240 protein-coding genes, 1 tRNA gene and 1 pseudogene (2 of these 242 cut by a window edge) are annotated in these 220,910 nt (G+C 62.0%); 130 read left to right on the top strand and 112 right to left on the bottom strand.

From position 1 onward, the window contains the following. From sucC to ACP154_RS06270, 5 genes are all read right to left on the bottom strand, one after another. Positions 1–508, bottom strand: the start of a protein-coding gene (gene sucC / locus ACP154_RS06290) for an ADP-forming succinate--CoA ligase subunit beta (protein WP_421860772.1). 689 nt of this gene lie to the left of the window's left edge; 508 of the gene's 1,197 nt are visible here — the first part of the coding sequence; the start codon lies at positions 506–508; its stop codon lies off the left edge, out of view. A gap of 115 nt (positions 509–623) precedes the next feature. Further along, positions 624–965, bottom strand: coding sequence for a hypothetical protein (locus tag ACP154_RS06285; RefSeq protein ID WP_421860775.1), 342 nt, complete (start codon positions 963–965; stop codon positions 624–626). Continuing rightward, a complete protein-coding gene (locus ACP154_RS06280) occupies positions 965–2,209 on the bottom strand; it encodes an MFS transporter (protein WP_421860778.1) in 1,245 nt (414 codons plus the stop codon). The genes ACP154_RS06285 and ACP154_RS06280 overlap by 1 nt, the downstream gene beginning before the upstream one ends. A gap of 103 nt (positions 2,210–2,312) precedes the next feature. Beyond that, positions 2,313–2,855, bottom strand: coding sequence for a hypothetical protein (locus ACP154_RS06275; RefSeq protein ID WP_421860781.1), 543 nt, complete (start codon positions 2,853–2,855; stop codon positions 2,313–2,315). Positions 2,856–2,958: 103 nt separating this feature from the next. Continuing rightward, positions 2,959–4,161: an alkaline phosphatase D family protein gene (locus ACP154_RS06270; protein WP_421860783.1), complete on the bottom strand. Its 1,203-nt coding sequence runs from the start codon at positions 4,159–4,161 to the stop codon at positions 2,959–2,961. A gap of 185 nt (positions 4,162–4,346) precedes the next feature. Here ACP154_RS06270 and ACP154_RS06265 point away from each other — a divergent pair, with 185 nt between their 5' ends. Next, complete coding sequence (locus ACP154_RS06265; protein WP_421860786.1) at positions 4,347–5,525, top strand: FG-GAP repeat domain-containing protein; 1,179 nt, start codon at positions 4,347–4,349, stop codon at positions 5,523–5,525. A gap of 30 nt (positions 5,526–5,555) precedes the next feature. Here the strand turns inward: ACP154_RS06265 and ACP154_RS06260 are convergent, their stop codons facing one another. Next, complete coding sequence (locus ACP154_RS06260; RefSeq protein ID WP_421860789.1) at positions 5,556–5,948, bottom strand: DUF2306 domain-containing protein; 393 nt, start codon at positions 5,946–5,948, stop codon at positions 5,556–5,558. Next, a complete protein-coding gene (locus ACP154_RS06255) occupies positions 5,945–6,415 on the bottom strand; it encodes a DUF2141 domain-containing protein (protein ID WP_421860792.1) in 471 nt (156 codons plus the stop codon). Before ACP154_RS06255 ends, ACP154_RS06260 begins: the two co-directional genes overlap by 4 nt. 184 nt (positions 6,416–6,599) lie before the next feature. Here ACP154_RS06255 and ACP154_RS06250 point away from each other — a divergent pair, with 184 nt between their 5' ends. Then, on the top strand, positions 6,600–7,352 hold the full coding sequence (locus tag ACP154_RS06250) for a LytTR family transcriptional regulator DNA-binding domain-containing protein (protein ID WP_424993771.1): 753 nt from the start codon (positions 6,600–6,602) through the stop codon (positions 7,350–7,352). Here ACP154_RS06250 and ACP154_RS06245 read toward each other — a convergent pair. Together ACP154_RS06245 and ACP154_RS06240 are read right to left on the bottom strand one after the other, a co-directional pair. Continuing rightward, the gene (locus tag ACP154_RS06245) at positions 7,349–7,897 is read right to left on the bottom strand and encodes a GNAT family N-acetyltransferase (protein ID WP_421860798.1); all 549 of its coding nucleotides are present in this window, start codon (positions 7,895–7,897) and stop codon (positions 7,349–7,351) included. The two genes, ACP154_RS06250 and ACP154_RS06245, sit on opposite strands and share 4 nt — an antisense overlap. A gap of 55 nt (positions 7,898–7,952) precedes the next feature. Continuing rightward, on the bottom strand, positions 7,953–8,564 hold the full coding sequence (locus ACP154_RS06240; RefSeq protein ID WP_421860801.1) for a peroxiredoxin family protein: 612 nt from the start codon (positions 8,562–8,564) through the stop codon (positions 7,953–7,955). Positions 8,565–8,778: 214 nt separating this feature from the next. On the opposite strand from ACP154_RS06240, the gene ACP154_RS06235 reads away from it, so the two are divergent. Beyond that, complete coding sequence (locus ACP154_RS06235) at positions 8,779–9,279, top strand: TspO/MBR family protein (RefSeq protein WP_421860804.1); 501 nt, start codon at positions 8,779–8,781, stop codon at positions 9,277–9,279. Here the strand turns inward: ACP154_RS06235 and ACP154_RS06230 are convergent. Next, positions 9,269–9,565, bottom strand: coding sequence for a hypothetical protein (locus ACP154_RS06230; protein WP_421860807.1), 297 nt, complete (start codon positions 9,563–9,565; stop codon positions 9,269–9,271). The two genes, ACP154_RS06235 and ACP154_RS06230, sit on opposite strands and share 11 nt — an antisense overlap. A gap of 247 nt (positions 9,566–9,812) precedes the next feature. On the opposite strand from ACP154_RS06230, the gene ACP154_RS06225 reads away from it, so the two are divergent. After that, positions 9,813–10,025 (top strand): cold-shock protein, encoded by a 213-nt coding sequence (locus ACP154_RS06225; RefSeq protein ID WP_107712163.1) that lies wholly within the window; start codon positions 9,813–9,815, stop codon positions 10,023–10,025. Positions 10,026–10,104: 79 nt separating this feature from the next. On the opposite strand, the gene ACP154_RS06220 is transcribed toward ACP154_RS06225, so the two are convergent. Further along, positions 10,105–11,238, bottom strand: coding sequence for a serine hydrolase domain-containing protein (locus tag ACP154_RS06220; RefSeq protein ID WP_421860810.1), 1,134 nt, complete (start codon positions 11,236–11,238; stop codon positions 10,105–10,107). Between the two features lie 42 nt (positions 11,239–11,280). Beyond that, positions 11,281–12,855, bottom strand: coding sequence for a PfkB family carbohydrate kinase (locus ACP154_RS06215; protein WP_421860812.1), 1,575 nt, complete (start codon positions 12,853–12,855; stop codon positions 11,281–11,283). A gap of 24 nt (positions 12,856–12,879) precedes the next feature. Between ACP154_RS06215 and ACP154_RS06210 the strand changes: the two genes are divergently transcribed. The 3 genes from ACP154_RS06210 (at position 12,880) to ACP154_RS06200 (ending at position 15,944) form a co-directional block, all read left to right on the top strand. Next, entirely contained in the window at positions 12,880–13,767 is an 888-nt protein-coding gene (locus ACP154_RS06210) for an HpcH/HpaI aldolase/citrate lyase family protein (RefSeq protein WP_421860815.1), read from the top strand. Positions 13,768–13,778: 11 nt separating this feature from the next. Beyond that, positions 13,779–14,120: an arsenate reductase (glutaredoxin) gene (arsC, locus tag ACP154_RS06205; protein ID WP_421860818.1), complete on the top strand. Its 342-nt coding sequence runs from the start codon at positions 13,779–13,781 to the stop codon at positions 14,118–14,120. A gap of 78 nt (positions 14,121–14,198) precedes the next feature. Next, positions 14,199–15,944 carry an ATP-binding protein gene (locus ACP154_RS06200; RefSeq protein ID WP_421860820.1) on the top strand — a complete coding sequence of 582 codons (1,746 nt, stop codon included), beginning with the start codon at positions 14,199–14,201 and terminating at the stop codon, positions 15,942–15,944. Here the strand turns inward: ACP154_RS06200 and ACP154_RS06195 are convergent. Then, positions 15,941–16,477 carry an NUDIX domain-containing protein gene (locus ACP154_RS06195; RefSeq protein WP_421860823.1) on the bottom strand — a complete coding sequence of 179 codons (537 nt, stop codon included), beginning with the start codon at positions 16,475–16,477 and terminating at the stop codon, positions 15,941–15,943. The two genes, ACP154_RS06200 and ACP154_RS06195, sit on opposite strands and share 4 nt — an antisense overlap. 118 nt (positions 16,478–16,595) lie before the next feature. On the opposite strand from ACP154_RS06195, the gene ACP154_RS06190 reads away from it, so the two are divergent. Continuing rightward, entirely contained in the window at positions 16,596–17,156 is a 561-nt protein-coding gene (locus ACP154_RS06190) for a MarR family transcriptional regulator (protein WP_133724556.1), read from the top strand. A 37-nt stretch (positions 17,157–17,193) separates the two neighbouring features. Here ACP154_RS06190 and ACP154_RS06185 read toward each other — a convergent pair whose 3' ends face one another. From ACP154_RS06185 to ccmA, 5 genes are all read right to left on the bottom strand, one after another. Continuing rightward, positions 17,194–17,751: a DsbE family thiol:disulfide interchange protein gene (locus ACP154_RS06185; RefSeq protein WP_421860826.1), complete on the bottom strand. Its 558-nt coding sequence runs from the start codon at positions 17,749–17,751 to the stop codon at positions 17,194–17,196. Next, positions 17,748–17,960: a heme exporter protein CcmD gene (gene ccmD, locus ACP154_RS06180; RefSeq protein WP_421860829.1), complete on the bottom strand. Its 213-nt coding sequence runs from the start codon at positions 17,958–17,960 to the stop codon at positions 17,748–17,750. Before ccmD ends, ACP154_RS06185 begins: the two co-directional genes overlap by 4 nt. Then, positions 17,957–18,700: a heme ABC transporter permease gene (locus ACP154_RS06175; protein ID WP_107712153.1), complete on the bottom strand. Its 744-nt coding sequence runs from the start codon at positions 18,698–18,700 to the stop codon at positions 17,957–17,959. Before ACP154_RS06175 ends, ccmD begins: the two co-directional genes overlap by 4 nt. Positions 18,701–18,766: 66 nt before the next feature. Then, positions 18,767–19,435, bottom strand: coding sequence for a heme exporter protein CcmB (locus ACP154_RS06170; RefSeq protein WP_421860832.1), 669 nt, complete (start codon positions 19,433–19,435; stop codon positions 18,767–18,769). Beyond that, positions 19,432–20,061 carry a heme ABC exporter ATP-binding protein CcmA gene (gene ccmA / locus ACP154_RS06165; protein ID WP_421860833.1) on the bottom strand — a complete coding sequence of 210 codons (630 nt, stop codon included), beginning with the start codon at positions 20,059–20,061 and terminating at the stop codon, positions 19,432–19,434. Before ccmA ends, ACP154_RS06170 begins: the two co-directional genes overlap by 4 nt. A 283-nt stretch (positions 20,062–20,344) precedes the next feature. Here ccmA and acnA point away from each other — a divergent pair, with 283 nt between their 5' ends. Both acnA and ACP154_RS06155 read left to right on the top strand, forming a co-directional pair. Further along, positions 20,345–23,023 (top strand): aconitate hydratase AcnA, encoded by a 2,679-nt coding sequence (acnA, locus tag ACP154_RS06160; protein WP_421860836.1) that lies wholly within the window; start codon positions 20,345–20,347, stop codon positions 23,021–23,023. Positions 23,024–23,124: 101 nt separating this feature from the next. Next, entirely contained in the window at positions 23,125–23,607 is a 483-nt protein-coding gene (locus ACP154_RS06155) for a hypothetical protein (RefSeq protein WP_421860839.1), read from the top strand. Between the two features lie 11 nt (positions 23,608–23,618). Here ACP154_RS06155 and ACP154_RS06150 read toward each other — a convergent pair whose 3' ends face one another. Then, positions 23,619–24,791 carry a hypothetical protein gene (locus ACP154_RS06150; RefSeq protein ID WP_421860841.1) on the bottom strand — a complete coding sequence of 391 codons (1,173 nt, stop codon included), beginning with the start codon at positions 24,789–24,791 and terminating at the stop codon, positions 23,619–23,621. A gap of 155 nt (positions 24,792–24,946) precedes the next feature. Here ACP154_RS06150 and ACP154_RS06145 point away from each other — a divergent pair, with 155 nt between their 5' ends. Next, on the top strand, positions 24,947–26,521 hold the full coding sequence (locus ACP154_RS06145) for a hypothetical protein (RefSeq protein WP_421860844.1): 1,575 nt from the start codon (positions 24,947–24,949) through the stop codon (positions 26,519–26,521). A 35-nt stretch (positions 26,522–26,556) separates the two neighbouring features. Here the strand turns inward: ACP154_RS06145 and ACP154_RS06140 are convergent, their stop codons facing one another. Then, the gene (locus tag ACP154_RS06140; RefSeq protein WP_421860847.1) at positions 26,557–28,299 is read right to left on the bottom strand and encodes a DUF885 domain-containing protein; all 1,743 of its coding nucleotides are present in this window, start codon (positions 28,297–28,299) and stop codon (positions 26,557–26,559) included. Between the two features lie 51 nt (positions 28,300–28,350). Next, the gene (locus ACP154_RS06135) at positions 28,351–29,211 is read right to left on the bottom strand and encodes an SDR family oxidoreductase (protein WP_421860850.1); all 861 of its coding nucleotides are present in this window, start codon (positions 29,209–29,211) and stop codon (positions 28,351–28,353) included. A 191-nt stretch (positions 29,212–29,402) separates the two neighbouring features. On the opposite strand from ACP154_RS06135, the gene sdhC reads away from it, so the two are divergent. The 4 genes from sdhC to ACP154_RS06115 are packed head-to-tail and all read left to right on the top strand — an operon-like array spanning position 29,403 to position 32,818. Continuing rightward, positions 29,403–29,807, top strand: coding sequence for a succinate dehydrogenase, cytochrome b556 subunit (gene sdhC / locus ACP154_RS06130; RefSeq protein WP_107712146.1), 405 nt, complete (start codon positions 29,403–29,405; stop codon positions 29,805–29,807). Beyond that, complete coding sequence (gene sdhD, locus ACP154_RS06125) at positions 29,807–30,184, top strand: succinate dehydrogenase, hydrophobic membrane anchor protein (protein ID WP_421860853.1); 378 nt, start codon at positions 29,807–29,809, stop codon at positions 30,182–30,184. Before sdhC ends, sdhD begins: the two co-directional genes overlap by 1 nt. A 15-nt stretch (positions 30,185–30,199) precedes the next feature. Then, positions 30,200–31,987 carry a succinate dehydrogenase flavoprotein subunit gene (gene sdhA, locus ACP154_RS06120; protein ID WP_421860856.1) on the top strand — a complete coding sequence of 596 codons (1,788 nt, stop codon included), beginning with the start codon at positions 30,200–30,202 and terminating at the stop codon, positions 31,985–31,987. Positions 31,988–32,032: 45 nt separating this feature from the next. Further along, positions 32,033–32,818 carry a succinate dehydrogenase iron-sulfur subunit gene (locus tag ACP154_RS06115; protein ID WP_107712143.1) on the top strand — a complete coding sequence of 262 codons (786 nt, stop codon included), beginning with the start codon at positions 32,033–32,035 and terminating at the stop codon, positions 32,816–32,818. Between the two features lie 58 nt (positions 32,819–32,876). Here ACP154_RS06115 and ACP154_RS06110 read toward each other — a convergent pair whose 3' ends face one another. The 4 genes from ACP154_RS06110 to ACP154_RS06095 are packed head-to-tail and all read right to left on the bottom strand — an operon-like array spanning position 32,877 to position 36,003. Next, complete coding sequence (locus tag ACP154_RS06110) at positions 32,877–33,614, bottom strand: GDYXXLXY domain-containing protein (RefSeq protein ID WP_421860860.1); 738 nt, start codon at positions 33,612–33,614, stop codon at positions 32,877–32,879. Beyond that, positions 33,611–34,735: a DUF2157 domain-containing protein gene (locus ACP154_RS06105; protein ID WP_421860862.1), complete on the bottom strand. Its 1,125-nt coding sequence runs from the start codon at positions 34,733–34,735 to the stop codon at positions 33,611–33,613. The genes ACP154_RS06110 and ACP154_RS06105 overlap by 4 nt, the downstream gene beginning before the upstream one ends. A 56-nt stretch (positions 34,736–34,791) precedes the next feature. Next, a complete protein-coding gene (locus ACP154_RS06100) occupies positions 34,792–35,628 on the bottom strand; it encodes a 1-acyl-sn-glycerol-3-phosphate acyltransferase (protein ID WP_421860864.1) in 837 nt (278 codons plus the stop codon). Positions 35,629–35,643: 15 nt separating this feature from the next. Next, positions 35,644–36,003: a metalloregulator ArsR/SmtB family transcription factor gene (locus ACP154_RS06095; RefSeq protein WP_133724541.1), complete on the bottom strand. Its 360-nt coding sequence runs from the start codon at positions 36,001–36,003 to the stop codon at positions 35,644–35,646. 74 nt (positions 36,004–36,077) lie between these two features. Here ACP154_RS06095 and ACP154_RS06090 point away from each other — a divergent pair, with 74 nt between their 5' ends. The 4 genes from ACP154_RS06090 (at position 36,078) to ACP154_RS06075 (ending at position 39,733) form a co-directional block, all read left to right on the top strand. Further along, positions 36,078–36,563 carry an arsenate reductase ArsC gene (locus ACP154_RS06090; RefSeq protein WP_421860866.1) on the top strand — a complete coding sequence of 162 codons (486 nt, stop codon included), beginning with the start codon at positions 36,078–36,080 and terminating at the stop codon, positions 36,561–36,563. After that, positions 36,560–37,639 carry an ACR3 family arsenite efflux transporter gene (arsB, locus tag ACP154_RS06085; RefSeq protein WP_421860868.1) on the top strand — a complete coding sequence of 360 codons (1,080 nt, stop codon included), beginning with the start codon at positions 36,560–36,562 and terminating at the stop codon, positions 37,637–37,639. Before ACP154_RS06090 ends, arsB begins: the two co-directional genes overlap by 4 nt. 122 nt (positions 37,640–37,761) lie before the next feature. Then, positions 37,762–38,112: a hypothetical protein gene (locus ACP154_RS06080; protein ID WP_421860871.1), complete on the top strand. Its 351-nt coding sequence runs from the start codon at positions 37,762–37,764 to the stop codon at positions 38,110–38,112. A 115-nt stretch (positions 38,113–38,227) separates the two neighbouring features. Then, complete coding sequence (locus ACP154_RS06075; RefSeq protein ID WP_421860874.1) at positions 38,228–39,733, top strand: CoA-acylating methylmalonate-semialdehyde dehydrogenase; 1,506 nt, start codon at positions 38,228–38,230, stop codon at positions 39,731–39,733. Between the two features lie 402 nt (positions 39,734–40,135). On the opposite strand, the gene ACP154_RS06070 is transcribed toward ACP154_RS06075, so the two are convergent. Continuing rightward, entirely contained in the window at positions 40,136–41,248 is a 1,113-nt protein-coding gene (locus ACP154_RS06070) for a phenylalanine 4-monooxygenase (protein ID WP_133724534.1), read from the bottom strand. A gap of 151 nt (positions 41,249–41,399) precedes the next feature. On the opposite strand from ACP154_RS06070, the gene ACP154_RS06065 reads away from it, so the two are divergent. Further along, positions 41,400–42,542, top strand: coding sequence for an iron-containing alcohol dehydrogenase (locus tag ACP154_RS06065; RefSeq protein ID WP_421860876.1), 1,143 nt, complete (start codon positions 41,400–41,402; stop codon positions 42,540–42,542). A 26-nt stretch (positions 42,543–42,568) separates the two neighbouring features. On the opposite strand, the gene ACP154_RS06060 is transcribed toward ACP154_RS06065, so the two are convergent. Then, the gene (locus ACP154_RS06060) at positions 42,569–42,988 is read right to left on the bottom strand and encodes a hypothetical protein (RefSeq protein ID WP_421860879.1); all 420 of its coding nucleotides are present in this window, start codon (positions 42,986–42,988) and stop codon (positions 42,569–42,571) included. A gap of 93 nt (positions 42,989–43,081) precedes the next feature. Between ACP154_RS06060 and ACP154_RS06055 the strand changes: the two genes are divergently transcribed. From ACP154_RS06055 to ACP154_RS06020, 8 genes are all read left to right on the top strand, one after another. Next, positions 43,082–43,516: an acyl-CoA thioesterase gene (locus ACP154_RS06055; protein WP_107713633.1), complete on the top strand. Its 435-nt coding sequence runs from the start codon at positions 43,082–43,084 to the stop codon at positions 43,514–43,516. A gap of 57 nt (positions 43,517–43,573) precedes the next feature. Further along, complete coding sequence (locus tag ACP154_RS06050; RefSeq protein ID WP_158267850.1) at positions 43,574–43,717, top strand: hypothetical protein; 144 nt, start codon at positions 43,574–43,576, stop codon at positions 43,715–43,717. A 3-nt stretch (positions 43,718–43,720) separates the two neighbouring features. Beyond that, positions 43,721–44,824 carry a cell division protein ZapE gene (gene zapE / locus ACP154_RS06045; protein WP_421860883.1) on the top strand — a complete coding sequence of 368 codons (1,104 nt, stop codon included), beginning with the start codon at positions 43,721–43,723 and terminating at the stop codon, positions 44,822–44,824. A 52-nt stretch (positions 44,825–44,876) separates the two neighbouring features. Beyond that, positions 44,877–45,446: a hypothetical protein gene (locus ACP154_RS06040; protein WP_421860885.1), complete on the top strand. Its 570-nt coding sequence runs from the start codon at positions 44,877–44,879 to the stop codon at positions 45,444–45,446. 127 nt (positions 45,447–45,573) lie between these two features. Continuing rightward, a complete protein-coding gene (gene mdh, locus ACP154_RS06035) occupies positions 45,574–46,542 on the top strand; it encodes a malate dehydrogenase (RefSeq protein WP_421860886.1) in 969 nt (322 codons plus the stop codon). Between the two features lie 248 nt (positions 46,543–46,790). After that, complete coding sequence (locus ACP154_RS06030) at positions 46,791–47,816, top strand: aspartate-semialdehyde dehydrogenase (RefSeq protein ID WP_421860888.1); 1,026 nt, start codon at positions 46,791–46,793, stop codon at positions 47,814–47,816. 3 nt (positions 47,817–47,819) lie between these two features. Further along, complete coding sequence (locus tag ACP154_RS06025) at positions 47,820–48,221, top strand: GFA family protein (protein ID WP_421860890.1); 402 nt, start codon at positions 47,820–47,822, stop codon at positions 48,219–48,221. A 107-nt stretch (positions 48,222–48,328) separates the two neighbouring features. After that, positions 48,329–48,988, top strand: a complete 660-nt coding sequence (locus ACP154_RS06020; RefSeq protein WP_421860892.1) for an alternative oxidase — start codon at positions 48,329–48,331, stop codon at positions 48,986–48,988. 167 nt (positions 48,989–49,155) lie between these two features. On the opposite strand, the gene ACP154_RS06015 is transcribed toward ACP154_RS06020, so the two are convergent. Together ACP154_RS06015 and gshB are read right to left on the bottom strand one after the other, a co-directional pair. Further along, the gene (locus tag ACP154_RS06015) at positions 49,156–49,908 is read right to left on the bottom strand and encodes a hypothetical protein (RefSeq protein ID WP_421860895.1); all 753 of its coding nucleotides are present in this window, start codon (positions 49,906–49,908) and stop codon (positions 49,156–49,158) included. Positions 49,909–50,032: 124 nt separating this feature from the next. Then, positions 50,033–50,977, bottom strand: a complete 945-nt coding sequence (gene gshB / locus ACP154_RS06010) for a glutathione synthase (RefSeq protein WP_421860897.1) — start codon at positions 50,975–50,977, stop codon at positions 50,033–50,035. A gap of 117 nt (positions 50,978–51,094) precedes the next feature. On the opposite strand from gshB, the gene ACP154_RS06005 reads away from it, so the two are divergent. Together ACP154_RS06005 and ACP154_RS06000 are read left to right on the top strand one after the other, a co-directional pair. After that, on the top strand, positions 51,095–51,601 hold the full coding sequence (locus ACP154_RS06005) for a hypothetical protein (protein WP_421860899.1): 507 nt from the start codon (positions 51,095–51,097) through the stop codon (positions 51,599–51,601). A 21-nt stretch (positions 51,602–51,622) separates the two neighbouring features. Then, on the top strand, positions 51,623–52,129 hold the full coding sequence (locus ACP154_RS06000; RefSeq protein WP_107712124.1) for a hypothetical protein: 507 nt from the start codon (positions 51,623–51,625) through the stop codon (positions 52,127–52,129). Here the strand turns inward: ACP154_RS06000 and ACP154_RS05995 are convergent. After that, on the bottom strand, positions 52,126–52,737 hold the full coding sequence (locus tag ACP154_RS05995; RefSeq protein WP_146160049.1) for a hypothetical protein: 612 nt from the start codon (positions 52,735–52,737) through the stop codon (positions 52,126–52,128). The genes ACP154_RS06000 and ACP154_RS05995 overlap by 4 nt on opposite strands. 298 nt (positions 52,738–53,035) lie before the next feature. Here ACP154_RS05995 and ffh point away from each other — a divergent pair, with 298 nt between their 5' ends. The 10 genes from ffh (at position 53,036) to rplS (ending at position 60,517) form a co-directional block, all read left to right on the top strand. Continuing rightward, complete coding sequence (gene ffh, locus ACP154_RS05990; protein ID WP_421860902.1) at positions 53,036–54,583, top strand: signal recognition particle protein; 1,548 nt, start codon at positions 53,036–53,038, stop codon at positions 54,581–54,583. A gap of 18 nt (positions 54,584–54,601) precedes the next feature. After that, entirely contained in the window at positions 54,602–55,054 is a 453-nt protein-coding gene (gene rpsP / locus ACP154_RS05985; RefSeq protein ID WP_421860904.1) for a 30S ribosomal protein S16, read from the top strand. A 167-nt stretch (positions 55,055–55,221) separates the two neighbouring features. After that, positions 55,222–56,469 (top strand): Y-family DNA polymerase, encoded by a 1,248-nt coding sequence (locus tag ACP154_RS05980; protein WP_421860906.1) that lies wholly within the window; start codon positions 55,222–55,224, stop codon positions 56,467–56,469. Beyond that, positions 56,469–56,720, top strand: a complete 252-nt coding sequence (locus ACP154_RS05975; RefSeq protein ID WP_107712119.1) for a hypothetical protein — start codon at positions 56,469–56,471, stop codon at positions 56,718–56,720. The genes ACP154_RS05980 and ACP154_RS05975 overlap by 1 nt, the downstream gene beginning before the upstream one ends. Positions 56,721–56,794: 74 nt before the next feature. Next, positions 56,795–57,325, top strand: coding sequence for a ribosome maturation factor RimM (gene rimM, locus ACP154_RS05970; protein ID WP_107712118.1), 531 nt, complete (start codon positions 56,795–56,797; stop codon positions 57,323–57,325). A gap of 64 nt (positions 57,326–57,389) precedes the next feature. Further along, a complete protein-coding gene (locus ACP154_RS05965; protein ID WP_421860909.1) occupies positions 57,390–57,998 on the top strand; it encodes a hypothetical protein in 609 nt (202 codons plus the stop codon). After that, a complete protein-coding gene (locus tag ACP154_RS05960) occupies positions 57,986–58,687 on the top strand; it encodes a hypothetical protein (RefSeq protein WP_421860912.1) in 702 nt (233 codons plus the stop codon). The genes ACP154_RS05965 and ACP154_RS05960 overlap by 13 nt, the downstream gene beginning before the upstream one ends. Before the next feature lie 35 nt (positions 58,688–58,722). Further along, entirely contained in the window at positions 58,723–59,367 is a 645-nt protein-coding gene (locus ACP154_RS05955; protein WP_421860915.1) for a hypothetical protein, read from the top strand. Between the two features lie 50 nt (positions 59,368–59,417). After that, positions 59,418–60,122 (top strand): tRNA (guanosine(37)-N1)-methyltransferase TrmD, encoded by a 705-nt coding sequence (gene trmD, locus ACP154_RS05950; protein WP_133724512.1) that lies wholly within the window; start codon positions 59,418–59,420, stop codon positions 60,120–60,122. After that, positions 60,119–60,517, top strand: coding sequence for a 50S ribosomal protein L19 (gene rplS, locus ACP154_RS05945; RefSeq protein WP_107712113.1), 399 nt, complete (start codon positions 60,119–60,121; stop codon positions 60,515–60,517). Before trmD ends, rplS begins: the two co-directional genes overlap by 4 nt. A gap of 315 nt (positions 60,518–60,832) precedes the next feature. Here the strand turns inward: rplS and ACP154_RS05940 are convergent, their stop codons facing one another. Continuing rightward, entirely contained in the window at positions 60,833–61,855 is a 1,023-nt protein-coding gene (locus ACP154_RS05940; protein WP_421860919.1) for a glycerophosphodiester phosphodiesterase family protein, read from the bottom strand. 83 nt (positions 61,856–61,938) lie between these two features. Then, positions 61,939–62,148: a hypothetical protein gene (locus ACP154_RS05935; RefSeq protein WP_107712111.1), complete on the bottom strand. Its 210-nt coding sequence runs from the start codon at positions 62,146–62,148 to the stop codon at positions 61,939–61,941. A 150-nt stretch (positions 62,149–62,298) separates the two neighbouring features. Here ACP154_RS05935 and ACP154_RS05930 point away from each other — a divergent pair, with 150 nt between their 5' ends. Beyond that, positions 62,299–64,284 carry a transglycosylase domain-containing protein gene (locus ACP154_RS05930; protein ID WP_421860922.1) on the top strand — a complete coding sequence of 662 codons (1,986 nt, stop codon included), beginning with the start codon at positions 62,299–62,301 and terminating at the stop codon, positions 64,282–64,284. 95 nt (positions 64,285–64,379) lie between these two features. Next, positions 64,380–65,909, top strand: coding sequence for a hypothetical protein (locus tag ACP154_RS05925; protein WP_421860925.1), 1,530 nt, complete (start codon positions 64,380–64,382; stop codon positions 65,907–65,909). Between the two features lie 21 nt (positions 65,910–65,930). Here the strand turns inward: ACP154_RS05925 and ACP154_RS05920 are convergent, their stop codons facing one another. Both ACP154_RS05920 and ACP154_RS05915 read right to left on the bottom strand, forming a co-directional pair. Further along, complete coding sequence (locus ACP154_RS05920) at positions 65,931–67,193, bottom strand: polyhydroxyalkanoate depolymerase (protein WP_421860928.1); 1,263 nt, start codon at positions 67,191–67,193, stop codon at positions 65,931–65,933. Positions 67,194–67,252: 59 nt separating this feature from the next. Then, on the bottom strand, positions 67,253–67,909 hold the full coding sequence (locus ACP154_RS05915) for an SCO family protein (RefSeq protein ID WP_107712107.1): 657 nt from the start codon (positions 67,907–67,909) through the stop codon (positions 67,253–67,255). 246 nt (positions 67,910–68,155) lie between these two features. Here ACP154_RS05915 and ACP154_RS05910 point away from each other — a divergent pair, with 246 nt between their 5' ends. From ACP154_RS05910 to ACP154_RS05900, 3 genes are all read left to right on the top strand, one after another. Next, the gene (locus tag ACP154_RS05910) at positions 68,156–69,514 is read left to right on the top strand and encodes an ActS/PrrB/RegB family redox-sensitive histidine kinase (protein ID WP_421860931.1); all 1,359 of its coding nucleotides are present in this window, start codon (positions 68,156–68,158) and stop codon (positions 69,512–69,514) included. Positions 69,515–69,624: 110 nt separating this feature from the next. Continuing rightward, a complete protein-coding gene (locus ACP154_RS05905) occupies positions 69,625–70,182 on the top strand; it encodes an ActR/PrrA/RegA family redox response regulator transcription factor (RefSeq protein WP_107712105.1) in 558 nt (185 codons plus the stop codon). A gap of 19 nt (positions 70,183–70,201) precedes the next feature. Then, the gene (locus tag ACP154_RS05900) at positions 70,202–70,882 is read left to right on the top strand and encodes a DJ-1/PfpI family protein (RefSeq protein WP_421860934.1); all 681 of its coding nucleotides are present in this window, start codon (positions 70,202–70,204) and stop codon (positions 70,880–70,882) included. On the opposite strand, the gene ACP154_RS05895 is transcribed toward ACP154_RS05900, so the two are convergent. Next, positions 70,842–71,549, bottom strand: a complete 708-nt coding sequence (locus tag ACP154_RS05895; protein WP_421860937.1) for a hypothetical protein — start codon at positions 71,547–71,549, stop codon at positions 70,842–70,844. The genes ACP154_RS05900 and ACP154_RS05895 overlap by 41 nt on opposite strands. Before the next feature lie 63 nt (positions 71,550–71,612). Further along, positions 71,613–72,068 (bottom strand): DNA repair putative endonuclease MmcB, encoded by a 456-nt coding sequence (gene mmcB, locus ACP154_RS05890; protein WP_421860941.1) that lies wholly within the window; start codon positions 72,066–72,068, stop codon positions 71,613–71,615. Between the two features lie 83 nt (positions 72,069–72,151). On the opposite strand from mmcB, the gene ACP154_RS05885 reads away from it, so the two are divergent. The 4 genes from ACP154_RS05885 to ACP154_RS05870 all read left to right on the top strand — a co-directional run bounded on the left by ACP154_RS05885 (position 72,152) and on the right by ACP154_RS05870 (position 74,980). After that, positions 72,152–72,568: a metallopeptidase family protein gene (locus ACP154_RS05885; protein ID WP_107712101.1), complete on the top strand. Its 417-nt coding sequence runs from the start codon at positions 72,152–72,154 to the stop codon at positions 72,566–72,568. A 21-nt stretch (positions 72,569–72,589) separates the two neighbouring features. Continuing rightward, positions 72,590–73,438: an EamA family transporter gene (locus ACP154_RS05880; RefSeq protein WP_421861391.1), complete on the top strand. Its 849-nt coding sequence runs from the start codon at positions 72,590–72,592 to the stop codon at positions 73,436–73,438. Positions 73,439–73,514: 76 nt separating this feature from the next. Further along, positions 73,515–74,204, top strand: a complete 690-nt coding sequence (locus ACP154_RS05875; protein WP_107712099.1) for a septation protein IspZ — start codon at positions 73,515–73,517, stop codon at positions 74,202–74,204. Positions 74,205–74,263: 59 nt separating this feature from the next. Then, positions 74,264–74,980, top strand: coding sequence for a DUF1223 domain-containing protein (locus ACP154_RS05870; RefSeq protein ID WP_421860945.1), 717 nt, complete (start codon positions 74,264–74,266; stop codon positions 74,978–74,980). A gap of 3 nt (positions 74,981–74,983) precedes the next feature. Here ACP154_RS05870 and ACP154_RS05865 read toward each other — a convergent pair whose 3' ends face one another. From ACP154_RS05865 to ACP154_RS05845, 5 genes are all read right to left on the bottom strand, one after another. Beyond that, positions 74,984–75,547, bottom strand: a complete 564-nt coding sequence (locus ACP154_RS05865; protein WP_421860948.1) for a DUF1579 family protein — start codon at positions 75,545–75,547, stop codon at positions 74,984–74,986. Positions 75,548–75,617: 70 nt separating this feature from the next. Then, a complete protein-coding gene (locus ACP154_RS05860) occupies positions 75,618–76,649 on the bottom strand; it encodes a DUF4340 domain-containing protein (RefSeq protein WP_421860951.1) in 1,032 nt (343 codons plus the stop codon). After that, positions 76,646–78,493 (bottom strand): Gldg family protein, encoded by a 1,848-nt coding sequence (locus tag ACP154_RS05855; RefSeq protein ID WP_421860953.1) that lies wholly within the window; start codon positions 78,491–78,493, stop codon positions 76,646–76,648. Before ACP154_RS05855 ends, ACP154_RS05860 begins: the two co-directional genes overlap by 4 nt. Then, positions 78,490–79,230, bottom strand: coding sequence for an ABC transporter permease (locus ACP154_RS05850; protein ID WP_421860955.1), 741 nt, complete (start codon positions 79,228–79,230; stop codon positions 78,490–78,492). Before ACP154_RS05850 ends, ACP154_RS05855 begins: the two co-directional genes overlap by 4 nt. Further along, on the bottom strand, positions 79,227–79,979 hold the full coding sequence (locus tag ACP154_RS05845; protein WP_421860958.1) for an ABC transporter ATP-binding protein: 753 nt from the start codon (positions 79,977–79,979) through the stop codon (positions 79,227–79,229). Before ACP154_RS05845 ends, ACP154_RS05850 begins: the two co-directional genes overlap by 4 nt. A 330-nt stretch (positions 79,980–80,309) precedes the next feature. Here ACP154_RS05845 and ACP154_RS05840 point away from each other — a divergent pair, with 330 nt between their 5' ends. Next, the gene (locus tag ACP154_RS05840; protein WP_107712093.1) at positions 80,310–80,657 is read left to right on the top strand and encodes a DUF2794 domain-containing protein; all 348 of its coding nucleotides are present in this window, start codon (positions 80,310–80,312) and stop codon (positions 80,655–80,657) included. Positions 80,658–80,713: 56 nt separating this feature from the next. On the opposite strand, the gene ACP154_RS05835 is transcribed toward ACP154_RS05840, so the two are convergent. Then, the gene (locus tag ACP154_RS05835; RefSeq protein WP_107713630.1) at positions 80,714–81,475 is read right to left on the bottom strand and encodes a Bax inhibitor-1/YccA family protein; all 762 of its coding nucleotides are present in this window, start codon (positions 81,473–81,475) and stop codon (positions 80,714–80,716) included. Between the two features lie 176 nt (positions 81,476–81,651). Between ACP154_RS05835 and thpR the strand changes: the two genes are divergently transcribed. Beyond that, positions 81,652–82,215: an RNA 2',3'-cyclic phosphodiesterase gene (gene thpR, locus ACP154_RS05830; RefSeq protein ID WP_421860961.1), complete on the top strand. Its 564-nt coding sequence runs from the start codon at positions 81,652–81,654 to the stop codon at positions 82,213–82,215. A gap of 87 nt (positions 82,216–82,302) precedes the next feature. Here the strand turns inward: thpR and recF are convergent, their stop codons facing one another. The 7 genes from recF to mutM all read right to left on the bottom strand — a co-directional run bounded on the left by recF (position 82,303) and on the right by mutM (position 89,765). Next, positions 82,303–83,469 (bottom strand): DNA replication/repair protein RecF, encoded by a 1,167-nt coding sequence (gene recF / locus ACP154_RS05825; protein WP_421860964.1) that lies wholly within the window; start codon positions 83,467–83,469, stop codon positions 82,303–82,305. Beyond that, positions 83,466–84,584 carry a DNA polymerase III subunit beta gene (gene dnaN, locus ACP154_RS05820; RefSeq protein ID WP_107712090.1) on the bottom strand — a complete coding sequence of 373 codons (1,119 nt, stop codon included), beginning with the start codon at positions 84,582–84,584 and terminating at the stop codon, positions 83,466–83,468. Before dnaN ends, recF begins: the two co-directional genes overlap by 4 nt. A gap of 123 nt (positions 84,585–84,707) precedes the next feature. After that, a complete protein-coding gene (gene dnaA / locus ACP154_RS05815; RefSeq protein ID WP_421860968.1) occupies positions 84,708–86,150 on the bottom strand; it encodes a chromosomal replication initiator protein DnaA in 1,443 nt (480 codons plus the stop codon). Between the two features lie 456 nt (positions 86,151–86,606). Next, positions 86,607–86,876 carry a 30S ribosomal protein S20 gene (gene rpsT / locus ACP154_RS05810; protein WP_107712088.1) on the bottom strand — a complete coding sequence of 90 codons (270 nt, stop codon included), beginning with the start codon at positions 86,874–86,876 and terminating at the stop codon, positions 86,607–86,609. A gap of 120 nt (positions 86,877–86,996) precedes the next feature. Continuing rightward, positions 86,997–87,773, bottom strand: coding sequence for an enoyl-CoA hydratase (locus ACP154_RS05805; RefSeq protein WP_424993770.1), 777 nt, complete (start codon positions 87,771–87,773; stop codon positions 86,997–86,999). Between the two features lie 106 nt (positions 87,774–87,879). Next, the gene (locus ACP154_RS05800) at positions 87,880–88,794 is read right to left on the bottom strand and encodes a TraB/GumN family protein (RefSeq protein WP_421860975.1); all 915 of its coding nucleotides are present in this window, start codon (positions 88,792–88,794) and stop codon (positions 87,880–87,882) included. A 110-nt stretch (positions 88,795–88,904) separates the two neighbouring features. Then, the gene (gene mutM / locus ACP154_RS05795; RefSeq protein WP_421860978.1) at positions 88,905–89,765 is read right to left on the bottom strand and encodes a bifunctional DNA-formamidopyrimidine glycosylase/DNA-(apurinic or apyrimidinic site) lyase; all 861 of its coding nucleotides are present in this window, start codon (positions 89,763–89,765) and stop codon (positions 88,905–88,907) included. 44 nt (positions 89,766–89,809) lie between these two features. Here mutM and ACP154_RS05790 point away from each other — a divergent pair, with 44 nt between their 5' ends. The 12 genes and pseudogenes from ACP154_RS05790 (at position 89,810) to dut (ending at position 98,420) form a co-directional block, all read left to right on the top strand. Continuing rightward, positions 89,810–90,454 carry a hypothetical protein gene (locus ACP154_RS05790; protein ID WP_421860980.1) on the top strand — a complete coding sequence of 215 codons (645 nt, stop codon included), beginning with the start codon at positions 89,810–89,812 and terminating at the stop codon, positions 90,452–90,454. Positions 90,455–90,515: 61 nt separating this feature from the next. Further along, positions 90,516–91,289, top strand: a complete 774-nt coding sequence (locus tag ACP154_RS05785) for a class I SAM-dependent methyltransferase (RefSeq protein ID WP_421860983.1) — start codon at positions 90,516–90,518, stop codon at positions 91,287–91,289. Between the two features lie 106 nt (positions 91,290–91,395). Beyond that, a complete protein-coding gene (locus tag ACP154_RS05780) occupies positions 91,396–91,761 on the top strand; it encodes a YciI family protein (protein WP_421860985.1) in 366 nt (121 codons plus the stop codon). Beyond that, positions 91,758–92,102, top strand: coding sequence for a YciI family protein (locus ACP154_RS05775; protein ID WP_421860988.1), 345 nt, complete (start codon positions 91,758–91,760; stop codon positions 92,100–92,102). Before ACP154_RS05780 ends, ACP154_RS05775 begins: the two co-directional genes overlap by 4 nt. Further along, the gene (locus tag ACP154_RS05770) at positions 92,089–93,330 is read left to right on the top strand and encodes an RNA polymerase sigma factor (RefSeq protein WP_421860991.1); all 1,242 of its coding nucleotides are present in this window, start codon (positions 92,089–92,091) and stop codon (positions 93,328–93,330) included. Before ACP154_RS05775 ends, ACP154_RS05770 begins: the two co-directional genes overlap by 14 nt. A gap of 63 nt (positions 93,331–93,393) precedes the next feature. Continuing rightward, the gene (gene ubiB, locus ACP154_RS05765) at positions 93,394–94,923 is read left to right on the top strand and encodes a 2-polyprenylphenol 6-hydroxylase (protein WP_421860994.1); all 1,530 of its coding nucleotides are present in this window, start codon (positions 93,394–93,396) and stop codon (positions 94,921–94,923) included. A gap of 58 nt (positions 94,924–94,981) precedes the next feature. Then, positions 94,982–95,209, top strand: a complete 228-nt coding sequence (locus tag ACP154_RS05760; RefSeq protein WP_421860997.1) for an AbrB/MazE/SpoVT family DNA-binding domain-containing protein — start codon at positions 94,982–94,984, stop codon at positions 95,207–95,209. Between the two features lie 35 nt (positions 95,210–95,244). After that, a complete protein-coding gene (locus tag ACP154_RS05755; RefSeq protein ID WP_421861000.1) occupies positions 95,245–95,601 on the top strand; it encodes a type II toxin-antitoxin system death-on-curing family toxin in 357 nt (118 codons plus the stop codon). Beyond that, positions 95,583–96,775, top strand: a pseudogene (gene coaBC, locus ACP154_RS05750) (bifunctional phosphopantothenoylcysteine decarboxylase/phosphopantothenate--cysteine ligase CoaBC). The gene ACP154_RS05755 and the pseudogene coaBC overlap by 19 nt, the downstream one beginning before the upstream one ends. Before the next feature lie 61 nt (positions 96,776–96,836). After that, positions 96,837–97,331 carry a hypothetical protein gene (locus ACP154_RS05745; protein WP_107712076.1) on the top strand — a complete coding sequence of 165 codons (495 nt, stop codon included), beginning with the start codon at positions 96,837–96,839 and terminating at the stop codon, positions 97,329–97,331. A 125-nt stretch (positions 97,332–97,456) separates the two neighbouring features. Further along, on the top strand, positions 97,457–97,951 hold the full coding sequence (locus tag ACP154_RS05740) for a hypothetical protein (protein WP_421861002.1): 495 nt from the start codon (positions 97,457–97,459) through the stop codon (positions 97,949–97,951). Positions 97,952–97,973: 22 nt separating this feature from the next. Continuing rightward, positions 97,974–98,420 carry a dUTP diphosphatase gene (gene dut, locus ACP154_RS05735; RefSeq protein ID WP_107712074.1) on the top strand — a complete coding sequence of 149 codons (447 nt, stop codon included), beginning with the start codon at positions 97,974–97,976 and terminating at the stop codon, positions 98,418–98,420. Here the strand turns inward: dut and ACP154_RS05730 are convergent. The 4 genes from ACP154_RS05730 to ACP154_RS05715 form a co-directional block, all read right to left on the bottom strand. Next, a complete protein-coding gene (locus tag ACP154_RS05730; RefSeq protein ID WP_421861005.1) occupies positions 98,417–99,226 on the bottom strand; it encodes a PIN domain-containing protein in 810 nt (269 codons plus the stop codon). The genes dut and ACP154_RS05730 overlap by 4 nt on opposite strands. Further along, the gene (locus ACP154_RS05725; protein WP_421861009.1) at positions 99,223–100,527 is read right to left on the bottom strand and encodes an ATP-dependent DNA helicase; all 1,305 of its coding nucleotides are present in this window, start codon (positions 100,525–100,527) and stop codon (positions 99,223–99,225) included. Before ACP154_RS05725 ends, ACP154_RS05730 begins: the two co-directional genes overlap by 4 nt. A gap of 64 nt (positions 100,528–100,591) precedes the next feature. Continuing rightward, positions 100,592–101,086: a hypothetical protein gene (locus tag ACP154_RS05720; RefSeq protein WP_421861012.1), complete on the bottom strand. Its 495-nt coding sequence runs from the start codon at positions 101,084–101,086 to the stop codon at positions 100,592–100,594. 86 nt (positions 101,087–101,172) lie between these two features. Next, entirely contained in the window at positions 101,173–101,592 is a 420-nt protein-coding gene (locus tag ACP154_RS05715; RefSeq protein WP_107712070.1) for a hypothetical protein, read from the bottom strand. 100 nt (positions 101,593–101,692) lie between these two features. Between ACP154_RS05715 and ACP154_RS05710 the strand changes: the two genes are divergently transcribed. Continuing rightward, positions 101,693–102,469 carry a HesA/MoeB/ThiF family protein gene (locus tag ACP154_RS05710; RefSeq protein WP_421861014.1) on the top strand — a complete coding sequence of 259 codons (777 nt, stop codon included), beginning with the start codon at positions 101,693–101,695 and terminating at the stop codon, positions 102,467–102,469. A 243-nt stretch (positions 102,470–102,712) separates the two neighbouring features. Here the strand turns inward: ACP154_RS05710 and ACP154_RS05705 are convergent, their stop codons facing one another. Both ACP154_RS05705 and ACP154_RS05700 read right to left on the bottom strand, forming a co-directional pair. Next, the gene (locus ACP154_RS05705; RefSeq protein ID WP_421861016.1) at positions 102,713–102,952 is read right to left on the bottom strand and encodes a hypothetical protein; all 240 of its coding nucleotides are present in this window, start codon (positions 102,950–102,952) and stop codon (positions 102,713–102,715) included. Further along, positions 102,939–103,838, bottom strand: a complete 900-nt coding sequence (locus ACP154_RS05700; RefSeq protein WP_421861019.1) for an MBL fold metallo-hydrolase — start codon at positions 103,836–103,838, stop codon at positions 102,939–102,941. Before ACP154_RS05700 ends, ACP154_RS05705 begins: the two co-directional genes overlap by 14 nt. A gap of 137 nt (positions 103,839–103,975) precedes the next feature. Between ACP154_RS05700 and ACP154_RS05695 the strand changes: the two genes are divergently transcribed. The 3 genes from ACP154_RS05695 (at position 103,976) to fabB (ending at position 106,428) form a co-directional block, all read left to right on the top strand. Then, positions 103,976–104,566, top strand: a complete 591-nt coding sequence (locus tag ACP154_RS05695) for an SH3 domain-containing protein (RefSeq protein ID WP_421861022.1) — start codon at positions 103,976–103,978, stop codon at positions 104,564–104,566. 114 nt (positions 104,567–104,680) lie between these two features. After that, positions 104,681–105,217: a 3-hydroxyacyl-[acyl-carrier-protein] dehydratase FabA gene (fabA, locus tag ACP154_RS05690; RefSeq protein ID WP_107712067.1), complete on the top strand. Its 537-nt coding sequence runs from the start codon at positions 104,681–104,683 to the stop codon at positions 105,215–105,217. Further along, positions 105,214–106,428 (top strand): beta-ketoacyl-ACP synthase I, encoded by a 1,215-nt coding sequence (gene fabB, locus ACP154_RS05685; RefSeq protein WP_133724468.1) that lies wholly within the window; start codon positions 105,214–105,216, stop codon positions 106,426–106,428. Before fabA ends, fabB begins: the two co-directional genes overlap by 4 nt. Positions 106,429–106,610: 182 nt before the next feature. Here the strand turns inward: fabB and ACP154_RS05680 are convergent, their stop codons facing one another. Together ACP154_RS05680 and katG are read right to left on the bottom strand one after the other, a co-directional pair. After that, positions 106,611–107,525 carry a hydrogen peroxide-inducible genes activator gene (locus ACP154_RS05680; RefSeq protein WP_107712065.1) on the bottom strand — a complete coding sequence of 305 codons (915 nt, stop codon included), beginning with the start codon at positions 107,523–107,525 and terminating at the stop codon, positions 106,611–106,613. Positions 107,526–107,602: 77 nt separating this feature from the next. Further along, the gene (gene katG / locus ACP154_RS05675) at positions 107,603–109,777 is read right to left on the bottom strand and encodes a catalase/peroxidase HPI (RefSeq protein ID WP_421861026.1); all 2,175 of its coding nucleotides are present in this window, start codon (positions 109,775–109,777) and stop codon (positions 107,603–107,605) included. Positions 109,778–110,138: 361 nt separating this feature from the next. Here katG and ACP154_RS05670 point away from each other — a divergent pair, with 361 nt between their 5' ends. From ACP154_RS05670 to ACP154_RS05635, 8 genes are all read left to right on the top strand, one after another. Continuing rightward, the gene (locus tag ACP154_RS05670) at positions 110,139–110,690 is read left to right on the top strand and encodes a peroxiredoxin (protein WP_107712064.1); all 552 of its coding nucleotides are present in this window, start codon (positions 110,139–110,141) and stop codon (positions 110,688–110,690) included. 195 nt (positions 110,691–110,885) lie between these two features. Beyond that, the gene (locus tag ACP154_RS05665) at positions 110,886–111,416 is read left to right on the top strand and encodes a carboxymuconolactone decarboxylase family protein (protein ID WP_107712063.1); all 531 of its coding nucleotides are present in this window, start codon (positions 110,886–110,888) and stop codon (positions 111,414–111,416) included. A 128-nt stretch (positions 111,417–111,544) separates the two neighbouring features. Then, on the top strand, positions 111,545–111,850 hold the full coding sequence (locus ACP154_RS05660) for a hypothetical protein (protein ID WP_421861029.1): 306 nt from the start codon (positions 111,545–111,547) through the stop codon (positions 111,848–111,850). A 99-nt stretch (positions 111,851–111,949) separates the two neighbouring features. Continuing rightward, on the top strand, positions 111,950–113,272 hold the full coding sequence (locus tag ACP154_RS05655; RefSeq protein ID WP_421861032.1) for a dicarboxylate/amino acid:cation symporter: 1,323 nt from the start codon (positions 111,950–111,952) through the stop codon (positions 113,270–113,272). A gap of 186 nt (positions 113,273–113,458) precedes the next feature. Continuing rightward, a complete protein-coding gene (locus ACP154_RS05650; RefSeq protein WP_421861036.1) occupies positions 113,459–113,779 on the top strand; it encodes a hypothetical protein in 321 nt (106 codons plus the stop codon). 57 nt (positions 113,780–113,836) lie between these two features. Beyond that, positions 113,837–114,769: an EamA family transporter RarD gene (gene rarD, locus ACP154_RS05645; protein WP_421861039.1), complete on the top strand. Its 933-nt coding sequence runs from the start codon at positions 113,837–113,839 to the stop codon at positions 114,767–114,769. Positions 114,770–114,786: 17 nt separating this feature from the next. Continuing rightward, a complete protein-coding gene (locus ACP154_RS05640) occupies positions 114,787–115,764 on the top strand; it encodes an alpha/beta fold hydrolase (RefSeq protein WP_421861042.1) in 978 nt (325 codons plus the stop codon). Positions 115,765–115,771: 7 nt separating this feature from the next. Continuing rightward, entirely contained in the window at positions 115,772–116,482 is a 711-nt protein-coding gene (locus tag ACP154_RS05635; protein WP_421861045.1) for an NAD-dependent deacylase, read from the top strand. Positions 116,483–116,714: 232 nt separating this feature from the next. Here the strand turns inward: ACP154_RS05635 and ftsY are convergent, their stop codons facing one another. The 3 genes from ftsY to dapF form a co-directional block, all read right to left on the bottom strand. Then, positions 116,715–118,043: a signal recognition particle-docking protein FtsY gene (gene ftsY / locus ACP154_RS05630; RefSeq protein ID WP_421861048.1), complete on the bottom strand. Its 1,329-nt coding sequence runs from the start codon at positions 118,041–118,043 to the stop codon at positions 116,715–116,717. Beyond that, positions 118,040–119,353 carry a tRNA (N(6)-L-threonylcarbamoyladenosine(37)-C(2))-methylthiotransferase MtaB gene (gene mtaB, locus ACP154_RS05625; protein WP_421861051.1) on the bottom strand — a complete coding sequence of 438 codons (1,314 nt, stop codon included), beginning with the start codon at positions 119,351–119,353 and terminating at the stop codon, positions 118,040–118,042. Before mtaB ends, ftsY begins: the two co-directional genes overlap by 4 nt. A 317-nt stretch (positions 119,354–119,670) precedes the next feature. Beyond that, positions 119,671–120,492, bottom strand: coding sequence for a diaminopimelate epimerase (gene dapF, locus ACP154_RS05620; RefSeq protein ID WP_421861054.1), 822 nt, complete (start codon positions 120,490–120,492; stop codon positions 119,671–119,673). A 120-nt stretch (positions 120,493–120,612) separates the two neighbouring features. Here dapF and ACP154_RS05615 point away from each other — a divergent pair, with 120 nt between their 5' ends. Together ACP154_RS05615 and ACP154_RS05610 are read left to right on the top strand one after the other, a co-directional pair. Continuing rightward, positions 120,613–122,835 carry a prolyl oligopeptidase family serine peptidase gene (locus ACP154_RS05615; RefSeq protein WP_421861056.1) on the top strand — a complete coding sequence of 741 codons (2,223 nt, stop codon included), beginning with the start codon at positions 120,613–120,615 and terminating at the stop codon, positions 122,833–122,835. A 164-nt stretch (positions 122,836–122,999) separates the two neighbouring features. Continuing rightward, positions 123,000–124,085, top strand: coding sequence for a hypothetical protein (locus ACP154_RS05610; RefSeq protein ID WP_421861060.1), 1,086 nt, complete (start codon positions 123,000–123,002; stop codon positions 124,083–124,085). Positions 124,086–124,157: 72 nt separating this feature from the next. Here ACP154_RS05610 and pheT read toward each other — a convergent pair whose 3' ends face one another. From pheT to ACP154_RS05555, 11 genes are all read right to left on the bottom strand, one after another. Beyond that, positions 124,158–126,548, bottom strand: coding sequence for a phenylalanine--tRNA ligase subunit beta (pheT, locus tag ACP154_RS05605; RefSeq protein WP_421861063.1), 2,391 nt, complete (start codon positions 126,546–126,548; stop codon positions 124,158–124,160). A gap of 25 nt (positions 126,549–126,573) precedes the next feature. Then, positions 126,574–127,131 (bottom strand): hypothetical protein, encoded by a 558-nt coding sequence (locus tag ACP154_RS05600; RefSeq protein WP_107712052.1) that lies wholly within the window; start codon positions 127,129–127,131, stop codon positions 126,574–126,576. 10 nt (positions 127,132–127,141) lie between these two features. After that, the gene (gene pheS, locus ACP154_RS05595) at positions 127,142–128,224 is read right to left on the bottom strand and encodes a phenylalanine--tRNA ligase subunit alpha (RefSeq protein WP_421861066.1); all 1,083 of its coding nucleotides are present in this window, start codon (positions 128,222–128,224) and stop codon (positions 127,142–127,144) included. A 139-nt stretch (positions 128,225–128,363) separates the two neighbouring features. After that, entirely contained in the window at positions 128,364–128,723 is a 360-nt protein-coding gene (gene rplT / locus ACP154_RS05590) for a 50S ribosomal protein L20 (protein ID WP_022700890.1), read from the bottom strand. A gap of 49 nt (positions 128,724–128,772) precedes the next feature. Beyond that, positions 128,773–128,976: a 50S ribosomal protein L35 gene (gene rpmI / locus ACP154_RS05585; RefSeq protein WP_028284624.1), complete on the bottom strand. Its 204-nt coding sequence runs from the start codon at positions 128,974–128,976 to the stop codon at positions 128,773–128,775. 188 nt (positions 128,977–129,164) lie between these two features. Then, positions 129,165–130,934: a hypothetical protein gene (locus tag ACP154_RS05580; RefSeq protein WP_421861069.1), complete on the bottom strand. Its 1,770-nt coding sequence runs from the start codon at positions 130,932–130,934 to the stop codon at positions 129,165–129,167. A 126-nt stretch (positions 130,935–131,060) separates the two neighbouring features. Next, positions 131,061–131,522, bottom strand: coding sequence for a peptidase S1 (locus ACP154_RS05575; RefSeq protein ID WP_421861072.1), 462 nt, complete (start codon positions 131,520–131,522; stop codon positions 131,061–131,063). A gap of 101 nt (positions 131,523–131,623) precedes the next feature. Further along, a complete protein-coding gene (locus ACP154_RS05570) occupies positions 131,624–132,568 on the bottom strand; it encodes a peptidase (RefSeq protein WP_421861074.1) in 945 nt (314 codons plus the stop codon). A gap of 222 nt (positions 132,569–132,790) precedes the next feature. Next, positions 132,791–133,330 carry a translation initiation factor IF-3 gene (gene infC, locus ACP154_RS05565; RefSeq protein WP_107713625.1) on the bottom strand — a complete coding sequence of 180 codons (540 nt, stop codon included), beginning with the start codon at positions 133,328–133,330 and terminating at the stop codon, positions 132,791–132,793. A 100-nt stretch (positions 133,331–133,430) separates the two neighbouring features. Beyond that, a complete protein-coding gene (locus tag ACP154_RS05560) occupies positions 133,431–134,417 on the bottom strand; it encodes a glycosyltransferase family 9 protein (RefSeq protein WP_133724450.1) in 987 nt (328 codons plus the stop codon). A gap of 4 nt (positions 134,418–134,421) precedes the next feature. Next, positions 134,422–135,540, bottom strand: a complete 1,119-nt coding sequence (locus ACP154_RS05555; protein WP_421861077.1) for a glycosyltransferase family 4 protein — start codon at positions 135,538–135,540, stop codon at positions 134,422–134,424. A 107-nt stretch (positions 135,541–135,647) separates the two neighbouring features. Between ACP154_RS05555 and ACP154_RS05550 the strand changes: the two genes are divergently transcribed. After that, complete coding sequence (locus ACP154_RS05550) at positions 135,648–136,391, top strand: alpha/beta hydrolase family protein (RefSeq protein ID WP_421861080.1); 744 nt, start codon at positions 135,648–135,650, stop codon at positions 136,389–136,391. On the opposite strand, the gene ACP154_RS05545 is transcribed toward ACP154_RS05550, so the two are convergent. After that, complete coding sequence (locus ACP154_RS05545) at positions 136,388–137,239, bottom strand: SDR family NAD(P)-dependent oxidoreductase (protein ID WP_421861083.1); 852 nt, start codon at positions 137,237–137,239, stop codon at positions 136,388–136,390. The two genes, ACP154_RS05550 and ACP154_RS05545, sit on opposite strands and share 4 nt — an antisense overlap. Positions 137,240–137,301: 62 nt before the next feature. Here ACP154_RS05545 and ACP154_RS05540 point away from each other — a divergent pair, with 62 nt between their 5' ends. Beyond that, positions 137,302–137,934 carry a tetratricopeptide repeat protein gene (locus ACP154_RS05540; protein WP_421861085.1) on the top strand — a complete coding sequence of 211 codons (633 nt, stop codon included), beginning with the start codon at positions 137,302–137,304 and terminating at the stop codon, positions 137,932–137,934. A gap of 316 nt (positions 137,935–138,250) precedes the next feature. After that, positions 138,251–138,769, top strand: a complete 519-nt coding sequence (locus ACP154_RS05535; RefSeq protein ID WP_107712045.1) for a CC0125/CC1285 family lipoprotein — start codon at positions 138,251–138,253, stop codon at positions 138,767–138,769. 75 nt (positions 138,770–138,844) lie between these two features. Here ACP154_RS05535 and ACP154_RS05530 read toward each other — a convergent pair whose 3' ends face one another. Together ACP154_RS05530 and ACP154_RS05525 are read right to left on the bottom strand one after the other, a co-directional pair. Continuing rightward, positions 138,845–139,618: an SDR family NAD(P)-dependent oxidoreductase gene (locus ACP154_RS05530; RefSeq protein ID WP_421861088.1), complete on the bottom strand. Its 774-nt coding sequence runs from the start codon at positions 139,616–139,618 to the stop codon at positions 138,845–138,847. Positions 139,619–139,762: 144 nt separating this feature from the next. Further along, positions 139,763–140,263, bottom strand: coding sequence for an Hsp20/alpha crystallin family protein (locus tag ACP154_RS05525; protein ID WP_421861091.1), 501 nt, complete (start codon positions 140,261–140,263; stop codon positions 139,763–139,765). Between the two features lie 176 nt (positions 140,264–140,439). Between ACP154_RS05525 and ACP154_RS05520 the strand changes: the two genes are divergently transcribed. Further along, entirely contained in the window at positions 140,440–141,300 is an 861-nt protein-coding gene (locus ACP154_RS05520; protein ID WP_421861095.1) for an isoaspartyl peptidase/L-asparaginase family protein, read from the top strand. 66 nt (positions 141,301–141,366) lie between these two features. Here the strand turns inward: ACP154_RS05520 and ptsN are convergent, their stop codons facing one another. The 7 genes from ptsN to ACP154_RS05485 form a co-directional block, all read right to left on the bottom strand. Then, on the bottom strand, positions 141,367–141,831 hold the full coding sequence (ptsN, locus tag ACP154_RS05515; RefSeq protein ID WP_421861099.1) for a PTS IIA-like nitrogen regulatory protein PtsN: 465 nt from the start codon (positions 141,829–141,831) through the stop codon (positions 141,367–141,369). Positions 141,832–141,874: 43 nt separating this feature from the next. Next, positions 141,875–142,513: a ribosome hibernation-promoting factor, HPF/YfiA family gene (gene hpf, locus ACP154_RS05510; RefSeq protein ID WP_133724444.1), complete on the bottom strand. Its 639-nt coding sequence runs from the start codon at positions 142,511–142,513 to the stop codon at positions 141,875–141,877. A gap of 206 nt (positions 142,514–142,719) precedes the next feature. Then, positions 142,720–144,231 carry an RNA polymerase factor sigma-54 gene (rpoN, locus tag ACP154_RS05505; RefSeq protein ID WP_421861101.1) on the bottom strand — a complete coding sequence of 504 codons (1,512 nt, stop codon included), beginning with the start codon at positions 144,229–144,231 and terminating at the stop codon, positions 142,720–142,722. A gap of 12 nt (positions 144,232–144,243) precedes the next feature. Beyond that, positions 144,244–145,002, bottom strand: a complete 759-nt coding sequence (gene lptB / locus ACP154_RS05500; protein ID WP_421861394.1) for an LPS export ABC transporter ATP-binding protein — start codon at positions 145,000–145,002, stop codon at positions 144,244–144,246. A gap of 64 nt (positions 145,003–145,066) precedes the next feature. Next, positions 145,067–145,648, bottom strand: coding sequence for an LptA/OstA family protein (locus ACP154_RS05495; RefSeq protein WP_421861104.1), 582 nt, complete (start codon positions 145,646–145,648; stop codon positions 145,067–145,069). Beyond that, positions 145,645–146,361: an LPS export ABC transporter periplasmic protein LptC gene (gene lptC, locus ACP154_RS05490; protein WP_421861107.1), complete on the bottom strand. Its 717-nt coding sequence runs from the start codon at positions 146,359–146,361 to the stop codon at positions 145,645–145,647. Before lptC ends, ACP154_RS05495 begins: the two co-directional genes overlap by 4 nt. A gap of 71 nt (positions 146,362–146,432) precedes the next feature. Further along, positions 146,433–147,047 carry a ribonuclease D gene (locus ACP154_RS05485; RefSeq protein ID WP_421861110.1) on the bottom strand — a complete coding sequence of 205 codons (615 nt, stop codon included), beginning with the start codon at positions 147,045–147,047 and terminating at the stop codon, positions 146,433–146,435. Positions 147,048–147,244: 197 nt separating this feature from the next. Between ACP154_RS05485 and ACP154_RS05480 the strand changes: the two genes are divergently transcribed. Both ACP154_RS05480 and ACP154_RS05475 read left to right on the top strand, forming a co-directional pair. Then, entirely contained in the window at positions 147,245–147,523 is a 279-nt protein-coding gene (locus tag ACP154_RS05480; RefSeq protein ID WP_421861112.1) for a hypothetical protein, read from the top strand. A gap of 2 nt (positions 147,524–147,525) precedes the next feature. Continuing rightward, a complete protein-coding gene (locus ACP154_RS05475; RefSeq protein WP_421861115.1) occupies positions 147,526–149,277 on the top strand; it encodes a YadA-like family protein in 1,752 nt (583 codons plus the stop codon). 35 nt (positions 149,278–149,312) lie between these two features. On the opposite strand, the gene ACP154_RS05470 is transcribed toward ACP154_RS05475, so the two are convergent. Continuing rightward, complete coding sequence (locus ACP154_RS05470; RefSeq protein WP_421861118.1) at positions 149,313–149,732, bottom strand: organic hydroperoxide resistance protein; 420 nt, start codon at positions 149,730–149,732, stop codon at positions 149,313–149,315. Positions 149,733–149,843: 111 nt separating this feature from the next. On the opposite strand from ACP154_RS05470, the gene ACP154_RS05465 reads away from it, so the two are divergent. Next, positions 149,844–150,314 carry a MarR family winged helix-turn-helix transcriptional regulator gene (locus tag ACP154_RS05465; RefSeq protein ID WP_421861120.1) on the top strand — a complete coding sequence of 157 codons (471 nt, stop codon included), beginning with the start codon at positions 149,844–149,846 and terminating at the stop codon, positions 150,312–150,314. 174 nt (positions 150,315–150,488) lie between these two features. On the opposite strand, the gene ACP154_RS05460 is transcribed toward ACP154_RS05465, so the two are convergent. Next, positions 150,489–150,575: transfer RNA gene (locus tag ACP154_RS05460), tRNA-Leu, on the bottom strand. 228 nt (positions 150,576–150,803) lie between these two features. Here ACP154_RS05460 and ACP154_RS05455 point away from each other — a divergent pair. Together ACP154_RS05455 and hslV are read left to right on the top strand one after the other, a co-directional pair. After that, positions 150,804–151,793: a complex I NDUFA9 subunit family protein gene (locus tag ACP154_RS05455; RefSeq protein ID WP_421861122.1), complete on the top strand. Its 990-nt coding sequence runs from the start codon at positions 150,804–150,806 to the stop codon at positions 151,791–151,793. A 1-nt stretch (position 151,794) separates the two neighbouring features. After that, entirely contained in the window at positions 151,795–152,349 is a 555-nt protein-coding gene (gene hslV / locus ACP154_RS05450) for an ATP-dependent protease subunit HslV (RefSeq protein WP_107712020.1), read from the top strand. Positions 152,350–152,605: 256 nt separating this feature from the next. Here the strand turns inward: hslV and ACP154_RS05445 are convergent, their stop codons facing one another. Both ACP154_RS05445 and ACP154_RS05440 read right to left on the bottom strand, forming a co-directional pair. Beyond that, on the bottom strand, positions 152,606–153,778 hold the full coding sequence (locus ACP154_RS05445; protein WP_421861124.1) for a saccharopine dehydrogenase family protein: 1,173 nt from the start codon (positions 153,776–153,778) through the stop codon (positions 152,606–152,608). A gap of 85 nt (positions 153,779–153,863) precedes the next feature. Beyond that, entirely contained in the window at positions 153,864–154,295 is a 432-nt protein-coding gene (locus ACP154_RS05440; protein WP_421861126.1) for a VOC family protein, read from the bottom strand. 110 nt (positions 154,296–154,405) lie between these two features. On the opposite strand from ACP154_RS05440, the gene hslU reads away from it, so the two are divergent. Then, entirely contained in the window at positions 154,406–155,710 is a 1,305-nt protein-coding gene (gene hslU / locus ACP154_RS05435) for an ATP-dependent protease ATPase subunit HslU (RefSeq protein WP_421861128.1), read from the top strand. A 259-nt stretch (positions 155,711–155,969) separates the two neighbouring features. On the opposite strand, the gene ACP154_RS05430 is transcribed toward hslU, so the two are convergent. The 3 genes from ACP154_RS05430 to ACP154_RS05420 all read right to left on the bottom strand — a co-directional run bounded on the left by ACP154_RS05430 (position 155,970) and on the right by ACP154_RS05420 (position 158,447). Continuing rightward, positions 155,970–156,572: a Smr/MutS family protein gene (locus ACP154_RS05430; RefSeq protein WP_421861131.1), complete on the bottom strand. Its 603-nt coding sequence runs from the start codon at positions 156,570–156,572 to the stop codon at positions 155,970–155,972. Further along, complete coding sequence (locus ACP154_RS05425) at positions 156,572–157,612, bottom strand: murein transglycosylase A (protein WP_421861134.1); 1,041 nt, start codon at positions 157,610–157,612, stop codon at positions 156,572–156,574. The genes ACP154_RS05430 and ACP154_RS05425 overlap by 1 nt, the downstream gene beginning before the upstream one ends. A 175-nt stretch (positions 157,613–157,787) precedes the next feature. Further along, complete coding sequence (locus ACP154_RS05420; protein WP_421861136.1) at positions 157,788–158,447, bottom strand: Tim44/TimA family putative adaptor protein; 660 nt, start codon at positions 158,445–158,447, stop codon at positions 157,788–157,790. Between the two features lie 183 nt (positions 158,448–158,630). On the opposite strand from ACP154_RS05420, the gene secB reads away from it, so the two are divergent. Next, positions 158,631–159,134: a protein-export chaperone SecB gene (gene secB, locus ACP154_RS05415; protein ID WP_421861139.1), complete on the top strand. Its 504-nt coding sequence runs from the start codon at positions 158,631–158,633 to the stop codon at positions 159,132–159,134. 9 nt (positions 159,135–159,143) lie between these two features. On the opposite strand, the gene dnaQ is transcribed toward secB, so the two are convergent. The 5 genes from dnaQ to ACP154_RS05390 are packed head-to-tail and all read right to left on the bottom strand — an operon-like array spanning position 159,144 to position 162,708. Then, on the bottom strand, positions 159,144–159,857 hold the full coding sequence (gene dnaQ, locus ACP154_RS05410) for a DNA polymerase III subunit epsilon (RefSeq protein ID WP_421861142.1): 714 nt from the start codon (positions 159,855–159,857) through the stop codon (positions 159,144–159,146). Next, on the bottom strand, positions 159,854–160,459 hold the full coding sequence (gene coaE / locus ACP154_RS05405; protein WP_421861145.1) for a dephospho-CoA kinase: 606 nt from the start codon (positions 160,457–160,459) through the stop codon (positions 159,854–159,856). The genes dnaQ and coaE overlap by 4 nt, the downstream gene beginning before the upstream one ends. Beyond that, positions 160,456–161,280 (bottom strand): shikimate dehydrogenase, encoded by an 825-nt coding sequence (gene aroE, locus ACP154_RS05400; protein WP_421861147.1) that lies wholly within the window; start codon positions 161,278–161,280, stop codon positions 160,456–160,458. Before aroE ends, coaE begins: the two co-directional genes overlap by 4 nt. Continuing rightward, positions 161,280–161,864, bottom strand: a complete 585-nt coding sequence (locus ACP154_RS05395) for a Maf family protein (protein ID WP_421861149.1) — start codon at positions 161,862–161,864, stop codon at positions 161,280–161,282. Before ACP154_RS05395 ends, aroE begins: the two co-directional genes overlap by 1 nt. Positions 161,865–161,874: 10 nt before the next feature. Continuing rightward, positions 161,875–162,708 carry a pyruvate, water dikinase regulatory protein gene (locus ACP154_RS05390; RefSeq protein ID WP_107713621.1) on the bottom strand — a complete coding sequence of 278 codons (834 nt, stop codon included), beginning with the start codon at positions 162,706–162,708 and terminating at the stop codon, positions 161,875–161,877. Between the two features lie 492 nt (positions 162,709–163,200). On the opposite strand from ACP154_RS05390, the gene hemE reads away from it, so the two are divergent. From hemE to ACP154_RS05365, 5 genes are all read left to right on the top strand, one after another. Next, positions 163,201–164,238, top strand: coding sequence for a uroporphyrinogen decarboxylase (hemE, locus tag ACP154_RS05385; protein WP_421861152.1), 1,038 nt, complete (start codon positions 163,201–163,203; stop codon positions 164,236–164,238). Between the two features lie 39 nt (positions 164,239–164,277). Next, on the top strand, positions 164,278–165,336 hold the full coding sequence (hemH, locus tag ACP154_RS05380) for a ferrochelatase (RefSeq protein ID WP_421861154.1): 1,059 nt from the start codon (positions 164,278–164,280) through the stop codon (positions 165,334–165,336). Then, positions 165,336–165,788 (top strand): protoporphyrinogen oxidase HemJ, encoded by a 453-nt coding sequence (hemJ, locus tag ACP154_RS05375; RefSeq protein ID WP_133724410.1) that lies wholly within the window; start codon positions 165,336–165,338, stop codon positions 165,786–165,788. Before hemH ends, hemJ begins: the two co-directional genes overlap by 1 nt. 295 nt (positions 165,789–166,083) lie before the next feature. Continuing rightward, positions 166,084–167,340 (top strand): transcription termination factor Rho, encoded by a 1,257-nt coding sequence (gene rho / locus ACP154_RS05370; protein WP_107713620.1) that lies wholly within the window; start codon positions 166,084–166,086, stop codon positions 167,338–167,340. 122 nt (positions 167,341–167,462) lie between these two features. Beyond that, complete coding sequence (locus ACP154_RS05365; protein WP_421861157.1) at positions 167,463–168,104, top strand: glutathione S-transferase family protein; 642 nt, start codon at positions 167,463–167,465, stop codon at positions 168,102–168,104. Between the two features lie 63 nt (positions 168,105–168,167). On the opposite strand, the gene ACP154_RS05360 is transcribed toward ACP154_RS05365, so the two are convergent. Both ACP154_RS05360 and ACP154_RS05355 read right to left on the bottom strand, forming a co-directional pair. After that, the gene (locus ACP154_RS05360; RefSeq protein ID WP_421861159.1) at positions 168,168–169,127 is read right to left on the bottom strand and encodes a glycerophosphodiester phosphodiesterase family protein; all 960 of its coding nucleotides are present in this window, start codon (positions 169,125–169,127) and stop codon (positions 168,168–168,170) included. A 10-nt stretch (positions 169,128–169,137) separates the two neighbouring features. Next, positions 169,138–169,818, bottom strand: coding sequence for a dienelactone hydrolase family protein (locus ACP154_RS05355; RefSeq protein ID WP_421861162.1), 681 nt, complete (start codon positions 169,816–169,818; stop codon positions 169,138–169,140). A gap of 124 nt (positions 169,819–169,942) precedes the next feature. On the opposite strand from ACP154_RS05355, the gene ACP154_RS05350 reads away from it, so the two are divergent. The 6 genes from ACP154_RS05350 to ACP154_RS05325 all read left to right on the top strand — a co-directional run bounded on the left by ACP154_RS05350 (position 169,943) and on the right by ACP154_RS05325 (position 175,929). Then, positions 169,943–170,194 carry a DUF6489 family protein gene (locus tag ACP154_RS05350; RefSeq protein WP_107712002.1) on the top strand — a complete coding sequence of 84 codons (252 nt, stop codon included), beginning with the start codon at positions 169,943–169,945 and terminating at the stop codon, positions 170,192–170,194. An 8-nt stretch (positions 170,195–170,202) separates the two neighbouring features. Continuing rightward, on the top strand, positions 170,203–171,534 hold the full coding sequence (gene mnmE / locus ACP154_RS05345; RefSeq protein WP_421861164.1) for a tRNA uridine-5-carboxymethylaminomethyl(34) synthesis GTPase MnmE: 1,332 nt from the start codon (positions 170,203–170,205) through the stop codon (positions 171,532–171,534). 109 nt (positions 171,535–171,643) lie between these two features. Beyond that, the gene (gene mnmG, locus ACP154_RS05340; RefSeq protein WP_421861167.1) at positions 171,644–173,536 is read left to right on the top strand and encodes a tRNA uridine-5-carboxymethylaminomethyl(34) synthesis enzyme MnmG; all 1,893 of its coding nucleotides are present in this window, start codon (positions 171,644–171,646) and stop codon (positions 173,534–173,536) included. Further along, positions 173,533–174,171 carry a 16S rRNA (guanine(527)-N(7))-methyltransferase RsmG gene (locus ACP154_RS05335; RefSeq protein WP_421861170.1) on the top strand — a complete coding sequence of 213 codons (639 nt, stop codon included), beginning with the start codon at positions 173,533–173,535 and terminating at the stop codon, positions 174,169–174,171. Before mnmG ends, ACP154_RS05335 begins: the two co-directional genes overlap by 4 nt. Continuing rightward, positions 174,164–175,000 carry a ParA family protein gene (locus ACP154_RS05330; protein WP_107711998.1) on the top strand — a complete coding sequence of 279 codons (837 nt, stop codon included), beginning with the start codon at positions 174,164–174,166 and terminating at the stop codon, positions 174,998–175,000. Before ACP154_RS05335 ends, ACP154_RS05330 begins: the two co-directional genes overlap by 8 nt. Then, entirely contained in the window at positions 174,997–175,929 is a 933-nt protein-coding gene (locus ACP154_RS05325; protein WP_421861173.1) for a ParB/RepB/Spo0J family partition protein, read from the top strand. Before ACP154_RS05330 ends, ACP154_RS05325 begins: the two co-directional genes overlap by 4 nt. A gap of 108 nt (positions 175,930–176,037) precedes the next feature. Here ACP154_RS05325 and holA read toward each other — a convergent pair whose 3' ends face one another. Genes holA through ACP154_RS05310 form a run of 3 tightly spaced genes read right to left on the bottom strand, consistent with a single transcriptional unit; the run spans position 176,038 to position 178,073 of the window. Next, complete coding sequence (holA, locus tag ACP154_RS05320; protein WP_421861176.1) at positions 176,038–177,084, bottom strand: DNA polymerase III subunit delta; 1,047 nt, start codon at positions 177,082–177,084, stop codon at positions 176,038–176,040. Then, a complete protein-coding gene (gene lptE, locus ACP154_RS05315; RefSeq protein WP_133724401.1) occupies positions 177,081–177,584 on the bottom strand; it encodes an LPS assembly lipoprotein LptE in 504 nt (167 codons plus the stop codon). Before lptE ends, holA begins: the two co-directional genes overlap by 4 nt. 9 nt (positions 177,585–177,593) lie before the next feature. Continuing rightward, positions 177,594–178,073 (bottom strand): DUF3576 domain-containing protein, encoded by a 480-nt coding sequence (locus tag ACP154_RS05310; RefSeq protein WP_421861179.1) that lies wholly within the window; start codon positions 178,071–178,073, stop codon positions 177,594–177,596. A 251-nt stretch (positions 178,074–178,324) separates the two neighbouring features. On the opposite strand from ACP154_RS05310, the gene ACP154_RS05305 reads away from it, so the two are divergent. Next, a complete protein-coding gene (locus ACP154_RS05305; RefSeq protein WP_421861181.1) occupies positions 178,325–179,509 on the top strand; it encodes a porin in 1,185 nt (394 codons plus the stop codon). A 98-nt stretch (positions 179,510–179,607) separates the two neighbouring features. Further along, entirely contained in the window at positions 179,608–180,174 is a 567-nt protein-coding gene (locus tag ACP154_RS05300; RefSeq protein WP_146160046.1) for an NtrZ family periplasmic regulatory protein, read from the top strand. Positions 180,175–180,184: 10 nt separating this feature from the next. Here the strand turns inward: ACP154_RS05300 and ACP154_RS05295 are convergent, their stop codons facing one another. Next, complete coding sequence (locus tag ACP154_RS05295) at positions 180,185–180,802, bottom strand: thiamine phosphate synthase (protein ID WP_421861184.1); 618 nt, start codon at positions 180,800–180,802, stop codon at positions 180,185–180,187. Between ACP154_RS05295 and ACP154_RS05290 the strand changes: the two genes are divergently transcribed. Beyond that, positions 180,801–181,496 (top strand): YggS family pyridoxal phosphate-dependent enzyme, encoded by a 696-nt coding sequence (locus ACP154_RS05290; protein ID WP_421861186.1) that lies wholly within the window; start codon positions 180,801–180,803, stop codon positions 181,494–181,496. The genes ACP154_RS05295 and ACP154_RS05290 overlap by 2 nt on opposite strands. On the opposite strand, the gene ACP154_RS05285 is transcribed toward ACP154_RS05290, so the two are convergent. Then, the gene (locus tag ACP154_RS05285; protein WP_421861189.1) at positions 181,493–182,002 is read right to left on the bottom strand and encodes a L,D-transpeptidase family protein; all 510 of its coding nucleotides are present in this window, start codon (positions 182,000–182,002) and stop codon (positions 181,493–181,495) included. The two genes, ACP154_RS05290 and ACP154_RS05285, sit on opposite strands and share 4 nt — an antisense overlap. Before the next feature lie 641 nt (positions 182,003–182,643). Between ACP154_RS05285 and ACP154_RS05280 the strand changes: the two genes are divergently transcribed. The 3 genes from ACP154_RS05280 (at position 182,644) to ACP154_RS05270 (ending at position 186,146) form a co-directional block, all read left to right on the top strand. Continuing rightward, complete coding sequence (locus ACP154_RS05280) at positions 182,644–184,164, top strand: serine hydrolase domain-containing protein (protein WP_421861192.1); 1,521 nt, start codon at positions 182,644–182,646, stop codon at positions 184,162–184,164. Between the two features lie 452 nt (positions 184,165–184,616). Beyond that, positions 184,617–185,303, top strand: a complete 687-nt coding sequence (locus tag ACP154_RS05275) for a response regulator transcription factor (protein ID WP_107711987.1) — start codon at positions 184,617–184,619, stop codon at positions 185,301–185,303. A gap of 228 nt (positions 185,304–185,531) precedes the next feature. Then, entirely contained in the window at positions 185,532–186,146 is a 615-nt protein-coding gene (locus tag ACP154_RS05270) for a helix-turn-helix transcriptional regulator (protein WP_421861195.1), read from the top strand. Here the strand turns inward: ACP154_RS05270 and ACP154_RS05265 are convergent. From ACP154_RS05265 to ACP154_RS05240, 6 genes are all read right to left on the bottom strand, one after another. Then, the gene (locus ACP154_RS05265; protein ID WP_421861197.1) at positions 186,127–186,576 is read right to left on the bottom strand and encodes a BLUF domain-containing protein; all 450 of its coding nucleotides are present in this window, start codon (positions 186,574–186,576) and stop codon (positions 186,127–186,129) included. The two genes, ACP154_RS05270 and ACP154_RS05265, sit on opposite strands and share 20 nt — an antisense overlap. Positions 186,577–186,584: 8 nt before the next feature. Next, a complete protein-coding gene (locus ACP154_RS05260; RefSeq protein ID WP_421861200.1) occupies positions 186,585–187,940 on the bottom strand; it encodes a protoglobin domain-containing protein in 1,356 nt (451 codons plus the stop codon). A 113-nt stretch (positions 187,941–188,053) separates the two neighbouring features. Then, positions 188,054–188,863: an exodeoxyribonuclease III gene (gene xth, locus ACP154_RS05255; RefSeq protein ID WP_107711983.1), complete on the bottom strand. Its 810-nt coding sequence runs from the start codon at positions 188,861–188,863 to the stop codon at positions 188,054–188,056. Positions 188,864–188,895: 32 nt separating this feature from the next. Next, positions 188,896–189,522, bottom strand: a complete 627-nt coding sequence (locus tag ACP154_RS05250) for a hypothetical protein (RefSeq protein WP_133724389.1) — start codon at positions 189,520–189,522, stop codon at positions 188,896–188,898. Positions 189,523–189,826: 304 nt separating this feature from the next. Beyond that, positions 189,827–191,872: a putative bifunctional diguanylate cyclase/phosphodiesterase gene (locus tag ACP154_RS05245; RefSeq protein WP_421861396.1), complete on the bottom strand. Its 2,046-nt coding sequence runs from the start codon at positions 191,870–191,872 to the stop codon at positions 189,827–189,829. Between the two features lie 220 nt (positions 191,873–192,092). After that, positions 192,093–193,094 carry an adenosine kinase gene (locus ACP154_RS05240; protein WP_421861203.1) on the bottom strand — a complete coding sequence of 334 codons (1,002 nt, stop codon included), beginning with the start codon at positions 193,092–193,094 and terminating at the stop codon, positions 192,093–192,095. 137 nt (positions 193,095–193,231) lie between these two features. Between ACP154_RS05240 and ACP154_RS05235 the strand changes: the two genes are divergently transcribed. Next, the gene (locus ACP154_RS05235) at positions 193,232–194,128 is read left to right on the top strand and encodes an ATP-grasp domain-containing protein (protein ID WP_421861207.1); all 897 of its coding nucleotides are present in this window, start codon (positions 193,232–193,234) and stop codon (positions 194,126–194,128) included. Here the strand turns inward: ACP154_RS05235 and ACP154_RS05230 are convergent. Next, positions 194,125–194,709 (bottom strand): hypothetical protein, encoded by a 585-nt coding sequence (locus ACP154_RS05230; protein ID WP_421861209.1) that lies wholly within the window; start codon positions 194,707–194,709, stop codon positions 194,125–194,127. The genes ACP154_RS05235 and ACP154_RS05230 overlap by 4 nt on opposite strands. Before the next feature lie 72 nt (positions 194,710–194,781). Between ACP154_RS05230 and ACP154_RS05225 the strand changes: the two genes are divergently transcribed. From ACP154_RS05225 to trmB, 14 genes are all read left to right on the top strand, one after another. Next, positions 194,782–195,258 carry a universal stress protein gene (locus ACP154_RS05225; RefSeq protein ID WP_421861212.1) on the top strand — a complete coding sequence of 159 codons (477 nt, stop codon included), beginning with the start codon at positions 194,782–194,784 and terminating at the stop codon, positions 195,256–195,258. A 90-nt stretch (positions 195,259–195,348) separates the two neighbouring features. Next, positions 195,349–195,909: a NifU family protein gene (locus tag ACP154_RS05220; RefSeq protein WP_421861215.1), complete on the top strand. Its 561-nt coding sequence runs from the start codon at positions 195,349–195,351 to the stop codon at positions 195,907–195,909. Positions 195,910–196,000: 91 nt separating this feature from the next. After that, positions 196,001–196,639 (top strand): malonic semialdehyde reductase, encoded by a 639-nt coding sequence (locus tag ACP154_RS05215; protein ID WP_421861217.1) that lies wholly within the window; start codon positions 196,001–196,003, stop codon positions 196,637–196,639. Positions 196,640–196,642: 3 nt separating this feature from the next. After that, entirely contained in the window at positions 196,643–197,290 is a 648-nt protein-coding gene (tsaB, locus tag ACP154_RS05210) for a tRNA (adenosine(37)-N6)-threonylcarbamoyltransferase complex dimerization subunit type 1 TsaB (RefSeq protein WP_421861220.1), read from the top strand. After that, the gene (locus tag ACP154_RS05205; RefSeq protein ID WP_421861222.1) at positions 197,287–197,730 is read left to right on the top strand and encodes a GNAT family N-acetyltransferase; all 444 of its coding nucleotides are present in this window, start codon (positions 197,287–197,289) and stop codon (positions 197,728–197,730) included. The genes tsaB and ACP154_RS05205 overlap by 4 nt, the downstream gene beginning before the upstream one ends. A gap of 92 nt (positions 197,731–197,822) precedes the next feature. Beyond that, on the top strand, positions 197,823–198,239 hold the full coding sequence (locus tag ACP154_RS05200) for a Fur family transcriptional regulator (RefSeq protein WP_107711973.1): 417 nt from the start codon (positions 197,823–197,825) through the stop codon (positions 198,237–198,239). A gap of 124 nt (positions 198,240–198,363) precedes the next feature. Beyond that, positions 198,364–199,770 carry a tRNA (N6-isopentenyl adenosine(37)-C2)-methylthiotransferase MiaB gene (miaB, locus tag ACP154_RS05195; protein WP_421861225.1) on the top strand — a complete coding sequence of 469 codons (1,407 nt, stop codon included), beginning with the start codon at positions 198,364–198,366 and terminating at the stop codon, positions 199,768–199,770. Further along, entirely contained in the window at positions 199,767–200,780 is a 1,014-nt protein-coding gene (locus tag ACP154_RS05190; RefSeq protein ID WP_199235496.1) for a PhoH family protein, read from the top strand. Before miaB ends, ACP154_RS05190 begins: the two co-directional genes overlap by 4 nt. Continuing rightward, the gene (ybeY, locus tag ACP154_RS05185; RefSeq protein WP_421861227.1) at positions 200,773–201,249 is read left to right on the top strand and encodes an rRNA maturation RNase YbeY; all 477 of its coding nucleotides are present in this window, start codon (positions 200,773–200,775) and stop codon (positions 201,247–201,249) included. Before ACP154_RS05190 ends, ybeY begins: the two co-directional genes overlap by 8 nt. A 2-nt stretch (positions 201,250–201,251) precedes the next feature. Continuing rightward, positions 201,252–202,175 carry a hemolysin family protein gene (locus ACP154_RS05180; RefSeq protein WP_421861230.1) on the top strand — a complete coding sequence of 308 codons (924 nt, stop codon included), beginning with the start codon at positions 201,252–201,254 and terminating at the stop codon, positions 202,173–202,175. A 3-nt stretch (positions 202,176–202,178) separates the two neighbouring features. Then, on the top strand, positions 202,179–203,801 hold the full coding sequence (gene lnt, locus ACP154_RS05175) for an apolipoprotein N-acyltransferase (RefSeq protein WP_421861232.1): 1,623 nt from the start codon (positions 202,179–202,181) through the stop codon (positions 203,799–203,801). A 56-nt stretch (positions 203,802–203,857) separates the two neighbouring features. Then, positions 203,858–204,292, top strand: a complete 435-nt coding sequence (locus ACP154_RS05170; RefSeq protein ID WP_107713617.1) for a helix-turn-helix domain-containing protein — start codon at positions 203,858–203,860, stop codon at positions 204,290–204,292. Positions 204,293–204,380: 88 nt separating this feature from the next. After that, positions 204,381–205,553: a methionine adenosyltransferase gene (gene metK, locus ACP154_RS05165; protein WP_421861235.1), complete on the top strand. Its 1,173-nt coding sequence runs from the start codon at positions 204,381–204,383 to the stop codon at positions 205,551–205,553. Positions 205,554–205,635: 82 nt separating this feature from the next. Beyond that, on the top strand, positions 205,636–206,340 hold the full coding sequence (trmB, locus tag ACP154_RS05160; RefSeq protein ID WP_421861237.1) for a tRNA (guanosine(46)-N7)-methyltransferase TrmB: 705 nt from the start codon (positions 205,636–205,638) through the stop codon (positions 206,338–206,340). On the opposite strand, the gene ACP154_RS05155 is transcribed toward trmB, so the two are convergent. Then, positions 206,337–206,978: a hypothetical protein gene (locus tag ACP154_RS05155; protein ID WP_421861239.1), complete on the bottom strand. Its 642-nt coding sequence runs from the start codon at positions 206,976–206,978 to the stop codon at positions 206,337–206,339. The two genes, trmB and ACP154_RS05155, sit on opposite strands and share 4 nt — an antisense overlap. Positions 206,979–207,202: 224 nt before the next feature. Between ACP154_RS05155 and rimP the strand changes: the two genes are divergently transcribed. The 4 genes from rimP (at position 207,203) to infB (ending at position 212,877) form a co-directional block, all read left to right on the top strand. Beyond that, positions 207,203–207,739 carry a ribosome maturation factor RimP gene (rimP, locus tag ACP154_RS05150; RefSeq protein WP_107713616.1) on the top strand — a complete coding sequence of 179 codons (537 nt, stop codon included), beginning with the start codon at positions 207,203–207,205 and terminating at the stop codon, positions 207,737–207,739. 19 nt (positions 207,740–207,758) lie between these two features. Continuing rightward, on the top strand, positions 207,759–209,495 hold the full coding sequence (gene nusA / locus ACP154_RS05145; RefSeq protein WP_421861242.1) for a transcription termination factor NusA: 1,737 nt from the start codon (positions 207,759–207,761) through the stop codon (positions 209,493–209,495). Then, complete coding sequence (locus ACP154_RS05140) at positions 209,492–210,133, top strand: RNA-binding protein (RefSeq protein ID WP_421861244.1); 642 nt, start codon at positions 209,492–209,494, stop codon at positions 210,131–210,133. Before nusA ends, ACP154_RS05140 begins: the two co-directional genes overlap by 4 nt. 137 nt (positions 210,134–210,270) lie before the next feature. Continuing rightward, positions 210,271–212,877 (top strand): translation initiation factor IF-2, encoded by a 2,607-nt coding sequence (infB, locus tag ACP154_RS05135; RefSeq protein ID WP_421861246.1) that lies wholly within the window; start codon positions 210,271–210,273, stop codon positions 212,875–212,877. A gap of 68 nt (positions 212,878–212,945) precedes the next feature. Here the strand turns inward: infB and ACP154_RS05130 are convergent, their stop codons facing one another. Together ACP154_RS05130 and ACP154_RS05125 are read right to left on the bottom strand one after the other, a co-directional pair. Next, a complete protein-coding gene (locus tag ACP154_RS05130) occupies positions 212,946–213,482 on the bottom strand; it encodes a hypothetical protein (protein ID WP_421861249.1) in 537 nt (178 codons plus the stop codon). A 269-nt stretch (positions 213,483–213,751) separates the two neighbouring features. Further along, positions 213,752–214,282: a phosphoribosyl-AMP cyclohydrolase gene (locus ACP154_RS05125; protein ID WP_421861252.1), complete on the bottom strand. Its 531-nt coding sequence runs from the start codon at positions 214,280–214,282 to the stop codon at positions 213,752–213,754. Between the two features lie 142 nt (positions 214,283–214,424). Here ACP154_RS05125 and ACP154_RS05120 point away from each other — a divergent pair, with 142 nt between their 5' ends. Then, positions 214,425–215,342 carry a LysR family transcriptional regulator gene (locus tag ACP154_RS05120; protein ID WP_421861255.1) on the top strand — a complete coding sequence of 306 codons (918 nt, stop codon included), beginning with the start codon at positions 214,425–214,427 and terminating at the stop codon, positions 215,340–215,342. A gap of 1 nt (position 215,343) precedes the next feature. On the opposite strand, the gene ACP154_RS05115 is transcribed toward ACP154_RS05120, so the two are convergent. Further along, positions 215,344–216,192: a phytanoyl-CoA dioxygenase family protein gene (locus ACP154_RS05115; protein WP_421861258.1), complete on the bottom strand. Its 849-nt coding sequence runs from the start codon at positions 216,190–216,192 to the stop codon at positions 215,344–215,346. Then, entirely contained in the window at positions 216,192–216,836 is a 645-nt protein-coding gene (locus tag ACP154_RS05110) for a TetR/AcrR family transcriptional regulator (protein ID WP_421861260.1), read from the bottom strand. The genes ACP154_RS05115 and ACP154_RS05110 overlap by 1 nt, the downstream gene beginning before the upstream one ends. A 170-nt stretch (positions 216,837–217,006) precedes the next feature. On the opposite strand from ACP154_RS05110, the gene ACP154_RS05105 reads away from it, so the two are divergent. From ACP154_RS05105 to pnp, 5 genes are all read left to right on the top strand, one after another. Next, positions 217,007–217,468, top strand: coding sequence for a DMT family transporter (locus ACP154_RS05105; RefSeq protein ID WP_421861263.1), 462 nt, complete (start codon positions 217,007–217,009; stop codon positions 217,466–217,468). A gap of 66 nt (positions 217,469–217,534) precedes the next feature. Next, on the top strand, positions 217,535–217,969 hold the full coding sequence (gene rbfA, locus ACP154_RS05100; protein ID WP_421861266.1) for a 30S ribosome-binding factor RbfA: 435 nt from the start codon (positions 217,535–217,537) through the stop codon (positions 217,967–217,969). Next, positions 217,969–218,922 carry a tRNA pseudouridine(55) synthase TruB gene (truB, locus tag ACP154_RS05095; protein WP_421861269.1) on the top strand — a complete coding sequence of 318 codons (954 nt, stop codon included), beginning with the start codon at positions 217,969–217,971 and terminating at the stop codon, positions 218,920–218,922. Before rbfA ends, truB begins: the two co-directional genes overlap by 1 nt. 14 nt (positions 218,923–218,936) lie before the next feature. Further along, on the top strand, positions 218,937–219,206 hold the full coding sequence (rpsO, locus tag ACP154_RS05090; protein WP_022700791.1) for a 30S ribosomal protein S15: 270 nt from the start codon (positions 218,937–218,939) through the stop codon (positions 219,204–219,206). Positions 219,207–219,309: 103 nt separating this feature from the next. Beyond that, positions 219,310–220,910, top strand: the 5' portion of a protein-coding gene (gene pnp, locus ACP154_RS05085; RefSeq protein ID WP_421861272.1) for a polyribonucleotide nucleotidyltransferase. It continues 529 nt past the right edge of the window; 1,601 of the gene's 2,130 nt are visible here — the first part of the coding sequence; the start codon lies at positions 219,310–219,312; the stop codon falls past the right edge of the window.

Here is a 220,910-nt window from a genome sequence, read left to right as displayed (position 1 = left end):
CGTCGTCCGCGGTCACGCCAGTGGTCGGGTCGATGTTCACGGTCAGGATCTTCTCGGGCGTGTCTTCAGCGACCTGCTCGATATCCATGCCGCCTTCGGTGGAGACCACAAAGGCCACCTGGCCGGTTTCGCGGTTCACCAGAAGCGAGAGGTAGAGCTCGGATTCGATATCCGCGCCGTCTTCAATGTACAGGCGGTTGACCTGCTTGCCTTCAGGGCCGGTCTGATGGGTCACCAGGGTGTTGCCCAGCATTTCCTTGGCGTGCTTGGCCACGTCTTCCTTGGAGAAAGCGAGGCGCACGCCGCCTTTGGCGTCTTCGGGCAGTTCGGTGAACTTGCCTTTGCCGCGGCCGCCGGCATGGATCTGGGATTTCACAACCCAGAGCGGACCGGGCAGCTGGTCAGCGGCTTTGGAAGCGTCTTCGACGGAAAACACGGCGACACCTTCGGCGACCGGAGCGCCGTAAGATTTCAACAGGGCTTTCGCCTGGTGCTCGTGAATGTTCATGGAGCAATATCTCTCGCACAGAGCTGAGGGGAGTACGGGCGAGAAACACCCGCACCTAGGCGGACAGCGCGCGTTATAACACCCGTTGAGGCCGGTGCAACGCGCCATTCCCCTATCATAGGGGGGAGTTCGTGTCTTTTACCTTAGCAAAGCGCGTGGTGAGGGCGCCGGCGATCCATCCCAGCCCCCCGCACAACCCCGCCGCCAAAGGCAAAACCAGATACAAACCGGCGCGACGACAAGCGTCCGGGCTGTCTTGCTGACACCCTTCCGCCAGGGACGCCGCCACATCTGTGAGACCCAGGGCGATCAGCTGGCCCAGCAATACCGGTGCGCCGGCCCCGATCATCAACCAGCCCATCCAGGCCAAGAGCCCCAGCTGGCGCAGCCTGCTGCGCAAAGCGAAAGCGGCCAGCGCCCCGATCAGGGCGGGCACAGCGACGATCAGCGCCAGCATCAGACGCGGTCCAGCTCGTCTTCCGGCGCCTCGATTTCCGCCAGCTCGGCGGACGTGGCCTGCAAGTTGACGAAAGGCGTGCGCTCATCCTCTCTGACAGCCTCGCGGGCGCGGCGGCGCCAGAACATGCCCGCCGCCAGAATGCAGCTGGCGATCGCGGCGAACAAAAATAATCCTCTTGGCCCCAGCGGTCCCGAATAGGCGACACCGGCGACAATCGGCCCCAGCGTCGAGCCGATCGCCCAGACCAGCAACATGCCTGACGCGATGGCGGGCAGTTCCTCCACCCGCGACCGGTCTGCGGCGTGGGCGACCGCGACGGCGAAATACGACAGGCTGGCCGCGCCCCACAGCCCCACCAGAAGCGCCGCCAGGCCCAGGGACGGGCTGGGCATCACCACCAGGATCAGGGCGAAGAGCCCGCCCGTGATCGACAAGGCTGCAATGACCAGACGCCGGTCCATCTGGTCTGAAATCATCCCGGCGGGCCATTGCGTGATCATCGACCCCGCATAGATCACCGCCATCAAAAGCGCCGCGCTGCCCGCGCCATATTCAGGATCGAGCGATTGCGCCCAGATCGGCATGAAGCCCAGCACGCCTGAATTGAGTAGGCCCGCTGTGAACGCCGCCGCCGCGGCGGCGGGGGCGATGGAAAACAGACGGGTGACCGGAACGGTCTCGCCCGAGGGCAGGCTGGGCTGAGCGCGCCGGGTGAACACGATCGGGGTCAGGGCCAGCGCCATGGCGGCGCCCGCCATGATGAAGCCGTCTCGCGCGTCAAAGCCAGGCAAGGCGATCAGGAACGGCCCCGCGATCAGGCCGGCGCGACCAACAATCTGATAGACCGAGATCACCGCGCCACGGCGTTCGCTGGGCGTCGCATCGGCGATCCAGCTTTCCGCCACCGCAAACAGACCCGCCGCACACATGCCAAAGCCGAACCGGGTGATCAGCCACCAGATGAAGTGATCGCCCAGCGCCAGAAGCAGCGTCAGCGCAGCCGCGCCCCCGGCGTAACCAGCATAAGCGCGAATATGACCCACAGAGCGGATCATGCGCGGCGACACCCAGGCGCCAATGGCGAAGCCCGCACCGAACGCGGCGATCACGGCGCCGATCGCCGGACGCCCCCAGCCTGCGCCGCTCATCGCCAGCGGCAGGGCGACGCCCAGCGCGCCCATGGCGGCCTGCAGGAACAAGGTGGCCACCATCACCATGGCGACATTGCGATAGATCAGCATGAAGCGGCCTTTGCGGATCGAGGCGGACTTTGGACTTCGAAATCATCACGCGGGGCGGCGCAAGGCAACCCGCACCCCTCAGCAAACCGCCGCGATCACAGGCTCAGGCCAGCCGCGCCAGCCGGGCGAGCGCCCAGTCCAGCGATACCGGCCCGGCTCCGCGCGCTGTGAGATAAAGCCCCAGCGCCAGATACGCCACGGTGGAGGTGAACGCTTCGGGCAGGATGAACATCATGTGCCATGCTGCGCCCAGCATCACCGCAAGGCCTGTGAGCCGGGTCAGAAACCCGACGGCGAGGCTGAGACTGACAAGACTGGCGACCGCCAATAACAAGACGGCAGCCAATCCGGCGTCAACTTGTCCCATGGTCCACAGACGGGCCGCGTTTTCCAAGCTGTCCGTTGGCGTCACCCAGGCGCGCCAGGACAAGGGGTCTTCTACCGCAGCAGCGTTTGCTCGCGACCAGCTCCACACCTGAACAATCAGTACAAACCTGACCGCCGCACCCAGGACAGCATCCACAAGGCCGGAGCCGGCGCGTTGCGCCAGCCCGCTGGACGCAACGGGCGGCACAGCCCCGTCGCCGGGGCCGACAGCCTCGCCCGCGCCCACAAACAGGCGCTCGAATGTGCTTGCATCTTTCATTTTGTCCCCCGCCTCCATCCTTTCTGCACGCCAGCCCCGAAGCAAATGTTGAATGCTCCGGAGCGGCGCGGACAAAGACAGGCGTGACCGTCAGGACACGGTTTTAGCGTGCACCGATCTCATCCAGGCTGACGCTTTGCTCGCGCACAGGTTCACCGTCCAGGTCGCGGATTTGCAAGCTGATCTGACCTGCATCCCAATCGATGCCGATGACGCCGTAATTGACTGGAGCGTACATGTCGCCCAGGCGATTGGGGCCCGGCTCGTTATTCTCATCGCGATAAGACATGTTGAGCGCAGAGGAGGTGATCTCGTAAAGCGGATAGCTCGCGACATTATCGCGGCGGTAGAGCCCGGCGGAGTGCCGGTCGCCAGAGACGAACACCACGCCTTGCGCGCCCGTGTCGTTGATCAGACGAAACAGACGATCGCGCTCCATCGGCATGGTGCGCCAGGCTTCCCAGCCATGCCCGTCCGCCAGGATCTGAATGGACGACACGATCAGGCGCAACTCCGCCGGTTCGCGCAATTGATCCGCCAGCCAGGCCCACTGCGCGGCGCCCAGCATGTCCTGATCAGGATTGTCGCTGGGAAGATAGCGTTCACGCCCCACCGCGCCGCGCTCATCGGTCGGCGTGAGTTCTGAGCGGAAATAGCGCGTATCGAGCAAGATGATCTGCACGCGCTGTCCTTCCGGACCATAAATATGGGAGTCGTAAATGCCCTCGCGCTGGCGGCGCGGATCCGTCTCCTCTGCGCGCCAGAAATCCAGAAAGAGCTGTTCTGCGAACCCTTTGAACGGGAAATCCCGGCCCATATCATTCATGCCGTAATCATGATCGTCCCAGGTGGCGAGCATGGGCATGGCGGACCGCAATAGGCGGAACTCCGGGCGGGCGGCGAGCGCGGCGTAGTTCTCGCGCAGCTCCGGCAGATCCGCGTTGTAGGACCGCGCATCGCCATACACGTTGTCGCCCACATACATGAACAGATCATGGGGCTGGTCGGCGATGGTCGCCAGGATCGGGATCTCACGTTCCGCGGTGTTGCACGATCCAAAGGCGATGGAGCTGAGAATCGCATCCTGCGCGGGCAAGGCCGGGCCTTCAGGAGCGACCGGGACCGCATAGTCAAGCTGCGCGTAATACGGCGCCAAGGCTTGCACCGGAGTCCGCGGCGCATCGGTGGACACAAGGCCGGGCTGGGCCACAGGCTCTGTGACATCCGCCGGCACCGGTTCGGAACACGCGTTCAGCACAGCCAGGCTGCACCCGGCTGCTGCTAGTTTGAGCCATGGCATCGTCATCAGAATCCCCTGAAAAAACCCTCCGGCAAAACCCGGATGTCCTGAGGTCAGGTGTAGCGCGGCCTTGCGTCAGGTCAATGACAACGCAACGCGTCGCCTTTCCGAAGTCTGGCCAGATGATTGCGTGTTTTTCACTGGTCAAGTGTGTCGCGCCGCTCCCAAGCTGCCAGGGCTGGGAGGACGCCATGATCACATCCGTACTGAGTGTGTTGACCCTGAGCGCTATGGCGCAGGCCATCAGTCTTGAAACTGAGCACTTCAAAGACGTCACAGACCTCGCCCTGCCGGTCGGTCACGTTGATGGCCTGACCATGGATGCGCATCTGTTTGATCCTGACGCGGATGGGGATCTGGATGTCCTGCTCGCCATGGAGTACCGCCCCAACATCCTGCTGCTGAACGATGGGACCGGCGCGTTCACCGATGTCAGTCACTCGCACTTGCCGCCCCGCACACATGATTCCGAGGACATCGCCACGGGAGATTTCGACGGAGACGGCGATCTCGACGCCGTTTCGGTCAGCGAGGATGATCAAACCAACGAATTCTACCGCAATACCGGCAACGGAGTTTTCGAAGCCGCGCCGGACATGCTGCCCGGCGCGTACATTACGAACGGTGTTGCAAGCGCTGACCTGAATTCAGACGGCCTGCCCGATCTTGTTCTTGCCAATATTGGGCAGAATCGCATCTGGATCGCGACGCCGACCGGTTTCCGCGATGAGACCGATGATCGTTTACCGGCCTTTGACGACGCCAGCCAGGACGCCGAATTCGGAGATGTGGACGGAGATGGGGATCTCGATCTGATCTTTGGCAATGAAGATCGCAATCGGCTTCTGATCAATGACGGGGCGGGTCAGTTCAGCGATGCGGACACCCTGCCCTTTGACGCCACACGGACCTCGGAAGTTACGCGTGAAGCGGATTTCGGTGATGTGGACGGGGATGGGGATCTCGACCTCGTCTTCGCAAACTACGCCGCGCCGGGCCAACCGCCCCAACCGCAAGACCGCCTGCTGATCAATGACGGGACCGGACGGTTCAGCGACGAGACCGGTGCGCGCTTGCCGGAACGGGCTGATTTTTCGCTGGACGCCGACTTTGTGGATCTCGATCGCGATAGGGATCTCGATCTGTTGGTCTCGACAGTGCCAAGCTCGCCCTCCGGGTCGCGCTGGATCGCGCTTCGCAATGACGGTTCGGGCCATTTCACCGACGACACAGAAACCCTGCTGCCGTCCAGCGCCAAGGGCGCGGGTCTGGACGCTGAAGCGGGTGATCTCAATGGCGATGGCCTGACGGATCTCTATCTGGCCGCCAGGCCGGGGCGCGATCGGGTGCTGATTGGCCAGATCCCATAGCGTGACCGCAGGTGCGGCCCTGGCCTGCGGTTATCCGCCGAACACGACAGCGTGCATCAACCGCCCCGGAAGCAGAGTCGCCGCACCCGGAACGCCAAGCGCCGTAACCATGAGCATCAGCGCTGCGAACCGATGACGTCTCACATTGCCGGTCCGCGCCAGAACGCTGAGCCAGACGACGCCGACAAGCGTGACCGGGATCAGAAGATGGATCCAGCTGAATTGCCCATTATGGCTTCGTATGAAAACCGCGGTCCCCGCGACCAGCACCATCAAGCCAACCCAGACATATCCCAGCGCTCGATGTGGGATCGTACCCTTGGGGGCGATGAACTGCACCACACCCAGGCCCAAGGCGCTGAGCGCCGCGAGGGCGTGTATCTGGATATGGAGAGGCGCTTGCAAGAACGCGTCGATAGTCATCCCCGCGCGCCTTGCAAGGTAATCGTCACGTCCCGTTCTTCGCCGGGCGCCAGGTCAAACACCGCCTCGTCCCAGTTGGCACCCCGAAACCTGGGCCGCGGATTATTGGAAAAGCCATAGCGTTCGCGGGGAATGCCCAGCACATTGGTGTCAAAGTCATGATTGTCATTGGCGTCGTGAAACGCCTGAAGGGCGACCTCGCCCGATGGCAGGCCGGTGAACCGAACGCGCGCAACGCCGTCTTCGACCTCCACCCAGCTTTGCGCTGTTTCAGTTTGTACGTCCCAATCCTCTTGTGACGCATAAACGCCGACCCAGACACGCCCCGCATCAGAACGTAACCCGTCTATGGTGATCTCAAGCTGTGCGGTCGCTTCAGCGTCCTGGCTTTCAGCAAGCGGCGTAAAGGCCAGTGCGAACAGGGCGGCGCTGGCCAGAGCAACGGCTTTCAAGGCGTGATCGTGCATGGGGGCATCTCCTGAGTTGCTTTCACACTCCGCATCGCCAGGTCTGTGGCTGCGGATCGCCAAAGACAGATGCCCATGACCTCGATCAGGAAAAGCGACTCTGCGCGAGCGGACTGGACCTGTGCGTGAGTTGACGCCACCCTGCCGTTCACGCTTCGTGAATGGCGAGATCCGAACCGGCCCCATGGCGCACCCTGTCCTGACCCTGGCCCGCAATTGTGCTCGCCCCATCTTCATGGTGCTGGGGATCGGCACGTTTCTGGCGATTCTGGGTCCGTTCGGCAGCTATACCTTCGGCTGGCCGTTGGTGTGGCTGTACTGGACGGGTTTCATCGCCCTGGGCGCCGTGATTGGCTACGCCGTCGGCCATTTCATGCCGCTATGGCTCCCGAAGGCGCCGGAATGGCTGGTTTACGTGGCCAGTGCGATGGTGGTGTCGATACCGATCACAGCCGCGGTCACCTGGGTCAATATCAGGGCGGGCGGCGAGGGCGCGCCTGTCAATATCGTCTTTGTTTACAGCCTGGTTCTGGTGATCTCGGGATTCGCCACATCCGTCATTTATGTGGTTGAGCGCTTGAGCAAACGCTCGGCGAGCCAAGAGGATGTCCCCGCACGGGCGGGCGCTGCGTTGATCGACAAGCTGCCCGTCAAACTGAAAACCGCGCAGATCTTCTCAATGAACGCTGAAGACCATTATCTGCGCGTCCGCACAGACCGCGGGGACGCACTGATCCTCATGCGTCTGTCAGACGCCGTCGCCGCCTGTGAAGCACTGGACGGCGCACGCACCCACCGGTCCTGGTGGGTCGCAAGAGCCGCCGTTGAAGATATCCGGAAAAGCGATGGCCGGGGCGTTCTGGTCCTCATGGACGGCGTTGAAGCCCCGGTCAGTCGCACCTACTATCCCGCGCTCAGAGACGCGGGCTGGTTCTAGCCTCGAAGCCCCTGGCGGTTTCTGGCCCAGTCCGCTTTTGACTGGCCCCACACATCCACGGTCACGCCGAGCCCCGGCAGTTCAGCGTCCCAGCCCAGATCGGCCGACCCCAGCTTGCGCGCCAGGGCCTGGGAATTGACGTTCTCCGACGCGATCATGTGAACCACGCTGTCCCAGCCCAGCGTCTCGAACGCGTAATCCATCGTGGCGGCCGCCGCTTCGGGACCATAGCCCTTGCCCCAATGCTGGCGGGTAATAGACCAGCCCACTTCCGGCTGGGGCCAGCCATGCGGCGCCCAGGGACCGACCCGGCCCACCCAGTCTCCGCTGGCCTTGTCCTCGACAGAGAAGAAGCCATAGCCGCGCACCGTCCAATGGCCGAGGATCGTGCACAGCTGACGCCAGACAAGCGGTTCATCCATCACACCGCCGATATGTCGCGCCGCGACAGCATCGCTCATCAAGCCGACAAACCCGCTCAGATCGCGCTCTTCAGGCACGCGCAGGCGCAGACGTTCGGTTTCCAATACGGGTCCGTCGAGCATGACGATCCTCCAGTCAGCGCCTCAAGGTCCATCAATCCGGTTCAACGGACAACACTTAGCGCGACTGTACAGCCGTCAGAACGTCTTCCGCCGTGATCCGCGTCGCGTAACCGCGCTGATCGCCCAGCCCCGCCTCATGCCAGAACTTGGCGACCACGACGCCTTCGCGGTCAATCACGAATGTGATCGGATAGGGCACGCCATACGCCAGATGATCCGGGTCTGAATAGATCGGATCGCGGACGCCAAATGCATCAATGCTCAGGCTGTCCGGATCAGCGAGCAAAGTCATGCTGAGGCCGCGGCGCTCAGCCACCTGGCCCAGCGTATCCGCCGTATCATAGGTCAGGACCACCACCGGCCAGCCCGCGTCTGCGAACGCGTCTGTATGGGGTTCAAGTTCCAGGGTTTGTCGCAGGCAGATCGGGCACCAGTCCAGCGAGCGATTGAAATAGATCACCACGCCTTCCTCCCCCATCAGGCTTTCGAGCGTGCGAGGCGCGCCGTCCGCATCCGTCACACTCAGAGCCGGCGCGATTCGCCCGACGTCAGGACCAAACCGACTCGCAGCCTCCGCCGCTGTCTCGAGCGCGCCTTGCGCATGGGCGGACGCGCCATGAGGGGCGAGACTGAAAACCGCCAGAATGAGAAAGAAGGTGCGCAACATGACCACTATCCTTGGAGCAAGGCCTGCAGGCAGGCCGCAAAGCGAAACCATGACCGGATAAGGCGTTCCGGGAAAGCGCCCGCCACCCAAAAAGATGTTCGTTCAAGCGATTGTGACCCTGAACGCCGCCTCGCAAGGGGTGCTCTGGTCGGAGGCGCAAACCGTGTTAGAGTTCGCTCAAGGCCTGAAGAGCCTGGCGTAGAGGAGTCGATTCGTGGCGACGAACATCTTCCGCAAATCCCGTCCCGCTCTTGGACGCCTGGCCCTTTATCTGTTCCTTTTTGTCGGCGCTGCTCTGGCCCTGAACGCCTGGATTTTCAGCGGGCCCGCCATTCAATGGTCACGTACGCTGGACAACCCCGCCTGGGCGCCCCCCGGCGGAGTTGTCGGCGCAGTCTGGGTGGGTCTGTTCACGCTTATGGCGATCGCGGCGTGGAGCCTCGACCGCTATGGCGATGACCGCCAAAAGGATCTCGCTCGTACAGGCGTCATCGCCCAGTATCTGCTCTGCATGGGCTGGACCTGGGGATATTTTGGCCTGCAAAACGTCGCCAACGGATTTTACGTCACGGTCGCCGCGCTCGTCTTGTCCTTGCCGGTGACGGCTCAGGCCTTTCGCGCCTCACCACTCTCGGGCGTTCTGATGGTCCCGCTTGTGGGCTGGCTGATCTTCGCCCTGGCGCTCTCTTGGAGCACCTGGCGGCTTAACGTCTGAACCCGCGCCAGACCGTTACGCCAAACACGCCCAGAACAAGAATGCCGGCGCCGAGCTCGAGCAGGCTGACGCCCCATATCAAGGGCTCCACCAAAGGCGCTAGCCCGGACAGGGCGCGAGCGACCGTCGCGGTAATGCGTTCGCCATGAAACCCCGCGCCGACCGCCACAAAGACCAATAACGCCGCGCCAAAGCCCGACACGCGCATCAATCCGCCCGGATCGACGCCGCCCGACCGGGGCTCGCGGGACTTTGCGCTTATGAATCTTCGGGTTCGGCGACTCACTTTTCAGGTCCCTTGAACTAGCGCGCGCACGCCTAGGCTTTGCTTGTCGAGTATAGAATTTTCGGGCATAGTATTCCTCGCACGAGCGGCTTGAACAAGGCCCGGTGAAGAGTATGGAAGACCCGAGCGCCTAACGCCTCTGACTTTGCCTTCCCCGACCGCAATCCGCATGCTGTGCGCGGGACGCCGTGCACACATCCTATTGGCGTGGGACGCTGCGCGGACTGACGGGAAAGGACTTCTACCCATGACTACGGGTACCGTTAAATTCTTTAACACGGAAAAAGGTTTCGGCTTCATCACGCCTGATGAAGGCGACAAAGATGTGTTCGTGCACATCACCGCTGTGAAAGACGCCGGCCTGGAAGATCTGCGCGACGGCCAACGCATTGAGTTCGAAACTGAACCGGATCGCCGCGGCAAGGGCCCCAAAGCAGTAAACCTCAAGGCGATGGACTAAACGCCAGGATTACGCCTGATTTGAAGCGCCGCGCGAAACCCTCGCGCGGCGCTTTCTGTTTCGGCGGCCGTCCTATCAATCAAAGACAGCGATAGGAGGCGGCGATCAGCGCCTTGGCGCGTGCGTCGCCCACCAGAACATCCATCTGCCGGTTCATCACATAGGCCCCGGATACGCCGCGCTCGGGATCTGCGAACCCGCACGATCCGCCAAAGCCGTAATGGCCCACCGCCCGCGGTTCCGGGCCAAAGGCTTCGGAGTCGCGGTTGATCATCACCCCGGCCGCAAACGCCAGGTCAAAAGGCAAGACCCGATCCGGGCCTTGCACGCGTTCTTTGAGGGCCTGCGCAATAACCTCAGCAGACACAAACGCCTCCCCGTCCAGACGCCCTTGCGTCGCGAACGGCGCCATCAGGCGGGCGATGGCGTTCGCCGTGCCATGACCGTTCGCCGCCGGCAGCTCCGCCGAACGCCAGGTCGCTGTGCCGCGTCGCCCGGGCGAAGACCAGGGTTTGAGAAAAGCCGCCGCCTTCTCCGGCGTCATGGACCCCAGATGGGGCGGACGCGGGGGCAGGACATGTTCGGCGGCGCGATCATGCTCGCTTTCCGGGACGCCAATGTGAAAATCAATGCCGCGCGGGCCGCAGATCTCATCGCGCAGGATCGCGCCGACCGTGCGGTGCTTGGCGTCTGCACGGCGCACCACGGCGTCTGCGATGACGCCAAAACTGATCGGGTGATAGCCAGAGCCTTCGCCGAGCGGCCACAGGGGCGCCATGGCGGCGAACCGGCTTTCCATCAAATCGCGGTCAAACCAGTCGGACGGCTCCATCTCGTCTGGATAACCAGACAGCCCCGCCTGGTGCGACAACGCCTGCGCCAAGGTCACCGTGTCCTTGCCTGCTTGCGCAAACTCGGGCCAGACATCGGCGATGGGCGCGTCATAGTCGAGCCGACCGTTCTCAACCAGCCAGGCGACAACCAGCGCAGTCACAGCCTTGCCGGTGGAAAAGACCGGCGCAATCGTCTGCGCCGTCCACGGACGACTCGCCTTGCGGTCCGCATGCCCGGCGTGAATATCGACAAGAATCTCACCGTTCCGGATCAGGGTGAAGGCTGCGCCCAGCTCTTCGCGGTCCGTGAAGTTTTGCTCAAATGCCTCGGCCACCGGCTCGAAACCGGGTGCGAGATGTCCCTGGATATCAATGCTCATGGCTGTTCAGGTACAGGGCCGTGCCTGGGGTTTCAAGCACCATCAGGCATGAAGCGCCATCAGCAAGCCTCGCCCATCTTCGGGCGGGTCTTCAGGCAGACGCAACGCCTCACCGCCGGCGATACGCATCGCGGTCAGAACACAGAGCCCGGCGTCAATAAGATCGTCCGGCGCGCATAGCCCGGATTTGAAAGGGTGGGGCTCAAACAGCGCTTCAGGCAGCCCCTGCGCCACCAGCAACGCCAGACGCTCTTCGCGGCCCTCGCGGGTTTTCTTGCGATGCAGAGCCGGTTCTCCGGATATCTCGGTGAATGTCAGCTCCGGATGGGCTTCAAACACCACCCCGCGTGACAGGTCCGGGGTCATGATGTCATCAATTTCCCGGATTTTCGCAATCAGATGATAGGCCTGTTTGGACAGGCCCGGCCCGCCTGCGGCGCGATTGAGCTGATTGGCCTGTTCATAATCTGACGCCGACAGCGCGATGCGCAGGGGCGAGGGGAAAACACTGCTGCGCCGCGGCCCCAGTCGCTGCCGCGCCAGCCGCTCGCACACGCGGCCCGGCGGGTCGGAGGGCGCCATCTCAAACCCGATGGGCATGTCCACCGCGATGACCTGCGCGCCCCAGTCATACGCATCCTGGAATTGCTCGAAGACCGCCCGGCGCGGCGCCTCGATCCCGTTCAGATCAACCATCAGTGCAGCCCAGCCCGCCTTGCAGCCGTCCAGTCCCATCACCCAGGCGGGTCTCTGCGCCCCTACCCGGCGTAACGCCGGTGCGCGCAATGGTGTCTGAAGGGTTTGGGCGGTCAGCAAGAGATCGCGGGCATCGCCCGCCAAGCGCGTTTCGTCCAGAACATGAGAGATCCGCGCCATCCCCCGCGCCGCCGCGTCCCGCCAGCGTGCCCCCGCCAGACGTTCCACCAGGGCGCTGGCGGCGAATACGTCACCGGTTCCATAGGGCGCGGGCTCAATCCGGGGCATATAGGCGCTGAAAGCGTCATCGGGGGTGACGCAAATCACCGAAACTTCGTTCAGCGCCGCGGGCGCGGACGTGCACATCACCACCGGCGCCAGACCGCGCGCCGCCTTGACCGCGTCTTCAGGGGTCTTGATCTCGGATCGGCTGAGCCAGGCGAGTTCAAACCTGTTGGGCGTAATGACGCTGGCGAGCGGAATCAGGTCGTCGCGGATGGCGCGGGCGGTCTCAGGGCTCACATACAGCCCGTCATCACCGCCATCCGCCGCCCCGTCTCCCATGATCGGGTCCACCATCACCACACACTCGGGGCGTTGGGCGCGTGTTTCCGCGATCAGGCCTGCCGCCAAACGAACCTGGTCCGGATTGTGAAAATAGCCGGTGAAGATCGCCTCCGACCGCTCAAGCAGGCCATGGGCCTTCACACCGTCCAGCGCAGAGGCCATCAAATCCGTCGGTGTCGGCCCGCCCCCCGGCGCGCCCAGCCCCGGATGCCGCCCCAAAACCACGGTCGGGACAAAAATCGGACGGATCGAGGCCGCGTTGAGCACCTGATTGGTGACCTGACCGCCGACCTGGCTGGACGCCACGAGCGAACTGATCACCAGAACGGAGGTCTGAGGTGTGGTGTTGGACATGAGCCTTATGTAAGCCTTTCCGTCATGACAGACGATTCTTCACCTGCAAACGCGAACGCCCGCCTGTTCCGCTCGGTCCTGTTTGTTCCCGGCGACAAGCCGCGCGCGCTGGACAAAGCAAAAGACCTGGGCGCGGACGCCCTGATCATCGACCTGGAAGATGCGGTCACGCCCGAGCGTAAATCTGAAGCCCGGCGCAATGCCCTGGACGCCATGGCTCAATACAGGCGCCATCATCTGTTCACGGTGTTAAGGATCGCCGAACCCGGATCACCGGATCTGGCGGCGGACTGTCCCATCGCTGCGCAGAGCAAGCCGGATGCCGTCCTGATCGCCAAGCTTGAAGACCCTGAACAGCTGAGCGTCGTGCGCAAACGCCTTGATGACGCCGGATATGACGGCCCGGTCTGGGCGATGATCGAAACGCCGCGCGGCGTCTTCAATGTCGAGGCGATCGCCCGTCAGGCGTCGTTAAACCGGCTTGAAGCGCTGGTCGCGGGCGCCAATGATCTGGCGGAGGGGCTGCGTCTGCCTGAGGGCGAGATGCGACGCAGTACGCTGCAGCCCCATCTGGCGCGTCTGGTGCTGGCGGCGCGCGCCACGGGGCTTGTTGTACTGGATGCGGTCTTCAATGCTTACACCGATGAGGCCGGGCTTGAGGCCGAAGCGCGCCAGGGCCGACAGCTTGGCTTTGACGGCAAGACCTTGATTCATCCCGCCCAGATCTATCCCGTCCACAGAGCGTTCGCCCCAAGCACGGCTGAACTAGACTGGGCGCAAAGCGTCGTTGACGCCTTTGAAGACCCCGCCAATGCGACCAAGGGCGCCGTTCCGCTCAAGGGACGGATGGTGGAACATATGCATTTGCGCACCGCCCAGGCCCTGCTGGCCGCTGCGCTGACCGACGAATGAGGAATGATGACATGGAATACTGGCACAATCCGCGCTGCTCGAAATCCCGCGATGCCCTGGCGCTGCTTGAACAGCACGGCTACCGCCCGACAATCCGCGAGTATCTCAAGGATGCGCCCGACGCCGACGAAATCCGGTCAGTCGTGTCAAAACTGCGCCTGTCCAGCGCTCGCGATCTCATGCGCACCAAGGACGCGCTTTATAAAGAGCTCGGGCTGAAAGAGGTCAGCGATGAAGACCAGCTGATCAAGGCCATGGCTGACAATCCCAAGCTGATCGAGCGACCGGTTCTGATCCATGAGTCACGCGCCGCGCTGGGACGTCCGGTTGAACAGATTCTGGACGCGGTCTGAGCCCAGACCGTCATGAGGTCTCACCAGATTGAAACGCATTAAAGTCCAGATTGGTCATAACCCGCTTTCGGAGCTCGTATGCCGCAATCTGCCTCCACCCTGGACGCCTATCGGAGCGTCGCGCGCAGTCGCGCGAAAGAGCTGCCGACCCGGATCGGGCTGTCCTTGCTGGGCTCGGCGGTTCTGTATCTGGGGGGCATGCCGCTATTCGCGCTAATCTACGCCATACTCTCTTTGACGTCGCAACTGATTGACCGCTGGGTCTCCTCCCGTTTCTCTTCCCCCTCTCGGACAAGCCCTGTCACCCGAGGCGAAATGTGGGCCGCAAACCTGTCCATGGTGCAGGCTGCGGCGATCTATTCGATGATCAGCATCGGATTATGGAACTCCTGGGGCGCGACCGGAGAGGCGGTCGCGCTGTTGTTTCTGTGCGGCGCGCTTTTTCATATCGCCGTTCATTCCAATCAGGACATGATGCTGACCTTGTCAGGCGGGCTTCCCCACGCTGCTTATCTGATCAGTTTGCCCCTGTTGGCGATGTTCGCTCCGGATGGTCCGCATTTGGAGTATGGCCTGGTGCTGATCGCGGGCCTGCTGTTCCTGATGCATTTCATCGTGGCCGCGCGCCGGTTCGGCGACGCGAGTTTTCGCATTCTCGCGGCGCAACGCAAGGCGGAGCTCGCCAATGCGGCGAAGACACGGTTCCTGGCCAATATGAGCCATGAAATTCGTACACCGCTCAATGGGGTGATGGGGATGGCGCAGCTTCTTGAGCATACAGACCTCACGCCCAAGCAGCGCGGCTATGTGCAGACCTTGAATTCATCGGGAAACGCCCTGCGCGGGCTGATCGATGATGTTCTCGACATCTCCCGCATCGAAGCGGGCGAGCTGGCGCTGGAAAGCGCGCCTTATGCGCCGTCCGACCTGTTGCGGGCTGCGGCTGACACCATTAGCGGTCAGGCGGCCCAGAAGGGACTCGCTCTCGAGCTCGACATCCCGCCCGCCCTCGAAACCCTGGCCATGGGCGATGCGACACGGATTTTGCAGATTTTGACAAACTTTGCCGGCAACGCCGTCAAATTCACCGAAACCGGCGTCATCACGATCAGTGGCCGCATGATCAAGCCGGGATGGATGGAGCTGAGCGTTTCAGACACCGGACCGGGCATCCCGCCCGACGCGCTGGCGCTCATTTTCGATCGCTTTCACCAGCTTGATGACAGCCCTGGCCGCCGTCATGAAGGAACCGGGCTCGGTCTGACGATTGCGCAGGAAATCGCCAATCTGGCGGGGGGTGAACTCGGCGTTGAGAGCGAGCAGGGGGCCGGAAGCCGGTTCTGGGTGAGGTTGCCCCATACCGCCGCCAAACCCGGCGCAGTCGCAGCCCATTTGCAACCGTCCTCGTCTGCGGATGTGGAAGCGCCGGTGCAAGCAGGCGCGCGCACGGCCTTGATCGTTGAGAACAACACCATCAACCGCAATCTGCTGGCCGATTTTCTGGAAGGCGCAGGCTGGTCGGTCCTTCAGGCTGTCAGCGCGGAGCACGCGCTGGAAGTGCTCGATCTCACCGAACAGGACCCCGATGTGGTCTTGCTCGATCTACACATGCCCGGACTCTCCGGCGAGGATCTGCTTTCGATGTTGAACAACGCCTATCCGCAGTCGCCGGTTGTCATCGTCACAGCTGACGCCACCAGCGGAACATCGCAACGCTTGCGGGCAAAAGGCGTGAAGGACTATTTCGTGAAACCCGTGAATCTCGACGCGCTCGCCGAAACGCTGAACCGGATCACTGCGCCGGGCGAAACCGGAGCGAGCTAATAGGGACGCAGGCCTGGCGCCTGAGTTCGCATGGAAGGCGGCTGTGCATGTCCGTGCCCGGCCCGATAATCATCCAGCGCCCATTTGACGCTGGGAAACGCCAGATCCCTGAGCGGCAAGCGGTCCCATTCAAAAAGCGCCACCTCCTGACTTTCGGGCCCGGCCGCAATATCCGGCGCCGCAAAGCGCGCGCGAAAGAAAATCTGGACCTGGGAGATGCGCGGCACGGAATAAATGCCCAGAACGCCGTCAAGTTCGAGCGAAGCGCAGGCCTCTTCGCGCGCTTCACGCAAGGCCGCCTCCTCCACGCTCTCACCTTCTTCCATATAGCCGGCGGGCAAGGTCCAGTATCCCGACCGCGGTTCGATCGCACGGCGGCACATCAGAACGCGTCCATCCGCATGGGTCGCGACAACGCCGGCGACAATCTTGGGATTCACGTAATCGATAAAGCCGCAGGTCCGACATACCCGGCGTTCGCGGTCCTCACCCTCAGGTGTGGCATGATGGAAATCAGGTTCTTGCGTGTCCATGTCAAAACCCTTGCAGTATTCGTTTTTTAAAAGGTCATTCCGTATCAAGAAGGACTTGTTATTGAAACGTCGCGAAACCGGGGTATGGTTGCATTGTTCCGTCGCCGGAGGGTGAAATATGGCTGACGCACTGGATTTCGACCTTAATGTCTCGCCCGGTCATTTGATGCACCGCGCGCAGCAATTTGCTGCGGAGCAGTTCTCGGAAGCGACAGGCGGCGTACAGATCACTCAGCGCCAGTTCGCCGTGCTTTGCGCCGTACATGATGCGGAAGGCCTGACCCAGACCCAACTCGTCCAGGCGACCGGGATCGACCGCTCCACACTGGCGGAGCTGGTCTCGCGCATGGCCGCCAAAGGGCTTCTGGTGCGCGAGAAGGCGCCTGGCGACGCGCGGGCCAATTCTGTGCGCTTTACTGATGAAGGCCGGCAGCTTCACGCCACGGTGATTGCAGGCGCCAGGGCGGCCGATGACGCAATCTTGATGGCCTTGCCCAAGAACAAGCGCGCCAGCTTCGTCGAAGCGCTCAACCGCATCGCTCGCGCCTCCGAACTGGGGGCGGAAGCCGCCCGCGAGGAAGCCAAGAAAGCAAAGCTCGCCGAGAAAGCCGCCAAGGCCAAATCCAAGGGCGGCGACAAGAAGAAAAAGAAAAAGAAGAAAAAGGCCGCCGCCGAGTAACCGTCTCGCCGAGCGCTCTCACCTGAGACAGTCCGGTTTATCGAGCGTCTGGCCAGGTGATGGGCTGCCCGCCGGCTTCGGCCCAGGGCTCGGCGAAGCGCTGTATCCAGACAATGTCGGTAACGGCCCCGCGCCATCGCGCACGAATAACGCCGTCGCCATCCACGATAAAGGTTTCAGGCGGGCCGGTAACGCCCAGCTCGAACCCGGCGCGGCCTTCGGGATCGGCCACATGCCCGGCGAAGGGATCGCCCAGCTGATTGAGAAACCGGGCGGCGTCCGCCTCTTCATCTTTATACAGCACGCCATAGATCGGCACGCCCTGTGCGGCCAGCGCTTCAAAATAAGGATGCTCGACCCGGCAAGGCGGACACCAGGACGCCCAGACATTCAGCAGATATGGACCCTGTGTGGCGGCGGGATCATAGCCGGTCTGTACAAACGTCACAGGCGCCAGCGGCAAGTTCAGATCGCTGACGCGCTGACCGAGGATCGGATCGCCGCTCGCTTCGCTGGGCCGCAAAAGCGCAATCGCGAACAGGATCAAGAGCAGGCCCACCCCGATCACCGGGAACCAGGTCATCAAGTTTTTCATGCCGCATCCTCATCCGATTGCGCGGCAGGCGACGTCTGAGCGGCCGCGGCTTCGAGGGCCTGAAGGCGCTTCAGTCGCGCGGCGGCGGCTTGCCGACGCGAAACCGTCAGCCAAATCAGCCCGCCGCTGCCCAGCACACTCAGTCCATACGACACCCAGACGTAAACAGCGTATCCGTCCATGGCGAAGAAGTCGGTGAGTGCGCTCATAGCTCCGCCTCCAGTTCCAGGCGCCGCTCGCGACGGCGCTCCAAAGCGTCAGCGCGACGCTCCATCAGCATGGCGCGCATCTGGGTGAGGATGAGAGCGAGATACAGGACCGTGAACGCCAACGCCATGATCGCCAGAGGCCAGAGCTGGGAGGGATCAATCGTCGGCCCGTCAAAGCGGAACACGCTGGCAGGCTGATGAAGCGTATTCCACCAATCCACCGAGAATTTGATGATCGGCAGATTGATCAGGCCCGCCATGGCGAGGATCGCGCCAGCGCGCGCCGAGAGCTTCTCGTCTTCGATCGCTGCACGCAGCGCCATATAGCCCAGATACAGCAAGAACAGCACCAGCATGGAGGTCAGGCGCGCATCCCAGACCCACCAGGCGCCCCACATGGGTCGGCCCCAGAGCGCGCCCGTGGCCAGGCACAAAAACGCAAAGACAGCGCCAGCAGGCGCGATGGCGCGCGCGGCCAGATCGGCGAGGTTATGCCGCCAGATGAAATAGACGAAGCTGGCGCCGCCCAGGCCCGCATAGGCGAACATGGCGAGCCAGGCGGCTGGCACATGCACATACATGATCCGCACGGTGTCAGACTGCTGGTAATCCTCAGGCGAGAAATACAGCGCCCAGGGCAGGCCGATGGCGAACAGCACAGCGGTCAGCCCCCAGCACCAGGGCAGGACAGCGCGGGCGAGACGGTCGAACCGCTCAGGATTGGCGAAATAGCTCCACATGATCCGATCACCTAGCGGGGCTGGCCCTGTGGGGCAAGCCAATGCGGCGCTGGGCCGCAAGCAATATCACTCCAGACGGGCTTTCAGCGCCGCCGCCGCGCCGAACGGCGCCAGCGCCAGAGCCACGAGCGAACCTGCCAGCGCCATCATCAGATTGGGCCCTTCAAGCCCGGTCCCGTCCATCGCCGCCCGGCCCGCGCCCGACGCGAAGACTAAAAGCGGCACTTGCAGGGGCGCTGCAATCAGCGCGATCAGCAGCCCGGCGCGCTTCAGCCCTGCAGCCAGTGCGCCCGCAAAGGCCGCGATGAACGCCAGACCCGGCGCGGCGAAGGCCAGCCCCAGCGCCAGCATAAAGGCGGAGCCGACATCCATGCCGTAAGCGAGCCCGCCCATGAAAGCGAGCAATGGCGTCGTCCAGAACACCGCCAGAATGAAGGCCAGCGTCTTCATGAACACGGCGAGCGCCAGCCCAACGGGCGACAGCGCATAAAGCTCCAACGTGCCGTCCGAAGCGTCTTCGCTGAAGATCCGCTCAGCAGGCTGCAAGGTTGCGAGCAGGGCGGCGAAGGCGATGACGCCCGGTCCCGCCGCACGCAAGGTCTCAGCGTCCGGGCCAATGGCCAGCGGCGCCAACGCCAGAGCGGCCAGATTGAACGCCGCCGGACCCGCCGGCCCGCCGCCGCCCGCAAAGGCCAGACGGAGCTCGCGCCCAAAGATCGCGCCCAGCGCGCTCATCCTACACCCGCCGCGGTTTGCGTGGGGGCGGGGCGCAAATCCTCGACCCGCGCGCCCTGCCATCCCAGATCCACATGGGTGGCGGCGATGACGCTCCCCCCGGCCTGACAATGAGATTGAACCAGCGCCGCCAGACGTTCGCGCGAGCGCGCATCAAGCGGCGCGGCCGGTTCATCCAGCAGCCAGACTGGGCGGTTTGACAGCGCGATCCGCGCCAGCGCGGTGCGCCGCTTCTGGCCCGCCGACAGCGTCCCGCAACTCCGCCGCGCCAGATGCGCCAGCGCCATTTGCACCATGACAGCGTCGAGCTGGCTGGCGTCGCCGCCATAAAGCCCCGCCCAGAATTGCAAGGACTGCTCGACGGTTTCAGAGGGTTTCAGCGCGTCCGCATGACCCAGAAACGCGACCGTTTGCGGGTCCATCCCGATCTCGCCCCTCAACGGCCGCACCAGACCGCCCAGCGCGCGCAGCAGCGTGGTCTTGCCTGACCCGTTCGGGCCCAAAAGCACCAACGCCTCGCCAGGCTCGACCGTCAGCGAAAAGCCGGTCAGCACAGTCTTTCCCCCGCGCTCAAGGCGCAGGTCGGAGACGGCGATGGAGGCGGGAGCAAAGGCGGCGGAACTCATGGTCACAGACTTAGCCGCACTTCGCCCGGGGGTCCAAGGCTGTGATGTCGCAGATCAACACAAGGCCTTTTCGGAGCGGCCCGTTCAATGTCCCGCAAGTTGAGAATGCGTTGCGATAAAGGAGATTGACGCGTCTCAGACATTCGCCCGCATTGCAGCGCAGCGCAGACAGTATTAAAACCCGCGCGAAACCCTTTCCGTCGTGTGGTCGCGCACGACACTCCGTCCGTCCCGCCCGCACCCTCTCAAATGCGGCGGTCCGGCCCGACAACGAGGACCAAACATGGCTTCATTGGACAGCTTCAAGTGCCGTCGCGAAATGACGGTCGCAGGCAAGACCTACACCTATTTCGATCTGAAAGAGGCCGAGAAGAACGGTCTCGACGGCGCCTCCAAGCTGCCCTACACGCTGAAGGTCCTCTTGGAAAACCTGCTGCGTTTTGAAGACGGTCGCACCGTCACCAAAGCCGACATTGAAGCCGTCGCGGCCTGGACCAAGACCGGCAAATCCAGCCATGAAATCGCCTATCGCCCGGCGCGCGTTCTGATGCAGGACTTCACCGGCGTTCCGGCTGTGGTCGACCTCGCCGCCATGCGCGACGCCACCACCTCTCTGGGCGGCGATCCGAAATCGGTGAACCCGCTGGTCCCTGTCGACCTCGTCATCGACCACTCTGTGATGGTGGATTATTTCGGCGGTGAAGACAGCTTCGAAAAAAACGTCTCGCGCGAATACGAACGCAATGGCGAGCGTTACAAGTTCCTCAAATGGGGCTCGAGCGCGTTTGACAATTTCCGCGTCGTGCCGCCGGGCACCGGCATCTGCCACCAGGTGAATCTCGAGAATCTGGCTCAGACCGTCTGGACCAAGGATGAAGACGGCGTCACCTACGCCTATCCCGACACCCTCGTGGGCACCGACAGCCACACCACCATGGTCAACGGCCTGGCCGTGCTGGGCTGGGGTGTGGGCGGCATCGAGGCCGAAGCCGCCATGCTGGGCCAGCCGATCTCCATGCTGATCCCCGAAGTCGTCGGCTTCAAGCTGACGGGCAAGCTGCCGGAAGGCGCAACCGCCACCGACCTGGTGCTGACCGTCGTGGAAATGCTCCGCAAGAAAGGCGTGGTCGGCAAATTCGTGGAATTCTTCGGCGCCGGCATCGACACTCTGTCGCTGGAAGACGCCGCGACCATCGCCAACATGGCGCCCGAATACGGCGCGACCTGCGGCTTCTTCCCGGTCGACAACGAAGCGCTTGAATATCTGCGCGCCACGGGCCGCGACGAAGATCGCGTCCAGCTGGTCGAGCAATACTCCAAGGCTCAGGGCATGTTCCGCCCCGAGCGCAAGGACGACCCGGTTTATACCGACACGCTGGAGCTGGACCTCGCCAGCGTCGTGCCGTCGCTGGCTGGCCCGAAACGTCCGCAGGACCGCGTGGCGCTCGACGTCGCCGCGGACGCCTTCGCCACTGTCCTCAAGGACGAGTTCAAGAAGGCTGACGAAGCCGCCAAGCGTGTCGCTGTCGAGGGCGAAGACTTCTCCATCGGTCATGGCGATGTGGTCATCGCTGCGATCACCTCGTGCACCAACACGTCCAACCCGTCTGTGATGCTGGGCGCCGGTCTTGTGGCGCGCAACGCCCTCAAGAAGGGCCTGAAAGTCAAGCCATGGGTGAAAACCTCCCTCGCGCCGGGCTCCCAGGTCGTTACCGACTATCTGGAGAAAGCCGAGCTACAGGATGATCTGGATGCGCTGGGCTTCAACCTGGTGGGCTATGGCTGCACCACCTGCATCGGCAATTCCGGCCCGCTGCCGGCGCCGATCTCCAAGGCCATCAAGGACGGCGATCTGGTCGCCACGTCCGTGTTGTCGGGCAACCGCAACTTTGAAGGCCGGGTGAGCCCGGACGTGCGGGCGAACTATCTCGCCAGCCCGCCGCTGGTGGTCGCCTACGCCATCGCCGGCACCATGAACATCAATGTGGCGACCGATCCGCTGGGCGAAGACGCCGACGGCAACCCGGTCTACCTCAAGGACATCTGGCCGACCTCCGCTGAGATCGCCGAGGTTGTCCGTGCTGCGGTCACCCCGGAAATGTTCGCCAAGCGCTATGCCGACGTCTTCAAGGGCGACGCCATGTGGCAGGGCATCGAGACCTCGGGCGGCCTGACTTATGATTGGCCGGAAAGCACCTATGTGGCCAACCCGCCCTTCTTCACCGGCATGAGCACGGATGTGACCCCGCCGAAAGATATCGACGGCGCCCGCATTCTGGGTCTGTTTGGCGACTCGATCACCACCGACCACATCTCTCCGGCGGGCTCCATCAAGGCGGACAGCCCGGCAGGTCTGTACCTGCAGGAAAAAGGCGTCGAACCGCGTGAGTTCAACTCCTATGGCGCGCGCCGCGGCAATCACGATGTGATGATGCGCGGCACCTTCGCCAATATCCGCATCAAGAACCAGATGGTTCCGGGCGTGGAAGGCGGCGTCACCAAGCTGCAGCCGTCTGGCGAAGAGATGCCGATCTATGACGCGGCCATGAAGTACGCCGAAGCGGACACTCCGCTGGTGGTCTTCGGCGGCAAGGAATACGGCACGGGCTCCTCGCGCGACTGGGCGGCCAAAGGCACCCGTCTCTTGGGCGTCAAAGCCGTGATCTGTGAGAGCTTCGAGCGCATCCACCGCTCCAACCTGATCGGGATGGGCGTACTGCCGCTGCAATTCCAGAATGGCGAGAGCTGGGACAGCCTGGGCATTACCGGCAAGGAAACCATAGCGCTCAAGGGCGTCGAGGGCGTCAAGCCGCGCGGCCAGGTCACCCTGGAAATCACGTTCGCGGACGGATCGAAAAAAACCACCGAGCTTCTGGCCCGGATCGATACCGAGAACGAGCTCGATTACGTCAATAATGGCGGCATCCTGCACTACGTCCTGCGCCAGCGCGCCATGGCGTAAGCGATCAGGCATCGCTGCAACAACGAACCCCGGCGGATCGCTCCGCCGGGGTTTTTTGTGGGCGCGGCCATACCAATCCCGACGCCGAGAGTTATATCCGTATGCACAGCTCACAGGGCGGCGTTCGTGCAGGCGAAACTCTCATCGTGAATTACACAACACGCATAGATCATCCACAGCACCTGGTCGTGTTTCAGAACTCAGGCGAAATCACGCAGGATGATCTTGGTTCTGTGCTGACTCTGTTCCGAGACCCCGCCTTTCCAGCCGACTACGACTTGATCACCCTGTTTGAAGCGGATGTGAGCACCAATCTGGATCACACAGCGCTTGTGCATCATGCCATTGAACGGCAGCGCACCCTGTCAGAACGCACCCCCGAGCAAACAATCAGATCCGCGCTCGTCGCCGTGCCGGACGGTCTGAAATCCATGCTGGAGCTCTGGCCGTTGTTTTTTCCCGACTCTGACAACAGCTTGAAGATCTGTTTTTTTGATACGCTTGAAGAGGCGCTCGTCTGGCTCGACCGGCGTCCGATTAATGTTGAGGCGCTGCCTCCATTTCCAAGCCCGCCGACCGAGTGAAGCATCCGCCCTCAGACCGGCGCCAGGGTGAGCACCAGAGCATTTTCAGATTCAACCGACAAAGACGCTGATACGCTGGGCGGAAACGCCTTGAGCTGAGCGATTTTTCTGAGCTCTTCAGGCACGGTGTTGCCCGACACCGTCACCACCAGCGGCAGTTTGACAGCGTGAGCGGGCGGTTCCGCCCTGGCGCCGGGCCCCTTGATGATAAAAGCGCCGCCTGTGACCGCGCCGCCCTGATCCACCACCAGGGTCGGCCCTTCGCCCTGGCAATCGGTCAGCGTCACCGACATCAGGCCGTCCGTCTGGCCAAACCGGGTGCATTTCAGCGCGCCATGCCCGCCCAATTCAATGACCCCACCCTCGTTGAGAAGCGTGTCGACGCGCACCTCCTGACCGGCGCCGCCGCCAGTCGTCGCGCCGCAGCCTTGATAGACCCCGCCCGGTTTCAGGGTCACCGCCGAAGCGTTCACTGCAACCATGCGCGCGGTCTTCGACGGATTGTCAGGGTCCAGCAGGATCGGCGTGGCCGACAGGAGGGTGGAGCTGGTGTCCACCGCTTCGATCCGGCAGTCATCACCCAAGCTCAGACCGTCCACGGTCAGGGTGGAGTTGGGGTTCAGACCCACGATCGTGCCTTGATCAGCGATCAGGGTCTGATTGATGGCGCAAGGTTGCTGACCTGTCTGGGTGACGATCACAGCGCCGTTTGAAAGGGTGAGAGGGTGTGTGGCGTTCAGCACGCCGCCCACGCTCACAGCGCCCCTGGACACCGCCTCCAATTGCCCGGTGACGGTGAAACTCTCTCCGCCGGGCACGCTCAGAGCACCGCCCTGGACCAGCAGGGCGTCATGGATCTGCCCGCCCTCAAGGCCGGTCAGCTGACCTTGAAAAATCTGGGTGAAACCAGTCCCTTCGATCATCAGGCTGAGGGTGAGATTGACGCCCTCTCCAACCACTTCGACTGCGCTATAGCCTTTGGCGTCAATGCGGGCGGCTGTGCTGGAATAAAGCGTCGCCGACCGCGTAAATGTCGGCGCGGACGCCGTCAACGCAAAGGACTCCACCACGTCAATGGCCGATCCCTCGCCCCGGTTCACGGTCTTGATCGCGGAGACATAGTCCGACGCGTCCAACACCGTGATGACAGACGCCTTCAGGGGGTGAGTCTTGGGATGATGCATGGCCGCCTCCAGTTCCGGACTGAACGGGAAGCGTACGGGGCGCTGCGCCCTGTGACCCGAGCGACAACGCCGCTGGCCCTATTTCCCCAGACGCGCGAATTGACAGTCAAAGCGCCCCAACCATAACGTCCAGCGTGAAAGATGGAGTCGAAAACATGCTGCATGCCCTGATCGCCGCTCTGGCCTCATCTCCGCCTGTTGAGACCGCCCACCAGGTTCGGCTGACCCTTCCACCCCAGCAGTCTCGCAACCGCTTCATCGTAGACTATGAGATCGGGACGGAAGGTCTGGACCAAATGCGTCTGAGGGACATGACGTCACACGATCCTCAATGCCCGCAAACGCACTATGAACTGCTGGACATCGAGAACGCGCACTCGCTTTCGCCAACGTCTGATGATCCAAGGATTGTCGCAACGCTGGCGCCTCTTTCAGAAGCCCCCATCCGCATTCGGTACGCCGTCAGCCAGACCGATCTCGCCCTGACGCCCTCAGCACCATGCAACTGGCTGATAGCGCGAGAAAAGAGTCTCTATCTGGACGGACGCAGCCTGTTCCTGGCGCCTCGACCTGTGGACGCTGAAGGACGACCTTACCGGTTAGGCGAGACCCGAGTTTCGATCGATTTCCCGGCATCACAGAGTGCGCCAAGCGTTACGTCCGCTGAGTCGGTGGCTCCGAACGTCTGGCGCCAAGAGCGCTTTAACGCCCTCCTCTTTGGCCACATTCTGAGCCTTGAAACACAGCATCAGGGGTCTGGGCTGACCGTGCGTGTGCTGGGCGACGCCCTGTCGTCCGGCCGCGCGCTGGCGCTTGAGCAAGCGCTGAAAAGCGCATCAGGTTTCTTCGAGACTTGGCTGCACGTGCCTGCGCCGCGCCAGTATCACGTCATCTTGCTCAGCGCAGACCAAGGCGGGTTTGGCGAATATATCGGCGAGGCGCGTCCAGACACGCAAACCCTGATCCTGACGCCCGGCGTGTCTGACGCCGCGCTTGAACGTTTCACCCTGCATGAGCTGGCGCACCATTGGGACCTGTCCCGGTTTCGGGACCTCCCGGCAGAGGAAGACCTGACCTGGTTGAGGGAAGGCTATGTGGAGTTTCTGGCGCATCTGGCTCTGGTTGAGACCGGACGCGCCAGTCAAGACGTGCTCATCACGCGCGCGAACCGAGCACTCGCGAACCGCGCGACCGGCTGGGCGCCGGAAATCCTGCCCGACGACGAGGGCTATCTGTTCTGGTTCTCACTCTTTGAGCACTCAGCGGATATGGAGGCCTTCTTCAGTTTTGTGAGCAGGCTAACCGCACGGAGCAACACTCCGCTCACCGCAAATGAGTTACGGGCGCTGGCTCTTGAGTACGGTCTGACTGAGGCAGGCATCGAGCTTGGCCAGCCGCCAAACTGCGTCAGCGCTGACGGGCGCGTCTATGTTCAGACGGTCAGATCATGGCCGGCCTACGCCGACGGCCTGGAGTTTGACCCTGAAGTCCACGGGCTTGTGCTGTCAGCTGAGCCAGAGAGCCCCGCGGAATTGTCAGGCCTGCAGGCGGGGGAGCAGCTTCTTCGGATTGTGTCAGGCGGTTACGGCGACATTCAGCAGCCGCTCACACTGGAGATCGCTGGAAACCCGGTTCGGACCGTCTCCTTCATGCCGCACGACCCATCCTCCACCGAGAACTTTGCCCAGTACCTCCCTGATACAAGTCGGGCCTCCAATCAGTGTGACTGAAGGCCCGCCCTGAATACGAAAAGTCTAAAGCCAGACTAAGCCCCCTGCTCGGCAATCCAGGTGCGCATCTTGGTTTCGAGATAGCCCAGCGGCACGCCGCCTTCATCAAGGATACGGTCATGGAAAGCGGCGAGGTCGAAGGCTTCGCCCAGCTCCGCTTCCGCGTCAGCACGCAGCTCGCGAATCAGCAACTCGCCGGTCTTGTAGGCCAGCGCCTGGCCGGGCCAGCTGATATAGCGGCTGACTTCATTGGTGATGTTGAGCGGGGCGAGCGCGGAATTCTCCAGAAAGCACGCCTCGGCCTCATCCCGGCTCCAGCCATACCAGTGCAGGCCGGTGTCGGCGACGAGCCGGCAGGCGCGCCACATCTCATAGGTCAGACGCCCGAAATGCTCATAGGGCGTTTCATACATGCCCATATCGACGCCGAGAAACTCGGTGTAGAGCCCCCAGCCTTCACCAAAGGCGGTAATATAGCCCTGCTTTCGAAATTCGGGCACGTTTTCAAGCTCTTGCGCGATGGCGATCTGATGGTGGTGACCCGGTACCGCCTCGTGCACGGTCAAAGCCGGCAATTCATAGAGCGGGCGCTGGTCAAGCCGGTAGGTGTTGACCATATAGCCGCCCGCCTGGCCGCTCTCCGCATCGCCGGGCCAGTACCGGCCCGTGGTGTAGTTGGGCGCAATGGCCGCCGGCACGGGCCGCACGCCATAGCTCAGCCGCGGCAGATGATGGAAAAAGGCCGGCATGGCGTCATCGGCCTTTTTGGCCAGATAGGACGCCGCCATCATCAGCTCGCGCTCGGACTGGGCGTAAAATTGCGGATCGGTGCGCAGGAAGTCGAGAAAGTCCGCGAAGCTGCCCTCAAACCCGGTTTCGGCGATCACCGCGTCCATCTCGGCGCGGATGCGCGCCACTTCCGCCTGACCGCGAGCATGGATCTCTTCAGGGGTTAGATCGAGTGTCGTGTGCTGGCGGACGAGCGCTCGATACAGGTCTTCCCCGCCCGGCAGGGACCGCGCGCCCAAGCTGTCACGCGCGGCGGGCAAATAGGTTTCAGTGAAAAAGACATGCAACTCACGCAGGGCCGGCAAAGCGGATGTCTGCACAGCCTCAACCGCCTCAGCCATCAGGCGTTCGCGCTCGGCGGCCGGGATGGCTTCGGGCAGGTTTGCGATCGGGGTCAGAAGCTCGCTCTCGGTTGCGGGCGTGATCTGCGCTTCGATTTGATCGGCAACGCCTTGCAAAATGGCGCGCGGCTGGGTGAACCCGGTCTCGATGCCGCGCGTCAGCCAGGCCTGCTGCTGGGCGAGATACTCGGGCAAGGCGTTGAGCTTGGCGATCCAGGCTTCGGCTTCTTCCACCGAGCGCACACGTGTGGTCAGCGCGGCAAAGCTGGCATTGGTGTGAAACCCGCTATCATTGGTGAAGGGGATCATCGCGGTGGTCCCCCAAGGAACCGCAACCGCACTCTCCAGCTCATAGGCGAGCACAGCATAATTCGCCTGCTCATCTGAGGGCAGATCGGCAGGGTCAATGGCGTCGATGCGTTCATCGAACCCGGCAATGCCCGTATCCCAGGCTTCAATCGCCTCAAGGCTCATATCCGGCCAGGAGGCGGCGGCCTCCAGATCGCCCTGCCGCGCCCGAGCCCCCAGATCGCGCTCGGCGGTGAACGCCTCATAGTCCGCGATCAGCTCTCGGAAGTCGTCTGCAGGCGTGGCGAAGGCCGGCGCGGCCAGGGCCAAGGCTGTGATAGTCGCTAAAACAAAGCGCATGAGTGAACTCTTTCCCCGAAACGTTTGGGGAAGAGTGTCGATCATTAGCGGTCAGTTCAAGCGCTTCAGGCCCAATTGCGAGGTAATCATTCTGTCCGCCATACGTCTGGGCATCAGCTTGAGCATGAGACCTTGCAGAGGCGTCGGGGTCACCACCGTGTTAAGCTTGGGCGTTTTATCGGTCAGCGCCCCGTAAACGGCCTCAGCCACGCGCTCGGGCGGCAGACCGTTTTCAGCGCTCTTGAGCGTGAACTTCAAGAGCCTGTGAATGGCCTTGATAAAATCGGTCTGGCCATATTGCTCAGGATCAAGCTCCTGGGCCTTGTCCCAGATGGGCGTCTTGATGGGGCCGGGATTGATCGCGACCACATCAATCCCGTACAGCATCAGCTCTCGGCGCAGGCCTTCGGTAAAGGCCTCCAGCGCGAATTTCGAGCAGGCGTAAGGCGTCAGGATCGGCATGGCCTGAAATCCCGCGACCGAGGAAATATTGACGATCCGGCCCGGCGTTCCGGTGAAACCTTTCTCGGCCCCCAAAAGCGGCGCAAACGCCTGGGTCACGCGCATCTGGCCCGTCACATTCACATCAAGCTGGCGTGTCATCTCGTCAGGCGGCAAATGAAGAAGCGGGCCGGCGACCGCGATTCCGGCGTTGTTGACGAGCCCGGAGAGCGTCTGCCCCGCCAAATCTTGCCGCACCTGCTCAGCGGCTGAGTGTAGTGTGTCTGCATGGGTGACGTCGCAGATCACCGGGCGCACGCTGTCACCCAGCTCCGCGCTCAGTCGCGTCGCATCTTCAGCCTTGCGCACGCCTGCATAAACGCGCCACCCCTTGTCTGACAGATACTTAGCGCTGGCATAACCGATTCCGGTGGACGCGCCTGTAATCAGAACGCTGTGGTTTTCAGACATGCTCTCTCCCCTGTCGCCGGGCCTGCAGACCAAGTCCAGTTTGCGCCAAGGGCGCGCAACTAAGAACCGTTTGCAAACACAGCAGCATTCCACACTTTGGTGTGCGTTGACGTTAACCCGGTGCGGATTATTGTCACGGCCAAGTTCCGAGCTGACGGGGCTAATGCTTTCAATAAGTGGGGGCCCTTTTCATGGCCAAGCAATCCGTTGATCCACGACCCATATCGCCGCACCTGCAAGTCTGGCGCTGGCACGCCACCATGGCGTCCTCGATCTTTCACCGCGCCAGCGGCTCCATCAATTATGTCGGCGCCATTCTCGTGACAGTCTGGCTGGTGCTGCTGGCCGCCGGGCCTGACGCCTACGCCGTGTTTGAAAACCTGATGACCGGCCCTGTGGGGCTTCTGGTCAAGCTGGCCTTGTTCGGTTTCACGCTGTCGCTGGTCTATCACCTGTTTAACGGCGTGCGTCATCTGGTCTGGGATATGGGCAAGGGCTTTGACCCCAAGGGCTCCAATCAACGCTCGATGATCATCATTGTCGCCTCCATCGTCGTGACGGTCGGCATCTGGTTCCTGGCTGGAGGGATTGTCTAATGAGCGATTTTCGCACCCCGCTCGCCCGCGCTCGCGGTCTTGGCTCCGCCAAATCCGGCGTCGGCCACTTCATCGCCCAGCGCGTGTCCGCTCTGGCGCTGGTGGTCCTGATCCCGCTGTTTGTCTGGTCCATCGCCAGCCTGCCCGGCGCCGATTATGAAAGCGCGCGCGGCTTTGTCGGCTCCCCCTTCGGCGCCATCCTGATGCTCCTGACGCTGACTGCGACATTCTATCACATGCGCCTGGGTCTCCAGACGCTGATCGAGGACTACATCCATAAACCGGTGACAAAGGCCCTTTTGCTGAGCGCGAACACGCTGATCGCAGCGGGCCTGTGGATTGCCGCCCTTTACGCCGTGCTGGCGATCGCAAGTTAAGAAGGACGATATTCAATGTCCGCATATGAATGGATTGATCACACCTTTGACGTCGTCGTGGTCGGCGCGGGCGGGTCTGGCCTGCGCGCGGCGCTCGGCGCGGCGCAGGAAGGTCTGAAGACCGCCTGCATCTCCAAGGTGTTCCCGACCCGCTCTCACACTGTGGCGGCGCAAGGCGGCATTTCCGCTTCGCTCGGCAATATGGGCGAGGACGACTGGCGCTGGCACATGTACGACACGGTCAAAGGGTCAGACTGGCTCGGCGATCAGGATTCCATCGAATATCTGTGCCGCCATGCGCCGAAGGCCGTGTACGAGCTTGAGCACTGGGGCGTGCCCTTCTCACGCACCGAAGACGGCAAAATCTATCAGCGCGCCTTTGGCGGCATGACCCGCAATTTCGGCGAAGGCCCGGTGCAGCGCACCTGCGCCGCCGCTGACCGCACAGGTCACGCCATCCTGCACACGCTCTATGGCCAGTCCCTGCGCCATGCGACCGAGTTCTTCATCGAGTATTTCGTGCTCGACCTGATCATGGATGATGAAGGCGCCTGCGTCGGCGTCACCGCGTGGAAACTCGACGACGGCACGCTGCACCGCTTCCGCGCCCAGAAGACCATTCTGGCGACCGGCGGCTATGGCCGGGCCTATTTCTCCGCCACCTCCGCGCACACCTGCACGGGCGACGGTAACGCCATGGTCCTGCGCGCGGGTCTGCCGCTGCAAGATATGGAGTTCGTCCAGTTCCACCCCACCGGCATTTATGGCGCTGGCTGCCTGATCACTGAAGGCGCACGCGGCGAAGGCGGGTATCTGACCAATTCCAAGGGCGAGCGTTTCATGGAGCGCTACGCGCCCAGCGCCAAGGATCTCGCCAGCCGGGACGTGGTCTCGCGCTCCATGACCATGGAAATCCGCGAAGGCCGCGGCGTGGGCGAGCATGGCGATCATATCCACCTGCACCTCGATCACCTCGATCCCGCCATTCTGGCCCAGCGCCTGCCGGGCATTTCGGAAAGCGCGAAGATCTTCGCGGGCGTGGATGTGACCAAGGAGCCGATCCCGGTGATCCCGACTGTCCACTACAATATGGGCGGCATCCCGACCAATTATCACGGCGAAGTGCTGACCAAGGTCGGCGGTGATCCTGACCATGTGGTCAAGGGCCTGATGGCGGTGGGCGAAGCGGCCTGCGTGTCCGTGCACGGCGCCAACCGCCTGGGCTCGAACTCGCTGATCGACCTTGTGGTGTTCGGCCGGGCCGCCGGCCTGCGCTGCGGCGAGACGGTGGAAGCGGGCGCCAGCCAGCCTGAACTGTCCGCCAATGCCGGCGCCGACACCCTGTCGCGCTTTGACAAGATGCGTCATGCCGATGGCGGCACCAAGACCGCGACCCTGCGCCTCGACATGCAGCGCGCCATGCAGGAAAACTGCGCCGTGTTCCGCACCCAGGACATTCTGGATGAAGGCGTCAAACGCATCGCAGACGTCTATCAGGGCGCGAGCGACATCCGCATCAATGACCGCTCCATGATCTGGAACACTGACCTCGTTGAAGCGCTGGAGTTTGAAAACCTCATCGCCCAGGCGTCCGTGACGGTGAACTCCGCCGCCGCGCGTCCGGAAAGCCGCGGCGCGCACGCCCGCGAGGATTTCCCCGAGCGCGACGATGAGAACTGGATGAAGCACACCCTGGCGTGGATCAATGAAGACGGCTCGGTCAAATTGGATGACCGCCCGGTTCACGAACACACCCTGTCCAACGACATCGCCTATATCGAGCCCAAGGCGCGGGTCTATTAAGACCCCGCCAACGCTCACAGGCTTTAAGAAAGCGGGAACGACCCCATGGTCCAACTGACGCTGCCGAAAAACTCTCAGGTGAAAAAGGGCAAGGTGTGGCCGAAGCCCGAAAACGCCGACCCGAAAGATCTGCGCGCCTTCAAGGTGTATCGCTACGATCCCGAAACCGGTGAGAATCCGTCCTGGGATACGTATTATGTCGATACGTCCAAGTGCGGCCCGATGGTGCTGGATGCGCTGTTCTTCATCAAGAACGAGATTGACACGACGCTGGCGTTCCGGCGGTCCTGTCGCGAGGGCATTTGCGGCTCCTGCGCCATGAATATCGGCGGCCGCAACACCATCGCCTGCACCAATGGCATTGACGAGCACAAGGGCGCGATCACCATCGCGCCGCTGCCGCACCAGCCAGTGGTCCGCGACCTGATCCCGGATCTGACCCAGTTCTACGCCCAGCTTGAATCCATCAATCCCTACCTCAAGACCGATACGCCGGAGCCTGAGAAGGAATGGAAACAAAGCCAGGAAGACCGTGAAGAGCTGGATGGCCTGTACGAGTGCATTCTGTGCGCGTCGTGCTCGACCTCCTGCCCGTCATACTGGTGGAACTCGGACAAGTATCTGGGTCCGGCCGCCCTCTTGCAGGCTTATCGCTGGATCGCCGACAGCCGCGATGAAGCGACGGGCGAGCGTCTGGATAATCTTGAAGACCCGTTCAAGCTCTATCGCTGCCACACCATCATGAACTGCACCAATGTCTGCCCGAAAGGCCTCAATCCGGCCAAGGCCATCGGCAAGATCAAGGAATTGATGGTCGAGCGTCAGGCCTGACGCCGACGTCATCGCTGACGATCAAACGCCCCGGTCTGATGATCGGGGCGTTTTGCGTCTACGGATCATTGTCGAGCGTCAGTCTGGGGCCGGTCAGGCTGTCATAGAGACGCCGACCATCCAGATAGAGCCCCTTGATCACAGCCTCGCCCTGATCGGAGACGGACAGGATCACGCCATATTCTGGAATATCCGCCCGGGGTTCATCGGCAAGGTCAAAATCCTCGCACATCCAGGACTGCTCGAACTGATCCGGCGCAGTCTGTTGAAGGTCCCGGCAGGTTTCCCACCGGTCACGCCGGCCTTGCATCGCATTCGCCGTTTCAAAATCGGTTTGCAGCGCAATCGCGGTCTCAGGGTCTGCAAAATACTGCTCTGGCAGGTCAAAACGCAGCCAGAAGACCTCCGGGTCTTCACCTATAGGGGCGTAGGCTTCCACCAGCTCTGCTTTCAGGACCGGGACGCCAGTGGCTGTCGCCTCTTCAAGGGTTGCGAAAACAGCGCCGGGCGTCTCAAACTGCTCTGAGGGGGTGAGCGCGACATAAACGGTCTCACCGTTCTGAAAGCCTCGCGGATCACGCCAGGGCACGGACACATCCCTGTCGCCAAAGTCGCGATAGTTCAAGATGGCGTAATGGCCAAAGAACACGTCGCGCGGATCCACCGGATTGGTCTGAAAAATGACGTCTCGGCCTGACGACCGGGCCGTTTCATGACTGAGGGTCATCCAGCCCAGACCCGCCAGGATCACAGCCAGACCGATCGCGGCACGCGCGAGGAAAGACACCTTGATCATGCGGCGCGCTCCCGAGCTTTCATCAGCATCCGGTTAGTGACGATCAGCAAGGCGGTCAGCGCGCCGCCGAACACGATCAGGGTCACGCCGGCCGTGACCAAATTCGTGGAATAGGTGAACATGATGATCGCCGCGCCGATAAAGCCGAAAACGCCGGCGCCGCGTATCCAGCGCCGTCCAGGCGCTGCGCCATAGGCGGTCAGCCCCGAAAAGATCGCCAGACTCAAGGCCGCAACCCCCATCATGATGTCGCTATTGAGCACCCGTTCTGTCCCCAGCCCGGCCAGCAACGCCAACATGGCCGTCCAGACGGACCATCCGGCAATACTTCTCAGGGCAAATAACGCTGTGGAGCGGGCGCCGAGCTCTGCCGCGAGGGCGCAAACCGCCCACAGGGCCGCCAGGGCATAGCTCACGCGGATATCGTCTTCTCCTCTGTACTCATCCAGGAACAGTTCAACGACATTCCAGCTCACCCAGACGATCACACTCAGGAAGATGATGTTGAGCAAACCCAGAGATCGCCATCTCCACCCCAGCACGCCCAGCCCCGCCAGCACAGGAACCACCCAGATCGGTTCAGGCAGGCGCGTCAGCTCTCCGGTTTCCCCAATGTGAAACAGGCTCCACAGCAAGGCCAGCAGCGCTGTTCCGGCGCCCGCCAGAGGCGCGCGCAGCATCAGTGTGATCAACAGACCGATCAGGGTCCACAGGCTCAAAAACGCGGAGCTGGTGGAGCTGGCGTGATAGAGCTGGCCGATCACGACCACCCCGCCGCCCGCCAGCAAAACGGCGATGGCCGCGGTGATGTTGGACGCCAGATACAGGGCGCGGTCGCGCAAATAGCCCGCGGACAGCATGGCTGCGCTGATCAGAAGCGCGGCCAGCCCAAGTCGCACAACACCGTTCAGCGCTGACCAGTTCGCCGCGATGATGGTTATGACGCCGAGACCAATGACCAATCCGGCAAGACTGGACAATATGGGTGAGGAGCTGGGTGAGGGCGCGCGTTCGCGAGCACGAGCCGAAAGCGCGCTGGCGGTCTTCTCGTCAATGAGACCTTCCCTGACCCAGAGATCAAGGTCCGCCATCAAGCGCTTGAGATAGCTATCGTCACGCATGCCCGTCTCCCTCGCGGCGAGAGTTTAGACCAATCAGGTCAAAAGAGAACGGGGATTCAGGCGTGCCGCGCGAGCCCCTGACTACACAGTCGCAAGCTCTCACTCGCCACCTGCTCATCGCCGGCCAAAGACAGCGGATCCAGGGGCGCGCCGAATTTCAGCCGGTAATGCGCGCCCTTCTTGGCCAGAAGCTCGTGAAATACGGTCATATGGCGCAGTTCTTCGTGGATCAGCCCCAGGCCGTAAAACCACAGCGACATGCGCTGTCTGACACCCAGCGAGATGATCGGCGCTTTGAACTTGCGCGCCAGACTCACAGCCGTGGGCTGCCAGCTCTCATCACGCAGAGAGAAGGTGCGCCAGTCCCAGACCGACATCCGCCCCGCCGGAAACACCACCACGCAGCGTCCCTCCTGAAAGGCGGTGATGGCGCGCTTGAGGGTGTCGCGGGTTTTCTCGCGATTGCGATGACCTTCGCGCCATTCGACCGGGATCACCACATCGGCCAGACCCTCACACACCCGAATGGCGTCCCGATTGGCGAAAAACACCATGTCCGGCCGCCGCGCTTTCAACGCCTGCCACACGGCGATTCCGTCTGAAATTCCTCCGGGGTGATTGGCGGTGATCACGCAGGGACCGGTTTCGGGAACGTGTTCGAGCCCGTTCGCGCTGATGCCCATGCTGAGGAAGTCTTGCGCCCAATCCATCGCCTCGCGGCCGGATTTGTCCGCTATGGCGTCCGCAATCGTGCGCGCCCGTTGATAGCCCAGCAAGGGATAGAAGACGCGCTTGATCCACGGCCAGAGCCTGCGATTTGCCGACAGGCGCACCGCCCGTTCTTCGATCAGCTGGTCCACCACATGGGACGATGTCTGCTCAATTGCGGTCATGGCGCGATCAACCGCCTAGCAGGCCTCGGAGTGCAAACCGACAAGGGAGGACACTTTCAGATCGCACACCTCGGGATTGCCGTCACAGCATTCCACGATGAGAAAATTGAGCAAACCGCGTATCGCCGGCAAAGCGGCGGAATAATAACGACGCCGTCCATCCCGCCGGACATGCAGCAGCCCCGCAGACACCAAAACCGTCAGATGTGCAGACAGATTGCTGGGGCTGACTTGCGCCTTGATGGCCAGATCGCCCGCCGACACGCCCTCCGGCCCCGCATTCATCACGGTGCGAAACACGACAAGGCGCGTTTCATGCGCCAGCGCGCCAAACTGATCGGCGGCAGCGTCAGAGGTCACGACGGCATCTTTCATTTCAATCATTCCTGAAATATAAGAGAGCCAATCTTAAAGCCTCTCCCATTATTCGCAAATCAGGATCCGCCCCCATGAAGCTGCTTGTCCTCTGCACCGGCAACTCGGCTCGGTCGATCATGGCGGAAGCGCTCTGGAGACGATTGGGCCAGGGTCAGCTTAAAGCGTATTCCGCAGGCTCAAAACCGACTGGCGCGCCAAACCCCTACGCCCTCGCAACCCTGAAACGGCATGGCCTCAGCCCTGACGGCCTTCGGTCGAAAAGCTGGGATGAGTTTGAAGGCGTGGACGCCCCGGAGATTGATGTGGTGATCACGGTGTGTGACAGCGCGGCGTCAGAACCCTGTCCCATCTGGCCCGGCGCACCGGTAAGAGCGCATTGGGGGCTGCCTGACCCCGCCGCAACCCCTGACGGCCCACAGGCGGAGGCTGCGTTTGAGGCGATTTTTCAGGCGCTCAAAACGCGTATTGAAACGTGTCTGAAAGCCGGGATCGTCGAGGCTGACCCCAAGGCGCGTCTCGCCATCTTACACGCCGCCCATGACGGAGCCTCTCAATGAGCACTTATGGCACACAGGACGAAATCGCAGCCGGCGGCATCGGGTTTTTCGAAGCCTGGCTGTCTGTCTGGGTCGGCGGCGCCATCGTCTGCGGCGTCGGTCTTGGCGTCGTGTTTCCTGAAGGGTTCGCCTGGCTCGCAAGCCTGCAGATCGCCAATGTGAACCTGCCGGTGGCGGTGCTGATCTGGCTGATGGTCTTTCCGATGATGGTGAATATTGATCTGAGCCGCCTGCGCCAGATCGGCGACCGCCCCAAAGGCCTCGCCATCACCCTCATCGTGAACTGGCTGATCAAGCCCTTTACCATGGCGGGCCTGGCGGTGGTGTTCTTTGAGTTTGTTTTCGCACCGTTTTTGAACCCGGTCGACGCCCAATCCTATATCGCCGGACTGATCTTGCTCGGCGCTGCGCCCTGCACCGCCATGGTCTTTGTCTGGTCGCAGCTGACCAAAGGCGACGCCAACTACACCCTGGTGCAAGTCGCCGCCAATGACGTCATCATGGTGTTCGCCTTTGCGCCTATCGTCGCCCTGCTGCTGGGCGTGACAGACGTCATCGTGCCATGGAACACCTTGCTGCTTTCGGTGGGGCTTTACGTCGTCGCGCCCTTGATCGCTGGCGCGCTGGTGCGACACGTGCTGGTCCAAGACCGTCCTCCCGAAGACGGGGATGCGGCGGTCCGCGCTTTCACAGCCCGCGTCAAACCCCTCTCCATCCTGGGGCTGATCGCCACAGTGGTGATCTTGTTCGGGTTCCAGGGACAGACCTTGCTCGCACAACCGATCGTGATCGCCATGATCGCGGTTCCATTGCTGATCCAGTCCTACGGCATCTTCGCTTTGGCCTATGCCGCGGCATATGTCGCCCGCGTGCCGTTCAACATCGCAGCGCCCTGCGCCCTGATCGGCACGTCGAACTTCTTCGAGCTGGCTGTGGCTGTGGCGATTTCGCTGTTCGGGCTGAACTCCGGCGCTGCGCTGGCGACCGTGGTGGGCGTGCTGGTGGAGGTTCCGGTCATGCTGTCGCTGGTCGCCTTCGCGAACCGGACACAGTTCCTGTTTTACAAGTCGAGGTAATCCGAATACGGATGATCGAATCCTGTTTCACGCTCATGATCTCGTCATGTGACTCTGCCGACGGCTCTGATACGATGACTTTATAAGCCATCCAGCCAGATTGCGTGCGTCAGGAGCGTTTCATGCTGTTCGCCTTCATCAGTCTCAGCTTGCTCCTGCAAGCGGCCCCGCCCGAGGGCGGCGTCTACACGCTCAGCACGCCGTCACAAAGCTGCGAGATCTTGCTGGACGCCACGGCTGCGCCCCTGCCGGAAGCCAATCTTGATCAACGCGACGCCTCAGGCTTTGCGACGGCCATGCCCAGTTGCCCGGCCAGCGTGTCAACAGCCGCGTTCTGGAGCTATCGCGATGAGGACCAGACCCTGAGCCTGTTTGATCCCAGCGGCGCCAGCGTATTCTCAGGCGCCTTCAGTGCGGATGGCTGGAGCGGCCAGACCGCACAGGGCCAACCCGCCAACCTCTCCGCCCGCTAGCGCTCACATCCTCTGCTGGGCGCTCGACAAGCGCCCCCGCCGGGCGTTAAACCCAGCCCAGATCATAACCACACGCGCCGGCGTCCACCCAAGACCGGCCGATGGAGGAAGCCCTATGTCCGCACACCGCGATATCCACCATTTCATCAATGGCAAGGCCGTACCTGGCGGCTCAAACCGTTTTGGCGATGTCTATGATCCCAATACCGGCGAAGTTCAGGCCAAGGTCGCGCTCGCCAGCGTCAAGGAAATGGACGAAGCGGTCGCCATCGCCAAAGCCGCCCAACCCGCCTGGGCCGCGGTGAACCCCCAGCGACGCGCGCGCGTCATGTTCAAGTTCAAGCAATTGCTTGAAGAGAACATGGACAAGTTGGCGGTGCTGCTGTCCACCGAACACGGCAAGGTTGTCGCTGACGCCAAGGGGGATATTCAGCGCGGCCTGGAAGTGATCGAGTTCGCCTGCGGCGTGCCGCATCTGCTGAAAGGCGAGTACACCGAAGGCGCGGGACCGGGCATCGATGTCTATTCCATGCGTCAGGCCCTGGGTGTGGTGGCGGGCATCACCCCGTTCAACTTCCCCGCCATGATCCCGATGTGGATGTTCGGCGTGGCGATCGCTTGCGGCAACGCCTTCATCCTGAAGCCCTCTGAAAAAGACCCGTCCGTGCCGGTGCGTCTCGCCGAACTGATGACGGAAGCGGGCCTGCCCGACGGCATCCTCAACGTCGTGCATGGCGACAAGGAAGCGGTGGACGCGATCCTCGATCACCCCGATATCAAGGCGGTGAGCTTTGTGGGCAGCTCTGACATCGCTCAGTATGTCTATTCGCGCGGCACCGCGAACGCCAAGCGCGTGCAGGCCATGGGCGGCGCCAAGAACCATGGCATCATCCTGCCCGATGCTGACCTTGATCAGGTCGTGCAGGACCTTGTCGGTTCCGCGTACGGCTCCGCGGGCGAGCGCTGCATGGCGCTGCCGGTCGCGGTTCCGGTGGGGGATGACACCGCCGATCGCCTGCTGGAAAAGCTGATCCCGGAAATCGAGAAACTGACCCCCGGCGCTTCCACGGACCCCGACGCCCAGTACGGTCCGGTCGTCTCCCAGGCGCACAAGGAGAAGGTCGAAGGCTATATCCAGATGGGCGTGGACGAGGGCGCCAAGCTCCTGATCGATGGTCGGAACTTCAAGCTGCAAGGCCATGAGAACGGCTATTTCATCGGCCCGTCCCTGTTTGACCATGTCACCGCCGACATGAAGACCTATCACGAAGAGATCTTCGGCCCGGTGCTGCAGATCGTGCGCGCCAAGGACCTTGAAGAAGCCGCCAAGCTGCCCAGCGAACACCAGTACGGCAATGGCGTGGCGATCTTCACCCGCAACGGCCTCGCCGCACGCGAGTTCGCCTCCAAGGTCAATGTGGGCATGGTCGGCGTGAACGTGCCGATCCCGGTGCCGGTCGCCTATCACACCTTTGGCGGCTGGAAGCGGTCCTCCTTTGGCGACGCCAACCAGCACGGCATGGAAGGCGTGCGCTTCTTCACCAAGATCAAGACGGTGACCCAGCGCTGGCCGTCCGGTCAGGTGTCCGACCAGGCCTTCATCATTCCGACGATGGAGTAGGGCCTGCCAGCCTTGAAACACGAAAGTCCCGGCGGAGACGCCGGGGCTTTTTCTTGAGCGCAGTTCTATACCCAGCTCTTTCCCGGCGAAGGCCGGGACCCAGAGGTCATCAAATGTAGCGCATCCGGCTCTGGATCCCCGCCTTCGCGGGGAAAGAGAAGGATTCACATACCTCTCTCAATTCTGTCATCCCCCGCTTCATGCGGGGGATCCATGCCGGTTGGTTCGATCACAGGTCACGGTGGGGATTCACCGGACGAGCCGGTGAATGACATGACTTCAGACAATGAAACCCCGGCCAAGCGCTAGCGCAGAGCCGGGGCCTCGTGCAGGATAAGACGCCATTCGCGCAGAGAGGTCCCGGGTCTTCGCTTTGCTTGCCCGGGAATTCAGTCGCTCTGTCTACCGCTTATGCGCCTCACGGATGGCTTCCATGTGTTTGACCGCGCGAGGTTTGCCCTTGCCGCCGCAGAATTTGTATTCCTGCGTGCCTTCGGTGACGATGACATCGGTGTCGAGCGCTGCGGTGGTGGCGTAGGTGAAGCCAGCGGGCAGTTTCTTGTAGATCGGCGTGAAATCGCGACCGGCGGTGCTTTCATACAGCGCCTTGATGGAATCCACGACGAAGTAGGTTTCCTGAAAATCGCTGATCACATAATCGGTACGCATCACCCGCTCGGGCACCATCTTGATGCGGTGAGGGCTGTCTGAGTAGAGCGAGAACAGGGTCTCGTCAGGGCTCGACAAGATGCCGGCCCCGTAAACCCGCAGCTCGCCCTCTTCCAGGATCAGGCCGAATTCAACTGTGTACCAATAGACTGACCCGAAATTCTTGAGGCGATTGTATTCGATCGCCCGACGCCCGCCTGCGCCATAGGCCTGGATGTAATCGGCGAAGAACGGGTTCATCAGCATCGGCACATGACCGAAAATGTCGTGAAAAGTGTCCGGCTCCTGCAGGTAGAAGAGATCGTCTTCCACCGCGGTGTATTCGACAAATTCCGGCGCGCGGCCTTGATTGGCCTCTTTCACCTTTTTGGTCTTCGGATCGCCGCCGCGGATGAAGACGCCCGCCGGGAAGCGGCGGTTCTCCAGATGCCAGAAGAAGATGTTATCCGGGATCAGCTCGGGCACCGGCACCACCGTCCAGCCCGTCGCGGGTTTGAGGATGGCGTTGATGTCGTCAAAGCTGGGGATGCCATCCTTGAAGAGGTGCTCAAGCTGCTCGAACCCCTCCATGAAGTCCTTGCAGGCGCGACCGGGCAGCATCTTGCGCTGGTTTTCAAACAACAGGCGCCAACGGGCGTGTTCGGCCGGTGTGTAGTCCGGCTGGCGCTTGAGCTGCCAGCTCTCGGCGATGAAATCGGTCTCATCCAGACGATAGCCTTCAGGCCGGATGGCGTAGCGATAGAGCGCCCCGCCCGGCCCCGTCAGGCCATTGCCAGCGTCCTGCACCAGCGGGTCGTAATAGGCGCGACCCATATCCGGAATGGATGTGGACACTTCGTCAAGCATGGTCGCCTCCTGTGATGGGCCAGCCGGGCTGGTCTGGGTGAAAAAGACAGGCATACTGTGCCCGTTTCGAGGGTCCGCATAAAGAGACCCCGCTCATATCACGCGCGACCCATCCGCGCAGTGCGAGCTTGCAGACGGGAGGCCGACCATCATGACCACCGCTTTCACCTTCACCACCGTCCCCAAAACCCTGTTTCAGCCTGGCGCCAGCGCTCATCTTGCAAAAACCGCCGCCCCGGCGCTGAAAGGCGCTCAGCGCGTCCTGTTCGTCACCGATGCGGGCGTGCGCAAAGCCGGGCTGGCGGATGCGGCGCTGGCCGGGCTGAAAGACGCGGGTCTGGACGTGCATATTTATGACAAGGTGGTCGCAGACCCGCCTGAAAGCACGGTGTTTGAAGCGGTGCAGGAAGGCCAGGAATTTGGCGCAGAGGCCGTGATCGGCTTTGGCGGCGGCAGCCCGATGGACACGGCGAAAGTCGTCGCGCTTTTGCTCTCGGGTGAACAATCGCTGTCGACCATGTATGGCGTGCAGCAAGTCAGAGCGAGCAGACCGCCACTGATCTTGTTGCCCACCACCGCCGGCACCGGATCAGAAGTCACCAATGTGGCCGTGTTGACCACGGGTGCGACGTCCAAACGCGGTATCGCCGCTGATCCTCTGTATGCGGACATGGCGATCCTGGACCCGGATCTGACCTTGGGCCTGCCGCGCCATCCCACCGCCTATACCGGTATTGACGCCATGGTTCACGCGATCGAGGCCTATACCAATCGCCGCTCGAAAAACCCGATGTCGGATGCGCTGGCGCTGACCGCGCTGAAACTCCTGCACGGCTCGATCCTGCGCGCGTGTGAGGACGGCTCAGACCGGGAGGCGCGCGGCGACATGCTGCTGGGCGCCATGCTGGCGGGGCAGGCTTTTTCCAACTCGCCCTGCGCCGGAGTCCACGCCATGGCCTATCCGCTGGGCGGCATGTTCCATGTGCCGCACGGGTTATCGAACGCCGTCGTCCTGCCGCCCGTGCTGCGCTATAACGCCCCCGAGGCTGAAAGTCAGTATGCGGAAATTTCAGCGCATCTGGGTCTGAAGCCAGGCTCTGCGGGGCTCATTGACGAGATGGACCGCATCGCCGAAGCCGTGGGGATCGAACGCCGCCTCTCGCAGTTAGGCATCAGCCATAATGACGTCCCGACAATGGCCGAGGATGTGGCCGCCAATGATCGCCTGCTGCCCAATAATCCGCGCGAGATGACGTATGAGTCCATCGTGGCGATGTATGAGGAAATCCTGTGAACGGCCAGAAAAGCATAGCCAGGGGATCAAGCGGCGTGTGAGCGCGCTTTCAACCTGGCGAACGCCGCGCCGCGGCCCCCGCCATCACAGGGGTCAGCCCGCAGCGCCAAGGCCAATAGCGTCCGGTCCGCCGAGCTTTCAGGGTCGCGCAATCTGGACCAGGCGCGTCTGAGCAAAAGGCTCCAGGCGGGAGAGAAGCAGATCATGACGATCAAGGCGTACAGCCAGCTCGCTCCAGCCAACAAGGGACCTGAGGCGATGACAGGCAGGATCATCAGCAGTGAGATCAGCACCTCCCGCTCCACCAGCCAGCGCGCCTGGCCCAGCCAGCGCGCCTGGCCCAGCCAGCCCGTCTTGCTGGCGATCGCTTCAAGACGCACGATTTCGGCGCTGGAAAAACCGGCCTGTCGCAAAACGGACCGTTCTTCATCTCGCAGACACGCCATGCGCCCTCACCAAGGCCTGAAATCTCCTGAAACGAGAATATGCGCCTGGCGTCGCTCCAACAAGTCGTAACCGATCAGATCAGGGATCCCTTTATGGCCGACCGCCCTCGCGCAGTACGCGCAGACTTTCAGACCTTTGAACCCATAGAGACCCGCTGGGCGGACAATGATGTCTACGGCCATGTCAACAATGTCGTCTATTACGGCTTCTTTGACACAGCTGTGAACCGGCGTCTGGCCCATGCGGGGCTTCTCGACATCGAGCACGGCGAGACCATCGGCCTCGTGGTGGAAACCGGCTGCCGCTATCACGCCGCCACCGCTTTTCCCGATCAGCTCGAAGCCGGCGTGAAAGTGGCGCGCATCGGCTCAAGCTCGGTGCGTTATGAGATCGCCATCTTCAAACAGGGCGAGGAGAAAGCCGCCGCCGAAGGCTTCTTCGTCCATGTCTATGTGGATCGTGAAACACGTCGACCGAAACCGCTGCCGGAGGCGTGGCGGGCGGAGCTTGAAGGCTGGATGGGCTAGAGTAGAGTTCAACGCAGTCGTCATCCCCTCGCAATCCTTCTGAAACCTCATAATGCTATGACCGCAGCCATCTTGGCGGGACGGACGCTTCGGGGTATCGAAGCGCCCATGCGCACCCTCAACCGCCCCGCTTATGTCTGGCTCGCCGCCGCAATCAGCTTTGCGCTGATCGCCGCGGCGGCTTTGGTCTGGAGCCTTTAACTCATGGGTCCTGTGGACAGCCTGAAACAGGCGGTGGCCGAAGGCCGGCTGCAACCCGATCCTGGCCAGGCCGAAATCGCCGAGCACCTGCAGGCGCTGTGCGAGGCGCTCGCTGAGTGGAATGAAGGCAAGTCGAGCTTTTTCAGCAAATCCAAGCCTGCGCCCAAAGGCCTGTATCTCTATGGCGGGGTGGGAACCGGCAAGTCCCTGATGATGGATTTGTTTTTTGACGCCGCCCCGGTGTCGAAAAAGCGCCGCGTGCACTTTCACCAGTTCCTGCAGGAGATTCAGGCGCGCATCACTCATGAGCGCGCCAAGAAAGATGCGGACCCGCTGCCGCGCGTCGCCAAAGCCCTCGCCAAGCAGACGCGCCTTTTGTGCTTTGACGAGTTGCAGGTCACAGATGTGGGCGACGCCATGATTTTGGGTCGCTTGTTTGAGGGCCTGTTCGCAGAAGGCGTGGTGGTCGTCGCAACCTCCAACCGGCATCCTGACGATCTTTATAAGAACGGTCTGAACCGTCAGTTGTTCGAACCGTTCATTGAGTTGATCAAGGTCACGCTGGACGTTCAGGAGCTCGATTCGGGCCGTGATTATCGCCTGGAACAGCTGGAAGCTGCGCCGGTCTATTACCACCCGCTGGGATCAGAGGCGGATTCGGCGATGGACACGGCGTTCAAGCGCCTGACCCGCGGCGCCAAGGTGCAGACCTGCATTCTGGATGTTCAGGGCCGCGAATTGGTGGTCCCGCGCCAGGCCGCCGGCGTCGCCCGCTTCACGTTTGAAGAACTCTGCGCCCGCCCCCTCGGACCGGCCGATTATCTGATGGTGGCGGAAACGTTTCACACCGTGATGATCGACCGGGCCCCGCTTCTGACGCCGGACAAACGCGATCAGGCCAAGCGCTTCGTCACCCTGATCGACGCCCTCTACGAGATCAAAACCAAGCTGGTCATGAGCGCAGCGGTGGAAGCGGCGAACCTCTATCCTGAAGGGGATTTCGCCTTTGAGTTCCAGCGCACCGTTTCGCGTCTGTTCGAGATGCGCGGGCACGCCTATCTGGCGGCCGAACGCCGGATGGGAGATCCGGACACGCATTCTGAATGACGGATCAGCGTTAAAAGGGCACACTGATCAGTCTTGTCTGGGGAGACGTATGATGATCCGTGATTTACTTGCCCTGAGCGCCAGCGCGCTGATGGTGACGGGATGCTCTGAAGCCAGCATGCCCGCCGCGTCTCGCGCCGATACAGACGCCGAAACCGCCCAATCGGCCCGGTTCGACATCAGTGTCAGTTTTGAGCCGGACGGGTTTTTCCTGCCCAATGGCGGACTGACAGCGGGCGAGTGGACACTGCATCACCTGTTTGTGGGACACCGTATGGACTTTGACGCCTGGCGCGACGCCGGCGCCGCGGCGGACGACATTCCGGTCTGGCTGAGCCTGAATCCTGTGAATGGCGAAACGGCCGTAAACGAGCTGGGCCAGACCTATTATCTCGATAGCCGCCGCATCCGACCGGACAGCCTGACCCTGACAGACGGCGCATTTGAGTTTCGTGCGCAGGATGAAACCCTGGGCCTGATCCTGATCTCAGGTCTGATCCAGCCAGAATACCTGCACACGGGCGTCTCGCCGCAAGCGGATGCGCCCGCCCTGATCGGCGGCGCAGAGATCGGCGGAGACCGTATTCGCAATCTCAGTTTGATGCACTGGCTGGGCGATTGACGGTCGTGTGAGCGGTCTTCTCCCGTCTGCGCATTGCACTTCGCGGCTGAGCGGAGTAGATCAGGCACACCTGTCTTCGCGCCTGCATCAAAAGGCGCGCCCCCTCTAAGGCTTGAGGAGTATTTCCATGGCTCGCAAAAAGATCGCCCTTATCGGCGCCGGCATGATCGGCGGCACCCTGGCCCATATCGCGGCTCGTGAAGAGCTGGGCGATGTGGTCCTGATGGACCTCAATGAAGGCACCGCCAAGGGCAAGGCGCTGGATCTGTGTGAAGCGAGCCCCGTCTTCGGCAAGGACAGCCATCTGACGGGCGGGTCGGTTGAGGATTACTCCCCGATCGCAGGCGCGGATGTGTGCATCGTCACCGCCGGCGTGCCGCGCAAGCCGGGCATGTCCCGCGACGACCTGCTGGAAATCAACCTCAAGGTCATGAAGTCGGTCGGCGAAGGCATCAAAACGCATGCCCCGAACGCCTTTGTGATCTGCATCACCAACCCGCTGGACGCCATGGTCTGGGCGCTGCGCGAATTCTCCGGCCTGCCCCATAACAAGGTGGTCGGCATGGCGGGCGTTCTGGACGCCGCGCGCTTCCGCTGGTTCCTGGCTGAAGAGTTTGACGTGTCCGTGGAAGATGTCACCGCGTTCGTGATGGGCGGTCATGGCGACACCATGGTGCCGCTGACCCGCTATTCCACCATCGCCGGCATCCCGGTGCCCGACATGGTCAAGATGGGCTGGTCTTCTGATGACAAGATCGACGCCATTGTCGATCGCACCCGCAAGGGCGGCGGCGAGATCGTCGGCCTGCTGGGCAATGGCTCGGCCTTCTACGCGCCGGCGGAAAGCGCCATCGCCATGGCGAAATCCTATCTCAACGACAAAAAGCGCATCCTGCCCTGCGCCGCGCACCTGACCGGCCAGTTCGGCGTGGACGGCCTGTATGTGGGCGTGCCGATCCAGATCGGCGCCAATGGTGTCGAGAAGATCGTCGAAATCAGCCTGAACAAGGACGAGCAGGAGATGTTCGACCATTCGGTGGATTCGGTGAAGGGCCTTGTGGACGCGTGCAAGAAGATTGATCCCAGCCTGGGCTAAACGTCTGGTCGATCCGGTGTGAAAACCCCCGGGGCCAGACTGGCCCCGGGGGTTTTTCTTTAGGGCTCTGCATCAAGGTCATTGCATTGATCCAGCAAGGCGCTGACCCTGAAGGTCAGACACACAAGAACGATCAGCATCGCCGCCGTCATACCGAACTCAATGAGAGCAAGAATAGCTACAAAAGCACCCATTACGGGAATGTAGCGCCAATCAAATCAACCGTCAGCTGAATTCGAGGAAGCATTATGGGTCTCAACGTCGCCGTTCTGGGCGCTACGGGCGCTGTCGGTCAGGAAATGCTGACCATTCTGGAAGAGCGTCTCTTCCCCGCCGAAACCGTCTATGCCCTGGCCAGCCGCAAATCGGTCGGCCGCGAAGTCTCTTATGGCGACAAGACCCTGATCATCAAGGACGCCGATACGTTTGATTTCTCCACCGTCGACATTGTGTTGATGAGCGCGGGCGGGGATGTGTCGCGTGAGATGTCGCCGAAGATCGCCCAGGCCGGCGCGCTGGTGATTGATAATTCCAGCGCCTGGCGCATGGATCCGGACGTGCCGCTGGTGGTGCCGGAAGTGAACCCCGACACGCTTGATGCGCGCCCGAAGAAAAACATCATCGCCAATCCCAATTGCTCCACCATCCAGACCGTGGTGGCGCTCAAGCCCATCCACGACGCCGCGGGGATCATCCGGGCGAACTGTTCCACCTATCAGTCCACCTCCGGCGGCGGCCGCGAAGCCATGGACGAGCTGTGGAACCAGACCAAGGCGATCTATGTCAACGACCCGATCGAACCCGAAGTCTTCCCCAAGCAGATCGCCTTCAACGTCATTCCGAAAATCGACGTCTTTATGGAGGACGGCGCCACCAAGGAAGAGTGGAAAATGACGGTGGAGACCAAGAAGATTCTTGATCCCAAGATCAAGCTCTTCGCCACCTGCGCCCGGGTGCCGGTGTTTGTCGGCCATTGCGTCGCGGCCCATCTGGAGCTGGAGAAGGAACTCTCCGCAGAAGACGCCCGCAACCTTTTGCGTGAAGCGCCGGGCCTGATGGTGATCGACCGCGCTGACGAGGACGAGCCGCAGTTTGTCACCCCGGTTGAAAGCGTGGGCGAGTTCGCCACCTTCGTCAGCCGCATCCGCAACGATCCCACCGTCGAGAACGGCCTCGCCATGTGGATCGTGTCGGATAATCTGCGCAAAGGGGCCGCCCTCAACGCCGTCCAGATCGCCGAAGTGGTGGTCAACAAGGGCTGGCTCAACGGGTGAACCATGGCCAAGGGCAGCTGTAATTGCGGCGCGGTCCAGTACGAAATCGATCATGTGATCGATTATCTTTATGCCTGTCACTGTTCCATTTGTCGCAAATGGAGCGGGGCGCAGGGCGTGGTCGTCGCCCTTGTACCCAACAGCACGTTCCGCTGGGTCCAAGGGCAGGAGTCTCTGGCGCACTGGGCAAAACCGGACGCGGACTGGGCCAGTTGCTTCTGCAATGCGTGTGGCAGCGCCATGCCGGGCCCCAATGACGCCGAGACCATGTTCATTCCTGCAGGGTCGCTGACAGAGGGCGCAGACGGTTTGCAGATCAGCGACCATATCTTCGTTGGCTCGAAAGCGGATTGGGATCAGATCGGCGATAACGGGCGCCAGCATCTGGACGCTTATGAGCCCTGAGCGCGCCTGACGATCTGCTCTGCGGCATTTTGGACGCTACCCTTGTACGCGGCCCGGGCGTCCTAAATCCATATTCAACAAGTGTTGAACATGGAGCCCTGAAGACGATGACCCGCTATACCGACGAGACCCTGAGCCACCGGCGCGCGCCTGAAGGATTGCGTGACCGGTTTGCTCTGGGTCTGGTGAAATTCATGCGTGTCTTTGCAGACCTGTTTTTCCGCCGCCGCTACGGCCACCGCGCCGTGGTGCTGGAAACCGTCGCCGCCGTGCCCGGCATGGTCGGCGGCCTGCTGCAGCATCTCAAAAGCCTGCGCCATATCCGCGACGACCAGGGCTGGATCAAGGAATTGCTCGATGAGGCGGAAAACGAGCGCATGCACCTGATGACGTTCATCAAGATCGCCCAGCCCAGCATGTTCGAGCGCGGCGTGATCATGGTGGCGCAGGGCCTCTTTTATAACGCCTATTTCTTCATGTACCTGTTCGCGCCGCGCACCGCGCACCGCTTCGTCGCCTATCTCGAGGAAGAGGCGGTCATCAGCTACACCCATTATCTCGATGCGGTGGACCGGGGCGAGCTTGAAAACGTTCCCGCCCCCCAGATCGCGCGGGAGTATTGGGAGCTGCCCGTCACCGCCCGCCTACGCGACGTGATCCTCAAAGTGCGTGAAGACGAGGCCGGTCACCGCGATGTCAATCACCGCTTCGCCGACGCCCTGACCCGGACGCCTGCCGATCCAAAAGGCCGCAAAGCAGGCGCTTAGGGCGCAGCTGCGACCTGAACGCTTTCTCCTGATCGAGACCCCGGCTCGGCGCTGCGCTGGGCCGGGGTTTCACGTTCTGGGGCGCACGAAACTCTCGGCCTTCGGGCTTGACCCGGAGGCCCATGGGTCCCCGGATCAAGTCCGAGGACCGGGAAGGTGGCAGGCTGCTACCGCACCTTTGATAGCGCCAGATCGCGCGCCGCTCTCAGCTCGGGATCGGCGGTGTTTTCCAGCACGAAATGATCCACCGACAGATCAAGGCCCAGCGCGCGGATGGCAGCGGACTGGGCTTCCCATTGGCCGCCCACCGGCCAGCCGCACCCCTCGGACGGGAAAGCGGAGACGCGCAGGGGGAGCCCGCCGGTCAGGCAGGCATAGGCTTCAAACGGGTTCTGGATCGCTTCGGGCACATGGATCGGGCTGATGGGCACGCCGTCATAGATTTCGCCGCGATCTTCGGTGCCGTTCATTATGGCGTAATCGCGGGTCGTCAGAAGCGTCGCCCAGACCCGGACCGAGCCGCCGGGGCGCTCCACAAGCGTGGCCGGGATTGAGCCATACACCGCGATACGGTTGGCGTAAGCCACCACATGATCGGGCACATTGATCTGGATCACCGGGATCGCAACGTCGTCGAGATGATCGCGAAACTTGCGGCGCAGCTGGGCCGGCGCGGCGTTCGACCCGACCGCCGCCACGGCGTGATAGGCGCCGCGCTCAAATTCTGACAGGCGCTGTTCACCCAGCGCGTCGGCCATCCGCATAGGTCCCTGGGCGTGATCAATGATCCAGTCGCCGAACCCGCCCTGGGTCTGCATCAGCGGCCAGGTCGCGCCGTCGAGAAAGATGAAGGGCGTTTGCGGACGCGGGAACGGATAGCTGAGCGACCATTGCAGATGCAGGGTGTCTGTATCGATCATGAGGCGGGCTCGTTCTGCTCTTTTATCTCTTCCCCCCGGCGCAGGCCGGGGCCCAGAGCCGGATGTACAGCGCTTGATGATCTCTCTTTCCCGGCCTGCGCCGGGGAAGAGAGATCAAGAAAACCTATCCCCGCCTGGCTTCCACCCAGTCGATCAACAGCGCGGAGACATCGACGCCGGAGAAGCGACGCAATTCCTGAATGCCGGTGGGGGAGGTGACGTTGATCTCGGTCAGATAATGGCCGATCACATCAATGCCGACGAAGACGAGGCCCCGGCGCTTCAATTCCGGCCCGATGATGCGGCAGATCTCCAGATCGCGCTGGGTCAGGTCGGATTTCACCGCCTTGCCGCCCACATGCATGTTCGCGCGCACTTCACCCTCAGCCGGCACGCGGTTGATCGCGCCCACAGGCTCGCCATCCACCAGAATGACGCGTTTGTCGCCATTTTTCACGTCAGGCACAAACGCCTGCACCATTAACGGATCGCGGCTGAGTTGCTGGAACAACTCCACGAGCGAGGCGAGATTCTCCGCCGTCTCGCGCACTCTGAACACCCCCGCCCCGCCATTGCCAAACAAGGGCTTGACCACAATGTCGCGATTATGGCGCTCGAAGAAGTCGCGTATGTCCTTTTCCGAGGAGGTGATCAGGGTGGGCGGCATCACGCCTTCAAAGTGAGTGACGAAGAGTTTTTCCGGCGCGTCGCGCACATGACGCGGATCATTGACCACCAGAACCTCAGGCATCAGATGCTCAAGGATATGGGTGGTGGTGATGTAGCTCATGTCAAAGGGCGGGTCCTGACGCAGGAAGACCGCATCCACCGAGTGCAGATCCAGCGCTTCTGGCTCTGACAGGGTCACGTGCTCGCCCTGAACCCGCTGCAACGTTTTCACCCGCTGAGCGGTGGCGCGAACCTGACCGTTCTCAAGGCTGAGATGTTTGGGTTCATACACCCAGATCTCATGGCCGCGTCCAAAGGCCTCCAAAGCAATATCAAACGTGGAGTCCGCGTTCACATCGACACCGGTGATCGGGTCCATCTGGAAAGCAATGGTCAGCATGGCAGGCCTTTCAGGCAGAGGCGGGAGCAATGGCCTGACAGGTAGGGGATGGCGGGCGCTTTGGGAAGGTCAGGGTTTCTCCTTGCCGGGATTTTGAGCGCCCCATAAACTCGCCTAATGCGCGAGTTTTTCTCACTTGTTTTTGGCATGCTGGCTCTGGTCGCCTGCACCCCGCTAGAGCCGCATGAACAGCGCATTCTGGACGCCTGCGGCACGCTGGAGCCTGATCTTGAGGCCGTGCGGCAAGACGCACTCATGGGGACTCTGGACGCCATCGACTGTGAGATTGCTGTCGCAGACGGCAGTTACAGCATGCGCGAACTCGACCCGCCCGGAGCGGTCGACAGCGTGCGCTGGCGCTATCTGCGCTGGATCGTGACGGGCGAAGAACCTGATGATCTCATGGATTTGACCGCCTATCTCGACCAGCAATATCTCGAAGCCAGCCTGTCGCTAATCTTCACCCATCATCTGGAAGCGACCGGCCAGCTTTATGCCGGGCGCTATGACGAGGCGGGCTGCTTCCTGCGCCCGCCCCGCATGGATCAGCTCTATCAGCGCGCTGAGCCTCATCCGGACATGGCCGCGTGCGAGAGCGCCGTGCGGGATCATCCGTTTGGTTAGCTGTCAGGAAAGGCTGGAAAGATGCGTATGATCGTCGCCTTCATGGCTCTGGCTCTCGGTCTGACGGGCTGCAGCCGTCTTGAACCCCATGAGCGGCGGATATTGGAGGCGTGCGGAACGCTGGAGCCAGATTTTGACGCCACGCGCCAGGCCGCCTATCGCGGCGAGCTCGCCGCCATTGACTGTGAGATCGCCATCGCCGACGGCGTTTTCATGGGGCCGTATGATGACCCGCCCTACGCCCTGTTCAGCGTGACCTTCCGCTATCTGCGCTGGATTGTAACAGGCGAGCAGCCCGACGACATTCTTGAGCTCGCCGCCCTCTGCGACCAGGCTCATTTAGAAGCCGACCTGGTCATTCACTATAGTGAATTCCTGCGCGCCACCGGGCAGATATACGCGGGTCGTTATGACAAAAACGGCTGTTTCCTGCGCCCGCCCCGCATGGACCAACTCTATCGCGCCGCCCAGCCCCATCCTGATATGGCCATCTGCGACACCGCGATACGGGATCATCCGTTTGGTTAGGTCAATAAACGGCGCGTGCACGATGACGGGGTGAAACGATAGCTGTTGAAAGCGTTTCCGTGACATCGATGAACGGCAAAGGCTTTGAAATGCTGACGCATCCATGCGACACGCTCGTCCAACAAACCCTGAATTTGGTCTCTTTCTCGACGTAAACGTTCAATTTCATCTTCATGATTTGAGATCCGACGCGCAATTTCACGCTGCGCTTCGGTCACAGCGAGCACACGGCTCGTCGCATCCATCAAGCTGAGAGCGTCGGAAGCATGGCCCAAAGCTTGTAACAGGCGCATGAGCGCTCCTAATCGCCCTCTGGCGCGATTGGGGATGTCAGGCCCTGGGAGATTGGGAATATCAGCCTCGGCCGCGTTCAGATCAGCACGCCGCCGTTCCAACCCTCGGATGGCGTCCTCATGATGTCGGATTTGCTCCTGTAGCTGTCCAATGCTGAGTTCATGTCGTCTAATCTCAGCACTATCATCACCGATATTGCGTCTAATTGTTTCACAAACGCTCTCTTCTTCTTGTTGTTTCGGCGCCCATTTCGGACGGCGGATCTGGTTGAGTAGCGGCTTATCGGACGAAGGTTTCTTGTATGGAGTTTTCATGGCGCTCTCCTCCTCTGGGAGCCCTTAGTCTCCCCCCGTTTCAGCCCTGTGGGATAAGGTCATCGCTATCCTCACCCTTGACTCTTCCCCGCCCCCCGCGTAAACGCCCACGCTTCACGCAAGCGTCTTTCCGCTTGCCTTACCCGCACACGGCGTCCTGCACAGATCAGGAATGAACGCCCGGAGGCGGGCGAGGTCCCCCGCTCGACGAAGGCTCGTCCAGTGGGGCGGTTGCGGCGTGCGCGCTTGATCCACACCTTATCGGTGTGACCAGAAGCGAAACGAGGCAGGCGAACACATGTTCGACTCACTTTCAGAACGGCTTTCCGGCGTCTTTGACAGCCTGACCGGGCGCGGCGCGCTGTCGGAAAAGGATGTGGACGCCGCCCTGCGCGAGATCCGCGTCGCCCTTCTGGAAGCCGATGTCGCCCTGCCGGCGGTGAAGGATTTCACGGCCAAGGTCCGTGAAAAGGCGATCGGCGAAGACGTCATCCGCTCGGTCAGCCCCGGCCAGCAGGTCATCAAGATCGTCCATGACGGTCTGGTGGAGCTGCTGGGCGGCGAGGGGGAGCCTGAAGGCCTGAACCTCACTGGCGAACCGCCCGTGGCGATCCTGATGGCGGGTCTGCAGGGCTCGGGCAAGACCACCACCACCGCCAAGCTCGCCAAGCGCATTTCTGAACGCGAAAAGAAAAAAGTCCTCGTCGCCTCGCTCGACACTCGCCGCCCGGCGGCGATGGAGCAATTGGCGCAAATGGCCGAGAAGGCGGGCGTCGCCTGCCTTCCGATCGTCCAGGGCCAGTCCGCCGTCGAGATCGCCAAACGCGCCATGAGCGCGGGGCGCCTTCAGGGCTATGACGTGGTGATCCTCGATACCGCAGGCCGCACCTCCATCGATGAAGAGATGATGGGTGAAGCCGCGAAGATCGCCGATGTGGCGCGGCCGCGCGAAACCCTTCTGGTGGCGGACAGCCTGACCGGTCAGGATGCGGTGGAGACCGCCAAGCGCTTTGACGAGCGGTTAAAGCTGACCGGCCTGGTGCTGACCCGGATGGATGGTGATGGCCGCGGCGGCGCCGCGCTGTCCATGCGCTGGGTCACCGGCCTGCCGATCAAATTCCTGGGCGTTTCTGAAAAGGTCGATGGGCTCGACGCGTTCGACGCCAAGCGTCTGGCGGGCCGGATCCTCGGGCGTGGCGATATCGTCTCGCTGGTGGAAAAAGCCGCCGCCGAGGTCGATCACGAGAAAGCCGAACGCCTCGCCAAGAAAATGGCGAAGGGCAAGTTCGACCTTGAAGACATGGCCGACCAGCTGCGCCAGCTTCAGAAAATGGGCGGCATTTCCGGCATGATGGGCTTCCTGCCGGGCATGAACAAGGCGGCGAAGGCCCAGATGGCCAATGCCGGGTTTGACGACAAGGCGCTCAAGCGCCAGGAAGCGATCATCCTGTCGATGACCCGCGAAGAGCGCGCCAAGCCTGACCTCCTCAAAGCCAGCCGCAAGCGCCGCATCGCCATGGGCGCCGGCGTGGCTGTGCCGGAGGTGAACAAGCTTTTGAAGATGCACCGCCAGATGGCGGACATGATGAAGAAGATGGGCAAGAAGGGCAAAAAGGGCGGCATGCCCGGAATGCCTGGAATGCCCGGAATGGGCGGCGGCATGCCGGGCATGGGGGGCGCAATGCCGCCCGGTCTCGGTGACGCGGCCTCTGATCTTCTCAAAGGACACGCGCCCAAGGGCGCAGACCTGCCGGGGCTGGGCGGCCCAGGCAACCAGGGCTTGCCGGGTATCGGCGGACCCTTGGGGCCGGATGGCCTACCGCTCGGCCTCTCAAAGAAAAAATGACCTTAAAGGACTCACACCATGTCTGTTAAAATTCGTCTCGCCCGCGGCGGCGCCAAGAAGCGTCCGTACTACCGCATCGTCGTCACCGACTCGCGCATGCCGCGCGACGGCCGCTTCATCGAGAAGATCGGTCACTACAACCCGATGCTGCCCAAGGACCACGACAACCGCGTCGCTGTGGACACCGAGAAAGCCGCTGACTGGATCAAGAAAGGCGCCCAGCCGACTGATCGCGTGGCGCGCTTCCTGAAAGACGCCGGCGTCTATGAGTGGACCCACGGCAACAACCCGAAAAAGGGCGAGCCGGGCGAGAAAGCCAAAGAGCGCGCGGCCGAGCGCCTCGAAAAGGAAGAAGCCAAGAAGGCCGCCGCCGCTGAAGCGGAAGAAGCCAAAGCCGCCGCTGCAGCCGCTCCGGCTGATGAGGAAGCGCCGGCTGAGGAGGCTGCGGCTGAAGAAGAAAAGTCAGAGTAGGACTTTCTTTTCCAGGCCTTTGATCAACCCCGTCGTGGAAACGCGGCGGGGTTTTTCACATCTGGAGTCAGGCTTTTGGGGGCCGTCCTGACTCTTCGCGCTTTGCTGACGCCCGCATTTGTTCTATCTTTGTTCCAAAGCGGAAAGCCGCCTGCGGAACAAAAGCAATGCGCAAACCTGACACCATCGAACAGCTCTATCTCGACTTTGACAGCTTCTTCGCGAGCGTCGAGCAATACGCCGATCCACGCCTGAGAGGCCGCCCCGTCGGGGTGATCCCCATGAAGGGCGCGCGCAACACCTGCATCATCGCCGCCTCGAAAGAAGCCAAGGCGAAAGGCGCCAGCTCGGTGATGACCGTGCGCGAGGCGCGCGAGGCCGTACCCGACATGATCCTGGTGGATCAAAAGCCCGACCTCTATCGCCGCATGCATGCGGTGATGGTCGCCGAGATCCGGGCCGTGCTGCCCATCGGGGCGGTGAAGTCCATTGACGAGCTGACCTGCAAGCTCGACGCCCGCGCCATCGCCGACCCAGACGGCGTGTCTCGCGCGATCAAGGCGCGCATCGCGGCGGAGACCGACGGCGTCATCACCTGCTCCATCGGCATGGCGCCCAATCGGTTTCTCGCCAAAATGGCCTGCAAGCTGGGCAAACCCGACGGCTTGACCATCTGGCGGCCCGAAGACCTGCCAGGGCCCTTGCTCAAGCGTCCGATCGAGGAAGCGCCGGGCGTCGGCTCGTCCATGCGCAAGCGCCTTCTGAAAGCGGGCGTGGCGGATATGAAGGCGCTTTGGGCGCTGCAGCCCAAGCAGATGCGGGCCCTGTGGCGCAATGTGGCCGGCGAGCGCTTCTGGTATGCGCTACACGGTTACGACATCCAGGCCGAAGCCGCCCAGCGCCGCATGTATGGCCATGGCCGCGTGCTGCCGCCCAGCCATCGTAGCTGGCCCAGCGCCTATGACTGCGCGCGGCTGCTGACGGTGAAAGCCGCCCGCCGCATGCGCCGTGACGGCCGCACCGCCGGGCGCATGGGGCTGTGGCTGCGCCATATTGACGGCGGGTGGAGCGGGGAATTGCCGCTGCACAGCGCCCGCACTGATCGCGATTGCCTCAAAGCGCTGGATGCGCTCTGGGCCGCCGCCCAGCGCGCAGACCCCCGCGCGCGTCCCATGCGGGCGGGCATGTATTTGTGCGATCTTGATGATCCCGGCGTCACCCAGACTGACTGGCTGGTGGAGGACAACGCCGAGGACCGCGCCCGCCGCAACGCGCTGCAGGACGCCATCGACTCTTTAAACAGCCGCTACGCCAAATCGCTGGTCACCCAAGGGGTCTGGACCCCGCCGCCGGGCGGCTATGCGGGCGGCAAGATCGCCTTCACACGTATTCCCTATGCCGAGGACTTCTGGTGATGACCTGGAAAACCGAACTTCGCCTTGACGATCTGCCGCCGCACAGCCGGCTGGAGGCGTTTTGCAAGACCTGCAGCGCGGCGCGCTATTATACCGCGCAGGAATTGCTGGCCCGCCGCGCCCTCGCCCACGCCCATCTCGACCAGGTGGAGACCGCCCTTCGCTGCGTGCAGCCCGGCTGCGGCGGGCCCGTCGCGCTCTATGAGGTCAACTCGGGCGAGACCGAAGCTTTTCAGGGCGGCATGCCCTAGCGCCTCTCACGCAGCGCCCGCCTTGAGCTGAAGCGCTCTTCAGGGCAGACAGAGCGGCAGAAAAGGATCCCGCCATGCCCGCACCTGAAGAAGAGCTTGTCGTCATCGCCGCTGTCGCGGGCGCCCATGGGGTGCGCGGGGATGTGAAGATCAAACCCTTCGGCGACCCCAGCCAGGTGTGCAGCTATGGCCCGTTTCTGGATCAGTCCGGCGCGGTGATCCTGACCCCGACCCAGGCCAAACCCGGCCCCAACGGCACGGTGACGATCCGGCTGAAGGAAAACCTCACCCGCGAGCAGGTGCAGGCGATGAAGGGCACGCTGCTGCACGCCCCGCGCAGCGCCCTGCCGGAGCTGGACGAGGATGAGTTTTATTATTCCGACCTGATCGGTCTCGACGTCGAGAACCTTGAGGGCGAGCCGCTGGGCAAGGTCAAATCCGTGCAGGATTTCGGGGCCGGCGATCTTCTGGAAATCTCAGGACCGGACGGCGTCTGGTTCCTGCCCTTCACCAAGGACGCGGTCCCGCATATGGACCTCGCCGGCGGCACGCTCGTCGCCAACCCGCCTGAAACCATTGAAGGCGATGAAGACAAAGACCAATAAGCGCAAACTCGCTTGAAGGGCGAGCACCGCTGGGGCAGTCTCCCTTTAAAAGAGGGGGATATCCATGATCTGGCTTGCCGCGCTGACCAGCGCCTTATCACTGCAGAGCGCCGAACCGGTGACGGCGGACTGTCAGCTCAACTGGGAGCAGGCCGGGCGTCGATGGACCCCCGCCTTTACCTGTCCGCAAGACGCGCCTGACGCTGACGCGTTACAGGGCGCCGCCAATGAGGTGCTCGCCCGAAGCCGGACGAGAATTGAAACGATCTACCCCTTACGGGCGCGCCCGGTGGACTTCACCCTGACCGAACAAGGCTGGGACCTTACAGAAATCACGCCCCTCTTTCGCGCCCCGCCCAGCTACCCGCCAAACGCAGCCGGTGACGGCCTTGCAGCGCGCTGCCGTGGAACTATCGAACTCAGAGCGAATGGCCGCCGCCGCAGCGATTCCTGGGAGTGCCGCACCAATCATGAAGACGGCCATACAAGAAGCGCTGGACAGTTTGCACGCGCGTCCTCAGATGCGGCCAGAAACTCTTACTGGCTTGTGCCGAATGGCGCTGATGCGCCCTGCGTGCCGTTTGATTACGAGTACAATCTGAGCCAACCCGACGGTTCAGGATCACAGGCGCCTGAGTTTCCAGATGCTGAAGCCCCGCAATGCTCCGCCTGATCGCCCTCCTTCCGCTGCTCCTCCTCACCGCCTGCGCCAGCGCGCCCGACAGGCTGGCGGATCGCGAGTGCGCGGTGACGACAGCGGTGCTGAGCCCGATCCTGGGTGCGGCGTCTGAAAGCGGGGGCAGCGCCGAGCTGACTCGGCGCACCGGCCTCTGGCCGGAGGCGGGCTCTGACAGCTGGGCCTATGTGCGACAGATGGGGTTTTCGCCGACCTGGCGTTCTGGCGCGACGGATCAGGCCCTGCGCAGCGCCTATTGGCGGGCCTACAGGCCCCTGCAGCGCGATGTCGGCCTGAGCCGGGCCGAGCGCGAGATGCGCGCCTGGGAGGCCGCCTATAGGGATGTCGGCGATGACCGGCTTTACGCCGATGAAGCGTTGTGGACAGCGTTCTTCAGCGCCAATCAATCGCGCCAGGCCACACCCTGCGCTCAGCCTCTCGCCGAACAGTATGGGGCGGAACGGGTGCGCGCCTCCGGCCCGCGCGCAGCCAACGCCGTGCGCATCGAACCCAGCCGCCCCGTGTTCAGCGCCACTGGCGACCGCGCCCTCATCGCCGCGCGCACCGTCTATCCTGAACTGAACCCCGGCGACGGCCCACGCGTCACCGGCACAGTCTGGCTCTTGAACCCCAGAACCGACGGCCGCTGGCGCGTGATCAGCGCACGGCGCACGGATCTGGAATAACCAAGACGCCTCAAACGCAAAAGGAGCTCGCCCATATGGCGCTACTTACCCTGCTCTCTATCGCCATTTTGGCCCAGGCTTCAGCGGAGCCTTTGCAGACCGCCATCTGTAATCCTGTCGGCAATGTTGAGGGCGGCGTGATCGAGAACTTCAATCTGAGGTGCCCGACCGATGCGCGGGATGCAGCCGAGCTGCAATCCTACGCCTCAGCGGTCGCCGCCCGTACCGTCTCACCTGTACCGCTTCCCCAGCGCGATCCCAGCATCTCGGTCAATGAAGAGATTATCTTCCACCTGACCGAAGAAGGCTGGCGGCTGCCCGAACCAACCTGGCTGATCCAGACGCTTGCACGATATCCTGGCCGGGCGGCTGAGCGGGGCCTGGAAGGGCGCTGCAATATGCGGCTTGAACTCTCCCCGACCGGCTTACCGGTTCAGATCGATACCCGGTGTCAGGCCTACAGACGAAATGATAGCCCCAGAAGCGGCGGGAGCGTCTTTGAAGGCAACGCCATCGCAGCGTCCGGAAACTCGGTCTGGCTTCTCCCTCTGGAACTGGAAACAGCCTGCATCACATCCGAGCACGACTTCATGCTCTCAAACGGACGCAACGACGATATTCATCGCGACTGGCATGAGCATCCTGTCGAAGGCGCCCCGACCTGTCCCGACGCCACCTGACTCCCTTCTCTCCTTGCGTCACAGGGTTTGGCGCCCCATAAGCGCGCGCCATGACATTTAACGCCTCTGTGCTCACCCTCTATCCGGACGCTTTTCCGGGTCCGCTTGGGGTCTCATTGCTCGAGACTGCAAGAAAGAACGGACTCTGGGCGCTCGAGACGGTGGACATCCGGTCGTTTTCCCGTCATAAGCACGCCTCCGTTGACGACACGCCGGCTGGCGGCGGCCCAGGAATGGTGCTGCGCCCTGACGTATCGGCGGCGGCGATCGACAGTCTGCCCAGGGATGGACGGCCGTTGATCTATCTGACGCCTCGGGGCAAGCCGCTCACTCAAGCCAGGGTGCGAGAGTGGTCGGCGGGTCCGGGCGTTATTGTCTTTTGCGGTCGCTTCGAAGGCCTTGACCAACGGGTCATCGAAGCGCGCGGCATGGACGAGGTGAGTGTCGGCGACGCCGTGCTCGCCGGGGGGGAAGCCCCCGCCATGGTCCTCATCGAGGCCTGTGTGCGGCTGATCCCCGGCGTGCTTGGCAAGATCGAGAGCACCGAAGACGAGAGTTTTGAGGGTGATCTGCTCGAATACCCCCATTATACGCGACCGCGTGAATGGGAAGGGCGTGAAATACCCGACGTTTTGCTGTCAGGCGATCATGGCCGGATCGCCCGGTGGCGTAAGGAACAGGCCGAAGATATAACGCGACTGCGCCGACCCGATCTCTGGACGAGATATCAGCGGCGTCAAGGAGAAGAGCCATGAACCTGATCCAACAGCTCGAGCAGGAAGAAGCCGTCCGCGTGCTCGGCGACAAGAAAATCCCCGAATTCTCTCCGGGTGACACGCTGACCGTGAATGTGTGGATCCGCGAAGGCGACCGCCAGCGGGTTCAGCGTTTCGAAGGCGTCTGCATCGCGCGCTCCGGCGGCGGTCTGAACGAGAACTTCACCGTGCGTAAAATCAGCTTCGGCGAAGGCGTGGAACGCGTCTGGCCGGTGTACAGCCCGCTGATCGAGTCCATCGAGATCAAGCGCAAAGGTAAAGTGCGCCGCGCCAAGCTCTACTATCTGCGTGACCGCCGCGGTAAGTCCGCGCGGATCGCCGAGCGCACCACCGGTCGCGGCATCGAGCCGCGCGGCAAGAAGAAACAAGGCTAAGGCCTTACGCTTCTTGAATGACAAGATAACGCCCGCCGGAGTGCTCCGGCGGGCGCTTTTTGTTGTGAAGGTTTACGAGGCTCTGCGCGCTGTGGGTTTTCTATTCTCCCTCGCATCCGCTCGGTCGATCCTCGCTGACGCTGCGGGCGCGCGGTCGCGCTTGCGGCCCTGGCGGGCCGGTTATTCTCATCCTCGCTGCGCTCCGGGCGCGCATTGCGCTTGCGGCCCTGGCGGGGCGATTAGCCTCATCCTCGCTACGCTGCGGGCGCGCGGTCGCGCTTGCGGCCCTGGCGGGCCGGATATGAACCTGCAGCCCTACTCAGCGGCCATCTGGTCGCGCACTGCAACGGCCGTGTCAGGAAAATCGGTAAAGACGCCGTCCACGCCCACCGCAAAGAGCGCGCGCAGCTCGTCCTGCACAGTGTCGCCGGTCAGCGGTTCGCGGTCATCGCGCACCGTCCAGACATGGATCTCAAGCCCCAAGTCATGCGCCTGCTCGACAAAGCCGGTGCTGTCGCCCGCCGGCGTGAGGAGCAGGGATTTATAGGCGCCGACGCCATCCGCGAATTGTGCGATCTCCTCAAGGCTGAGACCGCCAGCGTTCGCCCCTTCTGCATCTGGGCCTGCATAGAGCATGGCGAGTTTGACGTCTGATGCGTCATTGAGGCGCTGCAAAAACGCAGCGTCAAAGGACTGGATCACAACCGGCGCATCCGCACGGTTGAGATCATGCGCGTCAAGCGACGCCAGCAGAGCCGGCAGCGGATCAAGACCCATCGCCGTGAATTGCGCCGGCAGCTTCACCTCTGGCTCAATGGCGATCTCGCACGCGCAGCGCTCTTCTTCAGCAGCCACAAAGCCCAGAAAATCGTCAAACGTCATCACCGGGTATTGGCCATTATAGGACTGGTCGCGGTCGTCCATGGTCTGGCTTGCGGTCAGGGTGCGCAGCTCGGCTGCGGTGAAGCTTGGAACCCACCAATCCTCACGCCCCATGAGCACGCTGCGACGGCCTGTAAATTCGGGCCGGTTGGCGATGTCTGTGGACGTCGACAGGTAGGGATCATGGCGGACGATCAGCACGCCGTCCGAGGACATGACCAGATCGGGCTCGATCACATCCGCACCTTGTTCGAGCGCCAGCTGATAGGCGGCCTGGCTGTGTTCAGGGCGTACGCCCGACGCGCCGCGATGGGCGATCACGAGAGGCGGCAGACCGTCGAGAGTATTCCAGAGCGGCGCCGGTGCGTCCGGCGCAGCGCCTGTCTGCGGCGCATCCGATTGGGAACAGGCGCTCGCCAGCAACGGCGCCAGCACAAGAGCAGCAATACGGTTCATGGTCATCCCCTCGCAATGCCAAAACAGGGGATGGACTTTAATCCGGGCCGCACAGATTCAGAGTGATGTTTTCGTGACGGCGTCTAGCCGCGCACGCCGCGCCCCGTCGGGTCAATCGGGGCGTCCACCGGTCCGGGTCCTCCCGGTTCTGACGGCGCGCAATACGGCCAGCTGCCCGAGTTAGGACCCTGGTCCGTGCACACGGAATCGCCTTCTGGGATCATGGCGCAGCCCGAAACGACCAGCAAAACGGCCAGCGACGCGCTCAGGCTCACAAGACGACGAACAGACATAACAGATCCCCTCCACCCCGGCCTGGTCCGGGTCGAGAGAGCTTCCCCCGGCTCACGCGCTGACGCAACCCAGGCTGCGCGCTTTTATAGTTCACGCAGCCTTAACGCCGGATCAGGCATCAAAGAGATCTCTGAACTCTGGACGCTGTCATGGCTCGCACACACCGCTCCGCCCGATCCCGAAAAGGCCGCATGCCGGTCTGGTTGCGCGTGCTCACCCTATTGGTGATCGCTGGCGGATTACTGACGACTGGCGTCATCGTGCACCTGGCGCGCACTCTGCCCGATCTCAGTGCGATCGAACCCGCGCCGCACACTGGGGAAACGGTCTTGCTGGATCGCGACGGCCGCACAATTGCGCGACGAGGCCAGTCCACCAGCGCCGTGATCATGGCGGACGCCCTGCCGCAAAACCTCGCCGATGCGGTTCTGGCGGTCGAGGACCGGCGCTTTTACAGCCATTTTGGGATTGACCTGATCGGCACGACCCGTGCGCTGATGGCCAATATCCGGGCGGGTCGCGTGGTGCAGGGCGGCTCCACCATCACCCAGCAATTGGCCAAGAACCTGTTTTTGAGCTCCGAGCGCACGTATGAGCGAAAAGCACAGGAAGTCTTGCTCGCACTGTGGCTGGAACATCGCTTCACCAAGGATGAAATCCTCGCCCTCTATCTCAACCGCGTCTATTTCGGCGCCGGGGCCTGGGGGGCGGAAGCGGCGTCCCGGCGGTATTTCAGCAAGCCAGCCGATGATCTGAGCATCGGAGAAGCCGCCCTGCTGGCGGGGCTCCTCAAAGCGCCTTCGCGTTACGCCCCGACGAATGACTCCCGCCGCGCCTCGGTCCGCGCCACCGTCGTACTGGATCTGATGTACGCGACCGGCCGGATCAGCCAGAGCGAACGCATCGACGCCGCCTCCACCCCGATCCGGGTGTCACGCGGCAGCTCCAGCCCCGGCGCAGGCTGGTTTGCGGACTGGGTGATGACCCAGGTGCGCGAGCTGGCGCCCGGTTATCAAGGCGATCTGATAGTCCGCACCACACTGGATGTGGACGCCCAGCGCGCGGCTGAAACCGCGTTGACGCAAGGGCTTGGCAATCCCGATTGGGCCCGCGGGGCGGGCGAAGGCGCCCTGGTCGCGCTCGACAGTCAGGGCGGGGTGCGCGCCATGGTGGGCGGGCATGATTATGCACAAGCGCCCTTCAATCGCGCCGTGAACGCCCGTCGCCAGCCCGGCTCCGCCTTCAAACCCTTCGTCTACGCCGCGGCGTTCGAAGGCGGGCTCAGCCCCGAAGACATCTTTGTCGATGCCCCCATCTCCTATGGCGACTGGGCGCCGCAAAACTACGGCGATCGCTATGAGGGCGAGATGACGCTTGAACGCGCTTTCGCCCGCTCTTCAAACGCCGTCGCGGTGCAAGTCGCTGAAGCCACGGGGCGGGGCTGGGTGATGCGCACCGCACGCCGCATGGGCATCGACAGTCCGCTGGAGAACACCCACGCCCTGTCGCTGGGCGCCTATGAAGTCACGCCGCTGGAGCTGGGGCAGGCGTATCTGCCTTTCATGAATGGCGGCCGCAGCGCAGACGCCTACGCAATCCTGTCCGTGCGCACCGCCGAGGGCGATATGCTCTTTGAGCATGAGCCGCTGCAGGGCGAGCGTGTTCTGGCGGACCGTATCTTGCGCCAGATGGATCAGCTGTTTGACGCCGCCGTCAGCTATGGCACGGCCCGCAGCGCCCGCGTAGACGGGCGATTGGTGCGCGGCAAGACCGGCACCACAAACGACAATCGCGACGCCTGGTTCGCGGGCTGGATGGACGGGCTGACCGCTGTGGTCTGGATGGGAAATGATGATTATTCCGCCACCACTGATGCGGTCGGGGGCGCCGGGCCTGCGCGCGTGTTTGCAGCCTTCATGAGCGCCGCGCCTGTCCCGCCGCGCGGACTGGACGCCGTGCTGGCGGATGCGCCGCGCAGCGATGACCCCATCGCCAACCTGCTCAGCCCGCCGCCACAGGCTCAGCCCTTGCCGGGCCCAGAGCCCCTCAATCCGCAAGATCCGGCGGACGCGCCCCCCGAAGACGAAGCGGACCCCATCGCGGACCTTCTGGGTCGGTTGGGCGGCGCGCAATAAGCCTGCTTTGCGCCTGACGCGATCTGCACCGTGTCTGGGTTTGCGCCGACTCTTGGGTTAGGTTCATCACAACACCGCTTCCCAAAGGATGGACCATGGCCGTACCGACCCGCCGCGCCCCGCTCGCTTTCGTGCTCGCTTTGGGATTGGGTCTTGCCGCCTGCAGCCCCGAGGCCGGGCCAGGCGATCGCTCTGAAACGCGTTCGCGCCCGGTAAGCGAAGCGCAGGCCCAGTCTGCACTGGCGGATTTCGGGCTCGAGGAGCAAGGCCGCGCCAGCTGGTCTGAGCGTCGGTTCGAACGCGGGGCCTATGTCTTCACGGACTTCGCCATGACGCTTGAAGATGGGCGCCTGACCGCGAACGAACTGACCCTGACCGGGCCTCAACGCCTTGAAAATCAGCCCTTTTTCACGGCTTTGGACCTTCAGAACGCGGTGATCGAGGCGCCCGACGGGACAGTGAGCGCCGACAGTCTGAGCCTGGTCGAACCTTCTGTAACCCTGGCGCGCAAAGTTGCAGACCTCTTTCGCGGCGTGGACAGCCTGGACGATCTTGAAACCAATCGATCAGGGTTCGGGTTCGCCCGCCTCGAACTGGCGGCGTTGGCGATGCAGTTTGAGAACAAGCCAGCCAACACCTTGTCCCTGACGCTCGACGCCTTGGTGCTGGAGGGCTTTGAGGACGGCGAGACCTTGCAATCGGGTCAGCTGAACGCTCTGACGTTAAACGGCCAGGACGACGCGGGTGGTCCGTTATCGATGAGCCTGGGGGAGATGCAGGTCCGGAACGTACAACTGAACGGTCTGGAAACGGGCTCGCCGCTGGGCGTCAGCCTGATGTCGCCCGATCAGGCGCCCTATGAGACGCTCTCTGTGCAGGATTTATTGGTCTCGGCCGGTGGGGTCGCCATCACCCTGCCAGACTTGTCCGCCAGCGTTGAAACGCTGGGGAACGGCGTCCTGTCCTCACAACTCGATCTGCCCTCATTGACGTTGAGCCCCGCACCGGGTCATCCGCAAAGCGCTGAAATCGATCGCAGCTTTGACATGCTCGGCTATGAACAACTTGAGCTGAGCGCGTCAGGTGAAAGCCGGTACGACCCGCAGACGGACCGCGCCTGGACCGAAGGCGCCAATGTCATTCGTCTGGTGGACGGCCTCAGCCTGAGCTTTGAGCAGGACTTATCGGGCCTGAGCGCCTACGCCGCGCAGGCAGAGGAACTGAGCAACGGGAAACCGGGCGCGACAATGGATCCCGCCCGACTGATGGCGCCGTTGATGATCCATAGCTTCAGCCTGCAACTGACTGACGAGTCCCTGATGGAGCGCATCACGAGCCAGATCGCCCAACGCTCCGGCGTCAGCGAGCAGCAGGCGCGGGTGCAACTGGGCGCCATGGCACGGATGGGATTGGCGTTCGCGGGCGCCCAATTGCCGGCAGGCCTCGTGGATCAGGCAGGCCCTGCGCTTGATCGCTTCATCAACACAGGCGGCGTGCTGACCGTTGAGATGACGCCCGAAACACCTGTTTCGGCAGCGGCTTTTACAGCCTATCCAGCGCCGGACGCGCAGACGCTGGGATTGCGCATTACCCATGAGGGCGGCGACGCGCCGGAGCCGAAATAACCTCAGACACACAAAGGGGCGTTACGCCCCTTTGTCGTGCTCGGCCATGAAGGCCTTCATTTTCGGCGCGATCTCTTCGCGGAACCGGCGGCCGTTGAAGACGCCGTAATGGCCGACGCCGGGCTGGACATGGTCCAGTCGTAGAGCTTCAGGCAGATTTGAACACAGGGTGTGCGCCGCCTGGGTCTGCCCAATGCCTGAAATATCGTCGTTCTCGCCCTCAACCGTCAGAAGCGCCACATCTGTGATCGTTTCAGGCCGCACCAGCCGATCACCCACCTGCATCTCGCCGCGCGCCAGCTTATGCTCCTGGAACACGTCGCGAATGGTCTGCAGATAGAATTCTTCGGTCAGGTCCATAACGGACAGGTATTCGTCATAGAACTGACGGTGCCGGTCGGCGCTGTCGCCATCGCCCTCAACCATGTGCTGGAAAAAGTCCCAATGGGCGTCCACATGGCGATCAAAATTCATGTTGATGAAGCCGGTCAGCTGCAAGAAGCCCGGATACACCCGGCGCATGGCGCCTGGATAGACGGCCGGAACGGTCTGAATCAGATTGTCCCGGAACCATGCATAGGGACGCTCTTCAGCCAGCTTGTTGGGCACGGTCGGGGATTTGCGCGCATCAATGGGCGAGCCCATGAAGGTCATCGAGGAGGGACGCGCCGGATCCTCATCTTCAGTCATCAACGCAATCGCCGCCAGGGTCGGCGGGCCGGGCTGACAGACCGCCACCACATGGGGGTTGTCGCCCAGCGCGGAGATCATCTCGCGCACATACAGCACGTAATCGCCCAGATCGAAGCGCCCGTCGCTCACCGGCACCTTCCGCGCATCCGTCCAGTCAGTGATGTAGACTTCGTGATCAGGCAAAAAGGCCTCGACCGTACCGCGCAGCAAGGTCGCGTGATGGCCCGACATCGGCGCCACAATCAGAACAGAGCGGTCCTTGAGCTCTGTCACCTTCACGCCGCGCGCCTTCGCCAGCGCCGCCCGGTCACGCTTGAAATGAAGCAGCGAACAGAAAGGTTTGCTCCAGACGGTGTCCGTGACGACGTCGACAGCTTGGCCATTGACCAGAACCGGACTCAGCTCCCATTCGGGCTTGCCGTAATACCGCGTCAGGCTTTCAAACAAGTCCGCAGCGGCGGCCGTGGTCCGGCCGGCCAGGGTGTCAAAGGCCGGGTGGAGCGGCGAGCGCAGCGATTGCCGGGTCATATTGGCGGCGGCGCGCCAGGGCATCAAAGCCGCCCGGCTCATTTCCAGAAAAGAGTAAAGCATAGCCATTATCCTCTACGCTTGGGCTCGGTGGAGCCCGCAGCGTTGTCAGCTCATCGCAATTATGCCGGGTTAGTCTCTAAAAACTGTTGTAGTCGTGAGGCGATTTGATCGGGCGTCGCCTGATGCGGAAAGACTTCAACAAATTCTCCCTCGCGCCCCATCAAGTAGATGATCGAGGAATGATCCATGGTGTACTCCGCCAGTGTGCCGTCATCCTCAACCCGGCGATAGTAAACGCGATAGGCGCGCGCGGCGTCACGGATCTGGTCTTCGGTGCCGGTCAAACCCATCAAACCTTCGGGAAAGGCGGGCGAATCCACATAGGAGGCGAGCGCCTCGGGCGTGTCGCGTTCAGGATCCACGGTGATCAGAAGCGGCTGGAACTGCGCCCGCTGGGCCTCCGGCAAACGGTCTAGCGCCGCCGCCATGACCTGAAGCGAGGTCGGGCATATATCCGGGCAATAGGTGAAACCAAAATAGATCAGCATCGGACGACCGGCGAAGTCAGCATCGGTCACAGTCCGACCGGTCTGATCCACCAAGGTGAAGGCGCCGCCGATATCCGCCTCTCCGGACATGCGCACCGGAGCTGCGTTCGGCGATCCAGAGCGCGCCGAGTTTTGTCCTGACAGCGTCAAAAGCAGAATCGCGGCCAGTCCGGCCAGTACGGCGGCGATCACGGGGAAAAGCCAGATCGGTCGATTTTTCAAGTCCATGAAGAATCCTGTGTGGGGCTGTGCGCTGGCGCAGCGCGAACCATCTCCTTGATCTACGACATTCTTGTGTCAGATGCGAGCCTTGGCTATGGCGGTGCAGCATACGTGATGATCTGTTTCAGCCCTTGCTGGCGATGAACCGCCTTGGATCCCAAGACCTCACCCTAGCGCGTCAGAACGTCCCGTTGACGGCTTGGACGGGCATGGATCAGCTGCTGGGCTGACGATCTGGGAAAGAATGACATCGTGCGCGACACCAATACCGAGCCTGACTGGTCAGAGCTGGACGCAGACCCGAACCTGACCCCGGTGTTTGGCCGCGTCCGGTTGCGGACCTTGATCCTGTTGCGCTGGCTGGCGGTGACGGGCCAGACCATGGCCGTCATCGTAGTCTTTTACGGTTTGGGCTTTGATTTGCCGCTGGGCGCGTGTCTGGGCGTGATCGCGGCCAGCGCCTGGGTGAACGCCTGGCTGTCGCTGGCCATGCCGACCCAGCGCTTCGCCAAGGATTGGGAAGCCTTCCTGCAACTGGCTTATGACATGATCCAGCTGATGGTCTTGCTGGCGCTGACCGGGGGGCTGACAAATCCGTTCTCGGTCATGCTGGTGGGCCCAGTGGTCATCGCTGTCGCCGCTTTGCCCGGCCGCTGGTGGCTGACGCTGGCCGCCATCGCCATTGTCGGCTCGATCTCGCTGAGCATCTGGCATTTGCCCCTGCCCTGGTCAGACGCGGACGCCGTGGTGCTGCCCTCCACCTACCGCGCCGGGATCTGGGTGGCGCTGGCGATCGCCATCGCCTTCACCGCCGTTTACGCCTGGCGCGTCGGATTTGAGGCCCAGCGCATGGGCGCCGCCCTCGCCGCGACGCAAAGTGTTCTGGCCCGTGAACAGCGCTTGTCAGCCCTGGGCGCGCTCGCGGCCGCCGCAGCGCATGAGCTGGGCACCCCGCTGGCCACCATCCAACTCACCGCAAAAGAGATGCTGCGCGCCGCCCAGGATGATCTGTCGCGTGAGGATGCCGACCTGATCATTTCCCAGGCGCAACGGTGCCGGGACATCTTGCAGCGTCTGTCGCAATCCTCGCACAACACTGCCGACAAGATGCATGAACGCATCGGCCTGCGTGAACTGATGGAGGAGGCCGCCGCCCCGCTGAAGGGCCTGGACGCCCATGTGGTGGTGAAGCTCGCGCCAACGCCGGAGCACCCCGACGCCCCTGTGCTCAAACGCCAGACGGAGCTGTTGTACGGATTAGGCAACTTTATTGAAAACGCAGTGGATTTCGCCCAAACCGAAGTCCAGATCATCGGCGCATGGAGCGACACCCAGCTCAGTATCATCGTTCAGGATGACGGGCCGGGCTTTCCCCCCGACATCCTGGCCAAGTTGGGCGAGCCTTATGTGACGACGCGGCGCAGCCAGCCCGGCTATGGCGGGCTTGGGCTGGGGGTTTTCATCGCCGTCACCTTGATCGAACGCATTGGCGGCGCGGTCGACCTGACAAACGCCGCTGAAGGCGGCGCGCGGGTGTCGCTGACCCTGCCGCGCGCCGCGCTAGAAGCTGAACCTATGAGTGATGTGGGCGCATCCGATTTATCGCCCTAAATCAAACTGCGACAGCTGCCTTGATCTCATGGCGCCCTTTGCAGATCAGGGGCGAATGGGGCTAAATCATAGGCCTGATTTCTCGACCCGGTTAAAGGAGCCCGCCGGCCGTGACCGAACACACTGAACTGGACCTGCCCGAAGACAAGACCTTGCTGCTGGTCGACGATGACGAGCCCCTGCGCAACAGAATGGCGCGGGCGATGTCGAGCCGCGGTTTTGACGTCATTGACGCTGTTGGCACAGTGGCGGAGGCGATGAGCATCGCCCGCAATAATCCGCCCGCCTTTGCGGTGGTGGATTTGCGACTGGACGACGGAGACGGGCTGGACGTGGTGCGGGCGCTGCACGAAACCCGCGAGGATTGCCGCGTGATCATGCTGACCGGCTATGGCAATATCGCCACCGCCGTCGCGGCGGTGAAATCGGGCGCTGTGGATTATCTTGCCAAACCCGCCGACGCTGACGACGTGATGAAAGCGCTGCTGGCGCGTCCCGACGCCAAGCCCGAGCCGCCCGAGAACCCGATGAGCGCAGACCGTGTCCGCTGGGAGCATATCCAGCGCGTCTTCGAGCTGTGCAATCACAATGTATCAGAGACCGCACGGCGGCTGAACATGCACCGCCGGACCTTGCAGCGCATCCTCGCCAAACGCGCCCCGCGCTAACCTCTCTGGAGCTCCGCGCATGGGACGGACTGTCGGCTTCTTGCTGTTTGACGATCTGACCCAGCTCGACTTCACAGGACCGTTGCAGGTTCTCAACCGCTTGCCGGATGCTGAACTGGCGCTGATCGCCAAGTCAGATGGACCGGTGCGTTCAGATTGCGGCCCGTTCATCCTGCCCAATCACACGCTGGAGACCGCCCCTGATCTTGATGTGCTGTGCATTCCGGGCGGGTATGGCGTGGACGCGGTGATGCAGGACACGGCCGTGTTGGACTTTGTCCGTCGCCAGGCCGCGCAGGCGCAATACATCACGTCGGTCTGCACGGGCGCCTTCATCCTGGGCGCCGCTGGACTTCTGCGAGGCGTGCGCGCGACGACGCACTGGCGCTATCACGATCATCTCAAAGCCTTCGGCGCGATCCCTGTGAAAGACCGCGTCGTGCATGATGGCCGCGTCATCACGGGCGGCGGCGTGACAGCGGGCATTGATTTCGCGCTGAGCGTCGTAAAGGAGATCGCGGGTGAAGAGACAGCAGCCGCCATTCAACTCAGCCTGGAATACGACCCCGCCCCGCCGCTGAATTCGGGAACACCCGAGCAGGCGTCCGCTGAGGTGCGTGAGGCCGTGGAAGCGCGGATGGGGCCAAGGCTTGAGGCGTTCAGGGCTGTTCTGGACACGCTGGATCTGCCGACCGGCTAGAGCCGCCTGTCCAGTAAACCCGCTTGCGGTCAATGTCAGACAGGCCAGCGGCCAGCCCCTGCATCATCAGATCAGATGTCACCGTGCGAACTGGCCCGACCTCGGCGCCGGTCCCGTCAAGCGGCGTAATCTGAGTCACCCCCGATCCCAATTGATGTCGCCACAGCGCCAGCGACACCCAGGGCGCGTTATCGCGCAAGCCGTCATGGATCGCTTCATACAGCGCAGCCAAGCCCGCATCGGACGTGGTGACGTAGAGGCTATCAAGATTACCCATCAGCTTGCTGCGCTCCATCTGGCGCGCCGCATACGCGCTCTGATTGGTCTTGGTTTCAATGAGGCAGGCGCGCCAGAGCGATCCCTCGGGGCGCACGAAAACACCGTCAATCCCTTGCGGTCCGGCGCCGGGCTTGCCGTTCAAGACCGTCCAGCCTTGCGACGCCATCAACAGGGTGGTCAGCGCTTCACCGAACGCGCCCTGATCGTTAGATGCGACGAAATCATGGGTCCGCACGCCAGAAAAGCGCGGCAATGCCAGATCAGGCGGCGGATAAACGGGTCGCGGACTGATCTTTGGCGTCACACCCTGCACGGCGCGCCAAACCCAGCGCGCCAGCACTCCGCCGGCGATCGCCAGTGCGGCGCTCAGCCCCGTCAGCCAAACCATGCCCATCCGCTCGCCCCCTCGCACCCCAAAGCCATGCTAGCGCGCCTGGGCGAAGCGATCAGCCTAAATCGCGCGCAGGGCGCGCTCCGCCGCATTGCGTGCGAATTTCAGGGTCAACGCCTTGCGCCGGGCCGGGGCGAGCTTGGCGACCGGGCTTTCGCGCACCACCGCGCCGCCAAACCCGTCTGCAATGATCAAGCCCGCCTGTTCGGGCAGCATGTCAGCGGGGAAGCGATCTGACACGGCGAAATAGAAGCGGTCGCACCAGGCGAAATAATCAGGCCATTTCTCGTCGGTTCGAAAATCCTGAACACCGGACTTCACCTCGACGATCACCATCTCGCCCTTGGGGCCAAGACCGGCGAGATCGGCGCGTCGCCCGCAGGGCAGGGTAAACTCGGCGATGGCGGTAATGCCCAGATCCATCAGCAAACGCGCCGTGCCGCGCATCAGAAGACGCGCATCGTCGATTGCGGGATTGCTGGCGCGGGCGGTGGGGATGGGATCTGAAACAGCCATAAGCGCATTTTGTTCAACTTATGTTCTCGTGACAAGCCCGCGCTCCACTGGCGGGCCGCCTGTCGTCCTCCTATTTGACATCCATGTTCAAATCCACCGACCTCGCCCGCCTTACAGCGCCCGATGAAAGCCTGTTTCTTGAGATCGCCCAGAGCGCTTGGGACGGCCTGCCTGAACAGTTTCGCGCCTTGTGCGGCAATGTGGTGATCCAGACGCCCGATTTTGCTGATGCGGCGACGCTGTCGCATTTTCAGATGGAGAGCCCGTATGAGCTGACCGGGCTTTATCATGGCGTGGATCTGACCCAGAAATCCCTGCTCGATCCGGCAGCTGGGCCTGACTATGTCTTCCTCTATCGCTTGCCGATCCTGCTGGAATGGTGCGAGCGGGGGAATGTGACCCTGTCAGAGATCATCACCCATGTTCTGGTCCATGAGATCGGACATCATTTCGGTCTGTCCGATGACGACATGCACGCCATAGAGGACGCTGCGGACTGATCGGCGTATGAGCGGTGGGTGATGGAGACGATCCCGCCCCTCGCCGCGCTCGCTGCGCTCATCTCGGCCATGGCCCATGCGGGCATGGCGCTGTTCACCAAACGGGCCGAGGATACGCTGACCTTCCGGGCGGTCTCGATGGTTTTCTCAGCCTTGTGGCTGAGCCCGGTCCTTGTTCTGTTCCCGATCCCTGTCTGGGAGGCGTGGCGCTTTCTGTTGCTGGGCGCGGGGCTGATCTGGGCCTTCAACATGCTGATGATCTCCGCCTTCCGGCGTGGATCGATGAATCTGGTGTATCCGGTGATGCGCGGCGCCGCACCCGCCATCGCCGGTCTGTTCGCCTTTTTTATGCTCGGCGAGCCTTTGAGCCTGTCGGCGATATTGGGCCTGTCGGTCGCCTCCGCCGCCATCATCGCTTTCGCCTGGCCTGAAAAGGGCGGCGCGCCCAAAGCGGCGGCGTTGGGCTTTGCGCTGTCGGCAGCGGTGATGACAGCCAGCTATACCGTCAACGATGCATCCGGCGTGCGCGCGGCCGGGTCCGCACTGGTCTATGCCGCCTGGTTCTTTGTACTGAGCGCTCTGTCACTGGGGCTGACGGCTTGGGTCAGGCGCGGCGATCAGCTCTTCCATATGGCGCGCGCCGAGCTGCGGCGCGGCTTCTACGCCTCATTTTTCAACATCACCACCTATGGCCTCGCGCTTTACGCCTACGCCAACGCGCCGGTCGCGCCCATGGCGGCGTTGAGAGAGACGTCTGTGGTGTTCGGCGCCATCGTGGCGGCGGTGATCCTGAAGGAACCTTTAGGCCGCCGCCGCATTGTTCTGGCGGGGGTTCTGGCGCTCGGCCTCGCCGCCATTCAGCTCGGATAAGCGATCCGGCTTTCGCTAGCCGTCGTATTAGGGCAGTAAGAGAGCCTTACCCTCGCCATTTGCGGACACAGATTTCATGTCAGACGCCACGACCGACACCGCCTCCAGCAAGACCATTGGCCAAGGCTCCAAGCTTCTGGTGGATGTGGGGCCCGCCGCGGTCTTCATGATCAGCTACAATGTGGCCAAGCGCCTGGCGGAAGATCAGGCCATCTACTGGGCGACGGGCATCTTCATGATCGCCACCGCCGCCGCCGTGGTCTACGCCCTGATTACGCAAAAGCGCTTTCCGCCCATGCTGGCGGTGACCTTCGTCATCGTCACCCTGTTCGGCGGCATGACGATCTATCTGCAAGATCCGATCTTCATCTTCATCAAGCCCACCATCATCAATCTGATCTTCTGCTTTGCGATCCTGTTCAGCTTTGCGCTCGGCTTTAACGTCTGGAAGCGCCTGTTCGGCTCGATCTATTCCATGCCCGACCACGCCTGGGTGATGCTGGGCATTCGCTGGGCGCTGTTCTTCGCCTTCCTGGCGCTGCTGAACGAAGTGATGTGGCGGCATATCACCGACGCCAATGTGCCTGAAACCGTGCGCTGGTTTGCAGGGCTCGAACTGACCGAAGGCTTCTGGGTCAATTTCCGCTTCTTCGGCACCTTCCCGCTCTTCTTCCTGTTCGTGCTCGCCAATGTGCCCATGACGCTGAAATACGCCAAGGCGGCCGACGAGGACGGCGACAGCGACGCTGAAAAGCAGGACGCCTGAAACAGGCCATAACGGCCCTGTGATTATCACCGGAGCCGGATATGGGGTAATACGCATTTATGCTGACCTGGTTCTCCGTTCTGGCCCTTCTGTTTCAGGCCCCTTCCACCCCGCCCCAACCGGCGACGGAAGCAGTCGTGCGCCTAGCGCCGGAGACGGTGATTGTGGTGGAGCTGTTCACCTCGCAAGGCTGTCCGCTCTGTCCCGCCGCCAATGAGCTGCTGGCGGATTTTGGCGCGCGCGAGGATGTGATCGCCCTGGCCTGGGGGGTGAATTACTGGGACGCCTATGGCTGGGCCGACCAGTTCGCCATGCCCGAGTTCGCCGACCGCCAGAAAGCCTATGTGCAGGCCGGCGAGGCCATGCGGGTCTATACCCCGCACTTCGTCATCAATGGCGCGCCTGAACAGCTCCGCTTTGATACCGAGCGGGTCACGAGAGCGCTGGAAGACAGCGCGCCTGTGCCCGCAGCCCGCATCAGCGAAACCCAAGATGGCGCATACAGCCTGTCCCTTGAAGGCGAACGCACGACGCCGGCCGAAATCTGGCTGGTGGCCTACACGCCGGGGGTTGAGGAACGCCAGATCGAGAGCGGCCGCAACGCCGGCCTGCGCATGACGCATTTCAACATGGTCCGCTCGGTTGAAAAGCTGGCGGACTGGACGGGTGGAGACGCAGCGTATCAGCTGCCCGGCCTTTCGGACGACCTGGACGCTGTCGTGTTGGTGCAGGACGGCCCTGGCGGCCGTATTCTCACCGCCGCCCGACTGCCCTGACGCCTAGTTCGCGGGGGCGTAGTCCTGGTCGAAATAGAGCGTCCAGCTCTCGCCGAGATCCGCACTCAAATAAATGTCGAACTCATGCCCGTCCGCGTGCGTGAAATCATAGACCAGCTTGAAGTGGAGCTGTCCGCCCTCAATCGGATAGGAGGTGTCAGCTCGCAGATTGGTGGCGACCAGTCGGCCCGCATCATCAAAATCGCCCTCATAGACATCCAATAGCCCGTAGGTGTCGTCCATGACGCTCAAGCGATAGAGCGCGCGATAGGGATCATAGCTGAACAGGGTGCGCATATGGGTGACCCCGTCGGCGCCCAGATCAATACGGGCGTTCTCCTCAAGGCCGCGATCATTGAACACGAAGCGGGTCTGGGCGTCGCCCGCATCAAGCGCCTGCATGCCATCAGGCCCCATGACCTGTCCGGTCACCACCCAGTCGCCGGCCAGAGGCGCGAGCCGCGCCATCGCTTCGAGCTGCTGGTCAGAGACGCTGTCCTGCGCCAACGCGCCCGTGCTGAGCAGACACAGGGCCACCCCCAAACCGCCGACCTGAATCATCCCCATTCCCGCCTCCTGTCCGATTGTGCTGGCCTCACTGTGACGCAAGCCCGGAGCGGTCGAAAGTGAATAGGGGTTAATTCGTGGGCTCAGCCACCTGATCAAGGCCGCGGGTCAGGCGTTCATACGCGTCTTCGCTGACCCGGAACGCCCAGCCCTCGACCTGAGCGTTGAAATGATCCGCGCGCGGCCTCGCATCGTCCGCCAAAGCCGCCAGCTCGATACGCACCCAGCGCTCGTCGCCTTCGGCGAAAAACCGCATTTCATAGGCGAGGCCCGAAAACGTCACCGCGGCATGGCGCGCGACATAGGCCCCCACCAATTCCTGTTCGGGTTTGACATCGCGAAAGCGCAATTGCGCACCGGCGGTCGCCACACCATTGGCGGCGCCGGCGGTCACCAGACGCCAGCCGGACGGCTCGCGCAGCTCGTAATAGCGTTGCGCTTCGCCCGCTCGCATCACCCGCCAGCTGGGGCCGAACTCAGGCTGGATCTCGGCGCGTGCAATGGCGGACGCCTCGTGGTTCCAGAACCCTAACCCCATCCAGCGCCCCGGATCGCCTAGAAGCGCCGGGTCAATCACCGGGCCAGAGGCTGCATAGGCGCGTACACCGCCGGGCCGCCGCACATAAACCCCGTTCGAGCTGCGCAAGCGCCCGGTGATCAGATCAGCGATCAGATCGCCTTCAGCATCCAAGACCGTGATGCGCACACCCGAGCCCCCGGCCTGGGGGTCGCCCAGTCCCAGCCGGTCAAACTTGTCCGCGTCCCGGGTCATGGCTTCAGTAAAGGTCAAACCTTGCAGCATGGCGTCGAGCTCGGCGATGCGTTCGGCGCGGACGGGATAGTCTCCCCGGCTCGCCATCACCCAAGCCGCACCGCGCTTTTCCATCACGAAAGTATCGCCCGCGGTCTCAATCTGGATTCGCGCCGCCGCGCTGGCTTGCGCAGGCCAGCTTTCAACGACCGGGCCGGACACGTCAGGCGCTTGTCCGATGCGGGCGTCGCGCCAGACCACACCCCCGCCCAGACCCAGCAAAGATAGGGCCAGCACCAGCGCGATCAGGGCCTGAACGCCGCGGCGTGTATGAGGGGTGTGTCGGCTCATGCGCGCTGCCTCCGGCGCCAGAGAGCCGCGATGACGCCGAACACCAGAACGACCAGCGGCGGCAGCCACAAGGTCCACAGCAAAAGCCGGTTCTCCAGCGCATCGATCTCCACCCGAAAGCCGCGTTCAATTTCACGCAGGCGCTCACGCGCATCCAGAATTTGCAGGCGCAGGGCGTCCGCCTCGGCGGCGTCATCACTGCCCGCGCCGCCCAGCGCCGACGCCCGCCCCAGACGGGTCAGCTCATCCAGCCGTCCTTCCGCTTCGCTCAGCTCGGCTTGCAGCGTGTCCTGAAGCGTCAGATAGCGCGCCTCCGCCGCTGTGCGCAGAGCGTCCACACGCGTCATGGGACGATCCGAGCGCGAACGGGAGCGCAGCGAGACCAGCGCGCGGTCACCCGCCAGCCGATCCACAAGATTGAGCACCAAAGCCAGATTGTCCGCCACCACCTGCTCGCCCTGCACCGGATCAGCGCGCAGGAAGAAGGCGGGATCAAACAGGTCCACATCCGCCAGCACGATCAGCTCACCCGGCCCGGTGCTTTCATCCAGATGGGCGCGGTTGAGCGGCGCGCCATCCTCGGCGGGCGGCCCATCCGGAAACGCTGTCGGCAAGACCCCATCCAGCAGAAGACCGAGCGTCAAGGGCGCATCGGGATCCGCCTCAAAGCCGCGCATCAGCTCTTCCGGAGACGGGCTGGAGGCGGCGATATCGGCATCCAGACGCGCCGCTTGAGCGCTGGTGGAGAGAAGCGGCGTTGCGCTCAGGCCGGACTGGCTCTCAAAACCCAGAACGCCCGGCGCGCCCAGATTGACCGAGCGCGACAAGCCCGCAAGGCTGGGCAAGGTCTGGTTCAGGCCAGACGGCGGGACCGAGAACCATAACGGATAGGCGCGCATGCGGGTGCGACCGCCTTCAATGATCTGCACGGGCAAACCGGTTTCTGCATCCATCGCTACAGCATTGCGGTCATAGACCACGCCCCAGCTGGCGAACAGACGGCCCAGATTGGTCGCCCGCTGCGCATTGAGCGGCGGCAGGCCGTCCGGACCCGGCTTCAACGCCAGATGCGCCATGGGATCTACCGCGACCAGCGCTCGCCCCCGCGCCAGAATGAACTGATCAAGCAGATAAAGCTGGGTCTCGCTCATCACCGGCGGATGGATCACCAGCAGAGCGTCGGCGTCTTCGGGAATGGCGTCAAAATCGGGCTCAAGCCAGCTCAACTGATAGGTGGCGCCCAGTTCGTCAATGATGCGGTTGCCGCTGCGCCCGTCGCGATCCGGTGCGAAGGGCAGATCGGAAATGATCGCCAAATGGGGTGTGCGCGCGCGCTCGAGCTCCGCGATCAGGCGCACGATCTCATATTCCAGCCGGGCTTCGTCCTGGGGATCAAAGAAGGCGATGATGCGCGCCTCATCCACGGCATTGCGGCCGACCAGACCAAAAAAGATCTGCCCCCCGCCCTCAACCGGAACAGGTTGCAAACCCGCAGCGATAGCGGCGTCCTCATCGGGGGAGAAGGGCGCCGGATCAATTTCAGCAAGGCGCAAGGACCCGCCCGAGCGTGCGGCGAGGGTGCGCAACAGCTCACGCACCCGCGCGCCATAGGCCCGCACTTCGGGATAGCCGGCGGCGTCCGCGCGCGAATAGTAAAAATCAAGGCTCATCGGCTCATCGAGCCGGTCGAGCACGTCCTGCGTTCCCTGTGAGACTTGATAGAGACCGCGCTCGGTGAGATCGATCCGCGCGCCGTCGAGCACAATGCGAGAGGCCATGTTCAGCCCTGCAAAGCCCAGGATCAAGCTGATGATCATGACCCAGAGAAACCGGGTGCGGGTCATCGTCCGCCTCCCCGGCGCACATCAATCAGCGCCATGGCCAAGCCCAGCCCGAGCCCCATCAGGGAAAGAAAGTACAAGATGTCGGCCAGGCTGATCACGCCCCGGCGCAAGCTGTCAAACCGGGCGAGCGCCGACAGATCCGCCAACGCTTCGGCGACCGCACCCGGCAGATGCGCAGACAGTGCGTCCAGCACAAAAGGCGCGCCTGAAACCGTCACCAGAAAGCACGCGCCAGCGCCCAGCACGAAAGCAATCACCTGATTGGGGGTGGACGCGGACAAAGCCTGCCCCAGCGCCAGATACCCGCCTGCGAGCAAGAGCGCGCCCAGATAGGCGGTGGCGATGGCGGCGTTATCGGGGCTTCCCAGATAATTCATCGCCCCCCACATGGGGAAAGTCAGGATCAGCGCCAGACAGGCGACGCTGAGCGCGGCGAGAAACTTTCCCAGCACCATTTCATAAAGCGCGATCGGGCTGGCCAGCAGCACTTCCAGCGTGCCCCGGTCACGCTCCTCGGCCCAGGCGCGCATGGCGAGCGCGGGCATCAAAACCAGCAAGAGCCAAGGCATGTAATCAAACAGCGGGCTGAGATCGGCGCGGCCGGTGTCAAACAACCGGCCCACCCGCCAGGCAAAAGCGGGGGCCGCGAAAGCGAAGACCGACAAGAACACATAAGCCAGCGGCGTCTCGAAATACGCCGCCACTTCGCGCCGGTAGACCGCGATCAGACCCGTCATGACCGCGTCTCCCCGGCATCGCTGATCACAGGATCGGTCAGAGGCCGGGTGAGCACGCGGAACGCGCTTTCCAGACTGCCGCCCGCCATGCGCGCGACCTCGGCGGGCGTTGCGTCCATCTTGATGCGGCCGTCGGCGATCACCACGGCGCGTGAACACATCGCTTCCACTTCATCCAGCAGGTGCGTGGAAATCAAAATGGCTTTCTTGGGCGCCATTTCAGTGATCAGGGCGCGGACGCCGTCTTTCTGGTTAGGGTCGAGCCCGTCAGTGGGTTCATCAAGGATCAGAACCGGCGGATCATGGGCGATGGCCGCCGCCAGAGCGGCGCGGCGCTTATAGCCTTTTGACAAGGCGCCGATGGGTTTGTCCGCCATGGCCCCAAGTCGCGCCCGGTCGAGCGCCACCCGGGTCGCTTCATCCAGGTTTGCGCCCGAATATCCGCGCGCCCGCAACCCGAAGCGCACAAAACCACGCGCCGTCATGGAGGGATAGGCGGGCGCGCCTTCAGGCAGATACCCCAGATGGGATTGCGCGGTGCGGCGATTGAGATGGCAGTCGAAATCCGCAATCAGCGCCTGTCCGGAATCCGGCTCCAGACAGCCCGCCAGCATGCGCATGGTCGTGGATTTGCCAGCGCCGTTCGGGCCGAGAAACGCAACCACTTCGCCCCGCTGGACCTGAAACGACACCTCGTCCACGGCCAGATGGCCGGCAAAGCGTTTGATCAGGCGATCGGCGCGGATCATGGGCGAAGTATCATCCCGGCGGCGGCGGAAAAGAACGCATCAGGAGTAGCTTACCTCAACGCCTGACACCAGTGTTCTACAAGGCTCCCATGACCAAAGCCTGAAGATTTCTGTGTTGAGACTGAGCGGGGAAAGGTGTCGACCGACGCGAGCCTCCAGACCCGGGGGGCTGGGGGGGCTGTGAATCCAGATCAGGTGGCTTTGTGTGCGCCAGTCGACAGCTTTAAAGTGCTGACGGGGTTAGGCTGCGCAAGGACGAAAATAAGGCGAGATTGCGGCGCACTGTGAAAACTTCGTAAGGTCCGGACTAAAGGGTAAGACAGAACAGACATGGCATTAACTCCCCTTCCCACGCCCCGCCCCCGCGATGAGCGGGTGATGTTTCATCGCATTGAACTGGACCAAATCCTGAAGGTTTACGGGATGATGGTGGCGGGTGGCGAATGGCGTGACTATGCGATCGACGGGCTGAAAGATCGCGCCGAATTCTCCATTTTCCGCAACGCCGCAGAAGTGCCGATCTACCGGATCGTGAAAACGCCGGCGGACGCTCGCAAACAAGGCGCCTGGAAAGTGGTGGCGGCTGGCGGCGCCATTCTCAAACGCGGCCATGAGCTGACCAATGTGCTCAAGGTCTTCGACAGCCAGCTGAAGAAACTGAGCTGGAGCGGGTCCTAAACACAAAAAACCCCGGAGCGGCTGCTCCGGGGTTTTTGCTGGAAAGGCGGTGTCGCCTATTCGCGGTTGCCCAGCATCATCAGGATGATCTGGAACATGTTGATGAAGGCGATGTAGAGGTTCAGCGCGCCGTAATAGGTCAACACGCTCAGGGACCGCTGATCGCCTTGTGCTTCCACATAGGTCAGCTTCAGAGACTGGGTCTGCCAGGCGACGACGCCAGCCATCAGGCCCAGAATCGCGAACTGGATGATCCACTGCAGGAACGAGCTTTCCATAAAGAACACGTTCAGCAGCGAAATCAGCACCACGCCAATGACGCCCATCACCAGGAAGCTGCCCAGCGGCTGCAGATTGGTCTTCGTGGTGTAGCCAAACAGCGAGAGGCCGAAAAAGGCCGCTGCGGTGATGACGAAGGCCTGGGCAATGGTGCCGAAGGTGACGTTGATGGACCCGGTGAGCGTCTCCGCCGTCATGCCCGAGGTCGCCATCAGAACCCAGATGCCAAGGCCGGTGCCGATCAGCGAGACGACAGCCCAGTAGAGGACCGCCGCGCCCAGGGGCGAGGGGTTGCGCATGAAGAACATGGAGCCGAACAACAGGACGATCGGGCCGAACTGCACAACAAAGCGCAGCGGGGAGCCGAAGACCAATGCGGTCACCGGATCCACGGTGCCGGCCACATAGGCAAGCACGGCGGAGAGCAGCAGGCCGAGGCCCATCTTGTTGTAAACGCCCAGCATGAAGCTGCGCAGGCCGGCATCCACAGAGGTGTCGAGCGTCTGTGCGCCGTAAGCAGGGTGCGAGAACTGGTTCATGATGTCCTTCTCAACCAGAAATGTTGTCGCGCGCGTTTGCGCCATCGCGTGTGAATATCGGAGTTTTGCGCGCGGGTTTCAAGAGAAACCGGACACAGACATGCGCGATTATCCCTTATTCTTAAAGGGATTTCATCCGAGATGCAGAGCGCCTGCTTGACGAGATTTCTCTTCCCATGCCCCCTGCGGTCATGTCGCTTCGTATTTTCGCCGCCTTGCCCTTGCCAGAACCCGTGCTTGATGAGGCCTGCGCCCAGATGACCGGCGTACCCGGCGCCAATTGGCGGCCGCGCGAAAACCTGCACATCACCCTCTCCTATTATGGCGAACTGGACGAGCCCGTCATCGAGGAGCTCGATCTCGCTCTGGGTAAGATAAAGCTGGCGCCGTTCGAGCTGCGTCTGCAGGGCGCAGGGCGGTTTGGCGGCGGCGATCCCAGCGCGCTTTGGTTGGGGGTTGAACCAAACCCGGCCCTGACCGATCTCGCCCGACGTTGCCGGAAAGCGGCTCTCTCGCTTGGGATCAAGATGGAGACGCGCGCCTATCTGCCCCATGTGACGTTGGCGTATCTGAACAAGGACGTGGAGCCGGGCCGCATTCAGCGCTTTGAGCAGAGGCTGGGCCTGTTCAAATCCGAACCCTTCACCGTGGACCGCTTCCATCTGTATTCCAGCTGGGCGCGCAAACCCCATACGCCCAATCTCTACCGGATCGAGACCGAGTATCCGCTGATCGCGTAGCCGCGCTTACAGGTTGGGCGCTTCAAGTCCGAGCCGGCTTGCCATCCGATCAGACGCCATGTCTTGACCGGCAGCCTTGCTGACACGTCAATCCACGCACGCCGCATGGCCGTCTGACACTTCAATCGCCTGAACGCCTTCGCCAAAAGCCGAAAAGAGCGAGCGTTCCACCCCGGTCATGAAGGCCTGCACCCCCAGATCGAGCACGGTTTCCGCCAGGCCTTCGCGGCGGGCGGCGTCCAGATGCGCGCAGGCTTCGTCAAAAATCAGCACCGGGCCACGCCCGGAGAGCCGACGGATCGCCGCGGCTTGCGCCAGGGCCAGCCCCAACACCATGGATTTCTGTTCGCCGGTCGAGCAATCGGACGCCGGCTGGTCCTTGGCGCGATGACGCGCTTCAAGCTCGGTGCGGTGCGGGCCGGTCAACGCCCGGCCCGCCGCGCTGTCGCGCGGACGCACCCGAGCCAATTCGGCCATGAACCAGTCTTCAGCCTCCCCCGCCTTCATCCCTTCGGCGAGCTGAGCTTCCACAGCGCCATCCAAAGCCAGATCCGCCTTCGGGAACTGGCTTTCAGGCCTTGTATCAATCTCCTCCTGAAGCCGCGCCAAAGCGTCCAGACGCGCCGCCGCCAGCGCGACGCCTGACGCGGCCATTTCCGCTTCCAACGCGTTGAGCCAGTCAGGGTCCGCCCGGCCGCCTTCGGCGATGCGGTCCAGAAGCCGCTGGCGCTCCTTCATGGATTTCTCATAAGCGCTGGCCGAGCTGGCGTGATCCGGCGCCGCCGCGAGCACCAGACGATCAAAAAAACGCAGGCGATCAGATCGCGCCCCGGCCCAGAGCCGGTCTTCGCGCGGCGTCAGCCACAGCATGGGGATCAGGCGCGCCAGCTCGGTCTGGGTCGCAGCGGCGCCGTCCAGCTTGGTCCGGCGGCGGCTCGGCTGGTTGGGGTCCGCGCCTGTGGCGAGGCTGACCGGGCCTTCGGGCGTGATCGCCTCGGCATAGACCGCCCAGAGCGGATCAACGCCTTCTGACGTGCGACGACGCACGGCGTCCGCGCCCGCAGCGCGCAGACCGCGCCCCGGCCCCAGAAACGAGACCGCTTCGACCAGATTGGTCTTGCCCGACCCGTTCTCGCCAAACAGGGCGACCGGGCGCGCATCTAGCGTCAGATCAAGCCGGGCGTAATTGCGAAATCCGGTGAGCTTGAGCCGCGTAACGGCAGGCCCACCGGAATCAGGGCCGCTTAAGGTCACACCCGCAGCGGCATCAGCACATATTCCGCATCGGCATCGCCTGAATCAGTGACGCGGGTCGGTGAGCCGGAATCCGCAAGTTCGAAGATCACTTCATCGCCTTCGATCTGACTGGCCACGTCCAGCAGATAACGGGCGTTGAAACCGATCGTCATCTCGTCAGAGCTGTAATCAGCCACCAGTTCTTCATTGGCGGCGCCGCTTTCCGGATTGTTCACGGTGAGCGTGACCTGGCCCGGCGCGAGCGAGAGTTTCACAGACCGCGACTTTTCCTGGCTGATCGTCGCCACACGATCCACGGCCTGGGCGAAAGGCGCGCGGTCGATGCGCATGATCTTGTCATTGCCGCGCGGGATCACTCGCTCATAGTCAGGGAAAGTGCCGTCGATCAGTTTCGAGGTCAGCACCGCGGCGCCCAGCTGGAAGCGGATTTTGCCGTCCGACACCGACACATCCACATCACCGTCGAGATCTTCGAGCAGACGGCGCAATTCCTGGATCGGCTTTCGCGGCACGATCACGGCCGGCATGCCCTGAGCGCCGTCCGGCAGATCGGTTTCCGCCAACGCCAGACGATGGCCGTCCGTGGCGACCGCGCGCAGGGTCTTGCGACCTTCGCGCTCTGCGGCGTGCAGATGGATCCCGTTGAGATAATAGCGCGTTTCTTCGGTCGAAATGGCGAAGCGCGTCTTGTCGATCAGACGGGCGATCTCACTGGCGGGCGCAGTGAAACTGACCGCCAGATCCTCGCTCGGCATCACCGGGAAGTCGCCTGGCGGCAGGATTGGCAGGTTGAAGCGCGACCGTCCCGCCGACAGCAAGATGCGCGGATCATCGCCGCCCAGCTCCAACGTCACCTGGCTGCCTTCAGGCAGCTTGCGGGCAATCTCATACAGCGTGTGCGCCGGCGCCGTGATCAAGCCTTCTCGCTCCACCTGCGCTTCTGCTTCCTCCACAATCTCCATATCGAGATCGGTGGCGGTGAACCGTGCAAACCCGTCAGACGCGTTGATCAAAACGTTGGACAGGATCGGAATGGTGTTGCGGCGCTCAACGACGGCCTGAACATGGCCGAGGGCCTTGAGCAGGATCGCGCGCTCGATGGTGAGCTTCATATGTCGCCTCGAACAGAAAATTCAAAAGAGATGGCGAGAATCGCCTGATTTGGGTGCAGCACAATAGCCTAAAAAAAACGACCGCAAGAAGGGGTCTCGCGGTCGTTTTTTCAATCGGACTGCTTAACCGCGCAAGCGTCGCCGCAGCGCCTCGACATCTTCGGCCAGAACCGCGTCCGATGCGAGGGTCTCGGTGATCTTGTTCACCGCATGAATGACGGTGGAATGGTCACGCCCGCCAAAGCGCCGACCAATGTCGGGCAGGGACCGGGTGGTCATGGTTTTCGCCAGATACATGGCAATATGGCGCGGGCGGACCACCGCCTTGGTGCGACGCTTGGAGATCAGGTCATCCACTGTGATGGAGAAATAACTCGCCGCCGTTTTCTGGATGTCATCCACCGTGATGCGGCGCTCGGCCTTCACCGGCAGTTCCCCCAACGCGTCCTCCACTGTCTCCATGGTGACGGGACGGTTCATGTATGCGGTGCGCACGATGATGTTGTTCAGAACGCCTTCCAGCTCACGCGCCGAGCTGGTGACCCGCGCGGCGAGGAAATCGCGCACCGTCTCGGGCACGTCCAGATCCGGACAATGATTGCGCGCCTGGGCGATCTTGCAATCAAGGATCTTGCGGCGCAGATCGAGATCAGGGCCCTGCAGCTGACAATTGAAACCGCCCGCCAGGATGTTGCGCAGCCGATCATCGGACACGCTGAGCTTGGATGGCGCGCAGTGAGAGGCGAGCACCACCTGCTTTTCCGCACTGATCAGGGAAGTCACCGTCTGCAGGAACTCGTCTTCTGTGCGCGGTTTGCCGCAAATGAAGTGGACATCGTCGATCAGCAGCATGTCGCAATCGCGGACCAGATCCTTGAAGGGCTGGACGTCACGGGCGCGCAGGGCGGACTGGAACCCGTTGAGGAATTCTTCCGCGGTCAGATAGAGCACTTTCTTGCGCTTGCCGCTCAAAGAGGCCGCGTGCGCAATGGCGGCCAGAAGGTGGGATTTGCCCACCCCGTAATCGCCATGGAAAAAGACCGGGTTGAAGGGCGGCGCCTCTGCGCTGGCCACAGCGCGTGCAGCCGTCGCCGCCATCATGTTGGCCGACCCCACCATGAAGGTGTCAAAGGTAAAGCGCGCTTCGCGTTTGGCGTCGCTCTCCTCAATCGTATCCTCCACAAGCGGCAGAGCCGCCGTGTCCGACACGCCGCTCGCCGACAAAGCGGCGACGCTGACCGTATGCGATTTTTGAGACGCGAGCGATTTCTCCGTGCAAATCAGAATATCGCACGCATGCTCGGCCACGTTCGCCCACAAGGCGCGCAAACGCATGCCCACATTGTCTTCCACCCAGGAACGCCCGAATTCATTGGGACAGATCACGCAAACGCGTCCCGCAGCATCCAGCTCCACCCGAAGACGCGCGATCTCGGCCGCATAGACCAGATCCCCGCATTCCTCACGCAGGCGGGCGCGTACAGCGCGCCAGACGGCGACGATCGAGCTGGAATCCATCATGGCCGCACCATCACGTCGCGCCGTCGCATCTTGAGAATACCCCATATGCCCCAACCTTCATTCCACTCTGCGCGCCCTGGTAATCCCATGGTCACGGCTTTAATTTTGAACGCAGCTCTCCCGCACCGAGCACGCGTCAATCTGCGCTCAGCGACCAGCCTTTGGTCCGTGTGGGGACAACTCCGTCGAGGCCCTCAGGTTACCGTCACGAGCGAGCGAATCAACATGATTAACCCACGCATTTTCCGGATTCCGCGCTTGACAGGTTGATTCCTAAAGCAGGTCGGGCGTTTGGCGATCTGAAAAAAATTTCGCTGTTTTCAGGGCTTGCGTCCCGGCGATTTGATGATCTAGCGGCACCAGTAGAGAGGCGCGGAATACAGGAATTACCTTGCTGAAAAATATATACTTTTAAACTTGTATCAATATGAAGCAGAACAAAAAAGAACGCCCGCGCATTGCTGCGCGGGCGTTCTTTTTATTCCGTGTATGGAGCAGCGCTTACGAGGCGGCCATGGACTTCACGCGGGCCGACAGGCGCGACACCTTGCGTGCGCCGGTGTTCTTGTGGATGACGCCTTTGCTGACCGCTTTCATGAGTTCGGACTCAGCGGTGCGCAGAGCTGCGCGGGCCTGATCCTGATCGCCAGCGGCGATGGCCAGGTCGAGCTTCTTCACATAGGTCCGCATGCGCGTGCGGCGGGCTTTGTTCAGAGCGGTGCGGCGCTCAATCTTGCGCGCCATTTTCTTGGCGGAGGACGTGTTCGCCATAAGATCTCCAGATCCGTATGATCAAGGGCGCCTGGCCAGAGCCGGCCGCCGGGTAAAACTATGAGGCGCGGCGTATACCGGTCCCCGCAGGTGCGGTCAACAGGTATACGCCAAAATTCATCACCGGTGCTTGAAATGCGCAGCGCGCTTGTCAGCAAACGCAGCCATGCCTTCGGTCTGGTCTTCGGTGGCGAACTGGGACTGGAACACCCGACGTTCAAAGCGCACGCCTTCGGCCAGACCCATCTCGAACGCCGTGTTGACGGCCTCTTTGGTCATCATGGCGATGGGCAGGGATTTGGATGCGATCATGGTGGCCGCCTCCATCGTCACATCCAGCAGCTCTTCAGCCGGCACGACGCGGCTGACCAGCCCCGCACGCTCGGCTTCCTTGGCGGGCATCATACGGCCCGTCAGGCACATATCCATGGCCTTGGCCTTGCCCACGGCGCGCGGCAGACGCTGGGTGCCGCCTGCGCCCGGCATGACGCCAAGATTGATCTCGGGCTGGCCGAACTTGGCGGTTTCAGAGGCGATGATGAAATCGCACATCATGGCGATCTCGCAGCCCCCGCCCAGCGCATAGCCGGACACAGCTGCAATGATCGGTTTTCTGAAACGCGCCACGCTCTCCCACGATTCTGCGAAGGGGTCGTGCTTGTACAGGGAGATGAAATCTTTCTCCTGCAGCTCTTTGATGTCGGCGCCTGCGGCGAACGCCTTGGCCGAGCCGGTCAGGATCACGCAACCGATGTCCTCATCGCGCTCAAACGCAGCCAGCGCATCCTTGAGCTCATTGGTCAGCTCATCGCACAGCGCGTTCAGGGCGGACGGACGGTCCAGGGTGACAACGCCCACCCGGCCTTCGGTTTTCACTTGGATCGTATTGTAGGCCATGCGGCCCTCCGATGCAGTTACGCGCCAACTGACGCGGGAAAAGCGGCAAAACGGGCGCCCTCTTAGCGGAAGCGAAGGCGCGGGTCACCCCCGCGCCGTCATCCGCTTACTGGATTTGCCAGACACCATATCCCAGATTGCGCAGCACTTCCGCCAGCCCTTCCGGGCCCGGCAAATGCCCGACACCCACAGCGATCATCACATCTTCATCGCCCATCATGATCTGGTCGATCTGCTCGCCCCAGTCGTAATTCCGGTTCACGATCAGGGTTTGATACATTTCTGGCGAGTCTGACTTCATGCGGTCATTGATCATGTGATCAATGGTCTCGATATCCCCGACTTCCCAGGCCATGGCCAGCTCATCGAGCAAATATGGCTCTTCGACAGATTGCTTGAGCGAGCTCTCAAGATCACGCAGCTGAACAGCTTGCGGCAGGCCTGACAGAAAGCCGAGCTGCTGCTCCGCCGTTTCGAAATACCGCACATCATCGGTGATCGGCTCGATCATGGCCTGAAGCGCAACTTCAACGCCGTATTGTGGATCATAGCCCTGAGCCATCGCCATGGCGGACGCCAGGGACACGCTCGCGAGCCAGGGCTGCAAAGGGTCCAGCGACGCCATCATGGCTTCCGGCGATACGCCCATTCGCTGGGCGAGCGTAGCCAGATTGGCCTTGGCCTCATCACTCATCATGGATGACAGCGTCTGGCCTTGAGGATTCAAACCCAATTGCGGGACCAGCGCCTGCATCTGGGCCTGCGCTTCAGCGCTGTGCACATCCGCTTCGAACCAGACCTGGTCCACGCTTGCCAAGAGCTCTTCGAAATAGGCGGTGCTCCATTGCGTTTCAGGCTTCAGCAGGTGAATTGTGCCGATGATGTAGGCGACATTGTCTTCGTCTTCGAGCATCCAGATGCTCGGCCCGAGCTCGGCCTCTTCCACGTCCATGGTTTGAGCAACCGCTGGCGTGGCGAACACAGTCAGGGCCAGAAGAGCCCAAAGTATACGGTCGAGCATAAAGCGCCTCTCATTCATTCAGATCGCACTCAAAAGGGATAAACGCCCGGGGACGGGGTTCAACCCAAACCGGCAAGGTTAACGAAAGTTCATGTTGAGAACGCAGCGCGCTAGCGCTGGCATGACGGACAAAAAAAGCTCGACCGACCCGACTGGACAATCCGTTCGACCCGACTGTCTTCACAGCGATGACAGGGCTCGCCTTCGCGGCCGTAAACATCAAATCGGTGCTGGAAATACCCCATGGCGCCGTCCGCCCCGGCATAGTCGCGCAAGGTGGAGCCGCCCGCCTCAATGGCTTCAGAGATGACATCGCGCACCGCCGGAGCCAGCCGTGCGGCGCGAGCGCCGGGAATTGAGTTGCACAGCCGCCTGGGGCTGATCTTCGCCCGCCACAACGCCTCACACACATAGATATTGCCCAGGCCCGCCACCACACGCTGATCCAGAAGCCCCGCCTTGACCGGGCTGCGTCGCGACTTGAAGGCCTCGTTGAGCCGGTCTTCGGAAAACCCGTTCGACAACGGTTCCGGACCCAGATCCTTCAAATAGGGCTGGGCGTCTTCCTGATCGGTTTCATACAGCGTCATGAAGCCAAATCGGCGCGGATCATTATAGGTGACGGTCACCCCGCCCTCGATGTGAAACACCACATGGTCATGGGCTGGATTGGCGGCGGGCGCGTAGACAAAATCGCCCGGCTGTTGGCTCAGATCATCGGCTGTGACCGAGAACCGACCCGACATCCCCAGATGCATCAGCAAGGTCTCGCCTGACCCCAGTCGCGCCAGCAGATATTTCGAGCGCCGGTCCAGCCGCTCGACCACCGTTCCGGTCAGGCGTTCTGCAAAGCGGTCAGGAAACGCAAACCGCAAATCCGGGCGACGCGCCTCAGCCCGCACAATGCGGCGACCTTCCATCGCGGGGGTCAGGCCGCGCCGCACCGTCTCGACTTCAGGCAATTCCGGCATCACACTATCCTGCACAGACAATCCTCGGGGGGAGGACATAGGCCATGAGCCCAATACGCGCGAGCCTTGTGCCTGTAGACGCCGCGAAACAAACCGTCATGGCGGCGCTTCACGCGCTGGCCCGCCGCCGGGCGTCCATTGACGCCCCTGTTGATTATGTCCGGCGCGTCGCCCACCCTTGGACAGATGATCTGGCGTTTGAGCTGGCGCTGCAGATTGACGCCAGACCGCGCGGTGACGCCCCGCATCCCGTCCAGGAAATCTCCACGGCCTTTCGGCAGGTAGTCCGTGACGCTCCAGACATGCAGGTGCGGCTTTTTCAGGGCCCGCCGCACGCTGTCAGCTGGCGCATTTACGCCGCGGACGACAGCGCCTTGCTCGAGCAACCCGTCATCATCCGCTGTCCGTGGCGCGGAACCTGGCCGTATCTGAGCCGGGCCTGTGATGATCTGGCCCAGACACGCGCCGGGCTTCGCGTGCTGGCGACCCAGGCGGACCCTGACAGAGATGTGGACGGCATGACGCTCGCCACGGCTTGCGCGTACAGGATGTCAGCGTTCGCCCCGCCGCGCGAACCTGTGTTTCTGGCGTTTTACGCGCCCGACGGCGCTTGGCGCAGTCAGGCGGGTTTTTCGCTTTACAGCTACCAAACCGGCGAGCGGACCCTGACGCCGCTGGCATCAGATTGAGGCGAAACGGCGCGGCATCCCGGACTGGCGTTCCGCGCCTGCGCGCACTAGCTTGCCCGTTATGACCCAGACCTCTGATCACGACACGGTTTCCTTTGGCTTCCGCGACGTAGCTCGCCCTGAAAAGCAGGGCCTAGTCCGCAACGTGTTTGACCGCTCGGCGCGCAAATACGACCTGATGAATGATCTGATGAGCCTGGGGGTTCACCGGGTCTGGAAAGACATCACCGTCACCAAGGCGGGACCGCGCCCTGGAGCCCGGCTCATCGATGTGGCGGGCGGCACGGGTGATATCGCCCGCGCCTGGCTCGATCGCGCGGACGCTCTGACCGAACGCCGCGGCTCGAACCAGTACGCTGAAGCCGTCGTTGCCGACATCAACGAGCAGATGTTGCTGGCCGGCCTGAAACGCGGCGAGCGCGTCCGGCTCGACTGGTGCACGGCGAACGCCGAATGCCTGCCCTTTGAAAGCGGCGTCGCGGACGCCGTGACCATCGGCTTTGGCATTCGCAACGTCACCGACCGGATCCAGGCGCTGAAAGACATGCGCCGCGTGCTCAAACCCGGCGGTCGCTTTGTCTGTCTGGAATTCTCTCGCCCCACGACGCGCCCGCTGGAAAAGCTTTATGACGCCTGGTCTTTCGGCGCGATCCCGCAGATCGGCGAATGGATCGCCAAAGATCGCGACAGCTATCAATACCTCGTCGAATCCATCCGCAAATTCCCCCATCAGAGCGCCTTCGCCGCCGAGCTGGAAGAGGCCGGTTTTGCGCGCGTCAGCGTGACCAACCTGTCTGGCGGCATCGCCGCCATCCATATGGGCTGGAAGGTCTAGGCGAACCCCCCGTCATTTTTTCACGCCTGTGTCGAAGCGCAGGGTGTTGAAACGTCCTAAGATGGTCCCTGTGAGATGCGCAGGGTGAGCCATCAAGGACGAAACCATGCAATTTGCCTTATTGATCTATGAGACAGCGGACGACTTCACCTGTCGCCGCGGACCTGACGCGGCGGCCTATTGGTCCAGCTGGTCGGCGTATTCAGGCGCCTTGAAAGCCCACACAACAGGCGGCGCCTGCCTGAAAACCCCGGATACCGGCGTCGTGTTGCGACAGACGCAGTCCGGGCGGCAGGTCCAGGATGGCCCCTATGCCGAAACCAAGGAACAACTGGGCGGGGTCATTCTGTTTGAAGCGAACACGCTGGACGATGCGCTGGAATGGGCGGAGCGTTGTCCAGCCGCCCAGCATGGCGCCGTTGAAGTGCGCCCGGTTCAGCCCATGAGTGAAATTGCGGAGATGTCGTCATGAAATACGCCCTTCTGATCTATGGCGCAGAGAAGAACTGGAACGCCCTGAGCGAAGCTGAGCAGATGGCGGTCTTTCAAAAGCACGGCGCATATTCCGAGGCGCTGGTCCAAGCGGGTCTGATGGTGTCGGGCGAGCCGCTGGACGTGGCCGCCACCGCCAGACGCGTCACAGATGACGGGGTTCAGGACGGCCCCTATGCCGACACCAAGGAGCAATTGGGCGGCTTTTATGTGATCGAGGCGGACAGCTTTGAGACGGCGCTGGACTGGGCGGGCAAGTGCCCGCGCCTGCCCGGCGACCAGATCGAGGTGAGGCCTGTGCCCGACTATGGCGACGCCTGACCCTGAGACCGACGAGACGCGCGCGACGGCCGAGGACGTCGCGCGCCATTCTTATGGCCGCTTGGTGGCGAGCCTGGCCCGACGCTGGGGCGATCTGACCAGCGCCGAGGACGCCTTGGCGGACGCGTTCGAGCGCGCCCTGAAGGCCTGGCCGCAATCCGGCCTGCCCGACCAGCCTGAAGCCTGGCTTCTGAAAACCGCGCATCGGCGCCTGATCGACGAGACGCGTCAGTCCGGCGTGCGGGCGCGCGCCGAACCGGACATTGAGCGCCTGCTGGAGGATCTGTCCCGGACTGCGGATCACAATGCCCTTCCCGATGACAGGCTGGGCCTGATGCTGGCCTGCGCGCATCCAGATCTTGATCCAGCGCTACATACGCCGCTCATGCTTCAGGCCGTGCTGGGTCTGGACGCGGCCCGGATCGGCGCCGCGTTTCTGGTCAGTCCCGCCGCAATGGGTCAGCGCCTGTCGCGCGGCAAGGCGAGGCTGCGGGAGCGGGGCGCCCGGTTTGAAAAGCCTGGCACGGATCAGCTCAGCACGCGCATCACGCCCCTGCTAAACGCCATCTATGCCGCCTATGGCACAGGCTGGGACGAAATCGGCGCGAGCGAGAGCCGTGTGCGCGGGCTGGCCGAAGAAGCGCTGTATCTGAGCGGGGTGTTGACTGAACTGGCGCCCGACATCGCCGAGGTTTGGGGGCTTTACGCCCTGATCCGTCATTGCGAGGCGCGCACCCCGGCGCGGCGCAACAGGGCCGGAGGGTTCGTGCCTCTCTCTGATCAGGACCCGGCTCTATGGTGCGAAGAGTCCATCCACAGCGCAGAAGCCGCTTTGCACCGGGCCCTCAAGCTCGCCGCGCCCGGGCGCTACGCCCTGGAAGCCTCGATCCAGTCCGTCCACGCCGAACGGCGTGTGACAGGGGCGACGAACTGGCTGGCGGCGGCGGCGCTCTATGACGGATTGATCCGCCAGACACCCGGCTTGGGCGCCCTGACGGCGCGCGCCTGCGCCTATGGCGAAGCGTTCGGCGCCGAGCACGCACTCAGCCTGCTCGGCGAAATCAGCGATCAGGCAACCGACTATCAGCCCTTCTGGGCAGCGCAGGGGCACTGGCTGGCGCAAGCCAGGCGCGGACAGGACGCGAGGGAAGCCTATGAGCGCGCCATGGCGCTGAGCACGGATCCCGCCGTGCGCACCTATCTGAGTGAACGCGTCCAAGCACTATGACGCAGCCGCCAAGGCGCCGCGCCCCCTCGCCAAACCCGCTGCATCGCCCTAAACCTCACATCCGTGTTTGGTACGCTCTCAAACTTCCTCCGCCTGACGCGCGCCGCCTGGACCCTGGCCCGTCATGACGCGATTTTTCCGGCTGAATACCAGTCGGCGTTTCCCGCGCCGGCAAGGGTGCTGGGTAAATTCGCGCGCCTGATCGCCATTCGCGACCGCGCCAAAAACCCCGGCGAGCGTCTGGCCCATGCGCTCGAAAAACTGGGCCCCTCCTATGTGAAATTCGGTCAGGTGCTGGCCACACGCGCCGATGTGATCGGGGCGGACTTCGCGCGCGGTCTGTCGCGGTTGCAGGACCGGATGGAGCCGTTTGGTCTGGAGCAGGCGCGGGCCACGGTGGAAGCTGAGTTCGGCAAACCCGTTGACGCGCTGTTTTCAGACTTCGGTGAGCCTGTCGCCGCCGCCTCCATCGCGCAGGTGCATCGAGCGACAACGCTTGATGGCCGCGACGTCGCGGTGAAGATCCTGCGCCCGGACGTGTCCGAGCGCATCAAGCGCGACATCGCGGCCATGCGGCTGGGCTCCAAACTCGCTGAAGGGCTGTTTCCCGCCTCCAAGCGCATGGAGCCGCGCGCTTTTGTGGAAACGGTGGCGCGCTCTTTGGTGCTGGAGTTGGATCTGCGCCTTGAAGCTGCCTCCGCCAATGAGCTGAGCGAAGCGGCGGTCGCGGCGCAGAATTTCTTCATCCCCGAAGTCATCTGGCCGCTGACCGCCAAGAAAGTCCTGACCACCCAATGGATTGACGCCATTCCGCTGACCGACATGGACGCGGTGCGCGCGGCGGGCGTGGACACGGTGAAGCTGGCGGGCGATCTCACCGACGCTTTCCTGTCGACCGCGCTGGAGCAGGGCGTGTTTCACGCCGATCTTCATGCGGGCAATCTGTTTGTGACCCAGCAAGGCCTTCTGTGGGCGGTGGATTTTGGCATTATCGGACGGCTGGGGCGCGGTGAGCGGCGCTATCTGGCGCGGATTCTCCACGGCTTCCTGACTCGCGATTACGACAGCGCGGCGCAAGCGCATTTTGACGCGGGCTATGTGCCCGAACATCATTCACGCGATGATTTCGCGAGCGCCCTGCGCGCCGTGGCCGAGCCCATTTTCGGCAAGAGCGCCGGCGAAACGCCCATGAGCCGGGTGCTTATGCAGCTCTTTGAAGTTACTGACCTTTATGACATGCACCTTCAGCCTCAGCTTGTGCTGCTGCAAAAGACCATGGTGCAGGCCGAGGGCGTCTGCCGGCTTCTGACCGATGATCATAATATGTGGCAGGCGTCCGGCCCCGCGGTGGAACGCTTCATGCGCCGCGAGCTCGGGCCGCAGGGCCGCATCGAAGATCTGATAGAGTCCTTTGATCGCGCCAGGACCATCCTCAAACGCCTGCCCGACACGCTGGATGAGTTGACCGAGACCGCCAAAGTCCTGCGTGAACGCGAACAGCCGCAAGCCGCCAGCTCACGCTGGTTGATCGCCGGGCTGGGCGTGCTGGCAGGCGCGTCCACCGCCGTCGCAGTGGTGCTGGCGGTAATGTGATCTCACATGGCTTGAAAGTAAGCACGCCCGTGCTTATAATTGAGATAAGAGGTGAGCCATGACCGTATCTGTCAAACTGACCAAGCAAGGCAATTCCACGGGCGTGCGCCTGCCCAAGGATGTGCTGGAGGCTGCAGGCTTACAGCGCGGGGATGAAGTGACGCTGGATGTGGCCAACGGACGGGTCACTCTGACCAAAGCGGGCGCGCCCTATAACGCCGCCATGTCCGCCTATGAAGAATGCCGGGCACGGTATGCCAAGACGCTTCACGATTTATCCAAATGAGTCGCGCTTTTGTCCTGCCGCCACTGGACGCGGTCATGGACGCTTATCATCGGGAAATGGCGATCACCGGTGGCGCAAAGGGTCTGCGTAATGAGCAAGGTCTGCTCTCCGCGCTGGACCGGGCGTCCAACAAACTCGCCTATCACGATCCGGCGCCGGATATTCACGACCTTGCAGCCGCGCTTGCTTTCGGCATCGCGCGGAACCATCCCTTTGTGGACGGCAACAAACGCATGGCGTTCATTGTATCTTTCGTGACCTTGCGCATGAATGGATGGTATCTGGACGCCCCCGAACAAAAGGCCACGCAAACCGTGCTGGCTCTGGCGGAAGGGGTGGCGGATGAAGCCGCATACGCAGACTGGCTCAGGCAATGGTCCTATCAGGCATGACACGCATTCTTCTGATCATTGGCGGCGGCATCGCAGCCTATAAATCGCTCGAGCTGATCCGCGAGCTGGCGCGGCGCTCGATCCAGACGCGCGCCATCCTGACCGAGGCCGGCAAGCAGTTCGTCACTCCGATGAGCGTAGGCGCGCTGACCGGCGACAAAGTCTATAGCGATCTCTTCTCTCTGACGGACGAAGCGGAGATGGGCCATATCGAGCTGTCGCGCTCGGCCGATCTTGTGGTCGTTTGCCCCGCCACCGCCAATCTGATGGCCAAAGCCGCCAACGGGCTAGCCGATGATCTGGCCACCACCACGCTTCTGGCCACCGACAAGGCCGTTTTAATGGCCCCGGCGATGAATGTGCGCATGTGGACCCATCCCGCTACACAGGCCAACATCAAAACCCTGCGCAGTTACGGCACGACCGTCCTGGAGCCCGATGAAGGCGAGATGGCCTGCGGCGAGTTTGGCCCCGGACGCCTGCCCGAACCGGTGCGGATCGCCGACGCCGTCCAAACCGCGCTGAACTCATGAAGGCCATCGTCACCGCCGGCCCGACGCTGGAGCCGATTGATCCGGTCCGCTTTCTCTCCAATCGCTCGTCCGGGCGGCAAGGCTACGCCATCGCTGAAGCCTTGCGCGATCTGGGCGTCGACGTGGTGCTGGTTTCCGGTCCCGTGGCGCTCAATGACCCTGAAGGCCTGAAGACCGTGCGCATCGAAACCGCCCGCGAAATGCTGGCGGCTGTGAACGCTCATCTACCTGCCGATGTCTTCATCTCGGTCGCCGCGGTGGCGGACTGGCGCCCGGCGGAGTCCGCCGACAAGAAGCTCAAGCTCGACAAGGGCGCACTGGCGAGCCTGCCGCTGGCCGAGAATCCCGACATCCTGAAGACGATTTCCCACTATGGCCCGGACAAACGCCCGCGCCTGGTGGTGGGCTTCGCCGCCGAAACGCATGACGTCCTCGCACACGCCCGCGCCAAACGACTGCGCAAAGGGTGCGACTGGATCGTCGCCAATGACGTGTCAGGCGATGTGATGGGCGGTGCGGAAAACGCCGCGCTCCTGATTACCCCAGAGGAGGAGGCGCCCTTCGCCCGAGCGGCCAAGTCGGCGCTGGCCCGCAAACTGGCTGAGAGAATTTTTTCAGCTATTACAAAGGCTTCAGACTGAGTTTGAAATCGACCCCTTCAGATTGTTAGGGTCGGGGCGTTTAGCAAACTCAGGACCTGATATGAAAACCGCACTGACCGCCCTCGCCCTTGCCGGATTCAGCGCCGCCGCCGCACAGGCGCAGTGTTACTCGATCTATCCGCAAGGCTCCGGCCAGCAGCCCGCTCCGATGGCCGGCTACACCGTGACCGAAGCCGCCGATCTGGACGGCTTGATGGACCCGCCGCCGCTGGCGGAGGGCGCGAGCGCCATCGCATGCGAGCGTGACAGCATTGTGCCTCGACCCAATGATTTCGAGCTGGTGCGCTATCATTCCACGCCGCTTCTCATCTCCAAAGGTGAGGGCGAAGACACCCAGATGCTGCTTCTAGGGTTTCAGCCCGCCATGGAAGACGAAACCGGCGAAATGACCGAGCCGCAATACCGGGTCCAGATGGCTCAGGGCGGACTCAATGATGATGAGCGCACTGGCATTATCGGCGCCCTTGAAGGCTTTGCCGAAAGCGAGCAAGCGCTCGATGCCTTTCTGAGCGCTCAGGCCGAACAAGACAGCTGACTTCAGGCCTCCCGCGCTCACGCCGGCGCGCGGACAACGTGAGCGCGGCTGTGCCTGAAGACTATGTTTGATACCGCTGATAATCCTCTCTAGGGTCGCGAAAACCATGTCAGAGGGGATATGAGATGAAAGCTGTCCTAGCCGTCGCACTGGCGCTCGCCGCATCGCCTCAAGCCCTTGCGGACTGTTCTGCCGTCAACACCGCCCAACCATCTGATGCACCCGTCCTTCTGGAGGGGTTTGACCTCATTGCAGCCTCGAGTCAGCCAGGTCTCATGGCGCGACCAGATATGCCTGAAGGCGCCGACGCCATGGTTTGCTATCGCGAGAGCATCGTGCCCGAGCCCAATGATTTTGAGTTGGTGCGATATCACGAGATTCCATTGATGATCCGCCTGGACAAGGATGGGCGCCCGCCTGCCTTGCTCATCATGGCGTTCAGGCCCGAGCAAGAGACCGCCGATGGTGAGATCATTCAGTCCCAATACATTGCCCAATTGCCACAAGGGGAAGTGACACAGGCTGAAGCAGACGCCATTAACGCATCCATGGCCTCCATCGTGCAGCGCGAAGCCGCGCTTCTCGAGGAAATGGCCCAGCAAGGCCAGGTTCTGGACTAAAGTTTTTGCAAGGCGCGTCGTCATGAAGCTGAATGTCAAAACGCTCGAGCATTTTGAAGGGCTGGACTTACCCGCCTACCAGACCTCAGGCTCTGCGGGTCTCGACCTGCCCGCCGCTGTGCCCGCCGATACGCCTGTGGTGATCGAGCCGGGAGCGTGGAAGCTTATCCCCACCGGCATCTGCATCGCCTTGCCAGAAGGCTATGAAGCCCAGATCCGGCCCCGGTCCGGCCTGGCCGCCAAAAAGGGCATTTCCTGCGTCAACACGCCAGGTACGGTAGACGCTGATTATCGCGGTGAGTTGCACGTCAATCTGATCAATCACGGCAAGGAGCCGTTCGTCGTTCAACGTGGCGAGCGCATCGCGCAAATGGTCATCGGCCAGTTCACCCAGATCCGCTGGAACCCGGTCGAGGCGCTGGATGACACCGAACGCGGCGCCGGCGGGTTCGGCTCAACCGGCGTCTAGACACCCAGCTTTTTCGCCAGCGAGCCGAGCCTTGCGCGTTGCAAGGCCAGCCCGAAACGCGGCGCGCTGAGCCCCAGCCGGTGCGCCGCGCCCCTTACGGCCGCTGTCGCCGCATCGGGTGCGAGCCCCAGACGACTGGCGATAAACTCACCCGACGGCCGCGCATAAAGCCCCAGCGGTTTCAGTGTCGCGCGCGGGAAATCTTTCATGTTTTCCGTCAGGATCACCCGCGCCTGCCCGGCGGCGGCGGCCTGCATCACATGGGCGTCGTCCGGATCGGGCAGCTTACCGGTCACCTTGATCAAAGCCGCCTGTTCGGTTGGGACCATCGCTTCAGGCCAGGCATGCTCAAACGCCATCACCAGGCGCGCCGCCTCGCCGGGGCCGTCTCGGTCGGGCTTGCCATCGACAATCCGGGCATGGGCGTGACCGGTCTCAAACAGTACTTTTTCTGACCAGCGCGGATAGAAAAACCCGGCCTCCGCCAGCGTCAGGACCAGATGCCGCCGCACCGCACTGGCGAGCACACAGGCGTCCAGAAACACCGCTGGCCGGTCAAATTCTTCGGGAAGAGCGACTGGGTCGGGCGCCGCGATCACCGGAGCATCTGAACTGGACGGCGCCAGATGCGGCCCATCGAGCTCCGCCAGCTCTTTCAGGGCCTGCGCCCGAACCCGGCGGCGCTGTTCTGAGAGCCTGTTGACGCTGCGCTCATCCAGCGCCCCGGCGAACTCGCCTTGCGCCGCCAGCTGGTTCAGGCCCCAGGCGTCCACGCCCAGCGCACGCTGAGCCGCCTCGGGCGTCATCCGCCAATCCCCAGCGGGGCGGGATCACAGAAAGCTTTGACATCAAACAGGCGCTGATCGGTGATGATGTCGGTCGGTTTGAGCGGGCGCGACAACTCCAGCCCCTCCAGAGAGCGCGCGCGAGAGAGCGCGACATATGCCTGCCCATGCGCAAAAAAGCGTCGGGAGACATCCAGATAGACCTTATCGAGCGTCAAACCCTGCGCCTTGTGAATGGTCATCGCCCAGGCCAGTCTGAGCGGATATTGCACGTAGGAGCCAATGGTTTCACGCTTGAGCTTGCTGGACTGACCATCGGCGGCGTAGCGGATGCGCTCCCAGCTCACAGGCTCGATCGTCACGACCTGATCATTCACGTGAACCTTCACGCCATCAGACGAAAAGCCTAGCACTTCACCGATGGAGCCGTTCACATAACGCCCGCCGGGATCATTGCGGATCATCATCACCCGCGCGCCGACCTTCAGAACCAGCGGGTCGTCAGTGGGGAAGAGCCGCGGATCAAACTCGCCCTCCACCTTGCCCGAAAAGCCGCGCGGCTCGCCGCGCAGGCCTTCCAGTCGGGCCTGATTTATGGAGGATGCGGCCTGGTTGGTCGGGGTCAGCACCACATGGGTGCCAGAGGCTTCAAGCCCGATCCGGCCCGTCACGCGGGCGTTGAGAATCTCCGCCAGATCATCGGTCAATTCACCGTCCCGCACGGCGTTGAGCACTTCGACGAATTCAGGATCGGCCTGACGGTGAACCTCGGTCAGCTCCACCATGGTGAAGCCGGCGTCGCGGAAAGCGGGCGCGTGAAAGAAGAACGGCCCGCCATAGGTGTCTTCCAGAAACGCGCCTTCCTCGCCCTGCGCGATCGGCGGCAATTGCGCCAGATCGCCCACCAGGATGATGCGCACCCCGCCGAAAGGCTCGGCGCTGTCACGATTAAGACGCAGAGAGAAATCCACCGCCTGCATCATGTCTGAACGGACCATGGAGATCTCGTCGATCACCAGAGTGGTCAGCGCTTTCACCGTGCGCGCATTGCGCAGGCGGCGAATATCGCCCGGCGTGATCAGGCGTGGCGGCAGGCGGAAAAAGCTGTGAAGGGTCTGTCCGCCTGCATTCATCGCCGCAACGCCCGTCGGCGCCACCACGGCGGCTTGCGGACCAAGGCGTTGCAGAATGGCGCGCGTGACCGTGGTCTTACCCGTGCCGGCTCGGCCCGTCAGAAACAAATGAGCGCCGCCATTGATGGCGTAGTCCACCACCGCTTGCTGGTCTGGCGACAGAGTGAATGAGGGGCGAGGGGTCAGCACGGTCGGGCTCCTTAAAGGGAGCCTGACCTTGACCTGCTTTGACTATGAACGCCAGTAACGCGCCTCAGCGCAGAGAGAGCGACCGGCAGAAGGGATGGCTGACAGACACCACCTCGACCGTGTCATCCGCCCCCAGCGCGGCCCCGACCTGACAGGTGACGGGCACAGCACGTAGGGCGCGCACATTCGCCACAAGATGCCCCTGGCTGAATGGCGATTGATGCGCATGCATCCGGGAGCGGAACTGGCGCGCAGGATCATCATACCGGCTGCGCTGCGACCGCGCGGCGATCAGATCTCCTGCGGAAGCGCTGCCCACCTGGACGTAGCTGGCACTGCGCATCGCAACGGCAGAGCGGGGATTTTCATAAGATACGACTTCGAACACCACGACGGTCCGGCCGTCCTCGGCCACGGCTTCGAAAATGGGCGCGCCATACGCTTCGACCATGGCCTCGACCGGCGCGCCGACATAACTGTCAGGCAGGAATGGCCGATCAGCATGGGCCGCTGAAGACAAGAGCGTTGCTGCAGCTGCGGCAAGGGCAAGTTTCATCATGGCTTTCTCCTTCTAGGAGAGCGTACTCAAGAAACACTCCATTTTGCAAGCATTAGTCGAGCATACACCACGCCAGTCGAGCGAGATCAGTACAGCTCTTCGGCCACGCAAGCATCGCCGACAAAGCGGAAATCACGCACCACGCCCTCGGGATCAATCACAAAACGGGTTTCGCACTCCACCCACCAGCTGCGGGCCGGCTCATACACCGTCTCATCATAGCGCTCGATACGGGTTCGGCGTTCGCCAAACTCATCAACAAAAGTCACGCGGCGTTCATTGGGGATGGTGCGATAGCCGCCCGGAACGGTGCGCTGTTGTTCGCGCATATAACTCCACACAGCGCCGCCATCGCTCAGCGTGTCCACGCTGTCGGGAGAGCCAAACTCCACCAGCAAGACATCTTGTGTCCGCCCCACCAGCTGGGTCATCTGCTGGCGATAGCCTTCAGAGGTGGCGCAAGCGGTCAGCATAAGGGCCAGTGCGGCGACGATCTGGTATTTCATCTGTGCAGTCCCATGGTTGAAGGGTCAGCTTGGCTTACACTCAGCTTCATGAACACAAGCTGAGCACGCCGCTTGCCCAGACAAGGATCAGGAGCCGGCCATGGCCGTCGACGTCAAACGCCACGCCCGTCATATCGTGCTGAAGGAACTGGGCGGCCCGGGCCAGCAAAAGCTCAGCCGCGCCCGCATCACCGTGATCGGCGCGGGCGGGCTGGGCGCGCCCGCCCTGCTCTATCTTGCGGCGGCGGGCGTTGGCCATATTCGCATTGTCGATCCCGACACCGTCTCTCTGAGCAATCTGCAACGACAAATCCTGTTTCGTACTGAAGATGTCGACGCCGCAAAGGCCGAGCGGGCCCGAGACATGCTGACCGCGCTGGATCCAGGCGTCAGCGTGGAATCGGTTTGTGAACACGCCACAGACGATACGCTCCCCGGCTTGCTGGCGGACGCTGATCTGGTGCTGGACGGGTGTGACGACTTCACCACCCGCTACGCGGTCAATCGCGCCGCCCTCGCAGCCCGGATCCCGCTGGTGTCCGGCGCGGTGGGGCGCTGGGAGGGGCAGGTCGCCGTGTTCGCCCCGCATCTGAAGACTGACGCGCCCTGCTATCAGTGCTGGGTGCCCGAAACGCCGCCTGACGCCGAGGATTGCGCGGTCATGGGCGTTGTCGGCGCGTTGACCGGGGTGATCGGGTCCATGATGGCCATGGAGGCGATCAAACTGATCACCGCCGCTGGTGAGCCCCTGATCGGGCGCATGTGTCTTTATGAGGGTCTGTCAGGCCGCGTCAGGACGGTTACTCTGCCGGCATCCCGCAACTGCCCGGCTTGCGCATCGGGCAGAACTGACACCCCCCGCACCGCCCGCGCCTGATCCGGAACCAGGCAAGCGCGCCCAGAAGCACGCTCGGCGCCACGCCCACGAGCATCGCCAGCCAGACACTACGGCCCAGCACACCGATAAGAAGCGCGACTACGACCCCGATGGCCAGGAAGCTGATCAGGGTCAGATCGGCTCTGCGCCGAAGGGGTGAAGCATGATTGTGACGCATCGTGACCACGCATCTGAGACAGTCTGTCTCTGTCCTACCTCATGCCGGGCAGGCGCGGCAAGTCGTCACAGTCGGCCGCGATGCTTCCCGGAATGATGCTGGGTCAGAGCCTTGGCGGCGCGGCGGGCGTTCACCACGACGAACAGATAAACACCCCCCGCAAACACAAGCCCGACCGCCATGCCGGAGAGCCAGCTGCCCAGCAGGGCGGCGAATGTCAGCCCCATCACCCCTGCGATCATCACGATGAGCGTGAGGATGCGCGGCTCAGGCAGCCAGACCGTATTTGTTTTACTCTGTTTCACCCGTGATATCCCGGTACAGCGTCCAGACCATGCGTTCGGTGGTGATGAAACCCCAATTCCAGTCATCATGGAAGGCCGCCAGCGGCTGCGCGTCCTGAACCTGCTGCAAATTCATGCCCTGCTCGACCAGCGCCGCCACTTCGGCCTTGGCCTGGGTCAGCATGCTGATGCTGGCTTCCAGATCCGCCTGGGTCGAGAGCGGGCCGTGGCCGGGAATGATCTGGGTGCTGGCGTCCGCCACATCGACAATGGCCTGCATGCCGGCGATGAAGCCTTCCACCGTGCCGCCATTATCGAGATCGATATACGGGAACCAGCCTGAAAACAGCAAATCGCCGGCATGAATGACGTTCGCCTCCTCAAACACCACAAAGATGTCGCCATTGGTGTGCGCATCAGGGGTATGATGCAGGCGCGCTGTTACGCCGTTGATCGTGACCACATCACCATTATTGACCCCCACAGTCGGCAGGAACCCGCCTGACAAAGGCTCCGGCGTCGCGCCTGTCAGCTGGGCGGTCACCGGATTCATCAGCGCCTCGCGCACACTGGGGTGAGCCATGATGGTCGCGCCCTGTTCAGCGAAATAGGCGTTGCCCAGCACGTGGTCGCCATGCAGATGGGTATTGAGCACCAGATCCACGGCGCGATCACCGGACACCGCACGTTGCGCCGCATCGATGGCGTCGGCGAATTGCGGCATCTGGGTGTCGATCATGAAGACGCCGTCGTCGCCCACGCTTATGCCCACATTGCCGGCGCGATTGGTGGCGAGCATATAGACGCCCGATCCCAGATCGGTCGTTTCCACGTAAACTTCGGCGTCGGTCTGGGCTTGAGCGCTGGCGCTCAGAGCGAGGCTGGCGATGAGAGCGGTGCGGATCATGTGGTTCCCCGATAGCTGCGATCTGATGGCCAGATGGGTGACATGAGCGCTCATATCCAGCCCGACTGAAAAACAATCTTAATCCTGAGCCATCACATTTAACACCGGATTCACTCTGGCTGGGACGTAGCGCACCCATGCGGACGCTGTTTGCTATGATCATCATTGTTTGCACAGGCTTGGGATCTGGCCCGGCGTCTGCGCAATCGTGCGACACGTTTTCAGGCCTGCCGGTGCCGCGCTTCGTGTCGCTGAAATTCAATGAGACCCGCGGCCGCGCCGGTCCGTCCTTCAGCCATCCCGTCTCCTGGCTCTATCAACGCCAGGGCTTGCCCATGGAAGTGGTCGCCGAGACGCCGGACTGGCGTCGGGTGCGTGATCCGAAAGGCGAGGAGGTGTGGATGCATCGCCGCACCCTGACAGGGCGCCGCTCGGTCTGGACTGAAGACGCGACCCAGCTGTTGGCGCGTCCTGATCCCAACGCCTCCCTGATCGCAGATGTCGAAGCGGGCGCCGTGTTGTGGCTGGAGCGGTGCCGGGCAGGCTGGTGCCGTCTGGAAGCGGACAATCATCGCGGCTGGGCCCCGGCGGAGGCGTTCTGGGGGGTCTATTCGGAAGAGACCGAGCCGAGCCCCGCGCTTGAGGGGGGGCAAACGTCATGCTACCGCTCTTCGCCTGAACCAGACGTGCTGGCGGCGGACCGCGACAATTCCGCCTCGGCCGACTGACGGATCTGAACCCAGGATGACAGCCTGGCGCGTCGCATTACACGCGGAGCGCTGGCGCGTTCGCCGCAACTTCCGACCCCCGGCGTGCCTCGCCGGGCCGGCACGACGGACCCCATGACAGACCAGAAAAACAGCTATTCATACGATGACCTGATCGCCTGCGGCAAAGGCGACCTCTTCGGTCCGGGCAATGCGCAATTGCCGTTGCCGCCCATGTTGATGTTTGATCGCATCACCGAGATCACCTCCGATGGCGGCGCCCATGGCAAAGGCCTCCTGGTCGCCGAGCTCGATGTGACCCCCGATTTGTGGTTCTTTGATTGCCATTTTCAGGGCGATCCGGTGATGCCGGGCTGCCTGGGTCTGGACGCCATGTGGCAGCTTGTGGGCTTTTTCCTGGGCTGGACCGGCGCGCCGGGCAAAGGCCGCGCCCTGGGCGTGGGCGAGGTCAAGTTCACCGGTCAGGTCCCCCCCAGCGTCAAGAATGTGCGCTATGTCATCGATCTCAAGCGTGTGATCAATCGCCGTCTTGTTCTGGGCATCGCCGATGGCCACGTAGAAGCGGACGGTCAGACCATCTACACCGCAAAGGATCTGCGCGTGGGCCTGTTCCGACCTGAAGAGCTTAATAACGGCGGAGAGAAAGCATGAGGCGCGTCGTCGTCACCGGTCTCGGCATCGTATCATCCATCGGCGACAATGCTGCAGAAGTCACAGCCAGCCTGAAAGCGGGCAAGAGCGGCGTTATCGCAGCGCCTGAATACGCTGACCTGAACTTCAAATGCCAGGTCCATGCCCGACCGAAGGCCAATCCGGCCGAACATGTGGACAAGCGCGCCTATCGCTTCATGGGCGAAGGCGCCGGCTGGGCGTACATGTCCATGCAGCAGGCCATCGAAGACGCCGGTCTGGAAGACAGCGATGTCTCCAATCCGCGCACCGGGCTGATCGTCGGCACTGGCGGCCCCTCGGTTGAGGCGATCGTCAAAGCCGCCGACATCACGCGCGAAAAGGGCCCCAAACGCATCGGCCCGTTCGCGGTGCCCAAAGCCATGGCCTCCACCGGGTCGGCCACACTCGCCACCCCGTTCAAGATCAAGGGGCTGAACTATTCTATCAGCTCGGCCTGCACCACGTCTCTGCACTGTATGGGCGCGGCCGCCGAGCAGATCCAATGGGGCAAGCAGGATGTGATGTTCGCGGGCGGCGGCGAAGAGCTGCACTGGGCGCTTTCAAACCTGTTTGACGCCATGGGCGCCATGAGCTCGAACTATAACGACACGCCGGCTGTGGCCTCGCGCGCCTTTGACAAGAACCGCGACGGCTTCGTCATTGCCGGGGGCGCGGGCATTGTGGTGCTCGAGGAATATGAGCGGGCGAAAGCGCGCGGCGCGACGATCTACGCCGAAGTCCTCGGCTATGGCGCCACGTCTGATGGTCATGACATGGTCCAGCCGTCCGGCGAAGGCGCGGCGCGCTGCATGCAGATTGCGCTGGAAGAGGCCAAGGGCCGCAAGATCGATTACCTCAACCCGCACGCCACCTCGACGCCGGTTGGCGATGTGAAAGAGGCGGAAGGTCTGCGGGCTGTGTTCGGTAAAGATGTCCCGGCCCTGTCGGCGACCAAATCCATGTCGGGTCACTCGCTGGGCGCCGCGGGCGTTCAGGAAGCGATCTATTCGCTTCTCATGATGAAAGAGGGCTTCATCGCCCCCTCCATCAATATTGACGAGATGGATCCCGAGCTGGCCGACTTGCCCATCGTCACCGAAACCCAAGAGACCGAGCTCAACACCGTGCTGTCGAACTCCTTCGGCTTTGGCGGCACCAACGGCACCATCATTCTGGGCCGCCCGGACTAGGGCCTACGCCTGGCGCCTATTGAGAACCCCGGCGGAAACGCCGGGGTTTTTTGTTGTCCGACAACTGAAACCCCGGCCAAGCGCAGCGCAGAGCCGGGGCCTCCATCTGGATAAGGCGCTCAACGTGGAGGGAGATCCCGGGTCTTCACTTCGTTCGCCCGGGAATTCAGCTGGGCTGCTCCCTAACCCTGCAGTGCGTCGCGCACCGCATCAGCCAGCATACGCGCCTCATGCTCGCGGGCGCTGCCCTTGCGCCAGGCGACGCCGATTTCCCGGCCGGCCACAGGCGGGTCAAAGGGACGGATGGCGAGATCGAGCCGGTCAGCGAGACCCGCATCAATCGCCAGTTTCGGCAGAAGCGTCGCGCCAAGGCCGGACTTCACCATTTGCACCAGCGTATGAAGCGAGGTAGCGGCGAAGTCGGATCGGGCGTCATTGGTGTCAGGACGACTGGCCGAGCAGACCGCCAGCGCATGATCACGCAGGCAATGGCCATCCTCGAGCAGTAAAAGCTGTTCATCCGCCAACATGTCAGGGCTGAGCTTATCCAGCTTGGCCAGCGGATGGTCCGGCGTCGCAGCGAACAGAAATTCGTCTTCGAGCACAGCTGTGGTCTCGATCCCCGGCGCATCATAAGGCAACGCGATCAACGCCGCATCCAGACGCCGGTCCTTCAGCGCGTCCACAAGCCGATGAGTCAGATCCTCGCGCAGGAACAGCTCGAGCTTGGGATAGTCTTTGCGGAGGCTTGGCAGGACCTTGGGCAGCAAGAAGGGCGCAATGGTGGGGATAACCCCCAGACGGAACGGCCCGCTAAGAGGCTCGCCCGCTGCGCGCGCCACATGCACAAGGTCTTCAGCTTCCGTCAGCACAATGCGCGCCCGGTTCACCGCCGCTTCGCCCGCAGGGGTCAGCACAGCGCCCCGCGCGCCGCGCTCCACCAGGGTTGCGCCCAGGATCGTCTCGAGCTCCTTGATCCCGGCGGAGAGCGTGGGCTGGGTCACATGGGCGGCTTCGGCGGCGCGTGAGAACGAGCCGTGCTCGGCGAGCGCAGACAGGAAGGTGAGTTGTCGCAAAGTAGGCAGATGGCCAACCATAAGGCGTCCTGATCGTCTGAGAGCGAGATAAAAGGCAAGGGGAGCGCCCCCGGAACCCGGGAGCGCTCCTGAAAGGCTTAGGTCAGGTCAAACCGATCGGCGTTCATGACCTTGGTCCAGGCGGCGACGAAGTCTTTGACGAACTTCTCTTTGTTGTCGTCCTGGGCGTAGACCTCGGCATAGGCGCGCAGGATCGAGTTCGAGCCAAACACCAGGTCCGCACTGGTCGCGCCCCATTTCACTTCGCCGGTCTTGCGATTACGGACCTCATACAGCCCGTCTTCCGCCGGATGCCAGCTGAGATCCATATCGGTCAGATTGACGAAGAAATCCGTCGTCAACGCGCCGATCCGGTCCGTGAAGACCCCGAGGCGAGAGCCGCCATGATTGACGCCCAGCACGCGCAAGCCGCCGACCAGAACCGTCATTTCATTCGCCGTCAGGCCCAGAAGCTGGGCGCGGTCGAGCATAAGCTCCTCGGCGCTGACCGAGTAGCGCGCCTTCATCCAGTTTCGGAACCCGTCCGCCAGAGGCTCAAGCGGTTCAAAGGAGTCCGCATCGGTCATCTCGGCGGTTGCGTCGCCGCGACCCGGCGTAAACGGCACGGAGACGTCAGAGCCCGCTTGCTTGATCGCCGCTTCCAGGCCCACGACGCCGCCCAGAACGATGACATCGGCCACGGACGACCCGCTTTGGGCTGCGATCGGCTCCAGCACCGCCAGAACCCGGGCCAGACGTTCGGGCTCATTTCCCGCCCAGTCTTTCTGCGGCGCCAGACGAATGCGCGCGCCATTGGCGCCGCCGCGCTTGTCAGAGCCGCGGAAGGTGCGGGCGCTGTCCCAGGCCGTAGCGATCAGTTCAGCCGGGGTCAGGTCGCTGGCTGCGATCTTCGCTTTCACCGCATCCACATCGTAATCGGTAGCGCCTTCAGGGATCGGGTCTTGCCAGATCAGGTCCTCGTCGGGCACGTCCGGGCCAACATAATTGGCGCGCGGCCCCATATCGCGGTGGGTCAGCTTGAACCAGGCCCGTGCGAACGTATCGGCGAAATACTCAGGATCCTTTCGGAATCTCTGACAGATTTCATTATAGACCGGGTCCATTTTCATCCCCATATCCGCATCGGTCATGATCGGATTCTGGCGAAGGGACGGGTCTGACGCGTCGACCGGTTTGACGTCCTCGGGCATGTTGACCGGTTCCCATTGCCAGGCGCCGGCCGGGGATTTCTTCAGTTCCCAGTCATAGTCAAAGAGATACTCGAAATAGCCCATATCCCATTGGGTGGGATGCTGGGTCCAGGCGCCTTCAATGCCCGAGGTGAAGGCGTTTGACGCCTTGCCCTCAAGGCCGGGATTGGCCCAGCCGAAGCCCTGGGAGTCCACGCCGCAGGCTTCAGGCTCCACGCCGATCTGGTCCACCGCGCCCCGGCCATGGGCCTTGCCCACCGTGTGGCCGCCGCAGGTGAGGGCCGCGGTTTCTTCATCATTCATCGCCATGCGCTTGAAAGTCTCGCGCACCTGGGCGGCGGTCTTCAGCGGGTCGGGCTGACCGTTCACCCCTTCTGGATTGACGTAGATGAGGCCCATATGCGTCGCCGCCAGAGGGTTCTCGAGCGTGGATGTGTCGTCAAGATCGCCATAGCGCTCTTCGCTGTTGGCGAGGAATTGCGATTCAGAACCCCAATAAACGTCCGTTTCCGGACCCCAGATATCTTCACGGCCATAGCCAAAGCCAAAGGTCTTCAGACCCATGTCTTCATAGGCCACCGTGCCGGACAGGATGATGAGGTCGGCCCAGGAAAGCTTGTTTCCGTATTTCTTCTTCACCGGCCACAACAGGCGACGCGCCTTGTCCAGGCTCGCATTATCCGGCCAGGAGTTGAGCGGAGCGAAACGGATATTGCCCGACCCCGCGCCGCCGCGGCCATCCGCTAGGCGATAGGATCCCGCCGAGTGCCAGGCGAGGCGGATCATCAGGCCGCCATAATGGCCCCAATCGGCCGGCCACCAGTCCTGACTGTCATGCAGCAGGGCTTTGACGTCCGCTTTGACGGCGTCGAAATCGAGTTTCGCCACTTCCGACTTATAGTCGAAATCGGGATCCATTGGGTTGGTGCGCGCACCGCGCTGATGAAGAATGTCGAGATTGAGCGCGTTCGGCCACCATTTGGTGACCGGCTTGTCCATGGCGGTGTTGCCGCCGTGATGGAAGGGGCATCCGCCCGCATTTTTCATGTCGTGTCCGTCCATGGTCATGTCCTCCCGGATCAGAACGCTAATATTGAACACAGTATCACGGCGGAGCGGGACATATATCAAATCAATTTATTTACGGTGAGGCATAGGAAATACCAATACTCCTAATCTGTCTGTGGACTTTCCGATACTCAGGCCTGCAGGACGCACGCATCGGCAAGAGAGTGGTCAATCGGCTGTGTAGCCGCGTGAAGCGAACTCTGAAGACGCTGTATTGATAAATCCTATGGGAGCGACAGGAACAATCCATTGGATTTATCGATAGCTCAGGTCCATATCCGTTTTCGTCGAAGGGCGGCCCCCTCAGGCAACCGCCCTCGACCCAAGAGATTCAAACCTGCCAGGAGAGACACACATGCTGGGCATTGGCGACAAGCTCCCCGAATTCGAAGTCACCGGCGTCAAGCCGAAATTCAACGAACACGAGCAAAATGGTGAGTCCGCTTTCGAAGCGATCACCAACGAATCTTTCCCGGGCAAGTGGAAGGTCATCGTTTTCTATCCGAAAGATTTCACCTTCGTCTGCCCGACTGAAATCGTGGCTTTCGCCAACCTTGAAGACGAATTCGCTGACCGTGACGCCGTTGTGATGACCGGCTCCACCGACAACGAATTCTCCAAGCTGGGCTGGCGCCGCGAGCACCAGGACCTGAACGGCCTGAACCAGTGGCAGTTCGCGGACACCACCGGCTCTCTGGTTGACGGCCTGGGCGTGCGTTCCCCGGAAGGCGTGGCGTTCCGCTACACCTACATCGTCGACCCGGACGGCGTGATCCAGCACGTGTATGCGACCAACCTGAATGTGGGCCGCAACCCGGAAGACACCTTGCGTGTTCTGGACGCCCTGCAAACTGACGAACTGTGCCCGTGCAACCGCCAGGCTGGCGGCGACACGCTCGCAGCCTAAGCGTTTCGCTCAAGGACGGCTTCCTTCGGGAAGCCGTCTGACGGCGGCCAGCCCCGCTCTATCCATGGTACGCGATGGATAGAGCCGGACCGGTCGTCCCAATGTCCCCGCCCGGCGTTCGTCCCCTCAAAACGTTAGGCGTTCCCCCCCCGACGGCCGGTCCCAACCTCGCCATTCATCATGAAAGGACGCGCCATGAGCCTTGACGCCCTGAAAAATCGCATGCCCGAACACGCCAAGGACATCAAGCTGAACCTCAGCTCCCTGGCCCGCGAAACCGTGCTTGACGACCAGAAGAAATATGGCTGCTTCCTGGCGTCCGCCTATGCTGTGGGCGAACGGGAAACCCTGACCGATATTGTGGGTGAGATCGAGGACAAGCTGTCGCCGGAGGCGGTCGCCGCCGCCAAGGCCGCTGCTTCGATCATGGGCATGAACAATGTCTTCTACCGGTTCAACCACCTTGTATCCGCCAGCGATTACAAAACCATGCCCGCCAAGCTGCGGATGAATGTGATCGGCAATCCCGGCGTCGACAAAGCCGATTTCGAGCTCTGGTCGCTCGCCGTGTCCGCCATCAATGGCTGCGGCATGTGCATCGACGCGCACGAGCATGAACTGCGCAAGGCTGGTCTCACCGCCGAACAAATTCAGGCCGCTGTCCGCATCGGCTCTGTTGTGAACGCCGCCGCCGCGATCATCCGTGCGGAAAGCGCGCTAAGCTAAGACTGACTTCACGATCTCTCCTGAGCCCGTCGGGCGGTCTGCTACTGGCCGTCCCGGCGGGCTTTTTTATGGAGCGCAGGCGATCTCGGTCTTTTGACACGCTCTGAACAAGTCCGTATCCTGAGAAAATGAGCTACCAACCCGACCAGTCAGAAAGCACCCGCCGCGCCCGCGATTCCGGCAGCGTGAACCGGGCTTGGCGTTGGTTTTCAGAAGCCACTATTCGCACCGCCGAAAGCTATCGCGACCTGAGTTGGCGGGTGGTGATCGGTCATATCGTGCTGGCGGCTGTTCTGGTGATCGTGTCGCGCATCAATCCGACTTTCGCCATTTCTCCCTGGCTCTTGATCATCGGCGTGATCTGGCTGGTCTATGGCGTGCGCATGGGCGGGCTCAAAGCCATTGGCCAGGCCGCCTCACACCCCAAATCCTGACACTAATCGAAGACCCTACGGCCTCAGATCGTTGACCTGATCGCATCCGGGCTTAGGCTGGCGCGGTTCTGATATGAGAGCCGCCGGGGAGGGGCCTGTATGAGAGGTTGGTTTAAGATCGCGCTATGGCAGCGCGTGCTTGGCGCGTTGGTGATCGGCGTAATCTTTGGCGGCGCTCTGAGCCAGGTGATGGGCGGCCCGGCGGCCGCCTCTTGGCTGGAGACTTTCGTCAAGCCGGTGGGCGATCTGTTCATCAGCCTGATCCGGATGCTGATCGTGCCGCTGATCCTGACCACGCTGGTGTCCGGCGTAGTGGCGTTGGGCGATCCCAAAAAGCTGGGCTCCATCGGTCTGAAGACCATGGCGCTCTATTTCGCCACCACCTTTTTCGCCAACATCATCGGCATTATTTTCGGGCTGACTTTCCGCCCCGGCGAGGGTGTGGATCTGGGCGGCGCTGAGGCGGTTCCTGTTTCAGGCCAGGCGCCGACCCTGGTCGAACGCCTCCTTGGAATCGTGCCGGAAAACCCGGTCGCCGCGCTAGCGGATGGCGATGTCCTGGCGATCATCTTCTTTGCGGTGCTGCTCGGCATCGGCATCCTGATGGCCGGCCGTGATGGCAAGCTGGTGGGCGATCTGTTCTCCCAGGCCGCCAATGTGGTGCTGAAAGTCACCCATCTCGTCATGGAAGTGGCGCCGTTCGGCGTGTTTGCGCTGGTCAGCCATACCGTCGCCTCCCAGGGCCTTGAGGCTCTCGCTTCCATCGCGATCCTGATCGCAGCGGTTTATCTGGGGCTTCTGACCCATGCCGTTCTGATCTATGGCGGCATCATCCGCTTCGTGCTGAACCTGCCGGTGATGAACTTCCTGCGCGGCATGCTGGACGCCATTGCGGTGGCCTATTCAACCGCGTCTTCCAGCGCCACTTTGCCGGTGACCATCACCAACGCCACCGAGAATCTCGGCGTCAAACGCTCCATTGCGGGCTCGGTCCTGCCTTTGGGCGCCACCATCAATATGGACGGTACAGCGCTTTACCTCGGCATTCTGGCGCTCTTCACCGCCCAGGCGTTCGGCTATGATTTAACGCTGGCCAATTACATCCTGATCGCCTTCACCGCCGCCATCGTCTCCATCGGCGCTGCGGGCATTCCTTCGGCGTCGCTCTTCTTGCTGGCGATCGTGCTCGACACCTTCGGGGTCAGCCCCGAGCAGGTGGCGATCATTGTCGGCTTCATCCTGCCCGTGGACCGGATCATGGACATGGCCCGCACGGCGCTGAACGTCACGGGCGACGCTACGGTCGCAACGGCTGTGGCCAAATGGGAAGGCGAGCTGGACGAGGACATTTACCGTCACCCGGCCGATGTCCCCTATGAGCCGAAGGTCAAACCCGACATCGCCGACGCCGACCGGGAATAGGCGCGCTGTCACAACTCTAACTGCAAAGGGCGGGTCCAGAACGGCTCGCCCTTTTTCATGCCCGCCATCCTGATCGCGATCATGGTGACCAGTTTCACCGGGCTTTTGACCCGCGAAGACAAGCTGAGCTGAACCGGACGCGCCCCTTGCTCGTATAAGCCTCCGAACACAGCGCAGGAGCGGGACATGACAGTTTTTCGGATCATCGCAGCTTTGGGCGCGATCGCGCTCGCCGCAGCCATTGTCTGGGCGTCGATGACCGCCGGGCAGTCTCTGTCAGAGGCGGTCGGCTGGCTGGTCTCTGAGCCCTGGGGCGTGGTCAGCCTGATTGATCTCTATCTCGGCTTTGTGCTGATCGCGATCCTGATCTGGGTGTTTGAGCCCAACAAGCTGATCGCGCTGGTGTTTATCCTGCCCCTGCCGATCCTTGGTAATGTGTGGAGCGCGGTCTGGGTCGCCTGGCGGCTGGGTCAGGCCCTGACCCGGACACAGCGGACGGCGGATTAAAAAATACCTGCGCACGAACTGGAATGACAGGCGGTGGACCCGGCTCTAAACAGGGCCATGGCCACGCTTCCGCCCCAGCCTGACAGACTCGACCCCAAACGCGCCGGCGCAGCGGCGTTGTCGGGCTATTTCATCTGGGGTCTGTCCCCGATCTTCTATAAATATCTGGCTTTCGCCAGCCCGAGCGAGATCGTGCTGTGGCGCGCGATCTGGTCAGCCCCGGTCCTGCTGATGCTGCTGTATCTGGGGCGTCGGCTGACCCCGGCCCTCGCCGTCTTTCAGGATCGCAAGACCTTGCTGGTCATGCTGGCGACCTCACTTCTGATCGCGGCGAACTGGTGGCTGTTTATCTTCGCCGTCAATTCAGGCCGGGTGCTGGAAGTATCGCTGGGGTATTTCATCAACCCCCTGATGGTGGTCGCTGTAGGCGTGTTCATCGCCCATGAGCGCTTTGGCCCTTTGCGCGCCGTGGCGGTGGGCCTCGCCGTGCTGGGCGTCATCAATCAGGTCATTATTGTGGGGGAGCTGCCCTGGCTCGCCCTGGTGCTGGCGGGGTCGTTCACGGCCTATGGCTATGTGCGCAAGACGATCCAGGTGGACGCCCGCATCGGGCTGTTCTGGGAGACGGTGATCATCGCTCTCCCCTCCATGGTCGTGCTGAGCGTTCTTGAAGTGCAGGGCGGACCGAACGCCGGACATTTCCTCGACGGCCCGTTTGAGACGATCATGCTGATGATGACCGGTCCGATGACGGTTGCGCCCTTATTGTTGTTTCTACTAGGCGCACGCGGTTTGACCTTCGCGACCATAGGCGTGCTGCAATTCATCGCCCCCACCCTGCAGTTTATCGTCGGTCTGGCCTATGGCGAGCCGTTCAGCCTCTCTTACCTCGCCACCTTCATTTTCATCTGGTCAGGTCTGGCCGTTTTCGTGTTTGACCTTTTACACTTCGAGCGAAAACAAAAACGTGCGGGAAAAGCGCCCGCCTGATCGTTTCGGAGGACACCATGACTCACCCGCCCCTGCCGCCCGCTCAGAGGATCAATGTGGGCGAGGTGACCCTGTCGGTGCACCTGGCGGGGCCGGAAGACGGCGTACCGGTGCTGTTGATGCACGGCTGGCCGGAGCTGGCGCTGAGCTGGGCGCAACAGATCGAAGATCTGGCGAAGGCCGGATACCGAGTGATCGCGGCGGACAATCGCGGCTTTGGCGCCTCTGACGCCCCCTATCCGGTCGAAGCTTATGGCGTGGACAGGTTGGTGGGTGATTTCACCGGACTTCTGGATGCGCTGGGGATCGAAAAAGCCGTCTGGGTCGGTCATGACTGGGGCGGCATATTGATGTGGCACGCGGCCTGTCTGGTCCCCGAGCGCTTTCTGGGCGCCATCGGGGTCAACACGCCGCATTTGCCGCGCGGCTCGGTCCCGCCGACCGATGTCTTCAAGGAGCGTGGCGGGGAAGACCATTACATCGTCGCCTTTCAGGACGAAGCGATGGACGACTATTTCAAGGGCCGCGAAGAGGAGTTCTTCGCGTTCAGCTTTGCGGGACCCCCGCCCAGCGCCGATCTCGACAAACTGCCCGGCTCTGTGACCCATCTGCCCAAACGGTTTGACAAATTCGTGGCCCGCGGCGGCCTCAAAAGCGAAGAGGATTGCGTCGTTCCGCCCCAGATCCGAAAGGTCTACGCCGAGATCTACGCCCGGACCGGCTTTCGCGGCGGCATGAACTGGTATCGCAATTTCGATGCGAACTGGGAGCGTCTGGGCGGGGTGGATCACCGCCTCTCCATGCCGTGTCAGATGATCTCGGCGGAGTGTGATTACATGCTGCCGCCCAAACTCGCCGCCTGGATGCCGATGCTGTGCTCCGATCTCGATATGAATGTGATCGAAGGCATCGGTCACTGGACCCAGTACGAAGCGCCGCAGGAGCTGTCCGAGCTGATGCTGGGCTGGCTCACCACCCGCTTTCCCAATCGCTGAGGCCGCTATGGCGCGCTATGAGAACATCTTGATCCTGACCGGCGCGGGCGTGTCTGCAGAATCCGGGCTGGGCACGTTCCGCGAGGAGGGCGGGCTGTGGGCGAAGTTTGATCCCATGAAACTCGCCACGCCCGAAGCCTTCGCCGACGACCCTGAAACCGTTCTGGGCTTTTACAACGCCCGCCGCACAAACCTGTCGGACGCCAAGGCCAACGCCGCCCATCACGCCCTGGCGGAGCTCGAACAGAACTGGATGATGGACGGGCGGGAAAATTATCTTCTGGTCACCCAGAATATCGACGATCTTCATGAACAGGCAGGGTCGGCGAACCTTCTGCACATGCATGGCGAACTCCACAAAACTCGCTGCACGCACTGTGGGCATCTGTTTTATGACCGCGAGGATATGGCGATCGACCGCTTATGCCCCGCCTGCACCAAGGCGGGCGGCTTGCGCCCCCATGTGGTCTGGTTCGGCGAGATGCCGCTCGGGCTTGATCAGATCTATCAAAGCCTTGAACGCTGCGACCTGTTTGTCGCCATCGGCACGTCAGGCACGGTCTATCCCGCCGCCGGTTTTGTCAGTGAAGCGCGGCGCAATGGCGCCCACACCGTCGAGCTGACGCTAGAACCTGGCGAAATCAGCGGACTGTTTGAAGAAACCCATTACGGCCCGGCGACTGAAGTGGTGCCGGATTGGGTGAGGGGTTTGGGGTAGGGATTGAAACCCCGGCCAAGCGCAGCGCAGAGCCGGGGCCTCCATCAGAATTGGGCGCTTTAAGCGGAGAAAGATCCCGGGTCTTCGCTCCGTTCGCCCGGGAATTCAGGCTTTGGATGCCTCTCTTCCCCGGCGAAGGCCGAGGCCCAGAGCCGCCAGCACAGCGCTTCATGATCTCTGTGTCCCCGGCGGGGTTTACCCTCACTCGATTGGGGGCGGGGACAGAGGGTGACTAGGAATCAAGCCCCGCCAGGGCTCGCGCAAACTCTTTCGCCTTGAAAGCCTGCAAATCCGCTTCGCCTTCGCCCACGCCGATAAAGTGGATGGGCAGTTTGAAGCGTTCAGCGACCTGCACCAACGCGCCGCCTTTGGCGGTGCCGTCGAGCTTGGTCATGATGACGCCCGTGACTTTGGACGCCTCCATGAAGGCTTCAGCCTGTGAGATGGCGTTCGAGCCCACGGTCCCGTCGAGCACCAGAAGCACATGATGCGGGGCGGTTTCATCCATTTTCTTGATCACCCGGACGATTTTCTTGAGCTCGTCCATCAGTTCGGCCTTGTTCTGAAGCCGTCCGGCGGTGTCGATCAGCACGGCGTCCGCCTGATCGGTGCGGCCCTGCTGGATGGCGTCATAAGCGAGACCTGCGGCGTCTGCACCCAGATCGCGCGACATGAATGTGGCGCCGGCGCGGTCTGACCAGACTTGCAGCTGTTCGACCGCCGCGGCGCGAAACGTATCGCCCGCCGCTGTAATCACATCCGCGCCTTCACGCGTCATTTTCACGGCGATCTTGCCCAGCGTCGTGGTCTTGCCCGAGCCGTTGACGCCGACAAACAACACCACGCGCGGCGCCTCGCCGGTCATGTCGAGCGGTTGCTCATAAGGCTGAAGCGTTTCCGCGACCACATCTGCGAGGGCTTCGCGGATCTCGATATCAGAGACATCCTTGTCGAACCGGTCTTTCGCCAGGCGATCAATCACCTTGGTCGCCGTCGCCGCGCCGATATCAGCCGCGATAAGCAATTCTTCCAATTCATCCAGCGCCGCCTGATCGAGCTTGCGCTGTGTGAACATCGCGCTGAGCCCGTCACTGAGACGCGAGGAGGATTTCTTCAGGCCCGCAGCAAGCCGCGCAAAAAAGCCTTTCTTCTCTTCGACGGGTTCGGGCTCAGGATCTGGGGCTGGCAGCGAATTCTCCGCATCCGGAGTAACTGGATCAGGCGTCGCGATCGTCTCAGCCAAAGCTTCCAGTCCGCTTGCCTGGGCAGGTGTTTCCGCGATTTCATCCGGATTCGGAGAATTCTCATCAATCGCCGCTTCTGCGCGATCTTCCAGCGACGGATCCGGGTCAGCCGGAGCCGGAGCGGGCTCTGCCGGGCGCGCCGCATCCAGCGTCTCGGGCGCTGCATCGACTGCTGAGATGACTGCGGATTCTGCGGGAGATTCAGCAGGCGCTTCGGGTTCAGCCACCGTTTCAGGCGCATCAAGCGCCGGAGCCTCGGACGAGACCGCCTCGTCTTTTTTCTTTTTCTTGCCGAAACCGAATTTGAACCAGCTCACAGGGCAGCCTCCAGCGGGGTGGCGAATAGGGTTTTCTCGTCATGCCCGGTGATCATGGCCCGAACGCGCGCGCCCGGACGGGCGGTTGCGTCCAAGCGCACAGGCGAGAAATCATCGGCGCGGGCGAAGCCGGGCTTTTCAACCAGCATCGTCATGTCCCGTCCAACGCGTGAGGCGAGATGACGTTGCAACGCCTCCTGTGATTTCGCGCGCAGTCGGGCGGCGCGATCCTTCACGACCTCGCGATCCACTTGCGGCATGCGGGCCGCGGGCGTGCCCGGACGCGGCGAGTAGGGGAAGACATGCACGAAGGCCAGATCGCACTCATCCACCAGCCGCAGGGAGTTTTCAAACATCTCTTCGGTTTCGGTGGGGAAACCCGCGATCAGGTCCGCGCCAAAGGCGATATCCGGACGCACCGCGCGCAAGCGCTTGGCGAGCGCAATCGCGTCATCACGGGAATGGCGGCGCTTCATCCGTTTAAGGATCATATCGTCACCCGCCTGCAGCGACAGGTGCATATAGGGGCAGAGCCGCTCTTCCTCGGCGATGGCGCGGAACAAATCCTCGTCGATTTCAATGGCGTCGATGGACGACAGGCGCAGACGCTGCAGATCGGGAACTTGCTTGAGAATAGCGCGCACAAGGCGCCCCAGCTGGGGCGTTCCGGGCAGATCCTGACCCCAGCTGGTCATGTCCACGCCCGTCAGCACCACTTCGCTATGACCCGTCTCCACGAGGCGTCTGACCTGATCAACCACCTCGCCGGCCGGCGCGGACCGCGCATTGCCGCGGCCATAGGGAATGATGCAGAAGGTGCAGCGGTGATCGCACCCCGTCTGCACCTGCACATAGGCGCGGGCGCGACCATCCAGCCCGTCGACAAGATGACTGGCGATCTCGCTGACCGCCATGATGTCATCCACCTTCACCTTGTCCCCGCCGCCAATGACGGTGGATTTAAAGGTTTCCGGGCGCAGCTTTTCGGCGTTGCCGAGCACCTGATCCACCTCGGCCATTTTGGCGAACTGTTCAGGGTCGATCTGGGCGGCGCAGCCCGTAACGATCATCTTGGCGTCAGGCCGTTCGCGCTTCATCCGGCGAATGGTCTGGCGCGCCTGGCGTACAGCCTCATTGGTGACCGCGCAGGTATTGATGATGACGGCGTCTTCAAGACCGCCTGCCCGCGCGTGATCGCGCATCACTTCGGACTCCCAGGCGTTCAGCCGGCAGCCAAAGGTGACAATCTCCACATCGCGCGCCTCTGAGGTCTCAGGGGACGGGGCAGGGTTTTCCACAGGGGTGCTCATGAGCGCGCAAAGTGGGGTTGAGAGAGCTTTGGGTCAAGCGAGTAAGGGAGTCTGCAGGGCGGGTATGCGGTAACAGAGTGTATTCCCGGGAATTCAGGCTTTGTATGACTCTCTTCCCCGGCGAAGGCCGGGGCCCAGAGCCAGGAGTGCGGCGTTTCATGATCTCTGGGTCCCCGCCTAGGCGGGGAAAGAGAAGAGTTTGAGTTTGAATTCCCGGGCGAGCGGAGCGAAGACCCGGGACCTCCCTCCGCGAATAGCGCCTTATCCTGCGCGAGGCCCCGGCTCGGGGCTGCGCTTGGCCGGGGTTTCAGCAAGCATTAAACGCCGCGCAAATCCAGCTCGCGCTCCAGCACCACAGGGCCGGAGAGATGCACATGGCCCTCGCTGTCCCAGCGCACGGGCAGCGTGCCGCCATCCGCTTCTATCACCGCTTCACGGTCCACAAGCCCCTGTCGGTGCAGCGCCACCAGCGCCGCGCACGCACCCGTTCCGCACGCCAGCGTCAGCCCGGCGCCGCGTTCAAACACTTTGAGGCGGATATCATCGCGATCGCGCACCTGAGCGAAGCCGGTATTGACCCGTTCGGGAAAAAGCGCGTCGTGCTCAATCGAAGGTCCGATCTCTGTGATAGGCAGGGCGAGGACATCCTCGACCGCGAACACCACATGGGGATTGCCCATGCTGACAGCGCCAGGGCCTTCAAGGCGCCCGCCGCCGGGCAGGTTCACACCGAAATCAAGCCGCACTGTATCCATGGGGAGCGATAGCGGGATTTCGCGCCAATCGAGCCGCGCCGGTCCCAGATCAACTTCCGCCGCCCCATCACTCAATCGTTGTGCACGCATCGGCCCGCCCGACGAGGTGAAGCTGAGCTGGCGTTTTGACCCCGCTTCAAACAATAGCCAGGCCGCGGCTCGCGTACCGTTGCCGCACGCGCCCACTTCGCCGCCATCCTTGTTCCAGACCCGCAAGTCGGCGTCGGCGTCTGAAGAGGGGTCCAGCACGATCAGCTGATCGAACGGATGCACGTCCACCATCGCCGCAATGTCCTGAAGGTCATAGCGCGACGGCCCCGACGCCTTGCGACGGTCGATGACGATAAAGGCGTTGCCCGCCCCGTTCATGGCGTAAGCTGTCATGACGCACCGATACGCCTGTCTGCGTCCGGCTGCAAGATAATGAGGGCGTAACACAGTAACACTTTGACCCGGAGGCCAACGCCCTGTTGAATGCGCGCAGTCGCTCAACAAGGGGAGAGCATGATGCGCCGCTGGGGTTATCACCTGTCCGCCGCCGCCGCCGTTCTGGCGCTCGCGGCCTGTTCGCCATCCGAACAAACCAACATGACTGATACTGAGGAGTCCGGTGTGACCTACACCGCCAATCTGCCCGGCGCGGAGCTGAACGCCGCAATCCAGGCGGAAACTGAAAGCCTTGAATGGCTTGAAGAGGTCGAAGGCGAACGCGCCCTCGCCTTTGCGACCGAGATGAACGCGCAATCGCTCGACCGCCTCACGTCCGATCCGCGCTATGACACTCTGTACAATCAAGCGCTTGAGGTTCTGCAATCCACCGACCGCATTCCGTATGTGGGCGTGCGCAACGGCGAATTGTGGAATTTCTGGCAGGATGCCGATCACGTCAAAGGCCTGTGGCGCAAGACGTCCGTGGAAAGCTACGCCACCGACAATCCTGAATGGGATGTGGTGCTGGATCTCGACGCCCTGGGTGAAGCTGAAGGCCATAACTGGGTCTGGCGCGGCGCGGATTGCCTGGCGCCCGATTACACCCGCTGCATGATCACGCTGTCTGATGGCGGGTCCGACGCCGCGGTGCGCCGTGAATTCAATATGGAGACCCGCGAGTTCATCGAAGACGGCTTCGTCATCGATGAAACCAAAGGCTCCACCGCCTGGATTGACGAAGACACGCTATTGATCGCCACAGCGCTCGACCCCGCTGAAGCTACCCAGTCGGGATATCCGTTTGTGGTGAAGCGCTGGACCCGTGGCACGCCGATCGAAGAGGCCGAAGTCGTCATTTCCGGCGCGGAAAGCAATGTGGGCGTCTGGCCCGCCCGCTTCGAACAGGCGGACGGCACGGCCTATATGATGGCCATTCAGGCCGAGAGCTTCTTTGAAAGCGTCTATTACTACCTGCCAGACGGCGCGACCGGCGAGCCGGTTCAGATGCCTCTGCCGCGCAAGTCGAGCCCGCGCACCCTGTTTGACGGTCAGCTGGTCTTCTCGATCGAAGAGGAATGGACCCCGGTTGAAGGCGGGATGACCTATCCCACCGGCTCAATCCTCAGCTTTGACATGGGCGCCTTCGTCGAGACCGGCGAGCTGCCGGGCGTCGAAGTGGTGTTCACCCCGAACGACCGCCAGTCCATTGGCAGCGTCGCCACCACCCAGAACCACCTTCTGATGGTGATCAACGACAATGTGGTGGGCGGTCTTGAAGCCTTCACCCGCACCGAGGGCGGCTGGGCCAGCGAAAGCGTGGAGACGCCGGAGAACGCGTCGATCTCCATCGTCACCGCCGATGAGCAATCCGATCTCGCTTATGTGAATGTGGAAGGCTTCCTGGAGCCCGAAGCCCTTTATCGTCTGACCGCAGATCTGGAGCTGGAAGCGGCGAAATCCGCCCCGTCCTGGTTTGAGGCTGAAGGCCTTGTGGTCGAACAGCGTCAGGCCGAGAGCACGGACGGTACGATGATCCCGTATTTCATCGTCCATGCCGGTGACGCAGAAGGTCCGCAACCGACGCTGCTATACGCCTATGGCGGGTTCCAGGTCAGCCTGACCCCGTCCTATTCGGGCACGCGCGGCCGCATGTGGTTGGAAAACGGCGGCACCTATGTGCTGGCGAATATTCGTGGCGGCGGCGAGTTCGGCCCGGCCTGGCACCAGGCCGGTCTGCGCACCAATCGTCAGCGCATCTATGATGACCTGATCGCCGTCGCGGAATACCTCATTGATGACGGCGTAACCACCTCTGATCAGCTGGCGGTTCAGGGCGGCTCCAATGGCGGCCTTCTGACCGGCGTGATGTATACCCAACGTCCCGATCTGTGGGGCGCGGTGATCAGCCAGGTGCCGCTTCTGGACATGCTGCGCTTCCACACACTGCTGGCCGGCGCGAGCTGGCAGGACGAGTACGGCTTCCCGGACGAGAACGCTGAAGAGCGCGCCTTCCTGCGCTCGATCTCGCCCTTCCATAATGTAGAGACCGGCGTCGACTATCCGCCCATGTTCCTTCTCACCTCCACCAAGGATGACCGGGTGCATCCCGGCCATGCGCGGAAACTGGCCTATCTCCTCAACGAGATGGATCAGGATGTCCTCTATTATGAGAACATGGAGGGCGGCCATTCCGCCGCCGCCAACCTTCAGGAAAGCGCGCGTCGTCTGGCGCTCGAGTACACCTTCCTGATGGAAGAATTGATGGATGCGGACGAGGCGGCGGCCAGCGAAGGCTAGGCTCACCGCTTCATCGCCGAACCTAAAAGCCCCGGAGCTGATGCTTCGGGGCTTTTTTGGCTTTGGCCGTTAAGGTTTCAGAAAGCACAATCGCCTGTCAGGAGAACCTTCCGATCGCAAAAACTGTATATTGCTGAGTGAACCCAGCTGTGCAGAGGTGCGCCATGGTCGCTGACATTGCAGGCGGAGCGGGATATCTCGCTGATTTATATCGAACCCCGCCCCGTGAGTCCGAACCCGCTCTGATCAATTCAGCCAGCGCCCGCGACGCAGCGGCGGTCCCGCCCGTTGAGCGATCCGCACCCGATCAGACCCGCGCTGGCGACGACCGCCAGACCCGCTCAGCCGCCGCAGAAGGCTTCAACCAGGCGGTGGGTGACCGATTGGACGCTTCCACCAACGCCGCCCTGCTGCAAGCGCAGGAAGCGCGCGTGCAATCCCGTCCTGAACCGGCTCAACCTGAGACGGCGTCTCTGCGCCAGACGACCGAAGTTTCGGTTGAAAGCCGTGAAGCGACGGCGCCCGCCGCCCCTGAGCGCAGCTCGCAGACAGACTCGCTCGCCGCGACGCTGACCTCGGCCCGAGACGCAGAAACCGCTGAGCTTCAGGCGCGCGCCGCAGAAGCCCGGAACGCCGATGACGCCCGCGACACACGCCGCGTAGAGACGCAAAGCGTTGAAAATCGGACCGTGACGGAAGACACGCGTCCGCAGGATACTCAGGCGCAAGCCGCTCGACCGGTGGACGCTGAGGCGCGGCCGACAAGCAATGACACGGCGCCATCTCAGTCTGACTCGACTGGAGCCGGGTTGAATCCGGCGGCCCGGGCGTCTGACGCGATCAATCCCACCACTGCCGCGCTGGAACAATCCAGCGCCGTGAATCGCGCTGATCCGCGCACCGACGCTGCTGAGCCGGCGGTAGACACGGCACAGGCCGACACGGACGAAAGCGTGTCAGGACTGAGTTCCGCTCGCCTTGACAGCGATACGGTCAATGACGCTGAAGCGGAAGTGACGACGCCCAACACCCAGTTTGAAACCCGCTTTGCGCGCGCTGATAGCGAGCTCTCCACGCGCGATGACGGCATCAGCCGCAGCGGCCCCAATCCTACGACGTCTGAGCGGCTGAACGACACAACGCCAGACCCCCAACGCGCCCGGCCGGTCAACCAGCCCCTCGATAATAATCTGGATGGCGCCGTGACCCCGCGGGAGATCGCCCGAGGCGGCCTCAATCTGACGGTCTAACGGCTTGACTGCATGGACAGGGCGGCGTGCGCGCCCCGGAGACCTCAAGCCTCCGGGGCGCTTGTCTTATGTCTAGCCGCGCAGAGACGCGCCCGCCTTCTGGGCGTTGGCGATGATCTTGGCGCTGATGGCCTCGATCTCCTTGTCCGTCAGGGTCTTATCGGTCGGCTGGATGGTCACTTCCAGCGCCAGCGAGATCTGGCCTTCGGGCACGCCCTGGCCCTGATAGACATCAAACAGGGCCACATCGGTGATGAGCTGCTTCTCCGCACCCCGGACCGCCTTGATCAGGTCTGCGGCCGGAGCCGACGCCTCCATGAGGAAGGCGAAGTCGCGCTTCACCGCCATCAGATCAGACAGCTCCAGCGCCGGGCGCGCCTTGAGGGCTTTTTTCTTGGCGGACGGGATGGCGTTGAGAAACACCTCAAACGCCAGCACCCGGCCATCCACATCCAGCGCCTTGAGGGTCTTGGGATGGATCTCGCCAAACTCCGCCAGCACTTTGGGGCCCAGGCGCAGCACGCCGGAGCGGCCCGGATGCCAGTGCTCGCGCGCATCCGCGGTCACTTGCAGTTTCTCGACCGGGGCGCCCGCCGCTTCGAGCGCCGCCAGGGCGTCCGCCTTGATGTCAAAGACATCCGGCGCGCCCTCACCGCGCCAGTCGCGCGCAGCGACCACGCGGCGCACCCCCGACACAACGGTCTGCTGACCGGTCGGGCTGTCATTGAGATAGATCGGGCCCGCCTCGAAAAAGCGCGCATCGTCAAAGCCGCGATCAGCGCTTTTCTGTACGCTGGTCAGAAGATGGATCAACGCGGTCGGGCGCATGACATCGAGCTCGGAGCTGATCGGGTTTTCCAGCACCAGACCTTCACCAACGCCGCCGAACAGATCGGCCTGATCGGATCGGCAGAAGGACCAGGTGATGGCTTCGCGATAGCCACGGCTCGCCGCAGCCCGGCGCGTCGCGCGCACCCGGTTCTGAAGCTCCGTTGCGGGCGCTTCAAAACGCTCGCCCTCAGGGCGACGGAAGGAGACCACGGGCAGAGTGTCATACCCCGCAATGCGCGCCACATCCTCGATCAGGTCCGCCTGATGCGAGCAATCGCGGCGCCAGCTCGGCACGCTGACCGTCCAGCGTTCGCCACGGGTGACGCCAAAGCCCAGCGAAACCAAAATCTCCTCAATCCGGTCTTCAGACAGTTCCAGCCCCAGCAGGCGTTTGATGCGAGACGGGTCGAACGCGATGTCGTCCGGACGCGCCGGAGCCTCGCCCGACACGGTGACGTCGGAGGCTTCGCCGCCGCCGTATTTCAAGATCAGCGCCGTGGCCAGCTCAATGCCGTCCACCGGGCTTTCAGGGTCGACGCCGCGCTCGAAGCGATATTTGGCGTCAGATTCAATGCCCAGCGCGCGGGCGGATTTGCGGATGATCGCGGGGTCAAACCAGGCGCTTTCAATGAAGACGTCTGTGGTCTCCGACGAGCAGCCTGAATGGGCGCCGCCCATAATGCCGCCAAGGCCCAGCGCGCGCTCCCCATCGGCGATCACGCAATCGGTTTCAGAGGGCGTGTAGGTTTTCTCGTCCAGCGCCACATGCTGATCGGCCTCGCCGCGGCCCTTGCGGGCGTAAAGCGTGGAGCCGATTTTCGCCATGTCATAGACATGCAGCGGCCGCGCATAATCAAACGAGACATAGTTCGTGACATCGACCAGCAGGTTTTTCGGCGTGACGCCGATGGCGCTGAGGCGCTTTTGCATCCATTCAGGCGAAGGCCCGTTCTTGACGCCCTTGATGACCCGGCCCGCAAAGATCGGGCAGGCCTCGGGCCAGTCGAGCTTCACCGTCACGGGACAGGGGAAGCTGCCGGGGATCGCCTTGACCGGGCCGGTCTTCAACGTACCGGCGCCCGCCGCGGCGAGATCGCGCGCAATACCGTAAACGCCCAGCCAGTCAGGCCGGTTCGGCGTGACTTCAAAATCGATGACCGGGTCATTGACGCCCAGCGCCTCGGCGGCCGGGGTGCCCACAGGCCAGTCGCCTTCAAGGTCAGCGATGCCGTCATGATCCTCGCCCGCCTCGATCTCCTTGGCCGAGCACATCATGCCATAGCTCTCGACGCCGCGGATCTTGCGCGGTTTCTTGTCGAGGCTGAAATCAAGGCCGGGGATATAGGCGCCCAGCGGCGCGTAAATGGCGGTCATGCCGGCGCGCGCGTTGTGCGCTCCGCAGACGATCTGTTTCTCGCCGTCCCTGGTCTCCACCGTGCAGATACGCAACTTGTCTGCATCGGGATGCGGCTGGGCGTCCTTCACATAAGCGGTGGAGAACTCGGCCAGCTTTGCGCCCGGGTCCTCGATCTCCTCGATCTCCAGACCCGCCATGGTCATCGCCTCGTCGAGCTGGGCGAGGCTGAGATCGGTGTCCAGATGCTCTTTGAGCCAGGAATAGGTGAATTTCATCGGTCAGGTCCAAAGGGTCGGGGAATTAGAGATTGCTAACGCCGCTATCAGGGCAGGCGTCCACAGATTCAGGTTTGGGGGTGATTGATCCGGTCGTGCGCGCGATCCAGCATTCATCCAGGACCGAGCAGTAACACACCTCCACCCTGTAATTGCTGGCGAGGTCGTACATCATCTCAACCGCGTCATCAGCCCGGGTCCGCGGGTTCACGAAGGAAAAGACCTCCACCGTATCCCCGGCGCCAATGATCCGCCCGGTCACGCTGGTCGCGGAGCGCCCGGTATAGCCGGGAAAACCCTCGGACACGGCTTCAAGATCCGCCACCAGCGCGCCCTGATACAGGATCGTGATGGAATCAATCCGCGCCGGACCCACGCCGGCGTTCTGGATGTTCAACCCCTGCACGATGTCAGCGTCGCGCTGGCTCGAAAACCCGTCCAGTTGTAGCGCGGGCCAGACAGAGGCGCGAATTTCCTGACGCATGACGCGGCCCTGATCCCAAGCCACGAACAGAGCAATCAGAGCCGCAATCGCCGCCGCGAGCGTTCCAATAGCCTGAAGATGATTGGAGTTCAGGTGCATCGCTCCCGTCCTAGCTCAAACCGGTGGCGAGGTTCGCCTGCAAGAGCGGGCTGAAGCCGTAATGGCTCAGCCAGCGTGTGTCGGGCTCAAAGAAGGGCCGCAAATCGGGCATGCCGTATTTGAGCATGGCGAGGCGGTCCACACCCATGCCGAAGGCGAAGCCCTGATACTCGTCCGGATCGAGACCGCAGGACTTGATCACATTGGGATGGACCATGCCGCAGCCCAGGATCTCCATCCATTTGTCGCCCGAGCCCACTTTCACCGCATCGCCCACGCGCTCATAGCGCACGTCCATTTCCGCGCTCGGCTCGGTGAAGGGGAAATGGTGAGGGCGGAAGCGCGCCTCGACCGTGTCCGTCTCAAAGAACGCCGCGACGAAATCCATCAGGCACCCCTTGAGGTGGCCCATATGGGTCTCCTTGTCGATCACAAGCCCCTCGACCTGATGAAACATCGGGGTGTGGGTCTGGTCCCAGTCACAGCGATAGACCCGGCCCGGCGCAATGATGCGGATCGGCGGCTTGTTCTTGAGCATGGTGCGGATCTGCACCGGGCTCGTATGGGTGCGCAGGACTTTCGGCGTCTCGCCGTCCGCCGCCTTCATGAAGAAGGTGTCGTGGGTGTCGCGCGCGGGGTGGTCCTCGGGGAAGTTCAGGGCCGTGAAGTTGTGAAAGTCGTCTTCCACGTCCGGGCCTTCAGCCACTGCGAAGCCCATATCGGCGAAGATCACCGCGAGCTCTTCCATCACCTGGGCGACCGGGTGCAGCGAGCCTTGCGCCTCGCGCTTCACAGGGCGCGTGACGTCCACCGTTTCGCTGGCCAGCGCTGCGGTCATGGCTGCGTCTTCCAGCGTCGTCTTGCGGCGCTCCAGCAGCGTGTTGAGACGGTCCTTCAGGCCATTGAGCGCCGGGCCCATCACCTGACGCTCGTCCGGGCTCATCTTGCCCAGCTCACGCATTTTCAGGGACACCTCGCCCTTCTTGCCAAGCGCGCCCACGCGCAGGGCGTCGAGCGCAGCAAGATCGGACGCCGCTTCAATGTCAGCGGACAGGCGCGCTTCCAGCGCATCAAGATCGGAAGAGGCGGTCATAAGTCACTCCGGGGATCGGACGAGCAGTCATTCAGATAGGGGTTTAGCGAGGCCCGCGCCTGATCTCAAACGCGAAAACGCCCGCCTGCAGGGTCTGCAGACGGGCGCTTGTCACAAGCAGTCGAACAAATCGTCCGACTTAGCCCTGCAGAGCCTGCTTGGCCTGAGCGACCAGGGAGGCGAAGGCTTCGGGCTCATGCACGGCGATATCGGCGAGAACCTTGCGGTCCAGCTCGATGCCGGCCTTGTTGAGCCCGTCCATAAAGCGGGCATAGGTAAAGTCATTCAGACGCGCAGCCGCGTTGATCCGCTGGATCCACAGCGCGCGGAAGGTGCGCTTCTTGGCGCGACGGTCGCGATAGGCGTACTGACCAGCCTTCTCCACCGCCTGATTGGCGACGCGGAAGGTGTTTTTGCGACGGCCGTAATAGCCTTTCGCCTGATCAAGAACTTTCTTTTTCCGGGCGTGACGGGCCGGGCCGGAGGACACTCGAGCCATTCGGGCTGTCTCCTAAATCTTTTTAAAAGGTGGGCTTAGCCGTTCCGCCTTAGCGGTTGTACGGCATGTATGAGCGCTTGACGACTTTAGCGTCCGGAGCCGCCAGCGCGGAGGTGCCGCGCTTTTGACGGATCTGTTTCGGGGTCCGCTTGATCATGCCGTGGCGCTTGCCCGCCGGGCCGGCCATCACTTTACCAGAGGCCGTGACCTTGAAGCGTTTCTTGGCGCTTGATTTGGTCTTCAGTTTCGACATTTCGCTCTCCATTCCTGCGGGGAAATCCAGCCGTTCAGGACCAGTCTTTCCAGCGTTCTCAGCCGCCCGGCATGTCGATGAAGCCGGGGTGGCTGGTGAGTAAGAGCGGGGGTTATACGCGCCCCCGCCCAAAATGCAAGGCGCCCCGGGCGGACCGGGGCGCCTTTTATACCGTATCGAAACGCCGATTAATCGCTCGGCGCGTCGAACTCCGAAATCATCAGCTGCGCAGACGCCGGCTCGCCGCTGAAGACGCCAACATAAATGTCGTAGACGCCGCTGAGAGCGCGGTCGAACTGGAGCGCCGGGTTCAGGCCCGGGCCGCCATCATCATTACAGCGCCAGCTGCCGTCGGGCAGGTTGATCGCCAGCGTCGTGTCCCGGTCCCCTTCCACATAAATCGACAACGGACCGTTCTCGCCGCTCCAGGTCAATTCAGCGGTCGGCGCCGCTGTATAAGACCCGCTGCACCAGTCCGCATCCGAGGCAATCCCTGACGAACTCGCCTCAAGCGGGCCGCCCGCCTGGACTGAAATACGGTAGGGATCGGGCACGAACCCCGCCTCCAGATCATGATCGCCGTACATCGCCGGCAAGCTCAGATCCACACGCGAATTGATCGGGTCCGCGCCGCCGCCGATCTCTGAGACGTAAAGCGTCGCAGGGGAGGTTTCGCTGTCGCCGTAGAACCGTCCCACATAGATGTCATAGACGCCGCTTTGCGGATTATTGATTTCAAGGACAGGATTGAGGCCCGCTCCGCTGTCGTCATCACACATCCAGGCGCCGTCCGGTCCGTTGACCACCAGCGTCGTATCGTCATCAGAGACAGCCGAGATGAAGAGCGGCGCCTCTCCGGCCTCAAAGTCGAGCTCGAAGGTTGGCGCGCGTGTGACGTCGCCGCCGCAATAGCCCACAGACACGACGCCGTCCTGCACCGCCATATTGGCCTCGATCGGTCCGCCGGCCCGGATCTCGACCGCCAGGGGATCGGGTACAAAGCCAGCGCGCAGCGAGCGCGAACCGAACAGGGCCGGCTCGGTCAGGTCCAGACGCCGGTCGACGCCCTGATAACCGATCTCGGAAATCGACAGAACGCCCGCTTGCGTGACGCCGCGGTCGCCCAGAAGACCTGTCCAGATCAGATACTCGCCACGTTCGGGATTGTCGATATGAACGCCGGGATTGAGGCCCACGGCGTCGTCATTACACAGCATCTCGCCCGATGGCGTGCGCACGGCCAGGACGCCATCGCGCTCGCTTTCCATGGCGATGTAAAGCGGCAACGCACCCGCGCGATAGGTCAGCGCCACATCCGCAGCCTCACCTGAATAACCATAGCACATGTCGCCCAGCTCCTCGAGCCGCGCTTCGCCGCCTGCGATCACGTCAATCAGCCGCGGATCATCACGAAAGCCAGACCGCAAGCGCAAGGACTGGTCGGCGCGCAGGCTGGCGTTCGGAGATACGCTGAACGGGTTCGTCGTATCAAAACCGCTCGTGGAGGCATGGATCTGGGCCGCAGGCGTGCCGACGCCAGCGGAGTATGTGCCCAGCCACAACTCATACACCCCGCGCTCTGCTTTCGCGAACACCAGACCGGGGTTGAGATCGCCTGCGCCGTCATCATCACAATGCAAGTCGCCGTTCGGCGTGCGGACCACCATGATCGTGTCTTCATCCGCGCCCGCTGAGAGATACAGGTCTTCGCCCCCGGCATACTCCACAGTCAGCGTCGGCGCTTCGGTGATGTAGCCGTAACATCCTTGGCTCAGAAGGTCCGCGCTCCAGGCGCCGCCCGCTCGCACAGAGGCCTCAACCGAGCCGTCACGCAAGCTCAGCCCGCCATAGGCCGGATCGCCCGAGAAAGACTGTCCGACGGCGGTCGCGCCCAGACCCAGTGTCAATGCAAGCCCCAAAGCGGCCGCGGAGGCGGCGTATTTCAGTGATGCAGTCATGTGATCCCCCTGTGAAAATTCAAGTTCAGTCACTGTAGGACTGAAATACAGGCCAGATCATGTCGATCTGGCGCCGGGCTCGCAATCGCTTGTCACCTGTCCCGACAAGCCCAGCCCTGATGAGACTTATTGGCTGTAGAGTTCGGAGATATGCAGATCCGCAGGGCGTATGCCGCCATTGGAATACGTCCCGACCCAGATATCGTATTGGCCCGATTGAGGCGCGCTGAAACGGATCGACGGATTGGAGCCTTCGCCGCCATCATCATTGCAGGCCCAGCCGCCGGTCGGCGTGTTGATCACCAGCGTCGTGTCCGCCTCCGAACTGACCGATATGATCAGCGGCAACCCTTCGCTGGCGCGATAATTGAGCCGCAGGTCAGGCGCATTGGCGATATAGCCCGTGCATCCAATGTTGGAGGCGGAAATCGAACCGCCCGCCTCCAGCTCAACCACGTAAGGATCCGGAGAGAACCCGCTGTTGAGCGATATGGTGCCGTATGTGGGGCTCAAAGAAACATTCTGGGCGTGTGCAGAGACGGCGATCATGCCGACAGCTGCAACGGCGGTAATCAGACTATAGCGCATCTCAAGACCCTTTCGGTTCCCTGCCACCCTCCTGCCGGCCCTGACGGCTCCGCCATCAAAGCAGTGTGCGCTGACACGCAAGGGGCGCGTCAGCGCATCTGTTACTTCCGGGACGGGCGATAGCCCATTTCAATCTCGGAAATCATCAGCGTGGTCTGACGATCACCGCGAGAATAAGTGCCCACGTAGATGTCATAGACGCCTCGTGTGGAGCTGTTGAACTCGATCCCGGCATCCGTGCCGATTTCATCGTCAGAGCAGTACCACTGACCATCAGGGCCATTGATGGCGAGCGTCGTGTCAGCATCCCCGTCCGTATAGATGTAGAGGGAGCCATAGCCGTTGTAATCAAGCTCTACGCTGGGTTCGCGCGTGACATAGCCGCGGCAGGACCCGCTGCCGTATTCCAGCGCGTCACTGACCGAAACCGAACCACCGGCCGTCAGACGCAGCTGATAGGGATCAGGCAGGAAGCCGCCATTGAGCGTAATGTCAGCGAAACGCGAAGCCAGAGAGATATCCAGACCGCCGCCATAATTGTAGCCGCCTCCGCCGCCCGCACTGTCGCGTGTGAATTCACCAACCTCAGACACAAACAAGGTTGCGGGAACGCCAGAGCCGCTCATATAGGTGCCGACCCAGACGTCGTATCGGCCCGAGGACGGGTTTGAGAACCGGACCAGCGGATTGAGCGGGCTTTCGGCGCCGTCATCATCACAATACCAGCGGCCGTCAGGTCCATTGATCACCAGCGTGGTGTCAGCATCTGAATCCGCCGAGAAAATCAGCGGGAAAGAACCGGCGCTGTAATTGACCGAAAAGTCAGGTGCATTGGCGATATAGCCGCGGCAATCGGAAAACCGGTCCTGCGCGCGGATCGATCCGCCCGCCGTCAGATTGCGCACGTAAGGATCCGGCGTGAAGCCAGCGCTCAAGGTCACCCGACCAAAGGAAGGCGGCTCAGTAAAGTCCTGAGCCAGAGCCGTCGATCCGGCGAAAAGCGCCGCCGCAAAAACACTGACCGTCAGTGTTGCAGAGTTCATCATGATTTCGTCCCCCGTATTCCCCCGCAGCAGGCTGCGGATCACCCGCACACCTTATGCAGGCTTGGTTAAAAGGGCCAGATCGATCCTTGAGCGACCAACCCTTTTTTAACAAATCGCAAGCCCCATAGTGACGATGGAATCTGAACGGCGCATGAAAAAACCCTATCGCTCAAAGCGATAGGGTTTTTTATCGGCTGGCGTGCGGCGAAACGTCCAGAAACGCTAGCGCGGCGCCATCACCATGATCATCTGACGGCCTTCAAGCTTGGGTTCGAACTCGACCTTGGCGACTTCGCTGAAATCCGCTTTGACGCGGTTCATCACATCCATGCCGCGTTCCTGGTGCGCCATTTCGCGCCCACGGAACCGCAGGGTGACCTTGACCTTGTCGCCATCCTCGAAGAACCGGGTCATGGCTTTGGTTTTGACCTGGTAATCATGGGTGTCGATGTTCGGACGCATTTTGATTTCCTTGACGTCCTGGGTCTTCTGTTTCTTTCGAGCTTCAGCCTTTTTCTTTTGCTCTTGGTATTTGAGCTTGCCGTAATCGACGATCTTGCAGACCGGCGGGTTGGCGTTTGGCGAAACTTCTACAAGGTCGAGACCAACCTCTGACGCGGCTTCAAGCGCTGCGTCAATTGGCATCTCACCTTGTTTTTCCCCAGATTCATCAATTAACAGAACCCGCGGTACGCGGATTTCTCTGTTGATGCGCGGCCCTTCTTTCTTAGGCGGGGGCGCGGCATGCGGACGTCGTGCTATGCGTCTTCTCCATGGCGACTGCGAGTGGAACGGTCAAAATAGCTGATTTTGCCCGTGAGCGGTAGCGAATACCGCGAATAACAGGCGAAAATCAAGGTCGTCACGCCGCGTTTGAGGCGTCAGCGAAGCCTCCAGCACAGCGCATGGCCTGAACAGCCTCTTTTGCGTTAATCTGCGCCAGGGTCGGCGCGTGCATCAGCAAGGTGGGCGACAAGCCCCGCGGCGCGCTCTCGAGCGGCGCGTGCTCACCGGGATGGAACAGCACGGCGGGCGATCCGGCGGCGGCCATCAAATGCAGCAATCCCGCCGCCTCGCCAAAGGCGCAGCTGGCCTTGCGACCCAGCCCGGCGAGCTGAATCAGATTCGCCCGTCCGGTCAGATCACGAGCGCCCGGCGTCACATGGGCCACATAACGGCCCACTTCGCGCGTGTTGGGCCCGCCCACGATCACCGGCTCCACGCCGGCCTCCAGAAGCTCATGCGCCAAAGACGCCCAGCGCTCTTTCGGCCAGCGCTGCGCAGGCAGCACGTCTTCGCCCGCTGGCGCGAACAGGGCGTAACGCCCCAGAAGCCCGAAATAGGCCGGCTCCAGAGTGCGCGAGCGTTTGGCGACGAAATCAATCCAGCTCAAATCCGGCGGCGGCGCCTCGCCCAACAGATATCTGGTGGGGCCCAGGCCCGCCTCGCCCAGCTGGGCGGCCATCTGCTCAAGCGGATGCCCCGGACGATCCGACCGCGGCGCGGCGCTGACCCAGCGCGTTTTGGAGAAGCGCACAGCGCGACCGATCTTTTTGGCCCCTTCGCTGCCGCACAGATCATAGATCACGTCAAAGCCTGAATTACGGGCAGCTTTGAGCCTGTCAAAGAAGTTGCGCTTGGCGGTGTCGTCAAGATTGGTCTCAACGGCGTTGAAATAGGTGCAATGCTTGAGCAGGCCCTCATATTCCTCGCCGCACAGCAGGGTAATCCGCGCCTTGCGATGATGATCGCGGATCATCTTGGCGGGCGCCAGCATGCGCACCACGTCTGTGAGCGCGCCTTCATGGATCACCAGGATCTGTTCTTTGTCAGCTTCGTCTTCGGACATGGGCTTAGTCTAGAAGCTCCCGATAGACCCGCAAGGTGGCTTGTTGCAGTTGCACCTTGGAAAAAAGCGTTCTGACGCGCTTGCGTGCAGCCAGCGCCAGAGTGTTGGCGCCTTCAGCGTTCAGTGACAAGGCGGCTTTGACCGCTTCAGCCCAGGCGTCAGCATCGCCCGGCGCCGCGCGCCAGCCCGTTTCTCCGTCGCTGACGACTTCACGCGCTCCGCCATGATCGGCGACGATCACCCGCGCGCCCATAGCCTGGGCCTCAGCGGCGGTGCGCCCGAACGCTTCAGGCTCGAGCGAGGGGCAAACCACCAGATCCGCCGCAAGATACGCCGCCGCAATGTCTGTCGTGTGGCCCGGCAAGGCCAGATCAACGCCCGCCGCATCCGCCGCCGCCTTGATGTCCGCCTGATAGTCAGGCTTGTCGCCGCCTTCGCCCAGGCACACCAGCAAGGGCGCCGGCTCAAGCCTGAGCCGCGCCAGCGCCTCAATCATCAACAGCTGGCCCTTCCATCGGGTCAGGCGTCCGGGCAGCACGATGGCCAGCTTTTCCGGCCCCGCGCCCCAAGCTGCGCGATGCGCCTTGATCCGCTCTGGATTGACGAGCGCCGGATCAAACTGCTCCAGATCGACCCCACGCGGGATAATGCGCAGGCGGCTTGAATCAATCAGGTGCTCTTCGCGCACATGCCGGGCGGTGAACTCTGAATTGGCGATGACAAGATCGCCCTGCGCCATGATCGAGTTATACCAGCGCTTGAGACGGGATTTGGCTTTGTAGAAGCCGTGATAGGTGGTCACAAAAGGGATTTGGGCGCGTCGCGCGGCCCATTTCGCACTCCAGGCCGGCGCACGGGAGCGAGCGTGAATAATATCGATGTTTTCGGAGCGAATCAGCTGCGCCAGCTTGCCCGCATTGGTCCAGATCCTGAGCGGGTTCTTGGTGGCCAGATCCAGCGTCACATGACGCGCGCCCAGCGCTTCAAGCTCCGCCACCAGACGCCCTCCACTGCTGGCCACGATCGCCTGGCCGCCATCCGCCAGAATGGCTTCAGCCACTTCAAGGACCGTACGCTCCGCGCCGCCCGCATGCATCTGGGGGATAACCTGCAAGATGTTCAAACGCGTTCGCCTTTTACCGGCGGGCCTGTTGACGGCCCGCGATATGATCAGATAACCGCGACCGGCCCGGTCCGTAAACCATGACCGCCGCCCTGGAGGCCGATGAGATGACCCAAGTTGAACACTTCGACCGCCCTGATCAGCCCCGCCTCGCCTATTGCGCCCGTCCCGGTCACGGGCCCGGCGTGATGTTTCTGGGCGGGTTCAAGTCTGACATGACCGGAACGAAAGCCACTGCCTTGCAGGACTGGGCGGACCAGACAGGCCGCGCCTATCTGCGCTTTGACTACAGCGCGCATGGCGCGTCCGAAGGCGCCTGGCAGGACGCCACGATCACCCAATGGCGACAAGATGCGCTGGATATGCTCGACCAGTGTACGGACGGGCCGCAAATCCTGGTGGGCTCCTCCATGGGCGGCTGGATGGCGCTCCTGGCGGCGATGGCGCGGCCTGAACGGGTGAAAGCGCTGGTGCTGATCGCGCCCGCTGCAGATTTCACCGAAAGCCTGATCTGGGAAAACTTGCCTTTCCATATCCGAGAGCAGATCGAGACCGAAGGCCAATGGTTGCGGCCCAACGCCTATGGCGAGCCCTATGCGATCACCCGGACTTTGATCGAGGATGGTCGCCAGTGGAGCCTCCTGAACGCACCCATCCGGTTTGACGGCCCCGTGCGCATCCTGCATGGCTGGCAGGACAAGGACGTGCCGTGGAGCCATGGCTTGCGCGTGCTCGAACAGCTGACCACCAACGATGTGCGCTACGAGCTGTCCAAAGCGGGCGATCATGGACTGAGCACGCCGGAGGATCTGGCGGCGCTCGTCCGGCTGATCGAAAGCGTCAGCGGCTAGTCTGTCTGAGTCCAGATCGCCTTCAGCCCCTCTCGCCAACTGAGATAGCTCGGCCGCCAGCCCAGCGCCGCTTTGGCGCGCGCGTTCGATACCCTGCGGCATTCCGCATAAAAGCTCGCCTGCATGGGCGTGGCGTTCTCGGGATCGAAGGGTTCGATCTGCGGTCCGGGCAAGCCGGCGATTTCAGCGGCGCCGCGCATGACGTTCGCTTGAGTGTCCGGCCAGTCATCCGCAAGATTGAACGCGCCTGTCGCGTCCGGCCGATCAAGGCTCAGCGCGATGGCCTGGGCGATGTCGTCGGCATGCACACGGCTGAACACATGGCCGGGCTTGTCAAACACGGTCTTGCCCGCCTCCAGCCGATCAAAGGCGGAGCGGCCCGGACCATAAATCCCCGCCAGTCGAAACAGGCGCGCACCGTGTTTCAGCCAGTCCGTCTCCGCCGCAGCGCGCCGGATCGAGCGCTGTTGACCGGGGCTCACGGGCTCATAGTCAAACGCCCAGCCGCCCTGCCGGTCGCCATAAACACCTGTGGTCGATAGATATCCCAGCCATTTCCCTTTCAGGGTTTCCGCTTGTAATGCTGGCAGAAACGGATCCCCCGCTTCGCCCGGCGGGGCGCAGGCGAGCACGGCGTCGCAGGCGCCGACCGCCGCGCGCAGGGTGCGGTGATCAACGGGCTTTGCGGGATCCGCGAGGACAGGCTGATAGCCTTGCGCCCGGATCTGTTCGGCCTGCACGTCAGACCGCGTGCTGGCGTGAATCCGCCAGCCTTCATTGCTCAGTCGCCGAGCGACCGCCTTGGCGGTGAAGCCGAACCCCAACAGACAGATGCTGCGTGCGCCCATGGACGTCTCCTTGATCTGGCCGATAGGCTTAACGCTCAATCCAGCCCGAGGGAAACCCGCCCATGGCGCCTGTGCTCATCGTCTCCGCCCTGCTCGCAACAGCGCTCACCCCGGCGCCCAATGATCAAGACCGGCTGCAAGCCTGTCTGGGCGCCATCCAGGACGATGCCGAAGAGGCGTATGAGGACGCGCTGACCTGGCGGCATCAGGGCGGCGGCTGGCCCGCTGAACATTGCGTCTCGCTTGCGCTGATCGCATTGGGTCAGGAGGCGCCTGGGGCCCTGCGCCTGCGCGAAGCCGCGCTTGATGCGGACATCGCGAGCGATCTGAGCCGCGCCATCATGCTTGGTCAGTCAGGAGACGCCTTTCTGACCGCTGAGGAATACGATCAGGCCTTGATCAGCTACACAGCCGCGCTGGAGTTTGCGCCACACGATACAGTACTTCTGGGCGGGCTTGCCCGGACCTATCTGGCGCTTGAAGCGTTCGCCGATGCGGAAGACACCGCCAGCCGCGCCCTGTCCCGGAACGATGCCTCGGCCACGCTCTGGCGCCTGCGCGCCGAAGCGCGGTTGGCGTTGCGGTCCTATGATCAGGCTCTGAGCGATATTGAAACCGCCCGCACCCTGTCACCAGAGGATATAGACGTGCTGGTGCTTCGAGGCCGCATTATTGACGCCCGGCGCACGGGTTGAGGCTTTTCAAGAACAACTTTTGAGTGCAATAATTCTCCTGAAACAATACAGGAGGTTGTTATGCGGCGTTCTCTCAGCATTTTGGCGCTCGCCAAAGCCACATCTAGCAAAGCGCATAAAGCAGGACGGGGCCCGACCCTGTCCCCAACAGGGCGCCGTATTCTCAATGCGGACAAGGACACCGTCGTCCTGCGGGGCCGGCATATCCTGCTCTAGCTGAGGTCAGCGCCTGCAAGGTTAATTTTGTCTGGCCCGCCTTCACTTGGCGGGCGCTTCCCCCCATATTCAGGGCAGAGGTCATGAGAGGACTGAGATCATGCTGCGATCCATCACCATCATCACTCTGGCTGCAGTCCTGGCAGGCTGCGCCGGCGGTCCAACGCCCTACGCTCCGGCTGGTGACAGCCGGTATGGTCTGACAGAGCAACAGGTTGAATCCGACCGGTTCCGCATCAGCTTCAGCGGCAACTCTCTGACAGACCGCGACACGGTCGAGACTTATCTGCTCTATCGCGCCGCAGAGCTGACGCTCGATCAGGGCTATGACTATTTCCGTCTCGCCCAGCGCGACACTGAAACCGAGACCCGACTGATAGGCTCCAGCACCTATGACCGGTTCGGCCTGCAGTATCGTTACTTCCATCCCGCCCACGGCTGGTATGGCCGCTATGATCCGTTCTGGAATGACGTGAACATCCGCGAAGTCACGCGTTATGAAGCGATGGCGGAGATTGTTCTGGGCCGGGGCGCCACGCCGGATACGCCGGACGCCTTCAACGCCCGCGAAGTGGTGCAGAATCTGGGACCACGGGTCCGGCGACCGGTCGAGAGCTAGCGACCGCCAGACGCACTCATGAAAAACCCCGGAGCGAAGGCTCCGGGGTTTGTCGTTTCAGCGCTAAAATCGCCCTTATTTCGGAGGCATGCGCGCGCCAGCATCCAGGCGGACGCATTCAGCGTTGATGTAATCATTGGACACCATGAAGGCGACCAGATCAGCGTATTCCGCCGGGGTGCCGAAGCGCTGCGGGAATTGCAGGTTCGCAGCCAGATTGGTTTTCACTTCCGGCGGCATCTGCTCATAAATCGGGGTTTCAAAGAAGCCCGGCAAGATGGTGTTCACCCGCACGCCTTCTCGCGCCAGATCCCGCGCCATCGGCAAGGTCATGCCATAGATCCCGCCTTTGGAGGCGGCGTAGGCGACCTGACCGATCTGGCCGTCCTGAGCGGCGACGGACGCGGTGTTCACGATCACGCCGCGACCGGACGCATCAGGCTCAAGCTCCAGCATGCCGGCGGCGGAGATCGCGGCGCAGTTGAAGCTGCCCACAAGGTTCACATTGATCACCAGCTGGAACTTGTCGAGCTGGTGCATCACGATATCGCCCTTGGACGAGCGACGCGCAGTCTTCTCCGCCCAGCCAATACCGGCGCAGTTCACCAAAACCCGTTCCTGTCCGTGCGCGGCGCGCGCCTTGTCAAAGCCGGCCTTGACGCTTTCGGGGTCGGCCACATTCACCTTGGCGAACACACCGCCCAGTTCCTTGGCCACCGCCTCGCCACGCTCTTCGTTGAGGTCAAACAAGGTGACCTTGGCGCCTTCGGCGGCCAGACGGCGGGCGGTGCCTTCGCCCAAACCTGATGCGCCACCCGTGACGACGGCTGCGATGCCTTTGAAGTCCATGAATCTCTCCCCTTTAGGCTTTATCGATCGAAGGCTGGACGCCGGAGCCCTCCGGCGCGTTCGAAAACTTCATACCGCGGGCGCGAACAAAAGAAAATGCGCCGCCCCGCTTCGGGCGGCGCAGGCTCATCACGCTGAAGGGAACTATTTTATCGGGACTTTCCGGCCTGACGCCACATCTTCACGCTTGGGCAGGGTGACAGTGAGCACGCCGTTTTTAAACACGGCATCCACAGCCTCCACATCGGCGTCCCGAGGCAGGGTCAAAATGCGCTTGAAGGCGCCATATCGGCGCTCGGCATATTGGTGGTGCTTGCGCACGGATTTTTGCTCATCCTCCTTGGACCCGGAAATCGTGAGCAAATGATTGTCCGCTTCGACCACAATATCGTCTTTCTTCAGGCCCGGCAATTCAGCCGTGACCACATAAGCGGATTCCGTCTCGCTCATATCCACGGGCGGAGTCATCGGCCCCCAACCATTCGCGAGCGGCCAGGCAGGCGTCGACATCCAGGGCAGCGGCGCGCCTCGCCAGAAGCTCTCCGCCACATCCATCATATCCGTGCGCAAACGTTCAAACGCCTCCATGGATCCTTGTGCAGGCAGGATGGAACGTTCTATCGGCGTCGTGTCCGTGTCAGTCATCACACTCTCCCTGTTCTGATCAGCTCTATGGCCCGGTCGGTTCAACGACCAGAATAACCATACTATCAGAAAGGGAATTGCTCGCCATGCGACCGCGAGACGCGTGCGTCAGCCACGCTAGGCGCTTGCGGTCAAGGATGATAAGTGAGCCTGCAATTCAAACCGATGAGGGCGTGATGACGACACCGGTTCTGGTTCTCCATGGCGGCGCGGGCGTGCTGGCCGAGCGTAGCTATGCGCGCGAGATCGCTCATCTGACCGCTCTGGCGGAACGCACGCGGGAGGCGCTGCTGGCTGGTCAATCCGCTCTGGACGCCGTGGTGGAGGCTGTCGCAGATCTTGAAGCCTCAGGGCTTTATGTGGCGGGCAAGGGCAGCGCGCCCAACGCGGCGGGACGGTATGAGCTGGACGCCGCGGTGATGGACGGGGCCAATCGCAATGCTGGCGCCGTCTCCGCCCTCACAGGGTTTCTTTCCCCTATCCGCGCTGCACGCGCCGTGATGGAATCTACGCCGCACGTTTTGCTCGCCGGCAAGGGCGCTGAAAGCTTTGCGGAAAAAGCCGGGCTCGCTCAGGTTGAGGACCCGGACGCCTATTACAAATCCGCCGCCGATCCGGACCCCCGCCCGATTCCCACCGGCACGGTCGGCGCCGTCGCGCTCGATCTAAACGGTCGGCTCGCGGCGGCCACCTCCACTGGCGGCACGCTGAACAAGGTCTGGGGCCGGGTGGGGGACACGCCCATCATTGGATCGGGCACCTGGGCGGATGAACGTGTGGCGGTCTCCTGTACGGGGCAGGGCGAATTTTTCATGCGCGCCAACGCCGCCGCCGACGTCTCCGCCCGCGTCAAATACGCCGGGCGGCCCCTGGCGGAAGCCGTCGAAGGCGCGCTCGCCGATGTGGCGCGTCTGGGCGGCGAAGGCGGGCTGATCGCGGTCGACGCCTCTGGCGCAGTCACCGCCCAGTTCAACTCGCCCGGCATGAAGCGCGCCATCGTCCATTCTGATGGCCGGATTGATGTACAGATGAGCTGACGGATCCACACAAAAAGCCCCGGCCATCAGGTCGGGGCTTTTTAAAATCAGTCTGAGACGAACAGATCAGGCCGCGTCGCTTTCCACGCCATTATTGAGCAAGGCCGTGATCGCATCCGCATCCGGCGCGGCGCGCACGGCGCGACGCAAATCCTCACGCCGGAAAAAGCGCGACACCTGCGCCAGGGCTTTCAGATGGTCTGCGCCAGCGTCTTCCGGCGCCAGCAGCAAAAACACCAGATCCGCCGGCTGACCGTCTATGGCGTCAAAGTCCACGGGTTGTTTCAACCGTGCGAACACGCCGCACACCCGGTCCACCAGATCGGTGCGGGCATGGGGAATGGCCACGCCATCCCCCACCCCGGTCGATCCGAGTTTCTCGCGCTCGATGACGGCGTCCAGAACGGGCCGCGACGCAACGCCCAGGGCGCGCTCCGCCAGCTCGGCCAGACCCACAAGAGCCTGTTTGCGACTGGACGCGGCCAGTTCGGCGGACACACCGCCTGGCGAAATAAGTGTGCTCAGAGCCATGAAACGCTCAACTGCTGACTACCCCAGCGGCTGTGAGTTTCGATCACTCCGCAGCCGCGCTGGAGGCGTCTTTAGCGCCTCGGGACGGATCAATCCACCCCACATGACCATCAGGGCGCCGGTAGACGAAGTTCATGGCGCCGTTCGCGGCGTTACGGAACAGAACGAAAGGCGCATCAGCCAGGTCCATTTCCAGCACCGCCATGGAAACAGTGAGGGTCTTCAGCTCCGCCGCCTGTTCAGCGATGATCACCGGCTCATCGCCACCGACCGCGCCGCCATCATCCTCTTCGTGCTCGTCGTCAGGCACGTCTACGGCCCGACGGTCTGAGCGCAGCACCATGACAGGGGTCGGCTCCGCCGCCGGCAAGTCAGCCTTTGCATTCGTTTGATGGTCTTTCAGGCGACGTTTGTACCGCCGTAATCGTTTTTCCAGATGCCCGGCGGCGTCTTCGGCTGCGCTATACGCCTCCTCTGCCGAGCCGGACGCCTGAAGAAAAGCCCCGGATGGAAGATGGAGCGAGATGTCCACCTTGAAGCCGTATCCTTCCTTGCTCGCGACGACAAAGGCCTCGGCAGGTCGATTGAAGTATTTTGACCCGGCGTCAGTGATGCGGGTCTCCATGCGCTCGCGCAGAGCGGGGGACACATCGATGCCTTTGGAGACGAACTGGATAAACATGAGAGCTCCCTTCAACTGGGGTCCAAGAGCGCGCCTTCGGCGCGTTGGACCCCTCAAGGGTCACTCCCGCGCCGGGCGCGGCCGGCCTGTCGAAAGACCGGACATTCACGGTATCTGCAGGCAAGCCAGGCCGTCAATCAGAACCGGTGCGACACGGTGAACGGCGGATGAGGCAAACGCATCATGCAGCGCAACATATGTGGCGGTCAGCCCATGCCCTTGAGCTTGCGACGCCGCTTGACCGAAGAGGGAATGTTCATGGCTTCGCGGTATTTGGCGACCGTGCGGCGCGCAATGTCCACGCCGTCCGCCAGCAGACGCTCGACGATCTTGTCGTCGCTCATCACATCTTCAATCGTTTCAGAGTCGATCATCGCCTTGATGCGGAACCGCACCGCTTCGGCGGAATAGGCTTCACCGCCGTCCGCCGATGCGATGGCGGATGTGAAGAAGTATTTCAGCTCGAACAGCCCGCGCGGCGTGGCCATATATTTGTTGGACGTCACCCGGCTGACGGTGGATTCGTGCATGCCCACCGCATCCGCGACCGTTTTCAGGTTCAGCGGGCGCAGCCAGGCCACGCCCTTGGCGAAGAAGGCGTCCTGCTGTCGCACGATCTCGCTGGCGACCTTGAGGATCGTCCGGGCGCGCTGATCAAGGCTTTTGACGAGCCAGGAGGCGTTCTGGGTGCACTGGCTGATGAAGACTTTCTCGTCCTCTGACCGCGCCGAAGCGCTAATCTGGGCGGCGTAGCGATTATTCATCAGAACGCGCGGCAAGGTATCGGTATTGAGCTCCACAGCCCAGCCGCCATCCGGGCGCTCGCGCACCATTACATCCGCTTCGACGGCCCGCTCGCCATCCGCACCAAAACCCAGGCCTGGCTTGGGAGTCAGACGCTTGAGCTCTGCGATCATGTCTTCAAGATCTTCGGCGTCCACGCCGCACAAGGCTTTCAGCCCTGCATAATCATGCTTGGCCAGAAGCGGCAGATGATCCACCAGCGCCGCCATGGCCGGATCCAGACGGTCGCGCTCAGCCAGCTGCATCGCCAGGCATTCCTGCAGATTACGCGCCATAACGCCCGTCGGCTCGAACTTCTGCAAAGCGAAGAGCACGGCTTCAACTTCAGAGCGGGTAACGCCCAACCGGTCAGATGTTTCGCCCAGATCAGCGCGCAAATAGCCGTCTTCATCCGCAAGATCGATCAAATGCGCCGCGATCAGCCGGTCGGCAGGCTGCAAGGCCAGATCCGCCAGCTGATCATGCAAATGCTCATGCAGGGTTTTTTCCCGGCTGGCATGGTCAGCGGCGTCAAATTCAGAGGCATTGAACGAGCCGCCCGAACCCGCGCGAGACCAGTCCACCGATCCGGCCGCGCTCTCGGTTCCCGCCATGTCGGATTTGGAATCAGAATACATCGCCTCGGTGTCGGCGTCGAAGGACTCATCCGCCTTGCCGGGCGCATCAAAGCTGAGTTCGTCGCCGTCTTTGGTCTTGGCGGCTTCGGACGGATCAGACGGGGCGGATTCATCAAGGGCAGGCGCGTCTGAACGTTCATCGCGCTCCAGAAGCGGATTGCGCTCAAGCTCGGTCTCCACAAACTCGGCCAGCTCGATATTATTCAATTGCAACAGCTTGATAGCCTGCTGCAATTGAGGGGTCATCACCAGACCCTGGCCCTGTCGAGCCTCAAGCTTATGTCCCAGTCCCGCCATTCAGATGCCTAGTTAAAATCTTTCGCCCAGATAATAGCGACGCACGTCCTGATCATTGCGCACCGCGTCAGGGGCGCCTTCAAACAAGACTTCGCCGTCATGTATGATCGTCGCCCGGTCCGTGATCTCGAGCGTTTCGCGCACATTGTGGTCGGTGATCAGAATGCCGATGCCGCGCTGTTTGAGATAATCGACCAGATCGCGAATATCGGCGATGGCCAGCGGGTCAATGCCCGCAAAGGGTTCGTCCAACAGCATGAAGCTCGGCTGCGCCGCCAGCGCACGGGCGATCTCCACCCGGCGACGCTCGCCGCCGGACAAGGCCATGGCGGGGCTGTTGCGCAAATGATCGATATGGAGCTCTTCGAGCAGCTCGTCGATCAAGGTCTCGCGCCGCCGACGGTCCGGCTCGACGATCTCTGCGACTGCAGCGATGTTCTCGACCACCGTGAGACCGCGAAAGATCGAAGCCTCCTGCGGCAGATAGCCGATGCCCAGCCGTGCGCGCTGGTACATGGGCAGGCCGGTGATGTCCTCGCCGTCGAGCATGATGGTTCCGTGATCGGCCGATACCAGGCCGGTGATCATGTAAAAACAGGTCGTCTTGCCAGCCCCGTTCGGCCCCAGAAGCCCCGCCACTTCACCGCGTCTAAGCGATAGCGAGACATTCTTGACCACAACGCGCTTGCCGTAGGACTTGCCCAGATTTTGCACCTGGACGCCTTCCCCGGCGAACGCCTGGTCCGGCGCGTCGATCCGCTCGTATTCCATGGTCGTCATGCTTAACTCCGACGGCCTAAAAAACTGTGAAGTCTGACACGTTCAGCGCGCAGACCTAGCCTTCAGGCTCTTCGTAGGGACGCGGGCCGTCGCCCGGAATGACCGGCGCGGGGCAGTCCTGCGGAGTTTGCGCGGTTGCGGCGTCATCATCGGTGAAGAACACAGACCGCACGCGATCATTGCTGTTCTCGCCGCCATCCAGACGCGCCACCCCGGTCGCCAATTCCGCATAGAGGTGCTCGCCAGTGGACACGTTGCAGCCCTGGGTCAGCACGACCGAACCGGTCAATTCAATCACGTCATTGACCAGATCATACGTGCCGCGATCACCGCGCGCGATCTCGGTCTCGGTGACGTAGAACACCTCGCCCTCGGCCACGATGCGGCGCAGTTCGCGCCCGCCCGTGTCACGCCGCACATAATAGGCTTCAAGCCGGTCCGCCCGAAGGCGCACGCCGCCGCGCACCACGTTCACATCGCCAGAATAAACGACCAGTCCCTGGGCGTCGAAAAGCTCGCTGCGATCGGCGCTGATATCAGCGGGGCCTTCGCCCGGGCCGATGGATTGCGCCAGGGCGGGAGCCGTCATCAGCAGCGGCGCCGCGAGTACAGCGGCGGTCAGGGTACGCAAGGTCATGGCTCGTTCTCCTCTGACCGGTCCGGGCCGGCGTCAGCGTCTGTCGCGGTCGGGGTGGAGGCTGCGTCAAAGCGAGTGCGCACATCCCCTTCCAGAATAATGTGTTGGCCGTCGTCTCGTACTTCGAACCGATCCGCGCGCACCGCGCCCCAGGGCGCAAGGCCCTGCATCGGCGCCGGACCTGTCACCACGCCTTCGCGCAAATATAGCGTCGCCGATTGCGTATCGAAGACATAGCCCGAGCGCGTGGTCAGCCGCACATTCGTGTCGAGCTGCAAGGACAGGTTCGCATCGTCAAACACGCCATGCTCAGCCAGCACACGCGACGCATCCGCTCCGCCGTCAAGCAGCGCATAATCCAGGGTGGGACGCTCAAGGTCCGTCAAAGACTGTTGCGCGCCGCTGCGGCGTTCAGCGGTTTCCGCCGTAATGACATAAGGCACGCCGCCCTCATCGCGGCCGGTGAAGCGTGGATTGATGATGCGTTCGGATTCGCCAGCGCCAGCGCTGATCGCCACGTCAGTGGCCGGGCGTTCGGAGCCGCCGGACAACACCATCTGGATCAACGCATTGAGCGCCACCAGAACCGCCGCAGCAATCAACACCCCACGCAGACCCGCCACAAAGCGACTGCGCCGACGGGCGTCAGCCAGCGATTTGGCGCGGCGCTGGCCAATCATCTGGCCATCCGCATGTATCAGGGCCGCAGACATTAGCGGTCTGGCTCCGTTTGAAACAAGGCTGCACCCTTTGTGACGGTCATCGCCGTCCTGCGCAAGCAGGCTCAGGAGTGCGCAAAGATATCGGTCTCGTCCCAGCCCATCAGGTCCAGACGCGCGCGCTGGGGCAGGAAGTCGAAACAGGCCCGGGCCATCTCCATCCGGCCTTCGCGCTCAAGCATGGCCGTCAGGCCGTCTGCAATGGCGTGCAGATACAAGACGTCAGAGGCCGCATAATTGAGCTGGGCTTCGCTCAGATCATGGGCCGCCCAGTCCGAGCTTTGCTGTTGTTTGGACAGCTCCACACCCGCGATTTCGCGGCAGACATCCTTCAAGCCATGACGGTCGGTATAGGTGCGAACCAGCTTGGACGCGATCTTGGTGCAATAGACCGGCGTCATGGTGACGCCGAGATCACGCTCGATGATCGCCAGATCAAAGCGCGCAAAATGCAAAAGCTTCTCGACATTCGTATCAGCCAGCAGCGCTTTGAGATTGGGGCAGTCATACGTGCTGCGGTCCGGCTGGACGATATGGGCCTCGCCATCGCCCGCTGACAGCTGGACCAGACACAACCCATCGCGCACCAAAGACAGCCCTTGGGTTTCGGTGTCAATCGCGACCCGCTTGCCCAGGTTAAGCCCGTCCGGCAGATCTCCGCGATGGAAGTGAATGGTCATGCTTGCGCTCCATGGCTGCATCTGTCCTGAACGTTCAGGGTATCGGACGTTCGCCCCATAGGGTCAATGCAGACCGTCGCCCAAGCGCATCACAGGATCAGCGATTGATCGCACATCGGGATCAAACCTCGCCAAGGCGCGCCTTATTTCTGTATAAAGTCTTAATACGAGACATCGGGTGGGGCGGGGGCGACGCCATGACAAAGAAATATCTTCTCTCGGTCGGAGCCGGACTAGCGCTCGGCCTGTCCGTGCAGGCCAGCGCCAGCATGATGACCGGAGAGGCCATCACCAGCGTGCTGTCCTTGCCAAAGACGCCCCTTGATAAAGCCGGACCGTCTTTTCACGACGGCGCTAGTGTTTCCGACGCCGTCGGATCGCCCGAGGCGGGAACCCGGACCATCCCTGTCGCTGAGCCCGAAAAGAGCCTAAGGCGGTTCATGATTACCGCCAGGGCGCTGTCACCTCCTCTCTGAGCATGACGGACCCGGCTTTAATTGAGGCTCTTGAAGGGCTGGTGATTGCGCTGGACAGCTCGGACGCTCTCGAACCGGACGCTCGGGCGGGCCTGAGCCAGGCGCTGCAAGCGCTTCAGAGCGTCCAGACCGGGCCTCTGAAACTCAAACCGCTGGGCTTTTCGGCGCCCTTTGTCGCCAATGTGGGTCCGGGTTGCGCGGATGGCGCAGGCGTGGATTCCACCCAGTGCGGCAGAGGCGCCGACGCCGCAGCAGACGGGACGACCGCCATCGGGGTCGGAGCTGAAGCCAGCAATGACTTCACAACCGCAGTCGGGCTGTTGTCAGAGGCCTCTGAAGAAGACGCGACAGCTATCGGAGCCGAAGCCCTGGCCAGTGGATCGCAATCGCTGGCTGTCGGCGCCAATGCCGAGGCCAGCGATGACGACGCCACCGCGATCGGGGAAGGCGCCCTGGCGAATGAGGAAAACACCACCGCTGTCGGACAATCCGCCGAAGCTTCGGGATCGCATGCCTCCGCCTTTGGCGAAAGCGCGACGGCGGACTCGGCTGGCGCTTCGGCCTTTGGCAATGATGCCCAGGCCAACGGGATTGGGTCGGTTGCGGTGGGCGCGGATGCGACGGCGCAGGGCGATGGCTCGATCGCCATTGGCGCGGATCACGACGGGAACGGGACCGGCGCGAGCGCCAGCCAGACTGACGCCATCGCCATCGGCGGCGATGCCCGGGCCAGCGCCGAGGAGGCCATCGGCATCGGCTTCCTGTCGGAAGCCACGGGCGAGCACGCGATTGCGCTGGGGGCGGAGGCGCAGGCGCTTCATGACGACTCAATCGCCTTGGGAAGCGGGGTGATCACCACGCGCGCCAACCAGATCGCCATCGGCGCCAGCAATCAGACGCTGACGCTGGCCGGTGTGACCAGCGCAGCCTCCCAGTCCGCGCAGGGACCGGTGACCGGGATCCTGACCACCGATGCAGCTGGCAATATCGCCTATGACGGCTCGGCCTTGTCACAGATCGCCGCAAACAGCTCATCCATTACGGCCTTGCAAGCGAGCAGTGCGACCAGCGCGGATCTGAGCGCGCTGCAATCGGACCTGACCAGTCTGAAAACCCGCGTCACCAGCGCTGAAGCGGGCGTGTCCGCGAACCTGTCTTCGACCGGCGCAAACGCCAGCGCCATCTCCGCGCTGGACGCCAAGCTGGCGGCGCTGGGCGCAACCGGCGGCGCCAATCAGGCGGATGTCGACGCCAATACCACCGCCATCGCGAGCAATCGCAGCGAGATCAACGTCAACGCCGCCAATATCGCCAGCAACAGGACCGATATTGACGCCAACACAGCCGGGATCGCTGTAAACCGGGCTGATATCATGCTCAATCGCCGCGAGATTGCGGGCAATCGCGCGGATATTGATCTCAATACTGCGGCGATTGCAGGGCTGAGAACCGATGTCAGCGCCTTGCAGCTGGATGTCAAAGACCTTGCGAGCCAGTTCAATGCCTTGTCCGGCCAGATGGACGTGCACACCGATGGCGTCGCCATCGCCAACGCCCTGGCAGGGTCCAGCTGGCTGCAGGCCAATGAGGATTTCGCGCTGACTGCAAACTGGGGTCTGTATGACGGCTCAAATGCGCTCGCTGTCTCTGCGACTGCCCGCATCAACACACGCCTGTCAGCGAATATGGGTGTGGGGTATGGCGACCGGACCGGACGCGTGGGCGCCCGGGCCGGCGTGCGGTATGGCTGGTAGGACGCCCGTCAGCGCCCCCTGCCAATCTTCAGGCCCTAGCCCAGCTTGAGTGTGGTTTTCACATTGCCGCGGGTGGCGTTGGAATACGGACAGACCTGTTCGGTTTTCGCCATCAGCGCATTGGCGTCTTCGGTCGCCAGCCCGGGCAGATGCCCGATCAGCGTCACTTCCAGACCGTAACCGCCCGCATCTCGCGGGCCGATGCCCACCTCGGCGTCCACTGTCGCGTCAGCCGGCAGCTTGATCTTGGTTTGCTGGGCCACCAGACCCATGGCGCTCATGAAGCAGGCGGCATAGCCCGCCGCGAACAATTGCTCGGGGTTGGTGCCCGCTCCTCCGTCTCCGCCCAGCTCGGACGGGGTGGAGAGCTGGACATCCAGCCGCTGGTCATCAGACCAGGCGCGGCCCTGACGGCCTTTATTCGCGGACGCGCGGGCGGTGTAGAGAATGGACATGGCAGGCTCCTATATATCGTACGCGATATTACCGAACCCGATATAATCATCCTCTTGCGAGCGTCAAGCCTCAGCGATATTATCGTGCGCGATTAATCAGAAAGATCCGGCATGACCGACCGCAGCTCCCAGACGCCCGACCTTCCCACGCTGGATGACCAGCTCTGCTTTGCGATCTATTCGGCGAACACCGCGATCAACCGGATGTATCGGCCTTATCTGAACAAGCTGGGGCTGACCTATCCGCAATACATTGCGCTACTGGCGCTGTGGGAGACTGACGATGTGACGGTGGGGGCGCTGGGCAAGCGGCTGTATCTCGACACCAACACCCTGACCCCGCTCCTCAAGCGCCTGGAAGGCATGGGCCATCTCACCCGCACGCGGGACCTCAGGGATGAGCGCGTGGTGCGTATCCGCCTGACCGATCAGGGCCGCGCCTTGCAAGCGCAGGCTACAGATGCCCTCGCCTGCGTGCACGCCATGGCCAGCGAAGACGATATCGACCTCAAACCCTGGATCGAGGCGTTGGGTCATCTGCGCGAACAAGCGCTGAAAAAGGCGCAGTGTGCGGGGGGCTGATCGCCCAAGCCCGAAACGAAAAAAGCCGCTGCAGGTGCAGCGGCGTCTTTCAATCCTGCACACCCCGAACCCAAAGGGTTCGCAAGGCCAAGGGCCGCCCGCAGCGAAGCGAGGAGCGATCACCCGGATGGGTGTGAACCTGCCCCAGAGGGGAAATCCAGATTGTCAGAAGGATGGTGCCCAGGAGAAGACTCGAACTTCCACTCCCTTGCGGGAACTGGCACCTGAAGCCAGCGCGTCTACCAATTCCGCCACCTGGGCAAGTGAGGAGCGGGGGTGATACGGCGCAGATCAGGCGCTGTCAACGGGGAGCACGCGGTTGATCTGCACATTCCGCATAGACTGCGCCCACAGGCTTTCACCGCGTTGCAATACGGCCTTGCGATTACAGCGCCGCATGGACAGCGGCGCCCGTTTTGGTCTATCGCCCTATGAACCTATCTTACATGTCGCACGCACTGGCGCGTGCGAGCCTTTCAGGGGCGGACCATGACACTTCGCAATGAAATGATCACCGTTTTCGGCGCTTCGGGCTTTATCGGCCGGTATGTGGTGCGCGAACTGGCCAAGGCTGGATACCGGGTGCGCGCCGCGACCCGCCGCCCGCATCTGGCCCATGAGCTCAAACCCATGGGCGTGGTCGGCCAGGTCCAGCTGATCCAGGCCAATCTGCGCAATGAAGACTCGGTGCGCCGCGCCGTCGACGGCGCTCATGCCGTGGTCAATCTGGTGGGGATCCTGTCGCAGAGCGGCAAGCAGAACTTCCAGTCCCTGCAGGCGGACGGCGCGGGCCTTGTGGCCAAATGCGCCGCCGAGGCCGGTATTGATAATTTCGTGCAAATCTCCGCCATCGGCGCAGATGAGGACAGCGCGTCTGAATACGCCCGCACCAAGGCGCTCGGAGAAAAGGCCGTGCGAGAGGCGATCCCATCCGCCGTCGTGCTGCGCCCGTCCATCGTGTTTGGAACCGAAGACGGTTTCTTTAACAAGTTCGGCTCCATGGCGCGTTTCGCACCCGCCCTGCCACTGATCGGCGGCGGCAAGACCCGGTTTGAACCCATTTTCGCCGGGGATGTGGCCCAATGCGTCCTGAAAGCGGTGGAATCACCTGCGAAATACGCGGGGCGCACCTATGAGCTGGGCGGGCCAGGCATTTACACCTTCAAGGAAATCCTTGAGTTCATCCTGACCACGATCCGGCGCAAGCGCTTCCTGGCGCCCGTGCCGTTCTTCGCCGCCTATCCGCTGGGCCTGGTCGGGGAAATCCTGGGGGCGCTGCCCTTTGTCGAGCCCTTCCTGACCCGTGATCAGGTGACCTTGCTGAAATCTGACAATGTGTCGGGCCTGACCGATGAGGATCTGGGCCGCGTCACCGATTTCGGGATTGATCTTGAATCAGTCGAAGCCATCACCCCGACTTATCTGGTGCGCTATCGCAAGGGCGGCCAGTTCAATGAAGATCCGGAAATGATTGCATAATATGCCTGATACCGAGCGTAAGTTCCCCGGCTGGCGCGGCACTACGATCCTGAGCGTGCGCAAGAACGGCAAGGTCGTCCTCGCGGGTGACGGCCAGGTCTCGATCGGCGATACGGTGGTCAAGGCCACCGCCCGAAAGGTGCGGCCCTTGTCGAGCGGCAAGGTGATCACCGGTTTTGCGGGCGCCACAGCGGATGCGTTCGCGCTGTTTGAACGGCTGGAAACCAAGCTTGAGCAATATCCCGAACAGCTGGCGCGCGCCTGCGTGGAGCTGGCCAAGGATTGGCGCACCGACCGCTATATGCGCCGACTGGAAGCCATGCTGATCGTAGCCGACGGCAAAGAGACCTTCACCCTGACGGGCGCGGGCGATGTGCTGGAACCTGAAGACGGGGTCGCTGCGATCGGATCGGGCGGCAATTACGCGCTGTCAGCGGCCCGCGCGCTTCTCGATTATGAAGAAGACGCTGAAGTCATCGCCCGCAAGGCGATGAAGATCGCCAGTGAGATCTGCGTCTATTCCAACGGCAATCTGACCGTCGAAACGCTGGGCTAGGGGTTTTCGTCACCCTGACTAAAAAAGCTCTGAATTCCCGGGCGAGCGTAGCGGAGACCCGGGACCTCTCTCCGCGTAAAGCGCCCTATTCTGATGGAGGCCCCGGCTCTGCGCTACGCTTGGCCGGGGTTTCAGTTTTATAGAACATGTCATTCGCCGGTTTATCCGGTGAATCCCTGCCGGACCCTGTTATCAGAGCAACCGACATGGATCCCCCGGACAAGCCGGGGGATGACATATAGAGTGCGAGAGAAGACTACCCCTCAATCGTAAAGGTCAGGCCGGCATGCTCTGACAAGCGCTTGATCACGGCATCGCCCAGCGCAGGCGCAGGCGTATAAACGCCGCCCGGCGTCTGATCACGGCTGACATCCTTCACAAGCGCCAGCGCACATTCGGCAATCATTTTCGAGGTGGAGCCGTATCCGGGATCCTTGTCGCCCTTCACCGAGGCGGTCAGGCGCTCGCCGTCCGCCGTTTCACCCGTGAACATCACATCGTAGAACCCGGTCTCTCGCTCTTCTTTGGACGGGCCTTCGCCAGGTTTGGGCGGGTTGTCCTGCATGGAGCGATCATTGGCGATGGCGTTCGCCATTTGCTCGCCCTGATCGCCCGGACCGGTCAGGAACATCTCATCATAGACAAAGTCCTCGCCATACGCGTGACCCATCAGCGCATTGGAGCGATGGATGTTCTTGGTGTTGATCACCGCCATGATGAAGGGCGCGGACCAGGCGTTCAGATCCTCTTCAAAGATCGGCTTGTTGCCTGCGGGTTGCTTGGGGCCCTTAAAGCCTTCGCACAGGGAGAAGGGATCGATCAGGACATTGAGCACCTCTGGCTCCGCCGCCACACGCTTCATGGTCTCGGCAAAGCTTGCTGCGGTGCCGCCCGAGAACGTGCCTTTCATGGCGCGCACGCGGCCCTTGATGCGGCTAAGCGGCTTTCCCGTCTTCTCTTTCGCGTGCGCTTGCAGATGGTAGACGCCCAGATCAAAAGGCACGCTGTCGAACCCGCACGAATGCACGATCCGCGCACCCGACGCCTTCGCCTTGTCGCCATAGGCGCTGATGATGTCGTGCATCCAGGCGGGTTCGCCTGACAGGTCCACATAATCGGTTCCGGCTTCGACACAGGCTTTCACCAGCGCTTCGCCATAAAGCTGATAAGGCCCCACAGTGGTGATGACGGCGCGCGTCCGCTCGGCCATGGCTGTGAGTGACGCCGGATCAGACGCGTCCGCCACCACAAGCGGCGTGTCAGCCGGTGCGCCGATTTCGTCACGCACGGCTTTGAGCTTGTCTTCTGACCGGCCCGCCATGGCCCAGGCGACCGTCTTGCCGTATTCATGGCTGAGATATTCGGCGACCAGGCGACCGGTGAAGCCGGTGGCGCCATAGATGACGACGTCAAATTCACGCTTCGACATGGGGCTCTCCTCCCTGAGATATTAGTTCACTCATTAAGTGAATTAAGGAGAAAGCACCAGCCTGCCAAGAGGGCCCAATGCTGCGCTAGGGCTCAAGCTCGGTGGCGAACACCATGGCGTCGTCGCGGAAGGCCTTGAATTCCAGCGCATTGCCAGCGGGATCCGTGACAAACATCGTTTTTTGCTCCCCCGCTTTTCCCGCAAACCGCACATAGGGATCAATGACAAACGGGGTCCCCGCGCGACGGAGGCGCTCGGCCAGGGGATCAAACTGGTCCCAATCCAGGATCAGGCCGAAATGACGCACGGGCACATTCTTGCCATCCACAGCGCCTGTCTTGGCCGCCTGACACTCTTCCGGCGCCAGATGCGCGACGATCTGATGCCCCAGAAAGTCAAAATCGATCCAGTGTTCGCTTTCCCGGCCCATCGGACAGCCCAGCACATCCCCATAAAACCGACGCGCCGCTTCAAGATTATCCACGGGGAAGGCAAGATGAAAGCGGGGACGAGACATCAGACTCTCCTGAAACGAGGGGTGACAGTGACGGGCTTTGAGTTCCGGACCTGAAAGCCCTACATGTCCGGTATCCTTATCACCCAAACCTGAAAAAGACATGGGGCGTCATGACTGAGTTTTCTCCGCGCGAAATCGTCCATGAGCTTGATCGCCATATCATCGGCCAGGCCGACGCCAAGAAAGCGGTGGCCATCGCGCTGAGAAATCGTTGGCGCCGCAAGCATTTGCCAGACGGGCTTCGCGAAGAGGTCACGCCGAAAAACATCCTGATGATCGGCCCGACCGGCGTCGGCAAGACCGAGATCTCGCGACGATTGGCGAAGCTCGCGGGCGCGCCCTTCATCAAGGTCGAAGCCACCAAGTTTACCGAAGTTGGCTATGTGGGCCGGGATGTGGACTCCATCGCCCGCGACCTCGTGGAAATCGCAATCACGCTTGTGCGCGACAAGAAACGCGAAGACGTGAAGGCCAAAGCCCACGCCGCGGCTGAAAACCGCGTTCTGGACGCGCTAGTTGGCAAGGATGCGGGCGCCTCGACCCGCGAGACCTTCAGAAAAAAGCTTCTGTCTGGCGAACTCGATGACAAGGAAATCGAGATCGACATCCTTGATGACACCAGCAATCCCTTCCAGGGCATGGATCTGCCCGGCATGGGCTCAATGGGCGTGATCAATCTGGGGGACATGCTCGGCAAAGGCTTTGGCGGCAAGCCGAAAGCCCTGCGCACCACAGTCAAAGAGGCCTATGAGCCGCTGATCAACGAGGAAGCGGACAAGCTCTTGGATGAAACCCAGATCCAGTCTGAAGCCATCCGCCTGGCCGAAAATGACGGCATCGTCTTCCTTGACGAGATCGACAAGGTCTGTGCGCGTGCAGACGCGCGCGGCGCTGACGTCTCCCGCGAGGGCGTTCAGCGCGACCTGCTGCCGCTGATCGAAGGCGCAACCGTTTCCACCAAATACGGCCCGATGAAAACCGACCACGTGCTCTTCATCGCCTCGGGCGCTTTCCATGTGAGCAAGCCCTCAGATCTTTTGCCGGAGCTTCAGGGCCGCTTGCCGATCCGGGTGGAGTTGCAGGCGCTGACCCGCGATGACTTCCGCGCCATCCTGACCGAGCCGGAAGCCAGCCTGATCACTCAATATGTGGCGTTGATGAAAACCGAAGGCTTTGACTTGGGCTTTGAAGACAGCGCCATCGACGCCATCGCCGATTTCGCTGCGGAAGTGAACGCCAGCGTTGAGAATATCGGTGCGCGGCGCCTGTCCACGATTCTGGAAAAGGTCTGCGAGGAAATCAGCTATTCCGCTTCTGATCGCTCAGGCGATAGCCTCGCCATAGACGCAGAATACGTCACGGAACGCGTGGGCAGCCTGGCCCGCAATGCAGACCTGTCCAAATTCATTCTCTAAGGTTGAAGCGGCGCCCCCTGTAAAGGGGTGCGCCGCGCCGAAAGAAAGGGGACCGGCGCGGCGCGAGCTGATACCGGCGCCGGCCGAAGCCGCACGCTACGAAGCGGGGAGATACACCGTCTCAGCTAACGCCATAAAAGCCCTGACTGAAGTGATCTGCGCAAGTGAATTTCTGTTGAACTTCAGTTCATACGCGCGTGATCTTAGTGAAAAATCAGTAATGTAGAGCTGTCCTAGTTCGTCGACAGGCCGGCATGGCTCAGCGGGCCCGGAGCATCACATAGAACGCCCCTGATCCACCGTGTTTACGGTTCGCTTCGGCATAGCCTGACGCCAGCTGGGCAAAGTCTGGATCGCGCATCCAATGTGTGAAGGAGCGGCGCAAAATGCCAGGCAGCGCCCGTTCTTCGGGGTTCCAAGGCTGGAACCGCCGGTCGTCGAGCGCGCGGGCGCCCGCGCCCTTGCCCGTGATCACGAGCACGGTCCGCATGCCCTTTGACCGGCAGCGATGCAAGAACCCCAGCAGGGCGTGGCGCGCGCTGGCGGTGGTCATGCCATGCAGATCCAGTCGGGCTTCCACCTCGATCTGGCCGCGGCGGACTTTCTTCTCCGGCGTCCGGTCCACAGGCGTCCGTTTTGCAGGACGCTGCGCCATTTCCCGCATAAGATCGCGCTGCAAGGCGCCGGATTTGAGAGGCGCCGTCTGAGGGATGGGCAGCGCGCTGGGCTTAGGCGGTTCAATATCCTCGCGCTCCAGCCGTTTCAAACGCTCTTTATCCAGCGGCTTCACCCCACGCGCAAACCGCGTCCAGAGCTCACGCTCTTCAGGCTTGAGCCCGCGTGGCGTGCGACGCTTGGCCATCAGCGGACCTGTTGCGCCGCCAGTTCATTAGGCAAAAGCAGCGTCCAGCGCGCGTTCGGATCGTTCTGCCGCCCGGCGCGTTCACCCGCTTCATAGCCCCAGCCGAAAAACAAATCCCCGCGAACCGGACCCAAAATCGCGCCGCCCGCATCCTGGGTGATCACAAGCCCCGACCAGTTTGGCGCCCCATGCAGCCGGGCGTTTACGACTACCGGAACCCCCCAGGCATGGTGAGCCGCATCCACGGCTATCGAGGCCATCGGCGTCAAAGGCGCACCCTGCGCCCCGATCGGGCCTTCGGTGTGATCATCAAGGCTATCGAGGGTGAAAAACACATAGCGCGGATTTTCATCAAACAATGGTCGCCAGGATTGCGGCCCGCGCAGGCGCAGCCAGTTTTCGATATCCTGTTTGGAGGCGTTGTGTTCTGACAATTCGCCGCGATCAATCAAGATCCTCCCGATCGACACATAGGGTCGGCCATTATGCGCCGCGAAGCGCACGCGCCCTTCAGAGCCATCCGGATACAGCAGTCGCCCTGAGCCCTGTATTTGCAGGAAAAAGACATCAATCGGGCGACCCCAGGCCAGGGGCACGCCCAGATTTTGCGCTTCGATCTCGGCGCGGGACTGATAGGGCACAAACTCGCGATCCGCCGCCCGGCCCACCACCCGGCGGCCTTCGAGCCCGGCGATGAACTGGCCCAAATCCCCAGTCAGCAAATCGCCAGGCAGGCCCCGGATCGCCATTGAGAATTCCGGAGTCGGCGACGCGCTAACCTCGACCACCGGCTCGTAATAGCCTGTCAGTCGGCCCGCGCCGTCCAGCTCAACGGGCGTGAAGCTGCGCTCAAAGAAAGCGCGTGCGCTCTCTGCATCCGGCTGCATGGGCGCCAGCATCGCCGCCTGAAGGCAAACAGACCGCCAATCGCCCGCCGTGCCGGCATATCCGACGCGCGGGTTCATCGGATCGCCGTCCGGCCGGTCTTCAATGCGTTCGCATGAACGCACAAACGCGGACAGCGCGGCCTGTGCATCCACGCTCCGCCAGCCCTCAATCCTTGAAAAAGGGACTGGATGGAGCGCCACAGAGCTGACCGCCGGGCGCGGCGGAAATCCGCCAGGCGATATGGGCTGGCCTGGCTGAGCGGAGGGCGGCGTGCCGGGTGCGCTGGAACACGCCGCCAGAAACAGACACGCCAGAAGCCCGGCGAGCTTAAGCGGGCTTGACCCCGGACAGACGCCAGTTGGGGTTGTTGGTGGTGACGTCACGCTCAAAGCTCCAGATCTCATCGACCGTTTTCAGTGTGGTGAGGTCACCCTCCACCACATCTCCTTGAGCATTGCGGGTTTCACTGGCGAGCTCGGCGGAGAAGGCGATCTTCACCTTGGCCCGATTATCGTTAAGAGAGGCTTCAGAAATCTCGGCGGATTTGATCCGGTCAATCTCTGTGGTCATCTTAAGGTCTTGCTCTTCCCGCGACGTGATCGCCTGATCATAGGCTTTCATGACCCGGTCTGACAGCAATGACTGAAGCGCCTCGCGATCACCCTTGGCGTATGCCGTGACGATCATCTCATAGGCCGCCTTGGCGCCTTTGATGAATTCCTTGGGGTCAAAGCTGGGGTCGTGCCGGGCGATCGCGGTCAGACCCTCGCCAGCAGGACCTGAGAAGCTCGCGGCGAAGGGCGTGTCCTCCCGGGGCGGACGCATGGAGGGCGGAGACGGCATGGCGCCAGCGGCTTCTGCCCGCTCACGCTGTTCGCGTTCCACATCCTCCGCTGTGCGGCCCGAGGGCTTGCCCAGCACCATGTACAGGCGCACGCCCAGGAACACGGCCAGGCCAGCGAAAAACAGGATTTGAAGAATGTCCATAAGGGGCGCTCGCGCAGGTTTGAGTGCGGTGTGGTCCAGATATAGGGGCTATGACCGTCCGCGTCACGCGGGGGGTTGAGCTTGCCGCACACGCGCGCGCATGCTACGCGCCCCGCTTCACCTTAGTCTGTTACGGGATTGCGCGCCCTGTGCGGTTCCGATCAAAACCTGAGTAGACTCATCATGACCGACGCGCCCGCTACGCCGCAAGGCGGCGAACAGCCGATGCCTCCCGCCATTCGTGTGGCGGGACAGTATGTCAAAGACCTGTCGTTTGAAAATCCTGGCGCGCCCGATAGCCTGCGCGGCGCCGGACAGCCCAATATCGATCTGAGCGTAGACGTTCAGGCGCGCGATATGGGCAGTGACATGTTCGAGGTTGAGCTGATCATCAGCGCCCGCGCCCAGCGCGACTCAAACCCCGTCTTCATCGTCGAGCTGACCTATGCGGGCCTGTTCCAGATCCAGAATGTGGACGCGCAAGCGCGTGAAGCCTTCCTGCTGATCGAATGCCCGCGTCTGATCTTCCCGTTTGCGCGCCGCGTCCTGTCTGACGCCACCCGCGATGGCGGCTTCCCGCCGCTGATGCTGGAACCGGTGGATTTCGCTGCGCTTTATCGTCAGCAAATGGCCAAGCGCGCCCAGGCTCAGCAAGGGGCTCCGGCGACCCCTCCGGCCGACGCCTAGGACCCAGCCTTACTCTGCCGAGGCGTCAGCCTTCAAAAGACCCAGAGACTGCCAGAGCGGGTCGTCCATCTCCGAGATAAACTCGGCGTGGGCGGCCCGTTCTTGTTCAGTGACCAGGGATTTGAGCGATTTCGGCCGCGGCGCGCGCACGGGATAGACCACTTTGCCGTCGCCGCCTTCCGCACCGGAAAAGCTCAAGCTTTGCTCGCGCCCGCCATTGAGCTCGAGATACACCTCCGCCAGCAAATAGGAGTCAATCAGCGCCCCGTGCTTGGTGCGGCTGTCGAGCGAGACGTCAAAGCGTTTACACAAGGCGTCAAGGCTTGCTGGCGAACCAGGAAACTTCGCCCGCGCCATGGCGGCGGTGTCGATAAAGCGTGATTTGGGGATGATCGGCCGGGCGCAACGCTCCAACTCCATATTGATGAAGCCCATATCGAACATGGCGTTATGCGCCACCAGCGTGGAGTCCTCGATAAACTCCAAGAACTGATCGACGATCTGGATGAAGACCGGCTCGTCTTTCAGCATTTCGCGGGTATGGCCGGTCACGGCCGTCACTTCAGCGGGAATATCGCGCTCTGGATTGATCAGAATACGCAAATCCCTGCCGGTCGGGATGAGATCAATCACCTCCACACAGCCCAGTTCGGTAATGCGGTCACCGCCTCTGGGGTCCAGACCTGTGGTCTCGGTATCGAAAATGATTTCGCGCTTGCTCATGACGCATCCCCATCCGGTTTGAGCTGATCTAAGAGCGCACGCACCTGATCGCGCGCACGCTCAACGCCCTGGCTGGTGTCGATCACATGGTCGGCGCGGGCGCGTTTTTCCGCATCCGGCGTCTGCCGCGCCAGAATGGCTTCAAACTTGTCCACGCTCATGCCCTTGCGCGCCAGAACCCGCTCACGTTGAACCGCTTCGGGCGCCGAGACCACCACCACATGATGAACCTGATCATGCTGGCCGGTTTCAAAAAGTAGCGGCACGTCCAGAACCACGATTTCAGCGCCAGAATGTTCCGCTTCGTGAAAAAACCGGCGACGCGCCGCCCCCACCAGCGGGTGGACAATAGCGTTCAGTGTTTCAAACTTTGCCGGATCCGCTTGCAAGGCAGCGCTCAGCTTTACGCGATCAACCCCGGCGCTGTCCGACGTGCAGCCGGGAAACGCGCGCTCGATCAAGGGCACGGCCTCGCCTCCGGGTCGATACATCTCCGCCACAGCCGCATCCGCATCAAACACCGGCACGCCTTCCTCTGCGAACAGGGCCGCAGTGGTCGTTTTTCCCATGCCGATGGATCCGGTGAGGCCCAGTACGATCATGCGCGTTGCTCCAACGCCGCCAGCAAGGCCCCGCGCACAGTGTCATGAGCCGGCGCCGACGCGCCAAAAAACGCTTCAAACGCCGGGCGCGCCTGCCCCACCAGCATGATAAGGCCATCAGCCGTGCGCCGACCCAATCGCTCAGCCTGCATCAGAAGCTCCGTCTTCAAGGGCGCATAGACCATGTCAAACACCAGCGCGTCGCCTGCAGTTCCGGACAGATCAACTGTGAGGGGCGGCTGGCCGGTCATGCCCAGTGATGTCGCGTTGATGACAAGGCTTGCGCCCTTAAACGCCGTAGCGTCATCCAGCGCATAGACCTCCGCTTTCAAACTGAAATCCTGCGCCAGCGCCTTCGCGCGATCCGCTGTGCGATTGAGGATACGGATTTCACGGTCCTGATCCTTGAGATGATAGAGCGCCGCTCGCGCCGCGCCGCCCGCACCAATCAAAACGGCGGGTCCAGACCCTGAATCTGATTCAAGTGCGCGGGCGATCCCGACATGATCGGTATTATCCGCCTCAATACGGCCCTGACGCCAGACCAGCACATTTGCGGCCCCAATGGCGCGCGCCGCGTCACTGGCCATATCCGCTGCGCGCAGAGCGGCCTCTTTATGCGGAACGGTGACATTGACGCCCACAAGACCGGCATGAAATCTGGCTCGGACCGCGTCAGTGAAGGCGTCAGGCTCGCATTCGATGATCACATAATCGCCAGGCTGACCCGTCTCATCGAGCCAGGTTTTCATGATCAGCGGAGATAGCGAATGCTCCGCCGGCCATCCCACCACCGCCGCTTTGGGCCAGTCGCTCGCCATTACTGCTCCAACACGCCTTCACGGCGCAACGCGTCCAGGACCGGGAGGAGCGACAGGCCGAGAATGGCGAAATAATCACCTTCTGTGCGCTCAAACAATTGCGCGCCGAGCCCTTCATAGGCGTAACAGCCCACGCCCTTCGTCAGAATGTCCCCAGCGTTCTCAAGATAATAGGCCAGGAATTCATCAGAAAAATCTCGCATCACAAGGGTCGACCGCGCCTGATGCCGCCAGACGATCTCACCATCACGCGCGAAAGCGATCCCGCCTTGAAGATAGTGAACGCCGCCGCGCAGCTGGCGCAGCCTGGCTTCAGCCTCTTCAACAGAACGCGCCTTGTCATAAGCGGCGCCTTCAAACTCGAGCACCTGATCAGACCCCAGCACCAGCGCGCCGGGACGTCGCTTGGACACCTCCAAGGCTTTGAGTTCGGCCAGTTTCAGCGCCAAAGCCGCCGGATCGCCCTGAAAGCTGTCCTTGACCGCGCCTTCATCAATGTCGGCGGGATCAATCTCAAAACTCAGCTGTGCGTTTTCCAGAATGGCGCGGCGTGACGCCGACCCGGAGGCAAGGATAAAGCTCATGGGGAAGGCCTCAGAATTTGGCTTTATGGTCGTTGAGAAGGTTGAGAACCTTTGCGGCGGTCTCTTCGATCGAGCGACGGGTGACGTCAATTGACGGCCAGTTATAGCGCGCGAACAAGCGCTTGGCGTGAATGACCTCTTCTTTCACCGTCTCCTCATCCACATAATCAGTGGAGCGGTCTTCCTTCAGATTCAGCAATCGATTGCGGCGGATCTGAATGATGCGCTCGGGCGAGGCGGTGAGCCCGACGATCAGCGGTTTTTTCAACCGATACAGGATTTCAGGCAAAGGCGCGCCCGGCACCAGAGGAATGTTGGCGGTGCGTATGCCCCTATGCCCCAGATAAATGCTGGTGGGGGTTTTCGAGGTGCGCGATACGCCCAGCAAGATGACGTCGGCGCTGGCCAGATCATCCCCCTGCCCATCATCATGGGCCATGGAATAATTCATCGCCTCGATCCGGCGATAATAGTCCGCATCCAGCACCCGCTGGGCGCCCGCCTTGCCCTGAACCGGTGCGCCCAGATAGCTCGACATGGTCGCCTGAATGGGATCAAGCACCGCCAAAGCCGGCATTCCCATGGAGGCGCAGGCGTCTTCCAGATCCCGACGCAGATCGGCGTTCACCAGGGTGAACATGACGATGCCGGGAAAAGCCTGAATGTGTTCCAGAGCCCGCTCCAGCTGCCGCGGTGACCGCACCAGCGCGAACAAATGCTCGATGGGCCGTACATTCTGGAACTGCGCCACCGATGCACGCATGACTTCCATCAGGGTTTCCCCCGTAGAATCGGAAATCATATGTACGTGGAAATAGATTCCGATTTCGCCGGACCGGGCCATGTGCGGCTCCTCAACAGACTTCATCCCCCATCGGTAGCTTGATGCGGGCAGGCTGTGAATAACCCTGTCTGCTTGTCCACGACTTCAAGGCGTTTGGGGACAAGACAGAGCGCGCTGCTCAACGGCGCCCAATTGGCGCCCAGCCATTCACAGCTGGGCATAAACAGATCAAACAGGCGCAGCGATCTGTCGATAATTATCTGAGTCCGAGATGAGGGTTTTCAGCCGTCCGCTGACTCACATTCGCATAGGCCAATGTTAACCAAGGTAAAAAATGAGTTAACGTCTCATTTTGATACGAAAGTCTGACCGTGGATGACCGCAGCCCACACCCTGTGGATAGCTGGCGCCAGCGGTGAAGCGTCGCACTTATCCACGTTATGGGCGCCTCTACTATCACCCCCTCTTTTAATTCAATTAAAAAGAAAGGTATGACCGGGTCTGACCTGACCGGGGATAAGTCTCAAACCTCGGCGCTGAAGAGAGCTATCGATGACTGACAAGAACCAGCCTTTCCTGCGTGTCCTGGCCGGCGAAACCGTCTCTCCCCCGCCGATCTGGCTGATGCGTCAAGCCGGACGGTATCTGCCTGAATACCGCGAGGTCCGCGCCAACCAGCCAGATTTCATCAATTTCTGCCTGAACCCAGACGCCGCTGCTGAAGTCACCTTGCAGCCCATCCGCCGTTATGGCTTTGACGCCTCCATCGTGTTCGCTGACATTTTGCTGATCCCATATGGACTGGGGCAAAAAGTCTGGTTTGAAAAAGGTGAAGGGCCAAAGCTGGAGCCGCTGGCGCTCGACGATATCAGTTCGCTGTCTGTCGACAGGGCGACCGAGGTTCTCAGCCCTGTCAGCGAGACCATCCGCAAGGTCCGTGCGGGCCTTCCTGACACTTGCTCGCTGATCGGCTTTGCAGGATCGCCCTGGACGGTCGCCACCTATATGATCGAGGGCGGCGGCTCAAAAGACCGGTTCAAGGCCCGCACTCTTGCCTGGAGTCAGCCCGCCGCGTTTGACGCCCTGATGGATCTTTTGGCGGAAGCGAGCGCCCAGTATCTCAAAGCACAAGCGGATGCGGGCGCGAACGCGCTGAAGCTTTTTGACTCCTGGGCGGAGGGCTTGCCTGATCCCTTGTTCGACCGCGTGATCATACGCCCCACCAAGCTCATCATTGATCGTTTGCGTGAGATGGGCGTGACTCTTCCGGTGATCGGGTTTCCCCGTGGCGCGGGTCCGCAAGCGATCCGCTATGCGCGCGAGACCGGCGTTCACTGTCTGGCGCTGGATCATGGCGTGGATACGGGCTGGGCGCGTGAGGCGTTCCCTAAGGATCTCGTCTTGCAAGGCCAGCTGGACCCGGCTGTGCTGCGCGCTGGCGGCGCCATGCTGGATTCAGAGATTGATCGCCTCCTTTCCGCATGGTCGGGTCGGCCCTATGTGTTCAACCTCGGACACGGCATTCATCTCGACACGCCGCCTGAAAACGTCACCCGGCTGATCGAGCGGGTGCGTAGTTTCAAGGCCTAAGCCATTACGGCGGCGTTGATTTCAGACAGGAGTAAGGTCATGGCGCGGCGTATTGCAGTGGTGCTGTTCAATCTGGGCGGTCCGGACAAGCCCGAGAATGTGCGGCCCTTTCTGCGCAATCTGTTCCGCGACCCTGCGATCATCGGCGCGCCAGGCCTGATCCGTGAAGCGCTGGCCTGGTTCATTTCCACGACCCGAACCAAGGAAGCGACGGAAAACTACGCCAAGATGGGCGGCGGATCGCCCATTGTGCCTGAAAGCCAAAAACAGGCGACCGCCCTGACCGCTGCTCTGCAAGAGCATTTGAGGGAAGGCGATGAGGTGCGCTGTTTCCTCTCCATGCGGTACTGGCATCCCTTCGTTGCGGAATCGGTTGAAGCTGTGAAGGCCTATGATCCGGATGAAATTGTGCTTTTGCCGCTCTATCCGCAATTTTCGACAACGACCACCGGCTCATCGCTGAAAGCGTGGACCGATGCAGGCGGGCCTGAGGCGCGCGCGATCTGCTGCTATCCTGAAGAGGCGGATTTCATCACCGCCCACGCCAGGCTGATCGAGCAGGCCTGGGAGACAGCCGGCAAGCCAGACGATACGCGCGTGCTCTATTCAGCGCATGGCCTGCCCGAGACCATCATCAAGAAGGGCGACAGCTATCAATGGCAGGTCGAACAGACCGTGGCCCAGGTGAATGCGCGCCTGCCTGAGCATCTTCAAAACCATGAGATTTGCTACCAGTCCCGCGTTGGCCCGCTGAAATGGATCGGTCCGTCCACAGAAGAAGCGATCGAACGCGCCTGTCAGGATGGGAAGCACATCCTTTTGACCCCGATCGCGTTTGTGTCCGAGCATATCGAGACCTTGGTCGAGCTTGATGAAGAATACGCCGAGCTTGCTGAAGAGCATGGCGCCCGAGGCTATGACCGGGTGCCGGCGCTGGGGGACCAGCCTGATTTCATTGCAGCGCTGGCCAAGATCACGGTAGAAGCGCTTGAGGGCGGCAAGGGTCTCAAACCGCCTCAGGGCAAACCGATCTGCCCGGCCAAATTCGGACGATGCCCGTGTTATGAAGCGGGTCTGAAACAGGGCGACGCGGCGTAATGGATTTTATTCTTCCTGGCTCTATCGGCTATCTGGTGATCAAGGCGCTGCACATCATTGCGGTGATCTTCTGGATGGCTGGGATGCTCTATCTGCCCCGTCTGTTCGTGTATCACCATCAGGCCCAGACGGCGGGGGAGCTGGAAGGCGCGCTTCTGATTCAGGAACGCAATTTGCTCAAGATCATCTTGAACCCGGCTTTGATTGCGGTCTGGATTCTCGCGATCATCATGATTGTCGCCAATCCGGGCCTGTTCAGCCAGGGCTGGTTTCATTTCAAACTGTTGCTCGTGGTGCTGATGTCCGGCATTCACGGGTTTTATGCCGCGAACGCCAAGAAATTCGCCAAGGGTGAACGGCCACGCTCTGAAAAGTTCTGGCGGATCATGAATGAAGGGCCGGCGATCCTCGTAATCCTTATTGTGCTTCTGGCCGTCGTGAAGCCGTTCTGAGCCTGAAAAATCATTGACGATGACCTCGGTTCGTGGCAGGGAGAAGTGACTCCTCTGAGGATCCCTCCTTTTGGCTTCGGGCCGCGCCAGCGCATACGTCTGGACAGCGCTTGAGCCGACTATCCATGTCCATAGTCGATCTGCGCCGAGACCGGCGCTGTTCGTCGTCTGATGTTTCGCAAGACCTGTGCAGTATCCTGTCTTGTGAGCCGAGCTGTCTGAGAAACCCATGACCGATACGCCTGAAACCGAGCCGCAGGACGGCAGCGACGCTGTATCCCATTCGACCCGGCGCATGTCGCTTCAGGAATTGAAGGAAAAGTCGCCCGCCGAACTGGTGGAGTTGGCTGAAAGCCTGGATATCGAAAACGCTTCCGCGCTGCGCAAGCAAGGCATGATGTTCGCCATTCTCAAAGCGCTGGCCGATGAGGGTGCGGAGATTTCAGGCGGCGGGACGCTGGAAGTGTTGCAGGACGGGTTTGGATTTTTGCGGGCGCCGGAATCCAACTATCTGCCAGGCCCGGACGACATTTATGTCTCCCCAAGCCAGATCCGCCGCTTTGGCCTGCGTACAGGCGATACAGTGGAAGGCGAGATCCGGGCCCCGCGCGAGAATGAGCGGTATTTCGCTCTGCTGAAGGTCTCTTCGATTAATTTTGAAGAACCTGAGAAGTCTCGCCATAAGGTCCATTTTGATAATTTGACCCCGCTTTATCCTGATGAGCGGTTCAATATGGAAATCCAGGACCCGACCAAGAAAGACCGGTCAGGCCGTGTGATCGATATCGTGTCCCCTCTGGGCAAGGGCCAGCGCGCCCTGATCGTGGCGCCCCCGCGGACCGGTAAGACGATGCTGATGCAGAACGTCGCTCACGCCATCGAGACCAATCACCCTGAATGCTATCTGATGGTGCTGCTCATCGATGAGCGCCCTGAAGAAGTCACCGACATGCAGCGCACGGTGAAAGGCGAGGTCGTGGCCTCCACCTTTGACGAGCCGGCGACGCGGCACGTCCAGGTGGCCGAGATGGTCATCGAGAAAGCCAAGCGCTTGGTCGAACACAAGCGTGACGTGGTCATCTTGCTTGATTCCATTACGCGCCTGGGCCGGGCCTATAACACTGTGGTCCCAAGCTCTGGCAAGGTGCTGACCGGCGGTGTGGACGCCAACGCTCTGCAACGTCCCAAGCGTTTCTTCGGCGCGGCGCGGAACATTGAAGAGGGCGGCAGCCTGACCATCATCTCGACCGCGCTGATCGACACCGGTTCGCGCATGGACGAGGTGATCTTTGAAGAGTTCAAGGGCACCGGCAACTCCGAGATCATTCTGGACCGGAAAGTCGCCGACAAGCGCGTCTTCCCGGCCATCGACATCCTCAAATCCGGCACCCGGAAAGAAGAACTGCTGGTGCCCAAGCAGGATCTGCAGAAAACCTATGTGCTGCGCCGGATCCTTAATCCGATGGGCACCCAGGATGCGATTGAGTTCCTCCTCTCCAAGCTCAAGGAAACCAAGAACAACGCCGAGTTCTATGATTCCATGAACACCTGATTTTTCAAGGTGTTGTGTATTGCAGCGGCCGCCCTTCGGGGCGGCCGTTTGCGTTTGGGGCTAGCGTTTGGATGCCGGGATATGGGATAATGCTTAAAAGCTAAAGTATCGGGGAGAAACCCATGTCCGAACCCAATATCACCCTTTATCACGCACCCATGTCCCGATCGGTTCGAGTGCGTTGGTGCCTTGAAGAGATGGGCTTGCCGCACAGGCTTGAAAATCTGGGGCCTATTACGGGCAGCCAGCGTGGCAAGATGGGGGGCGATGCGTTCAAGGCCATCAATCCCATGCAGAAAATTCCGGCCATGACCGATGGCGACCGGGTGATGCTGGAATCAGTCGCCATGGTGGAATATCTGGTGACGAAATACGGCCCGACCGACCTCGCCGTCACGCCAGATGAGCCTGATTACGATCGCTATCTGGAATGGATGCATTTTAGCGAAGGGACGATGTCCATGGCGGTCAATCTGACTCTCGCGCACACCACGCTTCTCCCCGAGGACCAAAGGAACCCGGCGCTGGCCAAATGGGCGCGCATGGAGCTCGACAAGCAGCTCAAGCTGGTCGCTGAGCGCGGTCTGGGCGAGGGGCGCGAGTATCTGGCCGCCAACCGGTTCACGGCCGCCGATATCGCTTTGGGCTATCTGTTTTATCTGTTGAAGATCGTCAAACAGTTTGAGGGCGCCCCTGAAGCGGTGAGTGCGTATTTTGATCGTTTGCGGTCCCGCCCTGCCTGGCAGCGCGCCAGCGCGGACTGAGTATAAAAAAGCCGGCGAGACAACTCGCCGGCTTTTCTTTTCCAGACACGATCTGAGCTGAACTTAACCCTGAGCTGCAGGACAGGCCTCAAGCAGGGCGCGTGAAGCCTCATAGGCGTCAAGCGCCGCCGCGGCCGCTGGCACATCATCCACCGAGATCACTTCTGCGCCGTTTTCGCTGAGCAGCTGATAGTCCACGGTGCCGTTCCGTTCGCCGCCGAAATCGCCGAAGCTGGTTTCGAGGCCGAGAGCGGCGAGTTCGGCGTCCCAGTCAGGATTTCCGGTTCCGACACCCAACCAGACCGTGGTCAGGGTGAAATCCACACCGCCCTCATTAAGACGTTCAAGATCGTCTGCATCCCGTGCGCCGACGGACAAGGCGACATCTGGCGCCAAGCCAGACAGGGTGATCGCATCCTCGATCGAATAGGTGATTACAACGGAGCGATCGACGGCGTTCGCCGCAACCAGCGCATCACTGATCTCTTCAAAGCTGGTGTCTTTGAGATCCACCTGAGCGAAGCCGCGTCCGGTCAGAAAAGTGAGCGCTTCGGCGAAAGTGGGCACGCCTTCGTCCAGCACCTGACCGTCGACGTCGACAAGTTGCAGCTCGGAAATCTCGGCATAGGTCAACTCGTTGACCGGACCGCTTCCGTTCGTGGTGCGATCCACGGTGTCGTCATGCATCAGGATCAAGACGCCATCCGCTGTTTTGGCGACGTCCATTTCCATGAACAGAGCACCCTCATCGAGTGAGGCCTGCATGGCGCCGATGGAGTTTTCTGCTGCACCCGGACGATCGCCCGTGCGATGGGCCTGGAGCAGAGTCACGCCTTGCTCGCGGGCGCAATCGAGATAGGCGGGCAAGTCCACGCCGGTCAGCCACAGATCAGGCGCTGCGGTTTCAGCCTGGCTTGCGTTGAGCTCAGACGGAGTCGCCGGTTCGGCGGTTTGCTCGGGCGCTGGCGCTTGCGCGGAACAGGCGGCGAGGGCGAACAGGCTCACGCCTAGAAGGAAGCGCATGGAAATGTTCCTATTTCAGATTATCATTCAAGAAGTTGATCGATCTTGCATTGGCAAGTTTCGCATCTTCGGCGTGATAGTGAGCACCGCCGGGACGGGCGAACGCGTGATCACGATCTGCATAATGATGAAGTGTGACAAGTCCATGCCCGGACAGTGCATCCATGATCTGGGTCTGGGCTTCGGGCGGCACGAACTCGTCCTGACCCGCGATATGCAGCATGAGCGGATGAGAGATCGAGGACGCCTCTGAAAGCAGGTTCTGGATGTTGACCCCGTAATAGCCGACGCACGCGTCCGCATCTGTCCGGCAAGCGGTCAGATAGGCCAGTTGTCCGCCCAGGCAGTAGCCGACGGCGCCGACCTTGGGCGCGCCGCTCTCTCTCACTTGCGCGATGGTGGCGGCGACATCCTTGATCCCTGCATCCACATCGAATTTGCCGAAGAGATCGAAGGCTTGCTTCCACTCTTCCTCAGTTTGATCCGTAATCTGAATACCTGGTTGGATCCGCCAGAACAGATCGGGGCAAATCGCTGTGAAGCCCTGGGCGGCGTAGGCGTCGCACAGCTCTCGCATAACGGCGTTCACGCCGAAGATTTCCTGCAAGACGATGAGGGCGGGGCCTTCACCGGTCTGATAGGCGGAAAAGTCGCCATCGGGGCCATGAATGATGATGTCTGATCCTGCCATGAGACGAGTCTCCTTGGAGTTTGAGCGGGTGCGGCAGCCTGGCTTTGTCATGCGCCGCATGGAGGCGTACAGTGGAGCGATGAATTTTTCGCCCGCTGCGCGGCGAGACTGAGGCGAGGCCCCCATGAAGGTCAACATCAATATCGAATGCACTCCGGAAGAGGCGCGGACCTTTATGGGCCTGCCTGATGTCACAGGGCTCAATGCTCAACTCGTTGAGGAGATGAGCAAGCGCATGTCCGCCAATATGGACGCCATGGAGCCCGACGCCTTGATGCGCTCGTGGATGACCATGGGCGGGGAATGGCAAAAGCAGATGATGGGTTTGATGAGCCAGGCTGCAAGCGGCCGCACATCAGGATCTGACAAGAGCTGACGCCCTTCATGACCGAGACGATTTTTGCACTGGCCAGCGCGCCCGGCCGATCTGGCGTGGCGGTGATCCGTGTCAGCGGACCTGAGACGGGGCGGGTTCTGGACGCCATTGCAGGCGAGCCGCGGCCCAAGCCGCGTCGGGCGGCGCTGCGAGCGTTTCGGGCTGCTGATGGCTCCGTCATCGATCAGGGTCTGGCGCTCTGGTTCGAGGGGCCGGCGAGCTTCACCGGCGAGGACTGCGCGGAGTTTCATGTTCATGGCGGGGCCGCCGTGATCGACGCCATGGCGGACCGCTTTATGGCGTTGGGTGTACGTCCAGCGGAAGCAGGGGAGTTCACCCGTCGCGCGTTTCAGAACGGCAAGATGGATCTGACCGAAGCCGAAGGCCTGGCGGATCTGATTGACGCAGAAACGGAAGGCCAACGTGAACAGGCCTTGTCTCAAATGACCGGCGCGCTGCGCAGCCTGTATGAAGACTGGCGCGAACAATTGATCTCTGTGCTCGCCGCCATTGAGGGCGAGGTGGATTTTCCCGATGAAGAGGATGTGCCTGACACCTTGTCCGATACGGCGGGTCCGCCGCTTGAGGCGCTCAGCCAGGCTTTGAGCGAGCATCTCGATGACGGCCGGCGTGGCGAGCGGGTGCGTGAAGGCTTCTCCATTGCGCTGATCGGTGAACCTAATGCCGGAAAATCCACCTTGCTGAACGCTCTGGCGCGTCGAGATGCGGCCATCGTTACCGATATTCCGGGCACCACACGGGACGTCGTTGAAGTGCGTCTTATTCTGGGAGGTTTCCCGGTGATCATCGCGGATACAGCCGGCTTGCGTAACGCGGCGGATCAGGTGGAGGCTGAAGGGGTCAAACGCGCGCTCAAGCGGGCGGAAAGCGCGGATGTGCGACTCGGCGTCGTCGATGTTTCACGTGAAACATTGCCCGACAAGCTTCTGGAAACCCTGCGTCCCGACGATGCTCTGATCCTGAACAAGATGGATCAGGGGCAGGCGCTTCATGTATCAGATGAGCTGGGTATGACCCGGTTCAAGCTGTGTGCGAAGTCGGGCGAGGGATTGACAGCCCTGGAAGGCTGGTTGGAGCAATTGGTAATAGAGCGATTGAGCCGCCGCGAGGCGCCAGCCTTGTCTCGGGCCCGCCACCGTCGGGCGGTGGAGCGCGCGTTGGATCATTTGAACGCGGCCCGAGGCCAGCTGTCGCGGGCGCCGGAGCTTGCGGCCAGCGATGTGCATCTGGCGATCCGGGCGCTGGAAAGCCTGACGGGACGGATCGATGTGGAGGACGTGCTCGATCGTGTGTTCAGCCAGTTCTGTATCGGCAAATAGGCGCCATTTTCAGGCCTTGAAACTCTGACATCATCTCGACTCCTTACCCCCGGCGCCCTATGTAAGCGGCCCGGCGCGACGCAGAGACCCCGCGCCCGAGAGTTGACCCATGAGACTTGATCAGACCCAAGCCCAGGCGCAGCCCTGGGACGTGATTGTTATCGGCGGCGGCCATGCCGGCTGTGAAGCGGCGAGCGCGTCCGCCCGCTTGGGCGCCCGTACGCTATTACTGACCCACAAGGCGTCAACGATTGGCGAGATGTCGTGCAACCCGGCCATTGGCGGATTGGGCAAAGGGCATTTGGTGCGCGAAGTGGATGCGCTGGATGGCGTGATGGGTCGGGTGGCGGATGCGTCCGGCATTCAGTTCCGTCTGCTTAATCGCTCAAAAGGCCCGGCCGTGCGCGGGCCGCGCACTCAGTCTGATCGCAAGCTCTATCGTGAGGCCATGCAGGCTGCGCTCGAAGCGCAGTCTGACCTCTTCATTGTCGAGGCGGCGGCGGAAGATCTGATCATCGAAAACGGGCAGTGCCGCGGCGTGATCGACGGAGCGGGGCGGGCCTATCGCGCGGGCGCAGTGGTGCTGACGACAGGCACCTTTCTGAAGGGCGTGATCCATCGCGGCCATGAACGCATTCCGGCGGGCCGACACGGCGAAGCGCCCGCCAATGGTCTGTCTGAAACGCTCTATGGTCTGGGTTTGCGGCTTGGGCGATTGAAAACGGGCACGCCTGCGCGTCTTGATGGTTCGACGATCAACTGGTCGGCGCTTGAGATGCAGGCGGCTGACGACACCCCCGTGCCGTTCTCCTTCCTGACCGACACCATCACCGTGCCACAGATAGCGTGCGGGATTACACGCACCACCGAAGAGACCCATAAGATCATAGCTGACAATCTGGATCAGTCTGCAGTCTATGGCGGAGCGATTTCGGGGCGGGGACCGCGCTATTGCCCCTCGATCGAGGATAAGGTCGTTCGCTTCGCCGATCGCAGCCAGCACCAGATCTTCCTGGAACCCGAAGGCCTGGACGACGACACGGTTTATCCCAACGGAATCTCCACGTCCTTGCCAGACGTGGTTCAGGATGCCTTCCTGCGCACCATTCCGGGCCTCGAACAGGTCAAGGTGCGCCGCTATGGCTATGCGATTGAGTATGATTATGTGGATCCGCGCGAACTGAGTGCGACGCTCGAGATCAAGGCCATGCCGGGCCTCTTCCTGGCCGGTCAGATTAATGGGACAACGGGATATGAAGAAGCGGCGGCTCAAGGGTTGATGGCTGGCTTTAACGCAGCGCTTAAAAGCTCTGGCTCTGAGCCCTTCATTCTGGACCGCTCCGAAGCCTACATCGGCGTGATGATCGATGATTTGATCACCCGTGGCGTCACAGAACCCTATCGGATGTTCACTTCACGGGCGGAATACCGTTTGACCTTGCGCGCTGACAATGCCGATCAGCGGCTGACCGATAAGGCGATTGCTTTGGGCGCTGCGAGTGTTTCACGTGAAACATCCTGGCGTCAGCGTCAGGCCGATCTAGCGCAAGCACGTCAGATGGCGACGGACTTCACCCTGACCCCGGCGGAAGCCAAACGTCATGGCATCAAGGTCAATGAGGATGGCAAGCGGCGTTCCGTGATGGAATTGCTGAGCTATCCCGATATCAGATGGCGCGATATGATGGCGATCTGGCCCGAACTCGCCGCGATCAAGCCGCGTGTGGCTGAGCAGATCGAAATCGACGCCGTCTACCATGGTTATCTGGAGCGCCAGCAATTGGATATCCTCGCCTTCCAGCGTGATGAAGGCGTGCGCATCCCAACCGGCTTTGACTATTCCAGCGTGGGGGGTCTCTCCAACGAAGTGCGTGAGAAACTGATGGCGGCGACCCCCGCCACGCTGGGTCAAGCGGCGCGTATTGAAGGTGTTACGCCCGGCGCCCTGACAGCGCTCCTGGCGCATCTGAAGCGCAAGCCGGTTGGAGCGCAGAGCGCATGAGCGAGATGAGTTACGGCCCGGACCAGTTTCAGGCCGAAACCGGTGTTTCACGTGAAACACTGGAGCGGTTTGAGACCTGGCGGCGGCTTCTGGAGGAGACCAGCGCCCATACCAATCTGGTGGGGCGGGGCACTCTGGCGGCGTTCTGGCATCGTCATGCCTTGGATAGCTGGCAGGTTCTGGAGTTGATGCCTGAGGCGGCCCGTTGGGCGGATCTGGGCGCGGGGGCCGGCTTTCCAGGGCTTGCCATCGCCTTTGGCCTCATGGAGCGCGGTATTGAGGCGGGGCATGTCCTGATGGTGGATTCCGTCGCCAAGAAAATGGCGTTTGTGAACCAGGTGATCAGAGAAACCAAAGCCCCCGCGATTGCGCGTGCAGATCGTGTGGAATCGATCCACCCTGTCCCTGAGATGGATGTTGTCACGGCGCGCGCCATGGCGCCTTTGGGCAAATTGCTCGGTTATGTCCATCCTTTTGTGGAAAAAGGGGCTGTGGCCCTGCTTCCGAAGGGCGCGCGGTATAATGAGGAATTGACCGAAGCGCGGAAAAGCTGGACGTTTGAGGCAGAGGTCTTGCCGAGCCGTACATCGCCCGAGGCCGCTATTCTGAAAATCAGGGGACTTGCTCGTGTCTGAAGACTCTCGCACCGCGCCGCCCAAGGTTATCGCCGTCGCGAACCAGAAAGGGGGCGTGGGCAAGACCACGACCGCCATCAATCTGGCCACCGCGCTCGCCGCTATCGGTCAACGCGTTGTCGTTCTCGATCTCGATCCGCAGGGCAACGCGTCGACAGGGCTGGGCGTGTCCCGGGCAGACCGTCGCGCGACTTCCTATGACGTGCTGGTGGACGAGCGACCCTTGCAAGATGCCTTGATCGACACGGATGTGCCGGGTCTGGCGATCATTCCGTCAGATGAGAATTTGTCGGGCGCTGAACTTGAGTTGTCGGATGCGCCGCGCCGCTCCTATCGTCTTCGGCACGCCATTGACCGTTTCCGGCGAACCCTTTCCGGTATGGGCGAGCATTGCGATTACATCCTGATCGACTGCCCGCCCTCTCTCAATCTTCTGACGGTGAATGCGATGACGGCGGCGGATTCCGTTCTGGTGCCGTTGCAAACGGAATTCTTTGCCCTGGAAGGTCTGACCCAGCTGATGCGGACAATTGATCTGGTTCGCGGAAACTTGAATAAAACCCTGGAAATTCAAGGTGTTGTTCTAACAATGTATGACCGCCGCAACAACCTCTCATCCCAGGTCGCCGCCGATGTGCGCGAGCATTTCGGCGACAAGGTCTACAAGACGGTCATACCGCGCAATGTGCGTGTGTCCGAGGCGCCGAGCTTTGGCAAACCTGTCCTGCTCTATGATCTCGAATGCGCAGGGGCGCAGGCCTACCTCAAACTGGCCAGTGAAGTGGTCAAGCAGGAGCGGCGCGCAGCTGACGCGCTGACCCCGGCATGAGTGCAGACGAACGCAAACCGAGCCGTGGTCTGGGACGCGGACTGTCCGCCTTGCTTGGCGAAGGGGAAGAGGCGGAGGCCGTCCGCGCAGATACCGCCAACGCCAAGCGCTCCCGCTCAAGCCGGGACGGCGTCCAGATCTTGCCGGTGGAATTGGTTCAGCCCAATCCTGACCAACCGCGCAAGACCTTTACCGAAGCTGATCTGGCCGAATTGAGTGAGTCCATCGCCACGAAAGGCCTGCTCCAGCCCATCCTGGTGCGGCCCATGCCGGGTGAGACTGAGCGCTACCAGATTGTCGCCGGCGAACGCCGCTGGCGGGCGGCGCAGCGCGCCCAGCTGCATGAAGTTCCGTGTTTGGTTCGTGAGCTAACTGATCGCGAAACCTTGGAAATCGCAATCGTCGAGAACGTTCAGCGGTCCGATCTGAACCCGGTTGAAGAGGCGCGCGCCTTCCGTCAATTGGTGGAGACGTTCGGTCATACTCAGGAAGACGTGGCCAAAGCGGTCGGCAAATCACGCGCGCATGTGGCGAACACGCTGCGGCTTCTGGCGATGCCGAAAGCGGTGCTGGCCCATCTGGAAGCAGGCAGTCTCAGCGCCGGCCATGCCCGCGCCATCGCGACGGCGCCCAATCCTGAAGCGCTCGCGGAACAGATTATCCGTGACGGCCTGTCGGTGCGCGCAGCTGAAGCTTTGGCGCGGAACGCCTCTGGACAGGCGCCCGAGCGCAAGTCGGCATCCGCCACGCCTCAGCCCAAAGATGCGGATACGCGGGCGCTGGAAGCGGATCTCTCCAGTCGCCTTGGTCTGGCGGTCGAGATCAAGGCGAAGGGCGAGCAAGGCGAGTTGCGTGTGCGCTTTTCCAGCCTCGAGCAACTCGATGATGTGTGTCGTCGGCTCAGCCAGAGCGGATCCGGCGCATATTAGCCAGAAACTCTGTGTCTCTGAGAGCGCGTGACCCGTAGACAGGTGCGTCTATTGAAATTTCAGGCGCTCTCAGCGAGAAATCTCCATAAGCTCTTGAAATTAATAGCCTTATCGGCGCGCATTTGCGGCGGCGCGTGACAGACGCAAGATCAGATCCCCAACAAGGGCCTCGGCTGGCGCGCCCGACCGTTTGACGGCGCGTTCGGCGTCAAACGCATATTTGCGCGCCTGGTCCAGACGCCGTCCGGTCCACAATCGCGCCGATCGTTTGAACTGATCGGCGGGAGGGCCGAAGCGCGGGGCGCCTGCACGCGCCAGGGCGCCCGCATCGCCGCCGCCGGTGTGGAAGGTGTCGAACTGATCGATGCGGCGTTGCAGGCCGCGCAGCACGCCGACCGGGTTCAGACCGGCGGAGAGCCCTCGGGCATAGGCGGCGTCGGCTGCGCCCACATCCCCGCCAAGGGCTGGATCGAGAATCTGGTCCATGGCGGCTTCTGAGCCGACGGCCGAGACATCAGCGATGTCTTGCCGGGTGATCTGAGCGGCCTCGCCGCCGCGTTGCGATGCGAGCCCTTTATAGAGGATGAGCTTTTCAAGCTCGCTGCGCGCCAGAGCGCGGTCACCTTCCAGGAAAGGCGCGAGCATGGCCCGCGCGTCCGGGTCCAGAGACAGGTTTTCCGCGCGAAACATCTCTTCAGCCAGACCGATCAGGTCGCGCGTATTGTCTGCATAGCAGGGCGCGGCGAGGCTGCGCTTGCCGTCTTCGGCGGCTTTGCGCAGCTTTGAAGTTTTCCTGAGATCGCCTGATTCAATCACCAAAGTGGCTTCGGAGGGCGTGACGCCGTCATCGACTTCGGTCAAAAGGCGCGCGATCGGGGCTGAATCGCCAGACAGGCGCAGGCGCACCAGGCGCGGATCCCCGGTCATAGAGAGCGCTGCAAGCGCGTCGGCCAGGGCAGCGGGATCGGCTTTCACATCATCATCGGTGAGGCGGGTCACCGCAAATGGATCGTCGGGATCTGTCACGAGCGCTTTTGACAGTGTATCGGCGCGTTCACGCACCATGCCCAGATCCGGCCCATAAATCAGATAGATCGTATAGGAGCCGTCAGGCTGGGACAGCGCCCGATCCGCATCGCGGGGTTTGAGCTTCACCGCCGCTCAATCGCCTCGCGCTGACGCAGCGCAACGGCGATCTCCTGCACCAGACGTTCCGCCATGGCTTCAGAAGCCTGCTCTTCGGCGTTTGAGGCGCCGGAGACGAGCGAATAGGGATCAGAGCTCGCATCAAACAGGGATTCTTCGCGCAACCGGCCTTCAGCGATCACAGCTCCGCTGGCGTCTGTCAGTGTATACGACGTCGTGATGACCAGAGCATATTGACGCGCGATGCCTGTAGCGCTGAGGCCGAGCGAGTTTTGCGCGGTCTCATTGGTCAGCGTCAGCTGGTAAGGACTGCGACCCTCACCCAGAAAATCACGCAAGGCGTCTTCAATCAGATAGTCCACGCGCTCCTGCCCGCGGTTGACCTCAAGCCCGGGCAATTGGCTGAACCCTGCTCCGCCATAGAGCGGCTTGAACCCGCAGGCGGACAGGCTGATCAAACTGATCACCAGAACGCCGGTGCGGAGCAGGGAGGAGCGCAAGGACAGCATGTTGAGAAATTAGTCCTGAATGGTCTGGATGCGCAGCTGACGCGCCCGGGTCAGAATGGCGTTCTCGATCTGGATGCGGGTCGCAGGATCAATCTCGGCGTCAACCCATCCGCCCTCAGCGCCGCGAACCTGTTTGAACAGCTGAACCGACAGGGCGTCGGCGCGCAGGCGCGTGTCCAGAATGTAAACGGTGGCCTTGAAGCGCTCGTCCTGAATTTCGGGGTTGGCGTACCAGTCAGTGATGATGACGCCGCCGAACGGGTCCACTTCAGACAGGGGCATGAAGGACAGAACTTCCAGCGACGAGCGCCACAGGAAGCTGTTCACGCCAATGCCGGCCTCAGGCGCATCGCTGACCTGTCCGCCACCGCCGAACACACCGCCCAGAAGACCCCGATCCTGACTGTTATCGCCTCGCGACGCGCAAGCTGCCAAGCTCATCACGCAAGCGGCGACGGCGAACGGAGTGATCAAACGGCGAAACAACATGTAAACGGCTCCCGGCCAAGCGGTTTAGCGCCGGTTTCCGACGCGTCTTTATCTTATTGCTCTATAGCATGCCGGTGCGCGGACGCCAGTGTTGAGGCTGGCGCTCTTGGCGGTACAGCTGTTGTTTTCATGCCACAAATATTCAGTTCTGCCGTCAGACCCGGTCTGTCAGCTTGACGGTCAGCCACGGTTAGGCGGAGAAAATAAGGGCACGTCCGGGGGGACGGGGCCGTTCGGCGAGGCCACGAGTTATGACCTGTTTCCGTAAGGCGCTGATTTTATGCGTCTTCTCAGGCGGGCTCGTGGCCGCGCCGACAACTGCCTGGGGCCAGACGGCGCCAGCGCATCTGTCTATTCTCTCTGAAACCGTCTTTGAGTTTGAAGCGGATCTTGATCTCGTCTTCGGGATTGGAGACTCCGCAGCACGAAAGAGCTCGCCCTACGCCGATCTCACACTGCGCGGCGTCAGCGAAACCCTGACTGATCAAGGGTGGCGTTATGGCGTCGAGCTGGAGGCGCGCTTGACCAGCGGGGATGGACGGCGGGGTCTGGCGCGCCCGGATCTGACCGGACCTCAGGTCTCGGGGCGTCCTGTCGCCGGCTTGCTGACCGGTTTGTCAGGCGAGGCCGGGCTGGATGACGCCAGCGCGCGATGGATTGCAGATCAGGCGCAAGTTTACCTGCAGTCAGCCTGGGTGAAGCTGCGCGCCGGGTTGGGCGATACGGCTGCGGAGCTGGAAGCTTCTGATCCTTTGCATGTTTTTCGTCTGACGCGCGCCCAGGGCGCCGTGTTTGATCTGAGCGGTCTGAATATCGCGGATACAGGTCTGACGCTGGCGGACGCCGCGCCAACCGTGTCCATTCAATCCCGGCGTATCGTGGGTTTGCGGGTCGCTGCGTCCTTTGCGCCAGACAGTGATCCGTGCGCACGGGCGTGTCATCCGGCCGGGCCTGAGATTCTGCGCGCTGATCTGGGTGAGATCTGGTCTGTGGCGGCGAGTTTTGACCGGCGCGCGCCGACAACCGGCGTGCGCTGGAGCGCATCCTTGGGCTTTGAAACGGCGCAAGCACAAGGGCCGGTCGCCGCCCTGTTTGACGATCCCTGGCTAATGCGGGGCGCATTGGTGCGTCAGGCCGGCGACCTGACCCTCAGCCTGTCAGGTCTGACGGGGTCTGACGGCTATCAGGGCGCTGAATACGACAGTGCCGGCTTTGGGGTGACGTACGAGCACGGCGACTGGCTTTACGGGACGGAGCTGGGGTATGGCCAGTCTGACCTGGTCAGCACAGAGACCGTCAGCGTTCTCCTGGGCGTGTCCCGCTTGGTTGGCGCGAACGGATTGCTGGGTCTTGGCGTGATGAGCGTGCGCGAAAGCGCGGGTGGACTGGAAAGTGACAGCGTCCAAGTGCTTGTAGAGACAGGGTTGCGTTTTTGACACGCCCCAAATGGATTGTGCCGGTTCGCCTCTTTCGGCGCCTTACAAGCGTCACACAGCTACGCTATGTATGAGTTTGGACTTGTTGGGATGGACTTATGCGTTTGAACACGCTCCTTGCGACATTGCTGTGCACCGGTGCTCTTTGCGCCGGAACCACCGCGTATGCGCAAGAGTCCAATACCGATAATGCCTTCGCATTGACGGGCGGCGCCAGCCTGGCGCCCGTGCTGGACCCGTTCACACTGTCGTTGCGCACGTTTGATGCGCTGGACGCTGCGCCTGACGCTGTGATGTCTGATCCGGTGGATCTGCCTTCGCGCCCGACCGTCATTGATGATCGTGGCTCGGCGTCGGCCTTGCCCTGGTATGAGCGGTTCACGCTGGCCCCGTCCGCCACGCGGTCGGTGTGGGCTCAGCCGTCTGATGAGTTTCAGCTTCAGGCTGGCGATCGTTGGGGCGTGACGCTCGGCTACACCGCGCCTGCGCGTGGTGATCAGGGCGTGGATCTGGAAGATTTCAGCGCCGGCGCCTTCATTGAGTTTTCAGACCATTTCCGCTTTGGCGGCGAGGTGCGGTTCACCTCTCCTGAAGAGCAAGTGTTTGGCGAAGACGGTGAGGACAAGGCGCCGGAAATCCGGTTTGAGTCCGCCTTCCGCTTCTAGGGTCTCGCGGCTAGATTTGCGGAGAGTCCGACAGGGCGCCCACCGCGCCAACGCCTGAAATTCCCAAATGATTGAGCCGTTTGATGCTGCGTGCATTGACGCCGCCAAGCGCATAGACAGGCATTGAGCAAGAGCGCGCCAAGGCGGCCAGCCGGAATGCGCCCATCGGGCGTGTGGCGCTGGGACTGCGAGACTTAAAAACAGTTGAGACGAAGGCGAGATCCGCCAGACCCTGGGCGCGGCGCAACGCAGGCGGATTATGCGCGCTGGTTGAAATCAATCCGTGAGAGCGCCTTACATTGGCTTTGGTCAGCCAGCGTTCAGGCCAATGGACGCCGTCCGCGCCGCACTCGAAAGCCAGCTCAGGCTCAGCGGCAATCAGGCACAGCCCGCCCTTGTCATGTCGGATCTTCACAAGATCAGCGGCGTGTGCCTGAAGGTCGTCCCGCCCAAAGAGTCTGAGGATCAGGCCGACGCCGTCCGGAAGCGCGCGGGCCAGAGCCTTCAAATCCGGCGTACGCTCGGGATCGGTCAAGCAAAACAGGCCCGGCAAGCCCGGTCGTGGGCCATCCAATGCGTTCGCCAGCCTTGCCAGACGGGCTGCGCCGTCATACCCAGTCATCGACATGACAGACCTGTACCCCAATTCCGTTGACGGCATCGCTGCAGCCCGCGCCGAGATTTTGACCCGTATCGCCAAAGCAGCCAAGCAGGCGGGGCGGTCAGCCGGTGCGATTGATCTGGTTGCCGTATCCAAAGTTCAGCCCGATGAGCGGATCGACGCCATGCTGGCCACAGGTCAGCGCATTTTTGGCGAAAACAGGGTGCAAGAAGCGCAAGCGCGCTGGCGTGAACGCCGCATCACCCATCCCAATCTGCAATTGCGCCTCATCGGCCCGCTTCAGACCAACAAGGCGGAGGATGCCTGCGCCCTGTTTGATGTCATCGAGACGCTGGATCGTGAGAAGCTGGCGGGCGCCTTGGTCAAGGCGATGGAGAAAACGGGCCGCCGACCCTCCCTTTATGTCCAGGTCAATACAGGCGATGAGCCCCAGAAAGCAGGGCTTTCGGTGGGTGAATGCGTCGAATTCGTCCGCCATTGCCAGCGCGATCTTGATCTGCCCATTGAAGGGCTGATGTGCATTCCACCCGTGGAAGAGCCCGCCGCGCCGCATTTCGCCTTGCTGTCCAAGCTGGCCGCGCGCGCCGCGCTCTCCAAACTGTCCATGGGGATGAGTGCGGATTTTGAGCTGGGCGTGCGCCTGGGCGCGTCATCGGTCCGCGTGGGTTCGGCGCTGTTTGGTGAACGGGTGAAGCGCTAGGGCGTGATCTCGATCCAGTCATCGGTTGTCAGGCGGCCGACAAGTGCAATGAGTTGGTCCCGCGCAATCGCGACGCAGCCCTCTGTGGGTTTGAACTCTGGCGAGGCGCAATGCAGGAAGATGGCCGAGCCGGCGCCGGGTTGAGGCGGATCGTCATTATGGCCCAGCACCACGACCAGATCATACAGACCGTCTTCACGGGTCAAGGTCTCGCAGGATGCGGGATAGGGCAGGCGCACAGGCAGATTATAGGCTGGATCTGACGCTGCGTCGCACCAGCCGTCATCAGAGCGGATCGGATCGATCACCAGCGCGGTGTCCGGCTTGTCGATGCGGTCAGCCCGCCAATAGGCGCGGCGCACACGCCATCGCCCGATCGGACTGGCGCCATCGCCTTCAGATTTCAGCTCCGCCCCGATAACGCCAGCGCGCCCCAGGGCGCACGAGGCCTTGAAGGCAGGCCCGGCCAGGGCGGCTTTCTGGGCGCTTGCGCTATACACCGTCATGCACGATCTCCAGCTCAGACGGTCCTAGCGGGGTGCGCATTGCAGCCCGGATAAGCAGGGCAAGCGGCGCGAAGACGCATTTGAATGAAGCGGACAGTGTTGTGTCCCGGCCATTCCATGGATTTCCTTGATAGTCCGCATTATTCACCTGTCATTTCTTTCAAGACTATCAAAGACTTTGCTTGAAGCCCAGCTTTCGCGGGCGCCCTTTTGGCAAATGATAGAGCAACATAATGAAGTCTGGCGAACACCTGAATTTGACACGTATTGAGGGCGCCAGCGCGAGAGGTTCACGAGTCTTAACGCGCAGCGCCCTGTTGCGGCGGACCCGCAAGGCCGCCCCGTTGTGGCCAGTCGTCCAGACGGTCTCCGGTCTGACGAGCCGATCGACCAGGGGCTGCGGTCAAAAGCTTCGTCATTTCGCCTGTTTCTGATTGCCGGGGTCGCACTGATCTTGGGGACCCGAAGCTGCGTCTTCGCCGGGTTCCGCTGGATTTAACGACCCCTGTACCGACCGGCTCAGCTCGCGCCGTCTCACCTTTCATCATCGCACACCGAACTGACCGTGATCCGGTCGGGCAGGTCCATTGCGGCCTGATAGCGGTCTCCTCTGTGTGCCCTCCAACCTTATGAGGATCTTCATGTTCAAACATCTCGTCTTGCCAGTCATCGCCGCGGGCGTTGTCGCCGGCGCGGTCGCTACGACACCCTCCCACGCCCGACCTGCGGCGCAGATCACCGACCCTGAAGTGTTAGCGGAGCGGGTCGAACGTTACTTCTCCGCCAGCGCCCAGAACCAGGCGCCTGGCCTGATCCACGTGTCAGTTCGCGGTGAAACGCTGTTCGAAGAGGGCTATGGCCTGGCGAACCGAACGACGGGACGGCCCATTGATCGTCACACAATTTTCGACATTGGCTCTTTGACGAAGCAATTCACCGCAGCAGCCATTCTGGTTCTGGTCGACAGAGGCGAGCTCAGTACAGACGACACGCTGGCGCAGTATTTTCCGGCTATTCCGGCCGACAAGGCGTCGATCACCCTCCACCAATTGCTGACGCATTCTTCTGGGTTGTCAGATGAGACCAGCGGGTTCGAAGGGAATGACCGAGGGCCTTATGTATCGCGGGATGCCTTCCTGTCAGCTCTGTTTGCAAGTCCGCTCAATGCCGCGCCCGGCGAACGGTTTGAGTACACGAATGCCGGGTACAGCCTGCTTGCTGCGATCATCGAGGATGTGTCAGGACAGGAGTATGAGGTGTTTCTTCGCGAAGCCGTTTTGAGCCCCGCAGAGATGCACCATACCGGGTATCAGCTTCTCGACTGGTCTGCGGACACTGCTGCGCATGGCTATTTCTGGCCATTCCTTGACACGGACCGGGCCGACCAAGGCGTATTCCTGACCCGCTGGACCTCTGAACCTGTAAGCTGGCGTTTGCGCGGTAATGGCGGTCTGCACGCCAATCTTGAAGATCTGGTTCGCTGGCACCGTGCTTTACAGGATGGCGCGATCCTCTCGCCGGAGGCTCTGGCGCGGTATCAGACCGGCTACGTACCCTTCTCGGAGAGCGGGCTCTATGCCTATGGCTGGGGCGTGCGCACAAGCCCAGCCGGAACGCCTGTGCTGACGCATAATGGCGGCAATGGGATCTTCTTTGCCTGGATTGGTCGCTTCATCGAAGAGGACATCCTGATCATCCATCTGACCAATGAAGCCTATGACAGTCTCGAACAGGCAGGCCCGAATGTCCGCGACATGGTCTATGACAGCGCATTCCAGCCCTCTCCAATTCCACCCTCGCCGGTGCGCGCAATTGTAGGCTATGCCCGCTCAAATCCCGTCGCCGCGGCCTCAGAGCTCAGCGAGCATTATGAGCGGCTCTACGGATATGGCGTTGAATATCCAGACATCATCAATCTGGCGGCCCGGCATGTTGGCGCGGCCGGAGACGAAGCCTGGGAATTGGCTCTGCTTGAGCTCAATGTCGAGCTATTCCCGCAAGATGGGCTGCTGCATTACAGCCTGGGCGCCGCCTACTTCAGTCGAGGCCAGCGCAGCAGGGCGATCCAATCCTTGCGGCATTCCATAGCGCTGGGGGCTGAGCAGGAGGTTTGCGACTGGTGCGAGCCGGCGCAGGAGGCTCTTGCGGCGCTGGGCGAATAGTCTTCGACCGCTCAAGCGGTAAGGGGCTTGAAGCCGTCATGGCCTCACTGGGTGGTGTCTTGAAATGCGGTGAGAACTGAGCAAACGGTGATAGGGCAACCTGGCTGACGCTCGATCCTCCAGTTTTGAAATCACCGGACCTGCGCGGACTATCCCTTATGTGAAAGGGCGTGCGAGCGGCGTATGAGGGTCGGCGACGGGGCGCTTATCGCCTTTTGCAAAAGCGGTAGCGTGCCCCGCTCGCCTCCCCCACCACGGCGGGCGGCCTCACGAAAAAATTCGCAAGGCTCACAAAGGCGTCAGGCAAGTTTCACGCCGTTTGGAGTACACCCGCCTTGTAATGAGATTGCGCGTTTGCAGTTGCGCGATCAGGCGCGGGCAGGCAAGGCTTACCGGTGAAGATTGACCGGTTGGCGTCGTTTGCCGGACCCCGCCTGACTGGAGACAGAGCCATGACGAACAAGAAAACAATCCTTCTGGTTGATGATGATGACGATCTGCGCGAAGCCCTGGCCGAGCAGTTCGGTTTTGAAGATGACTTCAACGTGCTCACCGCCGACGCTGCAAAGCCGGGCATGGAGCTCGCACGCTCCGAGCCGGTGGACATCATCATTTTTGATGTGGGTCTGCCGGACATGGACGGCCGCGAAGCCTGCCGCCATTTGCGCAAGGACGGTGTGAATACGCCGATCCTTCTACTGACCGCCCAGTCCGGTGACGCCGACCATGTGCTGGGTCTGCGCTCGGGTGCAGATGATTTCCTGGCCAAGCCGATCAGCTTCGTTGTGTTGCTTGAACGGGTGCAATCTCAATTGCGCCGGCACCAGCAAAGCGAAGACGCTGTGCTGCAGGTGGGGCCTTACCGCTTCAAACCGTCCATGAAACTTCTGGTGGACGGTGAAGAGCGCAAGACGCGGCTGACCGAGAAAGAAACCAATATTCTTAAATACCTCTATCGCGCGGGCGGCCAGCCGGTGGCGCGTGAGGAATTGCTCGATCAGGTCTGGGGCTATCACCGTGAAGCCAATACCCACACGCTGGAAACCCATGTCTATCGTCTACGCCAGAAGATCGAACCCGACCCTCAGCAGGCCCGGCTCCTGATTACGGAAAGCGGCGGGTATCGGCTACAGATGTAGCCGGGCCCGAGACCGATGCGTTTAGCTGGGTCCGGAGCCAGTGAGACCCTGGCGCACGACGTTTGTCGTCATGGACTGCTCTTGCGGGCTTAAGCATTCGACTTAGGGTAGAGTACTGCACAGGCCGACCCTCAGACATCTTTAATACCTACTAATTTTGTGTATATAAAATACCTTGAGATTACCTGCTTCTAGAGAACATCACTCTAGAAATTGGGGGAGGGGTGTTTGATCAAGTCGGACGAGACCGAGGTTGCAAAACTGTTGTTGGCCTATCGGCGGGAGACGGGCGCCAAGCAAGCAGCAGTGGCCGAGCAACTCGGCATCAGCCAGGTGCATTATTCGAGAATTGAAACGGGCGCGCAGCAGCCTTCGTTTCATCTGCATGCCCGGATCATGCGATTGCTCGAAGATGTCCGGTTTCAGTATTCGTTTGATCGCTGGCGATTGACCGTGCGCATGTCCCCAACGCTAGTCAGTCTGATCCGGGGCAAGGGTAACCATGTCGAGCTCATTGAATTTTCCAAAGGATTCAGAGCTTTGGGTGGTAATTACGCCTTGGTTGAACCTGGCGATCGATTAGATGGCGTTCTCGGGGAGGACGCCGATCATCATTTCCAGCGCCTCCAGCAGGTCGGCGCCTTTAACGGTGAAGTGCTTCTGGTGGAGAATACCTGGCGGTCCAGCACGCTTCAGGGCGAGACGTATTACCAGGCGGTGTCCACAGCCATACCCGATGATCAGGGCGGGACAGCGCTTCACAGCCATCATCGCCCCGTCAAACAGCATGTCTATGAAGAGATCCTTCGTGATGTGGGCAATTTCAGAATTCTGATGCGCTAGGGGTCTCAAGATCGGCTTCCGCGATCACGCCGCAGCGTCGAAGCAGACGCCCGCGATCGAGAATGGTTTGAACGCTCGCCGCATCAAAGTCGATGTGGGCCGGCTCACCCGACGGCAAGAATGCGGGTGCGGCGAAACCGATGGACCAGTCTTTGAAGGTTCTCTCCTCAAGCGCACCGAAGTGTTTGAGCTGAACTCCGAAATGTCTGCGATCATGGCGGATCCGTTCAAAGGTCTCTCGCACTTTCGCAGGCGGGCCCTCCAGAATCTGGAAAAAGCGGTTCACCTCGACGCCCAGAATGCCGCTGATCTGATTGCGGGCATTGTGGGCGCGTCCAGCGCTCATGATCTCTCCTAGCGGACCCGTCAGCGAGCCCGAGCGGATCGGAAAGTTCGGAAAAGATGTGTAGATGAGCTGGGACAAGGCCATAGCGCTGTCTAGCCCTTCACCCGCATGGCCGAGAGAAACTGCTTCACGGACTCATTCAGGCCGGAAGAACAGGCTTGTACTTCGCTTGCAGCGGCTGTCATGACGTCCACTGAGCTTGAGGCCTGTCTGGCGGCTTTCTCCATGTCTGATGATGCAGACGCGACGGCTTCATTGCCCTGAGCTGCGCTTGTCGAACTGCGGGTAATCTCGGTGGTGGCGCTGGCTTGTTCTTCGACAGCTGCGCCAATGCCCATGGAGGTTTCAGAGATTTTGGAAATCGTGTCCTTGATGAGCGTCATGGCGTCCACGACCGTGTTGGTCGCAGCCTGAATCTCAGCGATCTCACCGCCAATTTCATCCGTGGCTTTCGCGGTTTGATTGGCCAGCGTCTTGACCTCCTGGGCGACGACGGCGAAGCCTTTGCCCGCCTCGCCGGCGCGCGCGCTTTCAATGGTGGCGTTAAGCGCCAGCAAGTTGGTCTGCTCGGCAATTTGCTGGATCAAGGTGACAACGCCTCCGATTTGCGACGCCGCCTGATTGAGGCGTTCAATGTCTGTGACTGCAGTCGTAGCGAGCTGCTCAGCCGTTCGCGCGATGTCGCTTTGGCTGTTGGCCCGTTCCGCAATTTCGCGTGTCGCAGATTCCATCTGGTGCGAGGCGGCGGCCACGGCTCGCACGCTCGCGGCGGATTCTTCCGCGCCAGAGGCCGCGCTGACCGCCCGTTCCAAAGTGGTTTCCACTGTGGACGCGACGTCTTGTGAGGCGTTGCCAATGGTTTCTGAAACCGATGTGAGCGTTTCGACCAGATGGCCGACATTTTGCTCGAATTGGGATGCGAGCGCATGCCGCTCTCGCGCGGCACTGGCTTCGGTTTCTTCAAGATAGAGGGAGATAGCCAGTTCCATATCCAGGAAGATAGCCTTGACCAGAGCATCCAGCTGGCTGTCCAGCCGTTCAGTCTGGCGAGGACGAAATCCCATGATCCCGGCATTGTGTGACTTGGCGACAGCCCGGATCAGGGCGGAGGCAAGATGCGCGTAGCCGCCGATATAATAGCGCGGTTCTAGCCCTAGTCGGCTGTGGGCCAGGCCAATCTTGCGCACGCCTTCGAAATAGGCGCTGTCAAACCGGCCGGACACGATAGACATCCAGTGGGCTTGCTGGCGCCCTTTCGCGCTGTCCATGTGCGCTTCATCGGTGAAGAAGCCTGCAGCGACCGGGGTCGACTTGATGACGTCGTAGAACGCGGAAAGCGCTCCGGGCAACGTCTCTTCAATGGTTGGACGACACTGGGACAGGGCGTCCCGCGTCGGTGTGTCAAAGCCCAGAAAGTCCAGGCGCGCCGCACGATCTTGTTCTTGCATGCATCCCTCCGCAGTTCACTGTACTGTTGAGGAATTCATCGAATATGCAACGGAAATACATATACTTATAACGTATACTTTATACGCATCAGAGTTAAGGGATATTAACTATTCTATCCTAGGCGCAGCGTCACTGGGGCATGGTCTGAAGGTTTCTCCCAGCTGCGCGCTTCGTCCCAGATTTTGAAACTGTCGCGCCCGTCCTTGAGCGCCGCGTCCTTCAGCGCCGGACTGACCCAGATATGGTCAAGGCGGCGCCCGCGGTTCGAGGCGCGCCAATCCTTGCTGCGGTAACTCCACCAGGTGAACAGCTTTTCAGGTTCATCTATCAGTTCGCGCGCCACGTCGATATACTGACCGGCGTGCATCCAGGCGTTCAGCGCCTCCACCTCGACCGGCGTGTGCGAGACGACTTTGAGCAGCTGTTTGTGCGACCAGACATCATGTTCACGCGGGGCGATGTTGAAATCACCGACCATGATGATGGGCGCATTGTCTTTCGCCCGATCCGCCGCATACCCTTTGAGCCGATCCAGAAACTCCAACTTGTGCTTGAAGCGAGGATTGATCTCGGGATCAGGCTCATCACCGCCCGCCGGGATGTAATAGTTCTGAAGCTCGACACCGTTGACGCGCACACGCTGAAAGCGGGCTTCACCGCGGGGGCAGAGCGCGTCCTGGTCCAGCACTTCGATCGGAGTGCGTGACGCAATCGCGACGCCATGAAGGCCTTTCTGACCCACAATATGCAAATGAGGAAGGCCCATCTCCTCAAAGGCGGCCCGAGGAAACTGATCAGGCAGGCATTTGATTTCCTGCAAGGCGATCACGTCCGGCTTCGCCTCATTGACAAAGTTCGCCACATGGGGGGCGCGCAGGCGGACTGAATTGATGTTCCAGGTGGCGAGCGTGAATGGGGTCATGGGAAATCCTGCAAGACTAGGCGTCGATCAGATCAGAGAATATTGTAAGTGGCGCCTGCGACGCCGACGGGCCAGCGCCCGCGCACATACAACCGCCAGCGCGCCAGGAAAGGGTGGGGCGGCTCTTCGTCTTCCGCTTCCGCCATCAGCACCAGCACAGCGCCATGGGCGGCCTGCACCAGCCCGCCGGCAGCGGCGTTGATGACGGTTTCATCAAACATGTCATCCATGGAGGCGCTGGCTTCAGCGGCTTCCCGGGCGAGTTCGCCGATTTTCGACGCCACAAGCGTCAACGCGGCCTGCAAAGCCTGTTCGTCCAACCGCTCCAGGGCGCGCTCAACCAGGGCGGAGCGTTGCATTTCCTCCGCCTCCCAGGCCCAGGGGTCCCGGTCCAGGGTTTCCGCAGCCGCAATGGCGTCTGACCAGTCGCCCATCTCTGCGGGTTCGGCTTCGGGCATGCCCAGACCGTCCAGATAGGCCCGCGCCAGCGCCAGTTCCCGTGGATCGAGCGGTTCGCCCAGCCGTGAGAAAAAAGCAGGATCGCCGATGGATTCCGCAAAGGCGCGCGCCTTGTACAAAAGGGGTATTTCATCAAGCAGGCGCGCGATCTCGTCTTCCGCGCCGCTATAGTCCGAAGGGGAGGGATCAAAGTCGGTCATATCCCCTGTTTAACGCGCCTTGCCTGAAGACGACAGCGATCATGATAGTGGCGCTGAACGAAAATCGCCCGGCGACCTGGGGTGAAGTCGCCGGGCGTTTCGCCTCGCGTCCATCAGGGAAGACGCGGTGTCATGACGCTGGGGGGAGCATCATGACGTCCTGAAGCGTCGGGGGGACGGCGCGCATTCAGGAGCAGCCCTCAGCTGCAGATGTAAGAATGCCACATATTTCCAGAAAAGCGAATTAAAAAGTGGAAATATGTTGTGCGTGATATTTATGCATCAATTCTAGGCAGGATAGAAACTAGCCGGCCACACTTTCCTGCCCGCCTGACGTGGCGAAGGACACCAGCTCTGCAAAGGGCATGGGCCGTCCGAAGAGATAGCCCTGCGCCAAGGTGGCGCCCAGCGCGCGCAGAGCACGATACTGGTCGTGGGTCTCAACACCTTCGGCCACGGTTTTGAGCTTCAGGGATTTGGCCATGGCCAGAATGGTTTCAACCACGATGCGGGCGTGCTCGTCCTGGCTCATATCGCGCACGAAACTCTGGTCAATCTTGAAGACGTCAAAGGGCATGCGCGTCAGATAGGAAAGCGAGGAATGGCCGGTGCCGAAATCGTCGATCGCGAAGGTGACGCCCAGGCGGCGCAGTGGCTCGATCTGTTCGATCACGCGTTCGGGTTCGCGCATGGCGGTGGATTCCGTCAGCTCTAATTCCAGCAGTTCAGGCGGCAAGCCGCTATCCTGCAGCGCTTCCAGAACGGTCTGGGAAAAGCCTTCGCTCTCAAACTGCATGGCGGAGACGTTCACTGCGACCGGCAGGTTCAGGCCTTGTTCGCGCAATTGTTGCGCTTCATGACAGGCGCGGCGCAGCACCCAATCTCCAATTTCACCGATGAGCCCGCATTCCTCGGCCGCCTGGATAAAGGCGCCGGGAGAGAGCAGGCCCGCAGTGGGATGGCGCCAGCGCACAAGCGCTTCAGAGCCAGAGATCGAGCCGTCCACCATGGAGACCTTGGGCTGGTAGAAAACCACGAGCTGGTCGTCGCGCACGGCTTCCCGCAGCTCGTTCTCCAGCACCAGGCGCTCGAACGCGCTCTGGTTCATTGAGGTTTCGAAGAACTCACAGGCGTTGCCGCCAGCGCGTTTCACCGAAGCCATGGCGAGGTCAGCGTGGCGCAGAAGTGTTTCCGGATCTGATCCGTCGCGGGGGAAGCAGGCGATGCCGGCTGAAATGCCCAGAAAGACCTGATGACCTGAAATTTCAAAGGGGCGGCGTACGGAATCCACGATCCGGCGGGCCAGACGCGCCGCATCCGCGCTGTCGCGCAGGCGCGGCAACAGAACGGTGAATTCATCCCCGCCCAGGCGCGCGACCATGGACGGCTCCTTGGTCAGGTCACCCTGGGACAGATCCCAGCCGCGAACCGCTTCACGCAGACGGCGTCCGACCGCTTCGAGCAAACGGTCGCCCTCGCCGATGCCCAGAGAGTCATTGACGCGTTTGAACCGGTCGAGATCGAGAAACAGGATTGCGCCTTCATCGCCGGCTTCAGTCGCCTCGCGCGCCACCCGCTCGACTTCCTTGCGGAAGCGTTCGCGGTTGGGCAATTCGGTGATCATGTCCACATAGGCCAGGCGATGAACGCGCTTCACGGAGGCGTCGAGGCGCGCAAACATGCGGTTGAACGCGTTCGCCAGTACTTCCAGTTCGTCGCCGGTATGGACTTCGATCCGCAAATCCAGTTTGCGCGAGGAGGCCAGACGCGCGGCTTCGGTCAGTCGACGGACAGGACCCAGCGCCTTGCGTACGATCAGCGCGACCAGCGGCAGGAAAATCAAAAGCGCAACGGACGCGATCACCACCTGCCGGATGATGATGTCAATGGCGGGGGTGACGACGGCCGACATGGGCACGGTCACGACCACAGCACCGATCAGACGACCGTTGAAGAAGACCGGCTCGGCGACACGAATATCATCGCCAACGCGCTCTATGCGGGTGTCGACCGCGCCGATGGCAGATTGCACCAGATGATCGGCGGCGCGATCGCCGACATCATAAGCAGCATCGCCATTGAGCGCGAGCACGCGCCGATTCACATCTGCGACGTAAACCGAGCTCACATCCGGTCGGGCGCCAAAATCCGCCAGCAACCGATTGGTCAGCCCGTCAATGTCACTGATGGCGATGGCGTTGGCGGCGGTGGTGGTGAACAATTCGGTGATCAGCTCAGCATGCACCAGACCGGCTGTATTATTGTCTTGGGATTTTAGCTGGTACTCAACAGCCATAAGCGCAGTCGTCGCGGCGAGAAGGATCACCCCGCAAAGCAAAGTGAACTTCATCACCAGAGATCGCATCACCCTGGAAATTGCGTGTCTGATAGGCGCCATCAGGACCCCAGCTGCAGGCGAAAGGCGTGCGGAATGCACACGAAACAACCCGATGCTGAACTGATGTGCTAAAAATCAGGTTAAGGACGAAGCGAAAAGTCAAAAAGGACCCCGCGGGGGCGGAGTCCTTGATGAAGTCTTACGCACTTTGCAGCCCAATACAGGCTGATCTTTAGTCCAGCGTGACGCCTTTTTGCGCCGCCAGATCCTTGAGTGAAACGAGCGGGCGCGCGCCCATGTGCGAGATCACTTCGGCGGCGGCGATGACGCCCAGACGGCCGCAGGTGTGCAAATCCGCGCCGCGCGAATAGCCGGCCAGGAAGCCGGCGGCGAACTGGTCGCCAGCGCCGGTGGTGTCCACAATGGTGTCAACAGGGTCAGCGTCCACACGCACTTCTTCATCACCGGAAACGATCACGGCGCCTTTTTCCGAGCGCGTGATGGCGGCGACGCGGGTTTCGGCGCGCACTTTGGCGAGCGCCGTCTCGAAGTCGTCCACTTCGTATAGCGCCTTGATTTCGGCCTCATTGGCGAACAGCACGTCGATATGGTTCTTCACCAGATGGCGGAAGCTGTCGCGGTGACGTTCCACACAGAAGGTGTCTGACAGGGTCAGGGCCACGCGACGACCGGCGGCCTGGGCGAGCTCGGACGCCCGTACGAAAGCGGCTTTCGCCTCAGGGCGGTCAAACAGATAGCCTTCCAGAAAGGTCACAGTGGCTGATTTGACCAGTTCGGGGTCGATATCAGCTTCGTCCATCATGGTGGACGCGCCCAGGAAGGTGTTCATGGCCCGGCGCGCATCTTCCGGCACGGCGATCAGGCAACGCGCCGTGGAGGGACCGTTCTTGAGGGGCTTGGTATCATAATGCACGCCGATCGAGCGCAGGTCATGGGCGAAAACCTCGCCCAGCTGGTCGTCGGCGACCTTGCCGATATAGGCGCCGCGCACGCCAAGACTGGCAACGCCCGCCAGTGAATTGGCCGCCGAACCGCCCGAGATTTCCTGAGCGGGCGGGAAGGCTTCATACAAGGTCTGCGCCCGCTCCTCGTCAATCAGCAGCATGGCGTCCTTGGCCAGACCGTGCTCTTGGATAAAGGCGTCATTCACAGACGCGAGCACGTCCACAATAGCGTTGCCGACGCCGAGGACGTCGTAGCGGGTTTCGGTCATGTGAGGATCATCCTGAAGCTGAAATCGGGGGGCGTGTACCGCGGCGGCTCTGTAAACTCAACCCGCAGAAGGGTTCTGGAAAACCTCTATGGGACGGGTTAAGCGGTTGCGCCAGCGCCATCTGACCGAGGAAGCCCATGACCCGCATCTGTTTTCTGACCTCCGCCGACATGATGAAGGATCGCCCGGGCGCTCGCGACGACTGGTTCGAGTTCGATCTTGAATTCGGCGCCCTGTCCAAAGCGTGCGAGGCGAACGGGATCTCACTGGAAGCGTGCGTCTGGGACCAGCCGTTCGACGCTTCGGTCTATGACGGCTTCATGGTGGGTACGGTTTGGGATTATCCGCCCAAGCTGCAGCTCTTCTTGGACACACTTGATCGGCTGCATGAGATTGCGCCGGTCTATAACAGCCCGACCCTGGTGCGCTGGAATATCGAGAAAACCTATCTCAAGGCGCTGGATGAGGCGGGCGCCCCCTCCATTCCGACGCTTTGGGCGGACAAGGCGGACGCAGACGCGGTACAGGCTGGGTTTGACCGGTTTGGCGGCGACAAGATCGTGGTGAAACCGCTGGTGGGCGGCGGCGCCTGGCGTCAGGCGCTGATCAAAAAGGGTGAAGCCTTGCCTGCGGCTGACGATCTGCCGCTGGGCGCCTGCCTCATTCAGCCCTTCCTGCCCGGCGTGCCCGAAGAGGGCGAATACTCGATGATTTTCTTTGGCGGGCGGTTTTCACACGCGCTCAACAAGCGCCCCAAATCGGGCGATTATCGGGTGCAGTCGCTTTACGGCGCCTCTGAAATGCTGTGGGAGCCGTCAGACGCGGATCTCGCCCTGGCGCGCGAGGTGCTGAGCGCTGCACGTAAGATCACCGGCGAGGACGAGTTTCTCTATGCTCGCGTCGATATGGTGCGCGGTCAGGACGGCGGTCTGGTGGTGATGGAGCTCGAGATCATCGAGCCTTACCTTTACCCCGAACAAGGCCCGGACATGGGCGCGGTGTTTGTGGAGGCGCTGAAAGAAAAGCTCGCCTAATCCGCATCGGGTTTGGCGGTGAAGCGCGTGATCAGCGCTTCAGGGTCATAGGGCACAGGGCGGCCCGGGCGGAAGGCGAAGGCCAGATAGCCGCCAAGCGCTGCGAAGGGCAGACCCGCCAGCGCCAGCATGGCGCTTTGTTCGTTGAGCATCATCCACGCCATATAGCTGATCGCCATGCTGGCCATGACCACGCCGACACCGCCCAGGAGTAATCGCGATCCCAGGGTTTGCCCTTCCGTGAAGCGCACCGTATCGAACCGGGGCCGCAAGGCCTTGTGAAGAGCGACAAGAAGCGTTTGGAATTCCAACGCATTATCCTCCCACTCACTCAAGGATATGGCGCGACGGCTGCCAAACAGCATTTCGCCTGACGGGCCGCTCACCCGGCATACGACCTGGCTTTGCGCGCCCGCCATCTCCACGGACAACCGCACCCCGGTCACTGCATCCAGCGCCATTCGGCGCTCGAGCCGCCCCTCTTCCACCCATTCGATACGATCTCGGTACAAGATGATCTGCCGCGCGGCGCGCAGCGCGTTGCGTTGATCCTTGATCTGGGCGATCGGGGCGTCGGTCATGGCTTTGTGTCCCAGCAGGCTGCGTCATGCGCCCTCTTGCCGGAAATGACGGAACGCGGCAACGTCACAGTCATGAGCACACCGCGTAAATTCCTTATCATCGCCGACGGGACTGAAGAAAGCCGCTCCGCCGCCTATTTCGCCGCGCGTCGCGCCCGCAATACGGGCGGCATGGTCACTGTGCTGGCCGTTGTGGACACTGAAGGCGGGTTCGAGCACTGGCTGGGTGTGGGCGAAACCATGCGCGCCGAAGCCCGAGAAGCCGCTGAAGCTGCGCTTGAAAGCCTGTCCGAGGATGTCGAGGAGGTCACGGAGACCCGCCCGGAAGTGATCTTGCGTGATGGCGATCTGATTGAGGCCTTGCGGGAATTGCTGGAGGCGGACCCGGCGATTTCAATCCTGGTTCTGGGTGCGTCGACGGGCAAGGACGGGCCCGGCCCGCTGGTCAACGCGCTGGGACGCGGCAAGGGCCTGTTTGAGGACCGGACCATTCCAGTGACGGTGGTCCCCGGCAATCTGTCGCGGGCCGATATCAAGGCGCTGACTTGATCGACCCAGATCCCCTACTGTGTCTGGGGTTGAACGCCGCCGCGCCACGGGCCATTTCAAGGGTTCCCCGACCCGCGCAGGATGCCCGCTATGTTTATTCAGACCGAAGACACCCCAAACCCGGATACGCTGAAATTCCTGCCCGGCCAGTCCGTCTCCATAGAGGGCCCGCGTGATTTCGCGACACCCGAAGACGCGGAAAACTCTTATCTGGCGCGTGAGCTGTTTCGGGTTGAGGGGGTGGTCCGGGTCTTCGCCGGTCAGGACTTCATCTCCGTAACCAAGGCGGAAGGCGTGGACTGGCCGCACATCAAGCCGGCCGTTCTGGGCGCGATCATGGATTGCCTTGAGAGCGACAAGCCCTTGTTCGGCGACGCCGAGCATGATGGTCACGCCGTCTATGAAGGTGAAGCCGCGGGTATCGTCAAAGAGATCAAGGACGTTATCGACACCCGCGTGCGCCCCGCTGTGGCGCGCGACGGCGGCGATATCGTCTTTCACAGCTATGATGAAGGTTCCGGTGTCGTGCAGCTTCACATGCGCGGCGCCTGCGCCGGCTGTCCGTCCTCAACCCTGACGCTCAAACAGGGCATTGAGAACCTGCTCAAGCACTATGTGCCTGAAGTGAGCAGCGTCGAAGCTGTGCTTTAATCGCTTCAGAACCAAATCAGACCTCTATGATCGACCTTTGATCTGATCGCAGTCAGGCTGATTCACCCTTTTATCGATTTCGGAGCTCCACATGACCGACACCCAAGCCCCGCTCGCCCTTGAAGACCGTCATGGGGTACTGCCCGATCACGCGCTGGACCAATTGTTTCGCGGCGCGCGCACCTTTTATTCTTGGGAAGACAAGCCGGTCTCGGAAACCACAATCCGCGCGCTCTACGAGCTTTTGCAATATGGTCCGACCAGCGCCAATCAGTCCCCGGCGCGTTTCCTGTTTCTGCAAGGGGAGCACCAGGCGCGGCTCAAGCCGCACCTGATCGAGCCCAATATCGAGAAGACCGTCACCGCGCCGGTGACGGTGGTTCTGGCCTGGGACTGGAATTTTCATGAGAAGATTCCCCAGCTCTTCCCGCACAATCCCGAAGCGAAAGAGTGGTTCGCCTCGGATGAAGCCCGGTTTGAAAACGGCTTTCGTAACAGCTCGCTGCAAGGCGCCTATCTGATCATGGCGGCGCGGGCGCTGGGCCTGGATTGCGGGGCGATGTCGGGCTTTGACAAGGACGGCGTCGACGAGGAATTCTTCAAGAATGATCCTGAAATGGGCGCCTGGCGCTCCAATTTCCTGATCAATCTTGGTTACGGCACCACTGAGAAACTTTTCCCGCGTCTGCCGAAGCTCAGCTTCGACGAAGGCGCCAAGCTGTTGAAGTAAGCCATGAGCACACCCGCCAGTCTGGTGGTGGACACGATCGGTCCCTGGTGCGCCTGCGCGCTGAAAGCCGGGGATCAGATCGTGATGCGGGCGGAAGAGATCGGCCGCGGTCATGCCGAACGCCTGGCGCCCATGGTCGAAGACATCCTCTCAGAGGCCGGCGTCAGCGCGCAATCGCTGACCCGGATCGGCGTCAATGTGGGCCCGGGCGGGTTCGCCGGCACGCGCGTCGGCGTCGCTTTTGCGCGGGGTCTGGCGCTGTCCACCGGGGCGAAAGCGCTGGGCGTGTCCAATCTTGATGCCTTGGCCCTGCGCGCTGATCCCAAGGGCGAGCGCACGGTTATGGTTCTTCATGACGCCAGGCGCGGCGATCTGATCTGGCGCCTTTACACCCATGGGCGTGCGGTGACCGACATCTGTTCTGGCAACGCTCATGACGCGCAAGACGAGATGGAAGCCTTTGGCGGCCTTTATCTGACAGGGTCGGGCGCGGCTCTGGTGGGCGCCGATCCCAGCCATTTCGACCCGGCCCCGCCCTTGCGCGAATTGCTGAGCCTGACCGAAACCGCCCCGGACGATGCGCCGCTCCCCTCCCCGCTTTATGCGCGACCGCCGGATGCGAAACTGCCCGGCGGCCAGTCGCCGGCATGAGCGCGCCTGACGGCTTTGAAGCCGGCCCTGAGGCCGCGGCGCTGTTCGCCGCGCTTCACGCCGAGTGTTTTCCAGACCCATGGGGCGAAGAGGATTTTGCCCGTTTGCTGGCGTCATCCGGCGTCAAAGGGCTGATCGCGCGCACGGAAGACATCCCGCAAGGCTTGTCGCTGATCCGTACGGTCGCGGGGGAATGTGAGCTTTTGACCATCGGCGTTCTGCCCGATGCGCGCCGGTCGGGCGTCGGGGGGCGTTTGCTGTCGAAAAGCGAGGCGGCGGCGCGCCGGTCTGGCGCCCGGCGGTTGTTTCTGGAAGTGTCCGAGCGCAATACGGCCGCCAGCGCCCTATATGAAAGCGCAGGCTATCGTCAGATCGGCTTGCGCAAGAGTTATTATCGCGACGGGGCGGCTGCACGGGTTCTGGCGCGCGATTTGGTCTGACATCGAAGTCGCGCGACATATGGACACGCCCCGCCGAGGCTGGCTATCAAGGACGCAACGGGGCGCGCGCCCCACAGGTTAGGGAGTTGGCGATGCCGGATCGGATTGAGAAGCTCTGCGTGGAAAAAGGTCTGCGCATGACCGAACAACGCCGCGTCATCGCGCGCATCCTGTCGCAAGCTGAAGACCACCCCGACGCCGAAGAGCTGCATCGCCGCGCCTCGGACGTGGATTCGCGCATTTCACTGGCCACGGTCTACCGCACGGTGCGCCTGTTTGAGGAAGCCGGGATCATCGAGCGCCATGACTTCCGTGACGGCCGCTCACGCTATGAAGAAGCCTCTGATGACCATCATGACCATCTGATTGATCTGAAGACGGGCGAAGTGGTCGAATTCATGGATGAAGAGATCGAGCGCCTGCAAGAGGCCATCGCCAAACGCCTGGGTTACAAGCTGATCGATCACCGGCTGGAGCTTTACGGCGTGAAGATCGAGGACGGCAAATAGAGAGCGTTAACCGCGCTTCGGGCTGCGGATCGTCAAGCGGCGCCTTGCATCCGCCCCACTCTATCCCCATAACCCGTCCTCCCTTATCCACAGACTTTCGCCGCCAGGGAGGCCGGCTCCGCCCATGACCGATATCATTCGCGACGCCGACACCACGACCAAGGACCGCAAGCGCCTGTTCATCAAGACCTATGGGTGTCAGATGAACGTCTATGACTCAGAGCGCATGCGCGATGTTCTGGCGCCTTTGGGCTATGAGCCCGCCGATGAACCCGATGGCGCGGATCTGGTGATCCTGAACACCTGCCATATCCGGGAGAAAGCCGCCGAAAAGGTCTATTCCGAACTGGGGCGTCTGAAGCCCCTGAAAGAAGAGAAAGCCACCACCGGCAAGCCGATGACCATTACCGTTGCCGGATGCGTGGCCCAGGCGGAAGGCGCGGAGATCCAGCGCCGCGCCCCGGTCGTCGATCTGGTGGTCGGCCCGCAAACCTATCACAAGCTGCCTGAACTCATCGCCAATGTGCACCGCGCGCGAGGCGAAGCGCTCGACACCGAGTTCGAGGTCGAAGAGAAGTTTGACGCCCTCGCCGCGCCCGAGCGCCATGTGGAGGGCTTCACCGCCTTCGTCACCGTGCAGGAAGGCTGTGACAAGTTCTGCACCTTCTGTGTCGTGCCCTATACGCGCGGTGCGGAATGGTCGCGCCCGGTGGACCAGATCGTGGCGGAAGTCCGCGCGCTGGCCGCCAAGGGCGTACGCGAAGTCACGCTACTGGGCCAGAACGTCAACGCCTATCATGGCGATGCGCCGAAAGGCGACGCGACGGGCGGCGTCTGGGGGTTGGGGCAGCTGGTGCGCCATCTGGCGAAGATCGGCGGCATCGAACGCATCCGCTTCACCACCTCTCACCCCAAGGACATGAATGACGATCTCATCCAGGCCTTTGCGGATGAGCCCAAGCTGATGCCGTATTTCCACCTGCCGGTGCAGGCGGGGTCGGACAAGATTCTCAAATCCATGAACCGCTCGCATACGGCGGCAGAGTATCTAGAGAGCATCGAGAAATTGCGCGCCGCCCGGCCCGACATCGCCATTTCCGGCGACATGATCGTGGGCTTTCCTGGTGAGACGGAGGCCGATTTCGAAGCGACGATGGAGCTGGTGCGCCAGGTCAATTACGCGTCCTGCTTCTCGTTCAAATACTCCAAGCGTCCCGGCACGCCCGGCGCCGCCATGTTCAACCAGATCGACGAAGGCGTGAAAAGCGAACGCCTGGCGCGTTTGCAGGCGCTGTTGTCTGAACAGCAGATCGCCTTCAACCGCTCCATGATCGGCAAAACGCTGCCCGTCCTGTTAGAGCGTGAAGGCCGGTTTGAGGGCCAATTGTCTGGCCGCAGCCCCTATCTGCAAGCGGTTCATTGCGAAGGCCCGCTTGAACTCATCGGTCAGATCGCCAATGTGGAGATCACAGGGGCGAGCCAGAACGCCCTCTCCGGACGTCTGATTACAAAGGAAATCGCAGCCGCGTGAGCCGCTCATCAAAACCGCGTCGTCCCAAACGGGCGGCGTCCGAAACACTTCATTTTGAAGATTCCGATCTTGTTCGCATCCTTGCGGGGCCGGGTCACGAAAACTTCGCCACGCTCGAGCATGAACTGGAGGTTCAGCTTGAAGCGCCGGGCGGCGGTCAGATCGTGATCACCGCCGAGGAGGCGCGTGCGCGGATCGAAGCGCGGCGCGTGCTCAATGCGCTTTATGGCCGCGCCAGCGAAGGCCTGCCGATTGATCCGCCCGCGGCCCGCGCCGCCTGCCTGATGGCCGATGACGACGCCGGCGAAGAGATTGATGCGGTGATCCGGGTGCCGCGCGGCGCCAGCTTCGCCGCCCGCACCGATGGCCAGCAAGGCTATGTGAGATCGCTCAAGAACGATCGCGCCTATGACATGATCTTTGGCGTGGGTCCGGCGGGCACGGGCAAGACCTTGCTGGCGGTGGCCTATGGCGCGTCGCAACTGGCGCTGGGCAGTGTGGACCGGTTGATCATCACCCGTCCCGCGGTCGAGGCGGGCGAACGACTGGGTTTCCTGCCCGGTGACCTGACCGAGAAGATCGATCCGTATCTGCTGCCGATCTGGGACGCCCTGCGGGACGCGCTCGGTCAGCGTCTGAGCGAGAAGATGCGCGAGGAAGGCCGGGTTGAAGTCGCTCCACTGGCTTTCATGCGCGGCCGGACGCTCAACAACGCCTTTGTGGTTGTCGATGAGGCCCAGAACGCCACCATCCCGCAAATGCGCATGGTGCTGACCCGGCTGGGGGAAGGCTCGCGCATGGCGGTGACAGGCGATCCGACACAGACCGATTTGCGCCGGGGCGAGCCGTCGGGCTTGCCGCATGCCTTACGCCTGCTTCAGGATGAACAAAGGATCGCCGTGCATCGCTTCACCCGCCATGATGTGGTGCGGCACGGTCTGGTGGCGCGCATCGTGGACGCTTACGAACGCGATGACGCCGTTCGCAGCGACGAGACGAACCATGTCTGAAGTGGTGTTGGATCAGCAGCGTGTGGAGTTCGTTGTCGAAGACGAGCGCTGGACCCGCCATGAGGGCCTGCTGGAGCGGTGCCGCTGTGCGATCGAAGCCGGGCTGGATCAGCTGGAGGACGCGCGCGCCGGAGCCGCCGTTATCTTGTTTTCAGATGACGCCACCGTGCATGAACTCAATCGCCGGTTCCGGGACAAGGACAAGCCGACCAATGTGTTGTCTTTTCCGGCGCCGGAGCGTGAAGGCTATCCCGGCGATGTGATCCTGGCGTACGAAACATGCGCCCAAGAGGCGCAGGCTGCGAAAGTATCGCTGATTGATCATGCCGCGCATCTGGCGCTTCATGGCGTTTTGCATTTAAACGGTTTTGACCATCAGGAGGAAGACGAGGCGACTGAGATGGAAGCGCTGGAGACGGCGGTTCTGACCGGTCTGGGGATGTCAGATCCCTACCTCGTGCAGGAATAGGCATGAACGACGATCCGTCTTCGCGAAGTCTTATGGCCCGTTTGAAACGGGCCTTGAGCGGGGCGCGCCCCGAAATTCAGGACGCCGAGCCAATTGTGAACGGTGCGCCTGACCCCATGGACGCCGGGGCTTTCCTGGTGAATATGCGCGAGTTTCAGGACATGCGCGTGGATGATGTTATGGTGCCTCGCGCCGACATCGTCGCGATCGACATCGAAACCCCGCTCAAGGAATTGGCGCGCACCTTTGGTGAAGCCACCCATTCGCGTCTGCCTGTCTACCGTGAGACCCTGGATGACCCGGTGGGTCTGGCGCATATCAAGGACGTGCTGGGCTATATGTCGCGCTTCGCCGAGGAAGGCGCGGAGGGCGGTCCGGATTCCTGGGCGGACATGCGCATTCTGCCGGCTGTCAGGCGTCCTCTGCTCTATGTGCCGGCGTCCATGCGCGCCTTTGACTTGCTGTTGAAGATGCAGTCTCGGCGCATGCATATGGCGCTGGTGGTCGATGAGTTTGGCGGCACGGACGGCCTTGTTACGCTGGAAGATCTGATCGAACCGATTGTCGGCGATATCGAGGATGAGCATGATGAGGCGGAAACGCCCAACATCCTCGCCAAGGGCCCGCATTGCTGGGAGGCGGATGCGCGCGCCATGATCGAGGATCTTGAACAGGTGGTGGGCTGCGATATCGCCACCGAGGAAGAAGAAAACGACGTGGATACGCTGGGCGGGCTGGTGTTCCACCTTGCGGGACGTGTGCCGGAGCGCGGCGAAGTCCTGGCGCATCCTTCGGGCTTTGAATTTGAAGTCCTCGATTCTGATCCGCGTCGGATCAAGCGCCTACGCGTGAAACCGGGCGCTGGGTCGACCCTCGCCGGCGATGAAGCCAGCCGAATGGCTGCTGGCGCCGTCAGTCCGGATTAGAACATGACCGGCGTTTTGCTCCGCTTGCGCCGGTTTCGGTCTGGATATCGCGCCCTGTCGGGCTGGCGGCTGTTCGCTGTCTTGTTCGGCTTGGGCGCTTTTGGCGTGCTGGGTCATGCGCCCTTTTTCTTCTGGCCCGCCTATGCGGTGGCGCTCAGCGCTCTGGTTCTGACGCTGGATGACGCCAAGCGCCGCCCGAAACCCTTGCGCAGTGGTTTTGCGCGCGCCTGGTGGTTCGCCAGCGGACAATTTCTGGCCGGCACCGGTTGGGTGGCGAACGCGTTTTTGGTGAGCGCTGGCGACCATGCCTGGCTGATCTGGGCGCCGCTGATCGTTTTGCCCGCGGGGCTGGCGCTGTTCTGGGGCTTGGCGGGCGCGGTGTATGTACGGCGCGCGCCGTCGCATGCCGGCCGTATCGCAGTCTTTATCTTGCTCATCATGGCGGTGGAGTATCTGCGCAGCACCGTGCTGTCCGGGTTTCCGTGGAATTTGCCGGGTCATGTCTTTCAGGCGGGCGGCGCAATCAGTCAGAGTGCGGCGCTGGTCGGCGCCTATGGCCTGTCAGTCCTGGCGCTATGCCTGTTCGCGGCCCCCGCGGCGCTGAGTGGACCCGGCTCGCGTCTGTCGCGATCCGTTCCGATGATGTGCGGACTTGTTCTGATCGCAGCCAGTTGGGGGTTTGGCCAGGTCAGGCTGGGTCAGGCCCAGACACTGGTCGAAACCGATTATCAGCTCCAACTGGTGTCTCTGAGCCTGCCTCAGGAGGAGAAACGCTATGCGGCGCGCCATGAGATTCTCCAGCAATATCTGGCGCTGTCGTCGGATCTGACGGATGTGGATGCGATTATCTGGCCTGAAGGCGCGATCCCAGCGATGCTGCTTGAATCACCGGACCTTTTGGCTGAAATCGCAGACGCCTTGCCGCCCGGCATGCGCTTGATCACAGGCACGGCTCGTGTGGATCGGGGGCTCAATGGCCGCCCCAACGCTTATTATAATTCGCTCATCTCATTGAGATTAGAGAGTGATCGCCCTGTCCTTGAGGCCCAATACGATAAATCGCGGCTGGTGCCGTTTGGCGAGAGCAATCCGGTGCTCTCACTAACCGATTGGCTGGGCTTTGACAGTTTGTCCGAGCTTGCGCCCTATTACAGTCCTGGACATGGAGCGCGAACCCTGCAGCTGGATGGCTTGCCCGATATGGCGCCGTTGATCTGCTATGAGGCTGTGTACTCCAGGTATTCACCAAGACAGTTAAATAGACCCGAATGGTTGTTGAATATTTCAAATGACTCTTGGTACGGGAATTCTGCTGGCCCTCAACAGTTGCTTAACCAAACACAATATCGCGCGATAGAAGAAGGATTGCCTCTGGTTAGAGTGGCCGCTGCAGGTATTTCAGGCCAGATTGGTCCTTATGGTCGGCTCATTGAATCCATTCCGTCAAGATCAACTGAAGTATTGTTGATTACATTGCTTGAAGGATTAGACGATACGCCGTATGGGATGTATGGAAATGCACTCTGGGTGATTGCTTTGCTAATTTTAGCTGCACTCATGCATTGTCTAACGGTTGTGTCATTTACGTATTCAGGTAGAAGGCCGCGACCGGCTGAGGGGCGTTGAGCGTATCGCATTCATCCAAACTGTGGTTGTATGCTGACGCAGATAAGGAATTTGAGATGACTGCCAATCCGAGAGGTCCGAACGCGGTTGACCGCCATGTGGGATCGCGCATCCGGCTGCGGCGTCAGCTTCTGAATTTGAGCCAGGAAAAGCTGGGCGAAGAGCTTGGCGTGACCTTTCAGCAGGTTCAGAAATACGAGCGCGGGACGAACCGGGTTGGCGCAGGGCGCCTTTGGAATCTTGCCCGTGTACTCGATGTGCCGGTCTCGTTTTTCTATGACGGTGTGAATGAGGGCGCGGGCCAGCCGGGTTTCTCAGAAGGCGACCAGACCCCGATCGTGGATGATTTCATTCAATCGGCTGATGGTGTGGCGCTGGCGCAAGCGTTTGCCCGCATCAAGGACTCTAAGGTGCGCCGCCGAATTCTTGAGCTGGTGCGGACTTTGGCGGCTGAGGAAGCGGAAGCGACCGCAACTGAAGCTGCGTCCTGACTTAAGCGTGACCGGAGGGCTCTTGCTTTCCGTGCGCCAATAGGCTTTAAGCCAGCCATATAAAGATCGCTTTATATGGAGCACGCTGTTGGCCCGTTCGTCCTATCTGTTTACCAGCGAAAGCGTGTCCGAGGGTCACCCGGACAAAGTATGCGACCGCATTTCCGACGCCATTCTGGACTTGTTTCTGTCCAAGGATCCGGTAGCGCGTGTGGCGTGTGAAACGCTGACGACCACGAACCGTATCGTTCTGGCGGGCGAGGTGCGTAGCGCCGGCGCGATCCAGGATGACGAGATCGAAGCCGCTGCGCGCCGCGCCGTGCGCGATATCGGGTATGAACAAGACGGTTTTCATTGGGAGACCGCTGACGTTCAGAACTATTTGCACGAACAGTCTGTCGACATCGCCCAGGGCGTGGATGAAGGCTCGGGGTCGTTCGCCGATGAAGGCGCGGGCGACCAGGGCATCATGTTCGGGTTCGCCTGTGACGAGACGCCGGAGCTGATGCCGGCGCCGATTACCTATTCCCACCAGATCCTCAAGGAGATGGCGCGGCTGCGGAAGTCTGGCGAGCGTCCCGAGTTCGAGCCGGACGCCAAATCCCAGGTTACCTTGCGCTATGAGAACGGCCGTCCGGTGGGCGTGACTTCTGTCGTGGTCTCCACCCAGCACAAGGATGGCGTGAGCCTTGATGATGTGCGCGAGCTGGTGCGCCCCGTCGTCAAATCCGTGCTGCCCGAGGGCTGGTTCCCGCCCGAGGACGAGTTCTACGTGAATCCGACCGGCAAGTTCGTCATTGGCGGCCCCGATGGCGACGCCGGCCTGACCGGCCGCAAGATCATCGTCGACACCTATGGCGGTGCGGCGCCCCATGGCGGCGGCGCGTTTTCGGGCAAGGATCCGACCAAGGTGGACCGCTCGGCGGCCTATGTGGCGCGATACCTCGCCAAGAATGTCGTGGCGGCGGGCCTGGCGCGCAAATGCACCATCCAGCTCAGCTACGCCATCGGCGTTTCCAAGCCGCTTTCGGTCTATGTGGACACCCACGGCACCGGCGATGTGGATGAAGCCAAGCTGGAAAATCGCCTGCGCGAGCTGGTCGATCTCAGCCCGCGCGGCATTCGCACCCATCTCGGTCTGAACCGTCCGATTTATGAGCGCACTTCAGCCTATGGCCATTTTGGCCGCATACCGACCGAGGATGGCGGCTTCTCCTGGGAGAAGACCGATCTCGTCGACGCGCTGAAATCGCTGGCGTAAGCGCCTCGAACCGAATGGCAGGGAGCCGGGTTGTTTCAGCCCGGCTCTTTGTTTTTTGGCGCAGGGCCGTTAAAGGGCCGTCATGACCCAGACTCCTCCCGACGCCCAATCACAAGACCGTCCCCAGAACCGTCGTCTGTATGGCCGCGCGAGCGGACACAAGCTGACCGAACGTCAACAGACGCTGGTCGACACGCGCTTGCCGACTTTGCAATGGCCGGACGAGGGTGATCTGGATCCCAAGGCGCTGCTCCCGGGCTTTGAGGCTTATGTTCTGGAAGTGGGTTTTGGCGGCGCCGAGCATCTGATCGGTCAGGCGCAGCGGGCGCCGCAGACCGGTTTTTTCGGGATCGAGCCTTTTCTGAACGGCGTTGCGAAAGCGCTGGTGGGCATCGACGATCACCATCTTGAGAATGTGCGGGTCAAGCGCTCGGACGCTCGCGACGAGATGAACCGTATGCCCGATGGCGCGTTCGAGAAGATTTTCCTTCTCTTCCCCGACCCCTGGCCCAAGACACGCCACGCCAAGCGCCGCTTCGTCCAGCCCGACACGGCCGCGGAGTTCGCACGTCTGTTGCAGCCGGGCGGGCGTCTGCGTGTGGCGACGGATGTGCGCGCCTATGCCGATCACGCCTTGCCGATCCTGATGAATACGGACGGGCTGACCTGGACGGGGGAGCAGGCGTCAGACTGGCGCGAGAATCCGGCTGATCACATCGTCACACGCTATCAATCCAAGCATCTGGGCGACATCGAGCCGGTGTTCTTTGATTTTGTGAAGGGCTAACCCCGGCAGGCGCCGGAATAGGCGTCGGCATAGGGCGCGTCCCAGCAGCGGAGCAGGCGGTCCACGACCGCTAAATTTTCCGGCTGCTCGACAAAGCCTTCCGGCATGCGAATGCGTGGATTGTCTGCGAGGAACTGACGGCGTGCGGCCATCTCCTCTTCGCTGGGACGCAGGGTCGCCAATTCGGCCCGCGCCGCCTCAGCCGCGGGGCGGTCACGGCGCATGAAGGCGAGGGTGGCGTCGACATAGAGGTTCCACTCGGGCGAAACGCTGCGTGCGGCGTCGAAATAGGCGATCGCCAGCTCGGCCTCCCCGGCCATGGCGAGCATTTGTCCCGCGTGCCAGCCAATCACGCCGGGCCGCTCCGGGTTGAAATGCGGTGAATGATCCATGTAGGCGATCAGCAGATCCGCGGCGGCCCGTTCGCAGCCCGATGTGTTGCCGACAGGTCGCCAGCCGCCTGAAAAGTCCTGATCAAAGCTTTGAGGGTTCAGCGCCATCAGGGCGTCAAAGCGCGCGGCGTCCACCTCACAGAACTCAAGTCGAGCCTGCGCCTCAGGGTCAAGCAGGGGGTAGGCGGATAAGGCGGGTTCAGACTGAATGAGCAGGGCTGTGGAGGCGAGAATGAGAGCGATCATGCCCGGACCTTTCATGATTGAATATGACGACCCGAGTGTAATCAGGGCGTCGGGTCAGGGCCATCTTTGATAGAGCGGCTGACCGTCCCCATTGCCTTCCGGCCCTGGGAAGCGTATAAGACGCGCAAATGTTCGATATGTCGGATGACATGTTCGAGCGGCTCGGGGTTCCGGGCCGCTTTTTTCGTACCCGCATCCGTCCAGAAAGCAGACGCGCGACGCCTATGAAAGCCCACAGCCCGCAAGACAAGCGCATCCTTGAGATCGCCGAGCCCCTGGCCGAAACCCTGGGGCTTGAGATCGTGCGCGTGCGGGTGATGGGCGGCAAGAAGACCACGGTCCAGATCATGGCCGAGCGTCATGATGGAACCATGGTCGTGGAAGACTGCGCGCGCCTCTCGCGCGCCCTGTCGGAGATTTTTGATGAGGCCGATCCGGTCTCGGGCGAGTATGATCTGGAAGTGTCCTCGCCCGGAATTGACCGTCCCCTGACGGCGCTGCCCCATTTTCAGCGCTGGGACGGGTTTGAAGCCAAGATCGAGCTGGACCGGCTGGTGGAAGGGCGCAAGCGCTTTCGTGGTATGCTGGCCGGGATCGAGGATGAGAATGTGCTGATGGATCTGGCGGGCGAGGACGACACGGCTGTCATCCCGTTTGACTGGATCGCGGACGCCAAGCTGGTGATGACCGACGCTCTGGTGGAGGCGAGCCTGAAGGCCCGCGGTCCCATTGAGGGCGAAGACGGTCAGGCCGACGAGTAGAACGAGAAGGAACGCGGATATGGCCATCGGGGTCAGCGCCAACAAGCTGGAAATCCTGCAAATCGCCCGCGCGGTGGCGCAGGAGAAGATGATCGAAGAGTCGATCGTGCTGGAAGCCATTGAAGAGGCGATCCAGAAGGCGGCCCGCTCGCGCTATGGCGCGGAGCTCGACATCCATTGCAACATCAACCCCAAGACCGGTGAGATGCGTCTGACCAGCCGCACCAGTGTGGTCGAAGAGGTTGAGAACGAAGCGCACCAGATCACGCTGGATGAGGCCAAGAAGCGCGACCCCGAAGCCGAAATCGGCTCCTTTTACGAAGAAGAACTGCCCCCGATTGAATTTGGCCGCGTTGCCTCGCAGACTGCCAAGCAGGTGATCACGCAGAAAGTGCGTGAAGCTGAGCGCCAGCGCCAGTTCAACGAGTACAAGGATCGTATCGGCGAGATCGTCAACGGCATCGTCAAGCGTGTCGAATACGGCAATGTGATCATCGATCTGGGCAAGGCGGAAGCCATTATCCGCCGCTCTGACGGCATTCCGCGCGAAAGCCTGCAGGTCAATGACCGCGTGCGCGCCTATATCTATGACGTGCGTGAAGAGACCCGCGGCCCGCAAATCTTCCTGTCGCGCGCGCATCCGGACTTCATGGCCGCCCTGTTCGCTCAGGAAGTGCCGGAAGTCTACGAAGGCGTCATCGAGATTCCGCGCGTCGCGCGCGATCCGGGCAGCCGTGCGAAGATCGCCGTCATCTCCAATGACAGCTCCATTGATCCTGTCGGCGCTTGCGTGGGCATGCGCGGCAGCCGCGTCCAGGCTGTGGTGAACGAGCTCGCGGGCGAAAAGATCGACATCATTCCGTGGAATCCCGATCCTGCGACCTTCATCGTCAACGCGCTGCAGCCCGCGGAAGTCGCCAAAGTGGTGCTGGATGATGAAGCCGAGCGTATTGAAGTGGTCGTACCCGATGATCAGCTCTCGCTCGCCATCGGTCGTCGCGGCCAGAATGTGCGTCTGGCCAGCCAGCTGACCGGCTGGGCCATCGACATTCTGACCGAGGAAGAAGAATCCGAGCGCCGTCAGAAAGAATTCACGGCACGCACCGGCACCTTTATGGACGCGCTGGATGTGGACGAGGTCATCGCTCAGCTGCTGGCCACGGAAGGCTTTGCCGAAGTGGAAGACATCGCCTTTGTCGATCTCGATGAAATCGCGGTGATCGAAGGCTTTGACGATGACACCGCCCAGGAAATCCAGACCCGGGCGCGCGAATATCTCGACAAGCGTGACAGTGAGCGTGATGCGCGCCGCAAAGAGATGGGCGTGGAAGACGCCGTCATGGAGGTCGAAGGCGTCGATCTGCCGATGGCGGTCAAGTTCGGCGAAAACGAGATCTGCACCATTGAGGATCTCGCCGGTCTGACCCCGGACGATCTGCGCGGCTGGTATGAGACCCGCGATGGCGAGCGCGTGCGCGAGCCGGGGATCCTGGAAGGCACTGACATGTCGGCGGAAGACGCCGAAATGCTGATCATGCGAGCACGCGTGATTGCAGGCTGGATTTCCGAAGAGGATCTGCCGCAGGTCGAGCCTGAAGCTGAAGAGGTTGAGGCCGAAGCCCTTGACGGAGAGGCTTCCGATGTCGATCTGGAAGACATCGACCTCTCCGATCTGGAAGCGGAAGCGGAAAAGCTGGGTGTGGATCTGGCTGACCTCCTGGACGCTGACACGACGGAGGAAGACGAGAAGTCGTGAGCCGCGGGGCGCGACATGGCCGATCCAAACCGGTGCGCGAACGCCGATGCGTCGCCACCGGTGAGGTGAAGGGGGAGGAAGCGCTCCTCCGCGTGGCGCTGAGCCCCGAAGGGCGTGTAACCCCTGATGTGGCTGCGCGCCTGCCTGGCCGAGGCGGCTGGGTGACAGCGGACAGGGTTCTGGTCGACAAGGCTGTAAAGAAGCGCCTGTTCAATCGGGCTTTCGAGCAGTCGGTTGAGGCCCCTGACGATCTGGCCGATCAGTTCGAAGCGCTGCTGACAGCGCGCGTTCTGAACCTTTTGGGGCTGGCGAGACGCGCTGGCCGACTGGAGCTGGGAAGTGATGCGGTGCGTTTGGCGCTGCAGACCGAACCCGGCCCGGCATGGAGACTGGAAGCCAGCGACGCCGCTCCTGACGGGCGTAAGAAGCTGGACCATCTGGCGAAGGCGATCGAAAGCGACGCGCCGGTGCTGGGATGTTATGACGCCGAAACGCTCAGCAGGGCGCTCGGCGTGGGAAATGCGGTTCACGGGGCTTTGGCTCAAGGACCGGAAGCGGCGGGGGTTTCCGCCCTTGCGTTGAAGCTTGCAGGGTTCATTAACCTCGATCCTGCGGCCCAAGACGCACAGAAGAGTTGAATCGCCTTGGAAGCTGGCTAGTTTAGCGGGCCTTCAGGCCGGGTCTTCCCGGAGGCGAACTGAACAGATGACGGACCCTGGCGCACGCGGCGGCCGGGTTCCGCCCGAAGATGTCTAAAGCCGCGGCAAGGACGCTTATGAGCGACGCTGACGAACGCAACAATTCGGGCCGCAAGCCTCTCTCCCTCGGTGGACGTTCCTCTGGAACCGTGCAGCAAAGTTTTGCGCGCGGACGCCAGAAGTCTGTCGTTGTGGAGAAGAAGCGCAAGCGCCCCGGGCCTGCCGGCAAGGACGCCGCGACGGGCAAATCCAGCGCGCCGCTGACCCAGAAGGACAAGGCGCGTGCGGCGCTGGCCGCCAAGGCCAAGCAGCTGGGTCTGTCCGAGGAAGAACTGATCAAGCGCCAGCAGGCCATTCTGCGCGCCCGTTCCGAGCAAGAAGAGCGCGCCGCCAAGCAGAAAGCCGAAGCTGAGGCCCGACAGGCGCGCGAAGACGAAGAACGCCGCGCGCTGGAGGATATGCGTCAGCGCGAGAAGGAAGAGCGTCAGCGCCGTGAAGACGACGAGCGCCGCGCTTTGGCTGAGGCTGAAGCTGCGCGTCTCGCCGCCGAACAGGCCAAGATCGCCAAACCCGCCAAGAAATCTGCGCCAGCGGATATTGAACAGCCTGAGGAGCCGTCCGCCAAGACGCCGTCTCGCAAGGCTGACAAGTCCAAGGACAAGGCTGAGCGCGGCGCCACCGAGGATAATCGCAATATCCTTGAGTCCATGGGCGGCCGTGTGAAGTCCAAGAAAACCGCGCCAGGCGGCGACAAGGCGCAGCCCTCGCGCGCCAAGGAGCCCAAGCGCCGTCAGGGCAAGCTGACCATCCAGAACCTCGTTGAGGATGATGAGGGTCGTCAGCGCTCTCTGGCGTCCATGCGCCGGGCGCGTGAGCGTGAAAAACAGCGTCGCAGTCAGGGCGGCCAGGCACGGGACAAAGTGGCCCGTGAAGTGGTTATCCCTGAAGCGATCACCGTGCAGGACCTCGCCCAGCGTATGGCTGAGCGTGCGGCCGACGTGGTGAAGTACCTGATGACTCAAGGTCAGATGGTGCGCGCCAACGACATGCTGGACGCCGACATCGCCGAGCTGATCGTCGAGGAATTCGGCCATACCGTGAAGCGCGTCGCGGAAGCGGACGTGGAAACGGGCTTCATCTCTGATGAGGATCCCGAAGAGAGCAAGAAGCCGCGGCCGCCTGTGGTGACCGTGATGGGTCACGTGGACCACGGCAAAACCTCGCTTCTGGACGCCTTGCGCTCCACAGATGTGGCGGCGGGAGAAGCCGGCGGGATCACGCAGCATATTGGCGCCTATCAGGTGGTTGTGAAGTCGGGCGACAAGATCACCTTCCTGGACACGCCAGGCCACGCGGCCTTCTCATCCATGCGATCGCGCGGCGCTCAGGCGACCGACATCGTGATTCTGGTTGTGGCCGCCGATGACGGCGTCATGCCCCAGACCATCGAGGCGATCAGCCACGCCAAAGCGGCGAACGTGCCGATGATCGTGGCGGTCAACAAGGTCGACAAGCCGGACGCCGATCCGCAGAAAGTGCTTCAGGAACTGCTTCAGTACGAAGTGTTCGTGGAAGATATGGGCGGCGATGTTCAGGCGGTGCCGGTGTCGGCGTTGAAGAAAACCGGCCTTGATGAGTTGGTGGACGCCATCAACCTGCAAGCTGAGATCCTTGAGCTCAAAGCCAATCCGGATCGCTCTGCGGAAGGCGTTGTGATCGAATCCCAGATCGACAAGGGCCGCGGCCCGGTCGCCACCTGCCTGGTCAAGCGCGGTGCGCTGAAGCGCGGCGACATCGTCGTGGCCGGCGCCCAATGGGGCAAGGTCCGCGCACTGGTCAACGAACGCGGCCAGCAAATGAAGGAGGCGGGTCCGTCCCTGCCGGCTGAAATTCTCGGCCTCGACGGTGCGCCCGAACCCGGTGAAGTCTTCGCAGTGGTCGACAGCGAAGCGCGGGCGCGCGAGCTGGTGGAATACCGCGAACGCGTCAAGCGCGACAAGGCGGCGGCGGCTCGGACGGGCGGCGGCGCATCGCTTGAGCAGATGATGGCCAAGCTCAAGTCCAACGAGGTTCAGGAACTGCCGTTGCTGATCAAGGCGGACGTGCAAGGCTCAGCTGAAGCGATCATTGGCGCCCTGGAAAAAGTCGGCAACGAGGAAGTCCAGGCCAAGATTGTCCATTCAGGCGCAGGCGGCGTGTCGGAAAGCGATGTTCTGCTGGCTCAGGCCTCGGGCTCGCCGATCTTCGCCTTCAATGTCCGCGCAAACAAGCAAGCGCGCGACCTGGCCGAAAAAGAAGGCGTGGAGATCCGCTATTATTCGGTGATCTACGATCTGATCGACGACGTGAAAGGCACGCTCGAAGGCATGCTGGCGCCGGAAAAACGCGAAACCTTCATCGGTTACGCGCAGGTGCTGGAAGTCTTCAACATCACCAAGACCGGCCGTGTGGCGGGTTGCCGCGTGACCGAAGGCGTGGTGAAGCGTGGCTGCGGCGTGCGTCTGTTGCGCGACGATACGGTGATCCACCAAGGTCATCTGTCGACCTTGCGTCGCTTCAAGGATGAAGTCCCGGAAGTGCGCGCCGGCACGGAGTGCGGCATGGCGTTCGAGAACTATCAGGACATTCAGGTCAATGATGTGATCGAATGTTTCGAGGTCGAGGAAATCCAGCGCTCGCTGTAAATCTTCGTTTCAAACACAACAAAGGGCGGCTCTCTGAGCCGCCCTTTTTCGTTTTCATTGCACGCGTTTCAGAACGATCGGCTGAGCCGCAGAACCAGATCCTGTTCCGGCGCGCTGTCAGACAGGCCGAACAGCACCCCGGCGGACCAGTCCACATCATACGCCAGAGGACCGCTCAGAACGGGCCCAAGCTGATGGCTTTGATCGTCAAAACCGCCGAAGTCGGCGTCCAGACCGCCAAACTCGTTGAAACTTTCCAACGTGATCCGGTACCCGTTTTCAAAGCGGCGTGAGAGGCTGGCGCGGGTTTCAAGGATCCAGTCATCCTTGGCGTTCGGGCCGACATCACGATCAAACAGCACCAGTGCGCGAAGACGCCATTGGTCGTTCAGCGTCCATTGATTGGTCCAGTTCAGACCGATCTCGTGGGGGGTATTGTCGCCTTCGCTGATCCGCGCATCAAAGCGGATAGCACTGGCATAGCCCGAGGGCGTTGTTTCTAGGATTTGCCACAATAGCTCACCCTGCACATAGTCCAGTTCAAGATCGCCATTCGCTGGATCCTCCCAGGCCGCAATCAACCGCCAGCGCAGGGCGTCGGTCATACTCGTCTGTATGTGGAGCCGATGTGCGAGGCTGGGGGTGTCCCCGGCGTCCTCCCATTCCACACCCAGACGGTATTCTGCTTCCCGCTCTCCTTGAGAGACGCCGGGACCAAATACGCTTCCCGTGGTTTGGGCCTGTGTTTCAGGGGCGGCAGCCAATCCGAGGCCGAGTGCGACGTATACAGCGGGCTTGAACATGGGGCTCCTTGACTGTGAGGAAAAAAAGCCAGGCGCAGCGTCAGCCGCGCCTGGCGTCATAAGGTCAGCGTTTACTCAGCGCTGAAGGGGAGGGAGGAGTGGTGCAGGACGATTTTCAGCTCGCCGTCTTCATCCTGAACATAACCAAAGCTGTATTCGACTTTCACTTCTTCGCCTTCGGTGGTGGTGAAGAAGTAATTGCCCATGGCCATGGCGCTGTCTGAATCAATGATCGTGCCTTCGTTTTCCCAGCGCACATTGGTGTAGGGCGCAATGGCGAAGCCGCCGTCTTCCTCGATCGAGCCGCCCACAAAGTAGGACAGGGCGCCATCAAAATCGCCGCGGAACTGCTCTTCAGACGCCAGGGTTGGCTTGAAGAGAATGGTGTGATCGCCATAGGCGTAGAATTGCTCGATATGGGCCGTCGCGGCGGCGCGATAATCCTCGCCATTGGTATAGGCTTGGCCGATGGTGACGATGCCTTCGCCCCAGGCTTGCTGGGCGGCTTGGACATCGGCTTCCGTTATTGCGTCCATGGCGGTGGCGGCTGCGCCCAGGCCCAGGGAGGCGATCAGCGCTGTCGTCATTACTGCAGTTTTCATATGAACTTACCTCTTGATTGTGAGCGGTCGGCCCTTCGCCGATGCGCCTTTCAGATAGGGAGGGTTCACAGGGGTTTCTAATGGAAAGATCGACTTGAATTGATAGCTTAAAGGCATTAATCGAACGGCCATGAGACCGTCCTTGCGCCAGATTGAGTATTTTGTGGCCGTCGCCGAGACCCAGTCGTTCGGCGCCGCGGCGCAATCGCTTGCGGTCACCCAGCCGAGCCTCTCCAAACAGATCCAGGCGCTGGAGGCTGATCTGGGCGTGGTCCTGTTTGAACGCACCTCCCGGCGTGTGTCGCTGACCCCGCAAGGCCGCGCCCTGCTGCCGGACGCGCAGCGGGTGCTGCGTCAGGCCCGGCGCTTTCGCAACAAGGCGCGGTCGCTCGGTTTCGACACCGATATTCGACTGGTGGCCGGCGTCTTGCCGTCGATCGGCGCGTATTTCATGCCCCGCATGATCGAGCGACTGCGTCAGGAAATGCCGGGGCTGAAGCTCAGCTTTGTGGAGGGGTCGTCCTCGGAGCTGGCCCGCCAACTGGTGCAGGGCGAGCTCGATTTCGTTCTGGCGTCCGAAACGGATCGAACGGATCTGGCGCGCAGAGACTTGTTCACCGAGACGCTATGGCTGTGCAGCACGCCTGAAGACCCGGTCATGCAGTCGGACGCGCCGGCGACATTATCCGATCTGAAGGGGCGCACGCTGCTGACGCTGTCGCCGGAGTTTCATCTCAACGCCATCGTCGCCCGGCTCGCCGCACAGGCGGGCGCCACATTGAGCACGGAGTATCGCGGCGCCAGTCTGGATGCGATCCGGCAGATCGCGGCCAATGGACCCGAAGTGGGTGTCCTGCCCAGTCTTTACGCGCTGGGCGAGGCCATTCGCGACCCCCATTTCAAAGTCCGGCGGCTGTTGGGGTATGATGCGGAGCACCCTGTTGTCTTCTATACGCGCACATCATCGCCGTTACAGGCGCTGAACGCGCGTCTGGCGGATATCATCATTCTGGAAAAACAGGCCATCCGGGCTGAACGGGCGCCGCAATTCCAGGTTTGACCTAGCTCTGATCCAGCAGACGGTTCGGGTGCATCCCGTTGACATGGCCCATGAAGGGCGGATGAATCTGGTAACCCAGTAGCGATGGCAGCGGCGCGTCGAGCGTGCGAACGATCTCTGGAGGCGTGGACAAGCTCATATTTTCCTGGGTGCGCAGCCAGGGCGCGCAATATTGAGCGGTGAGCGCCAACCGGCCGTCAGTGGTGGTGTTCTCGCCGCCCGCATGCCAGAGCCCGCCATGAAAGACCAGCGCATCTCCGGGCTCCATCACGGCCGGACGCCAGTCATCACTGTTTGAGGGTTCACGATCAGCCGGCCAGAGATGAGAGCCAGGCCAGGCGCGGGTGGCGCCGTTTTCAGTGGTGAACGGGTCAAAGGCCCAAATCACTGACAGGCCATGGCGCGCATCGGGACGCATATCGGGGTAGAAGCCATCATCAGCGTGCGCGATCTGAGGGGCTTCACCGGGCCCGATATTGATTGCCAGACAAGCAGAGAGCAGCGGCTCGGCATGCAGGCGGGCCTTCAGCATGCCCAGGATTTGTGGGTGCGCGACCAGCGGATCCAGCGCGCGGGTCTTCGCCAGCAAGGCATAAGCGCGCTGGGTGTTGAAGCCTTCAAAATTATTGCGGCCCGTCGGTCCCAGAAGATCGCGCAAGGCGCGCTCGGCGGTCTGTCGCACGATCGGTGACAGCAAGCCTTTGAGAATGACATAGCCGTCGCGATCATACGCCCTCAGGGTGTCCTCAGACGGCGCCTGGGACTCGACCTCGGTGCGTTTGTGCGTTCCTGCCAGATCCTGTCTGTGCAGGTCTGAAGCCGTTTTCACGATTGTGGCGGACGTGGTCATCAGATCATGCTCCCGGTTCTCAAGCCCAGACTTTGGGCGATCAATGTCCATATGGCTTTTGCCAGCGCGTCTGGGTCTATGACCGCACCACTGAGAAAAGCGGTGCTGACGCTCTGGCGCATGCCACCCAAAACAAACCCGGCGGCCAGACGCGGATCAGTCTGCCGCGGCAGGTCGCCGTCTGCCTGTCCCTGGGCGATGTTGAGAGCGCCGCGCTCGATCAGGTCCGCCATGCAGGCGGCTTCGGCGTTGACCACCGCGCTGGATCGTCCGAGCGGTCCATAGAGCGTGGCCGTAAAGGGTTCCTCGAGCAGGAAACGCGTGATGGCGCTGACCCGCTGGATTTCCCGATCCGACCAGGTTTCGCCGCGAAAACGGGTGTTGGCGATCTGGCCGTAGCGGGCATAAAACTCTTCCACCACAGCGGCGACCAGACCGTCCTTGGAGCCGAAATGGTGATAGGCCAAACCCGTCGACAGACCTGCCCGGGCTGCGATTTCGCTGATTTCGGCCTGCCCCTGTCCCTCAATCAGCGCGCCCCGGGCCGCATCCAGCAGCTTTTCCCGGCTCTTCCGGCCGCGCGGGCTTTTGGCGTGGTCAGGGGCGGCGTCGTGGCCAGTTTTGACAAGGCGGGGCTTGGGCATGATCAGTCCTCCTGATTCAATATTGAATTGAATTCAAATCAATATCAACCCTCCTCTTCAGCGGGCCTCCTCATACGCTGGGTCGGGCGCACCATTTTGGAAAAAGGGGAACCGATCTATGTCCTGTCGCGTCGTGTCCCATACGCCGACCCCATTTCAAGGACCGCTTGATGTCGCTGAACGCCCTCGTCCCGTTTGCCCTGACTGCAATCGCTGGCGCCATGGTCGCCGCCCAGCCCGCGTTCAATGGCCAGCTCGCAGGTCATTTGGGATCGCCTATTCGCGCAGCCCTGGTCAGTTTCACGGCCGGGGCCTTGATCATGCTGGCGACGGTGTCCGTCGTCGCCTTTCGCGCGGGCTGGCCGAGCCCGGAGCGGATCACCAACACGCCGCCTCATCTTTTCTTGATAGGCGGGGCGCTGGGCGCGATCTTTGTGACCACAGCCGCCTGGGCGACGCCCAAGATCGGTTCAGGCTCGTTCTTCGCCATTCTATTCGCCGCCCAGCTGATCGCCGCCATGGCGATGGACCATTTCGGTCTGTTCGGCCTTGAAGAGCGTTCGGTGACGCTGATGCGGGTTCTGGGTGCGGGCTTTCTGAGCGTGGGCGCCTGGCTGGTGGTCAATCACTAGACTGAGCTTGCCATCGCGGTTCAGGCGCCGTACACGAGCGCCCTTCGCAATCTCGATGCGCCCCGGTTGGACTCCGGCCGCGTCCAGGCGACCCAAGAGGAATTCATGAAAGCCCAATCCCAACGCCAGCTGCGCGCCGGCGAGCTCGTGCGTCGCGCGGTGTCGGACATTATCCGCGAAGGCCGCGTGCACGATCCGCATGTGAATACGGCTGCGGTTACGATCACCGAAGCGCGCACCAGCCCCGATTTGCGCCACGCCACGGTCTATGTGGACCTGCTGGGCGGCGGCGACCGCAAGGCGGTGGCGGAAGCGCTCAACCATGCCTCGGGGTTTATCCAGCGAGAGCTGGGCAAGCAGATCGAGCTTAAATTCACGCCCAAGCTGCGCTTCGCCGTCGATGACCGCATCGAGGATGTGGCCCAGGTGGACGCGGTTCTGGATCGCCCCTCCGTCAAGCGCGATCTCGATGACGAGCCGGATCATGGAGACCAGGACTAATGGCGCGTCGCAAGAAGGGCGAGAAAATCCATGGCTGGCTCATCCTCGACAAACCGCTGGAGATGACCTCCACCCAGGCGGTGTCGCGCTGTCGCTGGCTCTTGAAGGCGCAGAAAGCCGGCCATGCGGGGACGCTGGATCCGTTGGCGTCAGGCGTTCTGCCGATCGCGTTTGGCGAAGCCACAAAGACCGTGCCTTTCGCCCAGGAAAGCTCGAAGACCTATAAATTCACCCTGCGCTGGGGCAGTTCCACCACCACGCTGGACGCCGAAGGCGAGATCACCGGCGAAAGCGATGTGCGTCCCAAACGTGACGCCATTGAAGCCGCGTTGGGCCAGTTCATTGGCGAGATCGAACAGATCCCTCCCAAATTTTCCGCCATCAAGGTGGATGGTGAGCGCGCCTATGATCTGGCGCGAGCGGGCGAAGCGGTCGAGCTGGCCCCCCGTCCTGTGCGCATTGACGATCTGACGCTTCTGGATGCGCCGAGCCCGGATCTGGCGGTGCTCGAGATGAAGTGCGGCAAGGGCGCCTATGTGCGTGCGATTGCCCGTGATCTGGCGGCGGCTCTGGGCGCTGAAGGACATGTGGCGGCGCTGCGCCGTACCAAAGTCGGCCCGTTCAGCGCCGCACAGGCCGTTTCGCTGGACGCGTTTGAGGATTTGGTCCATAAGGGCCACGCGCTGGAGGCCCTGCTTCCGGTCGAGACCGCGCTGGACGACATCCCGGCGACGGCCGTGACCGAGGACGAGGCGTTTCAGTTGAGGCAAGGACGGTCGATTGTCTTGCCTCCCCGGCGAGCTTCAGAGCTGCGCAATCTTCGCCAACCCCGCGATATCGCGGGGAAGGATTATTCGAAGGCTGTCGTAGCCATGGGGTCGGACCGGGCCGTTGCGATCGGCGAAGCACGCGCGGGTCAATTTTCGCCTGTTCGTGTCTTTCAATGGGATTAGGAGCCCGATAGACGATGTCGATTACGGCAGAACGTAAAGCCGAACTCATCAAAGAGCATGCCCGTGGCGAAAACGACACCGGGTCTGCTGAAGTGCAAGTCGCTGTGTTGACCGAGCGTATCGCCAACCTCACCGAGCACTTCAAAACGCATAAAAAAGACAACCACTCCCGCCGTGGCCTGCTGAAGCTGGTCTCCCAGCGTCGGCGCCTTCTCGATTATCTGAAGAAAATCGACGAAGCCCGCTACAAGGCGATTGTGGCTGCTCTGGGTCTGCGCCGCTAGGCGCTCCCGATGAAACGCCGGCCGCCACGGGGCGCGCCGGCGTTTTCATATCCGGCGACCGCAATCCGGCGGCGCCGTACATGACCGTACGAACGAGAGATAAATGTTCGATATCCAAACCGAGACGATTGAATGGGCCGGCCGTACGCTGACCCTCGAAACCGGCCGCATGGCGCGCCAGGCAAACGGCGCGGTGCTCGTCACCTATGGCGAGACCACTGTTCTAGCGACGGCGGTCGCACAAAAAGAGGTCAAGCCGGGAATGGACTTCTTCCCGCTGACCGTGAATTACCAAGAGAAATACTTCGCCGCCGGCAAGATCCCGGGCGGCTATTTCAAGCGTGAAGGCCGTCCGACCGATAAAGAGACGCTGACCTCGCGCCTCATCGACCGTCCGATCCGTCCGCTCTTCCCCAAGGGTTTCAAGAACGACACCCAGGTGATGCTCACCGTGCTCAGCCACGATCTGGAAAATGATCCTGATGTGGTCGGCATGGTCGGCGCCTCCGCGGCCCTGTGCCTGTCCGGTCTGCCCTTCCTCGGGCCGATCGGCGCGGCGCGCGTGGGCTACAAGGATGGCGGCTACGTCATCAACCCCACCGTTGATGAGCTGGAGGAGAGCGAGCTGGATCTCGTTGTCGCCGGTACGTCTGACGCCGTGATGATGGTGGAATCCGAAGCCAAGGAGCTGTCGGAAGACGTCATGCTCGGCGCCGTCATGGCCGGCCATGAGGCGTTCCAGCCGGTGATCGACATGATCATTCGCCTGGCCGAGAAAGCTGCGAAAGATCCGTGGGATTTCGAGCCGGTCGACAATTCCGAGCTTGAAGCCAAGGTGCGCGGTCTGGTCGGCGACGAGATCGCTCAGGCCTACACGATCACCAACAAGACCGAGCGCCAGGCCGCAGTCTCCGCCGCCAAGGAGAAAGCTGTCGCAGAGCTTGCCGCCACTGAAGACAATCCTGACGGCGTCGAAATGGCTGTCCTCAAGGATGTCCTCAAAAGCGTGGAAGCCAGCGTTGTGCGCGGCGGCATCATCAAGACCGGCAAGCGCATTGACGGTCGTTCGCTCGATCAGGTCCGCCCGATCGTGTCCGAAGCCACCGTTCTGCCGCGCACCCACGGTTCGGCTCTGTTCACCCGCGGTGAAACCCAGGCGCTGTGCGTAGTGACGCTCGGGACCGGCGAAGATGAGCAATTCATCGACGCCCTGACCGGCACCTACAAAGAGCGCTTCTTGCTGCACTACAACTTCCCGCCCTATTCGGTCGGTGAAACAAGCTTCCGTCTGGCCCCGGGCCGTCGTGAAATCGGTCACGGCAAACTCGCCTGGCGGGCGCTGGCGGCGGTAATGCCGAACGCGGAAGCCTTCCCCTACACCGTGCGTCTGGTGTCTGAGATCACCGAATCCAACGGTTCGTCCTCCATGGCGACCGTGTGCGGCGGCTCTCTGGCGCTGATGGATGCAGGCGTTCCGATCACCCGTCCGGTGTCCGGCATCGCCATGGGCCTGATCAAGGATCCTGAAGGCGTGGCCGTTCTGTCCGATATCCTGGGTGATGAAGATCACCTCGGGGATATGGACTTCAAGGTGGCCGGCACCTCCGAAGGCGTCACCAGCCTTCAGATGGACATCAAGATCGCCGGCATCACCAAAGACATCATGCAGACCGCGCTGGATCAGGCCAAAGGCGGCCGCATCCA

This window comes from Oceanicaulis sp. (assembly GCF_965249665.1).
Classification (GTDB): Bacteria; Pseudomonadota; Alphaproteobacteria; order Caulobacterales; family Maricaulaceae; genus Oceanicaulis.
Note: the sequence above shows the minus strand (reverse complement) of the source record. Positions and strands in the feature narration are given on the sequence as shown.

Coding starts and splice junctions, on each gene's coding strand:
- ACP154_RS06285 (WP_421860775.1), bottom strand. CDS start 965: ATGCTGGCGCTGATCGTCGCTGTGCCCGCCCTGATCGGGGCGCTGGCC.
- ACP154_RS06280 (WP_421860778.1), bottom strand. CDS start 2,209: ATGCTGATCTATCGCAATGTCGCCATGGTGATGGTGGCCACCTTGTTC.
- ACP154_RS06275 (WP_421860781.1), bottom strand. CDS start 2,855: ATGAAAGATGCAAGCACATTCGAGCGCCTGTTTGTGGGCGCGGGCGAG.
- ACP154_RS06270 (WP_421860783.1), bottom strand. CDS start 4,161: ATGACGATGCCATGGCTCAAACTAGCAGCAGCCGGGTGCAGCCTGGCT.
- ACP154_RS06265 (WP_421860786.1), top strand. CDS start 4,347: ATGATCACATCCGTACTGAGTGTGTTGACCCTGAGCGCTATGGCGCAG.
- ACP154_RS06260 (WP_421860789.1), bottom strand. CDS start 5,948: ATGACTATCGACGCGTTCTTGCAAGCGCCTCTCCATATCCAGATACAC.
- ACP154_RS06255 (WP_421860792.1), bottom strand. CDS start 6,415: ATGCACGATCACGCCTTGAAAGCCGTTGCTCTGGCCAGCGCCGCCCTG.
- ACP154_RS06250 (WP_424993771.1), top strand. CDS start 6,600: ATGGCGCACCCTGTCCTGACCCTGGCCCGCAATTGTGCTCGCCCCATC.
- ACP154_RS06245 (WP_421860798.1), bottom strand. CDS start 7,897: ATGCTCGACGGACCCGTATTGGAAACCGAACGTCTGCGCCTGCGCGTG.
- ACP154_RS06240 (WP_421860801.1), bottom strand. CDS start 8,564: ATGTTGCGCACCTTCTTTCTCATTCTGGCGGTTTTCAGTCTCGCCCCT.
- ACP154_RS06225 (WP_107712163.1), top strand. CDS start 9,813: ATGACTACGGGTACCGTTAAATTCTTTAACACGGAAAAAGGTTTCGGC.
- ACP154_RS06220 (WP_421860810.1), bottom strand. CDS start 11,238: ATGAGCATTGATATCCAGGGACATCTCGCACCCGGTTTCGAGCCGGTG.
- ACP154_RS06215 (WP_421860812.1), bottom strand. CDS start 12,855: ATGTCCAACACCACACCTCAGACCTCCGTTCTGGTGATCAGTTCGCTC.
- ACP154_RS06210 (WP_421860815.1), top strand. CDS start 12,880: ATGACAGACGATTCTTCACCTGCAAACGCGAACGCCCGCCTGTTCCGC.
- arsC (WP_421860818.1), top strand. CDS start 13,779: ATGGAATACTGGCACAATCCGCGCTGCTCGAAATCCCGCGATGCCCTG.
- ACP154_RS06200 (WP_421860820.1), top strand. CDS start 14,199: ATGCCGCAATCTGCCTCCACCCTGGACGCCTATCGGAGCGTCGCGCGC.
- ACP154_RS06195 (WP_421860823.1), bottom strand. CDS start 16,477: ATGGACACGCAAGAACCTGATTTCCATCATGCCACACCTGAGGGTGAG.
- ACP154_RS06190 (WP_133724556.1), top strand. CDS start 16,596: ATGGCTGACGCACTGGATTTCGACCTTAATGTCTCGCCCGGTCATTTG.
- ACP154_RS06185 (WP_421860826.1), bottom strand. CDS start 17,751: ATGAAAAACTTGATGACCTGGTTCCCGGTGATCGGGGTGGGCCTGCTC.
- ccmD (WP_421860829.1), bottom strand. CDS start 17,960: ATGAGCGCACTCACCGACTTCTTCGCCATGGACGGATACGCTGTTTAC.
- ACP154_RS06175 (WP_107712153.1), bottom strand. CDS start 18,700: ATGTGGAGCTATTTCGCCAATCCTGAGCGGTTCGACCGTCTCGCCCGC.
- ACP154_RS06170 (WP_421860832.1), bottom strand. CDS start 19,435: ATGAGCGCGCTGGGCGCGATCTTTGGGCGCGAGCTCCGTCTGGCCTTT.
- ccmA (WP_421860833.1), bottom strand. CDS start 20,061: ATGAGTTCCGCCGCCTTTGCTCCCGCCTCCATCGCCGTCTCCGACCTG.
- acnA (WP_421860836.1), top strand. CDS start 20,345: ATGGCTTCATTGGACAGCTTCAAGTGCCGTCGCGAAATGACGGTCGCA.
- ACP154_RS06155 (WP_421860839.1), top strand. CDS start 23,125: ATGCACAGCTCACAGGGCGGCGTTCGTGCAGGCGAAACTCTCATCGTG.
- ACP154_RS06150 (WP_421860841.1), bottom strand. CDS start 24,791: ATGCATCATCCCAAGACTCACCCCCTGAAGGCGTCTGTCATCACGGTG.
- ACP154_RS06145 (WP_421860844.1), top strand. CDS start 24,947: ATGCTGCATGCCCTGATCGCCGCTCTGGCCTCATCTCCGCCTGTTGAG.
- ACP154_RS06140 (WP_421860847.1), bottom strand. CDS start 28,299: ATGCGCTTTGTTTTAGCGACTATCACAGCCTTGGCCCTGGCCGCGCCG.
- ACP154_RS06135 (WP_421860850.1), bottom strand. CDS start 29,211: ATGTCTGAAAACCACAGCGTTCTGATTACAGGCGCGTCCACCGGAATC.
- sdhC (WP_107712146.1), top strand. CDS start 29,403: ATGGCCAAGCAATCCGTTGATCCACGACCCATATCGCCGCACCTGCAA.
- sdhD (WP_421860853.1), top strand. CDS start 29,807: ATGAGCGATTTTCGCACCCCGCTCGCCCGCGCTCGCGGTCTTGGCTCC.
- sdhA (WP_421860856.1), top strand. CDS start 30,200: ATGTCCGCATATGAATGGATTGATCACACCTTTGACGTCGTCGTGGTC.
- ACP154_RS06115 (WP_107712143.1), top strand. CDS start 32,033: ATGGTCCAACTGACGCTGCCGAAAAACTCTCAGGTGAAAAAGGGCAAG.
- ACP154_RS06110 (WP_421860860.1), bottom strand. CDS start 33,614: ATGATCAAGGTGTCTTTCCTCGCGCGTGCCGCGATCGGTCTGGCTGTG.
- ACP154_RS06105 (WP_421860862.1), bottom strand. CDS start 34,735: ATGCGTGACGATAGCTATCTCAAGCGCTTGATGGCGGACCTTGATCTC.
- ACP154_RS06100 (WP_421860864.1), bottom strand. CDS start 35,628: ATGACCGCAATTGAGCAGACATCGTCCCATGTGGTGGACCAGCTGATC.
- ACP154_RS06095 (WP_133724541.1), bottom strand. CDS start 36,003: ATGAAAGATGCCGTCGTGACCTCTGACGCTGCCGCCGATCAGTTTGGC.
- ACP154_RS06090 (WP_421860866.1), top strand. CDS start 36,078: ATGAAGCTGCTTGTCCTCTGCACCGGCAACTCGGCTCGGTCGATCATG.
- arsB (WP_421860868.1), top strand. CDS start 36,560: ATGAGCACTTATGGCACACAGGACGAAATCGCAGCCGGCGGCATCGGG.
- ACP154_RS06080 (WP_421860871.1), top strand. CDS start 37,762: ATGCTGTTCGCCTTCATCAGTCTCAGCTTGCTCCTGCAAGCGGCCCCG.
- ACP154_RS06075 (WP_421860874.1), top strand. CDS start 38,228: ATGTCCGCACACCGCGATATCCACCATTTCATCAATGGCAAGGCCGTA.
- ACP154_RS06070 (WP_133724534.1), bottom strand. CDS start 41,248: ATGCTTGACGAAGTGTCCACATCCATTCCGGATATGGGTCGCGCCTAT.
- ACP154_RS06065 (WP_421860876.1), top strand. CDS start 41,400: ATGACCACCGCTTTCACCTTCACCACCGTCCCCAAAACCCTGTTTCAG.
- ACP154_RS06060 (WP_421860879.1), bottom strand. CDS start 42,988: ATGGCGTGTCTGCGAGATGAAGAACGGTCCGTTTTGCGACAGGCCGGT.
- ACP154_RS06055 (WP_107713633.1), top strand. CDS start 43,082: ATGGCCGACCGCCCTCGCGCAGTACGCGCAGACTTTCAGACCTTTGAA.
- ACP154_RS06050 (WP_158267850.1), top strand. CDS start 43,574: ATGACCGCAGCCATCTTGGCGGGACGGACGCTTCGGGGTATCGAAGCG.
- zapE (WP_421860883.1), top strand. CDS start 43,721: ATGGGTCCTGTGGACAGCCTGAAACAGGCGGTGGCCGAAGGCCGGCTG.
- ACP154_RS06040 (WP_421860885.1), top strand. CDS start 44,877: ATGATCCGTGATTTACTTGCCCTGAGCGCCAGCGCGCTGATGGTGACG.
- mdh (WP_421860886.1), top strand. CDS start 45,574: ATGGCTCGCAAAAAGATCGCCCTTATCGGCGCCGGCATGATCGGCGGC.
- ACP154_RS06030 (WP_421860888.1), top strand. CDS start 46,791: ATGGGTCTCAACGTCGCCGTTCTGGGCGCTACGGGCGCTGTCGGTCAG.
- ACP154_RS06025 (WP_421860890.1), top strand. CDS start 47,820: ATGGCCAAGGGCAGCTGTAATTGCGGCGCGGTCCAGTACGAAATCGAT.
- ACP154_RS06020 (WP_421860892.1), top strand. CDS start 48,329: ATGACCCGCTATACCGACGAGACCCTGAGCCACCGGCGCGCGCCTGAA.
- ACP154_RS06015 (WP_421860895.1), bottom strand. CDS start 49,908: ATGATCGATACAGACACCCTGCATCTGCAATGGTCGCTCAGCTATCCG.
- gshB (WP_421860897.1), bottom strand. CDS start 50,977: ATGCTGACCATTGCTTTCCAGATGGACCCGATCACCGGTGTCGATGTG.
- ACP154_RS06005 (WP_421860899.1), top strand. CDS start 51,095: ATGCGCGAGTTTTTCTCACTTGTTTTTGGCATGCTGGCTCTGGTCGCC.
- ACP154_RS06000 (WP_107712124.1), top strand. CDS start 51,623: ATGCGTATGATCGTCGCCTTCATGGCTCTGGCTCTCGGTCTGACGGGC.
- ACP154_RS05995 (WP_146160049.1), bottom strand. CDS start 52,737: ATGAAAACTCCATACAAGAAACCTTCGTCCGATAAGCCGCTACTCAAC.
- ffh (WP_421860902.1), top strand. CDS start 53,036: ATGTTCGACTCACTTTCAGAACGGCTTTCCGGCGTCTTTGACAGCCTG.
- rpsP (WP_421860904.1), top strand. CDS start 54,602: ATGTCTGTTAAAATTCGTCTCGCCCGCGGCGGCGCCAAGAAGCGTCCG.
- ACP154_RS05980 (WP_421860906.1), top strand. CDS start 55,222: ATGCGCAAACCTGACACCATCGAACAGCTCTATCTCGACTTTGACAGC.
- ACP154_RS05975 (WP_107712119.1), top strand. CDS start 56,469: ATGACCTGGAAAACCGAACTTCGCCTTGACGATCTGCCGCCGCACAGC.
- rimM (WP_107712118.1), top strand. CDS start 56,795: ATGCCCGCACCTGAAGAAGAGCTTGTCGTCATCGCCGCTGTCGCGGGC.
- ACP154_RS05965 (WP_421860909.1), top strand. CDS start 57,390: ATGATCTGGCTTGCCGCGCTGACCAGCGCCTTATCACTGCAGAGCGCC.
- ACP154_RS05960 (WP_421860912.1), top strand. CDS start 57,986: ATGCTCCGCCTGATCGCCCTCCTTCCGCTGCTCCTCCTCACCGCCTGC.
- ACP154_RS05955 (WP_421860915.1), top strand. CDS start 58,723: ATGGCGCTACTTACCCTGCTCTCTATCGCCATTTTGGCCCAGGCTTCA.
- trmD (WP_133724512.1), top strand. CDS start 59,418: ATGACATTTAACGCCTCTGTGCTCACCCTCTATCCGGACGCTTTTCCG.
- rplS (WP_107712113.1), top strand. CDS start 60,119: ATGAACCTGATCCAACAGCTCGAGCAGGAAGAAGCCGTCCGCGTGCTC.
- ACP154_RS05940 (WP_421860919.1), bottom strand. CDS start 61,855: ATGAACCGTATTGCTGCTCTTGTGCTGGCGCCGTTGCTGGCGAGCGCC.
- ACP154_RS05935 (WP_107712111.1), bottom strand. CDS start 62,148: ATGTCTGTTCGTCGTCTTGTGAGCCTGAGCGCGTCGCTGGCCGTTTTG.
- ACP154_RS05930 (WP_421860922.1), top strand. CDS start 62,299: ATGGCTCGCACACACCGCTCCGCCCGATCCCGAAAAGGCCGCATGCCG.
- ACP154_RS05925 (WP_421860925.1), top strand. CDS start 64,380: ATGGCCGTACCGACCCGCCGCGCCCCGCTCGCTTTCGTGCTCGCTTTG.
- ACP154_RS05920 (WP_421860928.1), bottom strand. CDS start 67,193: ATGCTTTACTCTTTTCTGGAAATGAGCCGGGCGGCTTTGATGCCCTGG.
- ACP154_RS05915 (WP_107712107.1), bottom strand. CDS start 67,909: ATGGACTTGAAAAATCGACCGATCTGGCTTTTCCCCGTGATCGCCGCC.
- ACP154_RS05900 (WP_421860934.1), top strand. CDS start 70,202: ATGGGACGGACTGTCGGCTTCTTGCTGTTTGACGATCTGACCCAGCTC.
- ACP154_RS05895 (WP_421860937.1), bottom strand. CDS start 71,549: ATGGTTTGGCTGACGGGGCTGAGCGCCGCACTGGCGATCGCCGGCGGA.
- mmcB (WP_421860941.1), bottom strand. CDS start 72,068: ATGGCTGTTTCAGATCCCATCCCCACCGCCCGCGCCAGCAATCCCGCA.
- ACP154_RS05885 (WP_107712101.1), top strand. CDS start 72,152: ATGTTCAAATCCACCGACCTCGCCCGCCTTACAGCGCCCGATGAAAGC.
- ACP154_RS05880 (WP_421861391.1), top strand. CDS start 72,590: ATGGAGACGATCCCGCCCCTCGCCGCGCTCGCTGCGCTCATCTCGGCC.
- ACP154_RS05875 (WP_107712099.1), top strand. CDS start 73,515: ATGTCAGACGCCACGACCGACACCGCCTCCAGCAAGACCATTGGCCAA.
- ACP154_RS05870 (WP_421860945.1), top strand. CDS start 74,264: ATGCTGACCTGGTTCTCCGTTCTGGCCCTTCTGTTTCAGGCCCCTTCC.
- ACP154_RS05865 (WP_421860948.1), bottom strand. CDS start 75,547: ATGGGGATGATTCAGGTCGGCGGTTTGGGGGTGGCCCTGTGTCTGCTC.
- ACP154_RS05860 (WP_421860951.1), bottom strand. CDS start 76,649: ATGAGCCGACACACCCCTCATACACGCCGCGGCGTTCAGGCCCTGATC.
- ACP154_RS05855 (WP_421860953.1), bottom strand. CDS start 78,493: ATGACCCGCACCCGGTTTCTCTGGGTCATGATCATCAGCTTGATCCTG.
- ACP154_RS05850 (WP_421860955.1), bottom strand. CDS start 79,230: ATGACGGGTCTGATCGCGGTCTACCGGCGCGAAGTGGCGGCGTATTTC.
- ACP154_RS05845 (WP_421860958.1), bottom strand. CDS start 79,979: ATGATCCGCGCCGATCGCCTGATCAAACGCTTTGCCGGCCATCTGGCC.
- ACP154_RS05840 (WP_107712093.1), top strand. CDS start 80,310: ATGGCATTAACTCCCCTTCCCACGCCCCGCCCCCGCGATGAGCGGGTG.
- ACP154_RS05835 (WP_107713630.1), bottom strand. CDS start 81,475: ATGAACCAGTTCTCGCACCCTGCTTACGGCGCACAGACGCTCGACACC.
- thpR (WP_421860961.1), top strand. CDS start 81,652: ATGCCCCCTGCGGTCATGTCGCTTCGTATTTTCGCCGCCTTGCCCTTG.
- dnaN (WP_107712090.1), bottom strand. CDS start 84,584: ATGAAGCTCACCATCGAGCGCGCGATCCTGCTCAAGGCCCTCGGCCAT.
- dnaA (WP_421860968.1), bottom strand. CDS start 86,150: ATGGGGTATTCTCAAGATGCGACGGCGCGACGTGATGGTGCGGCCATG.
- rpsT (WP_107712088.1), bottom strand. CDS start 86,876: ATGGCGAACACGTCCTCCGCCAAGAAAATGGCGCGCAAGATTGAGCGC.
- ACP154_RS05805 (WP_424993770.1), bottom strand. CDS start 87,773: ATGGCCTACAATACGATCCAAGTGAAAACCGAAGGCCGGGTGGGCGTT.
- ACP154_RS05800 (WP_421860975.1), bottom strand. CDS start 88,794: ATGCTCGACCGTATACTTTGGGCTCTTCTGGCCCTGACTGTGTTCGCC.
- mutM (WP_421860978.1), bottom strand. CDS start 89,765: ATGCCGGAATTGCCTGAAGTCGAGACGGTGCGGCGCGGCCTGACCCCC.
- ACP154_RS05790 (WP_421860980.1), top strand. CDS start 89,810: ATGAGCCCAATACGCGCGAGCCTTGTGCCTGTAGACGCCGCGAAACAA.
- ACP154_RS05785 (WP_421860983.1), top strand. CDS start 90,516: ATGACCCAGACCTCTGATCACGACACGGTTTCCTTTGGCTTCCGCGAC.
- ACP154_RS05780 (WP_421860985.1), top strand. CDS start 91,396: ATGCAATTTGCCTTATTGATCTATGAGACAGCGGACGACTTCACCTGT.
- ACP154_RS05775 (WP_421860988.1), top strand. CDS start 91,758: ATGAAATACGCCCTTCTGATCTATGGCGCAGAGAAGAACTGGAACGCC.
- ACP154_RS05770 (WP_421860991.1), top strand. CDS start 92,089: ATGGCGACGCCTGACCCTGAGACCGACGAGACGCGCGCGACGGCCGAG.
- ACP154_RS05760 (WP_421860997.1), top strand. CDS start 94,982: ATGACCGTATCTGTCAAACTGACCAAGCAAGGCAATTCCACGGGCGTG.
- ACP154_RS05755 (WP_421861000.1), top strand. CDS start 95,245: ATGGACGCTTATCATCGGGAAATGGCGATCACCGGTGGCGCAAAGGGT.
- ACP154_RS05745 (WP_107712076.1), top strand. CDS start 96,837: ATGAAAACCGCACTGACCGCCCTCGCCCTTGCCGGATTCAGCGCCGCC.
- ACP154_RS05740 (WP_421861002.1), top strand. CDS start 97,457: ATGAAAGCTGTCCTAGCCGTCGCACTGGCGCTCGCCGCATCGCCTCAA.
- dut (WP_107712074.1), top strand. CDS start 97,974: ATGAAGCTGAATGTCAAAACGCTCGAGCATTTTGAAGGGCTGGACTTA.
- ACP154_RS05730 (WP_421861005.1), bottom strand. CDS start 99,226: ATGACGCCCGAGGCGGCTCAGCGTGCGCTGGGCGTGGACGCCTGGGGC.
- ACP154_RS05720 (WP_421861012.1), bottom strand. CDS start 101,086: ATGATGAAACTTGCCCTTGCCGCAGCTGCAGCAACGCTCTTGTCTTCA.
- ACP154_RS05715 (WP_107712070.1), bottom strand. CDS start 101,592: ATGAAATACCAGATCGTCGCCGCACTGGCCCTTATGCTGACCGCTTGC.
- ACP154_RS05710 (WP_421861014.1), top strand. CDS start 101,693: ATGGCCGTCGACGTCAAACGCCACGCCCGTCATATCGTGCTGAAGGAA.
- ACP154_RS05700 (WP_421861019.1), bottom strand. CDS start 103,838: ATGATCCGCACCGCTCTCATCGCCAGCCTCGCTCTGAGCGCCAGCGCT.
- ACP154_RS05695 (WP_421861022.1), top strand. CDS start 103,976: ATGCGGACGCTGTTTGCTATGATCATCATTGTTTGCACAGGCTTGGGA.
- fabA (WP_107712067.1), top strand. CDS start 104,681: ATGACAGACCAGAAAAACAGCTATTCATACGATGACCTGATCGCCTGC.
- fabB (WP_133724468.1), top strand. CDS start 105,214: ATGAGGCGCGTCGTCGTCACCGGTCTCGGCATCGTATCATCCATCGGC.
- ACP154_RS05680 (WP_107712065.1), bottom strand. CDS start 107,525: ATGGTTGGCCATCTGCCTACTTTGCGACAACTCACCTTCCTGTCTGCG.
- katG (WP_421861026.1), bottom strand. CDS start 109,777: ATGGACGGACACGACATGAAAAATGCGGGCGGATGCCCCTTCCATCAC.
- ACP154_RS05670 (WP_107712064.1), top strand. CDS start 110,139: ATGCTGGGCATTGGCGACAAGCTCCCCGAATTCGAAGTCACCGGCGTC.
- ACP154_RS05665 (WP_107712063.1), top strand. CDS start 110,886: ATGAGCCTTGACGCCCTGAAAAATCGCATGCCCGAACACGCCAAGGAC.
- ACP154_RS05660 (WP_421861029.1), top strand. CDS start 111,545: ATGAGCTACCAACCCGACCAGTCAGAAAGCACCCGCCGCGCCCGCGAT.
- ACP154_RS05655 (WP_421861032.1), top strand. CDS start 111,950: ATGAGAGGTTGGTTTAAGATCGCGCTATGGCAGCGCGTGCTTGGCGCG.
- ACP154_RS05650 (WP_421861036.1), top strand. CDS start 113,459: ATGACAGTTTTTCGGATCATCGCAGCTTTGGGCGCGATCGCGCTCGCC.
- rarD (WP_421861039.1), top strand. CDS start 113,837: ATGGCCACGCTTCCGCCCCAGCCTGACAGACTCGACCCCAAACGCGCC.
- ACP154_RS05640 (WP_421861042.1), top strand. CDS start 114,787: ATGACTCACCCGCCCCTGCCGCCCGCTCAGAGGATCAATGTGGGCGAG.
- ACP154_RS05635 (WP_421861045.1), top strand. CDS start 115,772: ATGGCGCGCTATGAGAACATCTTGATCCTGACCGGCGCGGGCGTGTCT.
- mtaB (WP_421861051.1), bottom strand. CDS start 119,353: ATGAGCACCCCTGTGGAAAACCCTGCCCCGTCCCCTGAGACCTCAGAG.
- dapF (WP_421861054.1), bottom strand. CDS start 120,492: ATGACAGCTTACGCCATGAACGGGGCGGGCAACGCCTTTATCGTCATC.
- ACP154_RS05615 (WP_421861056.1), top strand. CDS start 120,613: ATGATGCGCCGCTGGGGTTATCACCTGTCCGCCGCCGCCGCCGTTCTG.
- ACP154_RS05610 (WP_421861060.1), top strand. CDS start 123,000: ATGGTCGCTGACATTGCAGGCGGAGCGGGATATCTCGCTGATTTATAT.
- pheT (WP_421861063.1), bottom strand. CDS start 126,548: ATGAAATTCACCTATTCCTGGCTCAAAGAGCATCTGGACACCGATCTC.
- ACP154_RS05600 (WP_107712052.1), bottom strand. CDS start 127,131: ATGCACCTGAACTCCAATCATCTTCAGGCTATTGGAACGCTCGCGGCG.
- pheS (WP_421861066.1), bottom strand. CDS start 128,224: ATGACCGCCTCTTCCGATCTTGATGCGCTGGAAGCGCGCCTGTCCGCT.
- rplT (WP_022700890.1), bottom strand. CDS start 128,723: ATGGCTCGAGTGTCCTCCGGCCCGGCCCGTCACGCCCGGAAAAAGAAA.
- rpmI (WP_028284624.1), bottom strand. CDS start 128,976: ATGTCGAAACTGAAGACCAAATCAAGCGCCAAGAAACGCTTCAAGGTC.
- ACP154_RS05580 (WP_421861069.1), bottom strand. CDS start 130,934: ATGACTGCATCACTGAAATACGCCGCCTCCGCGGCCGCTTTGGGGCTT.
- ACP154_RS05575 (WP_421861072.1), bottom strand. CDS start 131,522: ATGCGCTATAGTCTGATTACCGCCGTTGCAGCTGTCGGCATGATCGCC.
- ACP154_RS05570 (WP_421861074.1), bottom strand. CDS start 132,568: ATGATGAACTCTGCAACACTGACGGTCAGTGTTTTTGCGGCGGCGCTT.
- ACP154_RS05560 (WP_133724450.1), bottom strand. CDS start 134,417: ATGTCCGAAGACGAAGCTGACAAAGAACAGATCCTGGTGATCCATGAA.
- ACP154_RS05550 (WP_421861080.1), top strand. CDS start 135,648: ATGACCCAAGTTGAACACTTCGACCGCCCTGATCAGCCCCGCCTCGCC.
- ACP154_RS05545 (WP_421861083.1), bottom strand. CDS start 137,239: ATGGGCGCACGCAGCATCTGTCTGTTGGGGTTCGGCTTCACCGCCAAG.
- ACP154_RS05540 (WP_421861085.1), top strand. CDS start 137,302: ATGGCGCCTGTGCTCATCGTCTCCGCCCTGCTCGCAACAGCGCTCACC.
- ACP154_RS05535 (WP_107712045.1), top strand. CDS start 138,251: ATGCTGCGATCCATCACCATCATCACTCTGGCTGCAGTCCTGGCAGGC.
- ACP154_RS05530 (WP_421861088.1), bottom strand. CDS start 139,618: ATGGACTTCAAAGGCATCGCAGCCGTCGTCACGGGTGGCGCATCAGGT.
- ACP154_RS05525 (WP_421861091.1), bottom strand. CDS start 140,263: ATGACTGACACGGACACGACGCCGATAGAACGTTCCATCCTGCCTGCA.
- ACP154_RS05520 (WP_421861095.1), top strand. CDS start 140,440: ATGACGACACCGGTTCTGGTTCTCCATGGCGGCGCGGGCGTGCTGGCC.
- ptsN (WP_421861099.1), bottom strand. CDS start 141,831: ATGGCTCTGAGCACACTTATTTCGCCAGGCGGTGTGTCCGCCGAACTG.
- hpf (WP_133724444.1), bottom strand. CDS start 142,513: ATGTTTATCCAGTTCGTCTCCAAAGGCATCGATGTGTCCCCCGCTCTG.
- rpoN (WP_421861101.1), bottom strand. CDS start 144,231: ATGGCGGGACTGGGACATAAGCTTGAGGCTCGACAGGGCCAGGGTCTG.
- lptB (WP_421861394.1), bottom strand. CDS start 145,002: ATGGAATACGAGCGGATCGACGCGCCGGACCAGGCGTTCGCCGGGGAA.
- ACP154_RS05495 (WP_421861104.1), bottom strand. CDS start 145,648: ATGACCTTGCGTACCCTGACCGCCGCTGTACTCGCGGCGCCGCTGCTG.
- lptC (WP_421861107.1), bottom strand. CDS start 146,361: ATGTCTGCGGCCCTGATACATGCGGATGGCCAGATGATTGGCCAGCGC.
- ACP154_RS05485 (WP_421861110.1), bottom strand. CDS start 147,047: ATGACCATTCACTTCCATCGCGGAGATCTGCCGGACGGGCTTAACCTG.
- ACP154_RS05480 (WP_421861112.1), top strand. CDS start 147,245: ATGACAAAGAAATATCTTCTCTCGGTCGGAGCCGGACTAGCGCTCGGC.
- ACP154_RS05475 (WP_421861115.1), top strand. CDS start 147,526: ATGACGGACCCGGCTTTAATTGAGGCTCTTGAAGGGCTGGTGATTGCG.
- ACP154_RS05470 (WP_421861118.1), bottom strand. CDS start 149,732: ATGTCCATTCTCTACACCGCCCGCGCGTCCGCGAATAAAGGCCGTCAG.
- ACP154_RS05465 (WP_421861120.1), top strand. CDS start 149,844: ATGACCGACCGCAGCTCCCAGACGCCCGACCTTCCCACGCTGGATGAC.
- ACP154_RS05455 (WP_421861122.1), top strand. CDS start 150,804: ATGACACTTCGCAATGAAATGATCACCGTTTTCGGCGCTTCGGGCTTT.
- hslV (WP_107712020.1), top strand. CDS start 151,795: ATGCCTGATACCGAGCGTAAGTTCCCCGGCTGGCGCGGCACTACGATC.
- ACP154_RS05445 (WP_421861124.1), bottom strand. CDS start 153,778: ATGTCGAAGCGTGAATTTGACGTCGTCATCTATGGCGCCACCGGCTTC.
- ACP154_RS05440 (WP_421861126.1), bottom strand. CDS start 154,295: ATGTCTCGTCCCCGCTTTCATCTTGCCTTCCCCGTGGATAATCTTGAA.
- hslU (WP_421861128.1), top strand. CDS start 154,406: ATGACTGAGTTTTCTCCGCGCGAAATCGTCCATGAGCTTGATCGCCAT.
- ACP154_RS05430 (WP_421861131.1), bottom strand. CDS start 156,572: ATGGCCAAGCGTCGCACGCCACGCGGGCTCAAGCCTGAAGAGCGTGAG.
- ACP154_RS05420 (WP_421861136.1), bottom strand. CDS start 158,447: ATGGACATTCTTCAAATCCTGTTTTTCGCTGGCCTGGCCGTGTTCCTG.
- secB (WP_421861139.1), top strand. CDS start 158,631: ATGACCGACGCGCCCGCTACGCCGCAAGGCGGCGAACAGCCGATGCCT.
- dnaQ (WP_421861142.1), bottom strand. CDS start 159,857: ATGAGCAAGCGCGAAATCATTTTCGATACCGAGACCACAGGTCTGGAC.
- coaE (WP_421861145.1), bottom strand. CDS start 160,459: ATGATCGTACTGGGCCTCACCGGATCCATCGGCATGGGAAAAACGACC.
- aroE (WP_421861147.1), bottom strand. CDS start 161,280: ATGGCGAGCGACTGGCCCAAAGCGGCGGTGGTGGGATGGCCGGCGGAG.
- ACP154_RS05395 (WP_421861149.1), bottom strand. CDS start 161,864: ATGAGCTTTATCCTTGCCTCCGGGTCGGCGTCACGCCGCGCCATTCTG.
- ACP154_RS05390 (WP_107713621.1), bottom strand. CDS start 162,708: ATGGCCCGGTCCGGCGAAATCGGAATCTATTTCCACGTACATATGATT.
- hemE (WP_421861152.1), top strand. CDS start 163,201: ATGACTGACAAGAACCAGCCTTTCCTGCGTGTCCTGGCCGGCGAAACC.
- hemH (WP_421861154.1), top strand. CDS start 164,278: ATGGCGCGGCGTATTGCAGTGGTGCTGTTCAATCTGGGCGGTCCGGAC.
- hemJ (WP_133724410.1), top strand. CDS start 165,336: ATGGATTTTATTCTTCCTGGCTCTATCGGCTATCTGGTGATCAAGGCG.
- rho (WP_107713620.1), top strand. CDS start 166,084: ATGTCGCTTCAGGAATTGAAGGAAAAGTCGCCCGCCGAACTGGTGGAG.
- ACP154_RS05365 (WP_421861157.1), top strand. CDS start 167,463: ATGTCCGAACCCAATATCACCCTTTATCACGCACCCATGTCCCGATCG.
- ACP154_RS05360 (WP_421861159.1), bottom strand. CDS start 169,127: ATGCGCTTCCTTCTAGGCGTGAGCCTGTTCGCCCTCGCCGCCTGTTCC.
- ACP154_RS05355 (WP_421861162.1), bottom strand. CDS start 169,818: ATGGCAGGATCAGACATCATCATTCATGGCCCCGATGGCGACTTTTCC.
- ACP154_RS05350 (WP_107712002.1), top strand. CDS start 169,943: ATGAAGGTCAACATCAATATCGAATGCACTCCGGAAGAGGCGCGGACC.
- mnmE (WP_421861164.1), top strand. CDS start 170,203: ATGACCGAGACGATTTTTGCACTGGCCAGCGCGCCCGGCCGATCTGGC.
- mnmG (WP_421861167.1), top strand. CDS start 171,644: ATGAGACTTGATCAGACCCAAGCCCAGGCGCAGCCCTGGGACGTGATT.
- ACP154_RS05335 (WP_421861170.1), top strand. CDS start 173,533: ATGAGCGAGATGAGTTACGGCCCGGACCAGTTTCAGGCCGAAACCGGT.
- ACP154_RS05325 (WP_421861173.1), top strand. CDS start 174,997: ATGAGTGCAGACGAACGCAAACCGAGCCGTGGTCTGGGACGCGGACTG.
- lptE (WP_133724401.1), bottom strand. CDS start 177,584: ATGCTGTCCTTGCGCTCCTCCCTGCTCCGCACCGGCGTTCTGGTGATC.
- ACP154_RS05310 (WP_421861179.1), bottom strand. CDS start 178,073: ATGTTGTTTCGCCGTTTGATCACTCCGTTCGCCGTCGCCGCTTGCGTG.
- ACP154_RS05305 (WP_421861181.1), top strand. CDS start 178,325: ATGACCTGTTTCCGTAAGGCGCTGATTTTATGCGTCTTCTCAGGCGGG.
- ACP154_RS05300 (WP_146160046.1), top strand. CDS start 179,608: ATGCGTTTGAACACGCTCCTTGCGACATTGCTGTGCACCGGTGCTCTT.
- ACP154_RS05290 (WP_421861186.1), top strand. CDS start 180,801: ATGACAGACCTGTACCCCAATTCCGTTGACGGCATCGCTGCAGCCCGC.
- ACP154_RS05295 (WP_421861184.1), bottom strand. CDS start 180,802: ATGTCGATGACTGGGTATGACGGCGCAGCCCGTCTGGCAAGGCTGGCG.
- ACP154_RS05285 (WP_421861189.1), bottom strand. CDS start 182,002: ATGACGGTGTATAGCGCAAGCGCCCAGAAAGCCGCCCTGGCCGGGCCT.
- ACP154_RS05280 (WP_421861192.1), top strand. CDS start 182,644: ATGTTCAAACATCTCGTCTTGCCAGTCATCGCCGCGGGCGTTGTCGCC.
- ACP154_RS05275 (WP_107711987.1), top strand. CDS start 184,617: ATGACGAACAAGAAAACAATCCTTCTGGTTGATGATGATGACGATCTG.
- ACP154_RS05265 (WP_421861197.1), bottom strand. CDS start 186,576: ATGGCCTTGTCCCAGCTCATCTACACATCTTTTCCGAACTTTCCGATC.
- ACP154_RS05260 (WP_421861200.1), bottom strand. CDS start 187,940: ATGCAAGAACAAGATCGTGCGGCGCGCCTGGACTTTCTGGGCTTTGAC.
- xth (WP_107711983.1), bottom strand. CDS start 188,863: ATGACCCCATTCACGCTCGCCACCTGGAACATCAATTCAGTCCGCCTG.
- ACP154_RS05250 (WP_133724389.1), bottom strand. CDS start 189,522: ATGACCGACTTTGATCCCTCCCCTTCGGACTATAGCGGCGCGGAAGAC.
- ACP154_RS05245 (WP_421861396.1), bottom strand. CDS start 191,872: ATGAAGTTCACTTTGCTTTGCGGGGTGATCCTTCTCGCCGCGACGACT.
- ACP154_RS05240 (WP_421861203.1), bottom strand. CDS start 193,094: ATGACCGAAACCCGCTACGACGTCCTCGGCGTCGGCAACGCTATTGTG.
- ACP154_RS05235 (WP_421861207.1), top strand. CDS start 193,232: ATGACCCGCATCTGTTTTCTGACCTCCGCCGACATGATGAAGGATCGC.
- ACP154_RS05230 (WP_421861209.1), bottom strand. CDS start 194,709: ATGACCGACGCCCCGATCGCCCAGATCAAGGATCAACGCAACGCGCTG.
- ACP154_RS05225 (WP_421861212.1), top strand. CDS start 194,782: ATGAGCACACCGCGTAAATTCCTTATCATCGCCGACGGGACTGAAGAA.
- ACP154_RS05220 (WP_421861215.1), top strand. CDS start 195,349: ATGTTTATTCAGACCGAAGACACCCCAAACCCGGATACGCTGAAATTC.
- ACP154_RS05215 (WP_421861217.1), top strand. CDS start 196,001: ATGACCGACACCCAAGCCCCGCTCGCCCTTGAAGACCGTCATGGGGTA.
- tsaB (WP_421861220.1), top strand. CDS start 196,643: ATGAGCACACCCGCCAGTCTGGTGGTGGACACGATCGGTCCCTGGTGC.
- ACP154_RS05205 (WP_421861222.1), top strand. CDS start 197,287: ATGAGCGCGCCTGACGGCTTTGAAGCCGGCCCTGAGGCCGCGGCGCTG.
- ACP154_RS05200 (WP_107711973.1), top strand. CDS start 197,823: ATGCCGGATCGGATTGAGAAGCTCTGCGTGGAAAAAGGTCTGCGCATG.
- miaB (WP_421861225.1), top strand. CDS start 198,364: ATGACCGATATCATTCGCGACGCCGACACCACGACCAAGGACCGCAAG.
- ybeY (WP_421861227.1), top strand. CDS start 200,773: ATGTCTGAAGTGGTGTTGGATCAGCAGCGTGTGGAGTTCGTTGTCGAA.
- ACP154_RS05180 (WP_421861230.1), top strand. CDS start 201,252: ATGAACGACGATCCGTCTTCGCGAAGTCTTATGGCCCGTTTGAAACGG.
- lnt (WP_421861232.1), top strand. CDS start 202,179: ATGACCGGCGTTTTGCTCCGCTTGCGCCGGTTTCGGTCTGGATATCGC.
- ACP154_RS05170 (WP_107713617.1), top strand. CDS start 203,858: ATGACTGCCAATCCGAGAGGTCCGAACGCGGTTGACCGCCATGTGGGA.
- trmB (WP_421861237.1), top strand. CDS start 205,636: ATGACCCAGACTCCTCCCGACGCCCAATCACAAGACCGTCCCCAGAAC.
- ACP154_RS05155 (WP_421861239.1), bottom strand. CDS start 206,978: ATGATCGCTCTCATTCTCGCCTCCACAGCCCTGCTCATTCAGTCTGAA.
- rimP (WP_107713616.1), top strand. CDS start 207,203: ATGAAAGCCCACAGCCCGCAAGACAAGCGCATCCTTGAGATCGCCGAG.
- nusA (WP_421861242.1), top strand. CDS start 207,759: ATGGCCATCGGGGTCAGCGCCAACAAGCTGGAAATCCTGCAAATCGCC.
- infB (WP_421861246.1), top strand. CDS start 210,271: ATGAGCGACGCTGACGAACGCAACAATTCGGGCCGCAAGCCTCTCTCC.
- ACP154_RS05130 (WP_421861249.1), bottom strand. CDS start 213,482: ATGACCGACGCCCTGCGCTGGCGGTTGATTGCGGCCTGGGAGGATCCA.
- ACP154_RS05125 (WP_421861252.1), bottom strand. CDS start 214,282: ATGAAAACTGCAGTAATGACGACAGCGCTGATCGCCTCCCTGGGCCTG.
- ACP154_RS05115 (WP_421861258.1), bottom strand. CDS start 216,192: ATGACCACGTCCGCCACAATCGTGAAAACGGCTTCAGACCTGCACAGA.
- ACP154_RS05110 (WP_421861260.1), bottom strand. CDS start 216,836: ATGCCCAAGCCCCGCCTTGTCAAAACTGGCCACGACGCCGCCCCTGAC.
- ACP154_RS05105 (WP_421861263.1), top strand. CDS start 217,007: ATGTCGCTGAACGCCCTCGTCCCGTTTGCCCTGACTGCAATCGCTGGC.
- truB (WP_421861269.1), top strand. CDS start 217,969: ATGGCGCGTCGCAAGAAGGGCGAGAAAATCCATGGCTGGCTCATCCTC.
- rpsO (WP_022700791.1), top strand. CDS start 218,937: ATGTCGATTACGGCAGAACGTAAAGCCGAACTCATCAAAGAGCATGCC.